This window comes from Pectobacterium sp. A5351 (genome assembly GCF_028335745.1).
Lineage (GTDB): Bacteria > Pseudomonadota > Gammaproteobacteria > Enterobacterales > Enterobacteriaceae > Pectobacterium.
The window spans coordinates 2,593,079-2,823,764 of sequence record NZ_CP116477.1 but is presented as its reverse complement, the minus strand read 5'-3'; the positions used below and the strand labels follow the sequence as shown (position 1 = coordinate 2,823,764).

At 51.3% G+C, this 230,686-nt stretch carries 184 protein-coding genes, 1 tRNA gene, 9 pseudogenes and 1 riboswitch (2 of these 195 cut by a window edge); of the genes and pseudogenes, 117 read left to right on the top strand and 77 right to left on the bottom strand.

What is annotated here, in order from left to right:
- The 4 genes in view from fliI to fliF are tightly spaced (each overlapping or abutting the next) and all read right to left on the bottom strand, a layout consistent with a single transcriptional unit that may run on beyond the window.
- Nucleotides 1–147, bottom strand: the 5' end (the start) of a protein-coding gene (fliI, locus tag O1Q74_RS13080; protein WP_271878919.1) for a flagellar protein export ATPase FliI. 1,224 nt of this gene lie to the left of the window's left edge; the window shows 147 of its 1,371 coding nt (coding positions 1–147); the start codon lies at nt 145–147; its stop codon lies off the left edge, out of view.
- The gene (fliH, locus tag O1Q74_RS13075; protein ID WP_271873684.1) at nt 147–872 is read right to left on the bottom strand and encodes a flagellar assembly protein FliH; all 726 of its coding nucleotides are present in this window, start codon (nt 870–872) and stop codon (nt 147–149) included. The genes fliI and fliH overlap by 1 nt, the downstream gene beginning before the upstream one ends.
- A complete protein-coding gene (fliG, locus tag O1Q74_RS13070) occupies nt 865–1,857 on the bottom strand; it encodes a flagellar motor switch protein FliG (protein ID WP_271873683.1) in 993 nt (330 codons plus the stop codon). Before fliG ends, fliH begins: the two co-directional genes overlap by 8 nt.
- The gene (fliF, locus tag O1Q74_RS13065; protein WP_271873681.1) at nt 1,854–3,569 is read right to left on the bottom strand and encodes a flagellar basal-body MS-ring/collar protein FliF; all 1,716 of its coding nucleotides are present in this window, start codon (nt 3,567–3,569) and stop codon (nt 1,854–1,856) included. The genes fliG and fliF overlap by 4 nt, the downstream gene beginning before the upstream one ends.
- 260 nt (nt 3,570–3,829) lie before the next feature.
- On the opposite strand from fliF, the gene fliE reads away from it, so the two are divergent.
- Nucleotides 3,830–4,144 carry a flagellar hook-basal body complex protein FliE gene (fliE, locus tag O1Q74_RS13060; protein WP_271873679.1) on the top strand — a complete coding sequence of 105 codons (315 nt, stop codon included), beginning with the start codon at nt 3,830–3,832 and terminating at the stop codon, nt 4,142–4,144.
- A 125-nt stretch (nt 4,145–4,269) separates the two neighbouring features.
- On the opposite strand, the gene fliT is transcribed toward fliE, so the two are convergent.
- Genes fliT through fliD form a run of 3 tightly spaced genes read right to left on the bottom strand, consistent with a single transcriptional unit; the run spans nt 4,270 to nt 6,486 of the window.
- A complete protein-coding gene (fliT, locus tag O1Q74_RS13055) occupies nt 4,270–4,644 on the bottom strand; it encodes a flagella biosynthesis regulatory protein FliT (RefSeq protein WP_271873677.1) in 375 nt (124 codons plus the stop codon).
- Nucleotides 4,641–5,054, bottom strand: coding sequence for a flagellar export chaperone FliS (fliS, locus tag O1Q74_RS13050; protein WP_271873675.1), 414 nt, complete (start codon nt 5,052–5,054; stop codon nt 4,641–4,643). Before fliS ends, fliT begins: the two co-directional genes overlap by 4 nt.
- Nucleotides 5,055–5,079: 25 nt before the next feature.
- Nucleotides 5,080–6,486, bottom strand: a complete 1,407-nt coding sequence (fliD, locus tag O1Q74_RS13045) for a flagellar filament capping protein FliD (protein WP_271873673.1) — start codon at nt 6,484–6,486, stop codon at nt 5,080–5,082.
- Nucleotides 6,487–7,426: 940 nt separating this feature from the next.
- On the opposite strand from fliD, the gene O1Q74_RS13040 reads away from it, so the two are divergent.
- From O1Q74_RS13040 to O1Q74_RS12970, 15 genes are all read left to right on the top strand, one after another.
- On the top strand, nt 7,427–8,302 hold the full coding sequence (locus O1Q74_RS13040; RefSeq protein WP_271873671.1) for a flagellin N-terminal helical domain-containing protein: 876 nt from the start codon (nt 7,427–7,429) through the stop codon (nt 8,300–8,302).
- Between the two features lie 217 nt (nt 8,303–8,519).
- Nucleotides 8,520–12,002 carry an O-linked N-acetylglucosamine transferase family protein gene (locus O1Q74_RS13035; RefSeq protein WP_271873670.1) on the top strand — a complete coding sequence of 1,161 codons (3,483 nt, stop codon included), beginning with the start codon at nt 8,520–8,522 and terminating at the stop codon, nt 12,000–12,002.
- Nucleotides 12,003–12,121: 119 nt separating this feature from the next.
- Nucleotides 12,122–13,276: a DegT/DnrJ/EryC1/StrS family aminotransferase gene (locus O1Q74_RS13030; protein ID WP_271873667.1), complete on the top strand. Its 1,155-nt coding sequence runs from the start codon at nt 12,122–12,124 to the stop codon at nt 13,274–13,276.
- Entirely contained in the window at nt 13,273–13,920 is a 648-nt protein-coding gene (locus O1Q74_RS13025) for an acetyltransferase (RefSeq protein ID WP_271873666.1), read from the top strand. The genes O1Q74_RS13030 and O1Q74_RS13025 overlap by 4 nt, the downstream gene beginning before the upstream one ends.
- 21 nt (nt 13,921–13,941) lie before the next feature.
- Nucleotides 13,942–14,178, top strand: coding sequence for an acyl carrier protein (locus O1Q74_RS13020; RefSeq protein WP_271873665.1), 237 nt, complete (start codon nt 13,942–13,944; stop codon nt 14,176–14,178).
- Nucleotides 14,179–14,342: 164 nt separating this feature from the next.
- Nucleotides 14,343–15,086: an SDR family NAD(P)-dependent oxidoreductase gene (locus tag O1Q74_RS13015; protein ID WP_271873663.1), complete on the top strand. Its 744-nt coding sequence runs from the start codon at nt 14,343–14,345 to the stop codon at nt 15,084–15,086.
- A 43-nt stretch (nt 15,087–15,129) separates the two neighbouring features.
- A complete protein-coding gene (locus O1Q74_RS13010) occupies nt 15,130–16,542 on the top strand; it encodes an AMP-binding protein (protein ID WP_271873661.1) in 1,413 nt (470 codons plus the stop codon).
- Nucleotides 16,529–17,611, top strand: a complete 1,083-nt coding sequence (locus O1Q74_RS13005; RefSeq protein WP_271873659.1) for a LuxE/PaaK family acyltransferase — start codon at nt 16,529–16,531, stop codon at nt 17,609–17,611. The genes O1Q74_RS13010 and O1Q74_RS13005 overlap by 14 nt, the downstream gene beginning before the upstream one ends.
- Nucleotides 17,595–18,800: an acyl-CoA reductase gene (locus O1Q74_RS13000; protein ID WP_271873656.1), complete on the top strand. Its 1,206-nt coding sequence runs from the start codon at nt 17,595–17,597 to the stop codon at nt 18,798–18,800. The genes O1Q74_RS13005 and O1Q74_RS13000 overlap by 17 nt, the downstream gene beginning before the upstream one ends.
- A 28-nt stretch (nt 18,801–18,828) precedes the next feature.
- Nucleotides 18,829–19,560 (top strand): hypothetical protein, encoded by a 732-nt coding sequence (locus tag O1Q74_RS12995; RefSeq protein ID WP_271873654.1) that lies wholly within the window; start codon nt 18,829–18,831, stop codon nt 19,558–19,560.
- Nucleotides 19,561–20,119: 559 nt separating this feature from the next.
- Complete coding sequence (locus O1Q74_RS12990; RefSeq protein ID WP_271873652.1) at nt 20,120–20,842, top strand: RNA polymerase sigma factor FliA; 723 nt, start codon at nt 20,120–20,122, stop codon at nt 20,840–20,842.
- Between the two features lie 201 nt (nt 20,843–21,043).
- Nucleotides 21,044–21,559 carry a flagella biosynthesis regulatory protein FliZ gene (gene fliZ, locus O1Q74_RS12985; RefSeq protein WP_263057629.1) on the top strand — a complete coding sequence of 172 codons (516 nt, stop codon included), beginning with the start codon at nt 21,044–21,046 and terminating at the stop codon, nt 21,557–21,559.
- A gap of 531 nt (nt 21,560–22,090) precedes the next feature.
- Nucleotides 22,091–22,879: a phosphate starvation-inducible protein PhoH gene (gene phoH / locus O1Q74_RS12980; protein ID WP_015840764.1), complete on the top strand. Its 789-nt coding sequence runs from the start codon at nt 22,091–22,093 to the stop codon at nt 22,877–22,879.
- Between the two features lie 912 nt (nt 22,880–23,791).
- Nucleotides 23,792–25,804 carry an excinuclease ABC subunit UvrB gene (uvrB, locus tag O1Q74_RS12975; RefSeq protein WP_271873645.1) on the top strand — a complete coding sequence of 671 codons (2,013 nt, stop codon included), beginning with the start codon at nt 23,792–23,794 and terminating at the stop codon, nt 25,802–25,804.
- Between the two features lie 28 nt (nt 25,805–25,832).
- Nucleotides 25,833–26,264 carry a glyoxalase gene (locus tag O1Q74_RS12970; protein WP_271878917.1) on the top strand — a complete coding sequence of 144 codons (432 nt, stop codon included), beginning with the start codon at nt 25,833–25,835 and terminating at the stop codon, nt 26,262–26,264.
- On the opposite strand, the gene yvcK is transcribed toward O1Q74_RS12970, so the two are convergent.
- The gene (yvcK, locus tag O1Q74_RS12965; protein ID WP_271873643.1) at nt 26,261–27,172 is read right to left on the bottom strand and encodes a uridine diphosphate-N-acetylglucosamine-binding protein YvcK; all 912 of its coding nucleotides are present in this window, start codon (nt 27,170–27,172) and stop codon (nt 26,261–26,263) included. The genes O1Q74_RS12970 and yvcK overlap by 4 nt on opposite strands.
- Nucleotides 27,173–27,458: 286 nt before the next feature.
- Nucleotides 27,459–27,607: riboswitch (molybdenum cofactor riboswitch) on the top strand.
- On the opposite strand from yvcK, the gene moaA reads away from it, so the two are divergent.
- From moaA to O1Q74_RS12935, 6 genes are all read left to right on the top strand, one after another.
- Nucleotides 27,595–28,584, top strand: a complete 990-nt coding sequence (gene moaA / locus O1Q74_RS12960; RefSeq protein ID WP_271873642.1) for a GTP 3',8-cyclase MoaA — start codon at nt 27,595–27,597, stop codon at nt 28,582–28,584. (Overlaps the previous riboswitch by 13 nt.)
- Before the next feature lie 34 nt (nt 28,585–28,618).
- On the top strand, nt 28,619–29,137 hold the full coding sequence (gene moaB / locus O1Q74_RS12955; RefSeq protein WP_271873641.1) for a molybdenum cofactor biosynthesis protein B: 519 nt from the start codon (nt 28,619–28,621) through the stop codon (nt 29,135–29,137).
- A gap of 18 nt (nt 29,138–29,155) precedes the next feature.
- Entirely contained in the window at nt 29,156–29,650 is a 495-nt protein-coding gene (moaC, locus tag O1Q74_RS12950; RefSeq protein WP_271873639.1) for a cyclic pyranopterin monophosphate synthase MoaC, read from the top strand.
- Complete coding sequence (gene moaD, locus O1Q74_RS12945; RefSeq protein ID WP_271873637.1) at nt 29,647–29,892, top strand: molybdopterin synthase sulfur carrier subunit; 246 nt, start codon at nt 29,647–29,649, stop codon at nt 29,890–29,892. Before moaC ends, moaD begins: the two co-directional genes overlap by 4 nt.
- A 2-nt stretch (nt 29,893–29,894) precedes the next feature.
- A complete protein-coding gene (gene moaE / locus O1Q74_RS12940; protein WP_271873635.1) occupies nt 29,895–30,347 on the top strand; it encodes a molybdopterin synthase catalytic subunit MoaE in 453 nt (150 codons plus the stop codon).
- A gap of 112 nt (nt 30,348–30,459) precedes the next feature.
- The gene (locus O1Q74_RS12935; protein ID WP_271873634.1) at nt 30,460–31,167 is read left to right on the top strand and encodes a Bax inhibitor-1/YccA family protein; all 708 of its coding nucleotides are present in this window, start codon (nt 30,460–30,462) and stop codon (nt 31,165–31,167) included.
- A gap of 270 nt (nt 31,168–31,437) precedes the next feature.
- On the opposite strand, the pseudogene O1Q74_RS12930 reads toward O1Q74_RS12935, so the two are convergent.
- Nucleotides 31,438–31,832 (bottom strand): annotated as a pseudogene (locus O1Q74_RS12930) (ABC transporter permease); the annotation flags it as partial.
- A gap of 6 nt (nt 31,833–31,838) precedes the next feature.
- On the opposite strand from O1Q74_RS12930, the gene O1Q74_RS12925 reads away from it, so the two are divergent.
- Both O1Q74_RS12925 and rhlE read left to right on the top strand, forming a co-directional pair.
- On the top strand, nt 31,839–32,321 hold the full coding sequence (locus O1Q74_RS12925; protein ID WP_271873632.1) for a hypothetical protein: 483 nt from the start codon (nt 31,839–31,841) through the stop codon (nt 32,319–32,321).
- 236 nt (nt 32,322–32,557) lie between these two features.
- Nucleotides 32,558–33,991: an ATP-dependent RNA helicase RhlE gene (gene rhlE / locus O1Q74_RS12920; RefSeq protein ID WP_271873631.1), complete on the top strand. Its 1,434-nt coding sequence runs from the start codon at nt 32,558–32,560 to the stop codon at nt 33,989–33,991.
- A gap of 31 nt (nt 33,992–34,022) precedes the next feature.
- On the opposite strand, the gene O1Q74_RS12915 is transcribed toward rhlE, so the two are convergent.
- The gene (locus tag O1Q74_RS12915) at nt 34,023–35,096 is read right to left on the bottom strand and encodes an IS4 family transposase (RefSeq protein WP_271873630.1); all 1,074 of its coding nucleotides are present in this window, start codon (nt 35,094–35,096) and stop codon (nt 34,023–34,025) included.
- A gap of 244 nt (nt 35,097–35,340) precedes the next feature.
- Between O1Q74_RS12915 and O1Q74_RS12910 the strand changes: the two genes are divergently transcribed.
- On the top strand, nt 35,341–35,676 hold the full coding sequence (locus O1Q74_RS12910) for a YegP family protein (RefSeq protein ID WP_271873629.1): 336 nt from the start codon (nt 35,341–35,343) through the stop codon (nt 35,674–35,676).
- Nucleotides 35,677–35,723: 47 nt separating this feature from the next.
- On the opposite strand, the gene pepT is transcribed toward O1Q74_RS12910, so the two are convergent.
- Nucleotides 35,724–36,953, bottom strand: a complete 1,230-nt coding sequence (gene pepT / locus O1Q74_RS12905) for a peptidase T (RefSeq protein WP_271873628.1) — start codon at nt 36,951–36,953, stop codon at nt 35,724–35,726.
- 206 nt (nt 36,954–37,159) lie between these two features.
- Between pepT and O1Q74_RS12900 the strand changes: the two genes are divergently transcribed.
- Entirely contained in the window at nt 37,160–38,755 is a 1,596-nt protein-coding gene (locus O1Q74_RS12900) for an ABC transporter substrate-binding protein (RefSeq protein WP_271873627.1), read from the top strand.
- 189 nt (nt 38,756–38,944) lie between these two features.
- On the opposite strand, the gene O1Q74_RS12895 is transcribed toward O1Q74_RS12900, so the two are convergent.
- The 3 genes from O1Q74_RS12895 to yfcG form a co-directional block, all read right to left on the bottom strand.
- Nucleotides 38,945–39,850, bottom strand: coding sequence for a TIGR01777 family oxidoreductase (locus O1Q74_RS12895; protein ID WP_271873626.1), 906 nt, complete (start codon nt 39,848–39,850; stop codon nt 38,945–38,947).
- Nucleotides 39,851–39,867: 17 nt separating this feature from the next.
- Nucleotides 39,868–40,239, bottom strand: a complete 372-nt coding sequence (folX, locus tag O1Q74_RS12890; protein WP_271873625.1) for a dihydroneopterin triphosphate 2'-epimerase — start codon at nt 40,237–40,239, stop codon at nt 39,868–39,870.
- A gap of 123 nt (nt 40,240–40,362) precedes the next feature.
- The gene (yfcG, locus tag O1Q74_RS12885; protein ID WP_271873624.1) at nt 40,363–40,989 is read right to left on the bottom strand and encodes a GSH-dependent disulfide bond oxidoreductase; all 627 of its coding nucleotides are present in this window, start codon (nt 40,987–40,989) and stop codon (nt 40,363–40,365) included.
- A 262-nt stretch (nt 40,990–41,251) separates the two neighbouring features.
- Between yfcG and yfcE the strand changes: the two genes are divergently transcribed.
- Complete coding sequence (yfcE, locus tag O1Q74_RS12880; RefSeq protein WP_271873623.1) at nt 41,252–41,803, top strand: phosphodiesterase; 552 nt, start codon at nt 41,252–41,254, stop codon at nt 41,801–41,803.
- A 321-nt stretch (nt 41,804–42,124) separates the two neighbouring features.
- Complete coding sequence (gene yfcD / locus O1Q74_RS12875) at nt 42,125–42,760, top strand: NUDIX hydrolase YfcD (protein ID WP_271873622.1); 636 nt, start codon at nt 42,125–42,127, stop codon at nt 42,758–42,760.
- 106 nt (nt 42,761–42,866) lie between these two features.
- Here yfcD and pta read toward each other — a convergent pair whose 3' ends face one another.
- Complete coding sequence (gene pta / locus O1Q74_RS12870) at nt 42,867–45,005, bottom strand: phosphate acetyltransferase (RefSeq protein ID WP_271873621.1); 2,139 nt, start codon at nt 45,003–45,005, stop codon at nt 42,867–42,869.
- A gap of 79 nt (nt 45,006–45,084) precedes the next feature.
- Nucleotides 45,085–46,287, bottom strand: a complete 1,203-nt coding sequence (gene ackA, locus O1Q74_RS12865) for an acetate kinase (protein WP_271873620.1) — start codon at nt 46,285–46,287, stop codon at nt 45,085–45,087.
- 486 nt (nt 46,288–46,773) lie between these two features.
- On the opposite strand from ackA, the gene yfbV reads away from it, so the two are divergent.
- The 4 genes from yfbV (at nt 46,774) to O1Q74_RS12845 (ending at nt 50,577) form a co-directional block, all read left to right on the top strand.
- Nucleotides 46,774–47,229 carry a terminus macrodomain insulation protein YfbV gene (gene yfbV, locus O1Q74_RS12860; protein WP_271873619.1) on the top strand — a complete coding sequence of 152 codons (456 nt, stop codon included), beginning with the start codon at nt 46,774–46,776 and terminating at the stop codon, nt 47,227–47,229.
- Nucleotides 47,230–47,394: 165 nt separating this feature from the next.
- On the top strand, nt 47,395–47,889 hold the full coding sequence (locus O1Q74_RS12855) for a YfbU family protein (RefSeq protein WP_271873618.1): 495 nt from the start codon (nt 47,395–47,397) through the stop codon (nt 47,887–47,889).
- 21 nt (nt 47,890–47,910) lie between these two features.
- Entirely contained in the window at nt 47,911–48,567 is a 657-nt protein-coding gene (locus O1Q74_RS12850; RefSeq protein ID WP_271873617.1) for a sugar phosphatase, read from the top strand.
- 177 nt (nt 48,568–48,744) lie between these two features.
- Nucleotides 48,745–50,577 (top strand): SLC13 family permease, encoded by a 1,833-nt coding sequence (locus O1Q74_RS12845; RefSeq protein ID WP_271873616.1) that lies wholly within the window; start codon nt 48,745–48,747, stop codon nt 50,575–50,577.
- A 21-nt stretch (nt 50,578–50,598) separates the two neighbouring features.
- Here the strand turns inward: O1Q74_RS12845 and yfbR are convergent, their stop codons facing one another.
- Both yfbR and O1Q74_RS12835 read right to left on the bottom strand, forming a co-directional pair.
- The gene (gene yfbR / locus O1Q74_RS12840; RefSeq protein WP_271873615.1) at nt 50,599–51,198 is read right to left on the bottom strand and encodes a 5'-deoxynucleotidase; all 600 of its coding nucleotides are present in this window, start codon (nt 51,196–51,198) and stop codon (nt 50,599–50,601) included.
- 132 nt (nt 51,199–51,330) lie between these two features.
- Nucleotides 51,331–52,545 (bottom strand): pyridoxal phosphate-dependent aminotransferase, encoded by a 1,215-nt coding sequence (locus O1Q74_RS12835; RefSeq protein WP_014916029.1) that lies wholly within the window; start codon nt 52,543–52,545, stop codon nt 51,331–51,333.
- Nucleotides 52,546–53,046: 501 nt separating this feature from the next.
- Here O1Q74_RS12835 and lrhA point away from each other — a divergent pair.
- The 15 genes from lrhA (at nt 53,047) to elaB (ending at nt 70,499) form a co-directional block, all read left to right on the top strand.
- Nucleotides 53,047–53,997 (top strand): transcriptional regulator LrhA, encoded by a 951-nt coding sequence (lrhA, locus tag O1Q74_RS12830; protein WP_271873614.1) that lies wholly within the window; start codon nt 53,047–53,049, stop codon nt 53,995–53,997.
- 677 nt (nt 53,998–54,674) lie between these two features.
- Nucleotides 54,675–55,115, top strand: coding sequence for an NADH-quinone oxidoreductase subunit A (locus O1Q74_RS12825; protein WP_271873613.1), 441 nt, complete (start codon nt 54,675–54,677; stop codon nt 55,113–55,115).
- Nucleotides 55,116–55,132: 17 nt separating this feature from the next.
- Nucleotides 55,133–55,807: a NuoB/complex I 20 kDa subunit family protein gene (locus O1Q74_RS12820; protein ID WP_005969846.1), complete on the top strand. Its 675-nt coding sequence runs from the start codon at nt 55,133–55,135 to the stop codon at nt 55,805–55,807.
- Nucleotides 55,808–55,905: 98 nt separating this feature from the next.
- Nucleotides 55,906–57,705, top strand: a complete 1,800-nt coding sequence (gene nuoC / locus O1Q74_RS12815; protein WP_271873612.1) for an NADH-quinone oxidoreductase subunit C/D — start codon at nt 55,906–55,908, stop codon at nt 57,703–57,705.
- A 2-nt stretch (nt 57,706–57,707) separates the two neighbouring features.
- A complete protein-coding gene (gene nuoE, locus O1Q74_RS12810) occupies nt 57,708–58,253 on the top strand; it encodes an NADH-quinone oxidoreductase subunit NuoE (RefSeq protein ID WP_271873611.1) in 546 nt (181 codons plus the stop codon).
- Entirely contained in the window at nt 58,250–59,599 is a 1,350-nt protein-coding gene (gene nuoF, locus O1Q74_RS12805; RefSeq protein ID WP_271873610.1) for an NADH-quinone oxidoreductase subunit NuoF, read from the top strand. Before nuoE ends, nuoF begins: the two co-directional genes overlap by 4 nt.
- 187 nt (nt 59,600–59,786) lie before the next feature.
- Nucleotides 59,787–62,513 carry an NADH-quinone oxidoreductase subunit NuoG gene (gene nuoG, locus O1Q74_RS12800; protein ID WP_271873609.1) on the top strand — a complete coding sequence of 909 codons (2,727 nt, stop codon included), beginning with the start codon at nt 59,787–59,789 and terminating at the stop codon, nt 62,511–62,513.
- Nucleotides 62,510–63,484 (top strand): NADH-quinone oxidoreductase subunit NuoH, encoded by a 975-nt coding sequence (gene nuoH, locus O1Q74_RS12795; RefSeq protein ID WP_015840962.1) that lies wholly within the window; start codon nt 62,510–62,512, stop codon nt 63,482–63,484. The genes nuoG and nuoH overlap by 4 nt, the downstream gene beginning before the upstream one ends.
- Nucleotides 63,485–63,501: 17 nt before the next feature.
- Nucleotides 63,502–64,044, top strand: a complete 543-nt coding sequence (gene nuoI / locus O1Q74_RS12790) for an NADH-quinone oxidoreductase subunit NuoI (protein WP_015840961.1) — start codon at nt 63,502–63,504, stop codon at nt 64,042–64,044.
- Nucleotides 64,045–64,053: 9 nt separating this feature from the next.
- Nucleotides 64,054–64,614, top strand: a complete 561-nt coding sequence (nuoJ, locus tag O1Q74_RS12785; RefSeq protein WP_225085245.1) for an NADH-quinone oxidoreductase subunit J — start codon at nt 64,054–64,056, stop codon at nt 64,612–64,614.
- The gene (gene nuoK / locus O1Q74_RS12780; protein WP_005969835.1) at nt 64,611–64,913 is read left to right on the top strand and encodes an NADH-quinone oxidoreductase subunit NuoK; all 303 of its coding nucleotides are present in this window, start codon (nt 64,611–64,613) and stop codon (nt 64,911–64,913) included. The genes nuoJ and nuoK overlap by 4 nt, the downstream gene beginning before the upstream one ends.
- Nucleotides 64,910–66,757, top strand: coding sequence for an NADH-quinone oxidoreductase subunit L (gene nuoL, locus O1Q74_RS12775; protein ID WP_271873608.1), 1,848 nt, complete (start codon nt 64,910–64,912; stop codon nt 66,755–66,757). Before nuoK ends, nuoL begins: the two co-directional genes overlap by 4 nt.
- Nucleotides 66,758–66,857: 100 nt before the next feature.
- Nucleotides 66,858–68,393 (top strand): NADH-quinone oxidoreductase subunit M, encoded by a 1,536-nt coding sequence (gene nuoM / locus O1Q74_RS12770; RefSeq protein WP_271873607.1) that lies wholly within the window; start codon nt 66,858–66,860, stop codon nt 68,391–68,393.
- Between the two features lie 6 nt (nt 68,394–68,399).
- Nucleotides 68,400–69,857, top strand: coding sequence for an NADH-quinone oxidoreductase subunit NuoN (nuoN, locus tag O1Q74_RS12765; RefSeq protein ID WP_225085242.1), 1,458 nt, complete (start codon nt 68,400–68,402; stop codon nt 69,855–69,857).
- A 330-nt stretch (nt 69,858–70,187) separates the two neighbouring features.
- Entirely contained in the window at nt 70,188–70,499 is a 312-nt protein-coding gene (elaB, locus tag O1Q74_RS12760) for a stress response protein ElaB (RefSeq protein WP_121295695.1), read from the top strand.
- Between the two features lie 49 nt (nt 70,500–70,548).
- On the opposite strand, the gene treC is transcribed toward elaB, so the two are convergent.
- From treC to O1Q74_RS12740, 4 genes are all read right to left on the bottom strand, one after another.
- A complete protein-coding gene (gene treC / locus O1Q74_RS12755; RefSeq protein ID WP_271873606.1) occupies nt 70,549–72,240 on the bottom strand; it encodes an alpha,alpha-phosphotrehalase in 1,692 nt (563 codons plus the stop codon).
- A 62-nt stretch (nt 72,241–72,302) separates the two neighbouring features.
- Entirely contained in the window at nt 72,303–73,721 is a 1,419-nt protein-coding gene (treB, locus tag O1Q74_RS12750) for a PTS trehalose transporter subunit IIBC (protein ID WP_271873605.1), read from the bottom strand.
- 574 nt (nt 73,722–74,295) lie between these two features.
- Complete coding sequence (locus tag O1Q74_RS12745) at nt 74,296–74,856, bottom strand: GNAT family N-acetyltransferase (protein WP_271873604.1); 561 nt, start codon at nt 74,854–74,856, stop codon at nt 74,296–74,298.
- Nucleotides 74,857–74,870: 14 nt separating this feature from the next.
- Nucleotides 74,871–75,767 (bottom strand): PhzF family phenazine biosynthesis protein, encoded by an 897-nt coding sequence (locus O1Q74_RS12740; protein ID WP_271873603.1) that lies wholly within the window; start codon nt 75,765–75,767, stop codon nt 74,871–74,873.
- 117 nt (nt 75,768–75,884) lie between these two features.
- Here O1Q74_RS12740 and O1Q74_RS12735 point away from each other — a divergent pair, with 117 nt between their 5' ends.
- From O1Q74_RS12735 to fdhE, 10 genes are all read left to right on the top strand, one after another.
- Nucleotides 75,885–77,477 (top strand): ABC-F family ATPase, encoded by a 1,593-nt coding sequence (locus O1Q74_RS12735; RefSeq protein ID WP_271873602.1) that lies wholly within the window; start codon nt 75,885–75,887, stop codon nt 77,475–77,477.
- Nucleotides 77,478–77,899: 422 nt separating this feature from the next.
- On the top strand, nt 77,900–79,213 hold the full coding sequence (gene hutW, locus O1Q74_RS12730) for a heme anaerobic degradation radical SAM methyltransferase ChuW/HutW (RefSeq protein ID WP_271873601.1): 1,314 nt from the start codon (nt 77,900–77,902) through the stop codon (nt 79,211–79,213).
- A 14-nt stretch (nt 79,214–79,227) separates the two neighbouring features.
- Nucleotides 79,228–79,722, top strand: a complete 495-nt coding sequence (gene hutX / locus O1Q74_RS12725; protein WP_271873600.1) for a heme utilization cystosolic carrier protein HutX — start codon at nt 79,228–79,230, stop codon at nt 79,720–79,722.
- On the top strand, nt 79,719–80,348 hold the full coding sequence (locus O1Q74_RS12720) for an NAD(P)H-binding protein (RefSeq protein ID WP_271873599.1): 630 nt from the start codon (nt 79,719–79,721) through the stop codon (nt 80,346–80,348). Before hutX ends, O1Q74_RS12720 begins: the two co-directional genes overlap by 4 nt.
- A 160-nt stretch (nt 80,349–80,508) precedes the next feature.
- A complete protein-coding gene (locus O1Q74_RS12715) occupies nt 80,509–80,985 on the top strand; it encodes a YlaC family protein (RefSeq protein WP_271873598.1) in 477 nt (158 codons plus the stop codon).
- 396 nt (nt 80,986–81,381) lie between these two features.
- Nucleotides 81,382–83,811 (top strand): membrane-bound PQQ-dependent dehydrogenase, glucose/quinate/shikimate family, encoded by a 2,430-nt coding sequence (locus O1Q74_RS12710; protein WP_271873597.1) that lies wholly within the window; start codon nt 81,382–81,384, stop codon nt 83,809–83,811.
- 316 nt (nt 83,812–84,127) lie between these two features.
- Complete coding sequence (locus O1Q74_RS12705) at nt 84,128–84,850, top strand: glutamine amidotransferase (protein WP_271873596.1); 723 nt, start codon at nt 84,128–84,130, stop codon at nt 84,848–84,850.
- Nucleotides 84,851–84,970: 120 nt separating this feature from the next.
- On the top strand, nt 84,971–86,410 hold the full coding sequence (locus tag O1Q74_RS12700; RefSeq protein WP_271873595.1) for an aminotransferase-like domain-containing protein: 1,440 nt from the start codon (nt 84,971–84,973) through the stop codon (nt 86,408–86,410).
- 21 nt (nt 86,411–86,431) lie between these two features.
- Nucleotides 86,432–86,557: a hypothetical protein gene (locus O1Q74_RS12695; RefSeq protein ID WP_271873594.1), complete on the top strand. Its 126-nt coding sequence runs from the start codon at nt 86,432–86,434 to the stop codon at nt 86,555–86,557.
- A 214-nt stretch (nt 86,558–86,771) separates the two neighbouring features.
- Nucleotides 86,772–87,701 (top strand): formate dehydrogenase accessory protein FdhE, encoded by a 930-nt coding sequence (gene fdhE / locus O1Q74_RS12690; protein ID WP_271873593.1) that lies wholly within the window; start codon nt 86,772–86,774, stop codon nt 87,699–87,701.
- A gap of 54 nt (nt 87,702–87,755) precedes the next feature.
- Here the strand turns inward: fdhE and O1Q74_RS12685 are convergent, their stop codons facing one another.
- The 8 genes and pseudogenes from O1Q74_RS12685 to O1Q74_RS12650 all read right to left on the bottom strand — a co-directional run bounded on the left by O1Q74_RS12685 (nt 87,756) and on the right by O1Q74_RS12650 (nt 94,396).
- The gene (locus O1Q74_RS12685; protein ID WP_271873592.1) at nt 87,756–88,082 is read right to left on the bottom strand and encodes a DUF202 domain-containing protein; all 327 of its coding nucleotides are present in this window, start codon (nt 88,080–88,082) and stop codon (nt 87,756–87,758) included.
- Nucleotides 88,083–88,085: 3 nt separating this feature from the next.
- Nucleotides 88,086–88,451: a YidH family protein gene (locus O1Q74_RS12680; protein WP_271873591.1), complete on the bottom strand. Its 366-nt coding sequence runs from the start codon at nt 88,449–88,451 to the stop codon at nt 88,086–88,088.
- 141 nt (nt 88,452–88,592) lie between these two features.
- Entirely contained in the window at nt 88,593–88,697 is a 105-nt protein-coding gene (gene cydX, locus O1Q74_RS12675) for a cytochrome bd-I oxidase subunit CydX (RefSeq protein WP_010295317.1), read from the bottom strand.
- Nucleotides 88,698–88,716: 19 nt separating this feature from the next.
- Entirely contained in the window at nt 88,717–89,436 is a 720-nt protein-coding gene (cydB, locus tag O1Q74_RS12670) for a cytochrome d ubiquinol oxidase subunit II (RefSeq protein ID WP_271873590.1), read from the bottom strand.
- Between the two features lie 33 nt (nt 89,437–89,469).
- Nucleotides 89,470–89,518: pseudogene (locus tag O1Q74_RS12665) on the bottom strand (hypothetical protein); the annotation flags it as partial.
- A gap of 14 nt (nt 89,519–89,532) precedes the next feature.
- Nucleotides 89,533–91,116, bottom strand: coding sequence for a cytochrome ubiquinol oxidase subunit I (gene cydA / locus O1Q74_RS12660; protein WP_271873589.1), 1,584 nt, complete (start codon nt 91,114–91,116; stop codon nt 89,533–89,535).
- Nucleotides 91,117–91,649: 533 nt separating this feature from the next.
- On the bottom strand, nt 91,650–92,267 hold the full coding sequence (locus tag O1Q74_RS12655) for a tail fiber assembly protein (RefSeq protein WP_271873588.1): 618 nt from the start codon (nt 92,265–92,267) through the stop codon (nt 91,650–91,652).
- The gene (locus O1Q74_RS12650) at nt 92,267–94,396 is read right to left on the bottom strand and encodes a tail fiber protein (RefSeq protein WP_271873587.1); all 2,130 of its coding nucleotides are present in this window, start codon (nt 94,394–94,396) and stop codon (nt 92,267–92,269) included. The genes O1Q74_RS12655 and O1Q74_RS12650 overlap by 1 nt, the downstream gene beginning before the upstream one ends.
- A gap of 300 nt (nt 94,397–94,696) precedes the next feature.
- On the opposite strand from O1Q74_RS12650, the gene O1Q74_RS12645 reads away from it, so the two are divergent.
- The 8 genes and pseudogenes from O1Q74_RS12645 to O1Q74_RS12610 form a co-directional block, all read left to right on the top strand.
- A complete protein-coding gene (locus tag O1Q74_RS12645; RefSeq protein ID WP_271873586.1) occupies nt 94,697–95,986 on the top strand; it encodes a nitrate regulatory protein in 1,290 nt (429 codons plus the stop codon).
- Nucleotides 95,987–96,990: 1,004 nt separating this feature from the next.
- Nucleotides 96,991–98,250, top strand: a complete 1,260-nt coding sequence (locus O1Q74_RS12640; protein WP_271873585.1) for a CmpA/NrtA family ABC transporter substrate-binding protein — start codon at nt 96,991–96,993, stop codon at nt 98,248–98,250.
- Nucleotides 98,251–98,262: 12 nt separating this feature from the next.
- On the top strand, nt 98,263–99,177 hold the full coding sequence (gene ntrB, locus O1Q74_RS12635) for a nitrate ABC transporter permease (RefSeq protein WP_271878915.1): 915 nt from the start codon (nt 98,263–98,265) through the stop codon (nt 99,175–99,177).
- A 10-nt stretch (nt 99,178–99,187) separates the two neighbouring features.
- Nucleotides 99,188–99,982, top strand: coding sequence for an ABC transporter ATP-binding protein (locus O1Q74_RS12630; protein WP_271873584.1), 795 nt, complete (start codon nt 99,188–99,190; stop codon nt 99,980–99,982).
- A 19-nt stretch (nt 99,983–100,001) separates the two neighbouring features.
- Nucleotides 100,002–104,201: a nitrite reductase large subunit NirB gene (gene nirB / locus O1Q74_RS12625; RefSeq protein ID WP_271878913.1), complete on the top strand. Its 4,200-nt coding sequence runs from the start codon at nt 100,002–100,004 to the stop codon at nt 104,199–104,201.
- The gene (locus O1Q74_RS12620; protein WP_271878911.1) at nt 104,198–106,906 is read left to right on the top strand and encodes a nitrate reductase; all 2,709 of its coding nucleotides are present in this window, start codon (nt 104,198–104,200) and stop codon (nt 106,904–106,906) included. Before nirB ends, O1Q74_RS12620 begins: the two co-directional genes overlap by 4 nt.
- 25 nt (nt 106,907–106,931) lie before the next feature.
- Entirely contained in the window at nt 106,932–107,765 is an 834-nt protein-coding gene (gene cobA / locus O1Q74_RS12615; protein ID WP_271873583.1) for a uroporphyrinogen-III C-methyltransferase, read from the top strand.
- A gap of 117 nt (nt 107,766–107,882) precedes the next feature.
- Nucleotides 107,883–108,305 (top strand): annotated as a pseudogene (locus O1Q74_RS12610) (Rpn family recombination-promoting nuclease/putative transposase); the annotation flags it as partial.
- A gap of 103 nt (nt 108,306–108,408) precedes the next feature.
- Here the strand turns inward: O1Q74_RS12610 and O1Q74_RS12605 are convergent.
- Both O1Q74_RS12605 and O1Q74_RS12600 read right to left on the bottom strand, forming a co-directional pair.
- Nucleotides 108,409–108,873 carry a DUF1456 family protein gene (locus O1Q74_RS12605; RefSeq protein ID WP_271873582.1) on the bottom strand — a complete coding sequence of 155 codons (465 nt, stop codon included), beginning with the start codon at nt 108,871–108,873 and terminating at the stop codon, nt 108,409–108,411.
- Nucleotides 108,874–108,957: 84 nt separating this feature from the next.
- Entirely contained in the window at nt 108,958–109,479 is a 522-nt protein-coding gene (locus tag O1Q74_RS12600) for a 1,2-dihydroxy-3-keto-5-methylthiopentene dioxygenase (protein WP_334311412.1), read from the bottom strand.
- 240 nt (nt 109,480–109,719) lie between these two features.
- Here O1Q74_RS12600 and O1Q74_RS12595 point away from each other — a divergent pair, with 240 nt between their 5' ends.
- From O1Q74_RS12595 to O1Q74_RS12575, 5 genes and pseudogenes are all read left to right on the top strand, one after another.
- Nucleotides 109,720–110,700 carry a sugar ABC transporter substrate-binding protein gene (locus tag O1Q74_RS12595; RefSeq protein WP_421667264.1) on the top strand — a complete coding sequence of 327 codons (981 nt, stop codon included), beginning with the start codon at nt 109,720–109,722 and terminating at the stop codon, nt 110,698–110,700.
- 4 nt (nt 110,701–110,704) lie between these two features.
- Nucleotides 110,705–112,252: a sugar ABC transporter ATP-binding protein gene (locus O1Q74_RS12590; protein ID WP_271873580.1), complete on the top strand. Its 1,548-nt coding sequence runs from the start codon at nt 110,705–110,707 to the stop codon at nt 112,250–112,252.
- On the top strand, nt 112,249–113,241 hold the full coding sequence (locus O1Q74_RS12585) for an ABC transporter permease (RefSeq protein WP_271873579.1): 993 nt from the start codon (nt 112,249–112,251) through the stop codon (nt 113,239–113,241). The genes O1Q74_RS12590 and O1Q74_RS12585 overlap by 4 nt, the downstream gene beginning before the upstream one ends.
- Nucleotides 113,238–114,236: an ABC transporter permease gene (locus O1Q74_RS12580; RefSeq protein ID WP_271873578.1), complete on the top strand. Its 999-nt coding sequence runs from the start codon at nt 113,238–113,240 to the stop codon at nt 114,234–114,236. Before O1Q74_RS12585 ends, O1Q74_RS12580 begins: the two co-directional genes overlap by 4 nt.
- A gap of 61 nt (nt 114,237–114,297) precedes the next feature.
- Nucleotides 114,298–115,230, top strand: a pseudogene (locus O1Q74_RS12575) (carbohydrate kinase family protein); the annotation flags it as partial.
- Nucleotides 115,231–115,446: 216 nt separating this feature from the next.
- Here the strand turns inward: O1Q74_RS12575 and O1Q74_RS12570 are convergent.
- The 3 genes from O1Q74_RS12570 to O1Q74_RS12560 all read right to left on the bottom strand — a co-directional run bounded on the left by O1Q74_RS12570 (nt 115,447) and on the right by O1Q74_RS12560 (nt 118,373).
- Nucleotides 115,447–116,475 (bottom strand): 2-hydroxyacid dehydrogenase, encoded by a 1,029-nt coding sequence (locus tag O1Q74_RS12570; RefSeq protein ID WP_271873576.1) that lies wholly within the window; start codon nt 116,473–116,475, stop codon nt 115,447–115,449.
- Complete coding sequence (locus O1Q74_RS12565) at nt 116,472–118,019, bottom strand: FGGY-family carbohydrate kinase (protein WP_271873575.1); 1,548 nt, start codon at nt 118,017–118,019, stop codon at nt 116,472–116,474. The genes O1Q74_RS12570 and O1Q74_RS12565 overlap by 4 nt, the downstream gene beginning before the upstream one ends.
- Nucleotides 118,020–118,163: 144 nt before the next feature.
- Entirely contained in the window at nt 118,164–118,373 is a 210-nt protein-coding gene (locus tag O1Q74_RS12560) for an ArsR/SmtB family transcription factor (RefSeq protein WP_271873574.1), read from the bottom strand.
- A gap of 183 nt (nt 118,374–118,556) precedes the next feature.
- Between O1Q74_RS12560 and O1Q74_RS12555 the strand changes: the two genes are divergently transcribed.
- Nucleotides 118,557–119,645 (top strand): NADH:flavin oxidoreductase/NADH oxidase, encoded by a 1,089-nt coding sequence (locus O1Q74_RS12555; RefSeq protein ID WP_271873573.1) that lies wholly within the window; start codon nt 118,557–118,559, stop codon nt 119,643–119,645.
- A 387-nt stretch (nt 119,646–120,032) separates the two neighbouring features.
- On the opposite strand, the gene O1Q74_RS12550 is transcribed toward O1Q74_RS12555, so the two are convergent.
- The 8 genes from O1Q74_RS12550 to O1Q74_RS12515 form a co-directional block, all read right to left on the bottom strand.
- On the bottom strand, nt 120,033–121,190 hold the full coding sequence (locus O1Q74_RS12550) for a trans-sulfuration enzyme family protein (RefSeq protein ID WP_271873572.1): 1,158 nt from the start codon (nt 121,188–121,190) through the stop codon (nt 120,033–120,035).
- 44 nt (nt 121,191–121,234) lie between these two features.
- On the bottom strand, nt 121,235–122,602 hold the full coding sequence (locus tag O1Q74_RS12545) for a cystathionine beta-synthase (RefSeq protein WP_271873571.1): 1,368 nt from the start codon (nt 122,600–122,602) through the stop codon (nt 121,235–121,237).
- Nucleotides 122,603–123,166: 564 nt separating this feature from the next.
- Nucleotides 123,167–123,295, bottom strand: a complete 129-nt coding sequence (locus O1Q74_RS12540) for a hypothetical protein (protein WP_271873570.1) — start codon at nt 123,293–123,295, stop codon at nt 123,167–123,169.
- Between the two features lie 14 nt (nt 123,296–123,309).
- Entirely contained in the window at nt 123,310–123,984 is a 675-nt protein-coding gene (locus O1Q74_RS12535; protein ID WP_271873569.1) for an isocitrate lyase/PEP mutase family protein, read from the bottom strand.
- A gap of 88 nt (nt 123,985–124,072) precedes the next feature.
- Nucleotides 124,073–124,990, bottom strand: a complete 918-nt coding sequence (locus tag O1Q74_RS12530; RefSeq protein ID WP_271873568.1) for an aminotransferase class IV — start codon at nt 124,988–124,990, stop codon at nt 124,073–124,075.
- 28 nt (nt 124,991–125,018) lie between these two features.
- Nucleotides 125,019–125,795, bottom strand: coding sequence for an amino acid ABC transporter ATP-binding protein (locus O1Q74_RS12525; protein ID WP_271873567.1), 777 nt, complete (start codon nt 125,793–125,795; stop codon nt 125,019–125,021).
- Nucleotides 125,796–125,891: 96 nt separating this feature from the next.
- The gene (locus tag O1Q74_RS12520) at nt 125,892–126,557 is read right to left on the bottom strand and encodes an amino acid ABC transporter permease (protein ID WP_271873566.1); all 666 of its coding nucleotides are present in this window, start codon (nt 126,555–126,557) and stop codon (nt 125,892–125,894) included.
- Nucleotides 126,558–126,565: 8 nt separating this feature from the next.
- Nucleotides 126,566–127,243, bottom strand: coding sequence for an amino acid ABC transporter permease (locus tag O1Q74_RS12515; RefSeq protein WP_271873565.1), 678 nt, complete (start codon nt 127,241–127,243; stop codon nt 126,566–126,568).
- 150 nt (nt 127,244–127,393) lie between these two features.
- Between O1Q74_RS12515 and O1Q74_RS12510 the strand changes: the two genes are divergently transcribed.
- Nucleotides 127,394–128,803 (top strand): MmgE/PrpD family protein, encoded by a 1,410-nt coding sequence (locus O1Q74_RS12510; RefSeq protein WP_271873564.1) that lies wholly within the window; start codon nt 127,394–127,396, stop codon nt 128,801–128,803.
- Nucleotides 128,804–128,836: 33 nt separating this feature from the next.
- Here O1Q74_RS12510 and O1Q74_RS12505 read toward each other — a convergent pair whose 3' ends face one another.
- The 3 genes from O1Q74_RS12505 to O1Q74_RS12495 all read right to left on the bottom strand — a co-directional run bounded on the left by O1Q74_RS12505 (nt 128,837) and on the right by O1Q74_RS12495 (nt 131,911).
- Nucleotides 128,837–129,670: a transporter substrate-binding domain-containing protein gene (locus O1Q74_RS12505; RefSeq protein WP_271873563.1), complete on the bottom strand. Its 834-nt coding sequence runs from the start codon at nt 129,668–129,670 to the stop codon at nt 128,837–128,839.
- A gap of 319 nt (nt 129,671–129,989) precedes the next feature.
- The gene (locus tag O1Q74_RS12500; RefSeq protein WP_271878907.1) at nt 129,990–131,213 is read right to left on the bottom strand and encodes a sensor histidine kinase; all 1,224 of its coding nucleotides are present in this window, start codon (nt 131,211–131,213) and stop codon (nt 129,990–129,992) included.
- Between the two features lie 8 nt (nt 131,214–131,221).
- Nucleotides 131,222–131,911, bottom strand: a complete 690-nt coding sequence (locus tag O1Q74_RS12495; protein WP_271873562.1) for a response regulator — start codon at nt 131,909–131,911, stop codon at nt 131,222–131,224.
- 169 nt (nt 131,912–132,080) lie between these two features.
- Between O1Q74_RS12495 and O1Q74_RS12490 the strand changes: the two genes are divergently transcribed.
- Genes O1Q74_RS12490 through O1Q74_RS12480 form a run of 3 tightly spaced genes read left to right on the top strand, consistent with a single transcriptional unit; the run spans nt 132,081 to nt 137,084 of the window.
- Nucleotides 132,081–132,896: a MipA/OmpV family protein gene (locus tag O1Q74_RS12490; RefSeq protein WP_271873561.1), complete on the top strand. Its 816-nt coding sequence runs from the start codon at nt 132,081–132,083 to the stop codon at nt 132,894–132,896.
- A 22-nt stretch (nt 132,897–132,918) separates the two neighbouring features.
- Nucleotides 132,919–134,001, top strand: a complete 1,083-nt coding sequence (locus O1Q74_RS12485) for an efflux RND transporter periplasmic adaptor subunit (protein ID WP_271873560.1) — start codon at nt 132,919–132,921, stop codon at nt 133,999–134,001.
- Nucleotides 134,001–137,084, top strand: coding sequence for an efflux RND transporter permease subunit (locus O1Q74_RS12480; protein WP_271873559.1), 3,084 nt, complete (start codon nt 134,001–134,003; stop codon nt 137,082–137,084). Before O1Q74_RS12485 ends, O1Q74_RS12480 begins: the two co-directional genes overlap by 1 nt.
- A 271-nt stretch (nt 137,085–137,355) precedes the next feature.
- Here the strand turns inward: O1Q74_RS12480 and O1Q74_RS12475 are convergent, their stop codons facing one another.
- The gene (locus tag O1Q74_RS12475) at nt 137,356–138,855 is read right to left on the bottom strand and encodes a SulP family inorganic anion transporter (RefSeq protein ID WP_271873558.1); all 1,500 of its coding nucleotides are present in this window, start codon (nt 138,853–138,855) and stop codon (nt 137,356–137,358) included.
- Nucleotides 138,856–139,068: 213 nt separating this feature from the next.
- On the opposite strand from O1Q74_RS12475, the pseudogene O1Q74_RS12470 reads away from it, so the two are divergent.
- Nucleotides 139,069–139,212, top strand: a pseudogene (locus tag O1Q74_RS12470) (IS3 family transposase); the annotation flags it as partial.
- Here O1Q74_RS12470 and O1Q74_RS12465 read toward each other — a convergent pair.
- Nucleotides 139,213–139,569: a hypothetical protein gene (locus tag O1Q74_RS12465; protein WP_271873557.1), complete on the bottom strand. Its 357-nt coding sequence runs from the start codon at nt 139,567–139,569 to the stop codon at nt 139,213–139,215.
- A 218-nt stretch (nt 139,570–139,787) separates the two neighbouring features.
- The gene (locus O1Q74_RS12460) at nt 139,788–140,006 is read right to left on the bottom strand and encodes a KTSC domain-containing protein (RefSeq protein ID WP_271873556.1); all 219 of its coding nucleotides are present in this window, start codon (nt 140,004–140,006) and stop codon (nt 139,788–139,790) included.
- Nucleotides 140,007–140,861: 855 nt separating this feature from the next.
- Between O1Q74_RS12460 and O1Q74_RS12455 the strand changes: the two genes are divergently transcribed.
- Nucleotides 140,862–141,551, top strand: a complete 690-nt coding sequence (locus tag O1Q74_RS12455) for an autoinducer binding domain-containing protein (RefSeq protein WP_271873555.1) — start codon at nt 140,862–140,864, stop codon at nt 141,549–141,551.
- Between the two features lie 448 nt (nt 141,552–141,999).
- On the opposite strand, the gene O1Q74_RS12450 is transcribed toward O1Q74_RS12455, so the two are convergent.
- Entirely contained in the window at nt 142,000–143,193 is a 1,194-nt protein-coding gene (locus O1Q74_RS12450) for an IS4 family transposase (RefSeq protein WP_271873554.1), read from the bottom strand.
- Between the two features lie 712 nt (nt 143,194–143,905).
- On the opposite strand from O1Q74_RS12450, the gene O1Q74_RS12445 reads away from it, so the two are divergent.
- From O1Q74_RS12445 to O1Q74_RS12375, 15 genes are all read left to right on the top strand, one after another.
- On the top strand, nt 143,906–144,748 hold the full coding sequence (locus O1Q74_RS12445; RefSeq protein ID WP_271873553.1) for a 3-hydroxyacyl-CoA dehydrogenase family protein: 843 nt from the start codon (nt 143,906–143,908) through the stop codon (nt 144,746–144,748).
- A 21-nt stretch (nt 144,749–144,769) separates the two neighbouring features.
- On the top strand, nt 144,770–145,828 hold the full coding sequence (locus O1Q74_RS12440) for an HAD-IIIC family phosphatase (RefSeq protein ID WP_271873552.1): 1,059 nt from the start codon (nt 144,770–144,772) through the stop codon (nt 145,826–145,828).
- 15 nt (nt 145,829–145,843) lie between these two features.
- Complete coding sequence (locus O1Q74_RS12435; RefSeq protein WP_271873551.1) at nt 145,844–146,116, top strand: acyl carrier protein; 273 nt, start codon at nt 145,844–145,846, stop codon at nt 146,114–146,116.
- 323 nt (nt 146,117–146,439) lie between these two features.
- Nucleotides 146,440–147,585, top strand: a complete 1,146-nt coding sequence (locus O1Q74_RS12430; RefSeq protein ID WP_271873550.1) for an acyl-CoA dehydrogenase family protein — start codon at nt 146,440–146,442, stop codon at nt 147,583–147,585.
- Between the two features lie 260 nt (nt 147,586–147,845).
- Entirely contained in the window at nt 147,846–157,988 is a 10,143-nt protein-coding gene (locus tag O1Q74_RS12425; protein WP_271873549.1) for a type I polyketide synthase, read from the top strand.
- Nucleotides 157,989–158,122: 134 nt separating this feature from the next.
- On the top strand, nt 158,123–159,511 hold the full coding sequence (locus O1Q74_RS12420; protein WP_271873548.1) for a serine hydrolase domain-containing protein: 1,389 nt from the start codon (nt 158,123–158,125) through the stop codon (nt 159,509–159,511).
- A 57-nt stretch (nt 159,512–159,568) separates the two neighbouring features.
- The gene (locus O1Q74_RS12415) at nt 159,569–164,035 is read left to right on the top strand and encodes an amino acid adenylation domain-containing protein (RefSeq protein ID WP_334311365.1); all 4,467 of its coding nucleotides are present in this window, start codon (nt 159,569–159,571) and stop codon (nt 164,033–164,035) included.
- A gap of 21 nt (nt 164,036–164,056) precedes the next feature.
- The gene (locus O1Q74_RS12410; RefSeq protein ID WP_271873546.1) at nt 164,057–169,837 is read left to right on the top strand and encodes a type I polyketide synthase; all 5,781 of its coding nucleotides are present in this window, start codon (nt 164,057–164,059) and stop codon (nt 169,835–169,837) included.
- A 43-nt stretch (nt 169,838–169,880) separates the two neighbouring features.
- Entirely contained in the window at nt 169,881–170,624 is a 744-nt protein-coding gene (locus tag O1Q74_RS12405; protein ID WP_271873545.1) for a thioesterase II family protein, read from the top strand.
- Nucleotides 170,625–170,629: 5 nt separating this feature from the next.
- Nucleotides 170,630–170,959: a darcynin family protein gene (locus O1Q74_RS12400; protein ID WP_271873544.1), complete on the top strand. Its 330-nt coding sequence runs from the start codon at nt 170,630–170,632 to the stop codon at nt 170,957–170,959.
- Nucleotides 170,960–170,978: 19 nt separating this feature from the next.
- On the top strand, nt 170,979–174,116 hold the full coding sequence (locus O1Q74_RS12395) for a non-ribosomal peptide synthetase (RefSeq protein WP_271873543.1): 3,138 nt from the start codon (nt 170,979–170,981) through the stop codon (nt 174,114–174,116).
- A gap of 15 nt (nt 174,117–174,131) precedes the next feature.
- Complete coding sequence (locus tag O1Q74_RS12390; protein ID WP_271873542.1) at nt 174,132–174,593, top strand: GNAT family N-acetyltransferase; 462 nt, start codon at nt 174,132–174,134, stop codon at nt 174,591–174,593.
- A 25-nt stretch (nt 174,594–174,618) separates the two neighbouring features.
- Nucleotides 174,619–177,180: a non-ribosomal peptide synthetase gene (locus tag O1Q74_RS12385; protein WP_271873541.1), complete on the top strand. Its 2,562-nt coding sequence runs from the start codon at nt 174,619–174,621 to the stop codon at nt 177,178–177,180.
- Between the two features lie 90 nt (nt 177,181–177,270).
- Nucleotides 177,271–181,674, top strand: coding sequence for a type I polyketide synthase (locus O1Q74_RS12380; protein ID WP_271873540.1), 4,404 nt, complete (start codon nt 177,271–177,273; stop codon nt 181,672–181,674).
- Between the two features lie 61 nt (nt 181,675–181,735).
- Nucleotides 181,736–182,968, top strand: coding sequence for an MFS transporter (locus tag O1Q74_RS12375; RefSeq protein ID WP_334311364.1), 1,233 nt, complete (start codon nt 181,736–181,738; stop codon nt 182,966–182,968).
- Between the two features lie 70 nt (nt 182,969–183,038).
- Here the strand turns inward: O1Q74_RS12375 and O1Q74_RS12370 are convergent, their stop codons facing one another.
- Entirely contained in the window at nt 183,039–183,755 is a 717-nt protein-coding gene (locus O1Q74_RS12370; RefSeq protein WP_271873539.1) for a 4'-phosphopantetheinyl transferase family protein, read from the bottom strand.
- 772 nt (nt 183,756–184,527) lie between these two features.
- Here O1Q74_RS12370 and O1Q74_RS12360 point away from each other — a divergent pair.
- A complete protein-coding gene (locus tag O1Q74_RS12360; protein ID WP_029729596.1) occupies nt 184,528–184,764 on the top strand; it encodes a type II toxin-antitoxin system CcdA family antitoxin in 237 nt (78 codons plus the stop codon).
- Nucleotides 184,765–184,766: 2 nt separating this feature from the next.
- Nucleotides 184,767–185,081, top strand: a complete 315-nt coding sequence (locus tag O1Q74_RS12355) for a CcdB family protein (RefSeq protein ID WP_271873538.1) — start codon at nt 184,767–184,769, stop codon at nt 185,079–185,081.
- Nucleotides 185,082–185,114: 33 nt separating this feature from the next.
- On the opposite strand, the pseudogene O1Q74_RS12350 reads toward O1Q74_RS12355, so the two are convergent.
- Nucleotides 185,115–185,510: pseudogene (locus O1Q74_RS12350) on the bottom strand (MobC family replication-relaxation protein); the annotation flags it as partial.
- A 58-nt stretch (nt 185,511–185,568) separates the two neighbouring features.
- Between O1Q74_RS12350 and O1Q74_RS12345 the strand changes: the two are divergent.
- Nucleotides 185,569–185,742 (top strand): annotated as a pseudogene (locus O1Q74_RS12345) (IS630 family transposase); the annotation flags it as partial.
- A gap of 186 nt (nt 185,743–185,928) precedes the next feature.
- Here the strand turns inward: O1Q74_RS12345 and O1Q74_RS12340 are convergent.
- Nucleotides 185,929–186,765 (bottom strand): MipA/OmpV family protein, encoded by an 837-nt coding sequence (locus O1Q74_RS12340; RefSeq protein WP_271873537.1) that lies wholly within the window; start codon nt 186,763–186,765, stop codon nt 185,929–185,931.
- Nucleotides 186,766–186,969: 204 nt separating this feature from the next.
- Between O1Q74_RS12340 and O1Q74_RS12335 the strand changes: the two genes are divergently transcribed.
- The 10 genes from O1Q74_RS12335 (at nt 186,970) to O1Q74_RS12295 (ending at nt 195,459) form a co-directional block, all read left to right on the top strand.
- On the top strand, nt 186,970–187,647 hold the full coding sequence (locus O1Q74_RS12335) for a response regulator (RefSeq protein ID WP_271873536.1): 678 nt from the start codon (nt 186,970–186,972) through the stop codon (nt 187,645–187,647).
- Nucleotides 187,647–189,035 carry a sensor histidine kinase gene (locus O1Q74_RS12330; RefSeq protein ID WP_271873535.1) on the top strand — a complete coding sequence of 463 codons (1,389 nt, stop codon included), beginning with the start codon at nt 187,647–187,649 and terminating at the stop codon, nt 189,033–189,035. Before O1Q74_RS12335 ends, O1Q74_RS12330 begins: the two co-directional genes overlap by 1 nt.
- A 50-nt stretch (nt 189,036–189,085) precedes the next feature.
- Nucleotides 189,086–189,523 (top strand): hypothetical protein, encoded by a 438-nt coding sequence (locus O1Q74_RS20290; RefSeq protein WP_442953142.1) that lies wholly within the window; start codon nt 189,086–189,088, stop codon nt 189,521–189,523.
- Nucleotides 189,524–190,292: 769 nt separating this feature from the next.
- Nucleotides 190,293–190,544 carry a hypothetical protein gene (locus tag O1Q74_RS12320; RefSeq protein WP_271873533.1) on the top strand — a complete coding sequence of 84 codons (252 nt, stop codon included), beginning with the start codon at nt 190,293–190,295 and terminating at the stop codon, nt 190,542–190,544.
- Entirely contained in the window at nt 190,537–191,127 is a 591-nt protein-coding gene (locus O1Q74_RS12315) for a hypothetical protein (protein ID WP_271873532.1), read from the top strand. Before O1Q74_RS12320 ends, O1Q74_RS12315 begins: the two co-directional genes overlap by 8 nt.
- Nucleotides 191,100–191,363 (top strand): ABC-three component system middle component 6, encoded by a 264-nt coding sequence (locus O1Q74_RS20375; protein WP_442953088.1) that lies wholly within the window; start codon nt 191,100–191,102, stop codon nt 191,361–191,363. Before O1Q74_RS12315 ends, O1Q74_RS20375 begins: the two co-directional genes overlap by 28 nt.
- Complete coding sequence (locus O1Q74_RS12310) at nt 191,354–193,057, top strand: DUF2326 domain-containing protein (RefSeq protein ID WP_271873531.1); 1,704 nt, start codon at nt 191,354–191,356, stop codon at nt 193,055–193,057. The genes O1Q74_RS20375 and O1Q74_RS12310 overlap by 10 nt, the downstream gene beginning before the upstream one ends.
- A 585-nt stretch (nt 193,058–193,642) precedes the next feature.
- A complete protein-coding gene (locus O1Q74_RS12305; protein ID WP_271873530.1) occupies nt 193,643–194,587 on the top strand; it encodes an ArdC family protein in 945 nt (314 codons plus the stop codon).
- 318 nt (nt 194,588–194,905) lie between these two features.
- Nucleotides 194,906–195,142: a type II toxin-antitoxin system CcdA family antitoxin gene (locus tag O1Q74_RS12300; RefSeq protein WP_029729596.1), complete on the top strand. Its 237-nt coding sequence runs from the start codon at nt 194,906–194,908 to the stop codon at nt 195,140–195,142.
- Between the two features lie 2 nt (nt 195,143–195,144).
- Nucleotides 195,145–195,459 carry a CcdB family protein gene (locus O1Q74_RS12295; protein WP_029729595.1) on the top strand — a complete coding sequence of 105 codons (315 nt, stop codon included), beginning with the start codon at nt 195,145–195,147 and terminating at the stop codon, nt 195,457–195,459.
- 33 nt (nt 195,460–195,492) lie between these two features.
- On the opposite strand, the pseudogene O1Q74_RS20285 reads toward O1Q74_RS12295, so the two are convergent.
- From O1Q74_RS20285 to O1Q74_RS12275, 5 genes and pseudogenes are all read right to left on the bottom strand, one after another.
- Nucleotides 195,493–195,627 (bottom strand): annotated as a pseudogene (locus O1Q74_RS20285) (mobilization protein mobC); the annotation flags it as partial.
- A gap of 277 nt (nt 195,628–195,904) precedes the next feature.
- Nucleotides 195,905–196,129: a DUF4326 domain-containing protein gene (locus tag O1Q74_RS12290; RefSeq protein ID WP_271873529.1), complete on the bottom strand. Its 225-nt coding sequence runs from the start codon at nt 196,127–196,129 to the stop codon at nt 195,905–195,907.
- A gap of 17 nt (nt 196,130–196,146) precedes the next feature.
- Nucleotides 196,147–197,297: pseudogene (locus O1Q74_RS12285) on the bottom strand (IS3 family transposase).
- Between the two features lie 44 nt (nt 197,298–197,341).
- A complete protein-coding gene (locus O1Q74_RS12280; RefSeq protein WP_271873528.1) occupies nt 197,342–197,635 on the bottom strand; it encodes a helix-turn-helix domain-containing protein in 294 nt (97 codons plus the stop codon).
- A gap of 35 nt (nt 197,636–197,670) precedes the next feature.
- Nucleotides 197,671–198,153: a transposase gene (locus tag O1Q74_RS12275; protein WP_271873526.1), complete on the bottom strand. Its 483-nt coding sequence runs from the start codon at nt 198,151–198,153 to the stop codon at nt 197,671–197,673.
- 64 nt (nt 198,154–198,217) lie between these two features.
- Between O1Q74_RS12275 and O1Q74_RS12270 the strand changes: the two genes are divergently transcribed.
- Complete coding sequence (locus tag O1Q74_RS12270; RefSeq protein ID WP_014915000.1) at nt 198,218–198,409, top strand: YlcI/YnfO family protein; 192 nt, start codon at nt 198,218–198,220, stop codon at nt 198,407–198,409.
- Nucleotides 198,410–198,548: 139 nt separating this feature from the next.
- On the opposite strand, the gene O1Q74_RS12265 is transcribed toward O1Q74_RS12270, so the two are convergent.
- From O1Q74_RS12265 to O1Q74_RS12245, 5 genes are all read right to left on the bottom strand, one after another.
- The gene (locus O1Q74_RS12265; protein WP_224717866.1) at nt 198,549–198,764 is read right to left on the bottom strand and encodes a helix-turn-helix transcriptional regulator; all 216 of its coding nucleotides are present in this window, start codon (nt 198,762–198,764) and stop codon (nt 198,549–198,551) included.
- Nucleotides 198,765–199,030: 266 nt separating this feature from the next.
- Nucleotides 199,031–200,281 (bottom strand): integrase domain-containing protein, encoded by a 1,251-nt coding sequence (locus O1Q74_RS12260; protein ID WP_271873521.1) that lies wholly within the window; start codon nt 200,279–200,281, stop codon nt 199,031–199,033.
- 161 nt (nt 200,282–200,442) lie between these two features.
- Nucleotides 200,443–200,519, bottom strand: a tRNA-Pro gene (locus O1Q74_RS12255).
- A gap of 78 nt (nt 200,520–200,597) precedes the next feature.
- Entirely contained in the window at nt 200,598–202,346 is a 1,749-nt protein-coding gene (yejM, locus tag O1Q74_RS12250) for an LPS biosynthesis-modulating metalloenzyme YejM (protein WP_271873519.1), read from the bottom strand.
- Between the two features lie 14 nt (nt 202,347–202,360).
- Nucleotides 202,361–202,591, bottom strand: coding sequence for a YejL family protein (locus tag O1Q74_RS12245; protein WP_005967239.1), 231 nt, complete (start codon nt 202,589–202,591; stop codon nt 202,361–202,363).
- 235 nt (nt 202,592–202,826) lie between these two features.
- Between O1Q74_RS12245 and yejK the strand changes: the two genes are divergently transcribed.
- The gene (gene yejK / locus O1Q74_RS12240; protein WP_271873513.1) at nt 202,827–203,837 is read left to right on the top strand and encodes a nucleoid-associated protein YejK; all 1,011 of its coding nucleotides are present in this window, start codon (nt 202,827–202,829) and stop codon (nt 203,835–203,837) included.
- 144 nt (nt 203,838–203,981) lie between these two features.
- On the opposite strand, the gene rplY is transcribed toward yejK, so the two are convergent.
- From rplY to O1Q74_RS12225, 3 genes are all read right to left on the bottom strand, one after another.
- Nucleotides 203,982–204,266: a 50S ribosomal protein L25 gene (gene rplY / locus O1Q74_RS12235; protein ID WP_180741325.1), complete on the bottom strand. Its 285-nt coding sequence runs from the start codon at nt 204,264–204,266 to the stop codon at nt 203,982–203,984.
- Between the two features lie 135 nt (nt 204,267–204,401).
- Nucleotides 204,402–206,198, bottom strand: a complete 1,797-nt coding sequence (locus O1Q74_RS12230) for a DEAD/DEAH box helicase (protein WP_271873510.1) — start codon at nt 206,196–206,198, stop codon at nt 204,402–204,404.
- 2 nt (nt 206,199–206,200) lie between these two features.
- Nucleotides 206,201–206,440 (bottom strand): YecH family metal-binding protein, encoded by a 240-nt coding sequence (locus O1Q74_RS12225; protein ID WP_271873509.1) that lies wholly within the window; start codon nt 206,438–206,440, stop codon nt 206,201–206,203.
- A 223-nt stretch (nt 206,441–206,663) separates the two neighbouring features.
- On the opposite strand from O1Q74_RS12225, the gene rsuA reads away from it, so the two are divergent.
- The 3 genes from rsuA to O1Q74_RS12210 all read left to right on the top strand — a co-directional run bounded on the left by rsuA (nt 206,664) and on the right by O1Q74_RS12210 (nt 209,317).
- On the top strand, nt 206,664–207,359 hold the full coding sequence (gene rsuA / locus O1Q74_RS12220; RefSeq protein WP_271873507.1) for a 16S rRNA pseudouridine(516) synthase RsuA: 696 nt from the start codon (nt 206,664–206,666) through the stop codon (nt 207,357–207,359).
- A 40-nt stretch (nt 207,360–207,399) separates the two neighbouring features.
- A complete protein-coding gene (locus tag O1Q74_RS12215; RefSeq protein WP_271873505.1) occupies nt 207,400–208,590 on the top strand; it encodes a Bcr/CflA family multidrug efflux MFS transporter in 1,191 nt (396 codons plus the stop codon).
- Nucleotides 208,591–208,972: 382 nt separating this feature from the next.
- A complete protein-coding gene (locus O1Q74_RS12210) occupies nt 208,973–209,317 on the top strand; it encodes a YejG family protein (RefSeq protein ID WP_015839902.1) in 345 nt (114 codons plus the stop codon).
- Nucleotides 209,318–209,357: 40 nt separating this feature from the next.
- Here O1Q74_RS12210 and yejF read toward each other — a convergent pair whose 3' ends face one another.
- The 8 genes from yejF to yeiP form a co-directional block, all read right to left on the bottom strand.
- Nucleotides 209,358–210,974, bottom strand: a complete 1,617-nt coding sequence (gene yejF, locus O1Q74_RS12205; protein WP_271873502.1) for a microcin C ABC transporter ATP-binding protein YejF — start codon at nt 210,972–210,974, stop codon at nt 209,358–209,360.
- 1 nt (nt 210,975) lies between these two features.
- A complete protein-coding gene (locus O1Q74_RS12200; RefSeq protein ID WP_271873500.1) occupies nt 210,976–212,001 on the bottom strand; it encodes an ABC transporter permease in 1,026 nt (341 codons plus the stop codon).
- Nucleotides 211,998–213,095: a microcin C ABC transporter permease YejB gene (locus tag O1Q74_RS12195; protein ID WP_225087776.1), complete on the bottom strand. Its 1,098-nt coding sequence runs from the start codon at nt 213,093–213,095 to the stop codon at nt 211,998–212,000. The genes O1Q74_RS12200 and O1Q74_RS12195 overlap by 4 nt, the downstream gene beginning before the upstream one ends.
- Before the next feature lie 9 nt (nt 213,096–213,104).
- Complete coding sequence (locus O1Q74_RS12190) at nt 213,105–214,913, bottom strand: extracellular solute-binding protein (protein WP_271873496.1); 1,809 nt, start codon at nt 214,911–214,913, stop codon at nt 213,105–213,107.
- A 783-nt stretch (nt 214,914–215,696) separates the two neighbouring features.
- Complete coding sequence (gene mepS, locus O1Q74_RS12185) at nt 215,697–216,281, bottom strand: bifunctional murein DD-endopeptidase/murein LD-carboxypeptidase (protein ID WP_271873494.1); 585 nt, start codon at nt 216,279–216,281, stop codon at nt 215,697–215,699.
- Between the two features lie 322 nt (nt 216,282–216,603).
- Nucleotides 216,604–217,305, bottom strand: a complete 702-nt coding sequence (locus tag O1Q74_RS12180) for a phosphatase PAP2 family protein (RefSeq protein ID WP_271873492.1) — start codon at nt 217,303–217,305, stop codon at nt 216,604–216,606.
- A gap of 38 nt (nt 217,306–217,343) precedes the next feature.
- Nucleotides 217,344–218,345, bottom strand: coding sequence for a CobW family GTP-binding protein (locus O1Q74_RS12175; RefSeq protein WP_271873490.1), 1,002 nt, complete (start codon nt 218,343–218,345; stop codon nt 217,344–217,346).
- Between the two features lie 87 nt (nt 218,346–218,432).
- On the bottom strand, nt 218,433–219,005 hold the full coding sequence (gene yeiP, locus O1Q74_RS12170) for an elongation factor P-like protein YeiP (protein WP_271873488.1): 573 nt from the start codon (nt 219,003–219,005) through the stop codon (nt 218,433–218,435).
- A 162-nt stretch (nt 219,006–219,167) separates the two neighbouring features.
- Between yeiP and O1Q74_RS12165 the strand changes: the two genes are divergently transcribed.
- Nucleotides 219,168–219,422: a hypothetical protein gene (locus tag O1Q74_RS12165; RefSeq protein ID WP_015839911.1), complete on the top strand. Its 255-nt coding sequence runs from the start codon at nt 219,168–219,170 to the stop codon at nt 219,420–219,422.
- Nucleotides 219,423–219,432: 10 nt separating this feature from the next.
- On the opposite strand, the gene setB is transcribed toward O1Q74_RS12165, so the two are convergent.
- On the bottom strand, nt 219,433–220,611 hold the full coding sequence (setB, locus tag O1Q74_RS12160; RefSeq protein ID WP_271873484.1) for a sugar efflux transporter SetB: 1,179 nt from the start codon (nt 220,609–220,611) through the stop codon (nt 219,433–219,435).
- A gap of 333 nt (nt 220,612–220,944) precedes the next feature.
- Between setB and fruB the strand changes: the two genes are divergently transcribed.
- The 3 genes from fruB to fruA are packed head-to-tail and all read left to right on the top strand — an operon-like array spanning nt 220,945 to nt 224,723.
- The gene (gene fruB, locus O1Q74_RS12155) at nt 220,945–222,078 is read left to right on the top strand and encodes a fused PTS fructose transporter subunit IIA/HPr protein (RefSeq protein ID WP_271873482.1); all 1,134 of its coding nucleotides are present in this window, start codon (nt 220,945–220,947) and stop codon (nt 222,076–222,078) included.
- Nucleotides 222,075–223,013 (top strand): 1-phosphofructokinase, encoded by a 939-nt coding sequence (gene fruK, locus O1Q74_RS12150; RefSeq protein WP_005967280.1) that lies wholly within the window; start codon nt 222,075–222,077, stop codon nt 223,011–223,013. The genes fruB and fruK overlap by 4 nt, the downstream gene beginning before the upstream one ends.
- An 18-nt stretch (nt 223,014–223,031) precedes the next feature.
- On the top strand, nt 223,032–224,723 hold the full coding sequence (gene fruA, locus O1Q74_RS12145; protein ID WP_271873474.1) for a PTS fructose transporter subunit IIBC: 1,692 nt from the start codon (nt 223,032–223,034) through the stop codon (nt 224,721–224,723).
- A 100-nt stretch (nt 224,724–224,823) separates the two neighbouring features.
- On the opposite strand, the gene nfo is transcribed toward fruA, so the two are convergent.
- Complete coding sequence (gene nfo / locus O1Q74_RS12140; RefSeq protein WP_271873472.1) at nt 224,824–225,672, bottom strand: deoxyribonuclease IV; 849 nt, start codon at nt 225,670–225,672, stop codon at nt 224,824–224,826.
- A gap of 68 nt (nt 225,673–225,740) precedes the next feature.
- Complete coding sequence (locus O1Q74_RS12135; protein WP_271873471.1) at nt 225,741–226,814, bottom strand: YeiH family protein; 1,074 nt, start codon at nt 226,812–226,814, stop codon at nt 225,741–225,743.
- Between the two features lie 118 nt (nt 226,815–226,932).
- On the opposite strand from O1Q74_RS12135, the gene yieE reads away from it, so the two are divergent.
- The 3 genes from yieE to O1Q74_RS12120 form a co-directional block, all read left to right on the top strand.
- A complete protein-coding gene (gene yieE, locus O1Q74_RS12130; protein WP_271873469.1) occupies nt 226,933–227,805 on the top strand; it encodes a DNA-binding transcriptional regulator YeiE in 873 nt (290 codons plus the stop codon).
- A gap of 135 nt (nt 227,806–227,940) precedes the next feature.
- Nucleotides 227,941–229,416 carry an amino acid permease gene (locus O1Q74_RS12125; protein ID WP_271873467.1) on the top strand — a complete coding sequence of 492 codons (1,476 nt, stop codon included), beginning with the start codon at nt 227,941–227,943 and terminating at the stop codon, nt 229,414–229,416.
- Between the two features lie 312 nt (nt 229,417–229,728).
- Nucleotides 229,729–230,686 carry the start of a TonB-dependent receptor gene (locus O1Q74_RS12120; RefSeq protein WP_271873465.1) on the top strand. It continues 1,175 nt past the right edge of the window, so only the first 958 of its 2,133 coding nucleotides appear in the window; the start codon lies at nt 229,729–229,731; its stop codon lies beyond the right edge, outside the window.

Here is a 230,686-nt window from a genome sequence, read left to right as displayed (position 1 = left end):
ACCCAGTGGCATATGCAACCCTGTCGCTTCCAATACTAAGCCAGTTGCCCGGGTTAAGCGGCCGTAACGACGCACCGACGGTGTGTCGTCAATACGCTTCTCAAATGAATCGAGAGAAGAAAGCCAGCGTCCGAGGCGTGAAGTCATCATAACTCTCCCGGTGCGGCTAAACGGCAAAGCTCGTGCCAGCGAGTTGCCAGGCTGGCATCCAGATCGCCTTCTTCCGCGCTGACTTTACAGCCGCCAGGGTGAAGTTGGCTATCAGCAAGCAATCTCCAGCCATGCAGGCTGAGTGTTGGGCCTAAATACTGTTCAACGCGTTCTAGATCAGAAGGGTGAACACGTAGTTGCGTTTTACCCGAGAACATTGGTTCTTGCTGAATCAATTGCTGTATCTGACCGAGCAGCGCGTTACCATCGCAGACCGGAGGTTGCCCCAAAATCTGCTTCGCTGCGGTCAGAGCCAACTGCATCAGACGTGCTGGAATCACGCTGTCGAGCGTATCCAGCGTCTGTTGAAATTCGGTGACCATATTCTGCATCTGTTCGATGAGCGGTTGCTGCTGCTGTAAGGTGTTCTGCAGGCCCTGCTGTTGCCCCTTGGCTAAACCTTCCTGATAACCTGCGTCATAGCCTTGTTGATGGCCTTGTGCGAAACCGGCTTCTCGCGCTTGCTGCATTGCATTGTCACGCAGAGATGCTAGCTCCTCCTCTGCGATTGAAAGGACGTTTTCTTCAGCGGAACGCTCCATTTCAGGCACATCTGGCTCGTCATTGACCTGATAGGTTGAACTGACAGGCTTTGAAACGGGTTCAGCCAGATCGTTGAGCTGCCAAGGCTGCCAGGCCAAGTTTTTGGGGGCGTTAGACATAGGCATCCTCGCCGCCACCGATAATCATCTCGCCGCTGTCTGCCAGGCGACGAACGATAAGCAGAATGGCCTTCTGTTCGTTTTCGACTTGAGACATACGTACCGGACCGCGAGTTGTGAGATCGTCGCGAAGGATTTCTGCAGCACGCTGAGACATGTTGCGCAGGAATTTCTCGCGCAAAGGCTCTTCCGCACCTTTCAATGCCAACAGCAGGGACTCGGACTCGACTTCTTGCAGAAGGCGCTGGATGCTGCGGTCGTCGACGTCCACCAGGTTTTCGAATAGGAACATTTCGTCGATGATTTTCTGTGCCAGTTCGCCATCGAACTCACGTACGGCATCAATAACCGCTTCTTCCTGTTGAGTTTTCATCAGGTTGATAATCTCAGCAGCAGTACGAACTCCACCCATCTTGCTGCGCTTGAGGTTTTGACCATCCAGCAAGCCATTCAGAACGTCTGTCAGTTCCGCCAGTGCGGAAGGTTGAACACCGCCGAAGGTCGCAATACGTAGCATGACGTCATGGCGAAGGCGTTCGTCAAACAGGGCTAAGATATCGGCAGCCTGAGCGCGTTTCAGATGCACCAAAATGGTTGCGATAATCTGTGGGTGTTCGTCGCGGATAAGGTCTGCGGCAATCTGTGGCTCCATGAAGTTGAGCGTTTCCATTCCACTTGTCGAGTCGCGGCTCTCCAGAATATCTTCCAACAGGCTAGATGCCCGCTCTTCACCAAGGGCTTTGACAAGTACTGAGCGAAGATAGTCGCTTGCATTCACGCTGAGAGCAGCATATTGCTCTGAGTCAGCCTCAAATTCTCTCAGGATTTCGAGCAGTTGCTGTTGTGATACCTGTCTCATGTTCGCCATTGCGGAACTGAGATGTTGTACTTCTTTCGTCGAAAGATGAGTAAAAACTTCTGCAGCGCGGTCTTCGCCAATGGTCATCAATAAGATGGCGCTTTTTTCTGTTCCTGTCAGGTTCATAGTTCAGTACTCATCCATTGGCGAATTACCAAGGCGACAACGCGTGGATCGTTCTCTGCCATTTCACGTATGCGGTTACTTTGCATTTCTGCATTAACGCGTTGCTGCGATTTCCGCTGCTGCTCAACCTCTGAGCTACTGAGGTTAACCATAACATCCTTGTCTGCATCTTGAGACCGTGCTGCTGCCAGAGCTGCTTCTTGCTGCTGCGCTTTTCTCTGCAATTGCGGGCGAACCAGTTTACGCCATAGAATCCAGGCAACGATCAGAACCAGCAGCCAACGACCAGCTTCCATCAGGAGGTCGAAGAATGCCTGTTTTTGCCAAAAGGGGAGTTCGCCAGAGCCGTCGGTGCTGTCCATAAATGGCGTATTCACGACATTCAATGTATCACCGCGTTCAGCAGAAAAGCCCATGGCTTCACGTGCTACCGTTTCAATCTGTTTAATCTGTTCTTCCGTCAGTGCAACTGGTTTGCCATCCTCACCAGGAGGTTGGTAGTTAACGATAACGGCTGCAGACAAACGCTTCACACCACCTGTGCTGTGTTTGGTATGTAAAATCGTCTTGTCGACTTCATAATTGGTAGTTGCATCATTGCGAACATTTGATGTCTGGATAACGGTGTTAGCATTTGCCGCATTAGCTTGTGCACCCGTTGCATTGTTTTGGTTTTGTTGGCCTGCCTGATTGTTCGCATTGGTATTATTTGGCTGAGTCGCGATAGGGGCTGTCGGAGCCGGTGCAGGCTGATTAGTTAATGCACCAGGGACACCACCTACATTTGGGCCGCCTCGTTGCTCACTTTGACTGGTTTGCTGAGAGCGAACGGCCGCTTTATCTGGCGGTTGATTCGGTTGATACTGCTCGTCAGTTTGTTCGCGGGCAGAGAAATCAATTTGTGCGGTGACTTGAGCATGCACGTTACCCATACCGACCATGGGCGCGATGATTGATTCTATGCGACGCTGGTACATTGCTTCGACTTCGTTGCTGTACTTAAGCTGTGCGGCATTCAGATCGCGGCCACTGCTGCCCGCCTGGGTTAACAGACGTCCGGTTTGATCGACGACCGTAACATTATCCGGCGGCAGGCCAGCAACACTACTGGAAACCATGTAAACGATAGAATTGATTTGTCCTTCATCTAGCGCACGACCAGGCTGTAACGTCAGGGTGACAGAAGAAGAGGGGGCTTTTTGCTCACGAACGAACAAAGAAGGTTTCGGTATAGCAAGATGTACTCGGGCATTCTGAACGGGGCCGAGTGTTTCTATCGTTCTGGACAACTCACCTTCCAGCGCACGCTGGTAATTAATCTGCTCGCTGAATTGACTGATACCAAATTTTTCCTGATCGAGCAATTCAAAGCCAACTGCGCCGCCTTTTGGCAGTCCCAGTTGAGCAAGCCTGAGCCGGGTTTCATAGACATTCTCGGCGGGAATCATGATCGCTCCGCCGTTCTCCGCAAAACGGTAAGGAATATTCAGCTTGGTTAATTCGCTGACAATAGCACCGCCGTCTCGGTCATTTATATTGCTATAAAGAACGCGATAATCTGGACCTTTGGCCCATAGCGTCAATGCAACGACAATGGCAATCGTCGCGGCTGCTGCGATCAATAGCGGGATCTTCGGATTGGCGCGTAACCGGTTGAGTATTTCGCCAAAGCTATTTTTACCGGTAGCGGAGCCGGTTAATGAGGCGTTCATACTCTATCTCTGCTTGGTTGTTGAACGATATACTTAACGTTGTGACGTGACAAAACAGAACTCCCTGATTGCGCAATCAATAAAACATTTCGCCTACATTTATCGGCATGTCATTATTTTCCGTAAAAGAAAAATCGATGGGTCGATAAGGTGGCATTTTCCACGCTAATTACTCCATTTAGCTTAAGAGTGGTGTGATAGGATATTGCTGTCATAAATGTGTATGAAATAACCTAATCAGCGTGGTTTAGTGAGGTATTATGTCGGTTCAAGGTATTGATAGCGTTTTACAGCAAATGCAGGTCAAAGCCCTGCAGGCTGCTGGCACGCCAATAGCCAGACCATCGGTAGAGCCTGGTTTTGCCAGTGAGTTGAAAGCCGCAATTGATAAAATCAGCGACACGCAACAGACGGCTCGTACGCAGGCTGAAAAATTTACTCTGGGTGTGCCAGGTGTCGCATTGAATGATGTAATGGTGGATTTGCAGAAGTCATCTATTTCAATGCAGATGGGTATTCAGGTACGTAATAAACTGGTATCTGCGTATCAGGAAGTGATGAATATGTCTGTCTAAATTAAGCGACCGTATGGATAGTTGCTTGTTTAGTCGCTATCAAAAGGCCATCCTGAAACAACGGACTGGCCCTTTTTCAGTGAGTAAAGAGAACCACATTCTGTAGTGTGTCTATGCCTGTTGAGCTATTCGTTTCCGTTGTTAATGTTTCCAGGGATAATCCCCTGTTTTGAAAAAGCGCCGTATACAGAATTTACATTATGCTGTTTGAGAGATGTTTGCATTAATAAACTCAACTCATCCATGCGTTTTTGTAATAACGTTTTTATTTGAGCTTCACTCTCAATAACTTCCCGTAGAATTTTGCGAAAATGCAACTGTATTACGCTGTCTAGATTTTCTGGAATTGGTGTTTTACTCAAGTTTTCTACGGTTTGTATGTAAATAATTTCTTGCTCTACCACCTCATCCCACGAACCATTAGTTGCTAACGCAAGAATATGTCTGCTCAATTGCTGAAGATGTTGATACTCAACAAGCAGTTGCTGAAGTGTCATCATGTGGCTCCGCTATGCGCAGTTTGTTGTTGATGGGGAATTTGGCGCCATGCATCCGCAATGTTGCTCAACAATATATCGACTTCATCAATCACGTCTATATCATTATGGAGATTCGCAATCGTCAGGCGTCTCGTCATGTACTCATAAAGCGCTGCAAGGTTCTCTGCTAGTTCGCCCCCTTTTTCCATGTCAAGGCCCACGTTAAGTCCATTATTGATAATATCAATGGCCTTGGATATTGCAGCGCCTTTACCTGCAATATCGCCTTGCTCAATAAGAATTTTTGCTCGTACTAACGCGCTGTGAGCACCATCGAAAAGTAGTGTAATCAGTTGGTGGGGGCTTGCGCTCATCACACTACTTTCGAGGCCCACATTAGCGTAGGCCTGACTACCTGTTCTGCTGTACATCAATAGGCCTCTTAGTCACGTCATCCTAGCTGCTCAGTTGAGCTAATTGGGTGGTTAAATAATCACTGGTACTGTTCATTTGAGAGACCAGTTTATCTAACTGAGTAAACTGTGCTTTGAGTCGAGTGATATTATCATCGATACTTTTCTGTGTGCGGTCATAGGTTTGTTTAAGTGTCTTGATCGTTGAAGCTATACCATCTTTAGCAATTTTGATCGTGCCATCCGTTGAATTCAGAACACCATCAAGATAACTGCCGATTTGTGTAGCAAAACCCGTGTTTTTTCCATCTCCAACAAAGAAGTTTTCCACTGCGGTTGCGTTATCTTTGAGCGCGGCTTGCAATTTAGTTGAATCTATTTCTAACATGCCTGTTGAAGAGTTTTGTTTCACACCCAGCTGAGCCATGTTGGTGATAGCACCCGTTTGAGCACTTGATATTTGCATTTTCAACTGAGTCTGAATTCCACGCACAGTGCTATTGCCGAGTAACACTCCGTTGCTGGTATTCTGTGCGGAGGCACCAACTTCGACAACTGTGTATTTTGTTAATGTACCAATGGTGGTTTGCAGTGAGTTGTAGGCATCAACCCAATTTTTCACTGCTTCTTCCATTGGTGCAGTATCTGTATTAATTGACAGTGTCTCTGATTTTCCAGCCGTATTTTCTGCTTTTAAAGTTAGGGTCACACCGTCAATTGCATCGGAAATAGTGTTGCTTTGGCGTGTAACTGTCACAGAGCCGTTCAGCTTTATCACCGCATTCTCTGCAGCGACTTGTTCATTCATGTTGCTAGTCGCGCCACTGGTGTAACCTATTTTTCCCTGAAGAGTATTGTCACCAGTAACAGCTATGGTCATTTTTCCATCGGTGCCTGTTGATTTTGATGTAAGAGCCAAATAATAGGAATTATCGTCCGCTTTGATTATGCTGGCACCGACGTTACCGTTGGCTTTGTTGATCGCATCACGGATACCTTCTAGCGTTGTTTGGCTGTCGGTAAGCGTAATTTCCAGTGGTTTTTCTTGACCCGGCTGGCTTATGGTCACAGTCCGCGTGCCATTCGTGGTTGCTCCCAACTGAGTTTTATTGCTATCAAACTCACCTGAAAGTAAAGAATGTGCTGTCGCCAGGTTTTGCACCTCTACCTGGTAAGAACCTGCTACTGCTCCATTTACAGTGGTAGCGGTAAAGGCTGTGTTGGTGCTTGATACTGTGGTTTGGTTTATGGTTTTTGCTTTAGCCAGAGCATCATTTGCCGTATCTAGCTTCGTTACTGCAGCCTTCAGTGTATCAAATGCTTTGCTGCGGTTATCATATAACGTTTGCTGAGTCTTGATCGGATTTATCCGGGTCTGTTCAAGTTCGGTTAATTGCGTGAGGACAGTACTGAGCCCACTTGTTGAACCCGTAAAACTAATGCTTGCCATGATCAATCCTTAATGTTTTGACTAGTGTTAACGGTTTATCGGCGGAGTATGAAAAAAGTTTAGCATTGATTGTTTATGCCAGTTATTACGGATTTTCTTGCTGCTAATTTAGTATGGACACGCTCTGGCCGATCTTTTTCTGACAAAAATAGTCACACACATATATCCGACTTCGTCAGCCCTAATGACCCCCCGTACTCTCTAGCCTTGGTAAGTACCAAGATAGTTGTCACCCTGATTGATTCAGACTGCCTGCCTTTTCCGTTCCAGATTCAATGCCACCGGATCTTTGGGTTGCCAGTTTCGCGTTTTTTCTGAGCATCGATTCAGATGGCGCTCCTTGGCCCTCTGGCACATCTCATCCCGCAGTATCAATATAATGTTGTCCTCTCCACGGTGTCGGATAGCGCATGTCGCTGTGACGGCGCACTTTCCGGTTCCTTCCAGGCTATATAATAGTCTCTTCTGACGGTAAAATTGTGTCTGCATCATTATTTCATGGACTGAATAATATTGGATTGTTCATATGAAGCGGTGTCCTATTTTTTTCTTTTATTCCACGGGGCTTCGGCCGACTAGTGGTCTGTAATTTTGTCTACTCTTGTTACAGATTTGCCCTCACATTTAGCCTGATTACGCCTGTACGCCAGTAATCTGTACGCCAGTAATAAGGTTAGCCTCCGACATCTCTTCACTGTATGCAATGGTGATGGCGGATGTGTGTATTTTATCGCCAGTAGTATCTTTTATGGGGGGTACCTATTGATTTTATTTTCTAATTTTATTTTTTGTATTATGAGGGACGATGTTTTCTATTTATCTGAAGAATTTTTTAAAAATCATTAAAGCTTTTTTTGAGTGGGCCGATACAAGGGTTACGGTGATAAAAGCCGTGGGCGATAGCCCTAACCCGACCTGAACTTGGAAAAGGAATACAATTATGGCAGTCATCAATACTAACAGCCTTTCGCTGTTGGCTCAAAACAATCTGAACAAATCTCAGGCAGCTCTGGGGACGGCTATCGAACGTCTGTCTTCTGGCTCTCGTATCAACAGCGCAAAAGATGACGCTGCTGGTCAGGCGATTGCTAACCGTTTCACCGCTAACATCCGCGGCATGACTCAGGCTGCACGTAACGCTAACGACGGTATCTCTCTGGCTCAAACTGCTGAAGGCTCTCTGAACGAAATCAACAACAACTTGCAGCGTGTTCGTGAACTGGCTAACCAGGCGAAAAACGGCACTTACTCTGCTTCTGATATCGACTCCATGCAGTCTGAAATCAATGAACGTGTTGCTGAAATCAACCGTGTTGCTGACCAGAGCCAATTCAACGGCATCAAAATCCTGGCTAACAGTACTGCGGATACTACCATCAGCATCCAGGTCGGTGCGAACGATGGCGAAACCATCGGTATCACTCTGACTTCTAACGCTGGTTGGAACAAACATACCACAACCTTGACTGCAGGCGCTACTGGTGGTCAGGTTACTGCTGCTACAGACCGTAAGGTTAGTGTTGATGGCTTCGACGTTCTGGCAACCAACGTATTGGCGAGCGTTGATGCTGCACTGAAAGCGGTTGATACTCAACGTAGCTCCCTGGGTGCGATCCAGAACCGTTTTGAATCTACCGTTGCTAACCTGAACAACACCATCACCAACCTGACGTCTGCACGTAGCCGTATTCAGGATGCTGACGTGGCAACTGAAGTGTCCAACATGAGCAAGAACCAAATCCTGCAACAGGCTGGTACTTCAGTATTGGCACAGGCAAACCAGGTTCCGCAGACCGTTCTGTCTCTGCTGCGTTAATCGCATACGTTACGCTAAAAAGCATAACGACAGACTATATAAAACCAACCTTCGGGTTGGTTTTTTGTTTTCGCTACGGAAAGTCTGGGAGTAGGTGCTTGTGTTCAGACGGAAACAGTAGGAAATAAGCCCGCTTCTGTACGGTGTTCTTTAGATTAAGCCCAACCGTAAAGATTATCCTAAAGCAAATAGGTTTATTTCAGTAAGGGACATCCTCTTGGCCACGCTTGATACACGAACCGCCCCGCAATCACCTAAAGTACCCTCTTCGGTTGCCACTGATTCATTGAGCTCTCGGGTTCCACTGGTTTCGCCCGATGCCGTTCGCGCCGCTGCACACCTTTATGGCGTCCGCACAGCCAAATCGGAAACTGCACGGGTCATCGAACTGGGGTGTGGTTCTGGTGTGAATTTACTGCCTTTTGCCTTGTCATATCCGCACAGCAGTATTATCGGTGTGGACCTTGATGATGAATCCATCGCTTCTGGTGTGGAAACGTTAAAGCAACTCGGGGTTGAGAACATTCAGTTAGCCACAGCCAGCCTCGATGAAGTGCTGAACACCGAGCTCGGATTATTTGACTATGTGATCATCCACGGACATTTTGGCGCAGTCAATGAGAGTATCCGCGGAGAATTGCTTGAGTGGGCGCATCGACATCTCAATAAACAAGGTATCATTTGCATGGCTTGGAATGCTTATCCAGGCTGGAAAGCAGCAGAAACGTTGCGCGATGCCTTTCAACTGCACGGTAGTCTTGCAGAAACGCAAGAACAGCGGTTAGCCAGCGCGCGTGCCATGCTGACCTATTTATCCTTAGGTAGTGCCGAGAACAATCCGCTTAATGCCGCCTTGAAGCCATTGATTCAGCACGCTGATTCGCAATCCGATCTTACCTTAGCCTTATCCTATCTGGAAGGTATTAACGAGCCTTGTTATCTGGTCGATTTCAATGCGGTGGCAAATCGCTCTGGCTTAGCCTATGTCGGCGATCTGTTTCCGCATACTGAATTACCGAAGCATTACGGTGAACAGGTTGCCAAGCTAACCGCTACCATCAGCCCGGATGCCAATAACATTGTGAGTCAGCAGTATCTCGATTTTTCAGTGGGACGTAGCCAGCGTTTCAGCCTGTTGGTACCAGAAAATCGCGCTGACAGTATCTTGTCAGCGCCAGACTTACAGCGAGCGAAAGATTTTCATTGGGCAGGTAGCTTTCAACGGGATGTTACTGATGACGCATTGGTCACCAATTCTTTTCGCTCGGGAAAAAATGCGGTGATCGGTGTTAACCACGATCTGGCATTGCATGTTATGGACGTAATCTGTGACGCCTGGCCGCAAAGTGTCAATTTTGATCAACTGGTGTTCAATACCTTAGCGCCTGAACGAGAAAATGAGATTAAACAGCATCGTAAAGACGTATTGGACGTGCTTGAAATGCTGTACACGCGCGGTATTGATGAACTCCATGTCAGTCTGCAAGAAAGTGGTTACAACCTTAGCACATGCTCTTCGCTCCAGTTGCTTCCGGCCCTGAAATCGCTATGGCACGATAAGCTGGTGGCGGATAGCACCTTGGTCGGTTTTAACTTATGGCATGAAAACATCGCGCTGAAAATTAATGCGCAGGAGATAGGCTACCTGGCATTGTTGATGCGCAACGACGCTGAGTTGCCTTTAAATGAAGACTGTTATGCTTTTATGGAGCGATTGCGTAGTGCTGGGGTTTTATGGGGTAATCCCTCAGCCTGGTTGCATTATTTTCAGCAATTGCTATTGGTATTTTCTGCCAAAAGTGAGCGCTATTTGGGCTCGCTGATTATGTATGCCAGTGAAACCAGTGTGGGGGGTTATAAAAAAACGGCTGCCACTATATCAAAAAAACGCAGTACCAAAGCATCAATTGAAAAACCGCTTGATAAGACGGTTTACCGGGACATTTTGGCGTTAATTGATGCACATGACTTTGCTGAAGCCCGTCATAAGGTGGAGGCTTTGGTAAAAACGCACCCCTCCAGCATCCATGGTTGGCATTTGTTAGCGCAGACCAATCTAAAAACAGGGGCTTATGACGAAGCCTTGAAGGCACTGATGAAAACACTGGCCCTTCATGCGGTCAGTTGGTCAGTATATCTTGATGCGGCGCATGTTTATTGGCACACCCATAAATACTACTATGCTGGCCGACTGACGCGTAAAATTTTACGTTGTGACCCGCAGAATGTCTCCTCATGGAATTTATTAAGCGCACTCTACAAAGAAACCGGTGATGTTACTCAGGCCGAAATATGTATGCGTAAGGCGGAGTCGTTCGCGCCGAAAAATGCCAATGTGTTGAGTAATTTGGCCAGTTTACTCAGTAATCAAGGACGAATGCCTGAAGCCGTTGAATGTTTTCGCCGTATGCGCGCATTAGCGCCTGACAACTATACGCTGCACAGCAACTACCTGTTTAGTCTTTCACACGATGCAACACAAACGCCCGAGGTGCTGTTTGAGGAGCATTGTGAGTTTGGTGATCTGGTTATGAAGGATGTTCAGCGTTATCAGCGCCGTTTTACGCACCTTGGCTTGCGCGACCCCAATCGCAAACTGCGCATTGGTTTCGTTTCCGGTGATCTGGGGCAGCACCCGGTCACGAATTTCTTAAAACCCTTTTGGGATAATATTAATCGAGAGCATTTTTCGCTTTATGCTTTCGCTACGTCGAACCTAAACGATGATGCGACCAAGCAGCTTCAGCAATCGGCCGAAGGGTGGCATTCCGTCTATGATATGAGTGATATTGAGCTGGCTGAACTCATCAACCGCGAGCAGATCGACATCTTGTTTGACCTGTCTGGCCATACGGGGCATAACCGATTACCCATGTTCGGGTTCAAACCGGCACCCGTACAAATAAGTTGGATTGGTTACCCGGGCACGACAGGTCTTCGGACCATGGACTACTTTCTGATCTTGAACCTGAAACCCTTACCGGAGCGTTTCGATCGGCAGTTTGTGGAAAAAATTATTTATGCGCGCAGCGAGCAGCAGTTTACGCCGCATGAATATAGCCCTGAAGTCAATCCATTGCCCGCTATCAGCAAAGGCTATTTAACCTTTGGCAGTTTGAACCGCATGCAAAAGCTCAACGATAAAATGCTCAAGCTGTGGGCTGAAATATTAACGGCGTTGCCTGACAGTAAATTCATCATCGGGGCACTACAAGGGCAAAAGAATATTGAGATTGTGCGTAACAAACTTGAGTCCTATGGTGTTTTACCTAATCAGATGATTTTCAAAGAAAAAATGCCAATACACGACTATCTGGCATTGCACCATGAAATTGATGTGTTGCTCGACACCTTCCCGTATACCGGAGGCACGACCACCAACCATGCGTTGTGGATGGGGGTTCCGACGCTGACGCTGTCGGGCCAGACGCTGCCAACCCAGCAAGGTGTTGCCGCATTGAGTTGGTTAGGGTTGGAGGCGTTCATCGCTTATTCCGATACAGATTATGTGAGTAAAGCGATCTCTTGGAAGGATCGCTTGGAGGAATTGAATCACTATCGGCAGACGATGCGTCAGAAATTCCAATGTAACAAACGTGAAGGGGTAACGCCTGCCACCCATTTTGAGATGCTATTAAGATCGGTGTGGCGTGATTATTGTGATGGCAAGCCTGCTAAAAATCACGCAATCGGTTTTTGATTCAACGTGGAATTTTGATAGCCCAGGTTGCCGAGGCACCCTCTTAGTCAGTTTGGCTTTCCCGCTGTTTTTCAGCTGAAGTTATAGGGAAAGGCGAGCGCTTAAACGAGATTTGCACTATGAAAAATATTTTCGTCACAAGCCCATTGCTCCCACCTCTTGAGGAGTTTGTCCCCTATCTTGAACAGATATGGGATAACAAATGGTTGACTAACAATGGGCCTTTCCATCAACAACTTGAAAAGAAACTTGCAGAGCACTTAGGTGTTGAGCATCTTTGCCTGTTTTCTAATGGGACATTGGCACTGCTGACTGCTTTGCAGGCATTGCGTATCACTGGCGAGGTGATCACAACACCTTATTCGTTTGTTGCTACTTCCCATTCACTGTTGTGGAACGGTTTGAAACCCGTATTTGTTGATATCGATCCTATCACCTGTAATCTCGATCCCGAAAGGATAGAACGTGCGATTACCCCAGCAACCTCTGCCATACTCCCAGTTCATTGTTACGGTATTCCTGCCAATGTTGACCGGATTCAAGAGATTGCCGATACGTATGGGTTAAAAGTTATTTACGATGCCGCCCATGCTTTTGACGTGAAGCAAAAGGGTACCAGTATCCTCAACCATGGCGATCTCTCTATCCTGAGTTTCCATGCAACCAAGGTTTTCAATACCATTGAAGGTGGTGCGATCATTTGTCCTGATGCAAAAACAAAAAAACGTATCGATTATCTAAAGAATTTTGGTTTTGCTGATGAAGTGACTGTCATGGCTCCGGGCATCAACGGCAAGATGAATGAGGTACAAGCGGCATTTGGCATGTTGCAGCTTCAACACATTGATCACGCGTTGGAGCAACGGCGGAGAATCTACCAACGTTATTCTGATGCTTTGCAAAACCTTCCTGGGATAGGGCTAATAAATGTGCCGCAGGGCATTGATTGGAACTACGCGTATTACCCCATCTTTATCGGTAAAGATTTTCCCTGTACACGCGATGAACTTTATTCATTATTGAAAGAAGTGAACATTTTTTCGCGGCGCTATTTTTATCCTTTAATCAGTTCTTTCCCAATGTATCGTGGTCTCGATAGTGCCAGTCAAGATAATTTGCCGGTTGCTCAGTCTGTTGCTGATGTTGTGCTATGTTTGCCTATTTACGCCGATCTGTTGCCCGAAGATCAAGAGCGCGTAATCATGGCGATTTTGGCGCAGAGCAATGCGTCTATGGTCAGCACGGCTGAACACCAGGAAGGAACGTCAATATGAAATTGGGGATTTATGGCGCTGGGGGGTTGGGGCGTGAAGTGTTGCGCCTGGCGCAGATCATTAATGCTACTCAGAACCGTTGGGATGAGTTCATTTTTATTGATGATTTTAATCCCGGAGGCGTGCTTAAAGGCATCCAAGTGACTGACTTTGCGTCTGTCAGCAATCTCACCGGTTTGGAAATAGTGATTGCGATTGGTGAGCCAGCTGCACGGCATACAATTGCAGAGAAAATAGAAGAAAATCAATTAACATTAGCCACGCTGGTTCACCCGTCTGTGGATATCCCTGCTTGCACCACACTGGGTAACGGTGTGGTGGTATGCCAGGGGGCATCGATTTCATGTGATATCACGGTTAAGGATAACGCCTACCTTCAACCTAATATATGTATAGGGCATGATTGCGTCATTGAGAATCACTCGGTGATCTCGCCGGGCGTTTCCTTAGCAGGTAATTGCCATATGGGTTCCCGGGTTTTTATTGGTATGAATGTCGCGGTTAAAGAGAAAACTACGATCGGTGACGATGTTATCGTCAGCATGGGCGCGGTTGTGTTTAATGATATTGAGCCTGGTGTCATTGTGTTGGGTAACCCTGCCAGAGTGATGAGAAAGAATGAATCCGGGCGTGTCTTTAAGTAAATTTTAAACAGGTAAACAAAAATGAGTTCTCTCGAAAAATATAACAAAATTTTCACTGACACTTTTGCCATCTCTCCGGATGTTTTGCCCGGATTCGCTTATCAGGACACGGCATCCTGGGATTCTGTTGGACATATGACAATGATCGTCGCGATGGAAGAAGCCTTCGATATCATGATTGATACTGATGACATCATTGATTTCTCTTCCTATGAGAAGGGGATAGAAATTCTGAAGAAATACGATATTGAATTTTAAGGCATGGCCATGCTTCCTGCTGAAGATTTTCTCGCTGTTACGGAATACGCTGTGATGCAGAAAATGATCAAACGCAGTATGACCTATAAATGCGCTATCGGTATGGCTGCAAATAATGCGGCTTTCACTTTCGATGACTTGTTTTAAAGGCCGGAGTGCAAACTATGGTATTGCAAGGGAAAAATGTATTAATCACCGGAACCCGTCGCGGCGTTGGGCGTGCAATGTTGGATGTTTTTGCTGCCAATGGCGCTAACATCTATGCCCATGCTCGCCAAGAGGATCCGGAATGGTTAGCTGAATTACAGCGCGTTGCGGACCAGTATCAGGTTGATGTTTGGCCAATCTGCTTTGACATGACTGATTCTTCAGCCATGAAACTCGCGGTTAAACGCGTGATGAGTGATAAGAGGCCGATTGATGCTGTGATTAACAATGCCGGCATTATTGTTAATGCCTTGTTTCAGATGACCAGTGAGGAAGTGCTGCGTAAGCAGTTCGAGGTGAATTTTTTCTCGGTTTATTTCTTCACTCAATATATTACCAAGTTGATGTCGCGACAGAAGAAGGGAAGTATCATTAATATAGCGTCGGTCGTCGCCTGTGATGGTAATCCTGGGAAATCGGCTTATGGCGCATCCAAAGCGGCTGTTATTGCGATGACAAAATCGATTGCGGCAGAATTGGGCGAAATAGGAATAAGGGCAAACTGTATTGCCCCTGGCATTATTGACACGGAAATGCTTGACACCTTGCCCCCACATATTCTGGAGTCTACCCGCAATGCGACACATCTGAGGCGCGCCGGTGAGCCCAATGAAGTGGCAGAACTTGCCGTTTTTCTTGCCTCTGACGCTGCGAGCTATATTACCGGGCAGGTTATTCGAATTGATGGCGGAGTAAGTTGAAACATGAATCGTCAGTTAATCGATTATTGTGGTGGCCATCTTCATGTTTCTTAATCTGTCACAGCATGACACGTTGGCGATAGCCGCCGTTAATGAAGACGGGCGCGAACTACGTTATGGTCAATTATTGGACCTTGCGCAGAAGCTGGCCAACTCTCTTCCCGCGAGGTCGCTGGTGTTTTCTTTTTGCGAAAATACCTTCGGGTCGCTGATTGGCTATGTGAGTTTTTTGACCCATGACATCGTCCCCTTGATGCTGGATAAAGATCTCGATCCTGCGCTGTGTGACCAACTTATCGCAACCTATCGTCCGGGTTATCTGTGGCGGCCATTCGGCGAGCATGGACCCTGTGATGATGCGCTTTTTACCGTTGAAAACTATGAACTTGTGTCCACGGGGCTCGATGGTTACCCAATGCATGAGAGCCTGGCACTGCTGATGTCTACGTCGGGCTCAACGGGCAGTCCGCGTCTGGTGCGGCAAAGCCGCCTCAATTTGCTGAGTAATGCGACCAGTATTGCTGACTATCTGGCGATCGACAGCGGTGAACGCCCGGTGTTGAATTTGCCCATGAATTACGTATACGGGCTGTCGATCATCAACAGCCATTTACTGCGCGGCGCAACGATATTGCTGACAACCCGTGGCATCATGCAAAGAGAGTTTTGGGCTTTCATCAAGGACTATGAAGCCAGTTCGATCGCCGGAGTGCCTTATACCTATGAAATGCTAAAAAAACTGCGCTTCATGACGATGAAACTTCCGTCACTTAAAACCCTGACTCAGGCGGGTGGTAAGCTTCACCCCGATTTACATCTCGAATTTGCCCGCTATGCGCAGGAGAGCGGCAGAGCGTTTATTGTGATGTACGGGGCGGCAGAGGCAACGTCACGCATGGGCTATTTACCCGCCGATAAGGCGCTGGAAAAGTGCGGCAGTATGGGCAAACCGATTCCGGGTGGGCGCTTTAATATCATTGATGAAGAAGGCAATACGATCGAGGGCAGCGATCGTGTGGGTGAATTGGTCTACTTTGGCGACAATGTAACGCTAGGCTATGCGCAATGCGGTGACGATTTGCAAAAAGGCGATGAAAGGAATGGCCGTCTGGTCACTGGTGATATGGTCCGCCGTGATGACGACGGTTATTACTATGTTGTTGGCCGTAAAAAACGCTTTTTGAAAATGTTTGGTAACCGTATTGGACTCGATGAAGTAGAAGGCATCGTCCGAGGGGCCTTCCCTGAACTTGAGTGTGCGTGCGGGGGGACGGATGATCGACTGTATCTGTTTATCACGGATGATAAATTGAGTGAGGCAGTTAAACAGTTGGTTGTGCAAAAGACGCAGTTAAATCATGTCGCGATACGCGTGAAAGTGCTGACTGTCTTGCCAAAAAATAATGCCGGAAAGATCCTCTATAGCCAATTGGATGCACATTATGACGCCATTTGATGAGATCCTAACGCATCTGCCATATTCATTGGTGCTCGATGAAAAGCGGGCGCTGATGATGGAGCGTTTACGCGGGCTGACGTTACACCATTATGAGCACTGTGCTGCCTACCGTCGCATCCTCGACGCGCAGGGAACCGATGTTGACTCCTTGAATGCGATTGAGGATATTCCGCTACTGCCCGTTTCATTGTTTAAAAATATCGATTTACTGAGCGTTGAATCGGAGCAAGTGGTGAAAACCATGACATCTTCTGGTACGACGGGTCAGCGTGTATCGAAGATCTTTTTGGACAGAAACACTGCCGCTAATCAGCAGAAAACATTAGTAAAAATAGTTTCTGATTATTTAGGCGCAACTCGTTTGCCGCTGCTGATCATTGATTCACCCTCCGTAATGAAGGATCGCCGATTATTTTCTGCTCGCGGTGCTGGCATTTTGGGCTTTTCGATCTTTGGGACGGATAGAACTTATGCTCTTGACGACACAATGGCTTTAGATCTGCCGACAATACGTGCCTTTATTGAAAAACATGGCGATAAACCCATATTGCTGTTCGGCTTCACTTTTATGGTCTGGCAGCATTTTTACAAACAACTTTTGGCATTGGGCGAAAAACTCGATCTTTCCAAAGGCATTTTGATTCATGGGGGGGGCTGGAAAAAGCTGCAATCTGAAGCCGCGTCGCCTGCCGATTTTTCTGCTGCGCTGCATGATGTATGTGGTATTCCACGCGTTCACGACTACTACGGTATGGTGGAACAAACGGGATGTATTTACATGCAGTGTGAAGCAGGGCATCTGCATGCCAGTATTTTCTCCGATATTATCATCCGCGATCATCATGATTTTTCTGTATGCCAGCACGGGCAACCCGGTATCATCCAGGTGCTGTCTCTCATTCCAGAATCTTATCCAGGACATTCACTCTTGACAGAAGATCAAGGGGTGATTTTAGGTGAGGATGACTGCACTTGTGGCAGGAAAGGTAAGTATTTCAAGATCCTTGGACGCGTAAAAAATGCCGAATTGCGAGGGTGCAGTGATACCTATGCCGCACAATTTTGACCACATATCCTTCCTGGTTGGTGACAGTGATGTGCTCGAACGGATGGCTGTGCAGCGCGCATTGCCTCCGTTTGATGCACAGATCATCAATTTTCTTGATGCACTGACCAAACGTTTGCTGCGCCATCCACTGGCGAAAACCTTCCCTGACGTTATAAGTTTGGCATTTTGGTGCCGAAAAAGTTCTGTATTGCAGATGCGCCAGACTTATCCGGACCTGTCATCACGTCGAGGACGCGGCATTGCATTTCACATTGCACCGTCTAACGTTGCCGTTAACTTTGCCTATTCACTGGCCGTGGGGCTTCTGAGCGGCAATGCCAATATCGTCAGGGTGCCTTCGCGCGATTTCATGCAGGTCGCCATAATATGCGAGGCGCTCAGCGATACATTGCGTGAATGGCCGGCTATCGCGCCATACCTGTGTCTGATTCGTTACGATCGCAACAAATCGATCAATGACACCCTGTCAGCCTACTGCCAGAGCCGACTCATTTGGGGGGGAGATGACACCATCGGCGCACTGCGTCAATCGCCCCTTGGCGCGCGGGGGATAGATATCACGTTTGCCAATCGATATTCGTTTGCCCTGATTGATGCGGCAAATTACCTGACAATGTCGGATAAACGTGCGATAGCCGAGCGTTTTTATAATGATACCTTCCTGACCGATCAGAACGCGTGTACCTCGCCTCGACTGGTGGTGTGGCTTGGTGAGGATTCAGCAACCACGCCCGCACGTGCTGCCTTCTGGCGCGAATTTGAGCAATTATCGCAGGAAAAGTATCAGTTGCAGGAAGCGGTTGCCATCAAAAAACTGGGGCAGTTCTGTGTACTAAGTGCCACCAAAGAGGGGGTAAAGAAGGCCTCTGACAGTAATAATCTGGTCTACCGGGTACAAATTGCTGCTCTTGATGACACCACCATGCGTTTTACCGAGGTCGGTGGATACTTCCTTGAGTATCTGGCACACGATATTGCTGAAATTCTCCCCGTATGTGATGAGCGTTGCCAAACACTCTCCGTACTTGGCGTAGAGAAAGAAAATATCGACGCGTTTTTACGCGGTTATCGTCCTGCTGGCATTGATAGAGTGGTCGCTGTGGGCAAAACCATGGATTTCGGTCTGCATTGGGACGGTTATGACCTGATCTACATCCTTTCGCGTACCGTGTCGGTATCACTTTGAATGACTGATTTTATATTTTGAGATTTCTATGCAAATTACAACAGATGACGATTGTACCGGGTTCGATGAAACCCACCCTTGGGCAAAACAGTTTAAGGTTGTCAGCTACGAGGATGGATTCTTTAGCTTGATACCTCATGATTTCTTTCAAAATTGGCTGGGAGAGGAATCAGAGTCAGGCATGTTTTACATTGGCAAAGCATCTGGGTTTGGTGTGGGCTCCATCGTGAAATATGATTCTGGCGTTCAAAATTTGCGCGTTGGCCGTTTTGTGTCTGGCGGATTGCGGGTAAAACTTCTCCTGAACGGCCAGCATGAAATGAGAACGATCTCCACAGCCATGTTTTCAATGTATGGTGGTGGTTTAGACAGTTTTATACCTCAATATGCTGATTCGATCATAAAGAATGACGTTTGGATCGGTGACGAAGTTATGATGCTGGGCGGCGGAATCATCGAAAATGGCTGTGTGATTGGAGCAAGATCGCTACTGCCCCCTAATTTCAGATCTGAGCCCTATGGCATTTATGCGGGTAGCCCGGCGAAACTGATTCGTTTTCGGTTTTCTGAAAAAATACGTGAAGCATTGCTCGATCTGGCCTGGTGGGATACTCCGGACCTGTTTGCCTGGTTACAGGAAACAAAAGATTGTTATCTTACCGACCTCACTATTGATGAAGGAAAAAGTTTGGCTATGCTCGCCAAGCTAAAAGAAAAGCGAAATAGATGGATTCGTGAGAGAGAGAAAAAACCAATATAATCTCAGTTTCTGCCGTAAGGGAGAGCTCCCACTATCTGGGTAACTAGTTACTCTCATTAAAAGTGCTCATGAGAATATGGGAGTAGCTAATTCCCCCTAGCCGTAAGCAGCCGTATTGGGAAAATTATTGCTGCCTTACAACATGACTGCTACCATCGTTGCTGTAATTATCTTAATCACTGAGCGAGATCTTTTTACCGCGTAATATCAAAAATATTCAATGGTCGCGGATATATAATGATTTTTCATCACTCATATTATATTTATCGGTACTAAATGGGACGAATTACCGTTAGTCTTCTAAGGAGAGGAAGAGCCGTTTATCTATTCGGGAAACATGCTGGAATTCCCCCGTGCCAGAAGTAGATATACATCACAAATCTGGTGTCTCATTACGTCACATGTGAGTGCCCTTGTGCTTCTTACCGTAGACTCTTTACTTAATCCTGTCATACATAGCAGGAATAACCCTTCTTTTTTGACGCTATTCAGACGATTGGCTACCCTACCTAAAAGCATAATAGTGTCGATAACATTATCATCGTAGGTATTTGTCACTGTGAGCGATTTGTATACCGCCGAAGGCACAATGGATAAAAATTCCCTTTGGAAGCGCTATGTTCCACTAGTGCGCCATGAAGCCTTGCGTTTACAGGTTCGTCTCCCCGCAAGTGTTGAGCTTGACGATCTGCTACAGGCTGGTGGTATCGGTTTGCTCAGCGCAGTCGAGCGCTATGATTCGTTGCAAGGTACGGCCTTTACGACCTATGCCGTTCAACGGATTCGCGGTTCGATGTTGGATGAATTACGCAGTCGTGATTGGGCTCCACGCAGTGTACGGCGTAATGCGCGGGAAGTGGCACAAGCAATGCAGCAGGCTGAACAACTGCTTGGTCGTACTCCAACGGAGCAAGAGGTTGCGCATGCCCTGAATATTACGCTTGAGGATTATCGTCAGATATTGCTGGATACGAACAACAGCCAGCTTTTTTCTTACGATGAATGGCGTGAAGAACATGGTGACAGCGCAGAGGCTCTACTGGAAGGCAATGAAGATGCGAACCCGTTACATCAACTGATGGAAGGCAATTTGCGCCATCGTGTAATGGATGCAATTGAAAGCCTGCCAGAGCGTGAGAAATTGGTATTGACGCTTTACTATCAGGAAGAGTTGAACCTGAAAGAGATCGGTGCCGTTCTCGAAGTCGGGGAGTCGAGAGTCAGTCAGTTGCATAGCCAGGCGATAAAGCGCCTGCGCGTGAAATTAATGAACGATGTTTAATTGCGCTGCGTAGGAATACTGTTATCAAATATATCTTCAGTCTCTGAAGCGCAGGATCATGGCAACATTTGAATATTGATGAGTGTTTTTCATCTGTATTTAAATGATTAATGCTACCTGTTTTTAGCACTCCGCCATTCCTGGTGTAATGAAGGTGCTATTGCTTTACCTTGAAGTTATATATCGTCATGGAATGGATTCATGCACCCATCAATTCGGAAGAAACAGCTGCTAAGCCGTTATCTGAAAGACTTCAAACACAGACAGACCAACTGTTCCCAGTGTGATAAAGAACTCGACCGCGTTTCACTGGTATTTCGCAATCAGCTTATCAATAAAAAATCGATTGGCAGCATCGACAGGCTTATCGACGACGAAATATGGTCCGGTCTGCAACAGGAATTAATCCCACTTTGCCGCTTTTGTAGCGAAATATTATGCAATACGACTGCTAGCTATTTCGATATTAAAGCTTTCACACAGTATCTGATCGAACAGACTGAAGTTCGCCATAGCACGATGCGCGAGTATGTCATTCGCCTACGGCGGTTGGACGAACTGCTGGCGGCCAATAACTATCCCACAGAAACCTTTTCCCGGCACCGCGATGGGGTACAGCAGCGCGTGTGTGATTACCTTCCCGATATTGAGCAAAATATTTACCGCAGTGCCTTACGAAAATACGATCAATATCTGGACTGGCAGCGGCATTTCTGACGTACATAATACGTCGTTCTCAGGCTGACATTGCCAAACCATGGGATACTGACTATACGTAAATGTTATGACAGTGTAAAAAGTGCTTGCATTGCAGGGGCAAATTATTGCACTGTCATACTACTGAAATCATTCGGCACTAATTTTTAGGTAATGGTTAGCAGTAGTTCTACGATGCGATCAATCATTATTCAGTGGAATAGTCGTTGTCACAGTGAGGAACGCGAATGGTAATGTCCTTTTCTGGACTTTGTAGTCGATGTCAAGATTCTACGCTGCTGACTCGCCGATGCGAGGGATGTTCCTCCCACTTATTTTCAACGCTGCCCCATTCTCTTGTTACCCAAACTCTCCGTGTATTTTCTCTTTCTATCCATGAACGCGTTGTCCGTTTTTCACTCGGTTCGTGGATGAATCATGTGTATTTTCTGTCCGCTATTGGCTTAATAAGGAAGCCTAACCTCGTTAGTGAGTTAAACGTCACGCGCTGTAGATCAGTGCGGTAAGTGAAACAAACTGTAAGGTGCCACTATGGGAAGACAAAAAGCAGTGATCAAAGCTCGTCGTGAAGCAAAACGCGTTATTCGTCGTGAGTCGCGTAGCCATCGTCAGCGTGAGGAAGAATCGGTCACTTCTCTGGTACAGATGGGCGGGATTGAAGCAATCGGAATGGCGCGTGAGAATCGCGATAATTCCGTTATTCAAGCCCGTACGGCTGCCCAGGAACATTACTTGTCTGCGATAGAAAACAAACAGTTGATTTTTGCCACAGGTGAAGCTGGCTGCGGTAAAACGTATCTGAGCGCTGCGAAAGCGGCGGAGGCACTAATCCATAAAGAGGTTGAGCGTATTATTGTTACGCGGCCGGTATTACAGGCCGACGAGGATCTTGGCTTTTTACCTGGAGATATTGCGGAGAAGTTTGCGCCTTATTTCCGCCCGGTTTACGACATACTTTTGCGTCGGCTGGGGGCCTCTTTCATGCAGTATTGTTTGCGGCCGGAAATCGCCAAAGTTGAAATTGCGCCTTTTGCGTATATGCGTGGGCGGACATTTGAAAATGCGGTTGTGATTCTGGATGAAGCGCAAAACGTGACGGTGAACCAAATGAAAATGTTCCTGACGCGTTTGGGCGAGAATGTCACGGTTATCGTCAATGGTGATGTGACGCAGTGCGACTTGCCTGCTGGGGTGAAATCCGGCCTGCGCGATGCACTGGAGCGCTTTGTTGAGGATGATATGATTGGCGTGGTCTCTTTCGGTAAAGAGGACTGCGTGCGATCGGCGCTGTGTCAGCGTACGCTCCATGCCTATGGCTGACGCCTGTATGGTTCGGGAATGAAGACGCCTGTGCTATCACGATAAAAAACGTCCTTGAGTTATATCAGGGGCGTTTTTTTATCAGGTGTGTACATATCGGTAATCCCATCGACTAATCTACTCAGGATAAAGCCCTTTTTTTACGGTAGTATTGCGCGAGTTCCTCTTCATTGAGTGTCTTATTGTGTTTAGCGGTATCTTTTTTATGAGTGTAAACCTACATTTTTATTCTTATTAATAGTTAAAATCTTCTTGAATTTTCCTCTGAATTCCCGGTATGCCTGAATTATTGTGATGTCGTCCTCTTCTTTTTTTAGTCTTTTTCCGTCTAATACTTATGCGATAAATCACAGAAAGAGTGTGAAGAAAATCCATATCAGAGGGAATCACGAATGAAGCGGGTATTTCTCTAACTCAGTACTGATGCGGGGTTGTGGGAGTTATCCACCATTTCTGTGGATAACTATGTGTATTATGGATAGACAACGCGCCCTAACCGAGAGCTGGCGCGGGTTTTCACTAGGTTGGCGCTATTCTCCACGGTTTTGCTAATTTATTTGTTATCATATGCTTAAGTAAAATCAAGCGTCTTAAACATCAACGATGCATAGTTGCATAAATTAACGTCACCGCGTATCCCTGCATGTTACATTTTTACCAAATCTGGGGATAAATCATGATGATTTTATCTGGTAGATTGAACATAGATGTGCTAGCAAATTCATTTGTCGATTAATCATCCAATCCAGCGATAATTTTCTTGATGCTGTTTTTATATCCAGTATCATTGCGGTGGCGAATTTCGCCATTGGCATTCAGAATAAAATTCCCAGCGTCCACCCGCGGCCATCGTCCTGATCGATGCGTAATAACGACTAATACGTAATTAACGAATAAGTAGCGTGCTTAACGATGAGTAAAGTATTTACACTGAATTCCGACTTTAAACCGGCAGGCGATCAGCCTGAGGCCATTCGTCGTTTAAAAGAGGGCCTGGAAGATGGGCTGGCGCACCAAACGCTGCTTGGGGTAACTGGCTCAGGTAAGACGTTCACGATTGCCAACGTGATTGCCGACCTCAATCGGCCGACGATGATGCTAGCGCCAAATAAAACGCTGGCGGCTCAGCTGTATGGCGAAATGAAAGAATTCTTCCCCGATAATGCCGTGGAGTATTTCGTCTCGTACTACGACTATTATCAGCCGGAAGCTTATGTCCCAAGTTCCGACACTTTCATCGAAAAGGATGCATCGGTTAACGAACATATCGAGCAGATGCGTCTTTCCGCGACAAAAGCGCTGCTGGAGCGGCGTGATGTGATCGTCGTGGCTTCCGTATCCGCTATCTATGGTCTGGGCGATCCCGATCTCTATCTGAAAATGATGCTGCACCTGACGCAGGGGATGCTGATTGACCAGCGTGCTATTTTGCGGCGTCTGGCTGAACTGCAATATTCCCGCAACGACCAAGCGTTCCAACGCGGTACGTTCCGCGTGCGCGGTGAGGTGATCGATATCTTCCCAGCGGAATCTGACGAAATCGCCCTGCGTGTTGAACTGTTCGATGAAGAAGTGGAACGGCTGTCGCTGTTTGATCCGCTGACGGGTCATGTGCTCCAGACGGTACCGCGCTATACCATCTACCCGAAAACGCACTATGTCACGCCGCGTGAGCGTATTTTACAGGCGATGGAAGAGATCAAGGTGGAACTGGCCGATCGCAGAAAGGTACTGCTGGCGAATGATAAGTTGGTGGAAGAGCAGCGGCTGAGTCAGCGCACGCAGTTTGACCTGGAGATGATGAACGAACTGGGCTATTGCTCCGGTATCGAAAACTACTCGCGATTCCTTTCTGGCCGTGGCCCCGGCGAACCGCCGCCGACGTTGTTTGATTATTTGCCGGCGGACGGGCTGCTGGTCATTGATGAATCCCACGTTACCGTGCCGCAGATCGGCGGTATGTATCGCGGCGACCGCGCGCGTAAAGAGACGCTGGTCGAATACGGTTTCCGGCTGCCTTCGGCGCTGGATAACCGTCCGATGAAATTTGAAGAGTTTGAGGCGCTGGCTCCGCAGACGATCTACGTGTCTGCGACGCCGGGTAACTATGAGCTGGAAAAATCGGGCGGCGACGTGATCGATCAGGTGGTGCGTCCCACTGGGTTGCTCGATCCGCTTATTGAAGTTCGGCCCGTTGCGACACAGGTGGACGATCTGCTTTCCGAGATTCGCCAACGTGTGGCGATTAACGAACGTGTGCTGGTCACGACGCTGACCAAGCGAATGGCGGAAGACCTGACGGAATATCTGGAAGAACACGGCGAGCGGGTGCGTTATCTGCACTCGGATATTGATACCGTCGAACGTGTGGAAATCATCCGTGATTTACGCCTTGGCGAGTTCGACGTGCTGGTGGGGATCAACCTGTTGCGTGAAGGGCTGGATATGCCTGAAGTGTCGCTGGTGGCGATTCTGGATGCCGATAAAGAGGGTTTCCTGCGTTCCGAACGTTCCCTGATCCAGACGATTGGTCGTGCGGCACGTAACCTGCGCGGGAAGGCGATTCTGTACGGCGACAAGATTACGCCATCCATGGCGAAGGCGATTGGCGAAACAGAGCGCCGTCGTGAGAAGCAGGAGGCGTACAACACCGAGCACGGGATTGTGCCGCAGGGGCTTAATAAGAAAATTTCCGATATTCTGCAACTGGGGCAGCCGACGAACAGAGGCAAAGGTCGAGGCAGCCGTAAAGCGGCAGAACCGGCCGCACGTTATGAGCTGATGACGCCGAAGGCGCTGGAGCTGAAAATCCGCGAGCTGGAAAGCAAGATGCTGACACATGCGCAGAATCTTGAATTTGAAGAGGCTGCGGCTTTGCGCGACGAGGTGCAGGCACTGCGCGCACAATTTATCGCTGCATCCTAACGATGCAAGCACTCACGGAGGATCAATGATGGACCCTATTATACCGGGTGTTGAAGTGCTGTTTGTGGCGGGTTTCGGGCCGATCGTGAAATCGCTGTCTGCCAGCCATGCGCTCTATGTCGATACGCTGAAATTACCGCTGAAGCCCGTTGCGGAAGGGAGCGACTATCTGGTGAGCGATGAAATGGGTGGTGTAAAACATTTCGCCCTGTGGCCACTGTCACAGGCCAGCGAATCCTGTTTCGGACACGAGAACTGGCCTGCGGATCTGCCTGAACCGCAAAGCTGGCTGGAATTTGAAGTGGCGGACATGACGGAAGCGACCGGTACGCTAAAAGCGCAAGGCTATGCGCTACTGGTCGAGAATCGCCTTGAACCCTGGGGACAGCAGGTCACGCGTTTCCTGAGTCCCGAAGGGATGTTGATTGGCGTGACTTATACGCCGTGGCTACGGGATTAAGAGCCCAGTAACTGTAGCGCACGGTCGATAGCCTGGCGCAGTCGCTCACGATCATGATGGTGAGGCACATCTGCTGCGGCCAGTTCTTGCTGCACGATCAGGCGGTCGCCGATCTGACTGACATCGACTTTCGGACCGACGATCGCCACGTCCACCACCGATTTACCCACTTTGCGTTCAATCCAGGACAGTTTCTCCGCCAATGTCAGACGGGCGGCGGGATTACTCTGCTCGCTGCCCAGATTGCCGATGTAGACCATGGGGGCGGGCGTGCGGCGGAGCGCCTGTGTCAGATCGTCCAGCAGCAGTAGCGGCATCAGGCTAGTCAGAAAACTGCCGGGGCCAATCAAAATCAGGTCGGCTTTGGCGATGGCATCAATCGCCTCGCGCGTGGCCTGTACCGTCGGGTACAGCATCAAATCTTGCGGTAAAGCCGCCAGTTGATCGATCTCGACTTCGCCATAAACAGGGTTGCCCTGTTCATCAATCGCCATTAAATCGACCGGATGCTCGGACATCGGAATTAAAAAGGCATCCACTTTGAGCAGGTTGCGAATCAGATTGATGGCTTCCAGCGGGCGCACGCTCAGGTGATCGAGCGCTTTTAGCATCAGATTACCCAGATTGTGTCCGGCAAGTTCACCGTTACCGTTAAACCGATACTCAAACATCGCAGATGCCACACTGGGCGTAGTAATCAGTTGATTCAGGCAGTTGCGGGTATCGCCCCAGGCAATGCCGCCTTCGGAACGCCGGATGCGGCCAGTAGAGCCACCGTTATCCGTCGTTGTGACAATGCCGGTTAGCCGTGAACCCAGGGAAGAGAGTGAAGACATCACACGACCTAAGCCGTGTCCGCCTCCTAGTGCGACAACCCTGTCGAGGTCGGCCAACGTGCGATTGCGCATAGAAAACCTTAAGAATGAGCCAGAGGGATATGAAGTGTGTGTGACAATTGTCGCTAAGGTAGCTGATTTCAGCTTAAAACGCGAAAAATCCTCACACGGGTATGACCTGAGACAATTTCTGTGGCGCATTTTCCCGTATGCTGTGCATCATAAGGTATTGAAAATTCGTTATATATTTATTTATATACCGGTTTTGAGAGTGGTTGACTGCGCTTTTTCGCAGTAAACTGTTCAATGAAATCACGATTCTTTATTGGTTGATTCATTGCTGTTTAACGGATAACCGATAGGAATCAAACTCCTAGCCTTGGTGCCTACGTGATGCGCGTCGTGCGCGTGATACGGTGCCCTGGCCGTGGCCTTCGCGGTCACCAGGGTGCGAGGTAGAAATGCCTGCATCTCCCGTATTTGGAAAGGTGTTTATGGTGAGTCAACTGACTGATGCGTTTGCGCGCAAGTTCTACTATTTGCGTCTGTCTATCACAGACGTCTGCAATTTTCGTTGTACCTACTGTCTGCCGGATGGCTATCAGGCCAATGGCACCAATCCGCATCGCTTTTTATCACTTGATGAAATCCGTCGCGTCAGCCGCGCTTTCGCCGAATTGGGGACGGAAAAAGTTCGCCTTACTGGCGGCGAACCGTCTCTGCGCCGTGACTTTGTCGATATTATCGCCGCAATCCGCGAAAACCCCGCGATTCGTACGCTGGCCGTTACCACCAACGGCTACCGTCTTGCGCGGGATGTTGCGCAGTGGCGTGATGCGGGACTCACCGCGCTGAACGTTAGCGTGGACAGCCTGGATGCACGCCAGTTTCATGCGATTACCGGGCAGGATAAATTCCGGCAGGTGATGGACGGCATTGATGCCGCATTTGACTGCGGCTTTGCCAAGGTTAAAGTCAACACGGTGCTGATGCGCGATGTCAACGCGGGCAGCCTGAAAACTTTTCTCGACTGGATTAAACACCGCCCGATTCAACTACGTTTTATTGAACTGATGGAAACGGGAGAAGGGGGGGAGCTGTTTCGCCGTCACCACGTTTCCGGCGAGGTGATTCGCCAGCAGCTATTGCAGCAAGGCTGGCAGCAACAACAACGAGCCCGCAGCGACGGTCCGGCACAGGTGTTCTGCCATCCAGACTATCAGGGGGAAATCGGGCTGATTATGCCGTATGAGAAAGATTTCTGCCTGAGTTGTAACCGTCTTCGTGTGTCTGCTATCGGTAATCTGCATCTGTGTCTCTTTGGCGAACAGGGTATTCCACTGCGTGATTTACTGGCCGACGATCGCCATCTCGATGATTTGAAAATGCGTATCTCGGGCGGGCTGTCGGCGAAGAAGCAGACCCACTTCCTGCATGAAGGGAATAGCGGTATCACGCAAAACCTGTCATTTATCGGCGGTTAATCCGCGACATCACTGATTCTTAAAGGAGCCTGGCATGAGCAAAGTCAGCAGCGAATTCGTTTCTCTCAACCTTGCGGTACTGACCGTTTCCGAGCGCCGTACGGCGGAAGATGACACCTCCGGCGACTATCTGCGCGAAGCGGCGCAGTCAGCAGGGCATCGTATTGTCGAGAGTGCCATTGTGAAAGAGAACCTGTATCAGATTCGGGCACAGATCTCGACGTGGATTGCCAGTGACACCGTGCAGGGCATTCTGATTAACGGTGGAACGGGCTTTACCGCAGGGGATGTGGTGCCGGAAGCCATTGGTGTTTTGTTCGATCGGGAAATCGAAGGCTTCGGCGAATTGTTTCGTATGGTGTCGTATGAAGATATCGGTACGGCGACGCTGCAATCCCGTGCGCTTGCCGGTCTGGCGAATCAGACGGTGATTTTCGCTATGCCAGGTTCGACTCGCGCCTGTCGCACAGCATGGGAACGCATCATTCAGGAACAGTTGGATGCGCGCCAGAAACCGTGCAATTTCACCCCACATTTGAAAAAAACCTCTTAACGGTAAGCCTTATTCACTATGTCATCACTTAAGCCACAATTGACCCACATTAACGCCGTTGGCGAAGCCTCGATGGTGGATGTTTCCGCCAAAGCGGAAACCGTGCGCGAAGCCCGCGCGGAAGCCTTTGTTGAAATGGCACCGCAGACGCTGGCGATGATTATTGCCGGTAGCCATCACAAGGGGGATGTGTTCGCCACCGCGCGCATTGCCGGCATTCAGGCGGCGAAACGTACCTGGGAACTGATCCCTCTTTGCCACCCGCTGCTGCTGAGCAAGGTTGCTGTCGAGCTGGAAGCACAGCCGGAACACAATCGGGTTCGCATTGAATCTGTGTGTCGCCTGACGGGGAAAACGGGCGTAGAGATGGAAGCGCTGACGGCCGCTTCTGTCGCTGCGCTGACCATCTATGACATGTGCAAGGCTGTGCAGAAAGATATGGTGATTGGTCCGGTGCGCCTGCTTGCGAAAAGCGGCGGAAAATCCGGCGATTTTACGGCGGAGGGAGCATGATTACGATTCTGTTTTTTGCACAAGTCCGTGAACTGATCGAGACAGACAGCCTGTCACTGCCTGCTGAGTACCTCACCGTCGAGGACGTGAGACAGGCGCTGTGCCAGCGTGGCGCGCGCTGGGCGCTGGCGCTGGAATCGGGCAAGCTGCTGGTCGCGGTGAACCAGTCACTGGTTGAGCTGACTCACCCGCTACAGGACGGCGATGAAGTGGCGTTTTTCCCACCGGTGACAGGGGGCTGATCGTGACAGAAACGCGTATTCGGGTCGGTGAAGAGAACTTCAGCGTAGGGGATGAATATCAGTGGCTGGCGCAGTGTGATGAAGACGGCGCGGTGGTGACGTTCACGGGTAAGGTGCGTAATCACAATCTGGCGAAAGACGTCAGCGCGTTGACGCTGGAACATTACCCCGGCATGACGGAAAAGGCGCTGGCGGAGATTGTCGAGCTGGCCCGCGAGCGCTGGGAACTGCCGCGTGTGAGCGTGATTCATCGGGTGGGCGCACTCTATCCGGGCGATGAAATTGTGTTCGTTGGCGTCAGTGCGGCCCACCGCAGCGCGGCGTTTGATGCCGCCCAATTTATTATGGATTATCTGAAAACCCGGGCACCGTTCTGGAAGCGTGAAGCGACGCCGGAAGGCGAACGCTGGGTGGAATCACGCGATAGCGATAAGCAGGCCGCGCAGCGCTGGTAGTCCATTTCTGTGTTAGGATAAAAGGATAGCGGGGAGAGAATATTCAGTCTCGAGTCCCCAAACGGGCGGTTTACGCCGCGTTAATTAGATAACTTTATGCAAAGGTAACATCATGGACAGATATCCACGCTCGGATTCAATCGTTGAGCGCTCGCAGTCGGGTCTCCAGGCCTATATGGCACAGGTTTACGGCTGGATGACCTGCGGCCTGCTGCTAACGGCGTTCGTCTCCTGGTACGCGGCGAATACGCCTGCCGTACTGAATTTTGTCTTCTCCAGCCAGATCACTTTCTTCGGATTGATCATCGCCCAACTGGGGCTGGTTTTTGTGATTTCTGGCATGGTACAGCGCCTGAGCGGTGCGGTCGCCACGTCGCTGTTTATGCTTTATTCCGCGCTGACGGGGCTAACGCTCTCCAGCATTTTCATTATGTACTCCGGTGAATCCATCGCCAGTACGTTTGTGATTACGGCCGGGATGTTTGGGGCGATGAGCCTGTACGGCTACACCACAAAGCGGGATTTGAGCGGTTTCGGTAGTATGCTGTTTATGGCGCTGATCGGGATTGTGCTGGCTTCTCTGGTGAATCTGTGGCTGAAGAGCGAAGCGCTCATGTGGGCGGTAACCTATATTGGCGTGGTGGTGTTTGTCGGGCTGACGGCGTATGACACCCAGAAGCTGAAAAATATCGGCGAGCAACTGTCCGTTGATGACAAAGACAGCTTCCGCAAATATTCCATCGTGGGTGCGTTGACCCTGTACCTAGACTTCATCAACCTGTTCCTGATGCTGCTGCGTATTTTCGGTAACCGTCGTTAAACTGTCGCTATTACATACCCGAAATAGACGATCGCTTTCTGCTTCGGGTATGTTGCTGGGTAAGTATTGTTTCTAGCTGCAACATTTGTATTGAACTATTTTATGCTTGCCCATTTTTTCTCCAGTGCATCTATTTCCATAACGCCTTGTTGGCTGCTTCCATCTAAAAAGAAGATAGTGGGGGTTCCGCTAATATTCATCTTCTTGCCTAAATAGCTATATGGATACCTACCCAGTGCAAGCGCGGGTAGGTGTCCATATAGCTATTTAGATCGGCATGTTCTCAACCGGTGAAACATAGCCGGAAAGCAGAACCGCGGGCATCAGGAAGACGAACATGCCGATAAACGCCTGCGGCTGCATTGAGCAGAGTGAGGAAATCAGTAGACCAAAGCGACCTGCGACAGGTCATAGATCAGCATCGTGGTGTAAAACCGCAGCAGCGTACTGACAAAATAACGTGCCCGGATAATGTACGACACGCCACGGACAAATTCCGGCATGCTGTCGATTTCAAAAACAAAGTCGGACAGCATAATCGTTGGCAGGAATGCCGCATTCAGCGCCACCATCGCGGCGTTGAACTGGTTGCGGGTGAGGAGGGAGATCAGCAACCCCATGCCCAACGTGTTGGCAAGAAACAGACTGCTTATCACAAACAGCAGTGGGCGATGCTCTCCGGCACGCTGCAATTAATGGATGCCTCACAGCGGGCAGGGCAGGATAGCTGCCTGAGCCGCGGAGTGTTAGTTCCCGACTATTGCCGCTGGTTATTGGAAACGCTGACGCAACTGTCGTCATCGATCAAGATTACTGCCTCGCTACTGGCAAAGCGAATCGGGTTCTTAACCACGGCCTCCAGTCTGTACGCCCTGTCGGTGTATAGCAACGGGCTGAATATGGCGCTGGATAACAGCGTGCTGGAATTCGGCCACGATCGCCTGTGGACGTCGACTATGCCGCTTTACGAGCTCACGATGTCCCAGCCGGCGTGGGGCAAGCGGGATACATGGTGTGATAGCCTATCCGACACGCGGTTTACTCAACACCTGTTGCCGATCCTGAATACGCTGTCGGCGCACCTACTGTTTTTATTACAAGGCGTCGCAGCCGCAGGAATACTGCCAAAACGGCCCCTTCCTGCGTCACGCTAAAAAAGTGGTCTGGCGTAGATAAAAATCCCTTAGTGCTCATAATCTCTGCTACAATCGTCGGCAGTCATGCACCGTAGTTGTGCCCTTTCATCGTGGTTGTTGCGTATGTCGTTGTTTTACGTAAATGGTTATATGAGTTGTTACGTTAATAGTGGCCCGTCAAACCCGCCTTATTGACCCTCTGAAAACTACACCGGCTGCTGTCCGGTCAGAGCGGGTCTGGAGTCGTTTTTTTTATGTCATTTGATTCTCTCGGCTTGAGTGCCGATATTCTGCGCGCGATTGAAGAGCAGGGTTATCGCGATCCTACCCCTGTACAGCGTCAGGCGATTCCTGTCGTGCTGGAAGGGCGCGATTTAATGGCCAGCGCCCAAACGGGTACGGGCAAAACGGCGGGCTTTACGTTGCCGTTATTGCAACTGTTGACCAGCCGTGAAGCGCAGAATAAAGGGAAAGGCCGCCGTCCGGTGCGGGCGCTGATTCTGACGCCAACCCGTGAGCTGGCCGCGCAGATTGATGAGAATGTGAAGGCGTACAGCAAATATCTGCGACTGCGTTCGCTGGTCGTATTCGGTGGGGTGAGCATTAACCCGCAGATGATGAAACTGCGTGGCGGTGTGGATATTCTGGTCGCGACACCGGGGCGTCTGCTCGATCTTGAACACCAGAACGCCGTTGACCTGTCACAGATTGAAATTCTGGTGCTGGATGAAGCGGACCGCATGCTGGATATGGGCTTCATCCACGATATTCGTCGTGTACTGGCGAAGCTGCCTGCGAAACGCCAAAACCTGTTGTTCTCCGCGACCTTCTCTGATGAGATCAAAGCGCTGGCGAACAAGTTACTGACCAACCCAGCCTCGGTTGAAGTAGTGCGTCGTAATACACCGTCTGAACTGGTTACGCAGCACGTACATTTTGTCGATAAGCGCCGTAAGCGTGAACTGCTGTCGCAACTGATTGGCGAAAATAACTGGCAGCAGGTGTTGGTCTTTACCCGCACCAAACACGGCGCTAACCATCTGGCTGAACTGCTGGAAAAAGACGGGATTACCGCTGCGGCTATCCACGGTAATAAAAGTCAGGGGGCGCGAACCCGTGCGTTGGCGAACTTCAAAGACGGCAGCATTCGCGTGCTGGTTGCAACGGATATCGCCGCGCGCGGCCTGGATATCGACCAACTGCCGCACGTGGTGAACTATGAGTTGCCAAACGTGCCGGAAGATTATGTTCACCGTATCGGTCGTACCGGTCGTGCCGAAGCGACGGGGGAAGCGTTGTCGCTGGTGTGTGTGGATGAGCACAAACTGCTACGTGATATCGAACGCTTGCTGAAGCGCGAAATTCCGCGTATCGCCATCGAAGGCTACGAGCCGGATCCGTCTATCAAGGCCGAGCCGATTGTGAATGGCCGTCAGGGCAACCGTGGTGGTGGCGGGGCGCGTAACGGGTCTCCTCGTGCGCCGTCTGGTGCGCCGCGCGTGCAGTCCGAGCGTAGTCAAGGTCAGGGCGAACGCCGCTCGGCCGATGGCAATCGCCAGCCGCGTAAAGCAGGCGGCAATAGCGATAGCCCCTGGGGGGGGAATAAAGGTCACAGCGGGAAGGGCAGTGGCGAAGGACAACGCCGCGCGCCACGTCCGCAAAACCGCAGTAAGCCAGCGGACAAGTAAAATCGATAGGGAGCCAGACGGCTAATGCTGGTCACTTAAGGTGATCAGCATTGTTTTTTAACGGATATTTCGCTCGTCTTCCCCTGATTTCTCGGGGGTAACTTCGCTCTCTTCGTAACGGCAATACCAGATAGATTGCCTGCTCATAAAAATGCTTCAGATGTCCCGGCATCGCACCCGGCGATGAACCCGGCAGACCGATAAGTAATCGCCAGATTTCCGTCAGGGTGCCGCTGAAGCTCAACTGATACGGCAGGTAATCTCCTTTCAGCATAAACGCCATTTTCACCATCTGATAACGCACCAGATTGTACGTCAACAGCACGCCCCACAACTCCTGCCTCACCATTTCCGGCAGTCTGCTCCGTAAATTCCACCTGTTACCCAGCAAGCCTTGTTTCGTCTCGCGATATCCCAACTCGATTTCCCATCGGTGAGCGTAAAGTGCGTTCACCTCCGCCGCCGGATAACGCATCGGATCCGTCAGTGACGTAAGCACCTCTCGCGTTTTTCCCTCTATCGTCTTCGTTAACAACCGGGCTGTGATGCTCTCCGGCAGCGTCGCCCATTGTTTACGCGCCTGTGGCGATGTCTTTATCCGTACCAGTCTGTCTTGCCTGCCCAGCTTGCTTATCACTTCGTATTGCGTATTTTTCTTCAACGGCAGCAGCCAGTGCCGATTTTCCCCTGCTGTTCGCCAGTGATGCAGTAAACCGACGGAGTAAAACCCTTTATCGAACAGGGTAATGCCGTTATCTGGTGTTTTTCCGGTCAGCTCTGCTGCCAGCCGCACCTCGTTGACATCCGCCTCACCGAGCGTCTGTCGCCGTTGTATGACTGAACTGGGGGCGATGAACGGGGTGCCGGAGCGCTCAGCGATATCCATGAGATTAACGATATGGGAAAGAGGGCGCTGATTGAATACGGCCATGCCAATCACCAGCCACACCATGGACTCAAGGGGGAGTTTTCGTTTGCGCAGCGTGACGGTATCAGTGAGCGTTAATGCCTGTTCAATCATGCTAACGGGTAGGAGATCAGCCAGAGTGTGGATCTGTTCCGGCGCAGTAAGACTGATAATGCCAAGAGCCTGAGAAAGTTGCATAAAAAAAGGTCAATGCATGTCATGAACCTTTTTACACCAACGGCTGGATCGTTCAACTGATCCTTAAACGATCGGTATTAACCAGACGGCTCCCTTTTTATCGCGTTATTTTGCCGTGGCCGACTGTGCGGTCAAATCCGTATCTCGAGATAATAACCCCCCCTGCAGCAAGTTGACGCTTTGTCATTCATCGCTACGCTTTACTCAGGCACTTTCGCCTGTAGATGATTCTTTGGGGGTTAAGATGAGTGCGAAATTCGAAATTTTTAGTGGCAAGAATAGCCAGTTTTATTTTCGCCTTAAGGCGGGAAATGGTGAGCCGATTTTGGCGAGCGAAGGTTATACGTCGAAAGCCAATGTGAAAAACGGCATTGAGTCGGTCAAAGATAATGCGCCACACGACGCGCGTTATGAGCGTTTGACGGCCAAAGACGGTTCCCCTTACTTCACCTTGAAAGCGGCGAACCATCAGGTCATTGGTCGTAGTGAAACTTACAGTTCTGTGCAGGCGCGTGAAAATGGCATTGAGTCGGTGAAAAAGAACGCACCAGGTGCCTCCACCATCGATCTAACGGAATAAAATAAAAACGGGGTATTCTTGCCCCGTTTCGTCAAGAGACTAGGCGATTATTTCGCTGCTAGCAGGCATAAATGCAATGCCACTTCATACGATTTCACAAATGACGGCACGGGTAAAAACTCAAACCGCGAGTGGAAATTGTGTGCGCCGGTAAAGAAGTTCGGCGTCAGCACCCCTTTGGCGGACAGCGCAGCGCCGTCCGTGCCGCCACGCATTGGCGTCACTTTGGGTTCAATACCCAGTGTGTCCAGTGCGGCAAACAGCAGGTCGATAGCCCGGCGATCGTCGGTGATGGCGTTGCTGATATTGCTGTAGATATCGGTGAGGGTATAGGTCACGCTGCCCGTCGGGTACTGGGCAGCAATCTTGTCGGCAATTGCGCCGATCTGCCGCTTACGTTGTTCAAACGTGGCTAAATCAAAATCGCGGATAGACGCTTTGAGCTTCGCTTCATTGGCATTTGCCGTCAGATCGTTAAACCAGACATAGCCTTCACGCCCCTCGGTGTGCTCCGGCGTCTGCTGGCGATCAAACTGGCTGATAAAATCGTGCGCCATGAGCAGCGGATTGACCAACACGCCTTTTGCCGACATCGGGTGCGCTGGCACGCCGGTAAAGCGAATTTCCGCCGAGGCCGCATTGAAGTTCTCATACACTACTTCACCCAGTTCGCAGCAGTCGATGGTGTAGGCAAAATCGACATCGAAGCGTTTGAGATCGAGCGCTTTCGCACCGCGCAGCCCAATTTCTTCGTCCGGCACAAAGGCCACCACGATATCGCCGTGCGGCGTGGCGTCGCTCAGATTCTCCATGAGTGTCATCACCACGGTAACGGCGGCCTTGTTGTCCGCGCCGAGTACGCTGGTGCCATCGCTGAATATAATGTCCTGCCCAACATACGGCAGAATTTCCGGGTGTTCCGCCGTGTGCAACCAGATGTCCTGTTTGGCATTCAGGCACAGGTCTTCACCGGTAAAGTGCAGCGTCTGCGGGTGAATATGCGGCGACAGGCCGACGTCCACCGTATCGATATGGGTAATAAAACCGATGCGCGGCGCGGACGGACAGTTGCCCGGTTTCACGGCTGTTACGGTGGCATGCTCATCAATCACGACATCTTGCAAACCCAGCGCACGCAGTTCGTCCGCCAGCACTCGCGCCATCTCATGCTGTTCCGGGGTACTGGGCAACGTTGTCGAGCTGGCATCGCTTTGGCTGGTAATGGCGAGGTAACGGTAAAAACGCGTGCTGAGCTGATGAGCCAGACTGTCTGTCATAACGAATCCTTTTTATTCAGTACGTTTATTCAGTGATAGCGTTAATTATTATCCTAACGTAGAAATTATTTCATTCGAGGGTTTTATTTGTCATTTTATTGCCATGCTTTTCTATTTCAGACAGCGGCAGTCAGAAAGCAAATGCAGTAAACGGGACACGAATAACACTAAATGGGACACGAATAACACTACAAGCGAGGACTGGAATGAAAAAAACAGGAATACGATTCACATTAGCCGCGTTGACGCTGGCGGTCGCTTCTGCGGCATCGGCTAACACACTGGTGTATTGCTCTGAAGGATCGCCGGAAAATTTTAATCCGCAGCTTTACACCTCTGGCACTAGCGTGGATGCTAGTGCGGTGCCGATTTATAACCGTCTGGTGGATTTCAAAGTGGGCACCACGGAGCTGGTGCCGAGTCTGGCAGAGCGTTGGGACATCAGTGCCGATGGACGCGTGTATACCTTTCATCTGCGTAAAGGCGTGAAGTTCCAGAGCAACAAATTTTTCAAACCCTCGCGTGATTTTACCGCCGACGATGTGGTTTTCTCCTTCATGCGGCAAAAAGACCCGCAGCACCCTTACCACAGCGTCTCAAAAGGCACTTATGCCAATTTTGAAAGTTTGTCCTTTGGTTCGCTGATTCAGAGCATCGAAAAAGTGGACGACCATACGGTGCGCTTTACGCTCTCCCATGCGGAAGCGCCGTTTCTGGCCGATTTAGCCTGGTACTTCGCGTCTATTCTCTCTGCGGAATATGCCGACGCGATGCTCAAAGCCGGGACGCCGGAACGCGTGGATATGGAGCCAATTGGCACCGGACCTTTTGAATTGGCTCAGTATCAAAAAGATTCCCGCATTCTGTTTAAGGCGTTTCCTGCTTATTGGGAAGGCAAAGCGAAACTGGATCGGCTGATTTTCACCATCACGCCGGACGCTTCTGTGCGTTATGCCAAGCTGGAAAAGAATGAATGTCAGGTGATGCCGTTCCCTAATCCTGCCGACTTGCCGCGCATGAAAGAGAACAAAGATATCGTGCTGATGCAAAAGGCCGGATTGAATACCGGTTTCCTGTCATTTAACACCCAAAAAGCGCCGACTGATAATGTGAAAGTGCGGCAGGCGTTAACGATGGCGATTAACAAACCGGCGATTATCGAAGCCGTTTTTCAGGGAACCGGCACGGCGGCGAAAAACCTGCTGCCGCCGGGTGTCTGGAGTGCCGACAGCGATCTGAAGGACTATGACTACGATCCTGAGAAGGCGAAGGCGTTACTGAAAGAAGCGGGCCTGGTGGAGGGCACTACGATCGAACTGTGGGCGATGCCGGTGCAGCGTCCGTATAACCCGAACGCCCGCCGTATGTCGGAGATGATTCAGGCCGATTGGGCGAAAGTCGGTGTGCAGGCCAAGATTGTCACCTTCGAGTGGGGGGAATACCTGAAAAGGGTGAAAAGCGGCGAGCATCAGGCGGCATTGATGGGCTGGACAACGGCGACGGGCGATCCTGATAACTTCTTCGGGCCGCTCTTTACCTGCACGGCGACCAACGGGGGTTCCAACTCGGCAAAATGGTGTTATGCACCGTTTGATAAAATCATTACCGAAGCGCGCGCTTCACAAGATCACGAGCAGCGTATTGCCCTGTACAAGCAGGCGCAGCAGATGATGCACGATCAGGCACCCGCCGTCATGATTGCGCATTCCACCATCTTTGAGCCAGTCCGCAAGGAAGTGACCGGCTATGAAGTCGATCCATTCGGGAAGCATATTTTCTATCAGGTCGATGTGAAGAAATAAGACGCTGAGAGTCCGGCACTGCGTGCCGGATCCAGAGCGTTGACAAACTTATTCGTCGAACGAAAACGGGAGTAACGGAATAGAAGAGTAAAGCGTTTTTGTCCTTGGCGCGGACGCTTTACTCTTCTATCCCATTATCATCGTTCCCGTTCTGCGAAAAGGCTACCAGCAACCTGAGATGGATAGTTATCAGCTCGGTTTTTTGATGACGTCCTGTAGGGCTTCTTCCAGCTCGAAGAAACGGAAACCAAAGCCTGCGGCTTCTAACCGCTGCGGGATGGCGCGTTGTCCGCCCAAGACCAGCGTCGAGGCTTCTCCCATCAGCAATTTGATCGCAAAAGCGGGTGCTCGTAGAAAACCGGGGCGATCCAGGACGTGTGCCAGCGTGGCGGAGAATTGCTCATTATGGACCGGATAGGGCGCAACCATGTTGAAGGGGCCGCTCAATATCGGCTGGTCCAGCAGGTAAATAATACCGTTAACCATGTCATCAATATGAATCCACGGCATATATTGCTTGCCAGAACCCATCGGCCCGCCAAGCCCGAGCCGGAAAAGCGGCAGCATTTTTGCCAGTGCACCGCCCTGTGCCGCAAGAACAATGCCAGTGCGCAGCAGGCAGACGCGGGTTTTATCGCTTTCGGCAGACTGCGCCAGCGCTTCCCAGCGGGCGCACAGGTGATGCGTGAATTCATCAACCGGAGATTCATCTTCCGTAACCAGCGCTTCTCCCTGATCGCCATAATACCCGACAGCAGAACCTGAGATAAAAACGGCAGGTGGTTCACTGCTGGCTTTTATCAGCGTGGCAAGCTGCTCGGTGATGTTCCAGCGGCTTTTTGCCAGACGCTGTTTTTGCTGTGGCGTCCACCGTTTATCGGCAATAGGTTCGCCTGCCAGATTGATAACGCCATCAAAGCCGTTCAGTGAGGTGATATTACTCAGCGTTGACCAATACTCTACCTGATTACCGAGAATGCCTCGGGCGCGCTCAGGATCGCGTGTCAGTACCGTAATGTGATGGGAAAGCAGCTGTAATCGTTGGATAAGATGGCGGCCAATAAGGCCGGTTCCGCCTGTTATGAGTAGTTGCATCGCGCGCTCCCATATCTTTATGCCTTGTGATAACGCAGGGTCATGGAAACCGAATCGGCGTATCGCAGAGCAAACGGTTTATCGACTTCTACTTCAGCATAGGTGATCCATTCATGATCGCTGGCGATGTTGAGCACATCCTGCGTTAATTTTTCCAGCAAAGCGAAGCGGTTATCTTCTACGTGGCGAATAATGCTTTTGGTGATGGTGCGGTAGTTCAGCGCATCGGCGATATTCTCGCTGTTGCGCGCCTGCTCTGCTGGGTAGTGAATCACAACGTTGATGATCACATCCTGCTTATTCGTAATTTCCTCTTCTTTGATACCGATGAAGGTACGCAAACGCAGATTTTTTATACGAATAACGGCGTCAGAATAGTGATGTGGCATTGTTCGGCCCTCGGTTGCTTCTGTGACTGCGATGACACCGCAGCGTCAGGGTATCGTTAACGACAATATGTTGATTACCATAGCAGAAGATACCTAAAGGCCGAACGAGATGATGCCAGAATTTTATTGCTCGGCGAGCTGATAGGCCCGTTGCGTTGCTGGGCGCTCGCTAATACGCGTATACCACGCTTTTACCGCCGGATAATCATTAAGGTCGACGCGCTGGCGGGCATAAGAAACCACCCACGGGTACGTCGCGATATCGGCGATGCTGTAATGCTCTCCCGCTAGCCACGGACTGTCTTGCAGGTGTTTATCCAGCACGCGGTACAGGCGTTGCGTCTCCTGCTGATAGCGTTCAATGGCGTAGGGCACCGGCTGAGGCGCATAGTGGTTAAAATGGTGATTCTGCCCCAGCATCGGCCCGAAACCAGCGACCTGCCAGAACAGCCACTGTAGTGTGGCTGTACGCTCACGTAATGACGTGTTCAATAGCACGCCGTGCTTTTCCGCCAGATACAGCAGAATCGCACCAGATTCAAACAGGCTAATTGGCATGTCACCTTCCGCGGGCTGTGTATCGACAATCGCGGGAATCTTGTTGTTAGGCGAGATAGCCAAAAACTCCGGTTTGAACTGTTCGCCTTTGCTGATATTTACGCGGTGGAGCTGGTAGGGGAGATTCGCTTCTTCCAGAAACAGGGTGATCTTATGCCCGTTAGGGGTTGGTGCGTAATACAGGTCAATCATGAATCACGTCTCCATTTTAATTCAGAAAAACATCATGGACTGTATGGCAGTTGATCGCTTCAGAGAGCGATGCGCTGTCAGAATAGCGTATTGGGGAACGGGCTCTTACCCTACCACTTCTACGGGTGGAAAATAAGTGATGACGCACGTCGTTGAGCGATCTTCACCGGAAGCGCCTTGCCAACTTTGGTAGACTACGTCTGATGAAGGATGCGGGTGTTGTGGGTATAGCATTGTGGATATAAACGCGGTGGAGATAACGATGAAATTGATGTTTGCGTCTGATATACACGGTTCTCTTAGCGCGACTGAGCGCGTGCTAGCGATCTTTGAGCAGAGTCATGCCGACTGGCTTATTTTATTGGGCGATTTTCTCAATCATGGTCCGCGCAACCCGCTGCCGGAGAACTATCAGCCCGCAGAGGTGGCTATCCGGCTGAATGCCTATGCGTCACGTATCATCGCCGTGCGGGGGAATTGCGACAGTGAGGTTGATCAGATGTTGTTGACCTTTCCGATCACGGCACCGTGGCAACACGTGCTACTGCCTCAAAACCGTCTTTTCCTGACGCACGGTCATCTTTATCATCCAGATAATCTGCCGCCGTTACGCGCGGGGGATGTGCTGGTGTATGGTCATACCCATATACCGGTTGCTGAGCGATGCGGAGAATATTATTTCTTCAACCCCGGCTCAGTAAGCTTGCCGAAAGGGGGATTCCCCGCGAGCTATGGCTTGCTTGAACAAGACGCGCTGCGGGTTCTGCCGTTACACGGCGGCGAGCCTATTGCACAGGTCGCGATTAGACACTAATTTAGCTATATCCTAAATAATTCGAGTTTCAGGAAGGCGGCAAGAGAAGGAATCCCGATGAGCTTACTCAGGTAAGTGATTCGGGTGACAAATCTGCCGGAAGCAGATTTGAACGCTGCTTGCAGCGGCCCTTCAGGGCGAGGCCCACGACGGGCCGAGTATTTGAACGTAGCCAACGTACATGTAACTTGAAGTATGACGGATATATACCCTGCTTTTGACCTTGAATAATGCCAAGGTAGCAGGGAAGATTCACAGCAAAGATCGATCATTTAAAACAGACGCGCGTAGCAACGTGCCAATACTAAAGGGTTTCAGAGGATGGCGGAACAAAGTCAGGCAGCAGGCACAGAGTGGGTTGATATCGTCAATGAAAACAACGAGGTAATTGCTCAGTCAAGTCGTCAGCAGATGCGTGCGCAGAGTCTTCGTCATCGTGCTACTTACATTGTTGTGCATGATGGAATGGGTAAAATTCTGGTGCAACGCCGGACCAAAATCAAAGACTTCTATCCAGGCTGGCTGGACGCGACCGCAGGTGGTGTGGTGCAAAGCGGTGAGCAAATGTTGGAATCCGCTCGTCGTGAAGCGGAAGAAGAACTTGGTATTGCTGGCGTGCCATTCGCAGAACACGGCTTGTTCTATTACGAAGGCGAAAATTGCCGGGTGTGGGGCGGGCTGTTCAGCTGCGTTACTCATGGACCGTTTGCGTTACAGGAAGAAGAAGTGGATGAAGTCAGCTGGCTGACGCCGCAAGAGATCACCGCGCGCTGCGATGAATTTACGCCAGACTCACTGAAAGCCCTGTCGCTGTGGCTGACGCGCTATAGCGATCGGGAATACGGCAAGCCGATTTCACGCAAGCTGAATGAGGTGGTAGAGGCTGCTGAGACATCTGTCGTTCATGATGAGAACGACAGCAGCGTTGCTCCATCGGAAACGGATTCGCAGAAATAATTTGTGCCCGCCTCGCCGCGGCTTTTTCTCCGCTGCGGCATCTTTCCTTGCTCTCCTTCCAAAAAAATGCCAGCCCGAAGGCTGGCATTAACGTCATCTGAATAGATTAGAGCTGTGTAGCCTGAATGGCGGTCAGGGCGACGGTGTAAACGATGTCGTCTACCAGTGCGCCACGAGACAGGTCGTTAACCGGTTTACGCATGCCTTGCAGCATTGGCCCGATGGAGATCAGGTCGGCTGAACGCTGTACCGCTTTGTACGTGGTGTTACCGGTGTTCAGGTCAGGGAAGATGAACACGGTCGCTTTACCCGCAACTGGCGAGTTCGGTGCTTTAGACTGTGCAACGTCTGCCATGATAGCGGCGTCGTACTGCAGAGGACCATCGATGACCAGGTCAGGACGTTTTTCCTGCGCCAGACGGGTTGCTTCACGCACTTTCTCTACATCACTACCCGCGCCGGAGTTACCGGTGGAGTAAGAGATCATCGCAACGCGTGGGTCGATGCCGAATGCAGTAGCGGAATCAGCAGACTGGATAGCGATTTCAGCCAACTGCTCTGCGGTTGGATCTGGGTTGATGGCGCAGTCGCCGTAAACCAGAACCTGCTCAGGCAGAAGCATGAAGAAGACAGAAGATACCAGAGAACTGCCCGGTGCCGTTTTGATCAGCTGCAACGGCGGACGGATGGTGTTAGCAGTGGTGTGAACGGCACCAGAAACCAGACCGTCAACTTCACCCTGTTCCAGCATCAGCGTACCCAGAACCACGTTGTCTTCGAGCTGTTCGCGCGCAACCACTTCGGTCATGCCCTTGCTCTTACGCAGTTCAACCAGACGTGCAACATAGCGCTCACGTACAACAATCGGATCGACGATTTCGATGCCTTTGCCCAGTTCTACGCCCTGAGCAGCCGCAACACGTTGAATCTCTTCCGGGTTGCCGATCAGCACACAGTGAGCAATACCGCGTTCAGCACAGATAGCAGCGGCTTTAACGGTACGCGGCTCATCACCTTCTGGTAGCACGATGCGTTTGCCTGCTTTACGCGCCAGCTCGGTAAGCTGGTAGCGGAACGCTGGTGGAGACAGACGGCGTGAACGCCCAGACTCGGCACTCAGAGAATCGATCCACTGGGTGTCGATGTGGCGTGCAACGTATTCCTGTACTTTCTCAACGCGTTGGCGGTCATCAGCCGGCACTTCAAGGTTGAAACTTTGCAGGCTGAGTGAGGTCTGCCAGGTGTTGGTGTTGACCATAAATACAGGCAGGCCAGTCTGGAAGGCGCGCTCGCACAGCTTGGCAATGCTCGGATCCATTTCGTAGCCGCCAGTCAGCAGCAGGGCACCGATTTCCACGCCGTTCATGGCAGCCAGACAAGCGGCAACCAGAACATCAGGACGATCGGCGGAGGTCACCAGCAGTGAACCCGGGCGGAAGTGCTCCAGCATATGAGGAATGCTGCGTGCGCAGAAGGTCACAGACTTAACGCGACGCGTTTGAATGTCACCTTCGTTGATGATACGCGCATTCAGGTGCTTCGCCATATCAATGGCGCGTGTTGCGATCAGGTCAAAGCTCCATGGAATGCAACCCAGCACCGGCAGTGGGCTGTTAGCGAACAGCTGCTTCGGATCGATGTTGGCAACGCTGGCTTTCGTGGAGTCATCAAAGATTTCAGACAGGTCAGGGCGAGTACGACCTTGCTCATCTACCGGCGCATTCAGTTTGTTGATGATCACGCCAGTGATGTTTTTGTTTTTGCTGCCGCCGAAGCTGGAACGCGCCAGTTCGATACGGTCTTTCAGCTGTGCCGGGGAGTCGTTACCCAGCGCCAGTACGAAGACGATTTCTGCGTTCAGCGTTTTGGCGATTTCATAGTTCAATGCGTTAGCAAACTGGTGCTTACGGGTAGGAACCAGACCTTCAACCAGAACGACTTCGGCGTCTTTGGTATTTTCGTGATAGCGCGCGATGATTTCTTCCATCAGCACGTCTTGCTGGTTGGAGCTCAGCAGGGCTTCAACACGGCTCATCGCCAGCGGCTCGGCTGCGTTGATGGCGGAATTCGCACGAATAATGGTGGTCGTTTGATCGGGCGTATTGTCGCCACTGCGCGGCTGGGCGATAGGTTTGAACACGCTCAGGCGAACGCCTTTCTGTTCCATGGAACGGATGACACCCAGGCTGACGCTTGTCAGACCGACGCTGGTGCCAGTTGGGATCAACATGATTATACGGGACACGGCCGAACCTCTTTACGGTTGCTCGTTAGTCAAAAACAACACCGTCAGCCTTGGCTGACGGTGTTGGGAGTTACGTGTTTTACGCAGTCAGACGGTAAGCGTCTTCAGCGATGACCAATTCTTCATTGGTCGGGATAACCAGTGCCGGACGGGTGCCATCTTTAGCGATGTTGCCACCTTTACCGAAGCGTGCTGCCAGGTTACGTTCGTGGTCGACGTCAAAGCCCAGCAGACCCAGTTTTTTCAGCGACAGTTCACGAACCATTGCTGCGTTTTCACCGATACCACCGGTGAAGATGACGGCATCCAGACGGCCTTCCATCAGGGCACTGTAAGAGCCGATGTACTTAGCCAGACGGTGGCAGTAAACGTCCATTGCACGTTTCGCGTCTGCTTTCGTCTCGTAGTTATCTTCAACGTAACGGCAGTCGCTGGTCACTTCGGTCAGACCTTGCAGACCGGATTCTTTAGTCAGCAATTTGTTGATGCTGTCTATGTCCATGCCCAGTGCGTCGTGCAGGTGGAAAATCACAGCTGGGTCGATATCGCCACAGCGCGTACCCATAACCAGACCTTCCAGCGGCGTCAGACCCATAGAGGTGTCAACGCATTCGCCGTTGCGGATTGCCGTAACGGAGCCACCGTTGCCCAGGTGGCAAGTGATGACGTTCAGCTCTTCTACCGGCTTGTTCAGCACTTTAGCGGCTTCGCGAGAAACAAAGTAGTGGCTGGTGCCGTGGAAGCCGTAGCGACGGATGTGGTTTTCTTTATACAGTTTGTACGGCAGTGCATAAAGGTAAGATTCTTCCGGCATGGTCTGGTGGAACGCGGTGTCGAAGACAGCGACGTTTTTATCAGCCAGGTGTGGGAAGGATTTCAGTGCTTCTTCGATACCGATCAAATGCGCTGGGTTGTGCAGAGGTGCAAAAGGTACGGAATCTTTGATACCCTGAAGAACGTCATCAGTGATGATCGCGGATTGGGTGAACTTTTCACCACCGTGAACGATACGGTGACCGATAGCAACCAGTTGAGCTGACAGCTCTGGTTTCTGAGACAGAATGGTGTTGACGATGAAGTTCAGCGCTTCGCTGTGAGCAGCACCGGCACCCAGTTCGGCGTCTTGTTTACCGCCGTCCATTTTCCATTTGATGCGGGCTTCAGGCAGGTTGAAACACTCGGCTAAACCAGACAGGTACTCTTCTCCGTTAATCGCATCAATGATGGCGAATTTCAGGGATGAACTACCGCAGTTAAGAACCAGTACTAACTTACTCGACATGGAAGTACCTACTTGTTATACATGGTTAAAAAAATGTCATACAGGGCATAGCGTATCGTATGCCGCCGCTGGCATTTATGATTAACATCATGCCTTGGTGCGATACACCAGACACGATGATGAAATAGGGTCGATACGATGACGTATGTTATATCGGGTAATCGTTACAACAGTTAACCGCTACAACGAATCTCTATAACTAATCTTTATAACTAGTCTCTATAACAACGTGACGTCGACCTGATGTAAACCGCAGTTTTAAAGCGATGGATAACCGCGTTATGGCCGTTGGCTGCGCTTATGTCGCGAAGGGAATTATACTCCTTGCGTGTAGTCATACTCTTTAGGTATGTATACAGCGGCCAAAAGGCCGGTCTAGGATACCGATAGCGTAAGGTAAACACAAAATATATTTTAACCTTATCAACTTGAGTTGTTGGTTTGTGCAAAAGTTTTATTTTTTATCTGTAAAGTTGAGGTGTGGCTATGGCGACGAAACCAGACAGTAGACTCAGTTGGCTACAGCTACTCCAACGTGGGCAGCATTACATGAAGACGTGGCCGGCAGAAAAGCAGTTGGCACCCGTCTTTCCTGAAAACCGCGTGGCGCGAGCGACGCGGTTCGGCATCTGGATTATGCCGCCGCTGGCGGTGTTTACCTTAACGTGGCAAATTGCGCTCGTCGGCCAGCTCGGCCCGGCCATTGCCACCGCACTCTTTGCCTGTAGTCTGCCATTGCAGGGCCTTTGGTGGCTTGGCCGCCGTTCCGTGACGCCTTTACCACCGACGCTGGCGCAGTGGTTTCACGAGATTCGTCATAAGTTGCTGGAGTCAGGTCAGGCGTTAGCCCCATTGGAAGAAGCGCCGACGTACCAAACGTTGGCGGATGTGCTGAAGCGGGCATTCAACCAGCTTGATAAAACCTTCCTTGATGATTTGTGATCGGCGTCAGGCTGTGTGAGGGTTGATGGCTATTTTGTTCTTTCCCCTGTTTCAAATCAAAGAAGCGGTGGCTACCGCTATCGTGACACGATTCAGTATGCGATTCTGCGGTTAATACCTATTTAGCGACATTGGCTTACACCAAAGAGGGTTCAGGAGAGCAACATGGAAATGACGAATGCCCAGAGATTGATCCTTTCAAACCAATACAAAATGATGACGATGCTCGATCCTGACAACGCCGAGCGCTATCGCCGGCTACAAACGATCATTGAGCGTGGTTACGGTTTGCAGATGCGCGAACTGGATCGTGAGTTTGGTGAACTAACCGAAGACGTCTGCCGCACCATTATTAACATCATGGAAATGCACCATGCGCTGCAGGTGTCGTGGACCAATCTGAAAGATAAGCAGGATGTGGATGAACGACGTCTGACCTTCCTTGGCTTTGATGCCGCAACGGAAGCGCGCTACCTCGGTTTTGTACGCTTTATGGTACATGTCGAGGGGCGCTATCCCCAGTTTGATGCGGGCACGCATGGGTTTAACGCGCAGACGAAGATGTGGGAAAAATACAACAGAATGCTAGCTGTCTGGCAATCCTGCCCGCGTCAGTATCACTTGAGTGCGGTTGAGATCGCACAGATCATCAACGCCTGATTAATGAAAAAGGGGCTTTCTGTGGAGTGTAAAGGTTTTCTGTTCGACCTCGATGGTACGCTGGTCGATTCACTGCCAGCAGTAGAACGTGCGTGGATTAACTGGGCAAAAGATCACGGTATTGAACCACAGAAAGTGCTGGATTTTATTCATGGCAAGCAGGCCATCACATCCCTGCGCCATTTTCTTCAGGGGCAGAGCGAAGAAACGATTCAACAGGAGTTCGATGCGCTGGAGAAAACCGAAGCGTCTGATACGCAAGGGATTGTCGCCATGCCAGGTGCGAAGGCGCTGTTGGATCGTTTGGATGCGCTGGATATTCCCTGGGCAATTGTGACGTCTGGCACGGTGCCGATAGCCAGCGCGCGTCATCACCGTGGAGCGTTGCCAGCGCCTCGTGCCTTTATTACGGCGGAGCAGGTTGCGAAAGGTAAGCCTCACCCCGATGCCTATTTACTTGGTGCGCAGCAGTTAGGGCTGAAGCCGGAAGAGTGTGTCGTCGTTGAGGATGCGCCAGCGGGCGTGCTATCGGGTCTGGCCGCGGGCTGCAAGGTCATCGCAGTGAAGGCACCAGCGGACACGCCAAAACTGGATCAGGTCGATCTGGTCCTGGATTCGCTGGAGCAGATAGAAATAGAGAAATTACCGAACGGCGCTAAGGTGCTTCTGCGCCAGTAAGTCGTCTGTAACCTAATGACAAAACTGTGACTAAATATGATCAAACCTCGCATCCGCGAGGTTTTTTTATGGCATGCTGTACCTGTCATACTTCAAGCTGCATGCGCGTTGGCTCCTTTTTTAGGGCATGCGGAACTCAGACCTCTCAATATGCACTTTTCCGTCAGGGGAACCGTTTTGAATAGCGAACTTCTCTGGGTTTTATCCCTGTTGCTGATCGCCATTGTGTTGTTTACCACCAATAAATTACGCATGGACGTCGTCGCGCTGTTGGTCATTATCGCGTTTGTACTGAGCGGCACGCTGACGCTATCTGAAGCGTTGGTCGGGTTCAGCGATCCGAATGTGATATTGATTGCGGCTCTGTTTGTGATTGGTGAGGGGTTGGTTCGTACCGGCGTCGCTTATCAGGTCGGTGATTGGCTGGTTCGCGTGGCGGGCAGCGGTGAGATGAAGATGCTGGTTTTACTGATGGTCACCGTTGCGCTGCTGGGGGCCTTTATGAGTTCCACTGGGGTTGTCGCGATTTTTATTCCTGTGGTGCTGAGTGTTTCCGCTCGGATGAAAATTTCCCCCGGAAGATTGATGATGCCATTGAGTTTCGCCGGGCTGATTAGCGGCATGATGACACTGGTAGCGACGCCGCCGAATATGGTGGTGAGCAGCGAGTTGATGCGCGAAGGGGTGGCAGGTTTTGGGTTCTTTAGCGTGACGCCGATAGGGGTAGTGGTATTGCTGCTGGGCGTGGCGTATATGATGGTGGCACGTTACTGGCTTGGCGGCGCGGAGACAGCAACGGCAAAAGAGATGTGGAAGAGAAGAACGTTCCGCGATCTGATTCGTGATTACCGTCTGACGGGCAGGGCACGCCGGCTGGCGATTCGTCCGGGTTCGCCTTTTATCGGCCACCGGCTGGATGATTTACGTCTGCGTCAGCGCTTTGGGGCGAACGTGGTGGGGATTGAGCGCTGGCGTAAGTTTCGTCGCGTGATGATCAGCGTAGCGGGCAATACCGAACTTCGCCTGAACGATGTTCTGCTGATCGATATGTCAGCATCGGAAGTGGATTTACGTGAATTTTGTACCGCGCAGCGGCTTGAACCGATGGTGCTGCGCGGCGAATATTTTTCTGAGCAGGCGCGTGATGTGGGGATGGCGGAAGTCTCGTTGATCCCTGATTCCGAGCTGCTGGGAAAAACGCTGTACGATGTCGGCTTCCGAAGCCGTTATGGTCTGAGTGTTGTGGGGATCCGCCGGGCAGGTGAGGCGATGGAGGGTATCCTCGCCGATGAACCACTCCAGCTCGGTGATATTCTGCTGGTGATGGGCGACTGGCGTATGATCCGGCAGTTGCACACGCAGAAAAACGACTTTCTGTTGCTTAATCTTCCTGCTGAAGTGGATGATGTCGCACCCGCGGTAAGTCAGGCTCCACATGCGCTGTTTTGTCTGGCGTTGATGGTGGCGATGATGCTGACGGATGAAATACCGAATGCGATCGCCGCGCTCATTGCCTGTTTACTAATGGGTAAATTCCGCTGCATTGACATGGAAAGCGCCTACCGAGCGATTCACTGGCCGAGCATTATTCTTATTGTCGGGATGATGCCGTTTGCGCTGGCATTGCAGCAAACCGGCGGTGTGGCGCTGATCGTTAAAGGGCTGATGGATGTTGCTGGGGACGCCGGACCACATGTGATGCTGGTGTGTTTGTTTGTGTTGTGTGCTGCGATTGGCCTGTTTATTTCCAACACGGCGACAGCGGTGTTGATGGTGCCCATTGCGATTGCTGCGGCGAAGCAGATGGGGGTGTCACCGTATCCGTTTGCGATGATCATTGCGATTGCGGCATCCGCCGCGTTTATGACGCCCGTCTCGTCGCCGGTGAATACGCTGGTATTGGGACCGGGTGGTTATAAATTCGGGGACTTTGTGCGCGTTGGCGTCCCCTTTACCGTTCTGGTGATGCTGGTCAGCGTAGTGATGGTACCGTGGCTGTATCCGTTCTGACCCTGTGCTAGCGGGTGTGCGCTATAACGGAGAATCCTGGCTGATTTCGTCAAGTGACAGGCTAAAACTGGGAACAAAGACCGTCATAAAATAGTCCATTTCCGGGCTGTGGCGCTGTTGCAAGGTTTTTTCCAGCCGCGCTTTGGCAAGCATGAATTCCGCGTTGCCCGCCGATAACTCTTCCAGACACTTCAGGTAGGCGCAGAGCGCGTCTGCCTGTTTAACGATGGCACGTTCCTCTTCGCTGGTGTAGTTGTCATCCAGCAGCATCCGATAATCCTGCTGTAGCTCCTCCGGTAACATCTCAACCAGTTTCAGCTGTGCAATCTTCTCTATTTTCTTGTACTCGTGCGCGATCTGCGCGTTGTAGTATTTGATGGGCGTCGGCATATCGCCGGTCAGTACCTCGCTGGCATCATGATACATTGCCAGAAGTGCGATGCGTTCTGCATTCAGATTACCGTCGAACTTGCGGTTTTTGATGACTGCCAGCGCATGTGCGACAAAGGCGACCTGAAGGCTGTGCTCGGAGACGTTTTCCGTGCGCACATTGCGCATGAGCGGCCAACGGCTGATGAGCTTTAGACGGGATAAGTGAGCGAAAAAATGGCTCTGATTCATGGTGTTCTCTCAGACAGCAGCACGGTGAACTAGCGATATCGTGGGCGTCTATTGTGGGCACTTGCTGGGGATTATGCAAACGAAGGTCGCGTTTTCGCCGGACGATGACTGCCCGGCGAAAAGGGAGCAGGGCTATTGGTGATAGTGTCCGAGGAAACGCCCTAATTTGTGGATCGCCATGTCCAGTTCATCGATGCGCGGCAGCGTGACGATGCGGACATGATCCGGATAAGGCCAGTTAAATGCGGTTCCCTGAACCAGTAACACTTTTTCCTGTAACAGGAGATCCAGCACCAGTTTTTGGTCATCGTGGATATTGAAGCGTTTGGCATCAATGCGGGGGAACATGTACAGCGCACCGCGTGGTTTTACGCACGATACGCCAGGGATCTGATTGATCAGTTCCCAGGAGCGGTTGCGTTGTTCGTACAGGCGTCCGCCGGGCTGAATAAATTCGCTGATGCTTTGATAGCCGCCCAGAGCGGTCTGAATCGCATGCTGCATCGGCACGTTAGCACACAAACGCATGGAAGCCAGCATTTCCAGCCCTTCAATATACCCTTTGGCGTGCTTTTTCGGGCCGTTCAGTACCATCCAGCCTTGACGGAAGCCCGCGACACGATACGTCTTGGAAAGGCCGTTGAACGTGACCGTCAGCAGATCCGGTGCGAGTGCGGCAATAGAGTGGTGCTGCGCATCGTCATACAGAATTTTGTCGTAAATTTCGTCGGCGAAAATGATCAGGTTATGTTCGCGCGCAATCGCGACGATATCTAACAGCAGTTCTTTGCTGTAGACGGCCCCTGTTGGGTTGTTCGGGTTAATGATCACGATACCGCGAGTATTGGATGTGATCTTTTTGCGGATATCATCCAGATCGGGGAACCAATCGGAGGACTCATCGCAGAGGTAGTGAACGGCATTGCCGTTAGACAGGGAGACGGCTGCGGTCCAGAGCGGGTAGTCCGGTGCAGGAACCAGCATTTCATCGCCTGGGTTAAGCAGCGCCTGCATGGACTGCACAATGAGTTCGGACACACCGTTGCCAATATAGACGTCTTCAACCGTGATATCGCGCATATCCCGCGCCTGATAGTGTTGAACGATGGCTTTACGGGCCGAATAGAGGCCTTTGGAATCACAGTAGCCCTGTGCCGTGGGCAGGTTACGGATGACATCGACCAGAATTTCGTCCGGTGCCTCGAAGCCGAAAGGGGCAGGGTTGCCAATATTCAGTTTAAGGACTTTATTACCTTCTTCTTCAAGCCGCTTGGCTTCCTTTAAGACTGGGCCACGGATGTCATAGCATACGTTCTCCAGTTTCTTAGATTTTTCAATCGGAGACATAAATAGTACGAACCTTTTGCAGAGAGCGCATATTCCCATATGGAATAGCATAACCTGCTTAATGTACTCCTCCTGTAGTACCTTTTGAAGAATGATTATCGCTTTTGCTGCAAATGATTGCGCATCTGCACTATATGGTTGTGTACTCGTTGGATGGTGCGATATGGTAAGGGGGCGGACGGCTATTCAGGCTGCATTTTTTATGCGCCAGAATAGGGTGACAGGGAAGGCTCATTTATTTAAATGTGAAATGTATTTATTTCGCAGGGTGAAATAAAGAGAAAGTGTCGTTGTTATTGAATGAAGGATTAAGACTGGTGAGCCATTTAATTAGCGATGTCTTACCAATGGAAAGGCGATAGGGGTAACGAAATATAAGTATTTTTTTGCCCTTATCGTGCGTCTGCGATAGTGTCTTTAAATGTATCGGTCATTACCTGTACATGTAATAAAACACCAGGAATATTTTGTTAAAATTAAAATAGATAAGTGAAAAATCGTATGACCAGTGCAAATCGACCAGTACTTAATCTCGATCTTGATTTACTGAGGACGTTTGTTGCCGTTGCAGATTTAAATACATTTGCAGCGGCGGCGACCGCAGTCAATCGGACTCAATCGGCTGTCAGCCAGCAGATGCAGCGGCTTGAGCAACTCATCGGAAAGGAACTTTTTGCCCGGCACGGGCGTAATAAATTGCTGACCGAACATGGTATCCAGTTTTTGGGGTATGCCAGAAAAATACTACAATTCAATGATGAAGCCTGTATTTCATTAATGTACAGCGATATTCAGGGGACGCTGACCATTGGAGCGTCTGATGATACTGCAGACACTATCCTTCCTTATATTTTACACCGGGTGACATCTGTATTTCCGAAACTCTCCGTCAATGTCAGCGTAAAACGTAGTGCTGAAATGATGGAAATGCTGAATCAGGGGAAAATAGATCTGGTTATTACCACAATGAATGGAGTGGTGTTTCCTCATGTATTATTGCGTAGTTCCCCTACGCTATGGTATTGCGCTGCGGATTATCAGTTCCGATCGCAGGAACCTGTACCCTTGGTTGTTTTGGATGAGCCGAGCCCTTTCCGTTCGCTGGCTACGCAGCAACTGACGGCCGCAGGGATCCCCTGGAGAATCGCCTATGTGGCTTCAACGCTCTCTGCTGTGCGAGCGGCGGTGAAGGCCGGCATGGGTATCACCGTGCGTTCGGTAGAAATGATGAGCCCAGAACTGCGGGTGTTGGGCGAAGAAGAAGGGTTACCGAGATTGCCTGAAACACGTTATTTCCTCTGCCAGAACCCTAACCAGGAGAATGAGCTGGCGACGGCAATTTTCAATGTGATTGAATCAGGGAAGCCCTCTCACATTACGCCTGTCAGCATGTTAGTAAATAGCACGGATGAAAAGTTCTCTTCCGATCCGTCGCTGAAGGACGCGATCTAATCGGAATGGGGAGTTAGCTATCATTCGGGGAGGGTAGGGATGCACCCCGAATGATGATGATTTATGACTAAGGTGTTAAACCCTCATTGGTAGTGTTTTATTACTCTGATCTCTTCACTCCTATGCCACTTTGCGTTTTCCATTTCACATCAATAGGCTAGGCGCAGCGAGATTAATCGTTACCCTTGTTTTATAAAACGCCGGTTCTATTTTTTTAAAATAATGTTATGGAAATTGGCGTCCAGTCTTGTCCAGCACCATCGTGGTTTTTTTACTAACTAAATTGGTAAAAATGTGTGCTGGATCAAAAAATATCCCTAATAACCCCATGGGGGAACAGGCATTTTCTGTGAAAATGGTATAGTGACGCAGTGAACTTGCTTCCTGTGTAGCTGCACGCAGGTTAACCGACAAAAGGACTGACTCGATTTAGCTACGGGTGAGAACACAAAATGTTAACAAAACAGCGTGCATGTAAAGTAATGTACTGTTATTTTTAGTAAGGTTGAAAAAAAGGTTACAAATTTAGGGGCTCAACCATACCAAGCAAGGCTTACCTGATACGTTTCCATGCTTTTTTGTGGTTATTAATCCTTCCTTTTAATCGATGTGGCGCATTAACTGCCGATAATAGAGCAGGGATGTTACCCGCCACTTTTGATGAGTAAGCAAAGAGAATGTCAACAACTACTGAAATCCTCGCCCATCATTGGGCATTTGGGCTATTCCTTATCATTGCCGTAGGCCTTTGCGTCTTCATGCTGACCGGTGGATTCTTGCTAGGGGGGAGAGCCAGAGCCAGAGCCAAAAACGTACCTTATGAATCCGGGATCGACTCAGTGGGTTCAGCGCGGTTACGTCTGTCTGCTAAATTTTATCTTGTCGCTATGTTCTTCGTTATCTTCGACGTTGAAGCCCTCTATCTCTATGCTTGGGCGGTGTCTATCAAAGAAAGCGGCTGGATTGGCTTCATTGAAGCAACCATTTTCATTTTGGTGCTGTTGGCTGGTTTGATTTATCTGGTACGCGTTGGGGCACTTGACTGGACCCCGGTACGTTCCAAGAGACAAGTCGTTAAATCAGACATCATCAACACTACCAACATTCATCCGCAGTAACAGCGAGGCATTTTAAGATGGACTATACGCTCACCCGCATAGAGCCGGACGGTGAGAATGACCGTTATCCCCTGCAACGTCAGGAGATCGTTTCCGACCCTCTGGAGCAACATGTTCACCGTAGTGTCTACATGGGCAAACTGGAACATGCATTACACGATACGGTGAACTGGGGGCGTCAGAACTCCCTGTGGCCGTACAACTTCGGCCTTTCCTGTTGCTACGTAGAAATGGTGACGTCATTTACTGCCGTTCATGACGTGGCGCGTTTTGGTGCTGAGGTTCTGCGTGCGTCGCCACGTCAGGCCGACTTCATGGTCGTTGCGGGAACCTGTTTTACCAAAATGGCCCCCGTTATTCAGCGTCTGTACGAGCAAATGCTTGAGCCTAAATGGGTTATCTCCATGGGGGCCTGTGCTAACTCCGGCGGTATGTACGATATCTATTCCGTCGTTCAGGGCGTAGATAAATTCCTGCCTGTTGATGTGTATATTCCAGGCTGCCCTCCGCGTCCTGAAGCCTACATGCAAGCGCTGTTGCTGCTGAAAGAATCCATCGGTAAAGAACGCCGCCCTCTGTCATGGGTGGTAGGTGAACAGGGCGTTTACCGTGCCAATATGCAATCTGAGCGTGAACGCAAACGCGGCGAGCGAATCGCGGTGACCAACCTGCGTTCGCCTGATGAGATTTGACCTGTAGATGATAAACCCGGTGACCGTGTAATACCCCGATAATAGTGTGCGGTCATTATCAGATACAGAAATAGCACATTTAATGTGGTGACATATTTATGACAGATTTAACGACACACGATCTCGCTCAGCCAGGCTGGCAAACCCGCGATCACCTTGACGATCCGGTCGTTGGCGAGCTGTGTAACCGTTTTGGACCAGATGCATTTACTGTACAAGCTACCCGCACAGGTATTCCCGTTGTGTGGGTCAAACGTGAGCAATTACTGGACGTTGTCGCATTCCTGAAAAAACAGCCGAAGCCTTATGTCATGCTGTTTGACCTGCACGGTATGGATGAGCGCTTGCGCACTCACCGTGAAGGCTTGCCTGCCGCCGACTACTCCGTCTTTTATCACATCATTTCTATCGAGCGTAACCGCGACATCATGCTGAAAGTCGCGTTGGCCGAGAGCGATCTGCACGTACCGACCGTGACCAAACTGTTCCCGAATGCCAACTGGTATGAGCGTGAAACGTGGGAAATGTTTGGTATTACGTTCAACGGCCACCCACACCTGACGCGCATCATGATGCCGCAGACGTGGGAAGGGCACCCGTTGCGTAAAGATTATCCGGCGCGTGCGACCGAATTCGATCCTTTCGTGCTGACCAAGCAGAAAGAAGATCTGGAAATGGAATCGCTGACGTTCAAACCGGAAGAGTGGGGAATGAAGCGCGGTACTGAAAATGAGGACTTCATGTTCCTCAACCTCGGTCCAAACCACCCGTCTTCACACGGTGCCTTCCGTATTATCCTGCAGTTGGATGGCGAAGAAATCGTCGACTGCGTGCCTGACGTGGGTTACCACCATCGCGGCGCGGAGAAAATGGGCGAACGCCAGTCCTGGCACAGCTACATCCCTTATACCGACCGTATTGAATACCTTGGCGGCTGCGTTAACGAAATGCCGTATGTGCTTGCCGTAGAAAAACTGGCGGGTATTGAGGTGCCGGATCGCGTTAAAACGATTCGCGTGATGCTGTCTGAGCTGTTCCGCATTAATAGCCACCTGCTGTATATCAGTACCTATATTCAGGACGTCGGTGCGATGACACCGGTGTTCTTTGCGTTTACTGACCGCCAGAAAATTTACGATTTGGTTGAAGCGATTACCGGCTTCCGTATGCACCCGGCGTGGTTCCGTATTGGCGGTGTGGCGCACGATCTGCCACGCGGCTGGGAACGTCTGCTGCGTGAATTCCTCGATTGGATGCCGAGCCGCCTGGATACCTATGTTAAGGCCGCGCTGCAGAACACCATCCTGAAAGGCCGTACTCAGGGCGTCGCTGCCTACAATGCGAAAGAAGCGTTGGATTGGGGCGTAACCGGTGCGGGTCTGCGTGCGACAGGTATCGGTTTTGACGTGCGCAAATGGCGTCCGTATTCCGGTTATGAAAACTTCGACTTTGAAGTGCCTGTTGGCGACGGCATCAGTGATTGCTATAGCCGCGTGATGCTGAAGGTTGAAGAGCTGCGTCAGAGCTTGCGTATTCTGGATCAGTGCCTCAAGAACATGCCGGAAGGGCCGTTTAAAGCGGATCACCCGCTGACGACGCCGCCGCCAAAAGAGCGCACATTGCAGCATATTGATACGCTGATTAACCACTTCCTTCAGGTTTCCTGGGGACCGGTTATGCCTGCCAATGAATCATTCCAGATGGTTGAGGCAACGAAGGGCATTAACAGCTATTACCTGACCAGTGACGGCGGCACGATGAGCTACCGTACCCGTATTCGCACGCCGAGCTATGCGCATCTGCAACAGATTCCGTCTGTCATTCGCGGATGTCTGGTATCCGATTTGATCGTTTACCTCGGCAGTATTGATTTCGTAATGTCAGATGTGGACCGCTAATTATGCATGATCATAACAATCACGATCATATTGATGCTCAGGGACAACCTGCTGCCGACTCGCTGACAAAAGACAATGCTTTTGTATTGAGCGACGCCGAACGTGACGCCATTGAGCACGAAAAACATCACTACGAAGATGCACGCGCCGCGTCGATCGAAGCACTGAAAATTGTGCAGAAAGAACGCGGCTGGGTACCGGATGGTGCGATCAACGCAATTGCCGATGTGCTGGGCATTCCTGCCAGTGACGTGGAAGGTGTAGCGACGTTCTATAGCCAGATTTACCGTCAGCCGGTTGGGCGCCACATTATTCGCTATTGCGACAGCGTCGTGTGCCATATCAATGGCTATCAGGGCGTTCAGGCTGCACTTGAGCGTAAGCTCAGCATCAAACCGGGACAGACGACGTTCGATGGACGTTTCACGCTGTTGCCGACCTGCTGCCTGGGGAACTGTGACAAGGGGCCGTCGATGATGATTGATGACGATACCCACAGCCATGTGACGCCGGAAGGAATTGAATCGTTATTGGAGCAGTATCAATGAGTAAAGACATTGTTCTGACTGCTGAGCAGCATCCTCTGACCTGGCGTTTACGTGCAGACAAACAGCCGGTATGGCTGGATGAGTATCGCAGCAAAAACGGCTATGTCGCCGCGCAAAAAGCGTTAACCGGCATGGCGCAGGATGAAGTGGTCTCACTGGTTAAAGACGCTGGCCTGAAAGGGCGTGGCGGCGCAGGCTTTTCGACGGGCTTGAAGTGGAGCCTGATGCCGAAAGACGAAAGCATGAACATCCGCTATCTGCTGTGTAACGCGGATGAGATGGAGCCAGGTACTTACAAAGACCGCCTGCTGATGGAGCAAGAGCCCCATCTGCTGGTTGAAGGTATGCTGATTAGCGCCTTTGCGCTGAAAGCCTACCGCGGCTACATCTTCCTGCGCGGCGAATACATCGAAGCGGCTGTCCATCTGCGTCGTGCCATCGAAGAAGCGAAAGCGGCGGGTCTGCTGGGTAAAAATATTCTGGGTAGCGGGTTCGATTTCGAGTTGTTCGTGCATACGGGCGCCGGGCGTTACATCTGCGGTGAAGAAACTGCACTGATTAACTCGCTGGAAGGCCGTCGTGCCAACCCACGTTCCAAGCCGCCGTTCCCGGCGTCTGCGGGCGTGTGGGGTAAACCGACCTGCGTCAACAACGTGGAAACGCTGTGTAACGTACCGGCGATTATCGAACACGGTGCGGCGTGGTATCAGGGGCTGTCTGCGGGTAAAAGTAAAGATGCAGGCACGAAACTGATGGGCTTCTCCGGTCGCGTAAACAATCCGGGCCTGTGGGAACTGCCATTCGGTACCACGGCGCGTGAGATTCTGGAAGACTACGCGGGCGGTATGCGTGATGGTCTGAAGCTGAAAGCCTGGCAGCCGGGCGGCGCAGGGACGGATTTCCTGACGGAAAGCCATCTCGATCTGCCAATGGATTTTGAGCACATTGCGAAAGCAGGTAGCCGTATGGGTACGGCGCTGGCGATGGCCGTCGATCACGAGATCAATATGGTCTCGCTGACGCGCAATCTGGAAGAGTTCTTCGCCCGTGAATCCTGCGGCTGGTGTACGCCGTGCCGTGATGGTCTGCCGTGGAGCGTGAAGATTCTGCGTGCGCTGGAGAAGGGGGAAGGCCAACCCGGCGATATCGAAACGCTGGAGCAGCTTTGCCGCTTCCTCGGACCGGGGAACACCTTTTGTGCGCATGCGCCGGGTGCGGTTGAGCCGCTGCAAAGTGCCATCAAATATTTCCGGGAAGAATTCGAAGCGGGTATCTCTAAACAGTATTTAGGCAACGTCAAAACGATTGGCGGTATTCAGCCTAACCTGTTGAAAGAGCGCTGGTAAGCTATCGCTCAACATGTGCGAGATGCAGTGAATGTATCCGCAGGGTGGCGCAAATAAGCCACCCTCTATAAACCCAATAGATTTCAGGCGCAGGTAGCCAACGCATTTGCGATTTGAAAGATGAGGGTATACAGAATTTTTGATTAGCGCTCGTGGCAACACGGGCCATTATGGAAGCATGCTGACTATGGCTACTATTCATGTAGACGGCAAAGAGTATGAAGTAAACGGAGCAGACAACCTTCTGGAAGCTTGCCTGACTCTGGGACTTGATATTCCTTACTTTTGCTGGCACCCCGCGCTCGGGAGCGTCGGATCCTGCCGCCTCTGTGCGGTAAAACAGTATCAAAACGCGGAAGACACCCGCGGTCGTCTGGTGATGTCTTGTATGACACCAGCAGCACCGGGTACGTTTATCGCCATTGAAGATGAAGAAGCGAAACTATTCCGTAAGACGATAGTTGAGTTTCTGATGACCAACCACCCGCACGATTGCCCGGTGTGTGAGGAAGGCGGTAACTGTCATTTGCAGGATATGACGGTCATGACGGGGCAGAACTTCCGTCGCTATCGCTTCACCAAGCGTACCCACCGTAATCAGGATCTTGGGCCGTTCATTTCTCATGAGATGAACCGCTGTATCGCGTGCTATCGCTGCGTGCGTTACTACAAAGATTACGCGGATGGCAAAGATCTCGGCGTTTACGGCGCACACGATAACGTCTACTTCGGTCGCCCGGAAGATGGCACGCTGGAAAGCGAGTTCTCCGGCAACCTGGTTGAAGTGTGTCCGACCGGTGTATTCACCGATAAAACGCACTCCGAGCGCTATAATCGTAAATGGGATATGCAGTTTGCACCGAGCGTTTGCCAGCAGTGCAGCATCGGCTGTAATACCAGCCCCGGTGAACGCTATGGCGAACTGCGCCGTATCGAAAACCGTTTCAACGGTAGCGTAAACCACTATTTCCTGTGTGACCGCGGTCGTTTTGGTTACGGCTATGTTAATCAGAAAGACCGTCCAAATCAGCCGCTGCAACGCCGTGGTAATGACTGGATCGCGCTGAATGCCGATCAGGCACTGCAAGGTGCGGCGGATGTGCTGCGTCAGGCGAAGAAAACGATCGGTATCGGTTCACCACGCGCTAGCATTGAAAGCAACTTCGCCTTGCGTGAGTTGGTGGGTGCCGAGAACTTCTACACGGGTATCGCGCAGGAAGAACAAAATCGTCTGCAACTGATCCTGAAAGTGCTGCGCGAAAGCGGTGTGAGAACACCGGCGCTGCGTGAAATCGAAGGCTACGACGCGGTTCTGATTCTGGGTGAAGACTTGACGCAGACAGGGGCGCGTATCGCACTGGCTGTTCGTCAGGCCGTTAAAGGCAAAGCTCGTGAAATGGCGGCAGCGCAGAAAGTGGCTGACTGGCAGATCGCGGCGATCATGAACATTGGTCAGCATGCCAAGCACCCGCTGTTTGTCACCAATGTCGACAACACCCGTCTGGACGACATCGCTGCATGGAACTACCGTGCGCCGGTTGCCGATCAGGCGCGCCTTGGTTTTGCCATTGCACACGGTCTGGATAGCAGCGCTCCGGCCGTTGCCGATCTGGCTGCGGGCCTCGACCAGAAAGTCGATATCATCGTACAGGCGCTGGCCGGTGCGAAAAAACCACTCATCATCTCCGGCACCAATGCTGGCAGCGAAGACGTGATCTCTGCGGCGGCAAACGTTGCCAAAGCGCTGAAAAATCGCGGTTCTGACGTCGGAATTACCTTTGTTGCTCCTGCTGCCAACAGCATCGGGTTGTCAATCATGGGCGGCGGTTCGCTGGATGACGCGCTGGCGCAGTTGGAAAACGGTGACGCCGACAGCGTGGTGGTGCTGGAGAACGATCTCTACCGGCATGCCCCAATCGCTCGCGTTGATGCCGCGCTGGAAAAAGCGGAAAACCTGATTGTGGTCGACCATCAGCGCACTCGCATCATGGACAAGGCCAGCATGATTCTGTCCGCTGCCAGCTTTGCTGAAAGCGACGGTACGCTGATTAACCAGGAAGGCCGCGCTCAGCGTTTCTTCCAGGTTTATGACCCAACGTACTACAACGACAAAGTCGTGATGCTGGAAAGCTGGCGCTGGTTGCACTCGCTGTACATCACTTACAACAGCCGTCAGGTTGACTGGACGCAGTTGGATAACGTGATTGACGCGTGTGCTGCCGCACTGCCGCAGCTTGCCGCGATCAAAGACGCCGCGCCGGACGCGTCGTTCCGTATTCGTGGCCAGAAACTGTCGCGTTCACCGATTCGCTCCAGTGGCCGTACCGCGATGCGTGCCAATATCAGCGTGCATGAACCGCGTCAGCCTGTCGATAAAGACACGATGTTTGCCTTCTCAATGGAAGGGAACAACAGTCCGACAGCCAACCGTCAGCAGATTCCGTTTGCCTGGGCACCAGGCTGGAACTCACCGCAAGCCTGGAACAAATTTCAGGATGAAGTGGGCGGACATTTGCGTCATGGCGATCCGGGTGTGCGTCTGATCGAAGCTGGCGAAGGTTCGCTGGCGTATTTCGACAACATTCCTGCGGCGTTCGTCCCACAAGCGGGTCAATGGCGTGTTGCGCCGTATTATCACCTGTTTGGTAGTGATGAAATGTCACAGCGTTCTGATGTGATTCAGCAGCGTATGCCAGAACCTTACGTGATGGTGAACCCGGCCGATGCGGCAACGTTAGGTGTGAATGCGGGTACGTTGCTGGAGCTGACCTGTGCAGGACAAACGCTACGTCTGCCACTGCGTTTAAGTGCGGAATTGAATCAGGGACAGGTTGGTTTACCGCTGGGCTTGCCGGGTATTGCGCCGGTGCTGGCGGGTGCAACCGTTGAAAATCTGCGGGAGGCCGCACAATGAGTTGGTTAACACCGGAATTAACCGAGATCCTGATTACCGTCGGAAAAGCGATCGTGATTCTGCTGGTTGTGGTGACGTGTGGCGCGTTCATGAGTATGGGTGAACGCCGACTGCTCGGCCTCTTCCAGGGACGTTATGGACCAAACCGGGTAGGTTGGGGCGGTTCATTACAGCTCGTCGCTGACATGATCAAAATGTTCTTCAAAGAAGACTGGGTGCCGAACTTTACCGATAAGGTGATCTTCACGCTGGCACCGATGATCGCGTTCACGTCAATGCTGATTGCCTTTGCGATTGTGCCGATCACGCCAACCTGGGGTGTCGCCGATCTGAACATCGGGATCCTGTTCTTCCTGATGATGGCGGGTTTAGCTGTTTACGCAGTGCTGTTTGCCGGTTGGGCGAGTAACAACAAATACTCACTGCTGGGGGCGGTACGTGCTTCTGCGCAGACCGTGAGTTATGAAGTGTTCATCGGCCTGTCGCTGATGGGTGTAGTCGCGCAGGCTGGCTCGTTCAACATGCGTGACATCGTCGATTCTCAGGAACACCTGTGGAACGTCATCCCGCAGTTCTTCGGCTTTATTACGTTTGCCATCGCAGGTGTGGCGGTGTGTCACCGTCACCCGTTTGACCAGCCTGAAGCTGAGCAGGAAATTGCCGATGGTTACCACATTGAATATTCCGGTATGAAATTCGGTCTGTTCTTTGTCGGGGAATATATCGGGATCGTTACGGTTTCTGCGCTGATGGTGACGCTGTTCTTCGGCGGCTGGCATGGTCCAATCCTGCCTCCATTTGTCTGGTTTGCGCTGAAAACGGGCTTTTTCATGATGATGTTCATCCTGATTCGTGCTTCGTTACCCCGTCCGCGTTATGACCAGGTGATGTCTTTCGGTTGGAAAGTCTGTCTGCCGATAACGCTTTTGAATCTGCTGGCGACAGCGGCCGTCATTTTGTACAACGCTTAAGAAGGGGTGAATAAACCATGACATTGAAAGACTTAGTGGTTGGTTTCGGCACCCAGATACGCAGTATCTGTATGGTGGGTTCGAATGCTTTCAAGAAGCGCGAAACCAGAATGTATCCCGAAGAGCCTGTGAATCCACCGCCGCGCTACCGTGGTCGTATCGTGCTGACGCGCGATCCTGATGGTGAAGAGCGTTGCGTTGCCTGCAACCTGTGTGCGGTGGCCTGTCCGGTCGGCTGTATCTCATTGCAGAAAGCGGAAACCAAAGATGGTCGCTGGTATCCCGAGTTCTTCCGCGTCAACTTCTCACGCTGCATTTTCTGTGGCTTCTGCGAAGAAGCGTGCCCGACAACCGCTATCCAGCTGACGCCGGATTTCGAGATGGGCGATTACAAACGTCAGGATCTGGTGTACGAGAAAGAAGATCTGCTGATATCGGGGCCGGGTAAATATCCGGAATACAATTTCTACCGGATGGCCGGTATGGCAATCGATGGGAAAGATAAGGGCGAAGCGGAAAACGAAGCCAAACCTATTGATGTCAAAGGCCTGTTGCCCTAAGGAGCTAGCATGGAATTCGCTTTTTATACCACAGGCTTGATTGCGATACTGGCGACATTGCGCGTCATTACGCATACCAATCCTGTGCATGCATTGTTGTACATGGTCACTTCGCTTATGGCGATTGCGGGCGTCTTTTTCTCGCTGGGGGCTAATTTTGCTGGCGCGCTGAGCATCATCGTTTATGCGGGTGCCATCATGGTGCTGTTCGTATTCGTCGTCATGATGCTCAACCTCGGCAACTCCGTGGAAGAACAAGAGCGGAATTGGCTGAAACCGAGCGCTTGGGTAGGGCCAGGTATTCTTTCTCTGGCGTTACTGGTGATTGTCGTCAATGCGATCCTCAGCCTGAAAGAGCAGGGAATCACGGGCACGCCTGTTGAGGCGAAAGCCGTAGGTATCAGCCTGTTTGGTCCTTATGTTCTGGCCGTTGAATTAGCGTCAATGCTGCTGCTGGCGGGATTGGTTGTCGCTTTCCACATTGGTCGTGAAGATAAACGCGGTGACGTTGTGAATAAAGAAAGCGCGAATCAGGACGCTGAGAAGAAAATAACGGGGGAACGCGCATGATTCCGTTACAACATGGATTGATTTTAGCCGCTATCCTGTTTGTTCTGGGGCTGACTGGTCTGTTAATTCGTCGTAACCTGCTGTTTATGTTGATCAGTCTCGAAATTATGATCAACGCTGCCGCGCTGGCATTTGTCGTCGCAGGCAGTTACTGGCAGCAGCCGGATGGTCAGGTGATGTACATTCTGGCGATTACGCTGGCAGCGGCTGAGGCCAGTATTGGTCTGGCGCTGTTGTTGCAGATGTATCGTCGTCGTCAGACCCTGAATATTGATACAGTCAGTGAGATGCGCGGATGAACTTACTCTATTTAACAATACTCTTCCCGCTGCTCGGCTTTCTGTTGCTGGCATTTTCCCGCGGTCGCTGGTCGGAAAATACGTCCGCGACCGTCGGTGTTGGCTCGATTGGTCTGGCAGCGTTGGTTACCGCTTGGGTTGTGGTCGATTTCATGGGCCAACAGCACGGTGGCGTCACCTTCTTTAATCAGCATTTGTGGACATGGATGGCCGTTGGCAACTTCGACATCAGCGTCACGCTGACGCTTGATGGCCTTTCGGTGACGATGCTGTCCGTTGTAACGGGTGTTGGTTTCTTTATTCACCTGTTTGCCTCCTGGTACATGCGTGGGGAAGAGGGATATTCCCGCTTCTTCGCCTACACCAACCTGTTTATCGCGAGTATGGTCGTTCTGGTACTGGCCGATAACCTGTTGCTGATGTATCTCGGTTGGGAAGGGGTAGGGCTGTGCAGTTACCTGCTGATCGGTTTCTACTATACCAATCCGAAGAACGGTGCGGCGGCAATGAAGGCCTTCATCGTTACCCGTGTGGGTGACGTCTTTCTGGCCTTTGCGCTGTTCATCCTTTACAAAGAGTTGGGTACGCTCAACTTCCGCGAGCTGATGGTATTAGCGCCGCAGAAACTGGCTGAAGGCTCACCGGAAATCACTTGGGCGACGCTGATGCTGCTGGGTGGTGCGGTCGGTAAATCTGCACAGTTGCCGCTGCAAACCTGGCTGGCGGATGCGATGGCGGGTCCAACGCCAGTCTCTGCATTGATCCACGCCGCGACGATGGTTACCGCAGGTGTCTACCTGATTGCACGTACCAATGGCCTGTTCCTGATGGCACCGGATGTCCTGCATCTGGTGGGTATTGTGGGTGCGGTAACGCTGGTGCTGGCAGGTTTTGCCGCGCTGGTACAAACCGACATCAAGCGCGTGCTGGCCTATTCCACCATGAGCCAGATTGGTTATATGTTCCTGGCGCTGGGCGTTCAGGCATGGGATGCCGCAATTTTCCACCTGATGACGCACGCGTTCTTTAAAGCGCTGCTGTTCCTCTCTTCTGGTTCGGTCATTCTGGCCTGCCACCATGAGCAGAACATCTTCAAGATGGGCGGCCTGCGTAAAACGATTCCGCTGGTTTATGTCTGCTTCCTGGTTGGGGGGGCGGCGCTGGCTGCACTGCCGCTGGTTACCGCTGGCTTCTTCAGTAAAGACGAGATTCTGGCTGGCGCATGGGCAAATGGTCACATCAATCTGATGGTGGCTGGATTAGCTGGTGCCTTCATGACCTCGCTGTATACGTTCCGTATGATTTTCATCGTGTTCCACGGTGAAGAGAAAACCAAAGCGCATGCAGGAAAAGGCATTTCTCACCACTTACCGCTGGTTGTGCTGATGGTTCTGTCCACCTTTATTGGTGCGATGATTGTTCCGCCGTTGCACGGTGTGTTGCCGGCGACGACTGAGCTTGAACACGGCCAGTTGATGACGCTGGAAATTACCTCTGGCGTGGTGGCGATTGCCGGTATTCTGCTTGCTGCTGTGCTGTGGCTGGGTAAACGTCAGGCGGTGAGCAGCATCGCGAAGAGTGCTCCGGGTCGTTTCTTCTCGACCTGGTGGTTCCACGCGTGGGGCTTCGACTGGTTGTACGACCATGTCTTTGTTAAACCGTATCTGGCTATCGCGAAGCTGTTGCAGCGTGATCCGTTAAATGCATTGATGACGCTTCCGGCTACGATTACCCGCTGGGGTAACCGTGGGCTGGCGCTAAGTGCGAATGGTCAATTGCGCTGGTACGTTGCTTCAATGGGCTTTGGTGCCGTGCTGGTGCTGGCCTTGTTACTGCTGGTCTAAGGCAGTATCCGGTAACGTATAAAAGGTAGGGCATTCCGCAGACAGGGATGCCCGCCACGGCAAGTTTTCAGATTTCTTTAATTTAGGGACACAAAACGCCATGCTACTACCTTGGCTAATTCTTCTCCCCTTTATCGGCGGTCTGCTGTGCTGGCAGTTAGAGCGTTTTGGTACGAAAGTACCGCGCTGGATAGCGTTGATTGCAATGGGGCTGACACTCGCACTGTCTCTGCAACTGTGGTTGCAAGGCGGTTATTCGCTGATCGCACCGACAGGCGTGCCACAATGGCAATCTGAGTTTTATGTGCCATGGATCCCGCGCTTCGGCATCGGTATTCATCTTGCGCTGGACGGCCTGTCACTGCTGATGGTGGTGCTGACGGGGTTGCTGGGTGTGTTGGCAATCCTCTGTTCCTGGAATGAAATTCAGCGCTATCAGGGCTTCTTCCACCTGAACCTGCTGTGGATTCTGGGCGGCGTTATCGGCGTGTTCCTTGCCATCGACATGTTCCTGTTCTTCTTCTTCTGGGAAATGATGCTGGTACCGATGTACTTCCTGATTGCGCTGTGGGGGCATAAAGGCTCCGACGGTAAAACCAGAATTACGGCGGCGACCAAGTTCTTCATCTATACCCAGTCAAGCGGCCTGATCATGTTGATCGCGATTCTGGCGCTGGTCTTTGTACATCACAATGCCACTGGCGTTTGGACGTTCAACTATGAAGACCTGCTGAAGACGCCGATGTCATACGGTGTTGAATATCTGTTGATGCTGGGCTTCTTCATCGCGTTTGCTGTAAAAATGCCTGTCGTGCCGTTGCACGGTTGGCTGCCAGATGCACACAGTCAGGCACCAACTGCGGGTTCTGTTGACCTGGCAGGGATCCTGTTGAAAACGGCGGCCTATGGCCTGCTGCGTTTCAGTCTGCCGCTGTTCCCGAACGCCTCCCATGCTTTTGCACCGATCGCTATGTGGCTGGGTGTGATTGGTATCTTCTACGGTGCCTGGTTGGCGTTCAAACAGACGGATATCAAACGTCTGATTGCTTACACCTCGGTGTCCCACATGGGCTTCGTGATGATTGCCATCTATTCCGGTAATCAACTGGCTTATCAGGGCGCGGTGATTCAGATGATTGCTCACGGTTTGTCCGCTGCCGGTCTGTTCATTCTGTGTGGTCAGCTGTACGAACGTCTGCATACCCGTGACATGCGTGAAATGGGTGGCCTGTGGGCGCGCTTGAAGTTCCTGCCTGCGCTGTCTCTGTTCTTTGCTGTGGCAACCTTGGGGATGCCGGGTACGGGTAACTTTGTCGGCGAATTCATGATTCTGTTCGGCAGCTATCAGGTTGTGCCGGTGATTACGGTGATCTCAACCTTCGGTCTGGTATTTGCGTCAGTCTACTCACTGATCATGATGCAGCGTGCTTACTACGGTGCGCCTAAATCTGATGAGCCATTGAAGAGTATGTCGATCCGCGAATTGTCTATCGTGATGCTGTTGGTGGTATTACTGGTGTTGTTAGGGGTGTACCCGCAACCGATTCTGGATACCTCCAGTGCCGCGATGTCAAATATCCAGCAGTGGTTTATGTCGTCTGCTCCAGATTCAATTATTTCAACAACAAGGCCGTAATTCGCCATGACAATAACTCTTCAACAACTAATTGCGCTATCGCCGCTGTTGATCGTCGGATTGACGGTAGTGGTTGTGATGCTGTGCATTGCGTGGCGACGCAACCATTTTGTCAACGCAACCATGACGGTTATCGGCCTGAATATTGCGTTGCTGTCACTGTACTTCGTCGGCCAGGTTGGTCCAACGGACGTGACGCCGCTGCTGCGTGTTGATGGCTTCTCGATGTTCTATACCGCGCTGGTTCTGCTTGCCAGCCTGGCTACCAGTACGTTTGCCTATCCGTGGCTGCAAGGTTACCCAGACAACCGTGATGAGTTCTACCTGCTGGTGCTGATTGCTGCGCTGGGTGGAATCCTGCTGTCGAGTGCCAACCATTTGGCATCGTTGTTCATCGGGATTGAACTGCTTTCCCTTCCGCTGTTTGGTCTGGTGGGGTATGCCTTCCGCCAGAAACGCTCGCTGGAAGCCAGTATTAAATACATGCTGCTGTCGGCGGCGGCGTCTTCCTTCCTGCTGTTTGGTATGGCGCTGATCTATGCTGAATCGGGCGATATGAGCTTTGCCAGCCTTGGTAAGAGCCTGAGCGATCACCAAATCCATGAACCGCTGCTGCTGGCTGGTCTGGGGATGATGATTGTCGGTCTGGGCTTCAAGCTGTCTCTGGTACCGTTCCAACTGTGGACACCTGATGTGTATCAGGGGGCGCCTGCGCCTGTGTCTACGTTTCTGGCCACGGCGGGTAAGATTGCGGTTTTCGGTGCGGTAATGCGTTTGTTCCTTTACGCGCCGATGGCTGACAGCGAGTCTGTCAGAATCGTGCTGGGCATCATCGCGTTCGCGTCGATTCTGTTCGGTAACGTGATGGCGGTATCGCAAACCAACATCAAACGCCTGCTCGGTTACTCCTCCATCGCGCATCTGGGTTATTTACTGGTTGCCCTGATTGCGGTGCAGAGCCATCAGTTGGCGCTGGAAACCGTCGGCGTTTATCTGGTGGGTTACCTGTTCAGCAGCCTGGGTGCGTTCGGCGTGGTTAGTCTGATGTCCAGCCCGTACCGTGGTCCGGATGCCGATTCACTGTTCTCTTATCGTGGCTTGTTCTGGCATAAACCGATCCTGTCTGCGGTGATGACGGTGATGATGCTGTCGCTGGCGGGTATCCCGATGACGCTGGGCTTCTTCGGTAAATTCTACGTGCTGGCTGTCGGTGTGAATGCGGAGTTGTGGTGGTTGACTGGTGCCGTTGTGCTGGGTAGCGCCATTGGTTTGTACTACTACCTGCGCGTGATGGTGAGCCTGTACCTGACGGCTCCTCAACAGCTACAGCGTGATACGCCAAATAACTGGGCCTTAACCGCAGGTGGTGTAGTCGTACTGATCTCCTCCATCGCAGTTCTATTCTTCGGTTTGTATCCACAGCCGCTTATCTCTCTGGTGCAATTGGCGCAGCCAATGCTGTAACCATCGCCGAGAGTCGGGTTGAGCCATGAAACGCCGTTGATGAGAATCAACGGCGTTTTTTTATGGCGAGCTTCCTGCTTGCCACCCTTCTGGCCGTCGCAAGCGACGTTGAAAAACGCTCCCTGCGTTTTTTTATCAGCAAAATCACCACGTTCTTGAACGGGAGTAAGAGCAAGCAAGGTACGTTTTAGGAATGATCTGGTCTGCTGAAACCATAGAAGTCAGGAAAAATTGTCTATAGTTAAGAAGGCAACGATTTATAACTCATGACTTTTCATAACCAATGGTTTTTCATAACCAATGACTTTTGATAACAGAAGGAAGCACTTTATGGCGACAACCAAAAAACAGCCTGAAGAAATTCGTGTCGATGATGATTTAAAACTTCTGTCTGAAACGCTGGATGAGGTACTGCGCTATACGGGCGATCAGGCCGATCAGGCCTACCTTGATTTGAAAAAAGGAGCAGAAAAAGCGCTGCTGGAAGTGAAAGCCCGCATTGGCGTAACAGACAGCTATTATGCGCGTGCAAAACAGGTGGCCGACAAAGCTGATGTGTATGTGCATGACAAACCCTGGCACGGTATCGGTATCGGCGCCACCGTCGGTCTGGTGTTGGGATTACTGCTGGCTAAGCGCTAATTTCTGCCAATCATGTAGCGGGATTCCCCGCTACATCCTCCAATATTCTCTATTCCTGAATCTTATCCTCTTTCTCAGACATGCCTTGTACCCAATATATGGCTTCAAACGGACGTAGTTCCAATATTGCGGGCTGAGGCTGTGCATCAGAGTAATTACTGAATAGCAGTCGCCAGCGACGATCGTGGAGGTCAGTAGGAGGTTGCCAGCGAAGGGAGTGCTTGCTGAGGTTTGCCAAAACCAAAAGCCGTTGGCCTTCCCAGGTACGCTGATAACACCAGATACTGGGATGATCTGGCAGCAAATCCTGATAGTCTCCGTGCGTCAGCAGCGGCAGCGCTTTACGCATAGCGATAAGCTGCTGGTAGGTGTAGAAAACGGACGCTTTATCCGCCAATGCCTGCCTCGCGTTGATGTGGGCAAAGTTTTGACATGGTGAGATCCACGGTGTGCCTGTCGTGAATCCGGCATGATTGCTATCATCCCACTGCATTGGCGTGCGGCTGTTATCGCGTGATTTGCTGGCGAGAATCGCTAAGATTTGTTCGGCGGGTTGGCCTTGTTCACGCTGTTCAGCAAACTGATTCAGGCTTTCAATATCCCGGTATTGTTCAATCTGCGTATAGCCAGAATTGGTCATGCCCAGTTCTTCGCCCTGATAGATATAAGGTGTGCCTTGCATGCCGTGCAGCACCATCGCCAGCATCTTGGCGGATTGCACCCGAAATTCGCCTTCATCTCCAAAACGCGACACGATGCGCGGCTGATCGTGATTACACCAAAACAGTGCATTCCAGGCATGGTTGTGCATACCCTGTTGCCAGTGAGTAAAAAGCTGCTTGAGTTGGATAAAGTCAGGTTCTGCCAGCGTCCATTTTTCCCCATTTGGATAATCGACTTTCAGATGGTGGAAATTGAACGTCATGGACAATTCGCTACCGTCCAGTGAGGCGTAGCGACGGCAGTGCTCCAATGAGGTCGAAGACATCTCGCCGACGGTCATTAAACCGCGGGGCTGAAAAACATCGCGGCTGAATTCCTGCAAGTAATCATGAATAAGGGGGCCATCAGTATAGAAGCGGCGTCCATCGCCCTGAACATCTGACGGGAAATCCTGCTGCTTGGAGACCAGATTGACCACATCCAGCCGCAGTCCGTCCACGCCTTTATCTGCCCAAAACTCACAGACCTGCTTTAATTCATCCCGCACGCGCGGGTGCTCCCAATTGAGGTCGGCCTGTTCCGTGGCGAAAAGGTGCAGATAATACTGTTTGCTTGCTTCGTGCCACTGCCAGGCGGGGCCGCCAAATTTTGAATGCCAATTATTGGGTAGTGCACCGTCATTGCCATCACGCCAGATATAAAAATGTCGATAGGGGCTACGGCGATCTTGTGCGTTCAGGAACCAGTGGTGCTGCGTAGACGTGTGGTTGAACACCATATCCATGACGATACGAATGCGGCGTCGATGCGCTTCTGCGATCAACGTTTCCATATCGGCCATTGTGCCGTAGGTTGGGTCGATGGCGCAGTAGTCGGCCACGTCATAACCGTTGTCTACCTGAGGGGAAAGATAAACCGGCGTCAGCCAGATCGCATCAACGCCCAACTGTTGCAGGTAATCGAGTCGGGCGGTGATGCCTGCGATGTCGCCAATGCCATTTCCGGTACTGTCCTGAAAGCTCTTCGTGTAGATTTGATAAATTACGCCGTTTTGCCACCAGGGGAGTGATGCATTCATAAAAATCCTCCTATAACGATAAGCCGTGCCTCAGCAGCACGACTGAATTGATGTCGGAACGGTTATGCTGGATTCAACGTGCCGTTGCGGAGCTTACGTTTATAGACTAGAGGTGTGAGTACCATCGGAATGACGGCGGCAACCAGCATGGCGATAGCGAAAATCCCCCAAAATTGTGGCTTGATGGAGAGAATGCCCGGCAATCCACCGACACCGATGCCATTTGCTGTCACACCGTACAGGCCGCAAATGAGCGCGGCGGCGGCGGAGCCGATCATGGCGCACAACATCGGAAAGCGGTATTTCAGGTTGATGCCGTACATGGCCGGCTCGGTCACGCCCAGAAAGGCGGAAATGGCAGCGGGAACAGAAATTTCACGCTCATTGGCTTTCCGGCTGACAAGAATCACCCCAACGACCGCGGCCGCCTGAGCAATATTGGATAGCGCGATGAGTGGCCAGACTGGCGTGCCGCCCATACTCTGAATCATCTGCATATCAATTGCTAACGTTGTTTGGTGCACGCCGGTGATGACCAGCGGCGCATACAGGAACCCAAACAGCGCGGCACCAATGGGGGCAAAACTTCCCGTCATTACGGCTTTAACGGCCCAGGCGACGCCATCACCAATCATACGACCAAATGGACCAATCAAGGTATGTGCCAGGAAAACAGCCAGAATGAGTGACGTTACAGGCACGACCACCAAATAGAGGTAATCCGGCACGATTTTTTTCAGCCGCGTTTCGATCAGTGCCAGCGCCATCCCCGCTAAGACGGAGGGGATAACCTGTGCCTGATAGCCTATCTTCTCAATCGTGAACCAGCCAAAATTCCAGACCTCAGGCGTTTGCTGTCCGATGAGGTAGGCGTTCATTAGCTGCGGCGATACCAGTGTGATACCGAGTACGATGCCGAGAATAGGCGTGCCGCCCATTTTGCGTACGGTTGACCAGCAGACTGCAACGGGGAGATAGAAGAAGATCGCTTCGCCCAACAGCCAGAGGAAATCGTAGACGGTTTGCCAGGTCGGGTAGATCTGTACCAGCGTTTGCCCGTCGCGCATCGGGATATCGCCGATAACGTTACGTGCGCCGAGGATCAGCCCCCCGCTGATGAGCGCGGGAAGCAGTGGAAAGAAGATTTCGGCAAAATGTGAAATGCTGCGCTCGAACCAGCTCATATTTTGACGAGCGGCGACTTTGGCCTCTTCTTTATTTATTTCACCTTTTCCCGTCGTGGCGAGCAGTGCTTTGTAATACTCATCCACATCGGTGCCGATCACGACCTGAAATTGCCCGGCATTCGTGAAGCACCCTTTGACAATTCGCAGCTCTTCAATGTTTTTGGGATGGGCTTTGGATGCATCGTGCAAGACGAAGCGGAGACGGGTGATGCAGTGCGTGACTGCCGCGATATTCTCACGTCCGCCAACCAGTTCGATCAGACGGTCAATATCCTGTTGTTTAACTTTACTCATAGTCATGTCCTTTTTATCTTTTAGCGCAGACGTCGGGGACGCGAAGCAAGTACAGCTACAGAAAAGCATAGTCTGTTAACGATGATTGTGCCGTGAAAGAAAAACGCATTGGGCTGTTTTTAAACGAGAATGCTCAGGCATGCGGTGTGCCGCACAAATCTGCAACAAGCAGGTAGACAAAAAAGGAAGAGGGATGAATGGGACGTGTCAGCGGGAGAAAAACTAAAGCCGCCTGTAAGGAGGCGGCTTTAGAGATTGTTTATATCACAATCAGAACGGGCTGATGATTGACCCAATACGTTCACAATAACTGACATAAACATCTCCCATTCTTTTAAAGAATTTGCTGATTTTACGAAACGTTTTCATTATCAGACTCCTCTAACGGGTTAGTTAAATGTGATGTTCATCACGTTTTTAATGGTAGCGAAGATGAAATCGGATTTCAACATTTTTGTGACTTTAATCACAAAAATATAACGACGTGGCAAAGGCAGTACGACGGGAGCGAAAGAGCCTGCTCCGCAACTGGCAAGCTAGCGGAGCAGGTGATGGCATGTCATGAGACGTGATATCAGACGGGATAGCGATAAATATTGTGATCGAACCACTGCTCGCCAACCCGTTCGGCGTCTTTCTCTATGTGATGAAAGTGGAAGCCGAGTCGTTGAGCAACAGCGTTGCTGCGCGTGTTGGCGGTTGAGGCTTTGATGATGCTACGCTCGACGAGGCCTGCATCGGTATAGGCGGCTATCAGTGTGCTGACGGCCTGAGAAACGATGCCTTTACCTTCGAATTCTTCTGCAATCCAGTAGCCGATGACGCCTTCTTTATTCTGAATCGTATTGAAGGAGACGATGCCAGCTAGCATGTTGTCCCAGCGGATAACATATACGGCGGCTGTTTTAGCAAAGAACGCTTTTCTATTGCCGCGAATGGTTTCACGCGTGTCATCAACGGTCTTGACGGAATCCGGCCATGGCAACGTTCGCCGCAGACGCGCTTTTTCCTGTTGGATCAGGGTAAAGATCGCATCGGCATCGCGCTCTTCCTGTATTGTTAGGTGTAGATGGGGGTGATGATGTAATTCATACAATTTATCTGTAAATAACGTATCTACCAATGATGCTTCCATAAAACTTCTCCCTTTTAACACTGCAACGTCCCGTCAACGATTGTGACGCTATGTCCGCCGATCCAGGGTTCATCGTTCAGGTACGTCACGGTAATGCGACCATCACAGTGCAGCATTGTGCCCTGTCGTGCAAGGTAGTTGAGTGGAGCGCTGATGTTATTAGTGGCGTGTTGCTGACGAAGCAGTGCGGCCAGACAGGCGTTGGCGCTGCCGGTAACCGGATCTTCTTTGAGATGACCCTGCTCAATATAGAATGTGCGAACTTCATAATCGGTTGGTATCGCGTTATCGTGCGGGCCATAGATGGCGATGCCGTTAGTCTGGCTGAGGTTTTGCACGGCGTAGAGCGCGTCTGCGTCAGGTACGATGCTCAGGCAGGTGTCGGCGCTATCGACACGAATCACAAGCCAGCGAATGCCCATGTGTACCGCGGTGGGCGGGTAGCGGTTATCGATAACGGCACGATCAGCGTCGCTAATGCCAAGCGTTTTTTCCAGCAATGGGATGTGCGCATTACCCAGCGGAACCATAGTGGCCTGCGGTGCGTGAAAAGTCAGACTGCCATCGTCATTAATATTGATCGGAACTAAGCCAACGTCGCACTGTTGCACTAACTGACCTGGAGATTTAGGGCGCAATCCTTCTTCCAGCAGGGCATGTGCTGTGCCTAGCGTAGGGTGTCCGGCAAAGGGCAGCTCCGATTCTGGCGTAAAAATGCGGACGTGATAATCCGCTAAAGGATCGGTGGCTGGCAGGACAAACGTGGTTTCTGACAGGTTTGTCCACCGCGCGATATCCTGCATTTGCGCATCGGTTAGCCCATTTGCTTCCAGAATGACGGCAAGCGGATTGCCCTTGAAAGGCTGTTGGGTGAAAACGTCGACCTGCTTGAAACGACGTAGTGTAGGCATCGCATTTCTCTCCTGTATGCGCTATCGCTTAAATATTACTCAAAACTAACCGCGATCCTATCGCGCGCTTGTGGCATAATGCGCGCCAAATCACATTCCGACTCGAGTATAAGTGCTGTGTTAAGTACCAACAATATCACCATGCAGTTCGGCAGCAAGCCGTTGTTTGAAAACATTTCCGTTAAATTTGGCGGCGGTAACCGTTACGGTTTGATTGGCGCGAATGGTTGCGGTAAATCCACATTCATGAAGATTCTCGGTGGCGACCTGGTGCCGAGCGCCGGTAACGTCTTCCTCGATCCTAATGAGCGTCTGGGTAAACTGCGTCAGGATCAGTTCGCTTTTGAAAAATACAGCGTGCTGGATACCGTCATCATGGGCCACGGTGAGCTGTGGGCGGTAAAAGAAGAGCGCGATCGTATCTACTCATTGGCTGAAATGAGCGAAGCCGACGGCTATAAAGTTGCCGATCTGGAAGTGCAATACGGTGAGATGGATGGCTACAGCGCAGAGTCACGCGCGGGCGAACTGTTGCTGGGCGTGGGGATTCCCGTTGAGCAGCACTATGGCTTGATGAGTGAGATTGCTCCCGGTTGGAAACTGCGTGTCCTGTTGGCGCAGGCGCTGTTTGCCGATCCTGATATCCTGCTGCTCGACGAACCGACCAACAACCTGGATATCGATACGATCCGTTGGCTGGAGCAGGTGCTGAATGAGCGTAACAGCACCATGATCATCATCTCGCATGACCGTCACTTCCTGAACATGGTCTGTACGCACATGGCGGATCTGGACTACGGCGAGCTGCGTATTTATCCTGGCAACTATGACGAATACATGACGGCCGCGACGCAGGCTCGTGAGCGCCTACTGGCCGATAACGCCAAGAAGAAAGCGCAAATTTCCGAACTGCAATCGTTCGTCAGCCGCTTTAGCGCCAACGCCTCTAAATCCAAGCAGGCGACATCGCGTGCGCGCCAGATCGATAAAATCCAACTGGATGAAGTGAAAGCATCCAGCCGTCAAAACCCGTTTATCCGTTTCGATCAGGATAAGAAACTGTTCCGTAATGCGCTGGAAGTGGAAGCGTTGAGCAAAGGTTTTGACAATGGTCCGCTCTTCAACAAGCTGAACCTGATGGTCGAAGTCGGTGAGAAAGTCGCTATTCTGGGTACCAACGGTATCGGTAAAACGACGCTGTTAAAAACGCTGGTCGGCGATCTTCAGCCAGACAGCGGTACGGTGAAGTGGTCTGAAAATGCAAAAATCGGCTACTACGCGCAGGATCATGAGTACGAATTCGACGAGACGCTGACCGTTTTTGACTGGATGAGCCAGTGGAAACAGGAAAAAGACGACGAACAAGCCGTACGCAGCATACTGGGTCGTTTGCTGTTCAGCCAGGATGACATTAAGAAGAAAGTGAAGGTGTTATCTGGTGGTGAAAAAGGCCGCATGCTGTTCGGCAAGCTGATGATGCAGCGTCCGAATATTCTGGTGATGGATGAACCGACCAACCACCTTGATATGGAATCCATTGAATCGCTGAATATGGCGCTGGAAATGTACGAAGGGACGCTGCTGTTCGTTTCTCATGACCGTGAGTTCGTTAGCTCACTGGCGACCCGTGTTCTGGAAATTACGCCGAATAAAGTGATTGATTTCACCGGTAACTATGAAGATTACCTGCGCAGCCAGGGTATTCAATAAGCGTGTATTAACGGCCTCGATCACGAGGCCGTTAATTTCCGTCCTACTGACCATTTTTTAGGGGGGGAGGACGGTTATTCTCGGTTTTTACCTCTTCCTTTATCTCTTCTCACCGATGCCATCGGACGAAAATACTCACTTATCCTGCCTGTTTATTATTCAAATTAACGAACTTTAATAAACGCTATGTTTTTTTCTTACTTGTTAAAAAAAGAAAGAAGGCTGCATCGTAACTGTCTGAAATAAAATAGTAGTGTGGTTTATTCGTACGGTTTTCAGTTTGCGTAAAAGAAAACAATTTGTTAATCCATCTCGTTATTTCGCTGCACTCAAATTCAGCACATTCATTTACGCTGTTACAACGTTGCCAAATAAAAATAATTATCATTTAATTTATTTTATTGATTATTTGGGGGCCGTTAATGAACATCGATTTGACGCCGTATTATGCCGAGCCCGGTGAGCAGCCTTTTAGCGCCCGACGTATGGCAATGCCTTGGCGCAACCCTGTGCCGCTTTCACCAGAACAGATTCCTGCCGGTTGGCAGGCGCTGAAACAGCAAATCGTGCCTGCGCGTAAGCGACTGCTCTATCTGCATATCCCTTTCTGCGCCACGCACTGCACGTTCTGCGGTTTTTACCAGAACAAACTGCGTGATGACAGTACGGCGACTTACACCCGTTATCTGTTGCAGGAATTGGCGATGGAGGCGGACAGCTCGCTGCATCAGTCTGCGCCCATTCATGCGGTGTATTTTGGTGGCGGCACGCCAACGGCGCTGGCAGCCGATGAGCTGTCGCAGATCATTCGTGCGATCCGTACCTCTCTGCCGCTGGCTCCTGACTGTGAGATCACGGTAGAAGGGCGGGCAATGGATTTTGACGATGAGCGGATCGATGCCTGTCTGGATGCGGGAGCGAACCGCTTCTCCATCGGGATTCAGACGTTTGATACCCGCATCCGTCAGCGTATGGCGCGTACGTCGGATAAACAGCAGTCAATCCGCTTCCTTGAACGCCTGTGCGAGCGCGACAGAGCCGCCGTAGTATGCGATCTGATGTTCGGCCTGCCGGAACAAACGCCGGAAATCTGGCGCGAAGATCTGGCTATCGTCAGTGATTTACCATTAGATGGCGTCGATCTGTATGCACTGAACCTGTTACCGACCACACCGCTGGCGAAAGCTGCCGAAAACCAGCGTGTTGCATTGCCCGATGTGGTTGCCCGCCGTGATTTTTATCGGACTGGCGCGGCATTTCTGGCTGACGCCGGCTGGCATCAGCTTAGCAACAGCCACTGGGCGCGCACCACGCGCGAACGCAATCTGTACAATCTGCTGATTAAACAAGGCGCGGACTGTCTGGCGATGGGGAGTGGCGCGGGCGGCAATATAAACGGGCAAGCTTATATGATGGAACGCAGCCTGGAACGCTATTACCAGCAGATCGACCAGGGGCAAAAACCGATCATGATGATGACGCCCGCCAGCCCGACCGGGCCGTGGCAGCATCAGCTTCAGGCGGGGATTGAAGTGGGTCGTATTACGTTGCCTCAACTGACTCGGCATGCCCGTGAACTTCAGCCGCTGCTTAGCCAGTGGCATCAGGCCGGATTGACCTGTGACGATTCCACCTGCCTGCGCCTGACCAACGATGGCCGCTTCTGGGCGAACAACCTGATGCAGGCATTACAACAAATTATCCCTCAGCTTGATGCCGAAGAGCATGCGCACTAACCGGAGACGCAACCATGACGTTGAATGAATTACTGGCAACCAACCCTGATGGCACACTGGAAGAGATCGCCGGAAAGTACAATACCTCGCTGTTTGCCGTGGTTGAGGCTTTGCCTGCGGCACAGCGTACCTTGGCGACGGGCGATCGCTTCGATCAGGTGTGGGATACGATTGCGACCTGGGGGGAAGTGACGCTCATCAGCCACACGGCGGACGCGATTCTGGAATTCAAGAGCGAGCTGCCAACCGGTACGCACCGCCACGGTTACTTTAACCTGCGCGGTAAAAATGGCCTGAGTGGGCATATCCGTGCAACGAGCTGTCAGCACATTGCGTTTATTGAGCGTAAGTTCATGGGGATGGACACGGCGTCCGTGGTGTTCTTTAATGCCAGCGGTGCGGCGATGTTTAAAATCTTCCTTGGACGAGACAGCCACCGCCAGCTGCTGAGCGCTCAGGTTGAGGCGTTCCGCGCGCTGGCGAGTGAATTACAACCGGAGCGGGTATGACGTGGTTACTTTTTGGCGCGGGCAATGGGGTCGGCGCCTGCTTATTACAGCGGGCTATTGAGTGCGAGCAGGCGGTCGTACTCGTCTTGCGTAATCCTGAACAGGCCAAACACTGGCGTGAGCAGGGAATAACTGTGGTGGAAGGCGATGCCTGCGATCCGGAAACGGTAGCGGAAGCCTGTCGTGTGGCGGGCCCCGCTGCTATTGTGGTATCGACGATGGGTGGAGGTACGGTAAATTATCAGGGTCACCGAACGGTGATCGATGGCGCAGAGCAGGCCGGCATCAAGCGTATGCTGCTGGTGACGTCACTGGGCTGCGGTGATAGCTGGCCGCTGTTGTCGCCCCGCGCCAGAGCCGCGTTTGGTTTTGCAGTACGTGAGAAGTCGCTGGCGGAAAGCTGGTTGCAGAGCAGCTCGTTGGATCACTGTATTGTGCGTCCCGGCGGCCTGCTGGACGTGGTCGCGACGCACAATGCGAAACTGACACAAGGCACTGCGACGCTGGGGCTGGTGTCACGCTGGGATGTGGCGCTGGCGGTTGATCAACTGCTGCAACAACCGGTGTTTGGCAATCAGATCTATAATCTGATCGATCCCGATCTCACCCTGCCTGCCATTCCGTAATCCCCGTTCTTATGTCATCGCTGTTGCCGGGATAATCTCTCCCGGTAACAGGCAAACTGTTATAGTCAATCTGTCGAAAACTGTATCTGTTATCTCTTATGTGGCTATGTTCTAATCGACGCCAGCAGTGTTGTATTCCTTAAGCATGATGGTGACGACGATGGACGAAGTAAAACGCCTTCTGACCGAAGAGATCGAACGGATTAATCGGGAAGAAAAACGCGACAATAAAATACGTTTTAGTCGCAAATTCATGCAGTCTCACCCCTATCTGTTTGCCGCGATGCTGGTGAGCTATGTGCCGGTCGCGATTATCCTCTTTTATGCCTCTTATTTTGGTTTGCCGTACCTGATCGGCTTTACCATATTCCTGCTGGTGATGACGCTGGCACTGTCGATGGACATTAACCCGACCTATCGTTTTGAAGACATCGATACGCTGGATTTACGCGTGTGCTATAACGGCGAGTGGTTTACGATCCGCCACGTATCGCAGGACACGCTGGATAAGCTGCTACGCAATGAGCAGGTACCGTCCACGGTGAAAGCAGGGATAGAAAAAATTCAGCGTACGAAAGGCGATGTAGATTTCTATGACGTTTTCTCATTGGCCTATCGCCAACAGCCTTCTGCCTGAATGTGATAAAACAGCCTGCTTTTTATATAAAAGAACGCTTATATAAAATAACGGCTATTTATATTCCCTCTATTTATCATCACTATAAGAAATTTTTATTATTCGATTTTTCTTGCGGATATCTCATCCGAACAAGGTTAAATCCTTATTAAATCAAATGTTATAGAAACTTTATTTTCTTATTAAGAAAATGCAATATGATTGTGACCCTTTAAAAAACATCTACGCTATGTAAGTGGGGGCGGAAACGATATATCCAGCATATTTATGCGGTTTCTCGATCCACGTTCTCGCTTCTCTAAAACACTAACGTAATGCATTCCTTTCTTCATCAGTGTGTTAGATGTGGGGCAAATGATGTGAAGATAGGGTTTGCTCATCTTGATGGAATTTTCTATGGCAAAACCACTTGTGTCCAGGTTGCAGGGTATCTGGCTGCTGATCTTGGGCTTAATCGTAACGGCAATAGGCGCTTTTTTTGCCTATTATGGCACCAAACTGATCGGTTTGGGGGGCAGCCCTTATTTTCTGGTATCCGGTTTGGCACTCCTGATTTCCGGGGTATTACTCTGGCGTAAAAACGTCTTCGGCGCTTATTTGTACGGTGCCGTTTTGTTGGGAACCGTTATTTGGGCACTGTGGGACGTGGGGCTGGATTTCTGGCCTCTGGTATCACGTTTGCTTACGCTGGCAGGGATTGCCATTCTGGTTGCATTGTCATTGCCTCTCTTGCGTAATTCAGCGGGCAAGCAGACGAGTTGGCGTGCCGCAGGGCTGTCTGCTGGTGTACTGGCGCTGGCTTTTGTTGCCACTGTCGCCGGGATGTTTGTTCCCCATGCACCGGTGCCTTCTTCCGGTGCTCAACTACCGTTAGTGCCTGTTAAACCCGGTGAAGAGCAGCAAAACTGGAGCAACTACGGTAACACTTCCGGTGCATCGCGTTTTGTCGCCTTGGATCAGGTCACGCGTGATAACGTGAAAGATCTCCAGGTTGCCTGGACATACCGCACGGGTGATGTGCCGCAAAGTCCGGGCGGCGGTGGCGCGGAAGATCAGCAGACACCGCTGCAAGTGGGTAACCGTTTATTCCTGTGTACGCCGCATAACAACATTATCGCGGTGGATGCCACAAGCGGTGAACAGCTATGGAAAACCGAAATTGGTGCTCATCAGAAAAAGTGGATGCGCTGTCGTGGTCTGGCTTATTTTGATGCCACACAACCGCTGGTGCAGCCCGATCTGCCGGGATCTACACCAGTAGCACAGGTTTCAGTACCGGCAGGTGCGGTTTGCCAGCGTCGCATCCTGATGAACAGCGTAACGCCGGAACTGATTGCCGTTGATGCGGATACCGGGGCATTTTGTCAGGATTTTGGCACCAATGGCCGGGTTGACCTCAGCGATCACATGGGTAAAGGCAGCGATAAGGGGCAATATTATCCGACATCAGCGCCCACATTGGCAGGGACGACCATCGTCATTGGTGGCAGGGTTGCGGATAACGTCAGTATTGATATGCCTGGCGGCGTTGTGCGTGGGTTTGACGTGATTACCGGTAAACTGCGTTGGGCATTTGACCCCGGCAATCCACAGAAGACGACCGAGCCGGCACAGGGTCAGGATTATACGCGCTCGACGCCCAACGTATGGGCACCGATGTCCTATGATCCGCAGTCAAATACCGTATTCATGCCGACGGGAAGTGCTGCGATCGACTTGTGGGGCGTTAAGCGTAGCGATCTGGATCGTAAATTCGGTGCCTCAATGGTGGCGGTTGATGCTTCCACCGGGCAGGTCAAATGGGTCTACCAGACGGTTCACGATGACCTGTGGGACTTTGATGTGCCGATGCAGCCTTCTTTCGTTAATTTCCCGGGCGAGAATGGCAAAAACGTACCCGCGTTAGTGTTCGGTACCAAAGCAGGTCAACTGTTTGTTCTCGATCGCGAGACGGGTAAACCGCTGACGAAAGTTGAAGACAGAAAGGTTGAACAGGGGGAGATCCCGAACGAGGTGTATTCACCGACTCAGCCTGTTTCTGTCGGTATGCCGCAGATTGGTGCGGATGTTCTTAAAGAGTCCGATATGTGGGGAGCCACGCCGTTTGATCAACTGCTCTGCCGCGTCCATTTCAAATCTAAACGTTACAATGGGCTGTTTACCCCGCCGGGACACGATCCGTCACTCAACCTGCCAGGCTCTTTAGGTGGCATGAACTGGGGCGGGCTTTCTACGGATCCGGTGAATAACTACCTGTTTGTCAATGATATGAGAGTGGGACTTGAAGTTCAGCTCGTACCGACGTCGGCGGAGGATAAAGGTAAGAAAAGTGATGGTAACGAAGCTGCCAGCATTGATCGTCCGGTACCGCTGGATGGCACGCCGTATTCGGTGAATGCGAAAGTGCGTTTCATGTCGCCTATTGAAATTCCTTGCCAGAAACCGCCATTTGGCACGCTGACGGCGGTGGATTTAAAAACGCAGAAAATCGCCTGGCAGGTTCCAGTGGGAACGGTCAAAGATACGGGGCCATTCGGCATTAAGATGGGGCTGCCAATTCCGATCGGTATGCCGACGATTGGCGGCACACTCGCTACTCAGGGCGGTCTGGTATTTATCGCCTCTACGCAGGATTACTATCTGCGCGCCTTTGATAGTTCAACGGGTAAAGAGGTATGGAAAGCTCGACTGCCAGTGGGAAGCCAGAGTACGCCAATCAGCTACAAGTCTCCGGTTGATGGTAAGCAGTATGTCGTTATCTCGGCAGGCGGCGCGCGTAACTCACCGGATCGCGGGGATTACGTTGTGGCCTACCGGCTGCCGTGATCGAAGCATGACGTGTTGCTTCTGAAGCGATAATCGTTGATGAAAGGCCGCCTGTTGTTAAGGTGGCCTTTTACTATCTAGCGTATGTACATATCCAGCATACGCACTATCCAGCACATGACATGGGTAGGAATCGTATGACGTTAGTGCTACGTTCATTGCAGGCACAGAGCGTTACAGGCTTGTGATTTTTCAACCGAATGGCTTTTCAAGATGAAGCGTTTTTCACGATGAATGGCTTTTCAAGATGAATAGTTTTTCAAGATGAATAGTTTTTCAAACGTGTGATTTTCAAATAGACGGGCAGAACAGGACGATGAGCGAAAAGGTATTGCTGGTGATTCAGTTGGGCCAACCGCCGGAAGGCATTGCGTCTCAGGTTGGGCAACAAGGGAAGTGGTTTTCCGATGCGGTACAGGGTAACACGCAGCCGATACAGGTAGTTCGTCCCGATCTCGGGGAACCGCTGCCGCCGTTTGATACGCTGGCGGCGGTGGTGATCTCCGGCTCGTGGTCAATGGTCACAGATCGACTGGACTGGAGCGAATATACCGCTGGCTGGTTGCGTGAAGCGTATTACGCCGATATCCCGCTGCTGGGCGTGTGCTATGGGCACCAACTGCTTGCCGATGCGCTGGGCGGCAAAGTGGGGGATAACCCCAACGGTAAGGAAGTTGGCGTCCAGATTGTGACAACGAATGAAGCCGCAGCACAAGACCCATTACTGCGTGATTATCCACCGCAGTTTGGCGCTTATCTGACTCACCAGCAGTCCGTGCTGGAACCGCCCGAAGGTGCACAGGTGCTGGCGCGCTCAGAGATGGATGGCTGCCAGATTATCCGCTATAGCGATAAAGTGTTGACCGTGCAATTCCACCCGGAATTCAGCGCGGACATCATGCTGACGTGCTTGCGGCATAATGAGGCGGCGCTGCGACAGGGCGGCTGGGATGTCGATCGGATGATGGACATCCCGCAGGAGCCTGTCTGGGCGCGCAAGATCCTGCTGGATTTTGTACAACGCTACGCGGCGAACTAGCCCTCGAACTAGCCCTCGAACAACGCGTTATACGCGAGAAAACGTCCTTCTCTATCGTTACTCATTGGTGACGATAGAGCCAAGAATCATGACCGCTTCACCCACCGAAATTGTAGCGCTATGGCAAAGTTTGAACAGCTCGCTCACCAGATCCGTGAGCAGCTTCAGGAAGGGATTTGGCAGCCGGGCGACAAATTGCCCTCGCTGCGGGAGAAATCACTGCATTCGGGTATGAGTCTGATGACCGTGTTGCACGCGTATCAGCTGCTGGAAAGTCAGGGATTGATTGTGTCGCGTCCACAGTCGGGGTATTACGCGGCACCACAGCTGTCCACACTCCCCGCAGACAGCCTGCATTCGCCCGTGGGGCAGGCGCGCGTTCAACTGACCGAAGACGTTGACGTTAACGCATTTATTTTTGACGTACTTCAGGCCAGCAAAGATCCGGCAGTAATGCCGTTTGGATCGGCATTTCCCGATCCACAGCTCTTTCCACAGCGCCAGTTAACGCGCTCGCTGGCCTCGGTAGCGCGTCATATGCAGCCACACAGCGCGCTGGATAATTTACCGCCGGGTAATGAGAGCTTAAGGAAGAATATCGCCCAGCGCTATGCGTTGCAGGGGATTGCTGTCTCGCCCGATGAGATTGTGATTACAGCGGGGGCGATGGAGTCCCTTAATCTCAGTCTTCAGGTGCTGACGGAGCCGGGCGATTATGTGGTGATCGAATCCCCGGCGTTTTACGGTGCGCTACAGGCGATTGAACGCCTGAAGCTCAAGGCGATTGCGATTGCAACCGATCCGCAGCAGGGCATCGATCTTGAGGCATTGCAGCAGGCGCTGAACGACTATCCGATCAAAGCCTGCTGGCTGATGACCAATTTCCATAATCCGCTCGGCTGCACATTGTCCTGGGAGAAAAAGCAGAGGCTGGTGGCGATGCTGGAAACACACGGTGTCGGGCTGGTAGAAGATGATGTCTACAGCGAGCTTTACACGGGTCTGCAACGTCCGCGGCCCGCGAAGGCGCTGGATAAAAAAGGCACGGTCTTACACTGTTCCTCGTTTTCTAAAAATCTGGTGGCAGGGTTCCGCATCGGCTGGGTGGCGGCAGGACGTTATGCGGGAAATATTCAGCGTTTACAGCTGATGAGCACATTATCAACCAGCGCCCCGATGCAACTGGCGATTGCGGACTATCTGGCAACCAGCAGCTATGACAGCCATCTGCGCCGCCTGCGGCGGGCGCTGGAGCAGCGTAAACATACCGCATTACAATCGCTACGCCGACACTTTCCGGGTGAAGTCCGCATTAATCATTCGCAAGGCGGCTATTTTCTCTGGCTGGAATTGCCAGAAGGCGTCAGCAGCACGGAACTCTATCGCCGTGCGCTGGAGCGGGGTATCAGTATTGCGCCGGGAAAGATGTTCACTACTGGTGATAAATACGATCGCTACTTTCGCTTCAACGCCTCCTATGAATGGGACGATCGCTGCGAAAAAAGTGTGATTGCATTAGCGGCGCTGATTCGGGCGCAGATCGTCGAGCGTTTGGCCTAATCACCCTTTTGGGGTGTGGAGATGTTTGCCGCTTTTCTGCTACTGTTGCCGTCATGGCGGAAGAGGGTCGCGCTGATGGTTAAAAACAGCGATAACCTTGCCGGAAATCAGGAAGTCGCCAGGCTGGATGCGTATAATCCCCGCTAAGGTGAGCGATACCCGAATGCTGATCATTTAAGCCCGTTTTTAGGGGAAACACAGGGGACGGTTCCCGCAGGGAGGCCTCACCCCTGTGGTCGCACCGTGCATCTCGATCTTTAAGCGATTGGCGTTAGCTATTATACCCGGACCGTGCTGGCGGCCTTCCTGCACCCCGAAATCTATCGGATAGATAACATCAATAACAGGAAAAACCACCCTGATGAGTATTCGCATTGTTCCTCAGGAACAGTTAGAAAAAAACGAGAAATCAATGCCGGAAGGGCATATCCCTCCGCTGCTTTTTGCCAACCTGAAAAGCCTGTACAGCAGCCGTGCAGAGCGTTTGCGTCAGTTGGCAGAAGATCACCCGCTGGGGGATTATCTCACCTTCGCCGCAGGCGTGGTGGAAGCTCAGCAGAAGGTATTGCACGATCATCCGTTGAAGCTTGACCTGAATGATGTGCTGCAACAGTCCGGAGAACGTCCGCCGCTCGATATCGCGGTGTTCCCGCGTGATGCACACTGGCATACGCTGCTGCGTGCACTGATTGAAGAATTGAAACCGGATGCCAGCGGACAGGTGTTATCCACGCTGGAGAATCTGGAAAAAGCCTCAGAGCAGGAGCTGGAAGAATACGCGACCGCGCTGCTGCAACATGAATTTCGTGCTGAAAATAATGATAAAGCCCCGTTCATCTGGGCGGCGCTGTCGCTGTTCTGGGCACAGATGGCAAGTTTGTTACCCGGTAAAGCGCGCGCCGTACCCGGCGAACATCGCCAATTTTGCCCCGTGTGCGGCAGTATTCCTGTCTCTGGCGTGGTGCAATTAGGCACCTCCAGCGGGCTGCGTTATCTGCACTGTAATCTGTGCGAGAGCGAATGGCACATGGTGCGGGTGAAATGCAGCAACTGTGAAGAGTCGAGCGAGCTGAATTATTGGTCGCTGGATAGCGAAAATTCCGCGATTAAAGCAGAAAGCTGCGGCCACTGCGGCACGTATCTGAAATTGCTCTATCAGGAAAAAGATCACCGAGTGGAAGCGGTCGCCGACGATTTGGCTTCGCTGGTGCTGGATGTGAAAATGGAGGAAGAAGGTTTTTCTCGCAGCAGCATCAATCCTTTCCTGTTCCCGGAAAGTTCGATCGAATAGCTAGTCTAATCGGTGAGGCGCGTTTGTGCTTCACCGCCTTTCCTTTCTGAAAACTTACCCCTGCCACACGCCGCTAAAATGCAGTAATAACACCAGTGCAGTAATCACTATTGATGCGGATGTGAGTGCGATCAGGCCGTGGCTGGCGCGTGATAGCCTGGGCTGACAGCAAGCGTTAAAGCGATAGCGCAGAATCGCCAGCACCGACATTAGGGCAGAAACGCACAGAAGCAGAATGGCGCAGGCAAAAATGGCACGACTGCCGTCTACCATACTCAGGCGAAAACACAGCAGGCTGTTGATTAACATCACAAACAGGGTACGTGTCCAGGCCATGCCGGTTCGCTGCGGCTGTAGCCCCGGATCGCGAGTGGTTTCCATGCGCTACCCGAACAGGATCATGGCGGCAAGCGCGAGGGCAATGAGGGTGATAAACAGCGTCACGATCAGCAGCATCGGCGTATACGGCATATCGCTTTCCTGCCGCATCGCTTTCTCATTGTTGACCCAGCGACGATAGGCCAGAGCGCCAAGCAGCGCGGCGCAGACGACCAGTAGCAGAGCCAGCCCCTGACGCACCAGCGGGTCGATATGGACGGTAAATTGATCGATACCCACGGCACCCGCAAGAAACGCTAGCGCGGTGCGAATCCACGCCAGAAAGGTGCGCTCATTCGCTAATGAAAAACGGTAGTCTGGGGTTTTCCCCTGACGCCACCACGGTGTTTTGTCCTGTCTGGGTGTTGTCATGTCGTCGTCTGATTTCAAGTTAAAAGAGGGCATCCGATTGGGCACAGCGTCTGCATTCTAGCGCCCTTGGCGGGTTTCGTCTGCCCTGATGACTGTCTCAGTACGAAATGATGAAGCGCCCGATGGTGGCGCTTCGTTCTCTCAAGGGGCATCTTTGCCCGCTTCATGGTTCTCTACCGCTAACGCAGTGACCAGTGCGAATGCGCAGGCCAGCAGCGTGCCGAGTATCCAGGCGAAATACCACATATTCTTTCTCCTCAAGTCGTCAGTAAACGGAATGCTTATTCGCTTCGATGTAGCGGGCATCGATCCGGCCAAACATTTTGTAATAACACCAACTGGTATAAAGCAGGATGGTGGGAACAAAAATGCAGGCCAGAATGGTCATCACCTGAAGCGTAAGCTGGCTGGACGTCGCATCCCAGAGGGTCAGGCTGACGTTGGGATCGACGCTGGAAGGCATCACGAACGGGAACAGCGTAATTCCTGCCGTCAGAATCACGCAGACAATCGTTAATGATGAGGTCAGAAAACCCCAGCCGCAGCGATTCACGCGCGAGAAGAGACAGGTGAACCACGGTAAAATCACGCCCAGTGCGGGGATCGCCCACAGCGACGGATGCGCATTAAAGTTGGTTAACCAGGCACCGGCCTGCTGGACCACGTTTTTATTCAGCGGATTAGACGGGGCGGCTTTATCCATGGTGGAGGTAATCATGTAGCCGTCGATGCCTGTCTGTACCCAGAAGCCTGCCAGTAAGAAGGTGAGGCTCATCAGCACGCTGGCGATCAGGACCGTTTTTTGCGCGCGGCGCTGAAGGACGTCTGTGGTGCGCATTTGCAGGTAAATGGCGCCGTGTGCGACGATCATCGCGACACTCACGACGCCTGCCAGCAGCCCGAACGGGTTCAACAGGCCAAAGAACCCGCCGCTCGGTATCGTTTTTGCCCAGCAGGCGCAGCAGAATGCCCACGCCCATGTCAAAGCCGTCAGTGATGGCGAAGCCGATGAATAACAGGCCAATCAATCCCCACCAAGTCAGACGTAATGTTTCATAATCCAGCATTATTATGGCTCCCGTTAAGGTTTTGCAGGTGTCGCGAGGGATTGTGTCGTCGGTTGCTCAAAGTGGTAACGGCCCGTTTTCAGGCTGCTTGGCCCCAGTCGGGCAAACTTGAACATCAGATACATTTCTGCGATCAGAAACAGCGTATACAGCCCGCAAATCAGCCCCATCGACAGCAGGATGTCATGCGCTTCCAGAGACGAATTGGCAATGGCGGTAGGCAGAACCTCGCCGACTGCCCACGGCTGACGGCCGTACTCGGCGACGAACCAGCCGGATTCAATCGCGATCCAGGGCAGGGGAATCCCGTACAGCGCGGCGCGGTGCAGCCATTTACGCTGTCCCATGCGGCCGCGTATGACGCTCCAGAACGACAGCGCAAAAATGCCGAGCATCAATACGCCGCAGCCCACCATCAGACGGAAAGCGACATACAGCGGTGCGACGCGCGGGATTGAGTCTTTGGTTGCCTGCTGAATCTGGTTTTCGCTGGCATTGGCGACATCATCGGTATAGCGCTTAAGCAGCAGACCGTAGCCAAGATCGTGTTTGGTGGCTTCAAAGCGTGTGCGAACGGCGGGATCGGTGTTACCCGAACGCAGTTCCTCCAGCAGACCATAGGCCGTCATGCCGTTACGAATGCGAATCTGATGTTGCGCCATCAGGTCTTTAATACCAACGACGGGTTTGTCGAGTGAACGTGTGGCGATAAGCCCCAGCAGATAGGGAACGTGGATGGCGTAGTCATTCTGCATCGTTTCCTGATTGGGGAGGGCGAACAGGGTGAAAGAAGCCGGAGCGGGCTGCGTTTCCCATTCGGCTTCAATCGCGGCCAGCTTGGTTTTCTGCACATCGCCCATCACCATCACATAGCCGGATTCATCACCCAGCACGATGACAGACAGCACCGAGGCCAGGCCGAAACTGGCGGCAATCGCGAACGAGCGTTTGGCAAAGGCGATATCGCGGCCTCTCAGCAGATAGTAAGAGCTGATCCCAAGTACAAACATCGCGCCGGCGGTGTAACCTGCGGCTACGGTGTGCACAAATTTCACCTGCGCGACTGGGTTAAGCACCAGCTCGGCGAAGCTCAGCATTTCCATGCGCATGGTTTCATAATTGAATTCGGCGGCAATCGGGTTTTGCATCCAGCCGTTGGCGACCAGAATCCACAGGGCGGAAAAGTTGGAGCCTAGCGCGACGAACCAGGTCACCAGCATATGTTGAACTTTGGTCAGACGATCCCAGCCGAAAAAGAACAGGCCGATCAGCGTGGATTCGAGGAAGAACGCCATGAGTCCTTCCATCGCCAGCGGCGCGCCAAAAATATCGCCCACGTAGTGAGAATAGTAAGACCAGTTGGTGCCGAACTGGAATTCCAGCGTCAGACCGGTTGCCACGCCCAACGCAAAGTTGATAGCGAACAGCTTGCCCCAGAATTTGGTCATATCCTTATAGATTTGCTTGCCGGTCAACACATAAGTCGTGTTCATAATGACGAGCAGGAAAGACAATCCCAGCGTCAGCGGGACGAAAAGAAAGTGATACATGGCAGTCAGGGCAAATTGTAGCCGCGACAGCTCAACGACATCAAACATGTTAGGCTCCTAGCGTCAGGCAGGAAAAGGCTGTTATTCCGATGCTTGCCGGAATAAATAGTGATGAATAAAATGCGAATAATTACCGTCGACGATATTTGCATCCGTCGGAAATTAACGTCACTGATTGACGTGAGATAAGAATGAATAGTGAATAAAACGTGCGGGGATTATAGCGTGCAAAAACTGAAGGATAAATAGTACAGTTTATTGATTCGTTTTTTTATCTTCAATGTCATTGTTTTGGTTTTATATTTTAATTTAATGTTTTATATTGGTTTTTTGTTTTGTTTATCTTCAATTTTTGGATTTTTACTCTTTATATTTATTGGTGTGGAAAATTTAATTTAATTAAAATAGTACAGATTTGAGATGTATAAATATAACAGTTTAATTTTTTATTTAATTTTACATTTGGCGATAAAAATAATGGGGAATTATCAAAATATCCTTACTAAAGAGGCGGGGATGATGTGCGTGTGCCGTACGCTAAATACGGCACACTTTATATAATGAAGTACTGGTACCGGTTATTACGCAGAAGGCGCGACTGGCCACACAACTGACGCAGCGGTGAGATCAATACGGTTCAACGCAACCAGATACATTTTCCATTGCGTTAGCCGTTCTTGTTCTTCATCCGTGGCAATAGTTAAGTCCACGGCGTAGCTCAGTTCGGTAATGTGGGTTGTTGCCGTTGCACGCCGTGCCGCCAGTTCTTGCTGTAGGTTTTGGGTTGCGGCAAGTTGCTGCGCCTCAAGGTTTGTCACCCAGGCTGTTCCATCCCACTGGTCGAACTCGGTGGTTGGAGCCAGAGAGGTCATATTTTCTGGCAATTCGCCCAATTGCATCACCGTCTGCGTCTGTCGTGTTTCCGTGCTGTAGACCGTCTGGCCGCGATAATCCGGCACCTGCTCCCACGCTTTACCGTCCGCACGGCGGCGCAGGGCTTGACCAACTGGCGGCAATTGCGGTTCGTCTGCGTAGCTGTCGGCAGGCAAGCCGACACCCTGCATCACATATTCATAGCTGGCGCTCTGGTATTCCCGCGTCGCCGGATTCACGTGATAAACGGTAATCCATCCGGTATTGATGGCTAATCCGTGCTCGTTCAGTTCTGCGTTTTTAATTTGTGTTGAATAGTGGCTCATTATGCTGCTCTCACGATGTAGTTAAAGGCGATATTGCGTGGACGGTTTTCGTTAGCTGTGGGTACGACTGTTGATGCGTCAAATGTGACGATTCGGCCTCCCCGCCCTCCAGTAAGGCCAGCTGATGAACCGGTATATCTATTAGCATCAAAAGCACCGGTAGTTTCTGTTGTATTGACGCGGTCATTTAATTGCCCAATTGTTCCGATTATGTTTCTGATCGCATCACCTTGCGCTGAAAGCAGTGCCCGACTTGCATCAACCCCGCGCCCGTCATCCCAACCGCGCACGAATTCTCCCCGTAAATCGGGCAGGAAACCGGACGGATAGCGATAGGTCAGAATAGGATATTGCGCTTTGTCGAACTGCTGACCATTGCATTTCAGCCACCCTGCTGGCGCTACAGCGCCGGGGAACAACTGCGGCATTCCAACCAACTCAGATGTGGGGAGTGCGCCGATGGTTGACGGGGTGAGATTTCCTGAATGAAACAGTGTTACTGGGTCTAACCATCCCGTTGAAACTTTTTTGCGCAGAACAAAGTTTTCGTACGAAAATCCTGTCATGTGCTCATCTGATAGCACCCATCCCCAATCTGCACCATCGTGTTGCCCAGCGCGATGACGTGCAGACAAAAAACACTTCCAGCGTTCATCCGCTACAACTTCAACTGAGCCGCACAAATTGTTATTTGAACGGTCGCAAACATAGAGCCAGTCAGCAATAGTTGCGAATTTGGAGGCTATTGCGTTTCCGACCGCCCCCGTTTCCATGCCGCTGCCGCCGTGCTCTTTGCTCAGCGGTAACGTAAAGTTATTCTCAGTCCACACTCGCGCATAATTAACCAATAATTGGCTCGCCAGAAAATTAACTGATGTTAATGTTTCTCCATCCTTCGGCGGTATCACAGCCATTCGTGCGTTGTAGTCAGTTGTCGGTTTTCCATCTGTGTGAAAATCAACATAGCAATAGGATGGACTACCGTTCGTCCCGCCGTACTCGATTACATAGTCCCCATTAACATTAGGTTCATTGATTTCAATGATTCGAGTCGGGATGCGAGTTGTGCTGGCATGAGACACGACAGGCGTTACCCAGCCTTGCCAATTACCATTACTCAATACAACACATGCAGTTCGGGACGGATTAGTCACATCGACAATGCTCAGTACGCCGAACCCGTCAGCCGATGATTTCCATTCAATAATGCTCGGGCCAAAACCAGCAGGTAACCCCGTCACGTTAGCGGAATCGCATTGATACAAGTCTGACGGGCGGTTCGCTTTAAAATAGTCCTGAATATTGACGCCGCTTAATTGCACGGCTTTTCCGCCCCATGCCGATTCAATTATCCCGATGTTTTTACGGAACAATGCAGGATTGGGGATATCCGCACCGTTCTGATCTTTTGCCAACTTACCCGCTAGTGCATTCAACACCGTGGTGCTGAAGTTCGGGTCATTACCCAACGCGGTAGCCAGTTCTTGCAGTGTATCGAGTGCCGCAGGAGAACCATTAACCAATGCGGCTACGGCAGCTTTCACAAAGGCCGTTGTCGCCAACTGTGTGTCATTAGAACCGGATGCTGCGGTCGGCGCTGTGGGGGTTCCCGTGAATGCAGGGTTGGCTTTTGGGGCATATTGCGGATGCGCATCAAGAACCGAAGCATGGGCATTCAGCTTATTGGCCGCATCAGTTTTTACATCAGCAATCGCATTCAATATGGTTGTGCTGAAGTGCGGATCGTTACCCAACGCGTTCGCCAGTTCTTGCAGCGTGTCCAGTGCTGCCGGAGAACCATTGACCAATGCGGCAAGGGCCGATTTCACAAAGGCCGTGGTGGCAATTTGCGTGTTGTTTGCCGTTTGCGCGGTTGTTGGCGCGGTGGGCGTTCCCGTCAGCGCCGGACTATTTTTAGGGGCATATTGTGAATGCGGATCGCTGGCGGCGAGATGTGCCTGCAAACTTTCACCCGTAGTTTCCTGCATTTTTTTCAGATAAGCCGTGCGGCTGGCTAATTGCTCAGCCTGACGGTTAGAGATACCCCCTGGGCCGGCTACAACCGGGTCCGATGTCTCAAGCTGATAAATTCCATCAATCCAGCTTTCTTGTTCAGATAAATTCGCCATTTTCATGCGTTCCTATGAGTGATGATAGCGCTACGATGCGACTTTGCGGTGTTTTTTTCTGTTTCTACGCCGATGTCAGCATCGTGCCGATGGCTATAAAACAGTTTTAGTAACGATGATGAGAGTACCTTTTGCGATGGCGAGGGTTTAGTAACGCAGTTTAAAAATTGAAGTTGAAAGTGCACACAAGCGGCAGTCATTGTGCGGACAACATGTCTTTGCTTGCTGATCACTGTGAGCTGATGCGAATGGCGCGTTAATTGCATATTCCTGAAAGTGGTTTTTTCAGGAGAGAGTAAGATGGTGGCGGAGCCTTCAACGACAATTCGATTTTTACTTGCCTCGCGCCAGTGTGAGCTGAACAGCCTGCGCTACCTGCTGCAAAGCGGTGAACTGGTGGGGAAAATCAGCCAGCTCGTGCATCTATTGCAGCGCGAACGAGGAACGGCCAACCTGTTTCTGTGCTCCGACGGCCGATTTTTTGCCGACGAACTGGTGCTACGTGAGAAAGACGTGCAGGCGGCGCAGGCGCACTTGATGACGCATCTGGCCGGATTGGAAAAAATGACGGCGGAATTGCCGCAGGCGAGCCGTCTATTCAGCCGTGTCGCCAGCGTGGTCTATGCGCTGAGCCTGCTGCCCGCGTTGCGCCAGCAGATTCGCCAGCGTTTGTTGCCTCAGCCGCAGGCGATGACGTTTTTCAACGATATTGTCCGCAACCTGCTGGCGCTGGTTTTTGAGGTGTCGGATACGGCGGCCGATCCGGGGATTTCCCGCGCGTTGATTGCCATGTTCAGCTTTATGCAGGGGAAAGAGTTGGCAGGGCAGGAGCGGGCTATTGGCGCGGCGGCCTATGCGGCGGGCTGCGTCGATGAGGAAACCCGGCAAAAGTTGCTGGATTTGATTGAGCGGCAGGAGCGCTGTTTCGATACCTTTCTGAGTTTTAGCGATGAAGAAAACCAGCAGCGCTGGCGTGCTATCGCGGTAGACAGCGAATTTGAGCGCCTGCGCCGCATTGTGTGCACCCGCAGCCCGATAGAAAAGCTGCCGGAAGCCGATAGCCTGCACTGGTTTTCGATTGCCACGCGGCGCATCGATGAAATGAAGCAGATGGAAGATGAGTTGGAACAGACGCTGATGCAGCGCTGCCGTACCCGTATTGCGGCTGCTGAGAAAGCATGCAGCGATCAGCGCGCGGATCTCGAAGCGCTGATGGCGCAGCAGGAGCATGACGATCCCGGTTATTCGATATTTATCGCTGGTCACGACGTGGAAGGGCAGAACGTCCCTCCCGGTTGGCTGAATAGCGATGGCGTCAGTCCACAGCTGGGGCGATCGCTGCTGTCGCTGGTGCAGCAACAGTCGCGGCGCTTACAGGCACAGGATCATGAATTAGCTGCGCTGCGAGCCACGTTGAATGAAAGAAAACAGATCGATCGCGCGAAGGGCTTGCTGATGCAGCACCGTGGATTAAGCGAAGAAGAGGCCTACAAAACCCTGCGCCGCATGGCGATGAGCCAGAATAAAAAGCTGATTGATATCGCGACGGCGATGCTCGCGGTGGCTGATGTATTTGGTGATACCCCGTAAGAGGTATATGCACATGAACTGTGCGTGTTCTGCCTGTTGGCGGTGCAAGACCTCGTTTTGTGGAAGGGGGAGTCAGGAGTAATTGACCGCGTGAAGTGGTTTCGTGCGTAAAAAGATCGTTATTTCTATGCTACGTCGTAGCACACGCACGACACGGGGCGCTCAGTCGCCGCCGCCCCGTGACCCGAGGCTTTTTCGCGGGAAATTACGCCACTGCGCGGTTCCTTCGGAAAATCAGTCACCTGACGGACCGTTGCTGACGCGAATACTCGTCCTATAAAGAGGACTCGCCCTACGGGCCAGCACTTGTGCTGTTCAAAAACGTCTTTGACGTTTTTGTCCGATGCGGCAGCCACTTTCGCAGCATCCATGCTGCTCATCCTGGAGACTGATTTGTCCTCAGCGTAATTTACGCGGAAGAAAAGACAAACCACGATTTTTTCCCTTTCTGTTATAGCCGTGAATCATAAAATTCACCATTTATTAATATCTTATTCTCTCGTGGCGTGAAAATTATGCATCGGTGGGGATGGCCGCCGAGTGAGCGGCATGGATGCCGCGAAAGTCAGTGCCGCGTCGGGAACGCGTCACTGGCGGCTCGACTAGCGGTCATGAACACCGATGGCACCGCGTAGCGGCATAATTTAGCCGGAAGCCAGGGTTCGCAGGGCTGCGGCGCTTGAGCGCCCTGCGTCGGGCGCATGTGCGGTATTGCAGATAAAGGGGGGCGGAATGGCGCACGAAACGGTCTCTGAACCTGTATAGACATGTGGTTAATAGACCTCCCCTGTGAAGTGAAACACTCAAAAGTGTGATAGCTGGCACAAACCTTGCTTTAACTCATTAGCAATAACCAAACATTCATAATGCGTTTCGGGCCAACGGCGGTGCGGAAGGTGTTAATCGGACAACGGCGTCCATAAGCGTGCAGATTCTGCATGGGCTTGTGGACGCCGTTTTTGTTTTTACCGCCTGAAAAGGTGTTTTGCGCAAGGGTGTCGTTGATGAGTGATTCCAAAACCAAAAGCATGACCGTCTCTCGCCGCCAGTTTCTGTTGGGGAGTGCTGCACTGGGAGGCAGCCTGATGCTGCCTGGATTGATGAATAGTGCCTGGGCCGCGGGTTCCGATGCACCGGAGAAAAAGGAAATTCGGGTCGGGTTTATTCCGTTGACGGACTGCGCCTCAGTTGTGATGGCCGCAGTGAAAGGCTTCGATAAGAAATACGGCATCACCATTGTTCCCAGCAAAGAAGCCAGTTGGGCCGCGGTACGCGACAAGCTGGTATCGGGTGAACTAGATGCCGCCCACATTCTGTACGGGCAGTTGTACGGTCTGCAAATGGGGCTGTCTGGGGCGCAGAGCAATATGGCGGCACTGATGACGCTCAACCAGAACGGACAAGGCATCACGCTGGCGAACCAGCTGCGTGCAGCCAACGTCACGGATCTCGCCGCGCTGCAAAAGTATATCGCAGCTAGCCCGGCGGGCACTTATACCTTCGCCCAAACCTTCCCTACTGGCACACACGCCATGTGGCTCTATTACTGGCTGGCTTCCGCCGGCATTCATCCTCTGAATGACGTGCGCACCGTGGTGGTGCCGCCACCGCAGATGGTGATGAACATGAAGATTGGCAACATGGTTGGCTATTGCGTCGGCGAGCCGTGGAACCAACGTGCCATCAGCGAAAACATCGGCTTTACCGCCGCCACCTCGCAAGATATTTGGCCGGATCATCCGGAAAAAGTGCTGGGCACCCGTGCTGACTGGGTGAACACCAACCCGAATAGCGCCCGTGCGCTGACCGCCGCGATTCTCGATGCCTCGCGCTGGATTGACGCCTCGGACGACAACCGTCGTGAAACGGCAGGCGTCGTTGCCGGACGCGCGTACATCAATGCCAAAGAAGAAACCATCGTCGGACGCATGCTGGGCCAGTACGAAAACGGGCTGGGGAAAAGCTGGAAAGACGAACACGCGATGCGTTTCTACCACGACGGTTCCGTGAACTACCCGTATCTGTCCGACGGCATGTGGTTCCTTACCCAGCACAAACGCTGGGGCTTGCTCACCGAAGAGCCGGATTATCTGGCTGTCGCGAAGCAGGTTAACCGTATTGATATCTATAAGCAGGCGGCCGAGGCCGTGGGGAATGTGCCGTTGCCCAGTAGCGACATGCGCAGCAGCGTGCTTATCGATGGCCGCCGCTGGGATGGTAGCGATCCGGCGGGCTATGCCAACAGTTTTAGCGTGAAGAAATAAGTGAGGTTGATGATGAAAAACCAGGCCCAGGTCATTCCCATTACCGCGGATAACGCCCCGGAAACTGTACGCAGCGCCGACATTACGCCGTTGCCAACTAAACCCGCAATGCCTGCAAAAGCACCGGTGGCACCAGCTTTCGCTTACCGCCCGCTGCTGCGCAAGCTGTTTCAACAACTTTTCCCTGCGGTACTGGGGCTGGGGCTGCTGGTTGCCGTCTGGCAGATTGCCGCGCTGAACAGCGAAAACTTCCCGACGCCGTGGGCAACCTGGCTTGCGGCGCTCAGCCTCTTTGCCGATCCGTTTTACATCGCGGGGCCGAACGATCAGGGCATCGGCTGGAACGTATTGGCCTCGTTGCAACGTGTTGGCATTGGTTTCGGACTGGCGGCACTGGTTGGCATTCCTGCGGGGTTCCTGATTGGTCGGTTTACGTTTCTGGCCAACATGCTCAACCCGATCATTTCGCTGCTGCGCCCGGTCAGTCCGCTGGCCTGGCTGCCTATCGGCCTGCTGCTGTTCCAGCGTGCTGAACCGGCATCCAGTTGGACCATTTTTATCTGCTCCATCTGGCCGATGATCCTCAACACCGCCGAGGGCGTGCGTCGCATCCCACAGGATTACCTGAATGTAGCGCGGGTGTTGAAGCTCTCCGAATTCACCATCATGCGCAAGATTCTACTGCCGGCGGTGCTGCCTAACGTATTGACTGGCGTGCGTTTGTCGATTGGCGTCGCCTGGCTGGTGATTGTCGCCGCAGAAATGCTGACTGGCGGCGTCGGTATCGGCTTCTGGATTTGGAATGAGTGGAACAATCTGAATGTGGAAAACATCATCATCGCCATCGTGGTGATTGGCGTTATCGGTCTGCTGCTTGAGCAGGGACTGGTGTGGATTGCTAACCGTTTCAGCTATGACAACCGCTAAGGAGCCGACCATGCGTACAACACCCATTATTCAAGTGCAGCAGGTGAGCCAGCGTTTCAATACCGCCAGCGGTGAGTTTCTGGCGCTGGATCAGGTGAGTTTTGATATTCACACCGGTGAAACGATCAGCCTGATCGGCCATTCCGGCTGCGGCAAATCTACGTTATTGAACCTGATTGCGGGTCTGACGCTGCCGAGCAGTGGTGGCCTGCTGTGTGACAACCGTGAAATCGACGGCCCAGGGCCGGATCGCGGCGTTGTCTTTCAGAACCACTCGCTGCTGCCGTGGCTGACCACCTACGAAAACGTCGCGCTGGCGGTACGCCAGGTATTTCGCGGGCAGATGAACAAGCACGAGATGCACGAATGGATTACCCACAATCTGGAACTGGTGCATATGGGGCATGCGCTGAACAAGCGGCCTAATGAGATCTCCGGCGGGATGAAGCAGCGTGTGGGGATTGCTCGCGCGCTGGCCATGAAGCCGAAAGTGTTGCTGATGGATGAACCGTTCGGCGCGTTGGATGCGCTGACGCGTGCGCACCTTCAGGATGCGGTGATGGAAATTCAGCAGCGGTTGCAAACCACGATTGTGCTGATTACTCACGATGTAGACGAGGCGGTACTGCTGTCGGATCGCGTGCTGATGATGACCAACGGTCCGGCGGCGACGGTTGGTGAAATCATGAAGGTCGAGCTGGAATGTCCACGTTCACGCGTCGTGCTGGCCGACGATCCACGCTATCACCACTATCGTCAGCAGGTGCTGCATTTCTTATATGAAAAACAGCCTAAAGCAGCCTGACAGCGAGGCCGGAACGATGATGAAACCACATCTGATTGTGATTGGTAACGGGATGGCGAGTGCGCGATTCGTCGATGTGCTGCGCCAACTGGCCGCCACGCGCTTCCGAATCACCGTAATTGGTGATGAACCGCGTGCCAGCTATAACCGTATCCTGCTGTCGCCGGTATTGAGCGGCGAAAAAGCGTTTACGGATACGCTGCTGACGCCTGCGGCTATCGACGACGATGTGGCGCTGCCAGTCAATTATCTGCTGGGTGAGCGGGTAACCCATATCGATCGCCAGCATCGTGAGGTGACAACGACGCAACGGCAACTGCATTACGATCATCTGGTGTTGGCGACCGGCTCCACGCCGTTTATGCCGCCGATGCCGGGTATCGATCTGGCGGGCGTGTGCGGCTTCCGCACGCTGGATGATGTCGAGCTGATGTTGGCGACGATTCGCCAGTCCGTCCCAGCGGTAGTCATTGGCGGTGGCCTGCTTGGGATTGAAGCGGCTGCGGCGCTGAAACTGCGCGGTGCCGACGTCACGCTGCTGCATCGCGTCCCGATTCTGATGGAGCGTCAACTGGACGCCACGGCGAGCGACCTGCTGTGCGACAGCCTGCGCGCACGCGGCATTGCCTGTGAGACGGATGTGCAGGTGGTGGCGCTGCACGGTGATGAACACGGCGTCACGGCCGTTGCACTGGCGGATGGCCGCACGATCCCCGCCGGTCTGGTGGTGGTGACGGCAGGCGTGATTCCCGCCAGCCAGCTGGCACGCGAGTGCGGCTTGCCCTGTAACCGCGGTGTGCTGGTGGACGGTCAACTGCAAACTGCCGACCCGTACATCAGCGCGATCGGCGAATGTTGTGAACTCAATGGCGAAACTTTCGGGCTGGTTGCCCCGTGTTTCGCCCATGCCACGTTGGTGGCACAGCGCCTGGCCGGACACACACCGAAAGATTATCAGCGTGAACAGGCGGCGACGCGGCTGAAAGTCACGGGCATTGGCGTGGTCAGCGGCGGCGATATTAACGTAGCACCGGATGATGAGGTGTACACCCTATTTGATCCGCAGACGCAGCACTACCGTCGTCTGCTACTGCGCGACGGGCGGCTGAGCGGTGTCCTGCTTTATGGCGACACCGACGACAGCCAGCGCCTGCTGGCCGCAATCGATAGCACCACAGAAGGCGAGACGATACCGCCTGCTTCGCTGCTTTTCGGTCTTTCTTCCCCTGATTCTGACCCTAATTTTGACCCACAGCCTGAAGCTGTAAGGATTCCTGTCATGAGCAAACCTATTTTGGTGGTCGTCGGCCACGGTATGGTCGGCCACTATTTTCTTGAACAACTGGTCGAGCGCGACCTGCATCAGCATTATCACATCGTCGTCTTTGGCGAAGAACGTCATGAAGCCTATGACCGTGTTCACCTCTCCGAGTATTTTTCCGGCCGCAGCGCCACCTCTTTGTCGCTGGTAAAAGACGGCTTTTTTGCTGAGAGTGGCATTGAGCTGCGCAGTGCCAGCGAGATCGTGGCTATCGATCGGGAACGTCAATGCGTGTGCGATGCGCAGGGCCGTGAAACCGCCTACGACAAACTGGTGCTGGCGACGGGCTCTTATGCGTTTGTTCCGCCGATTCCCGGTAATACGCGCCCCGGCTGTCTGGTGTATCGCACGCTGGACGATCTGGATGCGATTGCGGCACAGGCGAAAAAAGCGAAATCCGGTGTGGTGATCGGCGGTGGCTTGCTGGGGCTGGAAGCGGCAAATGCCCTGCGTCAATTGGGGCTGGACACCCATGTGGTGGAGTTTGCACCGCGTCTGATGGCGGTACAGTTGGATGACGGCGGTGCCACCATGCTGCGGCGCAAGATTGAAGCGCTGGGCGTACAGATTCATCTCAGTAAAGAAACGCGGGAAATTACCGACGGCGAGCAGGCGTTGCATCGCCTCTGCTTTGCTGACGGCAGCGTGTTGGAAACCGATTTGGTGCTGTTTTCCGCCGGGATTCGTCCGCGCGACAAGCTGGCAGATAGCGGTGATTTAGAGAAAGGACCGCGCGGTGGCATTGTGATTGATGACCATTGCCAGACGTCGGACGACGCGATTTTCGCCATTGGCGAGTGCGCGCTGTGGAAAGGCCAAATTTTCGGATTGGTGGCACCGGGCTACCAGATGGCTCGCAGCGTAGCCGATACGCTGGCACAGCGCGATACGCCATTTACCGGCGCGGACATGAGCACCAAGCTGAAACTGCTGGGCGTTGACGTGGCCTCGATTGGTGATGCGCACGGACGCACGGCGGGAAGCCAAAGTTATCAGTGGACGGACGGCCCGAACGAGATCTACAAGAAAATCGTCGTGTCTGCCGACGGTAAGCGTTTACTGGGCGCGGTACTGATTGGCGATAGCAGCGATTACAGCACGCTGCTGCAAATGATGCTCAACGATATGCCGCTGCCTGCACAGCCGGAAGGATTGATTTTGCCAGCACGTTCTGGCGATGCGCCGAAAGGGCTGGGCGTGGCGGCCTTACCCGCCAGTGCACAGATCTGTTCCTGCCATAACGTCAGCAAAAGTGATATCTCGGCGGCGGTGGCAGGCGGCTGCGGCGAGCTGGGTGCGCTGAAAACCTGTACTAAAGCGGGAACGGGCTGCGGCGGCTGTGTACCGCTGCTTAAGCAGGTGATGGAGTATGAACTGACGCAGTTGGGCGTCGAAGTGAAGAAGGACATTTGCGAGCACTTCGCCTATTCGCGTCAGGAGCTGTATCACCTGATTCGTGTGCATGAAATCCGCTCGTTCGACAGCCTCCTTGCGCGTTACGGCCACGGTTTGGGCTGCGAAGTGTGTAAGCCACTGGTGGGGTCGATGCTGGCCTCCTGCTGGAATGACTACCTGCTGCAACCGCAGCACCTGCCGTTGCAGGATACCAACGATCGTTTCTTTGCCAACATCCAAAAAGACGGCACCTATTCCGTCGTGCCGCGCGTTCCGGCAGGGGAAATCACGCCAGAAGGCCTGATCGCTATCGGTCAGGTCGCGCAGCGCTATAACCTGTACACCAAGATCACCGGCGGCCAGCGGGTGGATTTATTCGGTGCACGCTTGGAACAGCTTCCAGCGATCTGGCGTGAGCTGATCGATGCTGGATTTGAAACCGGCCATGCCTACGGTAAATCGCTGCGTACCGTGAAATCCTGCGTGGGTTCGACCTGGTGCCGCTACGGCGTACAGGATTCCACTGGGTTAGCGATCCAACTGGAGCATCGCTACAAGGGGCTGCGTTCGCCGCATAAAGTCAAAATGGCCGTTTCCGGCTGTACCCGTGAATGTGCAGAAGCGCAAAGCAAAGACATCGGCGTGATTGCCACGGACAAAGGTTGGAATCTGTACGTGTGCGGCAATGGCGGCATGAAACCGCGTCATGCGGATCTCTTCGCCAGCGATCTGGATACGGAAACCCTGCTGCGCACCATCGATCGGGTGCTGATGTTCTATATCCGCACCGGCGATCGCCTCCAGCGCACCAGCACCTGGATGGATAATCTGGAGGGCGGTATCGACTATCTGCGTCAGGTGATTCTGGAAGACAGCCTGAATATCGGTGAAGAGCTGGATAAAGAGATGCAGCGCGTGGTGGAGGCCTACCAGTGCGAATGGCAAACTACGCTGGAAAGCCCGGAACGTCTGGCGCTGTTCCGCGGCTTCCTGAATAGCGATAGCCCAGATGAAGCGGTGGTGATGGTGCCTGAGCGTGGGCAGATCCGTCCGGCACAGGATCATGAGAAAGCGGTATCGCCAGAACCAGCAGTGCTGAAACCCGCCGCGCATGAAGCGGAGTGGGTACAGGTGGCGACGCTGGGTGATATTCCGCGTCATGCTGGCATGGCGGCGCGCCTCGGACAGCAGCAAATTGCGCTGTTCCACCTGCCGGGCAGCGAGCAGCAGGTGTACGCGTTAGAAAACCATGAGCCGGGCAGCGGGGCGAATGTGCTGTCGCGTGGGCTGATCGGCGACGTGGCGGGTGAACCGGTGGTGATTTCTCCGCTGTACAAGAAACGCTTCAAGCTGCGTGATGGCGTGAGCCCGGATGACAGCGCGCTATACGTGCGCGCCTGGCCGGTGCGCGTGGAAGACGACGAGATTTGGGTATGCCGTCAGCCTCTGGCCGTACCGGAAAGCGTCGGTCTGGCAGACGCTGCTATGGCGAAAGCATCATGAACGCGCGCGTCTGTCGGACAACCTGCCCGTATTGTGGCGTCGGCTGTGGCGTGCTGGCAGAACGCGACGAGCAAGGCGCGGTAAAGATCAGCGGGGATCCCGCTCATCCGGCGAACTTGGGCCGACTGTGTGTTAAAGGCTCCGCGCTGGGGGAAACGCTAGATTTGAACGGCCGCCTGCTGTGGCCTCTGGTGGAAGGACGTCGTGTGAGCTGGGAGCAGGCGCTTGATACGGTGGCTGAACGGTTGCTGGCAACCATACAGCAACACGGCCCGCAGTCGGTGGCGTTTTATGGTTCAGGCCAGCTGTTGACGGAGGATTACTACGTTGCTAACAAGCTGATGAAGGGCTTCATTGGCGTCGCCAATATGGATACCAATTCGCGGTTGTGCATGGCGTCGGCGGTGATCGGCTACAAACGCGGACTGGGGGCGGATGCCGTTCCCTGTAGCTATGAAGACATCGAACAGGCGGATGTGGTGGTGCTTGTCGGTTCTAATACTGCCTGGGCGCATCCGGTAGTGTATCAGCGACTGGTGCAGGCGAAACAGCAGCGGCCGCAGATGCAGGTGGTGGTGATTGATCCTCGACGTACCGCCACCTGCGATATTGCCGATCTGCATTTACCGTTACAACCCGGCAGCGATGCGGGATTGTTTAGCGGCCTGCTGCAGTGGATTGCGCAGTATTCGCATGTTGATATTGCCGACGTGGCCGAGCGTTTTTCCGGCGTGGAAGCGGCGTTACAGTCAGCACAGGCATGGTCCGTGGCGCAGGTAGCCGATTTCTGCCAGTTGGATGTGGCTGATATCACACGTTTTTATCACCTGTTCAGCACCAACGATAAGGTGGTCACGCTCTATTCACAGGGGGTTAATCAGTCGTCATCGGGCAGCGATAAGTGCAATGCGATCGTTAATGCTCATCTGCTGAGTGGCAAAATCGGCGTGCCGGGTTCCGGTCCGTTTTCGATAACCGGACAGCCAAACGCGATGGGCGGGCGGGAAGTTGGCGGGTTGGCTAATCAGCTTGCCAGCCACATGGGCTTTACGCCGCAGGATATCGAGCGCGTGGGGCGCTTCTGGCAGAGCGATAACGTAGCGACGCAGCCCGGCCTGAATGCGGTGGACCTGTTTCGCGCCGTGGAACGTGGCGAGATTAAAGCCGTGTGGGTGATGGGCACCAATCCAGTGGTGTCGATGCCGGATGCGGATCGGGTAAAACAGGCGCTGGAGCGCTGCCCGTTGGTGATCGTCTCTGAGGTGATGCGTCATACCGATACCGCAGAAACCGCCGATATCTTACTCCCCGCGTTGGGTTGGGGGGAAAAAGACGGCACGGTGACCAATTCCGAACGCCGGTTATCTCGCCAGCGTGCCTTTCTACCTGCACCCGGAGAAGCCAAAGCTGACTGGTGGATTCTGAGCCAGGTGGCGCAGCGTATGGGATTTGCCGAGGCATTTACCTATCAGCATCCGGCGGACATCTTTCGTGAACATGCGGCGCTATCCGGGTTTGAGAATAACGGGAGTCGTGCGTTTGATATCAGCGGGCTGGCGGCGCTCAGCAATCAGCAGTGGCAGCAGTTGGAACCGATACAGTGGCCAGTGAACGCGGCATTCCCACGCGGACGTGCCCGACTGGGTGACGATGGTCGATTCTGGCATGCCGATGGCAAAGCACGTCTGGTGGCGATAACCCCATCGCTGCCGCAAAGTCCGTGGAGCGCGGCATATCCACTGGTGCTGAACACCGGGCGTATTCGCGATCAGTGGCACACCATGACGCGCACTGGTAAAGCGGCTCGCCTGATGCGTCATATCAGCGAACCTTACTGCGAGCTGCACCCGCAGGATGCGCAGACGCATGATATTCAGGCGGGCGATCTGGTGCGCTTATCGTCAGTGCACGGTTGGATGCTGGCGCGGGCGCGGATTGACGCAGGACAGGCGCGCGGCAGCGTGTTTGTGCCGATGCACTGGAATCAGCAATTCAGCGCACAGGCGCGGGCAGACAGCTTAGTCGCGCCGATTACCGATCCTCATTCCGGCCAGCCGGAAAGCAAACACAGCCGGGTACGTATCCAGCCTTGGCATACCGCCTGGCAGGCAACGCTATTTTTTGCTGATGAGTTGGCCGCAGCACCATTAACCTTACCCGCAGAGCATGACGTTCTGCCTCCGCCTGCAACGTATTGGAGCAAGATTCCGCATGCGGGTGTGACGCAGTACCTGTTTGCCGACCGCGTGCCGGTGGACGATTGGCAGGCGTGGTTGACGGAACATTATGGGTTAGAAAATATGCAGTGCCAGATTGCGCAGGGCAACGGCGTATTTCATCTGGTTGGCTGGCGCGAGGGCCGTGTCGTGCTTGCCTGCTATGTCAGCGCACAGACACACCGCATCGACAGCGATGCGGTGTGTCAGGCGTTTATCACGCCACCGCAGCGACCGCACGAGCGGCATGCGCTGTTGGCAGGTCAGGCTCCACAAGGACAGGTGCAGCAGGGAGCCACAATTTGCAGTTGCTATAGCGTCGGTGAAGCGATCATTGTCGGTGCGATTCGTCAAGGGTGCCACAGCGTCGCGGTATTAGGGGGAGCCCTGAAATGTGGCACTAACTGCGGTTCCTGTATCCCCGAACTGAAGGCGTTATTGAGCCAGCACGTGCCAATAACGGTCAATGAATTAAAGAAAGCAGGTTGAGCGCCACGGCGTAATGAGGTGTGACATGATGACAACACAATCAATATTGGCGCAGGGGCAGCGGCGTCAGCCCGTGCTCGGTGGTGAAATCTGGCTCGTGGGCGCAGGGCCGGGCGATGTGGAACTGCTGACGCTGAAGGCGCTGCGGGCAATCCAGCAGGCAGATGTGGTGGTCTACGATCGGCTGGTGTCGGCGGAGATTATGGATCTGGTGTCGGAGCAGGCACTGTGCATCGACGTCGGGAAAACACGCGGCTGCCACCGTCTGTCACAGGAAAAAATCAATCAGCTGTTGGTCGAGTTGGCGCAGGCTGGGCAACGGGTGATCCGTCTTAAAGGCGGCGATCCCTTTATTTTTGGTCGCGGCGGCGAAGAGATGGACTATGCCCAGCAGGCCGGAATTGTCTGTCATGTGGTGCCGGGTATTACTGCCGCGACAGGCTGTGCGGCGGCCGTGGGGTTACCGTTGACCCATCGCGCCTGTGCACAGTCGGTACGTTTCGTGACCGGTCATTCGCGCGATGGCGAACCGCAGCTAGACTGGCCGACGCTGGCGGACAGCCAGCAAACGTTGGTGTTCTATATGGGGCTGAGCCACAGCAGTCGACTGTGCCAGCGCCTGATCGAACACGGGCTGTCCGCGCAGACGCCCGTTGCGATTATCGAACGCGGTACGCAGCCGGATCAGCGGCTATTGACCGCGACGCTGGCGACCTTACCTGCATTGCTGGCTCGCTATCAGCCACAGTCGCCGAGCCTGCTGGTGGTCGGTGACGTCGTCCGCTTCTGCCGTCATCCGGCGTTGCAGGTCGACGCGACTCCTGCGCGGTTGACGATGGAAAAACATGAAGCCGCCTGACGGCAACGGCTCCCTGTCTACCGCTAGCGCCTCGAAATAAACCGATTTTTCTTCGAGGCGCTTTCCACTTTCTATGCGTTTTTCTGCTTTATTACCGCGTTCCCGTTACTCTCTTAGAAGCATATTCGTACCCGTGATATGCTGGAGCTGGCGCGTGAGATTGGGTTACTATTTGAACGCTGGTCGGTGCCGCTGACGCAGCGTCGGGCGCTGTTATTTTATATTGCACAAGCGGGAAACACATCCAAACCCGCAGATTTCATTGACGCACTGGCTGCACCGCTATCAACCGGTCAGGAGGACATTATGACGATTGCAGAACAACTGAAAAAAATGGGATTCGAAGAAGGGAGCCAACACGGTATTCAGCAAGGATTGGAGCAGGGTATTGAACAAGGGATGAAAAACAGTGCCAGACAAATCGCCCGAGAGTTGCTGTTAACGGGTATGGATAAAGAAAAAGTGCGGCAAATTACCCGGCTTGAAAACGAAGAGCTGGAGCTGCTGGTCACGGCTATCCTGCATGACACACAGCACTAATGGCGTATTAAACGATACCGTACTAAAAACTGAGCGTTGCTGATGCCTGTTACAGAAAAAGGCCAGTCAGGCAACGCTCACGTCCTTTCGCTAACGCTTGCTTTTAGCTTTTGCGTACTCGGGCCGTCAGCCCTTTTAGAAAGTAGCGGATGACCTGATCGCCGCAGGTGCGATAGTTTTTATGATCAGGCGCGCGCATCATCGCGGTGACTTCCGGCACTGAAATGCGGAAATTTTGTTCCAGCAGGATCGCCTGAATATCATCCGTTTTTAGCGAAAATGCGACACGCAGCTTTTTCAGAATAATATTGTTGGTCATCTTGCGCTCAAACTGAGGCGTAGGCTGGTTTTCATCTTTGCCGCGTTTTTGCAGAATCAGTCCATTCAGGAAATAACTCATCACGATGTCCGGGCAAGGTTGATAGCCTTCCTCCCCCTCTTTTTTAACGTAGCTCGCCAACTGCTGGGGAGGGACGGTCATCTCCACCAGCGCCAGAATCTTCAGCAGGTGGTCATTGTTCAAATTCAGCATATAGCGCACGCTGCGCAGGACATCGTTATTCATCATTACGGAAGGGGTCTCGCCGTTCGTCTTGGTACAAAACGCACAGTATAAAGGGAACGGCGGAGAAATGCAGAAACGATCGTGGAATTAGTGAAACGTCTCCCGCCCCGTAAAGTGCCCGACCCAGCCTTCTGGATTGGTAAAAATACGGATCGCGACAAAATCAGGAAATTCGCCGCAGTCAAACCAGTGTGGCGTGTTGGCGGGAACGCGTAAGAGGTCGCCAGCCTCGCAGGTAAGCTGGAAAACCTGTTCGCCCATCGGTACAAAGAAGGTGCCGCTGCCGCGCACGAAGAAACGCACTTCATCTTCACTATGGGTATGTTCCTGAAGAAATTTTTCCCGCAGCGCCAGTCTCTCGGCATGATCTGGTGTCAGGCTAATTACATCGGCAGAGGTGTAGCCTTCCTGCTGTTTGAGACGCTCAATATCGGCATGGTACTGTGTCAAAATGGTTTCGCTGCTGGCATCGGGCGGCGGCGCGTCGGTCTGCCAGTGTTCTAACTGGATTCCGGCGCTGGCGAGCAGGGCCGCGATGTCAGTAAACGCGGTGAGCTGCTGGACGGGCTGTGTGATCTGCGGGCGGTGATAAATCGAGAGCGTTGTCATGACCGTTTTTCTCATCAGGATAGAAGAACCCTAACCATTCCCTTTATAGGGACAAAAAACAAGATGCTTTTTTTTATAACTTATTCCTGCAAATTCAATAGGTAACAATCATCACATCCGTGTATCAATGCTATTTCTATTTAATCACTAGCCATTATCATTTTTGTTATTTCGATTTAACTTTTCCCGTTGCTAATCTCTTTCACTGCTAATAATTTTATAAAAATCGGGATAAAAATGATGAAGACTCGCTTTTCTCGCCTCGCGGCATGCGTGCTGGCTACAGGGGTAATGACCTCGGTTCAGGCGGCGGATGAGACACTGTCATTGAAGGGAAAAACCATTGGTGTCGCCGTCGTGGGGACGCAGCATTTTTGGGATCGTGAGGCTTACAAAGGGGCGACCGAGGAAATCGAGAAACTCGGTGGGCAGGTCGTGGGCGTGGATGGCGGACGTGATAATCAGGTTCATGCCAATAACCACGATATTCTGCTGGCGCGCAAGGTCGATGCCGTTATCAGTATTCTCGGCGATAGCGCGGTAGAGCCGAAGTTTAAAGCGCTGCGTGAGGCAAAGATTCCGGTTTTTACCGTCGATCATGTTTCGTCTTACTCCATCAATAACACGACGTCGGATAATTATGCGATCGGTTCGACGATTGGGCGCTATACGGCGGATGCGCTGGGTGGAAAAGGGAATATCGCCGTTTTCAACGCGTTCTCCAACGCGCTGCGCATCTGTGGTATTCGCTATGACTTGTGGAAATACGTTCTGCAAGATTATCCAGGGATCAAAATTATTCAGCCTGAACTGGCTGAACAATATTCCAACTCGCCGGAAGACGCGCGCAAGAAAACCCTTGAACTGCTGAGCCAGCATCCGAAAGGCACGCTGGATGCCATCCACGTTGCCTGCTGGGATCAGCCCGCCATCGGCGTGGTGCAGGCATTGGAAGAAACCGGACGTGACAAGGATGTGAAGGTCACAGCGATTGATGCCGGGCCTGAAACGCTGGAAATTATGGCGGAAAAAGGCAGTCCATTTGTCGCTAACGTTGCACAGCAGCCGCGTCTGATTGGCACTACATCGGCGAAAAACGTCGCCCGTTATTTCGCGGGTGCCACGCTGCTGCCGCAGACGTTTGTACCGGTCTTGCCGGTCAAAGGGGAGGCAGAAGCCAAAGCGGTCTATAAACAGCTTGGCTATGGCGAACTGAAGTAAGGCTATGGCGGGATATCACTCAGCCCCGTCGCCATCCGGCGGCGGTCTGGCAATGGCACACATCAGCAAGCAGTTTACGGGGATTTCCGCGCTGGACAATGTCTCGCTAACGGTTCGGCCGGGAGAAATTCTCGGTCTGATCGGGGAGAACGGTGCGGGGAAATCGACCTTAATCAAGGTACTGGCTGGCGTTTATGCTGCGGACGGTGGTGAGATCGCTATCGATGGGCAGCGGCTGAGCGCCGTGACGCCAGCGGTTATCCACGCGCACGGCGTGCGTTTTATCCATCAGGAACTGCATCTGATTCCCCACTTTACCGTGGCGGAATCGGTGTTTCTCGGACAGGAGCCTGTGAGCCGCTGGCGAGGTGTCGATCGTCGGGCGATGCGGCGTGAAACGGAGCAGTTTTTTCAGCACACCTTTAATTTATCGATAGACGCTAACCGGCTGATTCGCGAGTTAAGCCTGGCGGAACGCAAACTGGTACAGATTGCGCGGGCGCTGATTGACGGTAAGGCGCGACTGGTCGTGTTTGATGAACCGACCGCGCCACTCGAAGCACGCGAAGCCGCGCAGCTATTGGATACGCTCCAGACGCTGAAACAGCGTGGTATCGCCATTATCTATGTCTCTCACTATCTTAATGAAATTGCGGATATCTGCGATCGCGTCACTGTATTACGCAATGGTAAGGGCGTGACGACGCTGGACGATCCTGAAACGAAGGATATCGATGGAATGATTCGCCTGATGGTGGGACGAGAAATTACCAGCCTATTCCATGGCGAAAAAAAGAGAACGGTCACAGCAATGCCATTGCTACAGGTTGAACAGCTCACCGATCGACAGCATTTCCAACCGATCCGTTTTCAGGTCGCAGCGGGAGAAATTGTTGGTATCGCAGGCCTGTTAGGGTCGGGACGTGAGGCGCTGATTGATGCGCTCTATGGTATTACGCCCGCCCGTGAGGGACATATTACGATCGAGGGGCAGACGCTGCGCCCGCGTTCTCCGGTACAGGCGATCGCACGGCGTATGGCGCTGGTGCCGCGCGATCGTCGTCACGATGGGCTGATTTTACCGCTATCCGTGGCGGACAATATCAATCTGGCTTCCTTGCCTGCGGTTGCCTGGCGTGGCTGGTTACGGCGCAAGAAAGCCGCTGCGCAGGCGAATCATCTGGCGCAGACGCTGGATATCCGACCGCGTGACGTGAGCCTGCCAGTGCGTAATTTAAGCGGTGGCAACCAGCAGAAGGTGATACTGGCACGCTGGCTGAAGACGGATACCCGTTTGTTCATATTGGATGAGCCGACGCTGGGTGTCGATATTGGCGCGAAGGCGGAAATTTATCAGCTGACCCGACAGCTCGCCGCCGAGGGGCGTGCGGTTATTGTGTCTTCCAGCGACGATGGCGAACTGCTGGGGCTGTGCGATCGTATTCTGGTGATGTGGCGCGGCGAACTCATCGCTGATATTGCGACTGAATCGCTCTCTCTGGATAGCCTGCTGGCGTTGACCAGCAGCGGTCGAACACAGGAGGCGGTATGACTCACTCTCTACAGTCCACCCGTCCGACATCGTGTTTAGTCTGGCTTGTCAATCATATTCCCTTGCTGCTGTTTGCAGCGCTATTGCTGTTTCTCTGCCTGAGCGCACCTTACTTTCTCAGTTGGCAGAATATCAGCATTATTTTGCGCCAAAGCGCGCCGCTGGCGATCTTGTGCTTCGGGCTGGTCTGTGTGATTACCGGCGGCGGTGACGATGTGGTTTCCGGCGGCATCGATCTCTCGCTGCCCGCGATCGCGGTACTTGCCGTGGCGATCGTCAGCGACGGTTTGACCAACGCAGGTATCAACTACCCCTGGCTGGTGTTACTGATGACGGGGGCGGCGCTATTGGCGGGGGCGGTGAATGCGGCGCTGGTGGTGGCGATTCGGCTACCGCCGCTGTTGGCGACATTAGCCAGTTCCGTAGCCGTTATCGGGCTCACTAATTTGCTGACCCAGCAGCGACGCATCAGCGTGAGCGATCCGGTGATTGTGGCGTTTCGCGATAGCACTCTGCTGGGGCTGCCGCTGGCGGTCTGGTTTATGCTGCTGGTCTTCCTCCTGTTTCAGTTTATCGTTCACTATAGCCGCTGGGGTCAGCATTTGCAGGCCGCTGGTGGAAACCGCGAAGCGGCGCAGCTGTCGGGCATTTCCCACACGCCATTGATGATTGGTTCGTATCTGTTAGGTGCATTGGCGGCGGCACTGGCCTCGCTGACGCTGGTGGCGCAAGGATCCGGCAGCTCGCCCGGCACGGCAGAACCGCTGTTGCTGGAGATGGTACTGGCGACGTTTCTTGGCGCGGCGTTCTCTCGCCGTCGGGTGGTCACCATCTGGGGCGCATTGCTGGGCACGCTGCTGGTGAACGCCCTGTCGAACGGTCTGGCGCTGCTGCGAGTCGATATCTTCTGGGTCGGCGCGATTAAGGGCGTACTGATTCTGGTGGTGCTCGCCGCCGCCTCGCTACGCAGGCAAAGGAGTCACGCGTGAAACCTTCTTCTTTGGCGGCACAGCCTGCGTTGCCGGGCGGCAGACTGGGACTATCGTTCTTTATCCGCTATGGTTTTCTGGTCATTCTGCTGGCGTTTCTGGTGTTTTTCTCGTTGCAAAACCCAATATTTTTGACGTTAGGCAACTGGGGAAACCTGCTGCAAGGTAGCGCCGTGCTGTTGATTGTGGCGCTGGCCATGACGCTAGTGGTGACGGCCGGTGGGATCGATCTGTCGGTGGGCGTTGCGCTGGACTTTGGCGCCGCCTTCGCGCTGGTGGCACTCAAAGTCTATGGTCTGCCGTGGCAGGCTGCGGTATTGGCCGCGTTGGCGGGTGGTGCGCTGGTGGGGTTGGTTAACGCGGTGCTGATTATTCACTGTCGGATTAAGCCATTCCTGGCAACGCTGGGAACCTGGTTTATCGGCAGCAGTATTGAGCGCATTTACACCGAGGGCGGCGGGCCGATCGCTTACCGCCGGATGGCACCGCAGTACCACGAGCTGGCTGTGGGTGACCTGTGGGGCATTCCGGTGCCGATCGTGATTGTCGCGGTGCTGTGGTTTGCCTATTACCTGTTATTTGAACGGACGATTGCGGGTAAACGTATCCATGCGATGGGGTTGAATGCGCCAGCGGCGCTGATTGCCGGCGTTAACGTGCGGCGCACGATGTTCTGGTTGCTGATTATCACGTCGGTGACGTGCGCCATCGGCGGTGTCGTGTTATCCGCCAATCTGCGTCAGTTTACCCCGCTGGCCGGACAGGCTTACCTGATGGACGCGATTGCCGCCGTTTTCATCGGCACCGCGTTTCATGCGCAGGGGCGACCGAATGTGTCTGGGACGCTAATCGGCGTGCTGTTTCTCGGCATGATCGCCAACGGTTTGAACCTGATGGGGCTGAACTTCATCGTAAAAGATGCGCTGAGCGGCGTGATTTTGGTGCTGGCGCTTGCGCTCTCTTTCCTGCAAGGGCGGCTGCGCCAGCGGCAATAAATGTTCAAACATGAATAAAAAAACAGAATGTGAAGAAGCAGAATGTGAAGAAGGAGCGAGCGTGAGTCAGTTTGATGCGGTTTTTGTTGGATTAACCATTCTGGATGTCGCTGGTCGGCCGGTGACCGGTTTGCCTGAAGGCGGCGGCGTCCACTTTATTGACGAGATCCGCCTTAATCCTGCCGGGACGGCCAGCGGTGCAGCGATGAATGCCGCCAAACTAGGTATTCGCACGGCAACGGCGGCCTGCCTCGGTGAGGATGAAAAAGCCGATTTTATTTTGGCGACCTATCGCAAGCTGGGCATCGACTGTTCTCTGGTGCAGCAAACGGTGGCGGCATCGACTTCTGCGACGATACTGACCATTCGACCGGACGGCGAGCGCCCGGCGCTGCATTATCGCGGCGCGTCAGATCACCTGTTCATTGATGAGCAGGACTTTGATGCCGTGTGCAATGCGCGTTTCTTACACCACGGCGGCACGGGGCTGCTGGCGAAAATGGATCAGGGGCAGAGCGCGCGTCTGCTTCGCCACGCCAAAGCGAAGGGGCTAACGACCAGTTTCGACCTTATCGCGCCAAATACCGAGACGTTGGCACTGCTGACGCCGTTGCTGCCAGATGTCGACTACTTTATGCCATCGCTGGACGAGGCCGCGTTTATCTCCGGCCTGACTAAACCGGCAGAGATTGCGGCTTTCTTTCTCGATCGCGGTGTCGGCACCTGCATCTTCAAAGCGGGAGCGGATGGGTCTTACGTGTTCGGTCAGGGTGTCGCGCTGCGCATTCCCGCCTACCGTGTGGCAGTATCGGATACCACGGGCTGCGGCGACAGCTACTGCGGCGGCTTTATTGCCGGTCTGGCGAAAGGCTGGGAGCTGGAACAGGCCTGCCAGCTCGGCTCGGCCGTTTCAGGACTGGTCGCCACCGGTCTGGGGTCTGATGCGGGCGTAATTGACTGGGAACATACACTGAAGTTTATGGCAGAAACGCCTACCTATTATACTCGTCATACTTCAAGCTGCATGTGCGTTGGCTGCATTCAGTCACCCGAATCACTTACTTGAGTAAGCTCATCGGGACTCCTTCTCTTGCCGCGTTACGAGGCGCATAAATGAGCCTCGCCCTACGGGTCAACGCCTTGCGTTGTTCAAAACGCTAACGTTTTGTCCTGCAACTCGAATTATTTAGAGTAAAGATCAGTGCCGAGTCTATTTCCATTCGTAAAGCAGTGGTTCACCGCGAATGAAGCGCTGTAGGTCGGCAGCAATCATCGCGGTGTGTTTCACCAGCGTCTCCCGCGTCGCGCCAGCAATGTGCGGTGTGAGTACCACGTTATCAAATTCGGTAATGAACGGGTGATGACGCCAGAGCGGTTCGCTGTCGTAAACGTCAAGTGCGGCACCTGCCAGCCACTTTTTGCGTAGCGCTGCGATCAGGTCGGCTTCGACAATCACGGCCGCACGCGAGGTGTTGATCAGATAGGCGGTGGGACGCATGGTTCTGAGTCTGTCGAGGTTGACCAGCCCTTTGGTCTGCGGTGTGCTGTTCAGATGCAGGCTGACGAAATCGGATTGCGAAAACAGCTGATCCAGCGTGGCTTTTCGCATGCCCGGTTCATCAATCTCTTCGGCGGCGATATACGGATCGGCAATCAGTAGTTGCATACCGAAGGCGCGTGCCAGTTTCCCGACACGGCGACCGATACTGCCATAGCCGATGAGGCCGAGCGTCTTGTTTCGCAGTTCGCCGCCTTTGAAAACTTCATACGGGCTGTGTTTGTCTACGTCCCACACCACATCCTGCCGTAACCCGTTTTGCGTCTGTAAGGCGGTGTCGGTTTCGCGCGTGAACTCCCCACGTTTTAGTGCGCTATGGGCCTGAGGGATGTGGCGTGCGGCATTCAACATCAGCGCCAGCGTCAATTCTGCGGCAGCATCAGCATTGCGTCCGGGCGTGTAAAGCACCGGGATGCCTCGGCGGTGGGCGGCCTCGATATCAATATTTACCGGGTTGGCGCGAGTACAGGCAATGAGCCGCAGGTGAGGGCAAGCCTCAATGACGCGGGCGGTAATGTCGTCATAGCTGGTGACGATGACATCGGCGTTTTCCGCCAGTCGAATCAGCGCCGCTTCGCCCAGTTTGGGCTGACCGATGGCCCAGCCGTCCACAACCAGTTCCCCCAACGCCTGAAAGGCATCAAGGCTGCCGCCATATTCGGCGGTAAATACAATCTTCATGAGGCAAGACTTTCCTGTGAGGTAGGCGTTGTGTACGACTGCGTTGCGCTGTGGTTCTCTAGTGCATTAAGTGCCTGAGCCCGCGCCTGCCAGAGCGGCTGTAGCTGGTCGCGCAACTGGCGAAAAACCGGAAACAGTGTCTGATAGTGCTGATGGGCGTTAGCATCGGGGAGAAATGTTGACGCCTGCGCGTTGATGGCGGGAACGAGGTTGGCACTTTCTCCGATGGATAAGGCGGCAAGGCGCGCCGCGCCGCATGCGCTTAGCTCTTTGACCGAGCTGGCGATCACCCGCCGTCCGGTGCAGTCCGCGATAATTTGCAGCCAAATCTCTGAAGCGGCACCACCACCGGCGATGTAGAGATCGCCGTGGGCAGGGTAACCGCTGAGCGAATCGGTAATCGCATAGGCGAGTCCCTCAAAGACCGCGCGCAGTAAATGGGCGTTGGTCGTGGATTGCTCGATACCAAAAAATCCCGCTCGTGCTGAGGTACTGTAAAACGGCGCCCGCTCGCCATTAAGGTAAGGCTGATAGAACACGCCGCCGCTACCAGGAGGTACGCGGGTAATACGTGCGTTGATAGTCTGAAAGTCGGCATCGTCAGCCAGCGCGTTCAGCGCCCAGTCGATATTCGGCGTGCCGGACTGCATCGCGAACAGGTTGAGATAGTGGCCCGGCCAGGCGTGCGCGACAAAACGGGTTTGCAAACTCACCTGCGTTAAACCACGGCACACAATGCCGGTGCAGCAGGTGGTGCCAAGAATGGTAAAAATGTCGCCGTCATGAATGGCACCGATGCCCAGTGCGGCGGCAGACACATCCAGTGCGCCTGCGCAGACGGGGATTCCCGCAGGCAGACCCGTTTGTGCGGCGACGGCGTCGCTGAGCGTGCCGACGATATCATCAGAGTAGAGCAACGGTGGTAAAAGCGGTTTGATCGCATGTAAGTCGAGCTTATCCAGCACCGTTTTTGACAGCGTTTCGCTATGCAGATCCAGCAGCGACGTACCGGCGTCCGTCAACTCCAGATTCGCCTGTCCCGTTAGTCGAAAGCGTACCCAGTCTTTGGCAAAAAAGAAGTAATCGGCGTCGTCTAGCGAATCTGGCTGGTGCTGTACCAGCCAGCGTAATTGCTGCGCGCTGTTGCACGGGAGCAGGGGAGAACCGGTTTCGGGAAAGAGCGCCGCTTCCAGATTCGGGCGCTGTTTAAGCTGATGAACCTGTTCTGCCGTCCGGGTATCGCTCCAGAGGATGGCTTGCCGTACCGGTTGCCCGTGGCGATCGCTCAGCCAGACGCCCTCACCTTGACCGGCCAGCCCGATGGCCCGCACACGCCCGTGATGAAGCAGCGGCGAAGCGGCCAGCGTTTTTAGGGTGGAAAGTACACCGACCCAGACATGGTGCATATTTTGTTCAGCATAGCCAGGCTGTGGAGAATCGGTAACGGTGTTGGCCGACGCAATCTGAAGTTCGTTGAAATCGGCATCGAATAGCACCGATTTGACCTTTGAGGTCCCGATATCAATGCCAATGTAGTAATCCATCCACGCTGCCTCATAAAACCTGTATCAGCACCAGAATAATGGAAAAATGACGGCCGCTATATTCATAGAAATGCAAAGCAAAGCGTCAATATTGAAATAGCAAGAGAGTGGAATAGCGGATAAAAAGCAATGGCGGGAAAAAACTTACTCTGCGGGTTGAGACAGAATGGCGTCAAGCAGGCCGGGGAAGCGCTGTTGCATGTCGCTGCGGCGTAACCGGTTGATGTGCGTGGTGCCGCTGTTAGTGGTATGCAGCAAGCCGGAATCGCGCAACACGCGAAAATGGTGCGATACGCTGGATTTCGGGCGGCCGCCGTCAAGTTCGCTGCATGTGGCTTCTTCTTGTATGGACAAACAACGCACAATGGATAAGCGTAACGGATCGCTCAAGGCGTACAGGACGCGCTCAAGAGTAAATTCTTCAGGAGATGGGTGCTTAAAAGGTCTCATAGATGAATTATAGCGATAGGGTTGTCTAAAATCCATTGTTCGATTAATATCGAAATATCGAAGTAACTAGACAAGGTAGGAAATATTATGTCCGCACTGTTTCAACCCTTCAAACTGAAAGAGATTACGTTACGCAACCGCATTGCCGTTCCACCGATGTGTACCTATTCCGCGAATGATGGCCTGATTAATGAGTGGCATCAGGTGCATTATGCTTCGCTGGCGCGCGGCGGTGCCGGGTTGGTTATCGTGGAAGCGACGGCGGTCGCCCCCGAAGGTCGCATTTCTCCGCGCTGTACCGGAATTTGGAACGATGAGCAGGCGCAGGCGTTTGCCAGGGTCGCCACATCCATTAAGGAGGGAGGTGCCGTGCCGGGAATTCAGATCGCCCACGCTGGACGCAAAGCCAGCGCCAACATTCCCTGGGAAGGCGATGACCATATCCCTGCTGGCGATTCACGCGGCTGGCAGACCATTGCCCCAACCGCTGAAGCTTTCGGCGCGAACCTGTCCAAACCGCCGCAGGAAATGACGCTGGAAGATATCGCCCGTGTTCGTGATGATTTTGTCGCTGCGGCGCGCCGCGCGCTGGAAGCCGGGTTTGAATGGCTGGAGCTGCACTTCGCTCATGGCTATCTGGCACAGAGTTTCTTCTCCGTTCATTCCAACAAGCGTAACGATCAGTACGGCGGCAGTGTTGACAACCGTAGCCGTTTTCTGCTGGAAACGCTGGCTGCCGTTCGCGACGTGTGGCCGCAGCACCTGCCGCTGACCGCCCGTTTCGGCGTGATTGAATTTGACGGACGTGATGAAGAAACCTTGCAGGAATCCATTGAGCTGACGCGTCGCTTTAAAGCCGCAGGGCTGGATATGCTGAGCGTCAGCATCGGGTTCTCTACGCCGGAAGCGAGAATTCCGTGGGCACCGGCCTTTATGGGGCCGATAGCTAAACAGGTACGCGAGCAGGCCGATCTGCCTGTTTCTTCCGCCTGGGGCTTCGGCACGCCGGAACTGGCTGAGCAGGCTGTGGCATCAGGTCAGTTGGATCTGGTGATGGTGGGTAAAGCGCATTTGGCGAACCCGCACTGGAGCTATCAGGCCGCTCGCGAACTGGGCATCGAACGCGCTTCATGGACGCTGCCAACGCCTTACGCCCACTGGCTGGAGCGCTATTAATCCCTGTCATTGCGGATCAATCTCTCTGTGGCAGCTATATGCATGCCAATATAAGAAATAGTTGAGTTTCGTGGTGATAAACGGGGCTATTTTTCTGTAGCTCTGATATCACGCCCGACTGAGGGTGCCCAATCGCTGGGCGCTCTCAGAACCCTGACTTTTGGCGTGAATGATGCCGCTAACGCGTTCCCTTCGTTGCCCATATCTGCCTTTCAGGCCCTCAGTGACGCGTTCCCTACGCGGCACTGACTTTCGCGACGTCCTGCCGCTCACTCGGCGTTCATGTTCACCTCAGCATAATTTTTACGCCGTGAAGATCGGGACCATAAACGATACGTGTTGGTTGACGTTTCCTAATGTTATGAGTGGCAGATGCCGCCTGTTTCATTAACTTATATTGTTCGCATTCAGTGCCTGATACAGGTCATCAATCAAGTCCTGCACATTTTCAATCCCCACTGATAAACGCAATAGCTGTGGTGTGATCCCTTTTTGCAGTCTTTTTTCCAACGGTACGGAAGCGTGCGTCATGGAATAGGGCTGACTAATCAGGCTTTCTACGCCGCCCAGGCTTTCTGCCAGTGTGAATAACCGCGTGCGTTTAATGACCTCACGGGCATCGTTTTCGTTGCCTTTTAGCCGCACAGAGATCATGCCGCCAAAACCGCGCATCTGCTGCTGCGCCAGCGCGTACTGCGGGTGGCTTGGCAGCCCCGGATAGTAAACCTGCTCGACCTGTGGCTGGAGTTCCAGCCAGTGCGACAGTTGAAGCGCGCTCTGGCTATGGCGTTCAATACGCAGCGCCAGTGTGCGAATACCGCGCAGCGTCAGGAAACTGCTAAACGGATCGAGCACGCCGCCAATCGCGTTTTGTAGATAGGCCAACTGTGAGGCGAGTTCCCGGTTATCTCCGACCACCGCCAGCCCGGCAATCACGTCTGAATGGCCATTGAGGTACTTGGTCGCGGAGTGCACCACAATATCAAACCCGACATCCAGCGGACGTTGAATTGCCGGCGAAGCAAACGTGTTATCCGCGACGCTGATGACGTGGTGTTTTTTAGCTAACGCGGCGATGGCCGTCAGATCGGCCAGTTTCAGCAGCGGGTTGGTCGGTGTTTCCACCCAGATCATTTTTGTCTGCGGTGTAATGGCGTTCTCCAGTGCGGCGAGATCGGTGGGGTCAACGTAGGTCACCTGTAATCCGGCGGTGCGTTTGCGGACATTTTCTAACAGACGCCACGTGCCGCCGTAGAGATCGTCGACGGCCACGATATGGCTGCCGTGATCGAGTAGTTCTAGCAAAGTGGAACTGGCGGCCAGACCGGAAGCGAACGCGAATCCGCGTGTTCCGCCTTCCAGTTCGGCAATCGCTGCTTCCAATGCATCACGCGTTGGGTTGCCGCTACGCGAATATTCGTAACCGGTATGTTCACCGGGCGCGGGCTGGGCAAACGTGGAGGTCGCGTAAATCGCGGGCATGACCGCACCGGTGCTGTCTGGTGTATAGCCCGCGTGAACGGTTTGGGTATCGAATTGAGGCATGGTTTACTCCTGAGTGATAAGAAAAGAGCAGCGTGAGAAACGCATTAGCGGAGCATCTGCCGCCAGTGGTTCAGGACATCTGTGCGCGTAATCAAACCGAGAAAACGTTCGCCGTCGAGAATCACCGCGACGAATCCCCGATCAAAAATCGCCAACAGTTGGTCGGGTGACGCCTCTTTTGGCAGCGTCTCGACTTGATCGGACATCGCCTCACGTGCGGTCAGCGAAAAATGCTGGGTATCGTTTTTTAGACTGTTAAGCAGATCCCACTCATCGATCACGCCGACGACGCGATCGTTGTCCAGGACGGGTAATTGGGAGATGTCGTACAGCCGCATACGGGCATGCACGACGCTGAGCGTGTCGTCAGGTGACACTGAAACCGTGGCACCTTCATCGTGGCGATAGGTAATGAGGTCGCGCAGATCGCCGTGTGGTGGACGCGTGATAAGTCCTTTCTCAATCATCCAATAGTCGTTGAACATTTTGGACAGGTATTTATTGCCGCTGTCGCAAACGAAGGTAACGACCCGTTTGGGTTCGGTTTGTGCCCGACAGTAGCGCAGGGCGGCAGCCAGTAAGGTGCCGCTGGAGGAGCCTGCCAATACGCCTTCTTTGCGCAGCAGTTCCCGAGCAGTGTGGAAGGATTCGGCATCATCAATCGCGTAAGCGTGAGTGACCTGAGTGAAATCGGCCAGTGCAGGCACGAAATCCTCGCCAATGCCTTCCACCAGCCAGCTTCCGGCCTCACCATATTCGCCTCGCTGTAGGTAGTCAGCCAGAATCGATCCGCTGGGGTCGGCCAGGATAAAGGCGGTCTGCGGCGATAACTCTGCGAAGTAGCGGTTCAAGCCGCCTAGTGTGCCGCCGGAACCGACTCCGACGGCGATTGCGTCAACCTGTTCCTCCATTTGTTGCCACAGTTCAGGGCCGGTCGTGCGATAGTGCGCTTCCAGATTGGCCAGATTATTGAACTGATCGATGTAGTACGCATTGGGCGTTTCCTCTGCCAGTCGACGGGCAGAGTCCTGATAATAGTCAGGGTGACCTTTGGCGACGTCAGAGCGCGTGAGTCGCACTTCGGCACCGAGCGCCCGCAGGTGAAAGATTTTCTCGCGGCTCATCTTGTCCGGCACCACCAGAATCAGGCGATAGCCCTTCAGCGCGGCAACCAGCGCCAGACCAAGTCCGGTATTGCCTGCGGTGGCTTCAACGATGGTGCCGCCCGGTTTCAGCCAGCCCCGCTGCTCGGCATTTTCGATCATGGACAGCGCCACTCGGTCTTTAATTGAGCCGCCGGGGTTCTGATTCTCCAGTTTGACGAATAGTCGGCAGGGGCCGGTATCAAACTGGGTTAGCTCCAGTAGCGGCGTGTGGCCGATGAAGTCGAGAACGGATTCAGCACGTTTCATAGCATGTCACTCTGTCGGGAATAGCGGATGCGACATAGTAGATCTGCTACAAATCGGAAATGAACGAAGTAAATCACCAAAGAAAATGCATTTAAGTAATATAATACTCTGTTTGGCCGTAGGGATGTGCAGAGGCGTAGCGGTGCAGGTGTATAGACTGCCAGCGAAAAGGCTTAACAAATCGCTTTATTATATAAGTAAGGATTGCTCTTATAGCATTGATTCAATTAGTGAAGAGTAAATTACTGTTAATCTATGCCAAATAATATTTGGCCGATGATAGTGGCGTATTTTTTCAAAAAGAGGGTGAATGTTGAGACATGAACTATGGGTCGAGCCTGATGGATGCCAGACTTTCTGTCTTGCGTGTTCACGCGGAGAGGTAGCTAAAAAATTTTTACATCCAGATTCAAAACTTATATGGGAAGTAGAGGCCTCAAGCCGTTTTGAAGTAATGACACGCTATTACTCATTTATGAACTGGGGGGAATATAAAACACCTTTTGCTGAGCTAGAGCGTATGACGTACCGCGAAATGGGCTGGGAAAATTAATGGTACAATTATCACGTGGTTATTCGAAAAAAAGCCTCAAGTTCTGAAAAACCGATGGCATGTTTTGCATAAGAAAATGTGCCATCACTGCTGATTTCCTGTGCTGCCTGAATAAATGCGCCATAGGCGAATCGAGCCATTGATGCACCTACGCTTATGCGCCGAACGCCAGCCTGTGAAAGCGCTTCAACACTGTAAACATTTCCGGGCAAGCCATTACAACATTGACAGGTTTTTTAACCGACTGGCAGAGGGTGTGGATCATCGAGAGATCGTGAATGCCGGGGGCATAGAGAACATCTGCACCTGCTTTTTCGAAAGCCTGAAGTCTTAGGATCGTTTCATCAAGATCCTGATGACCCCACATGAAATTTTCAGCCCGCGCCGTAATAACGAAATGTGGATCACATGCATCACGCGATTCAACCGCTGCCGACATTCTTTCGACCGCGAGACTTAAATCGAAGATAGGTTCTTCTGGTCGGCCAGTATGATCCTCAAGAGAACAGCCTGCAAGCCCGGCGTCAACGGCAATCCTAATGGTTTCAGCGGCGCTATCTGGGCTGTCACCGATTCCTTTCTCAAGATCGGCTGACACGGGTAGTGTGGTCGCTGCCACGATGCTCCGGCAATGATGAATTGTCTGTTGCCAGGGGACCTGACCTTCAGTCATTCCGAGAGAAAAAGCGAGGCCGGCACTGGTTGTGGCGAGAGCCGTAAAACCCATTCTTTCAAGTATTCTGACCGTGCCAATGTCCCATGGATTAGGAATGACAAAGGTATTCCCGGATTCGTGAAGCAGGCGAAAGGCTCTACTTTTGTTGCTCATAACGCTCTCATGAAGGCTGATTTCATACTCTACTGTTATAAACTATCTGGTTGACGGTACGCCATAAATACGGCATTGAAATACTATTTTACTGCGCGTGTAAATACGCCTCATACCAGCGGCTGAGCTGTTCGGTAACGGGGCGGTGTTCGGGGTTAAATGGGCGACCGTCCAGTGCTTTTACCGGGGTGATGCCCGCCAGCGTGCCGGTGACAAAGGCTTCATCGGCGGTGAGCGCTTCTGCCAGCGTAAAATCCTGAGCCTTGACCTTCAGCCCGTTAGCCTGCGCGAGAGCGATAATGGTCTGGCGAGTCATGCCGTTGAAGCAGTAGCGTCCTGACGACGTCCACAGTTCACCGCGGCGGACGATAAAAAAATTGGTGGAGTTACAACTGGCGACAAAACCGTGCGGATCCAGCATCAGCGCTTCATCGGCACCGGCCTGCAAGGCCTGTAGCAGCGCCTGAATAAGATTGAGACGACTGTGTGAGTTCAGCCGCAGATCGAAGACGTCTGGTGTGCTGGTGCGATAGGTGGAGGTAAACAGCGTCAGCCCGCGCTTTTTCGCCGCCGTATCGACGACCTTATACTCTGCCACGCACACGATGGTTGCGCCGCCGATAATAAAGCGGGGATCCTGATTCGGCGTATGTTTTTTCCCTCGGGTAATCATCAGGCGAATATGCGCGCCATCGGTCATGCCGTTGACGGCGAGCGTTTTGTAGAGAATATCGATCAGCGCCTCCCGACTGTGGCCGATATCCAGTTGGATTGCGGCGGCACCGTCGAACAGGCGATCCAGATGGGCATCCAGCGCGATCAGGCGGCTGTTAACCAAACGTAATCCTTCCCATACGCCGTCACCGCACACGTACCCGGAATCAAAGATCGACACCACCGCGTTATCGCGATGAACAAATTCCCCATTCACATACACCTGTACGTCGTTATTACGCGGATCCTGCAAATAGGCCTGACTGCTTTGGCTGGATAACGTGGGTTGCATTTTGCTGTTCCTGAATGTGAATGATGAATTAAAAGGCCCGCTCGGCAAAGCGGGCAAGAAAGGCCTGTGTACGTGGTTGCTGTGGATTTTTCAGCACTTGTTCGGCGCTGCCCATTTCATGGATCACGCCATTCTCGATAAAGATGACGCGGTCGGCGAAGTGGTAGGCGAATCCCAGTTCATGGGTGACCAGCAGCAATGTGCGACCTTCGTCCGCTAATTCACGGATGGTGTGCAGCACTTCCCCCACTAGCTCTGGGTCCAGTGATGAGGTCGGTTCATCAAACAGCATGATCTCCGGCGACATGGCCAGCGCACGGGCAATTGCCACGCGCTGCTGCTGGCCGCCAGACAGGTTGGCGGGACGTGCGTCTTGCTTGTTGCTCAATCCAACCTTTTCCAACTGGGTTTTGGCGATGGCATCCGCATCATGGCGCGGCATTTTTTTCACCGACACCAGCGCTTCACGCACATTTTCCAACACGGTCATATGGGGGAACAGATTGAACTGCTGAAAGACCATGCCGACGCGTTCACGCACGGCGCATAGTTGCTTTTCCGGATAGTCGCGTTGGCCTTGTGCATTGGTTTTTCCCAACACGACGCCATCCAGTTCGATGGTACCCGCGCTGGGGATCTCCATGAAATTCAGGCAGCGCAGCAGGGTGCTTTTTCCCGACCCGCTGCCGCCGATGATGGCAATTTTTTCACCGCGTCGCACATCCAGATCGATCCCTTTCAATACCTCAACGGCCCCGAAGCGCTTATGGATTCCGCGAATGCGCAGAACGATATCTTCACTCAACGTACTAGTCTCATTCAAAGTACGATTTTCATTCAAAGCACGATTTTCATTCAAACTAATAGCTTCACTCATAGCAATCCTGTGGTGCTAGTCAGACTAGGGGGTGGAACGGAAACGACGCTCAAGCCGTGCGGCAAGGTAGCTCCCCGGCCAGATCAAAACGAAATAGAGCAGCGCCACCACCGTCAGAATTTCCAGCGGACGATAATAGGTGCTGCTCAGCAGCCGCCCTTGGTACATCAGTTCGTTGACGGCCAGTATCGAGGCCAGCGAGGTGACCTTAGCCAGCTCGATCATCCGGTTGGTGAGGGCGGGTAGCATGTTGCGTAACACCTGCGGCAGCACCACGCGCCGCAGGATCACCGCCTGCCGCATGCCCAGCGCTTTCGCCCCTTCCCACTGCCCGTGGTCGATGGATTGCAGCCCCGCGCGGAAAATCTCCGTACAGTAGGCGGCGCTATAGAGCGTCAGCGCCAGTGCGGCGGCGGCAAAGGTGCTGAACTGCACACCGACCAGAACCGGGAAGGCGTAATAAAACCAGATCAACTGAATTAGCACTGGCGTGTTGCGGAAGATTTCGACAAAGATCCTGGCAGGGAGCGACAGCCAGCGTTTGCCAAACACGCGAAACAGACCGAAAACCAGCCCCAGCGTCGTACCCAGTACCCCCGCCAGCAGCCAAAGTTCGAGCGTGACGCCAAGGCCTTTCAGCAATACGGGAAGATTTTGCCAGACCAGCGAGAAATCCCATTGATAGTGCATGATGTTCCTTACGCGAGCCGACGGTCTGCCAGCGACAGCCGTTTCTCAATATGTTGACTAAACAGGCTAATCAGCAGCAGCAGGGTGAAATACATCACCGCCACCAAACTGTAGACTTCCAGCGGTCGGTAGGTTTGGCTGTTGATCTGCATGGCCTGATAAAGCAGCTCGCTGTAGGCCAGAGATGACGCCAGCGACGTAGATTTGATGAGTTCAAACGAGCGCTCAATAAAGGGCGGGATCATTCGACGTAATGCTTGTGGGAGAATAACCCGACGTAGCGCCGTCGATTTCGGCATGCCCAGCGCTTTGGCACCTTCCCATTGCCCGGCGTGAATGGAGGAAATCGCACCACGGTAGACCTCGGCATAGAATGCGCCGGACTGTGCAGACAGCGCGATCACAGCGGCAGTAAAAGGCGAAAAGGTTAAGGGCGTAATGACGGGCAGGGCGTAGTAAATCCAGAAAAAATGCACCAGCGCGGGTGTATTACGATAAAAACCAATCAACATCGCGGCGGGCAAACGCAAGAGCCGCCGGGGCGACATTTTCATCGCGGCGAGCACCATGCCTGCTAGCATACCGATCAGGATGCTGGTAACACCGATCTTTATCGTTCCCCATAGCCCCTCCAGCAGCAGCTGGTGATAGGGCCAGATGGCGGAAAAATCCCACTGATACGACATAAGTAAACTGCCCCTGGAAAGTGCGTAATTAGGAAATACGTTTCTTATTTTGTTAGAACCTATGCATCTTAGCAGGTCGAAAAAATGATAAATAAATAATAAAACGTGGTGCTAATATTCCTTTTATGTATAAACAATGATGAATTTTCGATGACTCACTCTGCCGTATTACCGCTGACGCTGCGTCTGGCGACCTTTTCTCATCGGTTGACGATTCAGGACGTTCCCGCCGCGTTAAGACGAAAAATCGCGCTGCATTTTATCGACAGTCTGGGCTGTGGCATTGCAGGCGCAAACAGTCAGGTGGTGCGGGACTGCGCACGTGTCACCCGACTGCACTACGCCGCAGGTAACCGTCCAGTATTGGATGGCGGTGCGCCGCTGGCGGCCATCGGCGCGGCGTTTTTGAATGCGGCGGCGATCAATGCGCTGGATTACGATGATGGCTATGAGGTTGCCGGACGCGGTATGGGGCACCCCGGTGCCTCGTTGGTTGCCGCCGCGCTGGCAGCAGTTGGCTCGGAGCCGATCGACGGCGGTGCGCTGATTTGCGCGCTGGCGGCGGCGTATGAAATCAATGGCCGGATCATTCAGTCTCAACAGCCGAGTCCGGCGCGTTTCCAGCAGGTTTATGGCGTATGCCAGCATGAATCCATCGGCGCGGCGGTAGCCTACGGATTACTGACGGGGTGTGATGCGGCAGGATTAGAGAACGCCATCGGTCTGGCAGCGTCGCTGACGCCGTTGCCCAGCCTGCACAAATACAATTGGCAGCAGCGGCCGCTGGTGTCTTTCAAAGATTACAACGCCCCAGCGGCAGAATCCGGCGTCCGTGGGGTAGAGCTGCATCGCGGTGGGATTATCGGCCCAAGAGATGTGCTGTCCGGCGAGCAAGGGTTCTGGCGCATGATGGGATCTGACCGCTTTGATGAAGCGGCATTGCTGACTGGATTAGGAGAGGAGTGGGCCATCCAGCACGCCAGCTTCAAAGCGTATCCGGCTTGTCGCTGGATACATACCGCACTGGAATCCTTCGAGGGCGTACAGCATGAGCTGGCGCTGTCACCGCAGGATATTGACGTTGTTCGGGTAAAAGGAAGCCAGAGGCTGGCCGCTGACTTTATGGATACGCGACCGCAAAATGCAACGGACGCGCAGTTCAGCCTGCCGTTTGCGCTGGCGTGTCTGGCCTACCGGATTCCGCGCCATCGCTGGAGTGCGGATGACACCTTAACCAATCCAGAACTTCTGGCGCTGGCCGATAAGGTTCACGTTGAGGTTTCTCCTGAACTCGACCAACTTATGGCGCAGGCACGTCGGCCAGTGTTGCAGGTTGATGTTGTCACGCGGGGAAAGGTAGTGAGCGGTGAGCGCATTGCGTTTCCGCTGGGGTGCGCAGAACACCCGCTAGCGGAAAGCCGTATTATGGATAAATTTGCGGAGAATCTCTCGTCCCGATTTGTCCCAGCAACGGTTGCGGAGGCAACGGCGGCGTTATCCGACCTTGAGCAATGTCAGGATGTCGCCGCGCTGCTGACCCCGCTAATGCAGATGGCCTGAATCCGTCCAGGACTGTCGCTTTAGCCGCTTGGCTTATTTCCAGTCTTCTTTAATGACCGACGGCACTTTGCTGACGTCCACGCCGCGTAGCTTGAGAGCCTGTTCATAGTAGTGCTGCGTCTTGCCGGATTGATACAGTTTGGCAAACTCGTCATTCAGGAAGTTATGGAAAGTCTGATCGTCCTCTTTACGGATGGCTCCGCTGGTGCTGACTTCGATAATCGGTTTCGGCAGAATCAGATTGCCTTTGCCGACTTTAGCCTGTTGCAGCGCCAGCGCAGGATGGAAGTAAGACAGTGCATCGACGCGGCCTGCATAAAACGCGGCGACGCCTTCATCCATATTTGGGAAGCGTACCAGTTGGGCCTTTGGCAGACGTTTGGTCAGAATCAGGTCTGGGCTGGAACCCAGCGTGACGCCGATTTTAACATCTTCCCGATTGAGGTCGTCCCAGTTGGTCACCGTAATGCCATCGCGAATCAACACGCCTTGCGCATACCAAAAGAAAGGTTGCTCAGGAAAATCGACCGCTTTTTTCCGCTCTTCCGTTGGGTCGAGCACCAGCATGGTATCGATCTGGCCGGTTTGTAAGGCGGCAATGGCATTGCCCCATGTGGTTTCCACCGTCACCAGTTTTACCCCAAGGTCTTTTGCCAGTTCTTTGCCGATGTTATAGCCGATGCCATCCCATTCTCCGGTTGACGGGTTTTTAAAATACCACGGCTCACCCTGTGCCACGCCGATACGTAACTCACCGGTCTGTTTGATGTGTTGCCAGGTTGAGATTTGCGTTTCCGTAGCCTGACTAAAGAAGGCCGCGCTAATCAGCGTTATTGCCATGACTACCTGGTGAAGAGAACGTTTCATTATCATTACCCTGATGGTTGAATTTTAATCGAGGCGATATGTTTCGCTCATGCAGGGTAGCGAAATACTTATAGCGAAATTAGTTTTTTTCGTCTTATCTCATTCCAGATAAATATAATGATTGTCAGGCAAGGCGCGGTGTTATCGAACGGCCTGTTTTCTTGCCGGAGGGCGTCGTGACTGGGGTTGTGCCTGTTATTGTGTCCTCTGAACGGTTGGCCGTACCGCTATTCGGTGTATTTTTTGCACGGTGCAGTGCATAGCAATAATTTAGCTATGCTTTTTCGTTATTGGTCATTGCTGACGGTATATCGTTTTTTCATGCCGTACGTGGCAGGGTCATGATGATAATCAGTCCGCCATTCTCGCCGCGTTCCCCATGACTTTTCGGATGAGATTCAGCCTTAATGGTACCGCCATGCGCGGTGATAATGGCCGACGCGATGGAGAGCCCCAGCCCGCTGCCGCCAGAGTGTCTTCCGCGTGAATGCTCGGCACGCCAGAAGCGGTCGAAAAGCAGAGGTAGCGATTCGTGCTCAATCCCTGGACCGCGATCGGCAACGGTAATCTGCCAGCACGGGACGTTTTCTCGCAGGCTCGTTTCGTGTACATCAATCGCCAGATAGCGGCCGTCGCTGGCGTAGCTTAAGGTATTCTCGATCAAGATAGAGAATACCTGTCCTAACCGTTCGCGGTCGGCAAGGCAAAAGTCGCTCTGTTCGATATCAACCTGGGTCTGAAATCCGGCTTGCTCTAGCTGGGGTCGATACCACGTTAGCCGCTCTGTAATGAGTTCGTCGAAGTAAAAAGGGGTGTGAACCAGTTGCAACTGTCCGGCTCTGGCGAGTGATAGGAAGTGCAGATCCTGAATCACGTGATTGAGCTGTTCGAGCTGTTTAATGACCATCGTCAGTTGTGATTTATCCCGCGGGAAGACATCATCAATCATGCCTTGAACGCGGCCCATTGCCGCATTTAACGGTGTACGCAGTTCGTGAGCCAACGCCGCGCTGGATTCGCGCAGTTCCCGTTCATAGCGTTCGAGCTGTGCCGTCATGTTATTAAAATCGTCCGCCAGCGTGATAAGCTCCATCGGTGCCTGCTCGACGCGCTGGGTGCGGGTATCGAACTTTCCCTGTGCCACGTCGCGTGCTGCGCTGGCGATATTGGAAAATTGCTGCGACAGCGGACGCGCTCGCCACAACACTACTATCACCATTGTGGGCAAGGTGATGATCACCATGATGGCAAGTATCAACCAGTCTCTGCTGGCAATATTGGGCACGAAGAAATCCGGGCCGTAATACTGATTGATAATTTGCTGATAGCGTGGGTTCGCGTAGTCTTTCCGTTCGCTTAATTGCTGAAATTCGGTTTGCACTTCTACGGGCATTTGCTGTTTAACGTAGAGGTTGTTGACGGCGAAACGTAGCCACATCAGGCTTGATATGATAACGACGGCGGCAAGCAGCAGAGAAATGATGTGGAAACACAGCCAGCGCCACAGCGACATTTTTTCTGACAGAAAGATCGATTTTTTCATCATCATACTCACCGGAATCGATAGCCGACGGAACGCACGGTGACGAGCACATTGATGATGTTGTGCTGGTTGAGTTTTTTCCTGAGATTGTGGACATGGGTATCGACTACACGTTCCAGCGCCTCGCTTTCTGGTAGACAGGCTTCAAGCAATTCTCCACGGGTGAAGGCGCGGTTCGGCGCTTTGAGCAGCGTCACCAGAATATTGAATTCGGTTGGCGTCAGGTCGAGAACGACGGATTCTGAGGGCGAAACGGCAATGCTGGCCGTCACGGAGGTCGGGTCAACCGAGAGATTTTCGAATGTCAGGATGGCGTCTTCGCGGACCGTATAGCCCGTTCGTCGTAGCACGGCCTGTACCCGCGCCACCACCTCCTGCGGATTATAAGGCTTGACGACATAATCGTCCGCACCGTAACGCAGTGCGCCGATCCTTTCCGGTTCGTCACCGATAGCAGAAACCATAATCACTGGAATGTTACTGCGCTGCCGTAGGGCGGACAGCACCTCGGAACCGTTCATTTTCGGCAGCATTACATCCAGCAGAATCAAATCGGGTTTGCTGGTCAGTGCCATGTGCAGACCCCGCTGTCCGTCAGACGCGATAGAAACCTGATAGCTATCACGCCGCAGATAGGCTTCAAGCACGCTGGCAGCATCCAGATCGTCTTCAATAATCAATACCCGTTTTTCCGCCATCGCGAACCTCTTGATGAAATCTTAAAAAACCACAAAGCGTTTCTTGACTATGCATCAGCATAATCCGCCACGGTGATGAAAATCCAATAACTCTTGTACTGAAAAATGTGGATTGACCATTCGGGGAGATACTGCGGATGTACGATTACCGCGTAAAAAGAGGTGCTGTGTGAACATAACAAAAATGATTTTATCCACCTGCCTGTCTACCGCCGCGCTGTCCAGCATGGCATTTGGTGCAATGGCGGAAGATGCTCCCGCCTCATTTTGGGGCGATCATACTGAGGTTACCGTCGGTGTCGTTGCGCAGAACGCGCCGCGTTACATGGGGAGCAAATATCGTCAAACCACTGCGCTGCCCGTTCTGACCGTGCAGCGTGGTGCACTTTATGCGGATGTTTCGCGCGGTATCGGCTGGCAATACCAGTCTCCTTCGGGTTTTTATTTTGATAACGCGGTGGGGTACGATATGGGAAGAGATGACAAAAACAGCCAATGGCGTTCTGGGTCTAGCCGATTGAAAGGAATGGGAAAAATAAAGGGTTCGGTGATTACCACTGTCACGGCGGGGTATCAGTTTGCCCCGTGGCTGGCGCTGGAAGCGAGCGGCGAGTTGGCGCTGAGTGAGACAAAAAGGGGAAATCAATATCGCGTCGGGGCAAAGAGCACGGTGTGGCAATCGACGACAAAGGATGACGTGCTGGCGCTGTCGGCGGATATGCTGATAGGGGATGCCCGCTATAACCAAACCTATTACGGTGTGACGCAGCAGCAGAGTCGTCGTTCTGGCTTTGCCGCTTATCGTGCTGATAAAGGCATCTACGGCTATACGCTAGGGGCGAGCTGGACGCATCAATTTAGCCCCGCGTGGTCAACTAACGTGGCGGTGACCTCAACCTGGCTCACCGACAAGGTGGCGGATAGTCAGGTGGTGGAGCGGCGAAGCAATACCGGCGCAACCCTGGCCGTTCTGTATTCATTTTGATGCCATTTGATGAGAGGTTGTGATGATGGTTAGTCGTGTTGCCTTCTGCCTGCTGTCAGCCGTATTCCTGAGCGGGTGCGACAGCGCCGATGATGCGCCCGCGCCACCGCCGGCTAGGCCAGTGAAAACGCTGATGGTCATGCCTGCTATGAGCAGTGAGCCTGTTACGTTAACGGGAGAGATTCGCCCGCACGAAGAAACGGCACTGGGTTTCCGCCTGGATGGGCGCGTGCTTAATCGTCTGGTGGATGTCGGTGCATCCGTGAAGCGCGGCGATGTCATTGCGACGCTTGACGCACGTGACAGCGAAAATCAGTTACGTAGCGCAAAGGCAGATTTAGCCAGCGCAGTTTCGGCTGAGCGTCTGGCGAAAAGCAATTTCTCCCGTATGCAAGCCTTGGTACCGGGCGGGGCGATTGCGCGAGTACAACTTGATGAAGCGCAGGTAAACTGGGACGCGGCCGTTTCCCGCCGTGAAAGTGCGCAGACGACGGTGAAAGGGGCTCAGGAGCGCCTTAGCTATACACAGCTCACCGCGGCACAGGACGGTGTCATCACAACGGTCAGTGCGAACCCGGGTCAGGTGGTGAGCGCCGGGCAGGAGGTGGTCAGGTTGGCCTCCCTCGGCGGACGCGATGCGGTGTTTGATGTGCCGGAGCGTCTGGTTAATCTGTCGCTTCCCTCTCGCGTTATCCGCGTTTCACTACTGTCTGAACCGAGTGTTCAGGCTGAGGGACGCGTGCGTGATATCAGCCCGCAGGCCGATCCTGTCACGCGAACCTTCAGGGTGAGGATCACGTTAACCTCGCCTCCAGCCGCAATGGTATTGGGTGCCAGCGTGAATGGCGCGATACAACAGTCTGACGCCACGGTCATTGAACTCCCATCATCTGCGCTTACGCGCCAAGGGGACAAGCCTGCGGTGTACGTCGTGAATGCGGCAACCCAGACGGTACGTTTACAGCCGGTTAGCATTGCGCGCTATAGCGATACGACGATTTTCGTCTCTGAGGGGCTGAAACAAGGCGATCGTGTGGTCACTGCTGGCGTCAGTAAATTACGACCAGATGAGAAAATTCGGCTGGATGAGGAGGAGCGTCGCTGATGTCACAGGAACAACACCCCACTCGCGTACGCTTTAACCTGTCCGCTTGGGCGTTAGCGCATCAGCAGTTTGTCGCGTTTATGATGCTGGTGATTATGGCTGCAGGCGTGATGAGCTACCAGCGTTTGCCCCGCAATGAGGATCCGGCGTTTACCATCAAATCTGCCGTGGTGTCTGCGGCCTGGCCGGGTGCGACAGTGAGCGATACGGTCAATTTCGTTACCGATAAACTGGAGAAAAAACTACAGGAAACGCCATATCTCGATTATGTCGAGAGCTATACCCGCGCCGGGGAAGCGGTGGTTTTCGTTAACCTGCGTGACGATACGCCGCCATCTGCCGTGCCGAATATCTGGTATACGGTACGTAAGAAAATGACGGACATCACCAGTTCGCTCCCTGATGGCGTCAGCTCACCGGCCGTGAATGATGAGTTTGACGATACGTTTGGTACGATCTACGGTTTTACCGCCGAGGGTTTTTCATCACGGGAATTGCGTGATCGCGTCGAAGATATTCGCTCAGCCTTATTGAGTGTGCCCGATGTTGGTAAGGTTGACATGCTGGGCGTGGAAGAAGAGCAAATTGTGGTGATGTTTTCGCCCCGACGGCTGGCCGGATTGGGGTTAGATCCGCAACAGGTTATCGATTCACTTAAGGCGCAGAATGCGGTCACGCCTGCGGGCATTATTCGCACCGATGATGAGAAGGTCGCCGTACGCGTCAGCGGTGCATACACTTCCGAGCAAAGCCTACGCCAGATTACCTTACGCATTGGTGGGAAATTTGTTCCGCTGACCGATATTGCCACGATTAGTCGTGAAACGGCGGAACCGCCGTCGCCGACGTTTAGGGTGAATGGTGAGAAAGCCATTGGGCTGGCAATCTCTATGGCACCCACTGGCAACATGCTCAATTTCGGTCAGGCTATTCGCGATAAAATGAACATGATTGCGACGCAGCTTCCACATGGGATTGAAATGACGCGTGTGGCTAATCAATCGGAAGTGGTAAAAAGTGCGGTCGGCGGCTTTATCAAAGTGCTGCTGGAAGCCATTGCCATTGTGTTAGCGGTATCGTTCGTTTCTCTTGGTAGCCGCGCCGGATTGGTCGTTGCCGCATCCATCCCGATCGTACTGGCGATGACCTTTATTGGCATGGAGATAACCGGTATCGGCTTACAGCGTATTTCGCTCGGGGCTCTGATTATTTCGCTGGGGCTGTTGGTGGATGATGCCATGATTACAGTAGAGGCGATGGTGTCGCGGCTGGAAGAGGGCTGGGATCGCAAACGGGCGGCGGCTTGGGCTTATGAAAGCACTGCTTTCCCCATGCTGACGGGGACGCTGGTGATGATTGCCGGGTTTATTCCCGTCGGATTTGCCTCATCAAGTGCGGGCGAATACTGTTTTTCACTCTTTGTCGTGGTGTTGATTTCCTTACTGAGTTCCTGGATCGTGGCGATTCTCTTTTCCCCACTACTCGGTGTCTGGCTGTTGCCAAAAACGTTTCGTCACCAACATAACGAACCGGGACGGGTTGGCCGCATTTATCGCCAGTGGCTGCAACGGGCGTTGGAAAACCGGGGAATGACGTTACTCATCGCCGTGTTCCTGCTGGTTGTCGCCTTATTTGGTGCCACCCGACTGGAGGGCGAGTTTTTTCCTGCGTCGGACAGACCGGAACTGTTGGTCAGCCTGACATTGCCTGCGAACGCTTCACAGGCGGCGACGGAAGCGCAAGCAAAGCGGCTGGAAGCTGTTTTGAAAAACGACCCCGATGTTGACCATTTTTCCACGTATGTAGGATCGGGGGCCGTACGTTTTTATCTACCGATGGATGTGCTGCTGAGTCACGAAAATATCGCGCAGTTGGTGGTAGTGGCAAAAAATCTTGAGGCGAGGGACAGCCTGTCGGCACGATTGAATCAGGTGCTTGCGCGGGATTTCAGCCCCATTGTGGCGCGGGTATCCGCACTTGAACTGGGGCCGCCGGTGGGCTGGCCGCTTAAATATAGGGTGGCGGGGCCGGATATTCATCGCGTCCGTGATATTGCGCAGGGGCTTGCCAGTCTGGTGGGAAATCAGGCCGATGTGCGTGACGTTAATCTGACGGCGGGGGAGCCAGAACGCTCGGTGAACGTGGTGCTTAATCAGACGGAAGCCCGTGCGGTCGGCATCAGTTCACAGGATGTAGCCAGTATGCTGGCGGCGATATTTTCTGGTTCAACGCTAACGTCGGTACGTGATGGAAACCGGCTGGTGGATGTGGTTATTCGTGGCACGCCGCAGGAACGACGCGACGTTGCTACGATCGCCAATCTGCAAATCCCTATTTCGGATGGCCGCACAGTGCCGTTGGGCCAGATTGCTACGGTTTCTTACGGCATTGATGACCCTATTATCTGGCGGCGCCAGCGCGAACCGTTCATTACGGTGCAAATGGATGTTGTATCGGGTGTGCGGGTATCTGCACTGTCAAAAAAACTGGCACCTGAAATTGAACGCTATCGCGCCTCGTTACCGGAGGGATATCACATCACGGAAGGTGGCGTTGCGGTGGAGTCTGACAAGGGCAATAGTTCGGTGTATGCGGTACTGCCGGTGACGCTGTTAGTGATGCTGGTACTACTGATGATTCAGCTACAGCATATTTCTCGTATGGTATTGGCATTCCTGACTGCGCCGTTCGGCCTGATCGGTATTGTTGCCGCCATGTTGCCGACCGGAACGCCGATGGGGTTTGTGGCGCTGCTGGGGGCGATCGCACTGGCGGGAATGATTATTCGTAATGCCGTTATTCTGATTGGTGAGGTCGATCTGAATGTGAAAAATGGACAGCCCGCCAGGGAGGCGATTGTGAATGCCGCCCACCATCGTTCACGACCCATAGTATTGACCGCGCTGGCGGCGATCCTCGGTATGATTCCGATTGCGCATCAGGTGTTTTGGGGGCCGATGGCCTACGCTATTATCGGTGGGTTGATGGTGGCGACGTTGCTGACGTTGTTGGCACTGCCTGCTGCGCTGAGCCTATTGATGCAGTGGGAAGGGCGGAAAGCAGTCAATTCTACTTCGTCATAAATGCGTATTGGACAGGTCGTGACGCGAGTGGTGAGAGGTCACGGCCTGTTGAAGCGATGTTATTAATCGACAACTGAACGATCAACGTGCAGTCAGATCTTCAGGCCACGACGGCGTCGGTTGGCTATCCCCCCAGATACTCTAGCTGGGCAACATTCGGATGTTGACGGCGATTTGTAAACAGGCCGTGTCAGACACCAGACTAGTATTGACTCTACTCACTGCGACGTGTGGATTATTTACGTTGACGTCCGAGTCAACACCGAGTGACTTAGATGTGCCCAGATAGACGCTGGTGAATTTTAGCGCTATGGGTATCCAGCCCGACGATCGCGACCTTCGCATCGTAGCGATGATAGCGGGTTTCAATCGCGTCGAGTGCTGCCACGCTGGAGGCATCCCAGATTTGGGCGTGCGTCAGATCGATGGTGACGTTCTGTGGGTCCTGCGCATAGAGAAAGTGCTCGAAGAGGTCGTTGCTGCTACCGAAGAATAGTGGGCCGCGCACCGTGTAGTGTACCGACTGCCCGTCTTCACTCATCTGACGCTCCGCGTGAATGACGTGCGCCACGCGGCGCGCAAATAGCAGGATGGCGAAAATGACGCCGCTCGCCACGCCGATAGCGAGGTTACCTGTCGAGACGGTGGCGATAACTGTCACGATGGCCACCAGCGTTTCCGACAGCGGCATCCGCTTCAACGTGCTGGGATGCAGACTATGCCAGTTCATCGTCTTGACTGCGACGATCATCATAATACCGGCTAGCACCACCATTGGAATCTTTGCCATAATCTCGCTCAGCCCGGTCACCAGTAGCAACAGCACTAAGGCGGCGGCGAGAGTGGAAATGCGCGTGCGCGCTTTGCCTAACCCCACGTTGACCACGGTCTGGCCGATCATCGCGCACCCGGCAATGCCGCCGTAGAACCCAGCGAAAATATTGGAAATGCCGAGTCCCCAGCACTCGCGGCGCTTGCTGGACGGCGTATCTGTGATGTCGTCGACCAGTTTGGCGGTTAGCAGCGACTCCATCAGACCGACAAAGGCGACACTGAGCGCGGTTGGCCAGATGATATGCAGCGTTTCAAGATTAAACGGCACGAGCCAGTGGGTGGAACCCGGCAATCCAGGTTGCATGGGGCCAGCATCACCGACGTTAGGCACCGTGATGCCGGTAAAAATAGCGATTGCGGTTACCGTCACAATGGCGACCAGCGGCGCGGGAATGCTTTTCACCACATAAGGCAGCAGCAGAACAATCGTGAGCGTCAGCGCAAACAGCAGCCAGACAAGCGAGGATTGCCCGTAAATATGCGGCACCTGCGCGGCAAAAATCAGGATGCCTAACGCATTGACGAAACCGATCATCACCGAGCGCGGGATGTAACGCATCATCCTAGCCAATCCGGTCAGGCCAAACAGAATCTGGATGAGCCCTGCCATGATCACCGCTGGCAGAATATAGGCTACGCCGTGTCCGTGTACCATCGGGCCGATGACCAGCGCTACGGCTCCCGCCGCAGCGGTCACCATTGCTGGCCTACCGCCGAGGAAGGACATGGTGAAGCACAAGACGATGGAGGCTATCAGGCTGACCTTCGGATCTACGCCCGCGATGATAGAAAACGAAATCACTTCAGGGATAAGTGCCAGCGCGGTGATGGTGCCCGCCAAAATCTCGCGCATCAGCAGCGAAGGAGAGCGTAATGCAACAAGGGTTGACGGCGCAGAGATCGCTGGCGTCGGTGTCGCGTTGAGTGATGAGTTCATAATGTGCAGGCTCTTACTTTTTCTTAATTATTGGTCAATGACAAAAGGCGGGAGAGGATAGATTATCGGCAGTATAAAAGATACTGCCCTTTATTGATGGCGCCGCTGCCGCAATTTGTGAACTCAACCTGCGCGAGTCACCACGTTATTCTTGGTGTCTGTGTCGTCAGAGACCGCGGGCGAAGCAGTGCGGAAGCTCAGACCGACCAATTTGAATACGGGCTGCCAGTGTCAGAAAACCTGCTAAAGCAGGACTTTTACGCTATCTACCCGAATCAAAAATGGATCGACGACATCACTTCTCTGCGTACGGATAAAGGCGGGTTTTATCTCGCTATTGTTCTTGACTTGCTGTCATTACGTGATCTGTAGGCTTTGATCCGTCATTTCTTTTATACGCTCTTGTACTTTGAGATCTAACGCCATGCGTTCTTCTAATGGCATTGCTTCATATTGCTCCTTGGATATTCCCATGGACGCAAGTACGGAGAAAAATAATCTTTCTTCATGAGACATGGAGACCCAGTCCATAAACTCCTGTGCTGCTTTCGAGCGCTGAGGTTCAACTTTGGCGCTGGGTTCGTGCCTGGAGATCTGCCCGCTATCCTTTGCCTTCTCAAGTGCCATTGAGAAAGTATTTTCATCTGGCGCAGTAGCATACTGACTGGCTTGGGCAAATAAAATATTAGCCCCCTGAATATCTGACGTGACCATGTGAACTCCTATAGTTAAACGGGATTGATACTCTCACAATTTGAAGGGATGTTATGGAGAAGATACCACCTAGATATATGTTTAATTCATATGATTAGTTGTGATGCTGTAGGGCGGCTGGTTGATTAAATGACAAAGTGATGTGTCGCAAAGCTACGTTTTACATTGCCGCTAAGGAACGGCGACAATGACCGACGTTATGACCGATAAATTTTTATCTATCTGATTTTTAGGCATAAAAATTTATCTTTTATCACGCCATCAAAGAAACGACCTTTAGAGACTACAACGTCAGAAATAAATTTTTTATAGATAGATTCAGGGACGCCGACATATTGATAGAGATCTTTATTATGAAATTCTATCTCAAGGTTGTGCGTCTTTGGATCGTACCCAATGGAATAAATTCGTGACGATGAAACCTGCTGTCGCTGCAATGCTCATTCCTCCCCAGCGTAAAATAAGATTAAATTATCAAAGATTTACTACATGATGCATTGTCGATGATCATACTTATTTATTGAGTATGTATCAAATTTATGGCGGATCGGTTAGTAAAATCGGTGGTTTATCATTTTTATGCTGTGAATTTGTTCAATGGAGGGGATTCATCCACTTGCTTATTGCCCTTCATACTGAACGTAACCTGTGTATTAGACAACGCACTGCTACCAGTAACAGCTTACGGGCAATGTTATCCGAATTAGGATTTTGTATCCCTACAGGAATGAGCGCTTTGTATAAAAGCGTGCCAACAATACTTGAGGATGCTGAAAATGAACTTTCACCTTTTGTGCGCCGAAGTATCAGTCGTCGACTGGAAGAACGACAGGTATAAAGAAGAGCAGATTTTACAGGTTGAGCACGATCTTCAGTTATGCCTCCAGACTCAACCTGATTGACAGATAGTGTCCAAAGTGCCTGGGATTGGCTTGTTGACGGCAACCCTATTGAATCTGAATCACATAGGGATTCGAAAGGCAGCATGAAAATCCTCTGACTGGGATCGCCTTTGCCAGTAACGGGCTAATAAATAAGCTAAACCTGAGTTATCTTTCTGTCAAGACCACCAGAATGACCGCCACTAAATAGCTATTTAGTTAGAGGCATTAACAATTATCACATGCTATAAAACATGACTTAATTAATTCAAGAAAATAATTGTGTAAAATAATTACATTGTATTTATATGCATTGAAAATAAATACAAGGTAATGTTTTCAAGTTTTATTGACATTTTTATTGTCATGAGTTAATTTTGGATTAGGAAAATAATGCAAGGGATGTGTTATATGGATATTCAATGTTCTTATTTGAATGAGAAGTCAATAACTGCTCGGTCTGACTATAATATAGTTAAGTTAATAGAATGTGAAATGATACTTAATCACCTAGATTTCTATTCTTATATGCGATTAAATAAAAAAAATCAAAGTGTTAAATTGATTTCTACATTCCCTAAGCAATGGCAAGATATTTATTTAGAAAATAGATATTATAATTTTGATCCTGTGATTGAAAAGGCGAAATGTAAAATATCCCCATTTCTATGGGGTGGTGAATGTGGCAGGATATTTGAGGAGGCAAGGGAATTTGCTATTTTAAGTGGGGTGTGCTTTGTTGCTCATCGGAATGATGGTTTTTTTTCTGTCTTAAGTATATGTAATCGACGTGACGATAAGAATTTTATTAACCAGTTAAGAGAAAAAGAAGCTAAAATTCAAATGCTACTTTTAAAATGCTTTGAAGAAGATATTATATCAGAGGCAGAGGAGTGTTGTAACGTTAATCTTACTCCCCGGGAGTGCGAAGTGTTAAAATTATTGGGGTTAGGGAAAACCTATGGTGAGATATCAATAATATGTAGTATAAGCGAAAGAACGGTAAGGTTTCATGTCATGAGTATATTAAAAAAATTTCATGTGACGAATATAAAACAAGCCCTGACTCAGGCTGCGTGTCAAGGTTTTTTTGATGCGTAATTACACATTTTTTACTATGGTCCGGTAGGAGACGAATTAGCTGGCTTTGTGCTAGAAAACTGGGTGAAGCCTTATTTGGTTATAAGGTAAGTGTGTTATAGTGGTATCTCTCTGTGTCAGTGTTAATCATTTTTTTCGCATCAAAAGCAGACCAAGGCCAGTTTTGTTATTTTTTATTACCGACAATGGCAATTGATTAACCACCGCGCGACTAGCGTAAAACCATCATATACCCGTCATCCTTAAAAGTGCCTGTGCGTTGGCTGCGCTACTCGGCACACTGGCGTGTGCCTTACTCCTCTGGGGGCGCTGAAAGCCGCGTTCAAACCTGCCGCTGACAGATTTGTCACTCACCCGAATCACTTACCTGAGTAAGCTCATCGGTACTCCCTCTCTTGCCGCGTTATTCGTCACCCTTTAGAGCTGAGGGATCCCCACAAAATCATCGCTAATAAACCAGCACCATATTTCGGTAGGTGCTGGTGAGTTGGGCTAAAATACTCTCCAGCTTCACTCGCCTGATTATTCGCGGTGAATGCCGCAGTATATTTTCCGCCAGTGTCAAAAACGATATCACTCTTCGACTTTTAAGGCTGTTCGCCTGATAATGAAGATGAAGACCTTTATTTTCAAAATGATATCCTAATAACCAGAGAACAATTGATGCCAGTGTTGCCAGCAAACTCAGCACCCAAAGCCGCTCACCCGTTTTGCTTCCACAGGCGCGTAAGCCAAAGCCAAATCTCTCACTCTTTTCATCGCGAAAGTTTTGTTCAATCTGCATGCGTCTGCTGTAGAGTTTCATGATTTCATGGGGCTTGAATTCATCAGTACTGGTAAATAGCAGCCACGGCTCTTTAGCTGACGCACGCTGTTCTTTTTCTGTTGTGGGATGGCTCGGTTTCCCTTTGCGACGTTGGCTTTTTCGGCCTTTCGGCGCTTTTTTATAAAGATAAAAATGTCCGTTGCATTGCGCCTTTTTTGAACGCGCCAGCGTTCCGGCTCCCAGATATTCCGCGCGCGCCGTGCCAGTACAGTCTTTCACGTTCAGCCAGCGTTCCGGGCCATGATGAAGGCAAAATTTTACGTTTCCCCGGATGCGACCAATAAAGCCCCATCCCAGTGCTTTGATATGCCGAAACCATTCATTGTGGAAGCCCGCGTCGGTGATGAGGGTGACTTTCATTTGCGGGGCAATAGCACAGGCAAGCGCGTCAAGAAAGGCTTTCTGTATCAAAATATTGTTTTGCTTTTCTGACGGAACCAGCTGACTCATCAAGGGGATAGCGCGGCCATCACAGACAAGGCTGGCACGCAGGACATGAAAAGCCTGGGAGGGATAGCCACTCCAGTCGACGGCAATAACACACCACGGCATGTTTTTGGTCATCATGGACGTAATCTGATTAAATATTTTCGGGATATCGTGATGAAGCGCAGTGTTTCCCAAAAGGCGAGCAACCCGTTTTATTTTATCTTTCACGCGAGCAGGGCCGGGTAAATAACGCCCGATACGGGTGAGTGAAAGCGTCGCACCACTTATCAACGCAGCGGTGGAATCAATAAGCGCATGTTGTCGATATTGATGCGTTGAAGCTAAAGCGTGACGGAAAAAAATCTGGCATACTTTACGGACAGGCATAGGGCGACCTCATTGAATTTTTTGGCGAAAATCAGTAGATCATAAAACTCTATGCCTGTCTCCTTTTCTGGGGATTCCTCAGCCCTTCGGGTCAGCGCAAGCGCTGCTCAAAAACGCCTTGCCGTTTTTGTCCTGAAACTCGAATTATTTGGAGTATAGAGATCTTCGTATTTTCGGAGGCTTCGGGTAAATTTTTTTCAATCATTACTGTCATCAAATTTTTTTAAATTTTATCGATGTTACCAAGGTGATGTTTTTTTATTTTAGCTATTGGTGCTTTTTTTATTTTAAGAATAATGAGTCTATTGCGGGGTATTACCTGAATTGAAAGTTGTTGATTTATTACTCTCTAATTTTTAACTAGAGTGTGCCTGTCACAAGTGACAGGTTGAACAATGTCTAACAACATGATTGGATATGTCGTACTTAATCTGGTGATGACATGTTTTACTGTGTTTATCAATACTTATTATTAAGCGTGATAATGTTGAAAGTATAGGATAAAAAATTTTCTTTGTCTTTAGCTAGCACCAAAATTAGATTTGTAGCAATCTTTAAAATCTGTAGTTACTGAGGGTATTATCCATCAATGCGATGGTTTTTATCCTATTCTATTTCCTTAGTATGATTATTAAGGTAATTGGCGGTAGCGTGGCTAAATTTATTGGTGATAATAGGTTATTAACATTGTGGCGTATGAAGGAGCGGTGGGTTGAAAATATCAATTATAGGGGCAGGAGTCATGGGGCTAAACACGGCACTAGTATGTGCTGTATATGGCCATGAAGTCGTTATTCTTGATAAAGATAAAGATATTTCGGCGCAAATACCATCTCTATTAAAGAATGAGTTCAGATACTATCGGATGCTTGAATCTGCATTTAAAACAGTTAGTCAGGAGGCCGTGTCATCTAGCGTAATGGTGGCCAGTGCTTATAGTGCAATCGAAGGCAGCGATTGGGTTATTGAGAACGTTAAAGAGGATTTGGCTGCTAAACAGGATGTTTACCAACAGCTATCGATGGTGATTGATGAAAAAACCTTGGTGGCTGCTAATACCAGCTGTATTTCAATAACCAAAATAGGATCATGCTTACCTTATCCTGCGCAGGTTATTGGCATGCACTTTATGAATCCTGTTGCACTTAAAAAATGTGTTGAAGTCATTAAAGGATTTCACACCAGTGATGAAACGGTGGCCGCTGCGCAAGCCTTGTTGCGTAGCCTAAATAAAAATGCAGTTATTGTCGATGATTATCCGGGGTTTGTTTCTAACCGGTTGTCACACCTTTTCATGAATGAGGCGGCGTTTCTGGTGCAGGATAAGGTCGCTTCCCCCAAAGATATCGACAAAATTTTTAAGGAAGGCTACGGTCATGCAATGGGGCCATTGGAAACAGCCGATCTTATCGGTCTGGATACCGTAGTGAATTCCCTCAACGTATTATATGACAGTTACCAGGATCCCAAATATCGTTGTTGCCCACTGCTGAAAAAAATGGTCGATGCGGGATTGCTGGGTAAGAAGAGTGCTCAAGGCTTCTTTAAATATTAAGCTAACAGCGGGGAATATTAAATGGCATCTTTAAATATACAGTCGGCTGGAGACTATAAACCGATAAAATGTGTTATTTGGGATTTGGATAATACACTTTGGGATGGTGTACTATCAGAAGGGGATGATGTTAGACTAAAGGAGAATATTTCTGAGATTATAAAAAAACTGGATGCAATGGGAATATTGCAGTCTGTTGCTAGCCGTAACGATGCACAAGACGCTCTAAACAAATTGCATAAATTCAATCTGGATGAGTATTTCCTCTATCCTCAAATTCATTGGGGACCAAAATCATTATCTATCGAAAGAATACAGAAAAATCTTAATATTTCGACCGATACCTTTATTTTTGTTGACGATCAGGCGATGGAGCGCGATGAGGTTCAGGCTAAGTATCCAGATATCACATGTTTTGATGCCGCTGAATATGCTTCTCTTCTTGATCTTCCACAGTTGGCTAACATGGAAGTATCTGATGATGCGCCCATGAGACGGTCCCGATATCAGGATGATATTCTGCGTAAAAATGAAGAAGAAAACTTTGTTGGCACCTCTGAAGAGTTTCTTAGTCAACTGAATATGCGGTTTTCGATAGCGAAAGCAGAAGCTGAAGATTTACTGCGTGCTGAAGAATTAACGCTGCGCACTAATCAATTAAACTCAACGGGTATCACTTATAGTCGTGATGAGCTGGAAAAACTGATGAAGTCTGCCGATCACGATCTTTTCGTGTTTGAATTGAGTGATAAATATGGTTCGTACGGCAAAATTGGGCTAGCTTTGGTGTACTATCAGGATAATACGAATTACTTAAAACTGTTGCTCATGTCATGTCGAACTCTTTCTCGTGGTGTAGGAAGTGTTGCGCTGACTTACATTATGCAGCAGGCCAAAGCCATGTCACGCCAGTTGCACGCGGAGTTCAGACGTACGCAGCGTAACCGCCAAATGTATGTGACCTATCAGTTTTCTGGGTTTAAAAAATTTCAGGAGGGGCCGGATGGTACACTCACTTTTTCTCATGACCTGAATGATGTCCCAGACTTCCCTGATTATATCACTGTCGATATTAAATAAAGTAAGAGTGCAAAAATGAAAGAATCATTTTCTGTAGCCGAAAGTATACGCCATTTTATTGAAAACAATATCACAACCTTTGATGATGATATCGAGTTCAATGATGATACTGATATTTTTTTAAGTGGACTGGTGAACTCTCTTTTTTCAATGAGACTATTGTGTTTTATTGAAGGCGAATTTTCACTTTCAGTTCCTGATGAATATATTGAGCGAAAAAATTTCTCTTCTATTGAAAAAATGTGTCAGCTTGTACAGATTTTAAGGAAAGATCCCCCCGTTTCCTGAATGATAAGGCATTTTGTGTTATCTGCGAATCATCCTACCTTCATGTATTATGTTATATCCAGGTTCAATGTGGAGGTTTTCTCTTCAGACGTCATTCATTTTGGGAGGTGCTATAAACGTTATGCTTGTCTCGTTTGATAGTGTTTTAGTTAACTTTCCGGATGGTTAATATTGGCTGGGTTTTCTCAAGATGACCGGATATTTAGCGATTATACAGTGACTATATTGTCGGCCGAATACTGGATTGATTTGGTTGAAATATATCGAATATCTGTGAGAAACTAATTTTTACTGAATGAATTATAGAGAGGCTGACTAAATATATGAATACAACAATTCATCCGCTGGTTGAGCGGGCAAAAGAATTTTCTAACGATATTCTGCGTCCAGAAGCCGGCCAATATGACAGGCAAGGCGGTGTACCGCGAGATGTGATTGCACGGATGGCCGATCTGGGTTTTCTTGGTTCGATATTACCCCAGGAATATGGCGGCGGTGGTATTGATCCCCTATCGTATGGATATTTGACTGAAGAGATCGGTAAAGGGTGTAATTCGGCGCGAGCAGCGCTGACAGTTCATACCAGTCTGGTTGGCGAAACTATCGCGCGGTTGGGTACTGCCGAACAAAAAGAGCGGTTTCTTCCAGCAATGTGTCGGGGAGATAAAATTGCCTGCTTTGCGCTCTCTGAACCTGGTGCGGGAACGGATGCCGCTTCAATACAGACCCATTATCAGGTAACGGACTCTGGCTATGTCATTAACGGCGCCAAAAAGTGGATCACCTATTCTGGCATTGCCGATTTATTTTTGGTCTTTGCTAAAAATGCAGACCACGTCAGCGCATTTATCGTTGATAAAGCGTCGGTAGGGTTGGCGTGTACGCCGATGTCAGGATTATTGGCCAGTCGCGGAGCCTGGCTTTCTGAGCTGAGTTTTACTGATGTGCATGTGCCATCTGGTAACCTTCTTGGTAAAGAAGGTGCTGGATTAAGTTTTGTGGCCAATACGGCGTTATTCTATGGCCGTTACAGTATCGCCTGGGCTGGTGTGGCAATAGCTCATGCGGCATTGGAGGAGATGGTTACCTACGCACGTAAAAGGGAACAATTCGGTAAGAAAATCGCGCAACACCAGCTCATTCAAGCATTAATCACTGATTCAACCGCAGAGTTTTATGCCGCGAAAGCGCTGTGTGAGAAAATTGGTACATTACGATGTCAGAGTAACTATGACACGCTGATGGAAACGAATGTCGCTAAATATCAAAGTTCATTAGCTGCGGTGCGTGTTGCTAATAATGCGGTACAGATTTTAGGTGGCAATGGATTATCTGATAAATATCCTGTTGAACGCCTTTATCGTGAAGCAAGAGTATTAGAAATTATTGAAGGTACCAGTCAAATTCAGCAGGTTTTAATTGCGCAACAGGCTCTTAGACAATTTTTCCGCAAAGCCTCTATTGTTTGATTTTTAACACCATCGCTGAAATAGGCTGCGTATACCCGTCTTAATTAAAATGGCAGATTTGTATTTACTATAATAATGTTTCCTCCTCAGTTCGAATAAATCACGGAATCGATAAATAAAACTATATATTAATTATGTGCCGACCATTAATCATATGATGTTCTGCCATTTTTATTTCCTCCGGCCTCCGCTTGGGATGAGCGGTATTTAGCATAAACGCTGTTTAATCATCGGTATGAAAACGCTATTAAGGGTTAATTATGGAAAGTAGTTCTACTGGACTTGAAGTTGCCGTCGTGGGTATGGCTGGGCAGTTTCCCGGTGCTGATAATGTGAGTGAATTCTGGACGCTATTGCGTAATGGCACCGAAGGCGTCAGTTCATTTTCTGCCGATGAACTTAAAGCAAGCGGCGTGCCGGAGGATATCTTCACACGGGAAAATTATGTTCCTGTCAAAGGCGTAATTAATCAACCTTATCACTTTGCCGCTGATTATTTTGGTGTTCACCACGCTGATGCAACGCGAATGGATCCGCAAATCCGTCTGATGATTGAAAGTTGCTGGCAGGCCCTTAACCACGCCGGCATTGAACCGAAAAACTATGTGGGTAAAGTAGGCATTTTTGCTGGGGGAAGCAGTCAGTGGTCTTGGTTTCATGAGTTGAATACCCAGTTTAGTTCCACCGCAGAACAGTTTCATGTCGCAACTCTGAACGATCCTTCTTTTTGTACCCGCATATCCTGGTTGCTGAATTTACGTGGTCCCTCTGTGACGTTGCAGACCGCCTGTTCGACGTCCCTGGTGGCGATTCATATGGCGTGTCAGGCGTTACAGGCTGGCGAATGCGAGGTGGCGCTGGCAGGCGGCGTAAGTGTGACGCATCCTCACCGTAGCGGTTATCTTTGGCAGGAGGGCATGATTAACAGCCCCGATGGCAAAACACGTGTTTTTGATGAGCAGGCTTGCGGTACCGTGTTTAGCAACGGCGTCGGCGTAGTGGCGTTAAAGCGCCTTGATGATGCCATCAATAATGGCGACAGAATTTTCGCCATTATTAAGGGGAGCGCCGTTAATAATGACGGTGGCGATAAAATCAGCTTTACCGCTCCGAGTGAATTAGGTCAGCAGGGCGTCATCAGCGATGCGTTGGACTATGCTGAAGTTGATGCGGAGCAAATTAGCTATATTGAAGCGCATGGCACGGGCACGTTATTGGGCGATCCGATTGAGGTCGCGGCGTTGAAACGTATTTTTCACCGTAGCCGTGCATGTGCTTTAGGATCGGTTAAGTCGAATGTAGGTCACTGCGATGCGGCGGCTGGCGTGACGTCCTTTATCAAGGTGGTGCTGTGCGCTTATTTCAATACGCTGGTTCCTTCGCTGCACGTTAACCGGATTAACCCCAAGCTGGATCTGGAGAATTCCCCGTTCTATGTCAACACCGAAACCAAGCCTTGGCCGGCTAACGATCGCGGCGTGCGTATGGCGGGCGTCAGTGCATTTGGTGTAGGGGGGACCAATGCGCACATTATCGTACAGGACTATCCAGGTCATGAGGCACCATCAAATACGGCGCTGTTGTATCAAACGTTGCCGAACCGTCAGGCGTTTCGGGTGGCGAGTTTGACCACGTGTGAGCAACGGCGACCTGAACCCGTGACGACAGCGCGGCAAAATTCTGTGCCACCTGATTTACAGCAGGCCCTCCTGGATACTGTACAAGATCATTTCGCCAAAACATCGGTGTTGCCTGAGGATAACTTCTTCGATATTGGTGCCAGTTCGCTCGATATCACGCAATTGCACAGCAAAATTAATGCCGCCTACGGTCTGAACCTGAAACTCAGTGATTATTATCGTTACCCAAATTGCGGTAAATTAGCCCGATATATTGGCGACCAGCAGCAGGCCAGCGCAGCAGCGAGTAATACGCCTTATGTGAAGAAAACAACGCCTCATGCCGCTGTAAGTAACGCCTCTTATGATTACCCTCAACATGCGATTGCCGTTGTCGGCGTGAGTGGCCGCTTTCCAGGCAGTGAGAATATTGATACCTACTGGCGTAACCTGTTGGCTGGGCAGGAGGGGATCAGTTTCTTTTCTGATGAGGAACTACTGTCTGTTGGTGTGCCGCAAGCATCGTTAAAGATGAAAAATTATATCAAGGCGAAAGGCGTGCTTGCCGATTCGTTTGCCTTCGATGCTGACGCTTTCTCTTACAGCGTACGAGAATCTCAATACATGGATCCACAGCTTCGTCTGCTACATGAAGCGGTGTGGCAGGTACTGGACGATGCCGGATACGGTAATCAGAAATATCGACCAGTGACGGGACTTTTCGCCTCCTGTGGCTCTAACCATACATGGCTGGAGCAGCTTAAAAATGAAATATCCGATCCAACGGAACAGTTTGGCGTCGCATTGCTGAACGATCGTGAATTTTTAACCACGCGAATCGCTTATAAGCTCAACCTGACCGGTCCTGCGGTGACGGTACAAAGTGCGTGTTCCAGTTCGGCATTGGCTATTACTCTGGCCTGTCAGAGCCTGCGCTCTGCACAATGCGACCTTGCTCTGGCAGGCGGTGTGTCTGTCACCACGCCAGTGAAAAGCGGCTACCTGTACATGCCGGGGATGATCAACAGCGCCGATGGTCACTGCCGCCCCTTTAGCACCGAAGCCAGCGGCACGGTATTTAGCGATGGTGTTGGGATGGTGGCTTTAAAACGCCTGGAGGATGCGTTGCGGGACAATGACAACCTCTACGGTGTCATTTCCGGTTTTGGTGTGAATAACGATGGGCATGACAAAACTGGCTATACCGCCCCCAGTGCGAGTGGGCAGGCTAACTGTATTCGCCAATCTTTGCGTATGGCCGAGGTTGAAGCCAGCGATATTGAGTTTATCGAAGCGCATGGTACCGCGACCCTGATTGGCGATGAAATTGAAATCGAAGGGCTTAAGGAAGCCATTGGCGGTGTTGAGCACCCCTGCGTGTTAGGAAGTGTTAAATCTAACATCGGCCATACCAACACCGCTGCTGGGGTGGCCAGTTTTATCAAAGCGGTCCTCGCGCTCAAACACAATACCTTACCTATGTCATGCCACGTAACAGACACGAGCCCCGTATCACTGGCCGGTAGCCGCTTTAGTTTAATCAAGGCATCAAGGCCGTGGCGCAGCGATGATAAGGTGAAAAGTGCTGGGGTTAGCTCTTTTGGCATTGGTGGAACCAATGTGCATTTAACGGTGCAGTCTATCGTTTCCCAGAAAACATTAGGAAAAGACCGCTCAGAACTGATTGTTCTGTCGGGAAAAAGTCGCCAGAGGCTGGAGCAGACGGCGCACGCATTATGCGACGCTCTCAAGACGAAGTCTGATAACGTTAACCTGACAGATCTTGCTTACACATTACAACTGGGGCGTGGCGAGTTCACTGTGCGGGCGGCGATAGTGGCAGAGGATATCCCGTCGCTGATCGATGAATTGTCTCGTCTGGCCAAGGGTGAGATGCAGAGCCGCGAGGTTAATGCCTCTGCCCCCGGTGTCGTATTTATGTTCCCTGGGCAAGGTGCGCAGTATGTCGCGATGGCACAGGGCTGGTATCAGGAATTGCCGGAATTTAAACGTATCGTCGATGAGTGTCATGCCCATTTATTGCAGAATTTTGATATCGATCTGCTCGCACTTTTATATGGCGAAGGGGATGAGGATACACGGTCACGGGATCTGCAAAATACGTATATTACTCAACCCGTTATCTTTGTTGTTTCCTATGCGTTGGCGAAGTGTCTGGAGAATTTCGGTATCCGTGCCAGCGCGATGATTGGGCACAGCATTGGTGAATATGTCGCAGCTAGTCTGGCGGGCGTGATGACCCTGACTGAGGCGCTGACACTCGTTGCATCTCGTGGCCGCATTATGCAGGCGTGTCAGCCGGGAGCGATGCTTAGCGTGGTTGCCAGTCGGGACGAAATTATGCCATTTCTGACCGATGATGTGACGCTGGCGACAGTCAACTCGCCAGTTTCATGCGTTATCGCGGGGCCTATTGCGTCGCTTAATACTGTGCAAGCGTTGCTGGAGGCAAACCATTATCGCTGTCGCTTGCTAAAGACATCACATGCCTTCCACACGGCGATGATGCAGCCCGGTGTGGCGGCATTCCGTACTGAGTTGGAGAAAGTCGCGTTTAATGCGCCGCAGTCAGGATTCCTGTCTAACGTCAGCGGCAACTGGATTACGCCGGAAGAAGCCTGTTCCGTGGAGTATTGGATAAACCATTTGTGCCAACCTGTTGAATTTCAGCGCGGTATAGAAGCTTGTCTGCAACAGCCTAAATTAAACGTGTTTCTTGAAGTTGGACCTGGTCGCACGTTGTCTACGTTTGTCAGGCAAATTGCCGGAGCGGAGGCGAAAATATCTGTGCTGAATTTGTTACGCCACCCGCTTGAGGAGATTAGTGACCGGCACTGCTTGCTGAACGTGTTGGGCGAACTGTGGACTCGCGGAGAGACGCTGGTGTGGCCAGCATTCTACCAGTCGGTGTCCGCAGGGCGAATCAGCCTGCCTGGCTATCAGTTTGTTGACACAATGGCGGCGGTATCGCGTGATGATCAGATACGCGAAACGCGGTTATCAGAATGCGCGATCGTGAAAAAGCCAGTGACGGAATGGCTGTATAACGAGCAGTGGCAACCGATCTCATTACACACAACGTCTGTGCGGCAGGCGAACGTGGTGCTCTGTTTTGCGCCAGACCTCGACTGGTGTGATCGACTGCGTGAGCATTTTGCTGCTTCAGGACAGCAGGTTCGCTTTGTTGTCCCTGCTGCCGAGTATTACGTCGATGATAAATGTTTTGGCGCGGTTCCGGGGGAGCGAGAGAGTTTCAACCAGTTGCTGGCCGCACTTTCACAGTCTGATTTTGTTGCTGATACGGTGGTCTTTGCCTGGCCGCTGGGTGAAAACACAGCGATGAATACGTGCTGGTTTTCCGTCATCGCTTTGATACAGGCGTGGACGGCATCGGGGATTACCGCGCCGTACCGCTTGCTGATGGTGAAAGCCGCAGTAGCTGAACAGGCACTGTTCAACGGTTTGGTTAAGGTTATTGCGCAGGAAGTGCCGAAATGTTGTCCCCGCCTGCTTGAAGTGATGGCCGATGCGCCAGCCGAACAGGTGTGTGTGATGATTACTGAGGAACTTTGTACCGATGACGCGCGGCTGATGGTGAAAAGAACGCCGCAGGCTCGTTTTGAGAAGTGCTACCAGCCAGTGGCCAACGATGGCGCGGTGCCCACTACAAGATTCAGGCAGCGCGGCGTGTATCTGATCACCGGCGGGTTGGGGGATCTGGGGGAACTGTTTGCCCGGTATTTGATGACGCGCTATGACGCCAGAGTGATTCTCGTGGGACGCCGGGTTTTACCCCCCCAGGATACGTGGGCGCACGTTTCCAGCCATGGAGTTGACGCGGAGGGGGTTGCGAAGCTGTCTGCCCTCACGGCGTTAGGCGTAGGTGAAGTCGAGTATTACGCGGCGGACGTTGGTAATAAAAAAGCAATGGGCGAGCTTCTGGAGGCCATTAATACGCGCTATGGGGCGCTTAACGGCGTGATCTGTGCGGCGGGTGTGACGCGAGGAGATTCTTTCCAGGGTATTAATCATTTGACGCTTGGGCACAGCCAGCCCCAGTTTGATACTAAAGTGAGGGCTTTTCAGACTCTGTCGGAACTGCTTGCTGACCAACCTATTGATTTTTGTCTGCTATGTTCATCTATTGCCGCTATTCTTGGCGGGTTGAGCTTCTCTGCTTATAGTTCGGTGAGCGCTTTTGCGGATAGCTTCGCACAGGAGCAAAATCGGCAGGGTCGCCCTTGGGTCAGTGTCAATTGGGATGGGTGGATCTTTGAACGCCGTCAGGCTGGCGATGCGTTAGGCAGTTCGCTGGAGCAGCTGTTGATTGAGCCGGAAGAGGGATTGGCTATTCTGGAGCGTGTTCTGCAAGCGCCGTTAAACGGACAGGTGAGTGTTTCTACTGGCGATCTCAACCTACGTTTTAATCAGTGGGTCGGAAACCATGTTCGGCCTTTTGTATATGACTCACGTGTCGTACAGGCGAAACCCGGACTGACTCAGCAGCAGGTCTTCATCACCATCGTGGATATCTGTAAGGATTTTCTGAAAATCAGCGAGATAGAGGGTCAGGACAACTTCTTTAAGCTGGGTGCGAACTCGTTAGATTTAGTGCAGATTAATCAGCGAATTACCGACGCTTTGGCTATCGCTCTCTCTGTTGTGGATATGTTCAGCTACCCGACGCCAGAAGCGCTGGCGAACTTTATCATCAAGCAACACAGCGTGGCGGTTGACGCGGCATCTGTTGAGCCGGAAGTGGCAACGCCTCAGGTGGTGAATAGAGAGGGCACGCGTCCTCTGGGAAGCACTGAGATTAACGCTAATCATATAGCGATTATCGGCATGGCGGGGAGCTTCCCGGGTGCTGAGAATATCCATGACTTTTGGCAGAACCTTACGCAAGGGAAGGAATCACTTTCCACTTTCAGCAAAGAAGAGCTGTTGGAAGAGGGGATCGATGCCGAACTGTTGGCGCATCCCGGCTATGTCAAAATGAAAGGCGTCTTTCCTCATGTAGGCGAATTCGATGCTGAATTTTTCGGCTATACGCCATTTGAAGCAAGGCAGATGGATCCACAGGTACGCGCATTTCATACGGCCTGTTGGCAGGCATTGCAGGATGCTCGTATCAGCCCGGCAGCCAGAGCTAAAAAAATTGGCCTGTATGCCGCCGCTTCAGGCAATTTACAGTGGTTAGCGCAGGCGATGGCCACTGCGGAGGGAAGTGCGGGTCAGTATAGTACGATGACCGTTGCAGATAAGGATTATATGGCGACAAGTGTTGCCTATAAGCTAAATCTGACCGGCCCAGCCCTGGTGTTGTCAACGGCCTGTTCTTCCTCGTTAGTGGCAGTGAATGAGGCAATCCAGTCGTTAAAGACGGGCGCGTGTGATATTGCGCTGGCAGGCGGTGTTTCGATCACGCTGCCTGCCAAATCAGGCTATCTGGCAGAAGAGGGGATGATTCATTCTGCTGAAGGGCACTGTCGTCCGTTTGATATTCTGGCGGATGGTACGGTGTTCGGGGACGGCGTGGGAGTCGTGGTTTTAAAACCGCTACGGCAGGCATTGCAGGATAACGACGCCATTTATGCCACCATTATAGGCTCTGCGACTAATAATGACGGCGCCAACAAGGTTGGATTTACCGCTCCAGGTAGTCAGGGACAGACGGCGGTTATTCAGGAAGCGTTGCAAGATGCGCGGATTTCCGCGGAATCATTGAGTTTTGTTGAGGCTCATGGTACAGGAACGCACCTGGGGGATCCGATTGAATTTCGAGCACTCCGTCAGGCCTTCGCCACTGACAAGCGTAATTATTGCAAGCTGGGTAGCGTTAAATCCAATATCGGACATCTGAATGCCGCTGCCGGTATCGCTGGCCTGATTAAAGCGGCACTGGCGCTGAAATATAAGGAGCTTCCGGCGAGCATTAATTTCTCCCGAATCAATGCGGAAATCGATATTGCTAATAGCCCATTCGTCATTAATAACCAGTACAGCCAGCTTGATGATTCCGCTGGGCCACTGCGTGCGGGCGTCAGTTCATTTGGTATCGGCGGTACTAACGCGCACCTGATACTGGAGCAGGCGCCAGCGACGATGACTGACGTGCAACTTCGCGATGAGATACCGCTTTTACCGCTGATGTTTTCGGCGCAGGACGAGGTATCGCTGGATAGTTACAGACAGCAGATAAAGCGGGTGATTGAGTGTGGTACTGATACCGATCATATTAATGCCATCGCGTTAAGCCTGATGCAGCGCGAAGTCATGCCCTGCCTGTTTGTTGCCTGCGCATCCGATCGGAAAAGTCTGTTACAGCGCCTTGATATGCCGTCTTCTGACGTTGTCTTCAATCATGTGCCTGCTGCTGAGCGTAAGCTTGTCTTCCTCTTTCCTGGTCAGGGGATGCAGTATGCGGCGATGGGGCGCGATCTTTATCGTACTAATACATTATTCAAACACTGGTGCGAGCGCGGATTCGTGGCGGCAAAGGGATACTGTGCGATTGACTTGCAGCAACTTTTCCTTGCCGACGATGACGATACGAACTGGTTCAATACTGAATATGCTCAACCAATAATTTTCATCGTTGAGTACGCGTTGGTGCAACTATTAGCCGCCTGGGGAGTTAAGCCGTCGGCGATGATCGGCCATAGTCTGGGAGAATACGTGGCGGCAGCGGTGGCGGGGGTATTTTCCTTCGACGATGCGGTCCGCATGGTCTGCGCACGTGGGCGTCTGATGAATGCGACAGAACAGGCCGCTATGCTGTTGGTCATGTGTCCGGTGGATGTGGCAGAAAGTTTGCTCTGTGGCAGCCTGGATGTGGCGTTGGATAATAGCAGCGGGCTGTGTGTGATTGCGGGGTCTGAAGAGGAAATCAGCACGTTTGCGCAACGCTGCGCACAGAGAGATATCAAAACCCGGTACTTGAAGGTTAACCGTGCCTTCCACTCGCGGACTATGGATCCGATTCTGGCGGACTATGCGCAAGTGCTGGAGACGATAACTTTTGCTGAACCGAGCGTGCCGGTGGTCTCTAACGTTACCGGCCAGCTATGCGGTACTAAAACGCTCACCAATGCGGATTACTGGGTGCGCCAGATTCGTGAGCCGGTGCGGTTTACCGAAGGGCTTCGGCTGTTGCTGGCAGATAAGAACACGCTATTCCTTGAAGTGGGGCCGGGTAAGGGGCTGACATCGCTGGTGAAATCTCATGCGGACTGTCGGGAAAGCCATATTTGCCTCTCTCTAATCGGTGCGGGGCGGGATGAAACCAGCTCGCTAATGGAGACACTGGGGATGTTGTCGATGCTGCGAGTTAACGTTGATTGGCACAGTCACCTGCCGCTCTCTTCTACGCCTCCGATCAACATACCGCCGCAGCCGCTGCGAGGGAAAGTCTATCCGGCGGATGTGAAATTGCTACAGGCTATTTTTGCTGGCAACACCACCGCTTTTGTCGGACGCCCGAATGATGAACAGAGGGGCGCAGCGCCGACATTGAAAGCCATTTGGCAGAACGTACTTGGAATGAGTGATATCCGTGATGAGGATGACTTCCTTTCTCTCGGGGGAAATTCTCTGTCGGCAGTACAGGTTATTGCCAAAGCGAAATCGGCAGGCATGGCGTTGAATATCAATATGCTGCTTTCACAAACGAGCTTGCATCAGCTCCAACGGCAGGTCGGCGCTTCCGAGGCCTCATCCGAGGCAGCATGGCGATACAACACGGGTTTTAAACCGGAGTTTTACGACATCAGTGCGAGCTGTATTTATTCCGCCGCCAGAGAAGCGCTGAAGCATAATTATGGGCTGAGTTGCTCTGACTGTGTCATGCGTGCTGCGGATGGCAGTCTGTTGCTGGGGCTGACATTGACAGAAGAAAGCGGTGGGATGCAACTGAGCAATCAGCAGCATTATGGCGAATTGTTCGGCTGGCCCACACTCATGCAAACCTTCTCCTTCTCGTTTGAAAAACGTTTCCTTGCGGATCTGACCGACTATCGCGCTTACTGCCTCAGTGAATTGGATCAGGGCAGACTGGTCATTATCACGGGTTCCGATTATTACTTGCCGTTTTCTCCCTCCTATGGCCTGAGTAAGAGCGAGTATCTGCAACGACCGCTATTTGACGATATTACCGTTGATGAGGACGAACTGATCCCACATGCCTTCGTTTTGGTGGGGCTCACCGAGGGCGGCTATCAGGTTTACGATGGCAGCTTCGGCTATTTTGGCGAAATTAGCGAACAGGAATTTTCGCAGACGGCGATCGGCTTTCGGGGGCTCGATTTTATGCAGGCCAGCGAAGTCTATCAGAAATCCCGTCCCTGGCTGGTGATATCGTTGTCGCACAGCGGCACATTTCCTCCGCAGGAGGAATTGGTGACAGCGACGCTCACGCGCACGTTGTCTGATTTGCAGGCCAGTGCTGCTATTCTCGACCAGACGGGAAAACAGCATTATATCGGGATGAAAGCGATAGACCGTTTGCTGGAAGAACCTGAACGGTTAATGGCGATGCCGGTAGAAGCGCGCCAGCGGTTTATCCAGCGCTGGGTGTCTCAATTGGTATTGCTTGAGCGTTTAGTGAGGCAGTCCACGACCGCGAGTTCATCAACGCTGATTGAACCGTTATCTGAATTGCGCCAGGCGCGAGACATACTGAGTAATGTTGATGAGCAAGGCGTCAGCGCAGCGTTGACAGGGTTAAGACACTCCCTGAAGTGTCTCATTGATAGCCTGATGTAACGTTACAGGCAGAGTGCTGCATCTAGCACTCTGCCCACCTCAGGAACGATAACGACCGAATTGTTGTTTGCCGTATCGCAACACAGATGGAATCGATATTTAATGGAGAGAGTATGCGGTGCTTGATTGCAAGTATGCTGCTGCTATTTTGCTCGTTGGCCGCCGCCGATGAGATATCAAAAAATAGCATCATGCAGTACATGGACTACGGTCATATACCCGAACTGGTTTTGGTGACGATAGATAAAAATAAACAAAGCAACATTATGTTGCTATCCAATAAACCTCAGGGAGGGGGGGAGACGCTAGATGATAAAACATTATTTGAGCTGGCTTCAGTAAGTAAATCGTTTACCGGAATGTTGGCCGCTAAATTAATGGATGCGGGAGTTATCTCTGCGAATACTACGATAAATTCAGTATTGACTTCCATGAAAACGCGATATCAATCAAACCAAGAAGATATAACATTTTCACAATTACTGAACCATACCTCCGGTATTCCGTTCAACAGCATTAACCTGCTTTATACCCATCCTGAATATTCCCTTGAGCAGGTGGTTGATCATATCGATTTGATTAATCTTGATGCCAAACCGGGAGAAAAATTCGCTTACGCAACGGCTAATTATGCTATTGCCGCACGAATGATGGAGAAGGTATCAGGTCGCACTTATGCGCAATTATTACAAGAGGAGATATTAACGCCGCTGGCGATGGAGCAGGCAACCGTTGCCATTGCCGACCATAAAGCGCAGGGGAACCAGATCGCTTTCCTGCGAGCCAGACCGTACGATGCGCCGTTTGTTTTCTCTAATGTACCTGCCGGTTATATTCAAACCAGTGCGCGGGATATGCTGCATTGGTTACAGTTTTTAACCCGCGGCGGTGTCAGCCCGGCGCTGCAACAAGCCAGAGAAACCGCTTTTTCAACGCACTTTGACGTTGATACTGGTGAAGATGAAAAAACGCGCTATTCGTTCGGCTGGTTTAAACAAGGCAGCCTGTTTTTTCATACTGGCATGAATCCCTCGTTTTCAAGCTATGTCTCCGTGGACACCGCGACCGGCGTGGCAACGGCCGTGATGGCAAATGTTAACAGCAATATTACCTTTGAGATTGGTAAACAGGTGATGCGCCAATTGAATCAAGGCGAATCTGTTCAGCCGCCAGACGAGATTAAAGATTTAACCCTATTTGATACCTACGATCGGTTTTTTATCGTTGGTAGCGCCGCGCTATTACTCATTTTCGCCGCTGTATTCATTAGGCTGAAGCGGGGGAAAACGCGGCAATGGGGACGAATCGGTTATTTTGCTTCAGCTACGGTAACGTGTGTTTTCGCCGTGTTGATTTTTCTTTTACTGAGTTTCCCCTCTTTGGTGGCCGGTCTTTCGTGGCGAACGTTATCAATATGGTTGCCGACGAGCTTCTGGATGTTTTATTCGCTGCTGCTGGTTTTCTTTATTTTCTATTTTGTGCGTTTTGTGCAATCGCTTTATCGCCGCAGGTCCGGGAAGTAAGGCAAATAGTCATTCGTCGAACATGGTGCAGTCAGGTTATTTTCAAGGGATAAGAGTATGACTTCAAGTCAAAAGTCTTTTGCTATGACAAGGATACAAAAAGGTATCTGGATTACCGAACTTAAATATCCGGGTACGAATATGTTTAATATCGGCGGCAGTTGTAGCGTCGCGAAAGCGTTAACGGTTCCACGTTTAATATGCGCTATAGAGAAAACAATCCGAGAAATACAATGTTTGAATTTTACACTAAACAATGATACTCCTCCTTTGTTAATCCAGTCCGAGCAGAAAAATATTGATATTGCCTTTAATGATTTCAGTCAGTCGGCACAGCCGCAGTTGGCATTTCAGCAGTGGCGCCAGCGTTGTTTATCCGAGCGGATAAATCTGAGCGTTTGCAGCTATTTTTTTTCTGCCTACAAGGTCACAGATTCTTATTATGGATTCCTGATTAAAGTGCATCACTTGGTGTGTGATGGCGTATCGATGCAGAATATTATTCGCAGAGTATGCGAAAATTACGATGACATCGATTCTGTCTCCGGTGTTCATTTAACCGCGGACGATCAGAGTTATTTCTTGCAGCTAGAAGATGATTATTTATCTGGCGCTCAGTATCAGCGCGATAAATTATTCTGGCGACAGACGCTGGCTGGGCGGATTGAAAGTAGTAATTTTATTTTAGGAAATCGCAGCATTTCACCCCGCTCGATGCGAGCGATTTATGCTATTCCTGCCGAGGTGGACAGTCAGATCAAACAGGCTTGTAGCACGCTGGGATGCACGGAAAGCCTATTTTATTACGCAGCGGTCGCGCTGATGCTTTCCCGCTTTACTGACAGCGAATGTGTTTCATTTGGTTTCCCGCTGCATGGTAGAAAAAAGGCCGATCTGAAAAGAAATGCAATGACGGTTTCTACCGTACCCGTGCAGATTCGCGTGGATGAATCAGCCAGCTTTGCCGATTTAATCAAAGGTGCATCGGCACAGAATAATCGGTTATATCGGCATCAAAAATATGATTACACGGAGCTTGTGCAGGACAATCGGATGCTTTACTCCGCCAACGCCCTGTTTGATGTCAGCTTTAATTATGCCAACACGCACTATGATGTGCAGTTAGCGGGACAGCCTCTTATCGTTGAGGATATCGCGCCTGGCGAACAGCATTACTCGATTCAGTTTTTATTTAAAGCGTTGGTAAATGGCGAAAAGACGGAAATTTATTGCGATTACAAGACTGAAGAGTACGAGCGCCAGCAAATAGATTCCACCGTTCAGTCTCTGCTGGCACTTCTTGAGGCGGTTAGCGCTAACCCGCACCGTCAACTGCTGACCCTTGCACCCTTACCTCAGCAGGATCTTCATCGTATTACAACCGCACATCTGAATGCGCCGCCTGCTGAGAGCAGCGTTGTCTCGCTGTTTTTTGCCGCAGCGAAGGAGAATGATGCACGGATTGCCGTTATTGATAGTCAGCAAACTCTTACCTATCGAGCGCTGGCGCAGCAGGTCTGCGATATCAGCGCGCATCTCTCCTCCGCAGGTGTGGAAGCTGGATCGCGCGTGGCTATTTTGTTGCCTAAAAGCGCTGAGCTGGTTGCCACCTTATTGGCGGTGATGGCGCTTGGCGCGGCCTATATTCCGCTGGAAAAAGATATGCCGCAGGAGCGGATTAACTATATTGTGCATGATAGTGAATGTGCTCTCGTCATTAGCTGCCAACAGTGGGCGGAGTTGCTGCCGTCAGGTATCCGCTGGTGCGATAGTGCGATATTTACCTCTGTCGCCACGAAAGCCGCTCTGCCCGATTTGGCGCTAAGCTGTCGACCAACGACACTGGCCTACCTGATTTATACCTCCGGTTCCACCGGGCAGCCAAAAGGCACTCTCATTCGTCATGCCGAATTAGTCAATTACTGCCAGTGGGCGGCCCGGCAATATTATCCCCACAAGTCAGATGTCGCCGCCTTCTATACCCCCTTGACGTTTGATTTGACTGTTACGTCACTGTTTCCGGCCTTGCTCGCCGGCGCGGCGATAAAAGTCTATACCGAGAATGAGAGTTTTATTCTCAACGATATTATTCAGGATGGCGTGGCGACCGTGGTGAAGTGTACGCCTTCACATTTACGCGCGATTCAGAATGAAACGGTGGGCAGAGAATGCGCCGTTAAACGTTTTGTGGTGGGGGGAGAGAATTTAAAAACCAGCGTGGCTAAAAGCACCTGGCATCAATTTGGCGGCAGAGTGGATATTTTGAATGAATACGGCCCAACTGAAACCGTCGTCGGTTGTATGATTCACCGCTTCGATCCGCAAAAAGACGTGGGATCTTCCGTTCCTATCGGCGAGCCCATTGATAATACGCAGATTTATATTGTTGACCGCTTTGGGCGACATTGCGCGCCTTACATGAAAGGGGAGATGATTATCGCGGGAAACGGGGTATCTGCCGGGTACTGGAATCGGAAAGAAATGACGCGACAGAAGTTTATCCGCGATAAATATTACCCTCAACAGCGCGCTTATCACTCCGGCGATCTCGCCTGGCGTACCGCCAACAGCGGCATTATCTACTCAGGACGCATTGATAATCAGGTCAAAATTCGCGGACACCGGATTGAAATCGAAGAGATTGAGGTAAAACTACTGGCGCATGAGGCAGTTCAGGACGGGACCATTTTAGTTGACGGCGTCGGCAGCGATACGGCAACGATTAAAGCGTTCGTGGTGTTGCAATCTGATGCCTCTATCAGCGCTGAGGATCTGAAACACTATCTTGCCGATCATTTGCTTCCCTATATGGTGCCGCAGTCCATTCAGTGCGTTGATGAAATCCCCCTCACTTTTAATGGCAAAATCGATAGCGCGAGGCTTCTTGCGTTGCAGCCTGATGAGGTGGTGACTGCAAACGCACAGCCGATGAATACGCTTGAACGTACCGTGTTTGAAGCATTTAAACGCGTACTGGGTGGAAGCCAGTTCTCAATGTACAGCGATTTTTATCAGGCAGGGGGCGATTCGATCAAAGCGATTCAACTGGTTACCCTGCTGCAAAAACACGGGTTGGCTGTGACGGCGAAAGATGTGTTGCAACTGCCGGTGCCGAAGTCGCTGTGCCATCTTATTGCGAGTCGCGTTCATCAGGCCAAAGAGACGTCACCCGCTCCGACGTCTTTCGCACCTACGCCGATTATAAAATGGTTCGGCGATTTATCTCTGCCCCGGCCGGAAATCTATCACCAGATGCTATGTGTTTCGCTACCGCAGGCTTTGGGGCAAGAGGCGCTGGCGTCTATTTTTGATCTGCTGGTGCAGGCTCACCCTATTCTGAATTGTGCGGTGAAAGATAATGATCTGATGTTACAGGTGAGGCAGGAAAAATGGCCTGGTATTCAGCGTGTAGCTGTTGGCGCGCCGGGACAGGCCGTTGCGGTGGCTGAGGCACTATTATCTCAGGCTCGCTGGCCAGAGGACGCGCTGTTCCAGGCTGTGCTGCTGGATGGGGAAAATAGCGTGGAGCAAGAGCTAATGCTGCTGGCACATCATTTGGTTATTGATGGCGTCTCCTGGCACCTGTTGATCGCTGATTTGACTACTCTGGTTGAACAGCACTTACAGCGGCAGACACTGAATTTACCCGCGGCCAACAACCATTACGCACAGTGGGTTGCATTTATTGATGGCGATGCGCACAAGGTAAGTGATGTGGAACGGGCCTTCTGGCAGGAGCAAATTAGCGCCACACCCTTGTTTGACAACCAGACTCGCGTGTCGGAATCCGCTACGCTTGGCCTGTTCAGTGTGACCCTCGCCGACGTAACGTTCGCCAGATTCACTTTGCTTTGTACTCGTCTGAAAATCAGGCCCAACGAACTGTTATTCTCCTTATACACCTATGCGCTGTTTAGGGTTTTCCACCAAAGCGAGTTTACTGTTGAAATTGAGGGCATTGGCCGCACTTCTGCACGGTGCGATATTGATTTAAGCCGTAACATCGGCTGGTTTACGGCGGTTTATCCGCTGAAATCATCCTGTAAAGAAGATATTTTTCAGCATATCAGACAAACGAAACGACATATTCGTCAGGTCAGCGACAATGGTATCGCCTGGCAAGCGATGCGTTATTCCCAGGGGGGAGAAAGATGGCAACGTCCAGGGAATTTACCCCGCTTTAACTATCTGGGAGACTTTTCTGATACGCATCACCAGAGCTCAGTGAATATTCGCTACATTCATCCTTACGCTATTTCAGCAGTGGAGAATGTTTACAGCGATGTACTGGATTTTAATATTTACTGGGAGGGAGAATGCAAAGTTAGTGTGAGCTACGTTGAGCAGGTTATTACGCCGCAACAGTTGAACGCTATAGTCGATAATATGGCGAATCAAATAAATAGGCTGATGGAATTAACTCCTGCTGATGCTATTCAATTTTATCTAAGCAGTGATTTCCCGACGATTTCTCTCACAGATTCTGAATTGGAAAAACTCGTCTTCGCATTACCCTCTTCTTAATTTTTAACTGGACGTTAAATTATGAGCGATTCATTTGATATTGCCATCATTGGTATGGGCTGTCGGTTTCCTGAGGCAAATTCGCCAGAGGCATTTTGGCAGAATCTTATTACGGGAAAAGAGAGCATCCGACATTTTTCCCGCACTGAGTTATTGGCAAACGGGTATGTGGAAGATGACATTGATCATCCCGATTTTGTGGCGGCCAAAGCGATACTGGAAGACTATAAGCAGTTTGATAATCATCTGTTCGGTTATCTGAAAGACGAAGTGGATAAAATGGATCCTCAGTGTCGATTGCTGCATGAGTGCTGTTGGTTAGCGCTGGAGGATGCCGCTTATACCGGGCGAGACCATGGTGGGAGGATGGGGCTTTTCGCCGGGGCTGCCTCGAATATTCCCTGGATTTCGGCGTTGATGAAACGTCGCCTTTCACCTGCGGAAACGTTCGACATCGTAAACTGGAATTTGCCGGAATCACTGATTACGCGCACCGCTTATCGGTTGGGATTACGCGGGCCGGTGATGGCCATCCATACTGCGTGTTCGACCTCGCTGGTCGCTATCCATACCGCTTGCCAATCGATTCTGAGTGGCGACTGCGATATGGCGTTAGCGGGCGGTGTATCACTGACGCTCCCACAGGTGTCTGGCTACCGTTATCAACAGGGGATGGTACGATCGGCTGATGGGCATTGCCGTCCTTTTGATAAGGATTCCAACGGCACGGTAGGCGGGAGCGGCGCGGGGATCCTGTTGCTCAAGGCGTTGGATCAGGCGATTGAGGACAACGACCATGTTCATGCTGTTATTAAAGGTTCTGCGATAAATAACGATGGACAGCGTAAACCCGGGTTTACCGCGCCCAGCGTACAGGGGCAGTCGGAGGTCATCGCTAACGCGCAAATGTTAGCGGGCGTGGAACCGCGCGATATCACCTACATCGAGTGTCATGGCACCGCGACCGAGATAGGCGATCCGATAGAGGTTACCGCCCTGAACCGCGTGTTCGGCGGTAGTGAACACGTCTGCATGATTGGGTCGGTAAAAAGTAACATCGGCCATCTTGATGAAGCGGCGGGTGTGGCCAGCGTCATTAAGACAGTGATGTCATTGCAGCATAAACGGTTAGCCCCCTCGCTGCATTACACCCAACCCAATGACAAATTGCATCTGGAAGACACGCCGTTTCGCGTGGTTGAGCGGCCAATGGATTGGGTGGTGGCGGAGGATAAAAAACGTATCGCGGGGGTCAGTTCATTCGGTATTGGTGGAACCAATGCGCATGTTATTTTGGCAGAAGCGGATGAACCCATCGCCTTGCCGCCGGATGACGATTCCTTGCCTAAGGTGCTGCTGATTTCGGCAGAGACGCCGCGCGCATTGCAAGATAATCAGCAAAATCTGGCGGATAGTTTGCAGTCGCGGCCCGATATCCGGTTGTCTGATGTCGCGTTTGTATTGCAGGAAGGGCGTATTCATCATCGCTTCAGAAAAGCCATCGTTGCCGGGAGTCGTGAAGAAGCTATCAGATCGCTGCATCGGCCGCTGGGTACGGTGAAAAAAATGGCCAGCGGTGAGCAACACGTTGTTTTTTTGTTCCCTGGACAGGGGGCACAGTATCGCAATATGGCGCTGGAGTTGTATGAATCTCACGATGCATTTCGCGCTATTGTGGATGATTGTCTGGCGCTGGCCTCTGAGCGTTTAGGAGGCTCGCTGCGAGATAAATGGTTCGGTAGTTCGGAAGGCGACGCGCTGCAAAGTACTCGCTATGCACAGCCGGCGATCTTTATTGTGGAATATGCTCTGGCGCGTTGCCTGATTGATGTGGATGTCCAGCCTTCCCTCCTGCTTGGTTACAGCTTTGGCGAACTGGTCGCAGCAACGGTGGCGGGGGTATTTACCCTGCAAGATGCGATAGAGTTGGTGGTTACCCGTGGCGAGTTGATGCAGGCGCTGCCGCCGGGCGCGATGTTGAGTGTGCCGCTGCCGGTGGCGGATGTTGCAGAGCTGTGCTCTGACGGTATCTCGGTGGCGATCGACAACAAAGACTCCTGCGTTGTGTCAGGTGCAGAAGAAGATATCAACGCTTTCGCGGTACTGTTGAAAAATAAACGTATTATGACAGCGCCGATCAAATCCAGCCATGCAGCCCATTCACCTGCCATGAAGCAGATCAACGGCGCGCTTCAGGCGACGATCTCCCGCTTTACGCTCAACGCACCGTCGATTCCATTGATCTCGTCCGTGACTGGCGAACCGCTTACGGCGGAGCAGGCCGTGTCGGTGGAGTATTGGACTGCGCAGGCGGAAAGCCCCGTATGCTTTGTAAAAGGCATTGAGTATCTGGTGGAAAACTATCGCGGCTGCCTGTTTATTGAGGTCGGTGTGGGGCGCGATCTGCTCAATCTCACGAGACGCTACGTGGCTCAGGAGGATTCTGCACGGCTGATTACGCTGTTGCCTGAGGAGAGCAGGGTACAGGGTTCGCGTTACTCATTCTGGGTGGCGCTTGGGAAAATCTGGCAGCAAGGCGCTGGGGTTGCGTGGGATCGGGTGCGTTTCCATCAGGATTGTCGGCGTGTGGCAATACCGGGATATGCTTTTGACCGCAGCCTGTTCTGGCCGGAAAAAGCGGACTTCCTGAATATTTTCTCTGCAACGCCTGGAACCACTGCCAACTCACCCTCCGTTGTGCGCAAAGAAAACAGAGCGGAATGGTTATATCAGCATGCGTGGAAGCAGCAGCCCTTGAACATGGCGAGCATCCCTTCTGCTGCCGGAGCGGCATTACTGGTGCGTCTTTCTTCTGACGCTTCTCATACTGGGTGCCTGTATAATCGCCTACAGGCACATTACAGCACATCATTCCGCGTTCGGTTGGGTAAGGAAACACGGATTGATTTATCAGAAGAAAGTCAGCTTCGTGCGGGCCATCAGGATGATTTTATCCATTTTTTCGAGCAGTTGAAGGCACATAAAACGGTGCTTGATAACGTTATCATTGATGGCGTGGCGATGGACTGCGAAGGCGATGTGTCCCTCTGCGCGATCCTGCATCTGTTACAGGCATACCGTTTGCAGAAAGTGGATATCAAGAAAATCACCCTATTGATTAACCATGGCGTAACGGTTAGCCACGAACCGACGCTTTGCCCTACTGCCTCGGCGCTGATGGCGATTGCTACCGTCGTTCGTCAGGAATTCCCAGAGACAGGCTGTCAGGCCATTGATGTCGGAGACGTGGCCACCGACTGCCCACCGACGGCCCTGGTTGCTGACATCGTTAGTGTAACGAGTGAGCCGGTTGCCTGGCGTGCTCACAGACGATGGGTCAGAGATTTTGTTCCCTATCAGTCATTTGGTATACCTGACGGCGCAGTATTGAAACCGCAGGGCACCTATCTGCTGGTGGGCGGCGCTGGTTTTATTGGTAAAACATTCTGTACCCACCTCGCCAAAAACTATCAGGCTAACCTGATTGTGACATCCCGCTCAACGCCGCCACGAGATGAAATATGGGATGACATTGAGCTTAATGCCACGTCTCTCACCTTACTTCAGGCCGACGTCAGTGATGAGGAGGCCATTACGCGACTGGTAAGCCAAGCCGTGGGGCGTCACGGTAGGATAGATGGCATTTTTTATCTGGCGGGGATCACGGGTGAAGCCTCCCTTCGCTCTATCATCGAGACGGATGATAACTATATAAGTCAGCATCTCACTGCCAAAAAAGAGGGGATTGCGATATGTGATCGCGCTCTGGCAGAGCAGGATTATGACTTCTGCCTGGTTGTGTCATCGTTGGCTCCCATTCTCGGCGGGCTGGGATTCTATGCTTATGCGGCGGCGAGTGCCTGGTTGGATGCCTTTGTTACCCAGCGTAATCGCACCAGCAAACGGCGCTGGACGCTGGTGAACTGGGATGGCTGGGAAGTGGCTGCCAGAACCGAGGTTCACCATAAGGTGGGAAGCTCTCTGGCCCATTTGCTGATCAGCAGGGAAGAGGGGGTGGCGCTATTACCGGAGGTGATACGCTATGCTGAACGTGATGCGTTGATTATTTCCACCGCCGATATTAAGGCTCGTCTTGCCCAATGGACGCTGTCTCAGCAGGAAACGAGCGGTGAGGGCTCGACGTCTGAAGATGCCTGTTCGGAACGACCCGATTTGGATAATGTGCTTGTTGCGCCGCGTAACGCTATGGAAACGCAACTGGTTTCCATCTGGCAGGATTTTTTGCATATCAGCCCGCTGGGAATTGACGATGACTTTTTCGATCTGGGAGGAAATTCGCTAAAAGCCATTACGCTGTTGTCGCAGGTTCACAAGCATTGCCATATCGATGTGCCGCTGACCCGTTTCTTTAAACATCCGACAATACGTGAACTTGCTGAATATGCGAAAGATCACGCTACGGCGGCAAACTATCTGGAGATCAAACCTGCCGAACCACAGGATACCTGGCCGCTTTCACCTGGACAGCGCCGCCTCTATTTACAACAGATGTTTAATAAAAACTCTGTTGCCTATAATGAAACCGTGGCATTTCGCATTGTTGGAAATCTGGATGTTGATCGGTTTAACGAGACTCTGTATCAACTGATGCAGCGCCACGAGTCGCTCAGAACGACTATCGTTTTAGTGAACGGTGAGCCGCGACAGTATTGCCATCCGTCTCCCATTGCGGAACTTCATCAGTTGCAGATAGACAGAGAGGAGTGCAGTGAGTCTCATCTTCAAGCGGAAGTGAAAAAGCTCATTAAGCCGTTCAATTTACACCAGGATGTATTAATAAGGTTGTTATTGATTAAGCTAAAGGTAAATGACTATCTGTTCTTTCTCGATCTGCACCATATTATTTCTGACGGTTTGTCACAGGATATTTTTGTCAGAGATTTCCTGACTATTTATCAAGGTAATACGCTTCCACCATTGCATGTGCAGTATAAAGATTACACGATGTGGCAACGCCAGTTTGCGACAAGTAAAGAGGTTGAGGCACAGAAAACCTTCTGGATAGACAAGCTACAGCCACTGCCTGAATTGCCTTTGCCACTTGATGTCGCGCGGGGAAACGAGGGGGATGAACGGGGCGGCAGGCTTTATTTCCGTATTGACAGGCATACGACTGAGCGGCTAGAGCAGTTGTATTGTGGTGACGGCGTGACGCGCTTTATGGTCTTTCTGTCGACTTATTATTTGTTGTTAGCGGACGTGAGTCACCAGACCCGTTTTGCGATTGGCACACCGATGCTGGGTAGACCACAACGTGAATTGCAGGATGTGATCGGAATCTTTGTTAATCTGCTTCCTATTCCTTGTGATTTTCATGGTGAGATGTCGTTCCGCGAGATTGTGAATGCCATGAAGGAGGTAGCGATTACAGTATTTGATCATGCCGATATTCAATTTGAACAGATTGTCCAGGCACTTGGTTTACAGCCACGGCAAAACAGATTACCCATTTTCGATACGGTTTTTTCTTATATGAATATTGGTATGGCGGATTTTGAATTGCCCGGACTTAAATTAAGTCGCTTTGCACTGCAAGAAGATAACTCGCGTTTTGATTTAGCCATGCTGGTGAAAGAAATTGAAGGCGATTTTGAATTCAGCTTTGAATATAAACGTGCTTTGTTCCGAGATGAAACGATCGCAGGATTTATTACACGCTATATTAAACTGCTTGAGCAGGTAATTTCTTCCGCTGATGTCCCAATAAGTGAATATATCAGTAAAGCGACAGCGTCGAAAGTGGATCATAAAGGAATTGAACTTACTGATTTCAATTTTTGATGTTAATGACCCGTCCCGCTGCAATTTACTTTATGGGGTATAAATGATGCAGAACTCTATCGTTATTAGCGCTGGCAAACCTGTCTCTATGCGCCTCTATGCCATTCACCATGCTGGTGGTTCGCATATGCTTTACCGCCCTTGGGCATCGTTATTACCCGAGTGGATTGAGCTGACCGCGCTTGAAATTCCGGGACGCGGCCTGAGTTTCGGCGCCCCTTTTTGTCAGTCTATGGAAGATGCTATCGAGCTGTTGTTGAGTGAAATACAGACCGATACCCCTTTTGCTCTGTTTGGTCACAGCATGGGCGCGTTGATTGCCTATGAGCTGACGTTGAGGTTGCAGCGACAGCACACCCCTCCAGTCTGGTTGGGGCTTTCTGCTTTTCTGCCACCTCATGTAAAGAATCAGACGGCTTTATCCCGTTATTCGTGGGGGAATAATCAGTTAATGGATTATCTGTTTACGCTGGGGGGCATACCGAATCTCGATGAATTTACCGCTGAACCTGCGGTGATGAATATGCTGCTGGATATCTTAAGATGTGATTTCAGCTTAATTGATAACTGGAGGATGAGTGATGAGATTATTACTGAAAATATCCAGGCTCACTGTTTTTCTTCTCGTGAGGATCCGGTTGCGGGTCACCAGTTGATGTCCGATTGGCAGAAATATATTGCCTCTTCTTTTTCCCATACGGTATTCAGTGGCGGGCATTTTTATCTTGCTAAACATGTGGAAGCACTATTGGATATCATTGTAATGGAGCTACATTCATTAAGGTAAATATTATGGAATATATTATTGTCTGGACCCTGACGTTTAATGATAAATGGAATGCGTTAACGCGTGCACAAAGAATGGAATTACAAAATGAGTCTCTGCCAGAGGTGATTGAAAAATATCAGCATAGCATTCGCTTGAGAACCGCCGATGCTGAAGGTTTTTCTGCTGATTTTCAGGATATAATTATTATCGAGACCGCCAGTCTGAAGGATTACTACTGTATGTTGCAGGATATGCGCAATAGCAAAGTGCTGTCTGAAAGTTATCTAAAAATCACAAATATATTTATAGGTGTAGAGAATGCGCATGAGGTTTATCAGTCTAACACTATTTAATGGAATAAAGGGATAAACCATGTTTGAGAATTTTAATATTGTCTCATTAACGCCTGTGCAGGAAGGAATGCTGTTTCATTCCCTTGAAAAAGATAATGATGACGTCTATGTCACCAATTTTACCCTGAGCTTGCTGGGTACGGTGGATGAAGAACGGCTGAACGAGGCGTGGAATCGCGTGGTTACTGAGCATCAGGCGCTGCGTACCATTTATCGCTGGACCGGCTTAAGCCAGCCGGTCCAGATTATTTTTGCGCAACGAAAGAATAATATTGAATTCAGGCACGACCCGACCGACGTGATAAAGGCAGGGCAAACGCTTAATGTTAGCGCAAGGATTAAAAATACAGAAATTGATCTGGAAACCAACCCAATTAAAGTTTTTCTATATAGCCTGAGTGCTGAAAAATATCTTCTTCATATTCAGTATCATCATATTTGTATGGATGGCTGGAGTCTGGGACTCTTGCTTACCAAACTGTGGGATTACTACGATCGCCCCGGTACTGTTCGTGTTCAACCTGAACTGGATTATGAGCGCTATATTCAACACCTGAACACGGTGAAACAGAGTGAGGAGGCGAGGTCATACTGGCGTTCTGCGGTTTGTCTGGAGGCAGCAATTAGCCTGCCAACGCAAAAGAATGCAAGCCATCGAACACTGAATCGCATCGACCGTCAGCTAGACAGCGATGTGATGTGTAAACTAGAAGGGTACTGTAAAGCGAATGGTTTCACGATGGCGCACGCTATTTACGCCGCCTGGTCTATTTTACTGGCAAAATATAATGATGCTGGAGACATCTGCTTTGGTACAACGGTATCCGGCAGGGATGTCGGGTTTGCGGGGGAGATTGAGGATAGCATAGGCTTATATATTCAGACGCCGCCGCTTTGCGTGAATGGCCTATCTGGGGAAGATACCCTTGCTAGCGTGATGCAAAAGATTAAGGACATCACTCTGGCGCGGGAAAGCCATAAGGCCTATCCGTTGGCTGATATTCAGGCTATCCATAACATACGTCACCCGCTGTTTGATACCATCGTGGTTATTGAAAACTATCCTTTGGCCAAGCGGTTACGCCAACTTTCTACCCACGTTGATATTACCGACTATTCTATTGAGGAAAAGACCAATTTCGATCTCTGTCTGGAGGTGAACTTGCTGGAAACGGCGCTACTTCGACTGAGCTATAATACGGAAAAATATCCACACTATGTCATCGCCAATGGGTTGAAGCATCTCGAGCAGGTGTTGGATGCTATCGTCAATAACGATCAGCTCACCCTGGCCAGCTTGTGTTTACTGGATGAACAAGAATACCAGCGGCTGGTGGTCGATTTTAATCATCGTCCGCCAGTGTTTTCTCGCCATACGCATCTGATTGACGCATGGCAGGAAGTGGTCGTCCTGCATCATGATTCTATCGCCCTTTGCCAGCAGGATCGCCGGGTAACTTATGCGGAGCTTGATGCGCTTGCCAATAGTGTCGCTGCGCAACTTCAGGCTCGAGGTGTTCGGCATCAGGAGCTGGTCGCCATTCAGCGCCGATCGGGGGTGATGACTATCGCTATATTGATCGCCGTGGCTAAGCTGGGGGCGGTTTACGTTCCGTTGGATATCTCAACGCCTGAGGAACGTGTACGGAGTATAATGTCCAATGGCATCAGGCACCTTATCACGCAGGACGACCCCGATTTTCGCGATGAGCTTGTGCAGACGGTGGATGGGCGTCCCACAGTGGCATACTCTAGTGATGATTTGCTGTATACCATTTTTACCTCAGGTTCGACCGGCGAGCCTAAAGGTGTGATGCTGGAGCACCGTACGGTGATGAATTACATCCAGTGGGCGATCCAGCGCTATCATCCCGTTGGTCAGCGTGCGGTCTATCCGTTATTTACCAGTCTGGCTTTCGATCTGACCGTAACTTCCATCTGGTGTCCATTGATCGGGGGAGGGACGATTAACATTATCGATAAAGATGCGTTCAACGCGTTGCAGGATGTTGCCGCTTTGCCAGGTCTGACCAATATCAAGATTACTCCATCGCAGTTGAGCTTGCTGAATTCGCTGATGAATGACAAAACCCGATCGCTGAGTACGTTCGTGCTGGGAGGAGAGCAACTGGAGAGCAAACTGTGTCGTGAGGTAACGGACAAACTGCCTGTCGGTGCGCGAATATTCAATGAGTATGGTCCCACTGAAGCCACGGTTGGCTGTATGATTTGGCAGTATGCGCGCGGCAGTGATACTCCAGCCGTGGCGATCGGCGTGCCAATAGACAATGCGAAGATATATATCCTCGATCGTTTTATGCAGCCGCAACCGGCTGGGATTCCCGGAGAACTGTATATTGGCGGTGATGTGTTGGCACGTGGTTACCTGGGCAGGCCGGACTTAACCGCCGATAAATTTGTAACACATCCTGTTGATCATTCACGGATATATAAAACCGGCGATTTAGCCTTCTTTAATGAGCAAGGATACGTTGAATATATTGGTAGAAAAGATAATCAGGTAAAACTGCGAGGCTACAGAATTGAATTAGATGAAATAGCCGCCAGAATAAAATCCTACGAGGAGGGAAGCAACGCCGTTGTTGTTATTAGGACAATAAACGGTGAGGAGCAATTGGTGGCATATTATGTTTCCCCATCGGGTATGAAAGAGATGTTATTACGCCAGTTTTTATCCGCACATTTGCCCAGCTATATGATCCCTACAGTATTTCAGCCTGTTAGCGAGATTAAACTGACGATTAATGGTAAAGTGGATCTTTCCACTTTACCCGAAATTAACGTGGTTTCTGAACGAATTGACCTGACAACCTCAAGTTATAAAGAAAAAGTGGTTGAGATCTTCTCGTCAGTGCTGGAAATAAAAGAGATTGATCTGCACGCCAGCTTTTTTGATTTGGGTGCGAATTCCATTCGGCTTCTCAGAATTACCAGTTTGTTAAATGGGATTTTGCCGAGACAGATTAAAATTGTAGATTTCTTTACCTATCCTAATATCGCTAATCTGCTTTTTTATATTGAGTTTGGCGAAGAGCATGTACCTCAGCAGGTTAATCAATCAGAGACTTTATCGCGGCGTGATAGGATGGTTTCTCGGCGTAGTAAGATGAACAAATCGGTAAATCTTCCTAACTGAAATAATGGGGCTGCTATGAACAGAAAATTGTTGGATGAAATTTATTTTTCTGCATTTCACAATGATGAGAAAGAAATGCAGGAAATTATTGATGTCTGGTATACGACTTCACTGGCCTGCCATGATTTTGTTGATAGAAATTTCTGGCATGCCTGCAAAGACGATATGCGAAATGAATATATTCCCGCTGCTGAAACCATGGTTGCGAAATATAAAGGGAAGGTTATCGGGTTTATCAGTCTGGTAGATAACACGTTAGCCGCTATTTTTTTACTGCCTGACTATCATGGCAAAGGTGTCGGTCAGGCATTATTAGCGAATGCATTTGAGAAAAGAGACCGGTTATCACTTACGGTGTATGAGAAAAATATGGCGGCAAGAAATTTTTATCTTAAGCATGGTTTTACGGAATCGAATAAATCCGTAGATGAACATACTGGTGAGGTAGAAATAACCATGGAATGGAATGCGATATAATGAATCGTTAATAAGGATAAATAACATGTCTGACAATTATATAGCAGTAAATGAGGCCGTGGCGGCTAACTGGAACGAAATTATATCTACTTATTCTGGTTTAGTGCCGGATGTTTCCTATTATTCCGAGCGTTCGATTAGCACGCAGCGTTTCTCTTTACTTGATGAATCCTCGTCAGCGCTCATTTCTATCGCCAACGGCTCGGATAAACGCCTGAGCCTGCTTCTCGCTACGTTGGCCGCCTGCGCACAGGCGGCGATATCTTACAACCGTAGTGCCGCACTGCTGACTGGTAATTATATCGATGATGAGGACGTAGGAAAAACGGTTTGTCTGCCCGTTCAGTGTAGCCCGGAATGCACCTTCAAAGAGGTGATTGTCACAACCTCAAACAGTATGCAAAAGCAGCTTCCTTATGGTGTTACGGCGTTGCAGCCGCTATTTGAATGCCCGACAACTTTTGCTCTGGCGGTGGTGTTAAAAGGGTGTCAACACATACCGGACGATCTCTATAAGCATAGTTTGACGTACATGATATTCAACTGCGATGAAGGGCTTATTTCCTGCGAGCTCGGTTCGAGGCTGGGTGCGGATTATAGTAATGCGCTGATGCGTCTGGTGCAGGACTGGGCGAGTCAGATGCGTTCGCCCTTGCCTATTTCCCAACTTGAGATTTCCGAGCCTTTCCTGTTTAGCGCGGGAGAGGCGCCGACAAACACGGCGGAAGACGCATCAATTCTCGATCATTTTCGGCAGCAGGTTGAACGCTACCCGAATAAGACTGCGGTAAGTTGCGACGTTGCACAACTGAGCTACGCTGAACTGGATGCGCTGAGCACGAACGGTGCGGCGCAGCTTCATGCTGCGGGTATTAACAAAGGGGACAGTATCGGTATACATATGCCGCGCACCTGCGCAGCGATTGTTGCGATCTTCGCCGTGCTTAAGGCTGGGGGGCGCTATTGCCCATTTGATATCCACTGGCCCGATAGTCGAAAGCAGCATGTGCTGATTACCGCGGATATCCGCCTGACCGTGGTTGCCGCCGATACGCCGCTGGCGTTAGGCGATCGTCAACAGATAACCTACGACGAACTGCAATCTGTGTCTGAAGATCGGGATGCGTATACTTTGCCCGATCTCAATGGTCAGGATTCCGCTTACATCATTTTCACTTCTGGATCGACGGGCAATCCCAAAGGCGTGGAGGTGCCGCACGGTGCCGTGATAAATCTGGTTCAGGGATTGGAATACAAAGTCTATCGGCACTATCCGTGCGAGCTGAATGTGTCTGTGATATCCGCGTTGAGTTTTGATGCGTCGGTACAGCAGATGTATCCGGCGTTGCTGCTTGGCCACACGCTGCATATCGTTCCCGATAATATCAGGAAAGACGGTGCCGGAATCGTAAGGTTCTGGCAAGAAAGGGAGATTCATATTGCAGACTGTACGCCTACGCATTTGCGTATGATTCGTTTGCAGATGAAAGGGCTGCGTAAGCCCTGTCCGGTGATGCATTTGATGATCGGTGGTGAAAAACTGGAGCGTAAAAACTGGCAGGCTTTCGCTGAATGCTGGGATTCGGTGCCTAATGCCTCTAACGCTTACGGCCCGACAGAGTGCTGTGTGCAGTCGCTTTCATTTGAATTTAATGTAGACCACCCAATTACCACGCCAGCAGTGCCGATTGGTACGCCGATGTTGGGTGAAGAGATTGCGCTGATTGATGCATCCCTGCGTATTCTGCCGCGTGGGGCGGTGGGGGAAATTGCGATAGCTGGCAAAGGGGTGGCAAAAGGCTATATTAATGCTGTGGAATTGACGAAAAAGTCTTTTGTCCAGATCGGTGATAAACGTTATTACCGGACGGGCGATCTGGCGAAATATATTGACGACGACGGGCTATTATTTATCGGGAGAATTGACAGTCAGGTAAAAATCAGCGGTTACCGTATTGAGTTGGGAGAAATTGAAACTGCCATACAAGATATATTATTGGGATATCGCCAGCATGATAGCGCCAGTGAAGTGGTTGATGTTTATGTTATGATTAATACCCGTGATGCTGATAACCCTATCTTGATCGCTTATATCTGTTCCGATATCGCGTTTAATGCACACGAGCTACGTCAGGAGACGGCGGCACGCTTACCGGATTATATGGTGCCTGCTTATTTTATTGCCGTGTCGGAGTTTGCGCAAAACAGCAGTGGGAAAATTGACAACAGTCGATTACCGGACCCGTGTGATGTGATTGTACAGGATAGGGTGGTGGCATGTGGTAGTGATACGGAAAGGAAAATACGTGATTTGTGGTCTGAGCTATTGGCGACGCGAAAAGAAAATATTCACCCTAATGCTAGTTTCTTTGATTTAGGTGGAACGTCCTTTAAATTAGCCCAGCTCAGTATCCGTTTAAGCGATACGTTTAGTCGAGATGTTGAAGTCGTCGATTTGTTCAAATATACCACGGTTGCATTGCAGGCCGATTATATTGATAACGGTGCCGTAAAAAATGTTGGGTCACCGGATATTCACGATTCCGTTGAACAATTCGATAGTGTTCTGAAGATGTTCGGTCACTAAATAAGATGGTTTGTCGGTTATTATTATCTTCAGCGTGCTGAAGATCTGATTTATCCCTCCGTTTTTTCTTCACTGCTAAGATTAAATATTATGAATAAAGAGATGATTTCCGAGAATGCCTGTGTGCAACATTTAACGGGATTAGAGATTGCTATTGTCGGTGCTTCCTGCCGTTTCCCGCAAAGCGATAATTTGGATAGCTTTTGGGATAATTGTTTACAAGGACGGGATTGTATTTCACGTTTCTCTGATGAGGTTCTGGCAGCCAATGGGGTTTCCTACGAACATTATCATAGTGAATATTATGTGAATGCGAAAGGTGTAATAAAGAACCCTCTGACTTTCGATGCTGAATTTTTTAATTATAATCAACGAGAAGCGGAATATCTGGAACCGCAAATTCGTAAATTGCATGAATGCGGTTTTGAGGCGCTGGGGTCGGCGGGAATTGTACCTTCGGTTTATGAGGGCGCGATAGGGTGTTATTTAGCTGCCAGCGCTCAGCTAAACTGGCAAATGGCTGCATATGACGAGAGTGACCGTGATGGCGCCAGCCTTTTTTCTGCATTTAATCTGGTAGAAAAAGATTTTGCGGCGACACGTTTGGCGTACAAGCTAGGGTTAACTGGGCCGGCAATCTCCGTGCAGACCGCCTGTTCTTCCTCTCTCACTGCCATCCATTTAGCAGCAAGGGCACTGTTGTTAGGCGAATGTCAGACCGCGCTTGTCGCCGCCGCCGCCTTGGGCACGCCAAATCAGCAAGGTTATCTCTATCAGGAAGGAATGATCACTTCACCTGATGGGGTGTGCCGTCCGTTCGATGCGCTGGCAAACGGTACAGTTGGCGGCGAAGGCGTTGGCGCAGTGGTGCTGCAGCCGTTAAAAGTCGCTTTGGCGCAGGGACGTCCTATATTGGCGTTGATCAAAGGGTCAGCGCTGAATAACGACGGAGAGAGAAAAGTGGGTTATACCGCGCCGAGTATCGATGGGCAGGCGGATGTTGTTCGTCGCGCACTGAGTATGGCTAAGGTGGAGGCGAACACTATCGGTTACATCGAGACTCACGGTACAGCGACGGCTCTTGGCGATCCGGTTGAAATCGCCGCCCTGAGCCAGGTCTTTGACGATGTCAGGGCACAACGTGTCGCTATCGGCTCGGTAAAATCCATTATTGGTCATCTTGATAGTGCCGCTGGTATGGCGGGGCTAATTAAGGCAGCCCTGATGCTGAAACACAAAAAGTTGTGTGCCAACCATTACTTCCATACCCCAAATCCGAAACTGAAGCTTGCTTCTTCACCGTTCTATCTCAACACCCAGAGTCAGGATTGGCAGAGTGAGACGGTAAGGCGTGCTGGCGTTAGCGCGTTCGGTATCGGAGGAACCAATGCGCATGTGATTTTGGAAGAGTACGTTGCGCGCGAGCGTCATGAACCTGTCGATGCTGGGGTAACATTGCTACCTCTCTCCGCAAAATCGGCATGGAGTCTGGCTGAAATGGAAAAGCGTCTGGTTGCGTGGCTGGCGGATCATCCGAAACAGATAACGGATGTCTCCTGGACGCTACAGCATGGCCGCGAGCATTTTTCCCACCGCTCGGTGCTGGTGTGTAATAGCGATGAACCTGTCTCTGCAGCAGAATTTGTCCGGGGGGATAGCCAGACGGCGCGGCACGTCGTCTTTTTGTTTCCGGGGCAGGGAGCACAATATCAGACGATGGGACGTGATTTATATCTGCATGAGGCCGTGTTCCGTGAACAGGTTGACCGCTGTCTGGGGCTGATGAATGCCACCGAGGCAGAACGGGTCAAGTGCTATTTGAGTGCAACAGACGCCGCGCCGCTGTTTTCCCCTGTAACCATCCAGCTTGCCATTTTTACCGTGGAGTATGCCGTCACGGCATTACTTCAGGCCAAAGGCATAGAGCCTGATATGCTGTTGGGGCACAGTCTGGGAGAATATGTCGCGGCGACCATCGCTGGTGTTTTCTCGCTGCATGATGCGCTCTTTCTGGTGACGCAACGCGCGATATTGATGCAGACCATGTCGCCAGGCGCGATGCTCAGCGCATCACTGTCGGAGCAGCAGGCTGCCGCCTTTCTACAAGGCAGCCTTGAGATAGCGGTGGTCAATGGTGAAGAAGCCACGGTGTTTGCCGGTAGTGCTGAAGATATTTCGGCACTGGAAATTCGCCTGCAAGAGCAGCATATTCATGTTCGTCGACTCAAGACCACGCATAGTTTTCATTGTGCGGCGATTGATGAAATTCAAAGCGAGTACACTACCGCGCTTGATGCCGTGACGTTTAACGCTCCGCGAGTTCCCCTCTTGTCTAACCTGAGTGGTGGCTGGCATGACGGCTCCGAAATAATGCAGCCGGCCTATTGGCTTGCTCATCAGCGGCATAAAGTTGATTTTTTAGCCTGTATGCGAACGCTGGCACTACAGCAGGATCTGGTGTTTGTCGAAGTGGGGCCGAGCAATACGCTTACCAGCTGTGTGCAGAAGTTTTTCCATGCCTCGAAGGGGCAGCCGGTTACCGCCGTTAATATGCTTCGCCACCCAAATCAGACTGACGACGATGTGGGCTGTTTTTACCGACAGTTGGCTAAACTGTGGTGCAGTGCTGGTATCGGTAATTGGTCGCAGATAGGCACCGTGTCTGGTGCATTGATCCCACTGCCGGTATACGCATTCGCCGAACGTGCCTATACCCAACTCAGAGACAGCATGGTTAACGGCGGCCGAACCCGGCGTACCAGTCCTGCGCGGAAAGACGCCCTGCTGTATCGTCCTGTCTGGTATCGGGAGCCACTGCGGGCGACAGCCCCGGCAGCGCCGGAAAATGTCCTGGTACTTGTCAGTAAACGTGCAGCAGATGCTTATCAGCAGCACATCTCTCATCTGGCACCAACGGGAAAAATCATAGTAGTTGATGATCAAACCAGCCTGGCGCGGCAGCAACTGAACGGTTCGTATACTGTCCTGCTGTTACCTTATGCCGATGACTTTGTCGGCGATCCTCTGCCGCATTATCAGCAATGGCTGGTTTGCATCAGGCAATTAACCACCCAGGCAGCGCTTTCCGCCTCACGCTTTGTTTTACTGACGCCGGAAATAGAAAATGTTCTGGGTGATGAGATAACTCATGAAGGCATCTCCCTACTTAAAGGGTTGGTACAATCGCTTCAGTACGAACACGCAGAGCACGCTTGTCATACGGTAGATATCGCCTATGAGCCGCTGTTGCAACCGCAGGCCGCGAGGGCGCTGTGGCATCAGATTGTCGATAGTGGACTTGCGCCCCATCAAGCGTTCAGACATAACCAAATCTGGCTGCCGGGGTTCAGACCTATACATGAAGAACAGGCTGTGAGTCAAGATGTCGGGCTAATACAGGGCGGCCTGGTGGTTATCACCGGCGGAACGGGAGGTATCGGCATACAGCTTGCGCAGTGTTTGGCGCGACAGTATGCCGCACGGATTGTACTGCTGTCGCGTACTCCGTGGCCGGAGCGAGAGCTTTGGGGAACGATTAAGGCGAGCGGCGACAACGCGGCCACAACCAGATTTATTAACGATGTGGAAGCGATTGAAAAAAACGGCGGAAGTGTCATGGTCCATTGCTGTGATGTCACCCACCGAGAGACGCTCTTCCAAACGTTGACTGCTGTTGAAAATCAGAATGGCGCGATCGATATAGTGATCCACTGCGCTGGTTCTGATGAGGGGGCGCTGATCGCGCAACCCGATGAGATGGCACACCACAAGATCATGTCAGCGAAGGTGACGGGCGCGCGCAACCTGATCGACTACTTTGAAGGCAAGTCGCTCAGCCGCCTGCTGTTGTGCTCTTCTTTACTCTCATACTCTGGTGCGGCTGGGCAATCGGCCTACGTTGCTGCCAACGCCTTTCTTGATGCATTGGCCGATAGACGAGATCTGCCCTTTGCCGTCAGTTCACTTGCGTGGGAGCGTTGGCTGGAGACCGGCATGGCCATGCGTAGTATGAAGATGGATGCTTCGACTGTGGGGTTAACCAATCAGGAAGGGCAAGCCGTCTTTTTACACTCCTTGAACTTGCCCCCGCAGCGCCTGCTTATTTCCGCGATGGATATTGAACTGCGTCGTCAGTCTGAGGCGGGTCCGACGTCGCTGCAAGGCGGTGACGGACTGACTAAGGATATCACTTTGCGTGATGTGATTATCGAAACGTTGCAGCATCAACTGGGACTGGCTCAGCTTGATGAACACGCCAGTTTTTTCGCGCTCGGTGCCACCTCTCTGGATGTGGTTCAGATGAATGAAAAACTGAAACAGCGCCTGCACTGTGAATTTCCAATATCTATGATGTTCACGTATAGCAGCATAGCGAAATTGCATGACGCGCTACAGCGCACGTTGATGCCAGAGCCACCGTTAGAGGCTGACACGCCCCGTACATCGGTCAACCAACTGGCAAAACAGCGGATGAACCGCAGAATAAAAAAGTAACCTGAACCGATTCGAGCCTCTTATGTTTTGACGAGAGGCTTTCTCTATGGGAGATAAAATAATGCAACGGAATAGTCCTCTTTCAGGTAATCAGGCGCTTTTCTTTCCTGCTGCCCTGATCCTTTTCGATTTTGCCGCCTATCTAACCACTAATATGATACAGCCCGGAATTATTGATATTGTGACGTCTTTTCAGGCCGATGTGGGCATGGCATCGGCGTCGGTCAGCCTGTATATGGCTGGTGGTATGGCTTTACAGTGGCTACTTGGGCCATTATCTGATCGGGTAGGGCGCAGACCTGTTCTGCTTACCGGTTCGCTGATTTTCACTTTTTCCTGCGTCGTTATGCTGTTCACCAGTTCAATGGAACAGTATTTGGTGGCCCGTTTTGTTCAAGGAACCAGCATTGGTTTTATCTCCACCGTAGGCTATGTCACGGTGCAGGAAGTCTTCGGCCAAACCAGAGCCATAAAACTGATGGCAATCATCTCTTCTATTGTGCTGATCGCGCCGATTATCGGCCCTTTAGCGGGTGCATTTTTAATGCAGTGGCTCAGTTGGAAAATGCTCTTTGGTCTCTTTGCCATGATGGGACTGGCGACCTGGCTAGGATTATTGTTCTTTATGCCGGAAACGATTAGCAACCGGACAAGTTGGCGTCTACCGGTAAGAGAGGTGATGCGTGATTTTCGTGATGTGTTCTGTGAGCGTACATTCCTCTTTGGCTCGGCGACGATTTCCTGCTGTTATATTCCGGTGATGACCTGGGTGGCTATCTCTCCACTGATCTTAATCGATCGGGGAGGGTTTAATGCCTCACAATTTGCCTGGACGCAAGTTCCTGTCTTTGGTGCAGTCATTCTTGCCAGTATTGCTGTTGCGCGTTTTATCCGCGATCCCGCGTCGCCACGCTTTATCTGGCGTACCGTTCCGCTTCAACTGGCGGGACTGTTGCTTCTGATAGGGGGAGATATCGTAGCACCACATTTATGGCTGTGGTCGGTGGTCGGGCTTAGCCTGTATGCATTCGGCGCGGGGTTGATTTTTCCGACGCTTTATCGTTTTACTCTGTTCTCCAACTCGCTGTCTAAAGGAACGGTTTCTGCGTCACTCAATATGGTGGTACTTAGCTTAAGCGCTGCTGCCGTAGAGGCCGCGCGTTGGATGTATCTAAACGTTGGAAAAACGGCTTTTGATTCGTTGGCGCTGGTAGGGGGAGGGGCTGCGATATGCTTTTTGGTCGCGCTGCTCAGACAGCTAGCGAACAAGAATGTTGCCGACGCCGTTGCGTAATGTTGACATCCGGTACGTAGGTTGGTTTTTTGCTTACGTCCGGTTGCTCTACCAATAGGTAATTAAAATGTCAGGTAATCAGGGTGATGATGTCATCACCCTGAAATAGGTACTGCCCAGACAGTTCGAACCCCGCCGGGAGCGACGGGGAAAGCGTTTGTGTGAGCCGCAGGCAAAAGCGCTGTCGTTGGACGTCCAGTTCACAGATTGTGGCAGCATTGAAACTGAACATTTGCAATACCTGTGGGTAGAGCGCCTTATACAGGCTCTCTTTGGCTGAAAAAGTAATGAGCAATGCCGTCTCGTACTCTGTATTACAGTGATAAAGTAGCGAGCGTTCTTGAAGGTTGGTAAAGACGTGTGCGGTTTCATTCATGACTGTTGGGCATCGTCGCTCTATATCTACTCCAGGTGTCAGCTTTGCGGATTGCCGTGTAAGCACTGCAATTGCATGATTATCGGTATGTGAAATACTGCCACACCATCCTGCTGGCCACTTCGGGGCGCGACTTCGCTCCATAGTGACGGCATCATGGCAGCCTTGTTGTCTGAGTAGCGTCTGTGCGGCATAGCGCCCTGCCAGATATTCTGCCCGCCTTTTTATCATTGCTGACTGTAGCATTGGTGCGAAAGGGACTGACAATATTTCAAAGAGCGCATCCTGATAGTAATGGCTATCAAAATGTATCAGGCAGACGCGCATTGTGGGGGTATCTGTGACAAAACCACTTTCCTCGTGGAGGATAAAGGGAGTCTGTAACGAAGAGAGCGTTGTTATAGTAAACATATATTCTAACACTGTTGGATAATGGCTAGGGAAAGAGGAAAACTCATCGTATGGTCATCCCTCCTTTTGACGCATGCGTTTAGGTTATTTTATGACAAAATATAAGATTTATTTCAAAATTGAATTAATTCGGCTCTGGTGCTGAGACGTTACTTATAGCTGGGGTTGTAAGTCCCCCTCAGAACTGAACCATCCGCTTTTTTAGATTTACAGTTTGAGCCAACATCAGTAACGACACAACGTGACATTTTTCTCAGGGAGTTCTAGTTCAGAGTACCACCAGCTCAGATATGAGTTAATGAAACAAAATTCAACTTCTCAAACCCATTTCACCGCTGCGAACCAAGGAGCGCCAGGCCCGCCTATGCAGGGGCAGTTTTTTCTCCCGCGTGATTTCTCTTCCCGTATCAGCTTCCGGCTAATCGTTTCCCAACACAACCCGTCCCGCAAGCAACTGTCTTTAAGAAAGCGTTTTTAATTTACGTTATGAAGCGCAATGTCCCATTTCTGCTCATCCCTTACCATGGCATTCAAAATTGCGATCAGTTTGCGCATACAAGTAACCAGAGCCAGCTTTTTGGCCTTCCCGGCAAAGAGTCCGCGCATCCCGCAAACGGCGTTTGTACATCGGCGATTGCTGTAAACGACGGCTCAGGTATGGCGGCTGACTGTGAAGTTTGCAGGACTGCAATGGTAGCAGGGCCTGTTTTTGGTGTTATGATAAGTGTATTGTTCCGTGTGATACACACGTATTTCATGCAGGAGAGAAACCATGACCGCGAAACAACGCAACACGCAGAGCGTGACAATGACAGTAGAGCGTGCCTTACTGGTAAGAGCGCGTGAGGCGGGCATTAATCTGAGTGCTACCCTGACAACTGCCCTGGATGCAGAGCTTCGCTCTCATGAAGCGAAAAAATGGCAGGAAGAAAACAGGGAGGCTCTCGCAGCACTAAATCGTTTTCATGATGAGCAGGGGTGTTTCAGCGATGAATACAGGACGTTTTAACCATGCAATTCACCGTATACGGTAATACCGGGAAAAGCGTCGTTTACCCGCTGTTGCTCGATGTCACGAGCGATATTATTGGGCAATTGAATCGTCGGATAGTGATCCCATTGCTCCCGATTGAAAAGTATCCGGCAGGCCGCCGGCCGGAGCGCCTTGTCCCCGTCGTCAGGCTGACGGACGGCAAAGAATACGCCGTAATGACCCACGAGCTGGCAAGTATCCCTGTCCAGGCCCTAGGTGCGGTGTTTTGTGATGCGTCGCAGTACCGTACTCAGGTAAAGGCGGCACTAGACTTCCTCATCGACGGGTTCTGACGTTTCTTTCTGTGCGGTTAAACAGGCATGCCTTTAATCGTCGCTGACGGGAGCCTGTTCAAGTTCGTCTGTCGTGCGGAAGAGAAACATCTCCCGGTTTTTCGCATCAAACGGAACCGAAATTCCGTTCCTTACCACTGTCCTGATACTGTCAAACAGCCTGATGAGCGCGATTTTGGTTTTGTTGTTCTGCATAACATACATCGCATAGTGCCAGCGTCCGGCGTCGCTGGCGGCGAGATGACTGTTAATGATGCTGATGTAACGGGCGCGGGTTTTCATCAACCGCTCTGTTTCGACTGCAACGATGGCACCGCTGCTTAAGGTAATAATGCCGTCCGGTCTGTGCCGGATACCCGGGTATCGCGACATAAACTCTCCCCGGTCGCCGTTAAGCCAGCCTGTACCGCCTTTTTCCTCAAGGCTGAGGAGTCTGCGGTGTATCGCTATCATCTTTCGGTTCAAGGAGTACCAGCTTATTGTCTGACGCAAAGCCGCGCCAACACTGAAAATCAAAGACCCGCATTATGAGGAAAAGCGACTCGCCATCGAACAGACCGTCGCCCGGAAGCTGTCGCCCCATCCGGTATTTTATCAGGATGAAGTGGATATCGACCTGAACCCGAAAATCGGCGCGGACTGGATGCTCAAAGGGCGTCAGTTTTAAATTCATTTGTTGCTCCTCAAATTAAGTATAGTTATTAACATAGCGCTGAGTGACATGGCATAATCGAGGCGATATGGTAAGTTGAGTAGTGCCCCATTATCTGAACTGGGGCGGGGGCGAATTTGAATTTATTGACAGCGCCTAGCCACAAGCTACCGCGAAGTACACGTCGAACAACGATCAGAAGCTATATGTCACCTTCAGGCTGCCCGTGGGCGATGTTTTTCGTTGAACAATTGGACTATTTCGTGCGTCACCAGCCAACTGCGTAAAACCTGCTGCGGCAACTACGCTCCAGTCTTGATTAAGCTTGTGCGTCCAGTCCATATTCAGTGAGTAGGCATAAATTCCAGACTTGGCATCATATCGAGTAAACCCCGATGCGGCCGACTGTGAAGCACTTACTCCGTAGTAAGTCTGCATGTACTTACTGGTTCCCCAACTACTGGTCAGCGTCAGCGTCACAGAGTTTTTCGATGACGTATAAAGCGGGCTGACAATGCTGAAATGCAGGGCCTCACCATTGCTTCGCTGAGAAACCGGTACCTCAGCCTGCAATTGCAAATTAAGCCAGTCGGTGACCTCGTATCCTAGGCCAAGCACACTGATAGCCGAGCCTTTGACGTCACCCATACCGCGCAAGTCGTCGCTACCGTAGCTGAGCGAGTCGCTGTCCACGTCACGATCCTTTCGGCCTGCGCGATAACTCAGCGCAGCGCTGTAATCAAATTTGCCGATGCTGTTACCGTAACCGATACCACGCGTGGTACTGACGAAGAAACCATTTACCATAGCGTAATCAATTACCAGGGCCGTCGTGACGCGGTTTTCATCCGAACCAGAATAACGTTGTGCAACATCCGCGCCTCCCCCGAGGGTCAACTGGTTACCCTGTTGTTGTCCTGCTGCCAGTATTGGGGTGGCCAGTAACGCCAGGATAAATCCCGACAACGATTTTTTCAGGGTACGCCCCGAGAGTGAATGGAGGAACTTATGACTCAGTTCGATGTGTCTCATTAAGGAAGTCCTTGTGGGTTCAACTGACTACGATACAAGCGGTTCTAAACGTCAGAACGCTCAGTTTGAATGCTGACCCTGAAGTTCTCATGAGCTAAAAATGAAGAAATACTGAAGTAAGTACCCGTTCTGCAAACCTGATAGATTTCCTGATACCGTTTTTTCTTCAGACGTTCTTCATTCACTGCTGATAAAGTCACTATTGTGAAAATTCTCCTAATCGAAGACGACATCGATCTTGGCAATGGCGTACGTATTGCCCTGACAGACCAAGGATTAGATGTCATATGGGTTCGCCGTAAAGTGGATGCTCTGCATCAACTCGATGTATGCGTGCCAGAACTGGTCTTGCTCGACCTCGGCCTACCCGACGGTGATGGAATGAGCCTGCTGACGCGTCTGCGTCAGCAGTTCAAGGGGATCCCTGTCATCATCCTGACGGCTCGGGGCACTCTGCAAGATCGCTTAACTGGGCTGGATGCCGGTGCAGACGACTATCTTGTTAAACCTTTTGTTCTCGCTGAGTTGTTGGCCAGGGTGAGAGCACTTGTGCGGCGCAGTTACGGTTTTCAGAATGAGGTGATAGAGATTCGAGGGCTATCTCTCCATGTGCCGACGCGTCGCGTGACAGTGAGTGAGAGTCATGTTGATTTGACGGCAAGTGAATACGCGCTGCTTGAAACATTAATGTTGCGCGCTGACCGCGTTCTGACACGTCGTTTTCTGGAAGAAAGGATCTTCGGTACAAAAGAAAATATGAGCAATACGCTCGATGTACATATGGGAAATTTGCGTCGCAAAATCGGTGACGGCTATGTGCGAACGGTGAGAGGCGTGGGGTTTGTCATTGACACCGTACCCATTCAGAAGGGGGCAGGTTGATGCGTAACTTTTGGCGCAATCTGAGAATCCCAACGCTCGTACGGCGAATTATGATCGCCCAGATGCTATTACTCACGCTGCTCTGGTGTATTTTTCTGACCTACATTTTATGGGATAACTTACGTAGCCCTCCAATGCTATCAGGCAGCAAAACCTATGAAACCATTCTGACAGTGGTGGATCGTATGGGGGATCGCCCGCACGATCTAACCGATGTGCTGGAAACGTTCAGCAAGGCGCTGCGGGAAGGTTATGGCGGAGGTGAAGACCCAAAAATGTCAATCAGCCTAATCGTTCGGAAGAATAAAGAGATCATTTATTCATCTGATGGCGCTCCAGTAGGCGTGACAAACACCGATTATGGGATGATTCAGAATATGCAGAGTAACGGCCGAACCTGGACTAGCCGTACTCTGAAGTCTGGTCATTCCGACACAGAGGTGACTCTGGTCACGCCTGCCGGAGGTTGGAACTTCTTCATATACCTGAACTCGCGCGGATATTACATATTACCGCTGCTGGTATGCATTCCTTTTCTTTTGTTTCCTGCGTGGCTGTCAATCCGCATTGCAATGCGCCCCTGGAACAAAGTGGCAAATGAAGTTTCCTTGCGAACACCAGAAGATCTTTCTCCCTTAAAAGCAGTTCCAAAGCATAAGGAACTTCGCCAAATAGTGGACGCGATTAATATATTCCTTGCCAGGGTACGAGAAAGCACTGAAAGGGAGCGGACTTTCATTGCCGATGCCGCACACGAGTTGCGTACTCCGCTGGCTGCAATGCGAGTCAACGTTGAGGCTTTACAGTCCGATGCAAGCAACGTTAGTCAACAGGAATTACTTGCAGGGATTATTCGCAGCAATGGCCGTGCTGCTCGTCTCGTCAATCAGTTGCTGTTGCTGATGCACAGTGAAGCGCGCATTGACACGGCTATGGAGCCTGTGCCGCTGACCACGCTCATTCAAGAGCGAATGGCTGAGCTGGCACCGCTAGCTGCGGAGAGCAGAATTGAGCTGGAGTTCTATTCTCATGATGAAGTCTGGATTACGGGTGTCAGGGAACGCCTGATGTCACTGATCGACAACTTGATTGAAAATGCCGTGAAGTACAGTCCTGAGGGCGGGCGGGTTGAGGTAGAGGTACGATCGTTAGATACATCCACTCAACTGCGTATCTCAGACGCAGGGCCAGGCATCAAGGTTGAATTGAGGGAGCGGGTGTTCGACAGATTCTTTCGTGATCCCAATCAGATACAAAGTGGGAGCGGATTGGGGCTTGCAATAGTCAAAGCGGTTGCGCAGCAACACAACAGTCGTGTTTTCCTGAGCACGTCAGCAGAAGGTGGACTCATGGTTATTGTTGACTTCCCAAATCACCATTCCGCCTGAAAAAAATCACCATTTTAGTCACAACTCTGAGTAGGACATTTACCAGAATACTGGAGCATAAATTGAAATATTTTCCCCTGGTTACAATATTATTTTCTATATCACTCAGCGGATGCGCCATAACCGTAAGCGATTTAAAAAACAGCCAATCATCTTTAGACGGCAGTTTCATTAGCAAGACGGGGTCCTCCGATACTTATCGAACGCTAAGGTACATGGCAAGGCAATGTCTGGAGTATCAATCATATTCAGGAAATCCGGTCATCGTATTTAGCGAGTTTGACGGCGAGCGTCAAGAAGGCGAGATCAATCAAAAGTTTCTTTCAGAAGGGCTGCTGATTAACAACACGCTAATTGAGATAGCAAACCATGGTGGTGATAAAGCTAAGATCAATCTATACACCACTAAGAATATTTTGAGTACGGGCATCAGGTCGCCAAATATAAGTGATATCAAGCGATGGACTGACGGCGATAGAGCCTGCTAGCATGACACTCAGCTATACAGCGAAACATCCCGCCCCCAAATTAGCCATTCCCTGAAATTGAATATTTTCCACGCGTAACTTGCTTCTTTGTAAGTTTACAGCCGTGTTGAAAGGATTATTCCGTCGATAGCTTTACTTGCCGTGGCAGCGGTTCGTTGGCACGGCTAACCAGCCGCAGAGCATTTCCCGCGATGTAGTGATCCACTTTCTACGGATACCGTTACGTTGTGGATATTTGAGTCATTAAGCGCCATTTGGGGGGCACTCTGGGATCGAACCAACTTGACCACAAATCTGACCACCACATTCTCACGATGCAGAAGGAAAACGGGGGGCATCAGGAATGTTTTGCACGTGAATTTGTTGGATAAGATGTTGAAAAGCAAAAATCCCGCTTAAATTTCTTTAAGCGGGATTTTCTAAATTGGCTCCTCTGACTGGGATCGCCTTTGCCAGTAACTGGCTAATAAGTAAGCTAAACTCAATTTTTCTTTTTGTCAAGACCACCAGAGTGACCACCGCTTTATGTGAATGGTAGGAAGTATAAGTGAGGATATCCTCACTTATACTTTTGGGTGTTAAAACTATAATTGAACGGTCTTTCAGAACAAACATTATAATAATACTAGGATTGCATACGTATAGCGGGCATGATAGGCATGTATGTGTTGTAACCAACTAATGTGTATGAGATATTGAATTTACACATTTTTGAGTGAGGCTTTCACTCCGCTGCGTTGATACAGCGTATACACATAGCAGATACGAAATGGCTAAAAAAATCATTAGGATACTGAGTTTATTAGGGTGTATCACTGCTTTTGTCTCAGCTTGGTTTTCCAATAATACAACATGGTATTTTACGGCATTAGGTTTACTTTTGACTTTTATAGGTACTTTTGTCGTGGGTAAGACGCCTTCTGGACACGTTGTCAAACAGAAAGGTGGCGCTTTTTCAAAGAATAATCAAAATGTATACTTTGGAAACGTTAATACAGACAAGGATGAAAAAAATGAGTGAGATCTCTCAGAAAGGAGGTTTTGGTTCCCATAATACTCAGATTGTGATTCAAGATTCAATTGTAGATGTTGTACGTTCCCCTTCTATATTTATGCAATTAGTTTCAATATTATCCAGCACACCAAGAAAAGATGTACCATCTGATAATTACCAATCTTATGATATTGAAAGAAAAATAGAATTCAATGACATAATTAAACACAGAGAAAAAATAGAATATTATTACGCCTACGTATCCATGATAGAAACGGCATACACGACGCTAAATGAATCTAGAGCATCGGCTAGAGAAACATCACTTGAATATATAAATTCCAAATACAAAGATTGTGTTGGTGAAATTCTTCTTAAAAACAAAGAACTTGTAAAAGGGAAGAGAAGAGATGAAGTAGAGGGGATTAGAAGGGATATAATAAAGGAAAATTCTGATGAAATAATTGATTGTGTTATAGAGCACATAAATAACACATGTGCGAAGTCTATATCATCAATTAATTGTAGTATTGAAGAAATAGCAATACATTCTGAGTTGATTGTTTTCCATGCGTTTGTTGAATGCAAAGTGTTGGAAAAACCATTATGATACTATCTGACAGCCTAAAACCCGATCAGACTATCTATTATTTGGGTGCTAAATTATTGCATTGTATTAAAAATGAACCATCAATGGTAATTGATAGCATATATCTTTTTGACAAATTTAAAAAATCCGTGAACAAAAAAATCACATTTGCTCAGTATATGTACACATTAGATTGGCTTTATTTGTTGGATTTGGTTGATGTTAATAATCAAGGGGACATTATCATATGTTTTTAAAAAAACTGGAGGTTTACTCTCAATCTCTTGGTGTGATTAGAGATATTACTTTTCATAATGGTGTGAACTTAATTCTGGATAAAAGTACAGTAAAAAAATCAGAAACAGGGAATAGCGTAGGTAAGACAACAGCTTTGAGAGCAATTGATTTCTGCTTGGGAGCCAAACAAGAAAATTTTTATATAGATCCTGAATTTAAAACCGAAGATTCAGAGATAAAGAGTTTCTTGGTTGATAATGAAATTGTCTTCACGATTATATTAAATACAACTAGTAATCGTGAATTAACTATTAGTCGAATAATTAGTGCTAACTCAAAGATTCACGCCACTATAAATGGTACGGTTTTCACCAATCTGTCTTCATTCCATGATGCTTTAAAACTCAATCTATTTTTGAGTTCTTCGCTGAAACCGACATTCAGACAAATCATGTCCCGTTTTATTAGAAACTCAACTGAAAAGATGTCTAATGCATTAAAAACATTACAAATGGCGTCTTTGGCTGATTATGAAACACTTAACTTGTTCCTATTTGGTTTTGACAATGCTAATATTCTTAGTGAAAAACAAAAAATAGGGAAAGAACTAAAAAAAATTGAAAAAGAATTTGATGTCATTCTGAAAATAAGATCCAAAAATTCAATAGAACAATCATTATCTGTTATTGAAAGGGAAATTAAGGAGAAGGAAAAAGATATCACCAATTACAATTTAGGTGAATCTTATTCTACACAAATGAATGAAATTAACGCTATAAAATTAAAAGTATCTCAACTATCATTAGATCTGTCTGCTCTTGAAATGAAAAGAAGTTTAAATGATAAAGCGATAAAAGATCTTCTTGAACAGCAAGATAATACTGATCCTGACGAATTAAAAAAGCTTTACGAAGAAGTTACTATCAGAGTTGTTAATATAAGTAAAACCTTTGAAGAGGCACTTGGTTTTCACAATAAGATGATAGTGAAGAAAGTTGAATTTATTAATTCTCAAATGGAATCATTGGTTACAAATATTGATGAGGTAAAAAGAAATTTAAATATATGGCTCGAGAAAGAGTCTCGTATCTTGAGGGAATTATCTCAGTTAGGGTCATTAAGTGACCTTCAGATAATACAGAAGGATGTTAACAAACTTTATGAAAACAAGGGAAGCTTTGAAAGTTCATTAAACCAAATTTTGGATTATGAAGAAAGAATAGAAAAAGCTAGAGTAAAGCTAAATGAAGTTGCTTCTGAGATCGATTTGAATCTCGAAAGATTTAACGAAAAACTATCTGTTTTCAATAAATATTTTTCTGAATATACAAAGGAATTATATAATGAAGAATATATACTAAGTTATGATGAAAGCAAAGGGAACTATGTTTTTAAAGTTGAGCCATTAGGTGCAATTAAAAGTAAAGGCAATCAAGGTGAAGGTAAAAAGAAAGCTCAGGTTTCAGCACTTGACCTCGCTTATCTCTCAACACAAGAAGAAAATAACTCAAAAACATTAAGATTCATTGCGCATGATGGAATTGAAGCCATACATGCCAACCAAATAAAAACATTATTTGATATTGCATCATCTATAAATGGTCAATATATATTGTCTATATTGAAAGATAAACTGTCATCAGTAGACACTGATTTTATAGAGCAGTACACAGTTCTCGAATTAAGTGAAGATGATAAGTTTTTTAAAATATAAAATAATCGTAGACTCTGAAAATATGATCAGGGTCTATGTTATTAACCACACTTTATACCTTCAAGTTTTATCGAAAAAATAGTTTTTCGCTTTAATAAATATTGAGAACTATGTCAGGGCATATAACTCATTATACTGTGCGTAATTATTATGGATTATAAACCCAATAAACTCTTTTATAGTAAAAATAGCATTCGCGGAATGGCTTCGACACTACCTATCTGATAGCAAAGCTTTAGCGCTGTGACTGAGACGGAGCGCAGTAAGGTGATCACCGAACAATCACAGCGCTAAAGTGGAAACCGAGCCAAAGACAACCACACTCCCAAACCCCAAACCCCAAACCCCAAACCCATTTCACCGCTGCGGCCTAAGGGGCGCTACACCCGACTATGCAGGGTCATTTTTTTCTCCCGCGTGATTTCCATTCCCGTATCAGCTTCCGGCTAATCGTTTCCCAACACAACCCGTTCCGCAAGGGTAAATGGCACGCATTCTGCGCCCTTGCGTGCCGGAACGATGTCGGGAAAGCGAACCGTCAGGCGATACGAAGACGAAAATCACACCACTGACGGAGAAAAAACCATGACCATTTCCCTGTATACCCAGACTAGCGCCCCTAACGCCGCAGCGGCGACCAGCGTATCCCCGCTGGAGCAGTCAGGCTCCTCAAAAACGAAATTTTCTCAAACCAGAACAGATATTTATCAGACCGTCACCGACAACATCATTGCAGCGCTTGAAGCCGGTGTAAAACCGTGGTCTTGTCCGTGGCAACGAGTATCCGGTATGTCTGGCTTGCCTTCTAACTTCGCAACCGGTATCGCGTATAGTGGAATGAATATCATGCTGCTGTGGTGCAGTGCATCAGAACAGGGCTTCTGTGATTCACGCTGGATGACCTACAAACAAGCACAGGCAGTAGGTGGACAGGTTCGCAAAGGCGAGCACGGCACGACAGCCATTTTCTATACAACCTTAGAGAAGGAAAACGAAGACGGCGAAATCGACCAGATCCCGATGCTGAAAACCTTCAATGTGTTCAATGTTGAACAAATTGACGGCTTGCCTCTGACAACTGAAACAGTCAGCCCGGAAGCAACCTTTGACCCGTTGCCGGAGGCTGAAAATCTGTTCCAGAAGAGCGGCGCAAACATCATTGAGAAAGGACAAAACGCCTTTTTCCGACCCTCAACTGATGAAGTTTGGCTACCGGAGCGCCATCTGTTTTCAGATGCAGCTAATTTCTACGCTACTGGCCTGCATGAGCTGGTTCACTGGAGCGGTGGTAAAAAACGACTTAACCGTGAAATGAAAGGGAAATTTGGCAGTGCAGATTATGCGGAGGAGGAATTAGTGGCTGAGCTGGGAAGTGCTTTTCTGATGGCGGATTTGGGGATTGTTGGAGAGGTGCAGCATGAAAGCTATATTGCCTCATGGCTCCAGGCGCTGAAAAACGATAAGCGCTATGTTTTCAAAGCGGCCAGCGCCGCCTCAAAAGCGCATCGTTATCTGATGGATAAGATTTGAGTCGGAGATGATAAGCCGCAAAGGAGTGCGGCTTTAACCTTATTGTGGGGCAGGGAAGGTGACAGATGTTTAAATTTCCCTGCGAATTTTCTGGACATAATATGCCCGGAAAATTCGCAGGCTGCGGGTGCGGGCGGCAAAGAGCCCGCGCATCTCGCAAACGGAGTTTGTACATCGGTGATTACTGTAAACGACGGCTCAGGTATGACGACTGACTGTGAAGTTTGCAGGACTGTAACGGTAGCAGAGCCTATTTTTGGTGTTATGATAAGTGTATTACTCCGTGTAACACGCACGTATTCCTGCAGGAGAGAAACTATGACCGCGAAACAACGCAACACGCAGAGTGTGACCATGACAGTAGAGCGTGCCTTACTGGTAAGAGCGCGTGAGGCGGGTATTAATCTGAGTGCTACCCTGACAACCGCCCTGGATGCAGAGCTTCGCTCTCATGAAGCGAAAAAATGGCAGGAAGAGAACAGGGAGGCTCTCGCAGCACTCAATCGTTTTCATGATGAGCAGGGTTGTTTCAGCGATGAATACAGGACGTTTTAACCATGCAATTCACCGTATACGGGAATACCGGGAAAAGCGTCGTTTACCCGCTGTTGCTCGATGTCACGAGCGATATTATTGGGCAATTGAATCGTCGGATAGTGATCCCATTGCTCCCTATTGAAAGGTATCCGGCAGGCCGCCGACCGGAGCGCCTTGTCCCCGTCGTCAGGCTGACGGACGGCAAAGAATACGCCGTAATGACCCACGAGTTGGCAAGTATCCCTGTCCAGGCACTGGGTGCGGTGTTTTGTGATGCGTCGCAGTACCGTACTCAGATAAAGGCGGCAATAGACTTCCTCATCGACGGGTTCTGACGTTTCTTTCTATGCAGTTAAACAGGCATGCCTTTAATCGTGGCTGACGGGAGCCTGTTCAAGTTCATCTATCGTGCGGAAGAGAAATATCTCCCGGATCTTTGTATCAAACGGGACGGGAACGTTGTTCCTTACCACCGTCCTGATACTGTCAAACAGCCTAACCAGACCGTTGCTGTTAGCATCCAGAAAATTAGCCCATCATTGCAGCATCAGACGACGCTGTTCAAGATGCTTGGTGACTTTACTCTCTGTCCGCTCCGTGCCAGAAGCAGTCTCTCTAAAGCATCTACGGAAGAACACCGATTCATGGATCTATGTGGCTGTCGAACTCTGGTACCATCTCCAATCAGTGTATTGAGCTCCCCCTAAAAAAGTGCCTGGAACTAAAGCTGGGATAATTACAATCATATAACAGATGATTTCTGAAACTGATGATGGTGCATTACTCACCATCGTCCAATTCATTCAAATACTGTGCCAGCACATCCCCATGACAAGCATATGGCTTACAGTGGCATCCTAAAGTGTGTCCTCTCAGTGCTTTCAGCTTTTCTTTAAACTCTGAGCCACCTTTGAGATAGTCACGATCAAAATCGTATTTAAACTTTCTTATGACTTCATCACGATCACCATCTGCACCTATCGCGTAAGGATTGATCCTACCCACGTAATGTGGACACAGCCCTAAGCGAGGTTCTGGTTTTCAAACTGTTCCGGGCTGATACCGCCGCATGCACTGTGGCGACGCCACCGATTGTAATCACACTCGATATAATTAAACACCGCTGTTCGCATTATTTCCCGGCTGGCAAAGGACTCACCGTGGATGCATTCCACTTTCAGTGAGTGAAAGAAGCTTTCCGCGCAGGCATTATCGTAGCAGCAACCTTTTGCGCTCATGCTCCCTCGCAGATTATAGCTTTTCAGCATGGTCTGATAGTCTGCTGAACAGTACTGACCGCCGCGATCGGTGTGAATAATGATGTTTTGGGGCCGTTTTCGTCGCCACAGTGCCATGTGCAGGGCATTACAGGCCAGCTCAGCCGTCATTCTCGATGACATCGACCAGCCGACAACGGCACGCGACCACAGATCAATGACCACAGCCAGATACAGCCAGCCTTCATCCGTACGTAAGTCAGTGATATCTCCTGCCCATTTTTGATTCGGGCCGCTGGCGATAACGTCTCGCTTCAGCAGATTTTCAGACACTGGCAGGCCGTGCTCCCGGTAGCTGACCGGGCTGAACTTCCAGGCAGCTTTTGCCCGCAGCCCCTGACGGCGCAGACTGGCAGCAATGGTTTTCACGTTATAGTGTGGCAGTTCATCCGCCAGTCGTGGGGCGCCGTACCACTGTTTGGCGTGACTGAATGCCTTGCTGACGGCAGCATCGCAGACAATCCGGAATCGCTGACGCGAGTTGACCTGATGACGGCGACAACGCCAGACATACCAACCGCTGCGCGCGACTCTGAGCACCCGACACATGGCTTTGATACTGAACTCAGCCCGATGTTATTCGATAAAGACATACTTCATTTCAGGCGCTTTGCAAAGTATGTCGCGGCCTTTTGGAGAATGGCCAGCTCCTCATCCCTCTCCGCCAGTTGGCGCTTGAGGCGGGCAATTTCTGCTGCCTGCTCACTCTCTCGCTCAGAGGAAATTGTCTGGCTCTGCTGCTTGCTACGCCAGTTATAAAGCTGGGATTCGTACAGACTGAGTTCACGAGCAGCGGCAGCAACACCGATGCGTTCTGCAAGCTTCAGGGCTTCGTTGCGGAATTCAGGCGTATGTTGCTTACGTGGTTTTTTACTGGTTGATACGGGTTTCGTCATGAGTCACCTCTGGTAGAGAGTTTACTCACTTAGTCGCGTGTCCACTATTGGCGGGTAGGATCACGATAGAAGGTTGACTCACTCGCCAGATATATTCCTTTATCAGCCAGCTCTGGGACAATTTGTGACGGTGGCAGGCTGGCATACGCAGGTTGATGGCACACCGCCAGTATCTGTTGCTCTTCTTGCGCACTTAACCGGTTCGCCGGAGATGACCTGACTGCGCCTGCACGCTTGTCTTCTATCGAGGTTTGCCAGCGTCGCCACGTTCGCTCACTTAACCCGGCTTCAGTGAGCGACACCGACAACCGGGCACCTGACACCATCGCTTCGCGCACATAACCTATCAGGACCTGTCGCTCTGTACCGGATGTCAGTCGTCCTCGTCGGTTTCCCCGTAGTAGTCCCGAAACTGCTTTCGCAGCACCAGTATCGCTGCCGCCTCCGCCAGCGCTTTTTCCTTACGTATCAGTTCGCGTTTTAGTTGCTTGTTTTCTTTTTGTATCTGCTTAAGCGCTACTTTGTCATTGGGCGAAGATACCTGCAAAAACCCTTGTTTCCACTGACTAATCTGCTCAGGATAAAGCCCTTTCTTACGGCAGTATTGCGCGAGTTCTGCTTCACTGAGTGTGGCAGTTTCGATAATCACAGCCAGCCGGGCATCAGCTGACCATTGGTCTGTAGTTTTGTCTGCACCCGGCACCGGTATTCCCTCTGCTTTCACCTTATTACGCCAGTAATAGAGGGTAGCTTCCGATATCCCTTCCCTCTGTGCAACTGCGGTGACGGTCATATTGTAGGGCGGTAGTAATTTAGCCAGTTCGGCTGATTTACGTTCTGGTGAAATACGCTTCACTGTTTGTTCCCATCTTGTCATTCGTGTTTTCGATGGGGGTGACAACTATCCTGACAGAGAGGGCATGGCTACAGGCAATAACAATAGTAAATCCACTAAAAAGGGAATCCGTTTCCCACACGAACTGATTGATGAAATTGATGCCAGCGTAGCGCGTGAAAAAGTAGACAATCCCAACGCTAATTTTTCTGCGTGGGTATTGGATGCCTGCGGGCGTAAGTTAGAAGCGGAAAAAGACGATAAATCAAAACCGTGATTTGAGCGTTTTTCTAAATAGCTGATGTGCTGATTTTGGGCGTAGCAATGCCCGTTCCAGCCAACGCCAGATTTTTGGATCATCATATTTTTTGATTCCGATATGCCGCTAGAGCGGCAATAAAAATGGATGTGTCGGCTTATGCGGTTTCGGTTTGCTGGTCACGTTCGGCAATGCGTTGCCTTAACCACTCGCTAACTTCATCCTCGAACCAGCCTACGCGCCGTAATCCAACCCGAAACCCTTTGGGGAATTCTCCGGCATTGATCATTTCCTGAAAGCTGCTGTCCGAACTGACGCGCAGAATGGCTTTCACTTCTTTCTTTAACAGGATTTTTCTGTCTAACAGGTTCATACGTGTTTATCTCCAATGAAACCGGCGTTATCCGGTCAGTGCAGATAGTTAAACGGTTCTTGAGGGAGGAGTATGATAATTTAGGTTTAAATTTGGGAAAATTAAGTAAATTCTTGAAATAATGGTTCTGATAACTGCACGCTGCCTTACAGCCAGTTTATGAAAGAATTCATTCTTATTCGGCGTGTTCTCACTGAGAACATCACCGACTATATGCGCTACATATTCCACGCGTTTTTTCTGGTATCCCATATATAAACACAGTATCAGCCGTTGGCGACGCGTAAACCTCTGGCTCCTTCCGACGCCATCACTTTTCCCGTTGCGGCTGTTTCGACAAATTCACCCCACCAGCACATCAATATTTTGCGCTGTTCCAGATAAGTGGATCGGTTATAGGCGCGGCGCACTTCGTTGGTGTCTACATGGGCTAGGGCGGCTTCGATCACGTCTGGCGGGAACCCTTCTTCATTGGCCGCTGTACTGAATATGGCGCGCAGGCCATGAGACACCAGCACACCTTTGTAACCCATACGGCGCAATGCGGCGTTAGCGGTTTGGCTGTTCATGGGCTGCTTGGGATCTTTACTGGAAGGAAACAGGTATTCCCGGTGGCCGCTGATGGGCTTCATGGCGTCCAGAATGGCTAATGCCTGTAGGGGCAGGGGAATAACATGCTCACGACGCATCTTCATACGGCCAGCGGGGATCGTCCAGGTGTTATCTGTAAGGTTTATCTCGCTCCAGCGGGTTTCAGCGGCTTCGGCAGGGCGGGTAACGGTGAGTAGCTGCCATTCAATCAATAAGCGGGTCTGTAACTCAATGCTGGCGACCGATAGCGTTTTCATCAAGCCAGGTAATGCCTCTGGCCGAATGGTCGGCATATGGGTTTTCACCGGCGTCTGAAACGCTTTGCGGATCTTGGCGGCGGGATTTGCAGGAATCAGCCCGGAGTTAACCGCATAATCCATCACCTCGTTGATTCGCTGGCTTACCCGTTTGACGGTTTCCAGTTTGCCGCTGGCTTGTATCGGTTCTAATGCGGTGATGAAGTGACGAGCGGTAAGCAGGGTGATCGGTAAGGTTCCGATGAACGGGAACACGTATTTTTCCAGCGAACGCCAGATATCTTTAATGGTGTTCTCGGCTAACGGCTGAGACTTTTTTAATTCGTACCAATCAGCGGAAACTTTGGCGAACGTGTTTAGGTTGATGGCTTGCTCTTGTTCGCGCTGCTGTTGCTGGTGGAATTGTGGATCGATGCCTTTGCTTATCAGCGCCTTTGCCGCTTCACGCCGTTGTCGGGCTTCTGCCAAAGAAACCGCAGGGAATGAACCAAAGCTGATTAATGCACGTTTCTTTGTATCGGGACGGTAATAGTTAAAACGCCAGATTTTAGAACCGCTCGATTTCACCAGCAGATACAACCCATCCCCGTCCTGTAGCGTGTATTCCTTCTCGGCAGGTTTGGCGGCTTTGATCTCGGTATTGGTCAGTGGGGTAGTTATACGAGCCATCGTAGTTATATGGGACGGTATAACTAAGCGTATAACTAAACTTTCCGGCTGTAAACGGGTTATCCCGATAGATAACAGGCAACAAAAAACCCGCAAACTCAGTGAGAATGCGGGTTCTTGTGGGGTTTCCGGTAGTAAACGATACTAACCGAATATGTATTTGGTCGGCACGAGAGGATTTGAACCTCCGACCCCCGACACCCCATGACGGTGCGCTACCAGGCTGCGCTACGTGCCGATGCTATGGGCATTTATACTACCTTTTCCTGACCTTATTGCAATAGCCTGATGGAACGACTGCTTTAGATTTAGGCAGTTAGTTGGCAATAAAGCGTCTTTCGTTCGTTAGTACCTGCAAGAGCAGGGCAAGCTGTGGTTTTTCATCATTCAGCCGATTCCCCGCCATGTCGTAAGCCCGGTAGTTGCCGTTGCTTTCCAACACGATGAGCTGATCCTGCGTTGTGATGAGCAGCGTGCCGCCACTGCCGTTAATCAACCACGGGGAGCGTCGTTGGGCAGAGAACAGGTCTTCGCCCTGTGAATAATCATCCGTGCTGTTTTTAACATGAAGCAGGCGCTGCATCAGCGTGGTCATGACGTCCTTGTTGTCCGTCATTTTCGTAATAGTTTGTGCAGGGGTATTTGGCCAATGAACAATGAGCGGTGTTTGCCACTGAGTTCGGGCAAAACGTGCCGCGTTGCCGGTGTTAGCATTCTGGTTTTGTGCCGTTGTTATAACGACGACGGTGTTATCCAGAATGTTTTTTTCCTGCAGGGTGCGAATAATTTGGCCAATCTGGCGGTCAACATCCTGAATATTTACACGGACGTTGGCGTCTGTAATTCTGCCATCTGCGGTTTTCGGCGCACTGCTGAGTTCAATGTAAGAGAACCAAGGGGCCGCAGTATTATCACGGTTGAGCCACTCCTGCCATTGCGTGATGATGGCATCGCCGCTTTGCTGCTGTGGCGCAGATAAGGAGAAATCAGAAAGCAGCGCCTGACGGTAGAGCGGGCTGTTGAAGCCGTTCGCCGAAAAGAGCCCGAACTGATAGCCCTGCTGGCTTAATGCAGTGATTAATGCTGACGGTTTACGCGCGCTCAGGACGCCATCCATATAGGTCGTTGAGAGGCCGTAAAACAGGTTAAACAAGGCGGCGTCTGGCTGCGAACCCGAATCGTAATGATCGCTAAAGCGCACATTTTCTGCGGCGAAGCGCGACAGGTTCGGCATACGATTTTGTATGGCTTCAGGCTGCGTATCGTCGATCATCACCATCAGCAGATTGTAGCCGCTGCCGTTATCGCGGAAGGTGATGCTATTGAGCGGATACTCCACCGTTATGGCTTCAGGATTACCCTGCTGCGTCAGCCGACGCTGATATTCCTGTGCATCCAGCAGACCATGTTTTTCCAGAAACCGGCGAGCCGTCATCGGATAAGACAGCGGGAGGTTGGCGCGCTGCATCGTAATCGGCCGATAGAAATTGGCATCTGCCCAGATGTACATCAGGTGCGACGCAAAGAACGCCGAGATGAAAACACCTGCCAGCGGCTTGCCAAAGTGGCGGCGATTCAGGCTGCGTAATTTTTGCCAGCACCAGGTACCGAACAGCATTTCCACCATGAAAATCAATGGAATGCCGATAAACATCCACTGCCAGTCTCGAGCAATCTCACCTTGCCCAGGGTTGACGACAAGTTCCCAAACGGTGCTGTTGAGATGAAGGTGAAAGCGTGTAAAGACTTCAACATCCACTAACAGTATCGTCAGCCCAGCCGTTGCCAGCGCCGCAGACAGGAACCGTAGCAGGCGCTGCGACATCACAATAAACGTGAGCGGGAAGATGACCAGCAGATAGGCGGCAAAGACGATAAAGCTAAAATGACCAAGCCAGCTAACCAGCGCGTAAAGTCGACCGAACAGGGAGGTCGGCCAATCGGCAACAAACAGGTAGCGGCTACCCAGCCCCAAAGTGAGCAAAATGTTGAATAAGGCGAACCAGTGTCCCCAACTGATCATCTGGGAGACTTTTTCGCGGTAGCGCTGACGGTTGGTTACCATACGTTGGTCAAAACTTAGTGAGCTTTATCGGCTTTTTTAATCGAAGCCTGTAGGGCTTCAGCGAAAGAACGCGCCAGAACCTGACGTTGTGCAGGCGCGATGCTGGTGTTAATCAAGTTCGTCACCATGTTACCGAGCACCATCAAAGCAAGATCGGTTGGGGCGTGGTGCTTTTCCAGAACATTGACCATCTCAGAAAGCAGTTGTTCAACGTGTTCGTCACTATAACGGGATGATTGTGGCATAAAATGGCGTATCTCAAGCTGGTAAAGTCGCTTATCTTACCGTATAGGCTTATGCTTTTCCGCACTTTTATCATTAACGTACTTTTATCCCTGACGGACTGTTATCAATAAACGGAATTTTATCAATAAGTAGTGTAGACGCTTAGTGCGTGTAAGGTATGAAGGGCGGCTTTATGTGTTGCGGCCCGCCCGCATCAGTGTTTGAATACGCGCCTTGCCAAAAGGAGAGTTTATCATGAGTCTGGATATCGCCCAGATTGCCCTGCATCAGCTAATTAAACGTGACGAACAAACGCTGGAAATGGTGTTGCGTGATTCCCTGCTGTCGACCAATGCGGCAGTAGAAGAGATGATGGCTGAATTGCATCGCGTCTACAGCGCCAAAAGTAAGGCCTATGGGCTGTTTAATGAGCAAAGCGAGCTGGCGGATGCGCTGCGGGCTTGTCGCAAAGGGGATGAGGACTTTCTGAGTTTCTCACGCGCGGCCACCGGGCGTCTGCGTGACGAGCTGGCGAAGTACCCGTTTGCCGAAGGCGGTATTGTGTTGTTTTGCCAGTATCGTTATCTGGCGGTCGAGTATTTACTGATATCGGTGCTCAATAGCTGCAACAGCATGCGGGTTAATGAGCAGTTGGATATCAGCACCACGCACTATCTGGATATCAATCATGCCGATATCGTTGCGCGTATCGATTTGACCGAATGGGAAACCAATCCAGAATCGACGCGTTATCTGACGTTCCTTAAAGGCCGTGTTGGGCGCAAAGTGTCTGACTTCTTCATGGATTTTCTGGCCGCGTCAGAAGGGCTGGACACCAAAGCACAAAACCGTGGCTTGCTGAAAGCGGTCGATGAGTATTGTGAAGAGGCGCAGTTAGATAAAAACGAGCGCCAGAATTATCGTCAGCAGGTATATAGCTACTGCAATGAGCAATTGCAGTCCGGTGAGGAAATCGAGCTGGCATCGCTGTCGCAGGAACTGCCGCCGCTGGGCGAGAAAACTTTTCAGCAGTTTTCAGCCGAGCAGGGTTATGAGCTGGAAGAAAGCTTCCCTGCCGATCGGGGAACATTGCGCCAGTTGACCAAATTTGCCGGTAGCGGCGGTGGCATCAGCCTGAATTTTGATGCGCTATTGCTCGGTGAGCGGATTTTCTGGGATCCGGCAACGGATACGTTGACGATTAAAGGCACGCCGCCGAATCTGCGCGATCAGCTACAGCGTCGGATGAGCAGCGGCAAGCAGTAAACATTGTTCCAGAAAACGACGTTGCCCTTTTTCTTATCGTCAGGAAAAGGGCAGCGGCTGAACCCTGCTACGTCAGGGCACAAAAAACGCCGCATAAGCGGCGTTCTTCTTTTCCGGCGTCCCAGAAAACAACTTCAGCGCGAACTAAACGCGAACGAAGTCGATGTGAGTCAGTTTTGGCTTGTAAACGTGACGTTGTACAGCCTGAACTTTAACTTGTACTTCTTTGCCATCGATAGACAGAGTCAGTGCAGTACCGTAGAAGCCTTCTTTCGCTTCCTGGTTTTTCACTGAGTCGTGATCCAGTTCGATAGAAACTGGTGCTTCTGAACCACCGTAAACGATGGCTGGGAATTTACCAGCGGAACGCAGGCGGCGGCTCGCACCCTTACCCTGATCCTTACGTACTTCTGCTTTGATAGTAATCATTTTATTCTCTACTTATATAAAGTAACCCTGCTACAGGCGACCCAGCAGCAGGCGGGGTTATTCAGCTTTTGCGAACAAAAGCGGGCTGAATTCTAGCGGAATATGGCTCTGCGGGCAAATGAATCTCGGAATTACTTAGCCCCGTAGCTCATTGGCGCGGCGGAAGCGCCCCTGATAGTCAAAGAGCTTTTCACGGATTTGCCAGAATTTTCCGTGTTTGCGGGCGACGATAAAATCGGGGGGGCGCAATAACGCCTGTTGCGTGATAACGTCGTCGGCATGCTGCCAGTTAAACGGCGTTCCCGGTGCACGTTGATGAACGCGCAAAAACTGTTGCAGGAAAACGTGGCGCTGCGCGGTGGAGTGCAGGCGAAAACGTTCGCTCACTTCGGCACCATCCTCATCGTGGTAGATGATTTTCAGCCATTCTCCTTTTGCATCTTGCCCCGACTCGAAGCTCATGCCGCTACAGCGTAAAACCAACGCATCTTTCAGCTTCAGCGCCGCTTTCAGCATATCGTCGGGATCGACCAACACCTCGTTACACTGGTGGCAGCGCCGCGCCGCGATATCGTTTTCTGCGCCGCAGTGCGGGCAGACTTTAAACCGAAACCGAAAATCACACTGCTGGCGCTGGCCGTTTTCCGCCGTTTCCCAACCCTGACAGCGACGGCCATAGTGTTCGATGATATCGCCGTCTGGGGTGGTTTTGCCCCAGAACAGGTTAGCAAAGCCGCATTCAGGGCAGAAAACTTGCACTGGCTGGCTACCCGTATGCGGCTTGCTGTTGCCGACTTCCGGCGTATAGAGATCGTGCGGGTTGCCAGCGTAATCCAGTATCAGGCAGTCCGTTTTTCCTGGATAGAGGCGTAAACCGCGCCCGACGATTTGCTGATACAGGCTGACGGATTCTGTCGGGCGAAGGATGGCGATAAGGTCAACATGCGGGGCGTCAAAACCGGTTGTCAGCACCGCCACATTGACCAGATATTTCAGCGACTGCTGTTTAAAGGCGTCAATCAACGCATCGCGTTCGGCTGCTGGCGTATCGGCGCTGACCAATGCCGCCTGCCCAGCCGGCAACAAGGCCGTAATTTCTTTGGCATGTTCGACGGTGGAGGCGAAAATCATCGCACCGCGCCGTGTTTGCGCATAATCAATGACCTGGTTGATGATATGCGGCGTAATGCGTTGCTGACGTTTGAGTTCAAGATTCAGGTCAGCTTCGCTGAATAGCCCGTTGCTGCGGGCGACGAGCTTGCTGAAATCATATTGCACTACCGGCATATCCAGCCGGTCAGGCGGCACCAGAAAGCCATGTTTGATCATATAGCGCAGCGGTAGCTCATAGATGCAGTCGCGGAACAAACAGCGCTCGTCGCCACGTATCATGCCGTGATAGTGATATTGATATATCCAGCCTTTGCCAAGCCGATAAGGCGTGGCGGTTAAGCCGAGTAGCCGCAGCTGTGGATTGGTTTTTTGCAGATGCTGGATGATTTGTTGATATTGGCTGTTATCGTCGTCGCTAATGCGGTGGCATTCATCAATGATCAGCAGGGAGAAGGCATTATCGAACTGGTCGAGATTACGCGCAACGGACTGCACGCTGCCAAAAACCACCTTTCTCTGACTCTCGCGCTGCTGTAGCCCCGCCGCGAAGATATCTGCTTCCAAATCCAAGGCACGGTATTTGGCATGGTTTTGCGCGACCAGTTCTTTGACGTGTGCAAGCACCAGTACACGACCACGAGCAAGCCGCGCCAGTTCAGCAATCACCAGGCTTTTCCCCGCACCGGTAGGCAAAACGATAACGGCCGGTTGGGTATAGCGGCGAAAATAGTCGAGGGTGGCGGAAACTGCCTCACGCTGGTAAGGCCGTAGTGTGAACGAGGAAGACTGTGTGAACGAGGCAGACTGTGTGAACGACATAACTAGTGCTGACAGATTTTATTGGCGCTGGTGGTAAAGCCCGCATCCTGCGGGATAAATTTTCCGCGTTCAGACAAAAACTGTACCAGCATTGAGGCCGTCATATTTTCGGCGGAACAGGTATGAAAACGCGCCTCGTTGCCGAAGCGGGCTTCTATCGTGCTAATCAGCTGTTCGGTGGTAAATGACCCACCGGATGCGATCATCATTTGCAACACTTCATGACCGTGAATAGATGACATAGGGTTGTCCTTAAAATGTAAAAAATTGCCCTTATTATGCCTGTTGATAATACCCGGCGCGAGGGATAAGCAAAGGTCATGCAGCTTGAAGGCCGGCTAAAAAGAGCAACGTATGGACGGTGAATTGCAGGACGCGTGAACAAACCCCCGTTATACTACGATCTCATCATTTATGGTCTCACGATTTGAGACTGGCAGTATTTGAGACAGGTAGTGAGTTTTAATGCGATTGGACAAATTTTTATCCCAGCATCTGGGAATCAGCCGTTCGCTGGTGGCGCGTGAACTGCGCGCGCAGCGTGTCACCGTTGATGGCGACGTGGTGAAGAACGGCGCATTCAAGCTATCCCCCGAGCATAGCGTTGAGTTTGACGGTAATCCGCTGGAACAGCAGAGCGGTCCGCGCTACTTCATGCTGAATAAGCCTCAGGGTTATGTCTGTTCAACGGACGACCCCGATCATCCTACCATTCTATATTTTATGGATGTCCCGGTGGCGCACAAACTGCATGCGGCAGGGCGACTGGATATCGATACCACGGGGCTGGTGTTGTTAACGGACGATGGGCAATGGTCGCATCGTATTACCTCGCCTAAGCATCAGTGTGAAAAGACCTACCTGGTGACGCTGGAGCAGCCGCTGGCCGAAGATACTGCTGCGCAATTTACCGCTGGCGTACAGTTGCATAACGAGAAGAGCCTCACCAAACCCGCTACGCTTGAGAAAGTGACGGATTATGTCGTTCGACTGACGATTAGTGAAGGTCGCTATCATCAGGTGAAAAGGATGTTTGCTGCGGTGGGGAACCGGGTCGTGGAGCTACACCGCGAGCGTATTGGCGACATCTGGCTGGATAGCGAACTGGAACCGGGTGAATTCCGGGAGTTAAGCGATGAGGAGATCGCCAGCGTAAAATAATGCTGCATAGCATGATCTTCTTTCTACTCTGGAGTTATTAGTGCAATTACGCCGTTCTTCTCATCTCGGGCTGATCTTTATTCTTGGCCTGATTTCGATGCTAATGCCGTTAGCCATCGATATGTATTTACCTGCGTTACCGACTATTGCCAACGAGTTTGGCGTGGGGGATGGGCACGTCCAAATGACGCTCAGTACCTATGTACTGGGGTTTGCTATAGGCCAGATGTTCTACGGGCCGATGGCGGATAGTCTGGGGCGTAAACCTGTCATTCTTGGCGGTACGCTGGTTTTTGCGTTCGCAGGCGTGGCCTGTGCGCTGGCGCAAACGGTAGAGCAGCTTATCTACATGCGCTTCCTGCACGGAGTTTCTGCAGCAGCAGCGGCGGTGGTGATTAATGCACTGATGCGCGATATGTTCTCTCGGGATGATTTTTCTCGCATGATGTCGTTCGTCGTGCTGGTGATGACGGTCGCACCGCTCATTGCGCCGATTGCCGGTGGCTGGCTGCTGTTGTGGTTTAGCTGGCATTCCATTTTCTGGACGATCTCTGGCGCAGCGTTTCTGGCAGCTGCGCTAATTTTCTTTTTTATCAAAGAAACCTTACCGCCTGCGAAGCGGCAAAAATTTCATCTGCGCACCACTATCGGGAATTTTGCCATCCTGTTCCGCCACAAGCGGGTGTTCAGCTATATGGTGGCGAGCGGACTGTCGTTTTGCGGCATGTTTTCCTTCCTGAGCGCCGGGCCATTTGTGTATATCAACCTGTATGGCGTGTCACCTCAGAATTTTGGCTATTACTTTGCTCTGAACGTCGTCTTTCTGTTTGTGGTGACGTTGTTTAACAGCCGTAATGTGCGGCGCTTGGGGGCGCTGGCGATGTTCCGTGCGGGGCTGGTAATCCAGTTTGCGATGGGAATATGGCTGGTGATTGTCTGCCTGTTCGATCTCGGGTTCTTACCGCTGGTATTTGGCGTTGCGCTGTTTGTCGGCTGTATTGCAATGGTGGCGTCGAATGCGATGGCGGTCATCCTTGATGATTTCCCTCATATGGCAGGGACGGCGTCGTCGCTCGCGGGAACGCTGCGCTTTGGCCTTGGCGCGATGGTGGGTGTTATTCTATCGCTGGCCTCATTCAACAGCGCCTGGCCGATGGTGCTATCAATGGCACTCTGTTCGATTGGTGCCTTTCTGCTGTACATGTACGCGAACCGCTCGGTAGCGTCCTGATTTTCCCTTCTTCTCAGGTGCAGGAATACCCTTCTTGCACCTGAGTCTGTTTTCTTCTTTCTCCATATCCTTTCTGACAGCGATAGCCTGTCATGGCTTTTTGTTTTGCGAATGTAAAATATTTGACCCAAAAGTGAACGAATGGGTCGAAAAGGGTTGAGATATTAAATGGAAAAGGTTACATATAGCCGGAAAAGAAGAAAGATTCGTGATCGATTTGGCATTAATAGTGCTTGCAATCAGGCTTGTTAGCCACTATTACGATATGAAAAAAGTGTGTTTGTTGTTTTTTTGTTCACGAAAGGTGGCAAGAAATGGTGTGAACACGCTACTATGATAAATATGTTACTATTTTGTGAATTATTACCTGAGGAAAACAGTAGTGGACAGTTTCCAACTTTCGGTAGTTCATCGTTTGCCGCAAAGTTATCGCTGGTTATCGGGTTTTGCAGGTGTCAATGTTGAACCGATTCCGCTGAGCGGCAGAGAAGAAGAGAATAACCTGATTGGCCTCAAGCTGCTGAGCCATGACGGCGATATTGCATGGAAAATCATGCACCAGTTGCATCAGTCTCTGTCTGAAATTCAGGTTGAATGCGCCGTTCTGGAATGGGAAGGCGAACCGTGCCTGTTTTTACATCGCAATGATGAAAGTACGGCAATGTGCCGTCTGAAGAACGTCGGTGTCGCTATTGCTGAGTCGGTATCGGCACAATACCCCTTTTAAACCACAGCGTCAGCAGACTGGCGCTGCGGTTTTCTCTCATCTATGCCGACGGTGTTTCCGTTGTGTAGGATGAAAACTGTAGTAATTCCCGCGTGTAATGCTCGGCAGGGTGCGTGAATACCTGTTTACATTCGCCTTGCTCAACCACTTCGCCTTGTCGTAACACAATAACCTGATGACACAGTGAGCGGATAACCTGCAAGTCATGGCTGATAAACAGGTAGGCGATTTTGTGCTTTTTCTGTAATGACTTCAGCAGCGCCAGAATTTGCGCCTGAACCGTTCTGTCCAGTGATGATGTTGGTTCATCAAGGATCAGCAGCTCTGGTTGCAATATCAGGGCGCGAGCAATGGCGATACGCTGGCGTTGACCGCCGGAAAACTCGGAGGGATTGCGGTAGCGGGTCGCAGGATCCAGCCCAACTTCCTGCATCGCCTCAACCACGCGCTGGTCGAGCGCCTCTTTGCTTAACTTATGATGGACGGTCAAGCCTTCTGCGATAATTTGCTCCACATTCAGCCGCGGGTTCAGCGCGGAGTTCGGATCCTGAAAGACAACCTGAATCCGATGGCGGAAAGGCAGCATTTGCTTACGGGTTAGCCGCTGTAAGGGCTGGCCGTCAAACCAGATATCGCCACGTGATTGAATCAGGCGTAATAGCGCTAACCCGGTCGTGCTTTTGCCTGAGCCGGATTCCCCCACCAGACCGAGACTTTCGCCGCGCCGTAAGGTGAAGTTGATATTGTTCACTACCTGTTTTTCATCAACGGTACGGCGTAAAAGGCCGCGTTTGATGGGAAACGAAACCTGTAGTTTTTCCACTCGCAGGAGTGGCTCACCGTCATCCTCGACCGGAAGTGGCTCGCCTGATGGTTCTGCGTCCAGCAGTTGGCGCGTATAGGGGTGCTGCGGTGCGCTGAAAAGCTGCTGACAGCTATTGTGCTCCACGGCCTGACCGGCTTTCATGACCGATACGCTATCTGCTAACTGACGGACAATATTCAGGTTATGGGTGATGAACAGTAAACTCATTCCCAACTCCTGTTTCAGCTCATTCAGCAATTTCAATATTTGCGCCTGAACGGTCACGTCCAGTGCCGTTGTGGGCTCATCGGCAATCAGCAAATCCGGCTGTGTCAGCAGCGCCATCGCAATCATGACGCGCTGGCGTTCCCCGCCGGAAAGCTGGTGCGGAAAGTCATTCAACCGGCTTTTCGCCTGCCGAATCCCTACACGATCCAGACAGGTGATGACTTCGCTGCGGGCAGCCTCGGTGCGCATCCCGCGGTGGAGCGACAGCACTTCAATCAGCTGTTTCTCAATGCTTTGCAGAGGATTCAGCGACACCATCGGCTCCTGAAAGATCATTGCGATCCGGTTGCCGCGTATCTGACGCAGTGTTTTTTCATCAGCATGCAGCAGCGATTGCCCGGCGAAACGGATATCCCCTTGTGGATAAATGACGGGTGGGGAAGGGAGCAAACGCAAAACCGACAGCGCGGTGACGCTCTTACCCGAGCCTGATTCACCAACCAGTGCCAGCGTCTCACCCGCGTTCACCGTCAGTGACAGCTGATCGACAACGCGCTGCTCCTGATCGCCTTTGCGGAAGGCAATGCTGAGATTATCTATCTGCAATAAAGGTGAACTGGACATATTAATGCGCCTTGCTGGGGTCAAAGGCGTCGCGCACCGCTTCGCCAATAAAAATGAGTAAGGAAAGCACGATGGAAAGCACCATAAACACGGTAATGCCCAGCCACGGTGCCTGAAGATTATTTTTTCCTTCCAGCAATAAGGTGCCTAATGACGGCGAGCCCATCGGCAGACCAAAGCCGAGAAAGTCCAGCGATGTCAGCGTGGTAATTGAGCCGCAGAGAATGAAGGGCAGATAAGTCAGTGTAGCAACCATCGCGTTTGGCAGCATACAGCGGAACATAATCGCGCGATCGCTGACGCCCATCGCCTGCGCCGCGCGGATATAGTCAAAGTTTCGGGTACGCAAAAACTCTGCTCGCACGACGCCAACCAGACTCATCCAGCCGAAAAGGACGGTAATCGCTAAGAGCCACCAAAAATCCGGCTGAATCACGCTGGACAGCAGGATGATGAGAAACAATGTCGGCATACCTGACCAGACTTCGATAAAGCGTTGTCCCCATAGATCGAGGCGCCCGCCGTAATAGCCCTGTGTCGCACCGACGGCGATACCAATCACGCTGGACAGGATCGTAAGCGCCAGACCGAACAGCAGTGAGATACGGAAGCCATATAGCACCTGCGCAACCACATCTTTCCCCTGGCTGTCCGTGCCCAGCCAGTTCTGCCAGTCTGGCGCAGACGGAAAGGATGCCGTCGTGGCGTAGTTGATGGTGTCGTAGCTGTAGTGAATCAGCGGCCAGATAGCCCAGCCGTGGCTGCTGATACGCTCGGCGATATAAGGATCGCGGAAGTCAGCGGTGGTATCCAACTGTCCACCGAATGTTCTCTCGCTGTGATCAATAAGAACCGGCGTATAGAACTGGCCGTCATATTTCACCAGTAGCGGTTTATCATTGGCAATGAGCTCGGAAAACAGGCTGACGATAAACAGCACCATGAAAACCCACAGCGACCAGTAACCGCGACGATTACTTTTAAAACGCGCCCAGCGCGCCTGATTAATCGGGCTTAAGCGGCTCATTGGCGTCCCTCAAAATCGATACGCGGATCCACCAGCGTATAAGTCATGTCGCTGACGATGTTCAGCAGTAAACCGATAAGCGTAAAGATATACAGCGTACCGAACATAACGGGATAGTCACGTTGCAGCGTTGCGTCATAGCCCAACAGACCTAACCCGTTGAGAGAGAACATCACTTCAATCAGCAGCGAACCAGTAAAAAACATACTGATAAACGTGGCAGGGAAACCGGCGATCACCAGTAGCATCGCATTACGAAACACATGGCGGTAGAGAATGCTCTTTTCATCCAGCCCTTTAGCGCGTGCAGTAACCACGTACTGCTTGCGAATCTCATCCATAAACGAATTCTTGGTGAGCATCGTTAAGGTGGCAAAACCGCCAATCACGGAAGCCAGAACTGGTAACGTGATATGCCACAAATAGTCGGTAATCTTGCTGTACCACGGCAGGGTATCAAAATTGCTGGAAACCAGCCCGCGTAGTGGGAACCAGTCCAGGTAACTGCCCCCCGCGAACAGCACAATCAAAATGATCGCAAATAAAAACGCCGGAATGGCATAACCGATAATGATTAACGTACTGCTCCAGGTATCGAACGGTGTGCCGTTCTTTACGGCTTTCTTGATGCCCAGCGGAATGGAAATCAGGTAGACGATCAGTGTACTCCACAGCCCCAGCGTGATGGAAACCGGCATGCTTTCTTTAATTAATTGCATCACCGAAGAACCGCGAAACAGGCTGTCGCCGAAGTCAAAGCGGACATAATCCCACAGCAATTTAAAATAGCGCTCATGGATCGGTTTATCGAAGCCATAGCGTTTGGTGATTTCTTCGATCACTTCCGGGTCGAGCCCGCGAGCCCCCCGGTAGGCGTTCTCGATATTCGGTGCGCCGCCGGTGCCAGTACGTGCCATTCCGGCGTCCATTCCGCTATTGGCGGTAAAACCGCTGCCGTGCCCCATTTCAATGGCCGCGATGGCCTGATCGACTGGCCCACCGGGGGCAATTTGTACAATAAAGAAGTTAATCGTGATAATCGCCCACAGGGTTGGAATGACCAGCAGGAGGCGGCGTAATAGATACGTTCCCATTTTGATTCCTTAACGTCGCTCTGCGGGCAGCGTAGCTGCCTTTTGGGTATCGAACCACCAGCCGTCGAAGCCCAGCGAATAAGCCGGGCGCACAGCGGGCATAGCAAATTTGTTCCAATAGGCGAAGCGGTCATGATTGGAATACCACATCGGAATCATGAACTGGTTCCAGGTCAGTACTCTGTCCAGCGCGCGCCCCAGTGAGAGCAGCGGCACTTTCTGTCCCTGATGCTTAACGATTTTCTCAACGAGAGCATCAATCGCGGGATCGCTGACGCCAGGTCTGTTATAGGTCGAGTCGATATACTGTGAACTCCAGCGGATTTGCAGGTCGTCACTGGGGTAAAGGAACGCGCTGTAAACGGTTGCCGTCATATCGAAATCTCGCTTACGGATTCGGCTGTTGAACTGCGTGCTGTCGATGTTACGCACGTTCATGGTGATACCCAGTTTTTTCAGGCTCTGCTGAAACGGCAGGACGTACTGTGAGTTGCCAGCGCTTGGCAGCAGCAGTTCAAACGTAAAGGGTTGTCCGGTTTTGCTATTGACCAGCTTTTGATTTTTCAATTCCCAACCGGCTTCTTCCAGCAGCTTGAGTGCCTTAAGCCAGTTTTGGCGGTCATAGCCGCTGCCGTCGGAGGAGGGCGGTTGGTAGCTGGGACCAAAGACTTCGGCAGGCACCTTGTCCTTAAGCGGCGTTAGCCAGGCGAGTTCTTCTGCGCTGGGTTCGCCTTTGGCGGCATAGTCGGTGTTTTGGAAATAGCTGTCGGTACGTTGATAGGCGTTGTAATACAGCGCCTTGTTCATCCAATTGAAGTCAAAGGCCAGCGTTAGCGCCTGACGGACACGACGATCCTGAAACAGCGGTCGCTGGATATTGAATGCTAGCCAGCGTGTATCCTGTGCAGATTGATTAACCTGATCCTGTTTGATGATATAGCCGCGTGCAAAGTTGCCGCTCTGATATTGCGTTGCCCAATGTTTTGGCGACCCTTCCTCGCGCAGATCGAAGGCGCCGGCTTTAAAGGCCTCCAGCGCGACGCTGTCGTCCAGATAGTAGTCGTAGCGGATTTTGTTGAAATTGTACTGGCCTTTATTGACCGGCAGATCGGCACCCCAGTAGTCTTTCACGCGTGAGTAGGTGACATATTGCCCTGTACGATAGGACGTGATGCGGTAAGGGCCACTGGCTGGTGGCGGATACGATAGCGGCTCGCTGAGTTTATGATTCTTCCAGAATTTTTCCGGCATGATGGGCAATGTTATCAGACTAAACATGCGATTTTTGTCGGATACGGGAAAATCGAAGCGTACGGTTAGCGGTGCAACGGCCTTGGCGGTAACATCTTTAAAGTAGATGCGAAACTGCGGCACGCCCTGCGTCATAAACATATTGTAGGTGAACGCGACGTCAGCTGCGGTGATTGGTGAGCCATCGTGAAAGCGGGCTTTGGGATTCATGTCGATTTCAATCCAGCGGAAATCCGCTGAATGGCGTGTTGTCAGGGCAACCAGTGGGTAATAACTACCAGGCTCGTCATCGGAAGAAACAAAGAGAGAATCATAGAGCCGTTCAGTTCGTGCTGCCGCCACGCCACGTAGCGCGTAGCGATTGAAGTTGTCAAATGTCCCTAGTGCGCTGAGCGTGATGCTACCGCCTTTGGGCGCATTGGGATTCACGTAATCAAAATGGCGGAAGTTCTCGGCGTATTTGGGCTCACCCAAAAGTGCAAAACTGGTGCTGTTTTCAATCGTTTCGGCATGCAGCCCAAAGTGGGTCGTGCAAAGCAATACGGCAGCGATAACGCGTTTTAACATCTGACGGTAATCTCCTGCGAGCGGATGTTATCGGGTTGGGGATCGTCTGATGCAGACGTGCCATACCATAACGTCAACAACGCCGATTTTCTCGGCATAAAGTTCTTGAAATAATTAACATTCCCATCGGGAAGCGGTGTGTTTTCTTTTTATCATGAAATCAGGTGATAAACCTACTTTAATCACGGCTTGTTAATGTTTCAGGTTGTTGAGTGAGTCATATTTTGCGCAGTGCGCCGCAAAAGGGGGCAGATGTGAGCAGGATTCGGGCAAAGCAGGCATAAAAAATTTCTGGGAGAAATTTGTAACGTTGCGTCAGCAACGACCCGTAAGTTGATGGGCAAGGATGTTCGTCATAAAAAAACGTAGGGAACGTTTTTCAACGTTGCGTTAGCAACGGCCCGTAGGGTGATGGACAAGGATGTTCGTCATAAAAAAACGTAGGGAACGTTTTTCAACGTTGCGTTAGCAACGGCCCGTAGGGTGATGGGCGAGGATGTTCGTCATAAAAAAACGTAGGGAACGTTTTTCAACGTTGCGTTAGCAACGGCCCGTAGGGTGATGGACAAGGATGTTCGTCATAAAAAAACGTAGGGAACGTTTTTCAACGTTGCGTTAGCAACGGCCCGTAGGGTGATGGACAAGGATGTCCATCATAAAAAAACGCCGCTTGTTATAAGCGGCGTTCATGTCGTCTCGTTTCGTTGGCTACAGCAAGGTTCTTTTACTCGCAAAGCGATATTTGCTTGCAAAACAATATCACAGCAAGGGAGCAGATATTGATTAGCTGGTCGTCGTTCCTTTACTCAGAACACGGCGTCCTTCCTGATAACGCTTATTCCAGTAATCTTCCGTCATTTTAGAAATGATGACGCCACTGCTGGTTGAAGCGTGGACGAACTGATCGTTGCCGAGGTAGATACCAACATGGCGTCCGGTTGAACCTGCGCGGAACAGAACAAGATCGCCAACGCGCAGTTTATTACGCTGAATTTTCTGGCCCATCTCTTGCTGTTCATAGGTTGAACGCGGTAGATCCATACCAAACTGTTCGCGGAAGGTGCGCTGAACGAAAGCTGAGCAATCAATGCCACCGCGACTATCACCGCCTAAGCGATAACGAACGCCTTTCCAACTTGCATATTGGTTGAGTAATTTGGACTTGATGTCCACATTACGCACTAACGCTTCAAATTCATCCTGAGAGGCTTGCAGTAAAAGACTATCTTTGTCATTAACTGCACGCATATCAGTTTGAGCTTTATGGTTGTACGCACTGTTACTTCCACATGCGGAGAGCATCATCGCCACCGCGACGGCAGGCACTGCCCGCCAGATATATCTCAGAATCGGTTGAGACTTGACCATTATTGTTATGTTCCCTTGCTGTCCTTAACGATAAATATCGCTATGTAGTATCCCCATTTCACTGGGGTATAAATGCCAAACGAAAACGAGACTCAGACTAAAACAGAGTTTCTTCTTAGCCAAACACTCATCGGCGAAAATGTGTCGGAATGCACATTATTTCTCTTGCCGCTGCTAGTTCAGTATGCGCTAAAAAGCAAACCTGAACGAGACTACCGCAACAGCAGCAGGATTGCGAGAAGTTTTAACTATTTTATTTATAAGATTTAATGATGTGTTCAGCTAAAAAATGTCGATGTAAAAAATCTGAAATCATAGGAATTTATACTGTCGATTTTTTAGGAAATAGTCGGTTTAACAGGGCAATAGCGGCATCGCTTGCTGGCGTTAATAGCCACCAGCTCAGGCCGACCAGAACAACCGAGAGCGAACCGACAGCAATATCGGTAAACCAATGTGCGCCAATCATGATGCGAGGCAATGAGAAAATCACCATGATGGCCAGACCGATAACAAAAGCGGTGCGGGTGAAATAGCGCAGCATAAAAGTGGCAAAGATCATCAGCATCATGCCGTGGTCGCCAGGGAAACTGTCTGATGAAGCATCTTTGGTCGGAATACCGGTTAAATCTGAAACGCGGTTGACGTCGCTAAAATAGAGCGTCGGGCTGGCGTGTTGCACAGGTAATAAATGCCCCGCCTGATTTAGCACCACGGCGGTTAGCAGCATGATAAAGCCGATGATCAACAAACGGCGGCGTTCTGTAGGTGTGGCTTTCAGATAAAATGATAGATACAGCAAGCCCATCGCAATGAGCGCACAGCCGTCAAAGGCGCGGTTGTTGGTAATGGCAACCAGATGTAAAAACGCCGGACTATCGACTAAGAGACGATTGAAATAGAAAAAGATATGGCTGTCGAGCGTGAACCAAAAGCCATGATTTTCCAGAAGGTACCAGGATAAGAACAAACCGATGCCCAAGGCGTTGAGCACTAGAATAGAAGAAAGACGAGCAAAAGACATAAGGCAAAGCATCCAAGCAAAGACGAAAAAAATTTAGTTTAGTCCATGTTAACTAAACGAGCCTTTAACAACGAGGCTTGTAACGTATTCCATTCTGCCGGTGTTTCATTGATGACTTCGATACGGCTATCAATGGGGGCCGCCGATCGGGTTTCTATATGCAGGTCGTGTCCCTGACGGTTAACGACGAGTGTCCCTTCCTTTATACGCATCACCCCTTTAAGCCGGCTTACGGGAGAAAGACGAACCCAGTCCAGCAGGGCGGCGGTATCAAAAGTGGTTTCAGGTGCGAATATCCAGCCGCAGGCATGATAGCCTTGTCCCTGATTGAGTGAACGTCGCCAGGATTGTCCACCCGGTAATTGCAGCGCGGCCAAACCGTTCGTTGGCTTATGTGAATGGTGGTGGACGCCATCTGGAAGTTCGCGCACACGGTTTTGCGATGAATGGTGTTGCGGCTGATCGAGCAGTTGTCGGTCAATATTTCCCTGACTGGCTTCGATAAGTTGTCGACCCTCGCTGCTTGCCTGCTGCCATTGCTGTAATGCTGTGAGATCGTCGGGGGTATAGGTATCACGTTTGTTGGCGATAATGATATCCGCGGCGGCAAGCTGATCGCGGAAGTTCTCATTTTCCGTGTAACGAGTTTCACTTAACTGGCGTGCATCCAGCAGGCATAGCGTAGTCTGCAATGTTAGCCAGGGCTGATAGATGTCACTTGTCAGCAAGGAGAGAATTTGTTTCGGGTGACCGAGCCCTGTAGGTTCGATGAGTAGACGGTGAGGCTTTTTCTGTTGCAGCAGCATATTCAGGCCAACCTGCATAGGTAGACCGTTCACGCAGCACATGCAGCCACCGGGAATTTCTTTCAGGACGGCACCGCTGTCCGCCAGTAACGCACCGTCAATGCCCACTTCGCCGAATTCATTGACCAGTACCGCCCAGACTTCGTCTTCAGGCTTTTGCGATAGAAGATGACGAATCGTGGTGGTTTTTCCACTACCGAGAAATCCCGTAATCAAATTGACTTTCGTTAGCATGGCAGGCTCCTAATGCGGGGGAGGGGTGACGTGTGCCGGATTGGTCATCCGGCGACAAGTATTGTGCGGAAAGCACAATGTAGACTGTTAGTCTGCGCGACCCATGTAGCGGCGTTCTGGAATATGAATGCGGATCTTTTCACCTGCGCTCAGATATTCTGGAACAGGGATAACCAGACCGGTGCTCATGGTCGCAGGTTTGTTGCGTGCACTGGCGGAGGCGCCTTTAATGCCCGGTGCGGTATCAATGATTTCCAGATCCACCGTTTGTGGCAGTTCCAGCGCGATGATCTGGCCGTCCCAGCTCAATACCTGAATGCCCGGCATGCCGCCTTCAGGGATAAACAGCAGCTCTTCTTCTATTTGATCTTTTTTGAAGAGGTAAGGGGTGTAGTCCTCATCATCCATAAAGACGTATTCGTCGCCGTCAATATAAGAGAAGGTGACCGTGCGGCGCGTCAGCGTGATGGTGTCGAGAATATCATCGCCTTTAAAACGCTCTTCCACTTTCAACCCCGTGCGCACGTCAGAAAAGCGCATTTTGTACAGTGTGCTGGCACCGCGGGCGCTGGGGCTCTGGACGTCGATGTCCTTTACCAGCAATAACTTGTCGTTATAGTTAACGACCATACCGCGTTTAATCTCGTTCGCTCTTGCCATAAAAATTTCCTGCTATAGGGAGTGTGATTTTTGTGGCGACACGTTACTCGCGCCAGAGAGTTCAGGCAAGTGATAAGATAAAGATGCTGATATTGGTTTTTCGCTGCGGGACTGTTATCGTGGCGCTCTCTATCTTTTGTCAGCCCACCGGAGAGTTTGCTGATGGACTGTCGCTCCCATTGCGGTGCTTGTTGTACCGCGCCATCGATTTCGACCCCCATGCCGGGGCTGCCGCACGGCAAGCCCGCGAACACGCCCTGTATCCATCTCGATGACGCGATGCGCTGCGGATTATTTCATTCACCGCTGCGGCCCGCGGTTTGCGCAGGGCTACAGCCGCGCGCAGATATGTGCTTCAGCCATCGGGATGAGGCAATGGTTTACCTGCTCAAGCTGGAAGCCGATACGGCCCCTTAACGTGTGGCCATTAGGCTTCTTTGATACGCCACATACAATAGATGGAACCGACGATCATTAGCAGCGCGAAGAAGAAGACCGCGTGATAGTTCCAGATTTCCGCAACGATCCCAGCCAGTGAACCAGAGATGATCCAGCCAACGCGCGTGGTATTGGTAAACAGCGTGGTAGCCGCGCCGGCCTGTCCGGGCATCAAATCCTGAAAATAGAGCATGCCGATTCCGGCCAGAATGCCAATAAATATCGCGTTCAGCGCTTGTAACCCCAGCAGCGCAATTTCCCCATCGAGAACCAGCAAGCCGCCGAAGAACAGCAATCCTGAGGCAACGGCAAGCCGCATCAGGAAACGTTTCCCGAAGCGTTTGGCAACGTAGCCCGCAATCAACATGACCGGAATTTCCAGCCCGGCGGCCACACCCATCATGATCCCCGCCAGCTTCTCCGGCAGATGCAGTTCATGCACCAGATAAAGCGGCATATTAATGAGGTAAATCCCGTTGCAGGTCCACATCAAGGTACAGGCAACGAACAACAAGAGCGTATCCCGGCGATTACGACGCGGCGATTCCAACGTTGAGGTGGTCTTTTCCACCGCTTTGGGCATGGAAGGTAAGAAGAGCTTGACCAGAATACCGCACAGGATAAAGACGGCCGCCGCAGTCAGATACATCGTCGTGAAGCCGAATCCCAGCGCCAGTGCAAAAGCGATAGGCGGGCCAACAACCCAGGCGAGAGAAATCTGGGCGCGGAGGATGGAGCTGAACATTGCCGCTTCTCGGCCGGTTTTATCCGCGTGCTCCCGCGCCAGCGCAAAGAGCTGCGGGTTGGCGGTGGAGCCAAAGCTGCTCAGCAGCACGCCGATAAAAAGCAGAATAAAGTAGTTACGGTTCCATGCAAACAGCATGCAGGCCAGTGCGCCCAGCAGGCAGCAGACGAAGATCAGCGATTTGCGATCGCCCTGACGGTCCGAACGCGTGGCCAGCATCTGGCTGACAACAATGCCGATAACCGCACTGCCGGTATAAAACATTCCCACCAGAAAAGGACGAGCCTGTACTTCACTGGAAAGAAAGAGGCTGAGCGTAGGAAGTTGCAGGGCGCCGGCTGTTCCGGTCAGAAAGGCAATAACCAGGAATGCTGACGATGTCAGGTCAAGCGGGCGTCGTGTTGTGTTTGCAGGAGTGAACATAAATTGATAGCGCTTGGAAAATAGGCAGAGGCTGTCGAGCGCGACAGTCTACTCGGGTTTATAATGAAACAGAAATCTTGTTTCATTATTTTTCGTCAGCACGGCTTCAGCCATTTGCGGATTTTTGTTGGCGGGCAGCGCATCATCCACGTTAAAATGTGCGTGATGTCAAAATTCTGTTACGTCAGCAGCGTAGAAAGCTTGCATAAATGACGTAATAGAATGAGACTTTTGAAACGTTTCAGCGGAATTTTTTTGAAACGCCCTAACAATCGACACATTTTTTTCTCATAAAAGCTGAAACGATTCAACTTTCAGCAAGAGAGGAGAGCCATGTTCCAGTTGTCACAGCAAGATATTCATTTGGGCGCAGCGGCCAGTACTAAGCAGGAAGCTATCCAGCTTGTTGCTTCAGCACTGACCGAGGCCGGGTGCGTTAACGCAGGGTATGTCGACGGCATGCTCCAGCGCGAACAGCAAACATCCACCTATTTGGGAAGCGGCATTGCTATCCCTCACGGCACCACCGATACCCGCGATCTGGTATTGAAGACCGGGGTTCAAGTATTTCAGTTTCCTCAGGGTATTGCCTGGGGTGAAGATCAAACCGCCTACGTGGTGTTGGGTATTGCAGCCCGTTCTGATGAACATCTGGCGTTGCTGCGCCAATTGACTCACGTCCTGAGCGACGATCGCGTAGCGGCTCGCTTGGCAAGCACCACGTCAGCAGAAGAACTGCGTAGCCTGCTGATGGGCGAGCAACAACTGGCGGAGTTCCGCTTTGATACCTCGCTGATTGCGCTGGATGTGGCGACCGATAATCTGCTGACGCTTCAGGCGCTGAATGCGGGTCGTCTTCAGCAGGTCGGCGCAGCCGATGCCAGCTTCGTCAGCACCGCAGTCAGCAGTAAGCCGCTGAATCTGGGACAAGGCGTGTGGTTCAGCGATAGTGCTGTCGGTAACCTCAGCAGCGCAGCCGCAGTGGCGCGCCCGGCTACGCCTTTCAGCGTTGATGGTGAAAACGTGGCGTTATTGGTCACGGTAGCTGCGGCTGACGATCAGGCTTTTGCGCCGATCGATTATCTGAGTAACCTGCTGATTGCACAAAAAGCGGATCGTCTGCTGACAGCTGATGCACCGACGCTGCTGGCACTTTTGACCAGCGATGTACCGGAAGAGAGCGAAGTGCTGACAGCCGAATTTACCATTCGCAACGAGCACGGTCTGCACGCACGTCCGGGAACCATGCTGGTGAACGTGATCAAACAGTTCAGCAGTGAGATTACCGTCACCAACCTGGATGGAACAGGCAAACCGGCAAATGGCCGCAGCCTGATGAAAGTCGTCGCACTGGGCGTGAAGAAAGGTCACAAACTGCGTTTCACCGCCAGCGGTAGCGATGCGGAACAAGCACTGGCCGCGATTGGCGACGCGATTACGTCCGGTTTGGGCGAGGGGGCAGCATGAGCAGGAGAGTAGCCACAATCACCCTGAATCCAGCTTATGACCTGGTTGGCTATTGCCCGGAAGTTGAGAAAGGCGAAGTCAATCTGGTTCAGACAGCGGGTCTGCACGCCGCAGGCAAAGGCATTAACGTTGCCAAGGTGCTGAAAGATCTCGGGATTGATGTCACGGTAGGTGGCTTTCTGGGCAAAGACAATCAGGATGGTTTTCAGCAACTGTTCAGCGAACTGGGCATTGCTAACCGCTTCCAGGTTGTGCCAGGACGTACGCGCATTAACGTCAAATTAACCGAAAAAGATGGTGACGTTACCGACTTCAACTTTTCCGGTTTTGAAGTGACACAGCAGGACTGGCAGCGTTTCGTCAATGATTCGCTGAGCTGGCTGGGGCAGTTCGACATGGTTGCGGTAAGCGGCAGTCTGCCGGCTGGCGTCGATCCTGATGCGTTTACCGACTGGATGTCGCGTCTGCGTACGCAGTGTCCTTGCATTATTTTCGACAGCAGCCGTGAAGCGCTGGTGGCGGGACTGAAAGCCTCTCCCTGGTTGGTGAAACCAAACCGCCGGGAGCTGGAAATATGGGCTGGGCGTAAATTACCTACGCTGGCTGATGTGGTGGATGCCGCCCACGCGCTGCGTGAACAGGGTATCGCACATGTTGTGATCTCACTGGGTGCGGAAGGCGCGCTGTGGGTGAATGCATCGGGTGCCTGGCTGGCAAAACCACCGGCTTGTGATGTGGTAAGTACGGTAGGTGCGGGCGACTCCATGGTTGGGGGGTTGATTTATGGCTTATTAATGCGTGAGTCCAGTGAGCACACTTTGCGTTTGGCGACGGCAGTTTCGGCTCTGGCCGTGAGCCAAAGTAATGTTGGTATTACCGATCGTCCTCAGTTGGCCGCGATGATGGCGCGTGTCGACCTGAAACCCTTTAACTGATACAGCAGGAGATAAACAATGAAAACGCTGCTGATTTTGGATAAATCACTGGGCCTGGCGAGAAGCCAACTGGTGAAGAACCTACTCGGCGCTGCCGCTGCGAAAGCAGGGGTGACGTTTACAGAACAGGCTAACGATGCAGAACTGGCGATCGTTCTGGGTGCATCCGCTGCGGCGGACAGTGCACTGAATGGCAAGCAGGTTTATGTCGGTGACATTGAGCTGGCTGTTTCGCAGCCGGAAGCCTTTTTGGCAAAGGCGCAGGCTGAAGCAACGACGTATCAGGCTGTCGCGTCAGCTTCCGTTCAGCAACACGCTGCTGCTAAGCGCATTGTTGCCGTAACGGCGTGTCCGACTGGCGTCGCGCACACGTTTATGGCAGCAGAAGCGATTGAAAGTGAAGCTAAAAAACGCGGCTGGTGGGTTAAAGTGGAAACGCGCGGCTCCGTTGGTGCGGGCAACGCGATTACCCCAGAAGAAGTGGAGCAGGCCGATCTGGTGATCGTTGCTGCGGATATTGAAGTCGATCTGGCGAAGTTTGCTGGCAAGAAGATGTATCGCACTTCCACAGGGTTGGCACTGAAGAAGACGGCGCAGGAGTTAGATAAAGCGCAGACTGAAGCGAAAGTGTATCAGCCGTCTGGGCAAACCAGTGCGTCAAGTGCGAACGAGTCTGCTCAGAAAGGCGGAACGGGTCCCTATCGTCACCTGCTGACTGGCGTATCCTATATGTTGCCGATGGTGGTGGCGGGTGGTCTGTGTATCGCCCTGTCGTTTGTCTTTGGTATTGAAGCCTTTAAACAGGAAGGTACGCTGGCCGCGGCGCTGATGAAGATCGGTGGCGGTTCTGCCTTCGCACTGATGGTGCCGGTGTTGGCGGGCTATATCGCTTTCTCCATTGCGGATCGTCCGGGCTTAACGCCGGGTCTGGTTGGCGGGATGTTAGCGGTGAGTACGGGGGCAGGCTTCCTCGGTGGGATCATCGCAGGTTTCCTGGCCGGTTATGTGGCCAAAGCGATCAACAATAAGCTGATTCTGCCGCAAAGTCTGACGGCGCTAAAACCGATTCTGATCATTCCGCTGTTTGCTACGCTGATCACCGGTCTTATCATGATTTATGTCGTCGGTACGCCGGTGGCGAAAATCCTGACTGGCCTGACTAGCTGGCTGCAATCCATGGGTACGGCGAATGCGGTGATCCTGGGTGCGATTCTGGGTGCGATGATGTGTACGGATATGGGCGGCCCGGTTAACAAGGTGGCTTACGTCTTCGGTACGACCTTGCTCAGTAGCCAGATTTACGCGCCGATGGCTGCCGTCATGGCTGCAGGTATGGTGCCACCGCTGGCGATGGGGCTGGCAACCGTGCTGGCAAGTAAGAAATTCAACCCGACCGAGCGTGAAGGAGGCAAAGCGGCGTTTGTACTGGGCCTGTGCTTTATCTCTGAAGGGGCGATTCCTTACGCGGCGCGTGACCCAATGCGCGTTCTGCCTTGCTGTATCCTCGGTGGTGCACTGACTGGTGCGTTGTCGATGGCGGTGGGCGCTAAACTGATGGCACCACACGGCGGTCTGTTCGTGCTGCTGATTCCTGGCGCGATTACTCCCGTTATCGGCTATCTGTTGGCGATCATTGCGGGAACCATCGTGGCTGGTGTGCTGTACGCGCTGCTGAAACGCTCTGATGAACAACTGGCGAAAGTCGCGTAAGTCTGATTATCGTCGTTAAAAAATCATGCCATAACACAAGGATGTGAATGAGATAGCGCCAGTTGGGTAACCTTCTGGCGCTTTTTTATGGGATAAAAAACTAACTACGCTGGGCTTCGGATTTGAGCCAGGCGATTTCGTCGGCCCAGATGTCAGGGTTGATTGTCTCCAGAATCATTGGGATACCATCAAAGCGGGCATCTTTCATGATATAGCTGAAGGCCGTTTTGCCGATATTGCCTTCCCCCAGACTATGGTGTCGGTCAACGCGGCTGGCGAACGCGCTCTTTGCATCGTTCAAGTGCATTCCGCGCAGATAGCGGAACCCAACAATGCGCTCGAATTCAGCGAAGGTGGCTGCGCAATCGGCTTCTGTCCGCAGATCGTAGCCGCCAGCGAAGGCGTGACAGGTATCGATACAGACGCCAACGCGGCTTTTATCTTCTACGCCGTCGATGATGGCCGCCAGATGCTCAAAGCGGAAACCGAGATTGCTACCTTGTCCGGCGGTGTTTTCAATCACGGCGGTAACACCGTCCGTTTCCGCCAGCGCGATATTGATGGACTCGGCGATACGGGCCAGACAGTCTGCTTCTTCAATCTGTTTCAGATGGCTACCGGGGTGAAAATTCAGCAGACTCAGCCCAAGCTGCTGGCAGCGGGACATTTCATCGATAAACGCGATGCGTGATTTTTCCAGCGCCTCGTCGTCTGGGTGGCCCAGATTAATCAGATAGCTGTCGTGGGGCAGAATCTGTGCTGGCGTATAGGCGTACTGTTCACAGGCAGCTTTAAAACGGTCGATAAGCTCCGCGCTGAGCGGCGCAGCCTGCCATTGGCGCTGATTCTTGGTAAATAACGCAAAAGCCGTTGCCTTTATCTCGTGTGCGCGAATCACGGCCTGATCGACCCCGCCTGCCGCGCTAACGTGCGCGCCGATGTATTTCATGTTGGTCTCCTCTGGTAACGGAGACATTATGCAGGTTAATGAGACGTTAACAGCCAAATAATTTATCGTTAGCCGAATAAATGTTCGAAGAACAGATTGATGCCTGCGCCGCCAACCACCAGCCAGATAAATAGAATAAGTGCCAGCAGCAGTGGTTTGGTGCCAGCCTGACGAATAGCACTGAATCGGGTAGTCAGCCCCAGCGCAACCATCGCCATGGTCAGCAGAATATTATCAAGTTGAACTAACTGCGTGACGAGTGTCGGAGACAGGAGTGAGAAAGAGTTGAAGGCGGCAACGGCGATAAACCCCAGTGCAAACCACGGGAATACCAGCGGAACCGCGTCTTGTGCATCACTTTTTTGTGTCGCTTTTTTCAGGTAAAACCCGAGAACGACAAGGAAAGGCGCCAGCATCATCACGCGCAGCATTTTGCTGATGACGGCGATGTTTTCTGTCGCGCTATCGACGGCATGTGCGGCGGCAACGACCTGAGCGACTTCATGTATCGTCGAGCCAAAGTACAGACCGACGATCTGCGGTGTAACGTCAATCCAGTGATGATCGAGATTGAGCTGATAGAGCCACGGGTACAAAAACATGGCTGTCGTACCGAAAATCACCACGGTGGAAACGGCGACAGCAATGGCATTGCTGGACGCTTTGACAACGGGTGCGGTTGCCATGATTGCGGCTGCGCCGCAGATGCTGCTGCCAGCACCGATGAGCATCACGATTTCATTGTCGAGCTTCAGCCAGCGCTTGCCCATCCAGCAGGCAAGTAAAAACGTCAGCGTGACCACGGTAAGGTCGACGGCAATCCCGGTAACGCCAACGGTTGTCACCTGCTGAAAGCTGAGGCGAACACCATAAAGTATGATGCCCCAGCGCAGTAAATGCTGCTTGGCCCACTGCACGCCAGGATCGCACAGAGGATGAAGGCGTGGATAAACGCTGTTTCCCAGTATGATCCCCATGAGAATCGCTAATGTCAGTGAACCCGGCCCCCAGTGAGCGATTTTCGGAATATTTGCCAGCCAGAGGAGTGAAAAAGTTATTAAACTGACTAACAGCAGACCGGGTAATCGTGCTTTTGCTCCATCGGATGGAACCATTCCTTGTAACGTTGTAGGAAGAGCCATGGGTTTGGTGCCTATTCTGACCGTACCGAATTGAGAAGCCAGCTTATAATCCACGAGATTAAAAGAGAAATTGATTATATATTTATAACTTATAGGTATTTCAGATAAAGAGCGCACTATGCATATCACGTTACGTCAACTGGAAGTCTTTGCCGAAGTCCTGAAAAGTGGTTCAACGACACAGGCCTCCGTTGTACTTGCCCTGTCTCAATCGGCTGTCAGCGCCGCGTTGGCGGATTTAGAAGGGCAGTTGGGTGTTCAACTTTTCGATCGCGTTGGCAAACGTTTGGTGGTTAATGAACATGGCCGTCTGCTGTACCCCAAAGCGCTGGCATTACTTGAGCAGTCGATGGAAATTGAACAGCTTTTCCGCCGTGATAATGGGGCGCTGCGCATTTATGCCAGCAGTACCATCGGCAACTACCTGTTGCCCGCAATGATTGCCCGCTATCGCCATGACTACCCTGACATTCCGCTAGAGCTGCATGTTGGCAATACGAAAGATGTGATCACTCGCGTGTCTGAATTCAGTGTCGATTTAGGTTTGATCGAAGGGCCTTGCCACCATCCTGATTTGATTACGCAACCCTGGCTGGAAGATGAACTGGTGGTGTTTTGTTCTCCCGACCATCCGCTCAGTCGGGGTTCTGTATCATTAGCCGCGCTGGCGGATGCGCATTGGATCCTTCGTGAACGTGGTTCAGGCACGCGTGAAGTGCTGGATCATCTGCTGCTGACGCACCTGTCGCATTTCCATCTGGTGATGGAGTTAGGGAACTCGGAGGCGATTAAACATGCGGTTCGCCACGGGATCGGAATCAGTTGCCTGTCGCGACATGTTATTGCCGAACAGTTGGCGTCAGGTTCGTTGGTGGAACTGAAGGTGCCGCTGCTTAAACTCACACGGACGCTGTATCTGGTACACCACCGGCAGAAACATCTGTCAAATGTGCTGCAACGTTTCCTGAGTTATTGCTGTGAAAAGCCATAGCGAAAATATTTTCTGCTGCTAATAATCGGACGTGAGTTATTAAGCTCTCTTATAACTCGACGATCTTAACTATTCAGCACAACGCGATTTGCTACAATCCCGCCTCGATTTTTAGCACGAGCACGTGGGATAACAATGGCTCAGCACGATATTCAACAAACTACACAGGGTGCACCGACCCTGCGCCGTGAACTGAAAGCACGGCATTTAACGATGATCGCCATTGGCGGATCGATTGGCACTGGGTTATTTGTCGCGTCTGGCGCGACGGTTTCACAGGCAGGCCCAGGTGGTGCACTGCTGTCTTATGCCCTGATTGGGCTGATGGTTTACTTCCTGATGACCAGCCTGGGTGAACTGGCGGCGTTCATGCCAGTTTCCGGTTCGTTCTCTAGCTATGGTTCCCGCTATGTAGAAGAAGGATTCGGCTTCGCGCTGGGCTGGAACTACTGGTACAACTGGGCAGTGACCATCGCGGTCGATCTGGTGGCGGCGCAACTGGTGATGGGATATTGGTTCCCCGACGTGTCCGGCTGGATTTGGAGCGCGTTGTTCCTGGCGCTAATGTTCCTACTTAACTACATTTCTGTGAAAGGGTTTGGCGAGGCGGAATACTGGTTCTCACTGATTAAAGTCGCGACGGTCATCATTTTCATCGCCGTTGGTGTGATGATGATTACGGGCATTATGAGCGGTGCGGAAAATGCCGGATTCCACAACTGGGAAATTGGTGATGCGCCGTTTGCCGGCGGCTTCTCTGCCATGATTGGCGTGGCGATGATCGTGGGCTTCTCTTTTCAGGGAACGGAACTGATCGGCGTGGCGGCTGGGGAATCTCAGGAGCCAAGCAAAAACATTCCGCGTGCCATCCGTCAGGTTTTCTGGCGCATCCTGCTGTTCTACATCTTCGCGATCCTGATTATTAGCTTAATCATTCCGTATACCGATCCAAACCTACTTCGTAATGACGTCAAAGATATCACGGTGAGTCCGTTCACGCTGGTGTTTGAGAACGCGGGGCTGCTATCTGCCGCTGCGGTGATGAATGCGGTCATCCTGACTGCGGTGCTGTCGGCGGGTAACTCCGGGATGTACGCCTCGACGCGTATGCTGTTTACGCTGGCATCGGAAGGTAAGGCGCCGCGCATGTTCGCTAAGCTGTCAAAAGGTGGCGTGCCGCGTAATGCGCTGTACGCCACCACTGTGGTGGCTGCGCTGTGTTTCCTGTCTTCTTTGTATGGCAACCAAACGGTTTATCTGTGGCTGCTGAATACGTCCGGTATGACCGGCTTTATTGCCTGGCTGGGGATCGCCATCAGCCATTACCGTTTCCGTCGCGGATACGTTATGCAGGGCTACGATCTTAACCGTCTGCCTTATCAATCGAGTTTCTTCCCGCTAGGGCCGATCTTTGCGTTTGTGCTCTGCCTGATCATCACGTTGGGACAGAATTACCAGGCATTTCTGGAAGATAAAATCGACTGGTATGGTGTGACGGCGACGTACATCGGTATCCCGCTGTTCCTGTTGATTTGGTTCGGCTACAAGCTGTGCCGTGGAACGCGTTTTATCAAATATCAGGATATGACGTACCCCGATCATAAAGACTAAATCGTAAGCGCGTGGTAACCACGCTGTTTTTTTACCTCGAAATATTGTCTTTTACGCCACTGATACGTGTTATCAGCGGCGTTTTTACTTGGTAAAGCCTAATTCTATATCAAATATTTTGAATTTTATTATTGCCGCAGAAACCTTCCTAGCCATTTTTATTCTTCCTGAGTAACGTTTTCGTACTACGAAAATCGGCATTCCTAAACCGTAGTTAAACGAAAGTCATAATGATAATACTTATCATTTACGTTTTTTCGCATTCATTTACACTATTTTTTGCAAAAAAACTCAATAAAATAACGAGGAATCATGAAAGGAAATTCTCTGGTTAATCTCAAGAATGCCGTCGCACTGGCTCTGGCGGCAATAGCAACAAATGTTGCGATAGCGGCAGGTAATGATGATGTTTTGGTTGTGACTGCGAGTGGTTATGAGAAAAAGTTGACGAACGCGCCTGCATCCATTTCTGTCGTCAGTGGGGAAGAACTCTCTCAAAAAAGCTATCACGATCTTGGAGAGGCGTTAAGCGGTGTAGAAGGGGTTGATGTGCGCAGTGGCACGGGTAAAACGGGGGGGCTGGATATCAGCATTCGTGGTATGCCGAGCAGTTATACCCTGATTCTAATCGATGGCGTACGTCAGAACGCCAGTGGAGATACAACGCCGAATGGTTTTTACACCATGAATACGGCAGTGATGCCGCCATTGTCAGCCATTGAGCGTATTGAAGTGATCCGTGGACCAATGTCAACGCTATATGGTTCCGATGCGATGGGCGGTGTGGTCAATATCATTACCAAGAAAGACAGCAAAGAATGGCGCGGCAACGTTAACCTGTCGCACTCGGTACAAGAGCACAGTAAATGGGGTGATAGCTCCAAACTGGGGATTTATGCTTCCGGGCCATTGGCGAATGATAAATTGAGTTTGGCGGTACGTGGTAATCTGGAGCATCGTCAGGCTTCTAGCGTCACCTCATTAAACAGCAACGGTGGCGATACTCGTATCCCTTTTCCGACCAAGACGGATAACTACAATGTTGGTGGGAAGTTGAGTGTTAAAACCAGTGATGCTAATACTCTGTGGATTGATGGCGATGTGTCACGCCAGACTTACGATAACCGCAGTAGCCAACTGGGCCCGATTGGTGTTGGTGGCGGTGGATATCGCGATGAATTGCGCTTTGAGCGTAATAAACTGGCGATTGGGCATGATACCGACCTGCCGTTTGGGCGTTGGAGCTCAAATCTCTCCTATGCCGTGACTG

Bases quoted from the DNA above. Each gene is read 5' to 3' on its own strand.
- fliH (WP_271873684.1), bottom strand. From the start codon at position 872: ATGTCTAACGCCCCCAAAAACTTGGCCTGGCAGCCTTGGCAGCTCAAC.
- fliG (WP_271873683.1), bottom strand. From the start codon at position 1,857: ATGAACCTGACAGGAACAGAAAAAAGCGCCATCTTATTGATGACCATT.
- fliF (WP_271873681.1), bottom strand. From the start codon at position 3,569: ATGAACGCCTCATTAACCGGCTCCGCTACCGGTAAAAATAGCTTTGGC.
- fliE (WP_271873679.1), top strand. From the start codon at position 3,830: ATGTCGGTTCAAGGTATTGATAGCGTTTTACAGCAAATGCAGGTCAAA.
- fliT (WP_271873677.1), bottom strand. From the start codon at position 4,644: ATGATGACACTTCAGCAACTGCTTGTTGAGTATCAACATCTTCAGCAA.
- fliS (WP_271873675.1), bottom strand. From the start codon at position 5,054: ATGTACAGCAGAACAGGTAGTCAGGCCTACGCTAATGTGGGCCTCGAA.
- fliD (WP_271873673.1), bottom strand. From the start codon at position 6,486: ATGGCAAGCATTAGTTTTACGGGTTCAACAAGTGGGCTCAGTACTGTC.
- O1Q74_RS13040 (WP_271873671.1), top strand. From the start codon at position 7,427: ATGGCAGTCATCAATACTAACAGCCTTTCGCTGTTGGCTCAAAACAAT.
- O1Q74_RS13030 (WP_271873667.1), top strand. From the start codon at position 12,122: ATGAAAAATATTTTCGTCACAAGCCCATTGCTCCCACCTCTTGAGGAG.
- O1Q74_RS13025 (WP_271873666.1), top strand. From the start codon at position 13,273: ATGAAATTGGGGATTTATGGCGCTGGGGGGTTGGGGCGTGAAGTGTTG.
- O1Q74_RS13020 (WP_271873665.1), top strand. From the start codon at position 13,942: ATGAGTTCTCTCGAAAAATATAACAAAATTTTCACTGACACTTTTGCC.
- O1Q74_RS13015 (WP_271873663.1), top strand. From the start codon at position 14,343: ATGGTATTGCAAGGGAAAAATGTATTAATCACCGGAACCCGTCGCGGC.
- O1Q74_RS13010 (WP_271873661.1), top strand. From the start codon at position 15,130: ATGTTTCTTAATCTGTCACAGCATGACACGTTGGCGATAGCCGCCGTT.
- O1Q74_RS13005 (WP_271873659.1), top strand. From the start codon at position 16,529: ATGACGCCATTTGATGAGATCCTAACGCATCTGCCATATTCATTGGTG.
- O1Q74_RS13000 (WP_271873656.1), top strand. From the start codon at position 17,595: ATGCCGCACAATTTTGACCACATATCCTTCCTGGTTGGTGACAGTGAT.
- O1Q74_RS12995 (WP_271873654.1), top strand. From the start codon at position 18,829: ATGCAAATTACAACAGATGACGATTGTACCGGGTTCGATGAAACCCAC.
- fliZ (WP_263057629.1), top strand. From the start codon at position 21,044: ATGCACCCATCAATTCGGAAGAAACAGCTGCTAAGCCGTTATCTGAAA.
- phoH (WP_015840764.1), top strand. From the start codon at position 22,091: ATGGGAAGACAAAAAGCAGTGATCAAAGCTCGTCGTGAAGCAAAACGC.
- uvrB (WP_271873645.1), top strand. From the start codon at position 23,792: ATGAGTAAAGTATTTACACTGAATTCCGACTTTAAACCGGCAGGCGAT.
- O1Q74_RS12970 (WP_271878917.1), top strand. From the start codon at position 25,833: ATGGACCCTATTATACCGGGTGTTGAAGTGCTGTTTGTGGCGGGTTTC.
- yvcK (WP_271873643.1), bottom strand. From the start codon at position 27,172: ATGCGCAATCGCACGTTGGCCGACCTCGACAGGGTTGTCGCACTAGGA.
- moaA (WP_271873642.1), top strand. From the start codon at position 27,595: ATGGTGAGTCAACTGACTGATGCGTTTGCGCGCAAGTTCTACTATTTG.
- moaB (WP_271873641.1), top strand. From the start codon at position 28,619: ATGAGCAAAGTCAGCAGCGAATTCGTTTCTCTCAACCTTGCGGTACTG.
- moaC (WP_271873639.1), top strand. From the start codon at position 29,156: ATGTCATCACTTAAGCCACAATTGACCCACATTAACGCCGTTGGCGAA.
- moaD (WP_271873637.1), top strand. From the start codon at position 29,647: ATGATTACGATTCTGTTTTTTGCACAAGTCCGTGAACTGATCGAGACA.
- O1Q74_RS12935 (WP_271873634.1), top strand. From the start codon at position 30,460: ATGGACAGATATCCACGCTCGGATTCAATCGTTGAGCGCTCGCAGTCG.
- O1Q74_RS12925 (WP_271873632.1), top strand. From the start codon at position 31,839: ATGCTCTCCGGCACGCTGCAATTAATGGATGCCTCACAGCGGGCAGGG.
- rhlE (WP_271873631.1), top strand. From the start codon at position 32,558: ATGTCATTTGATTCTCTCGGCTTGAGTGCCGATATTCTGCGCGCGATT.
- O1Q74_RS12915 (WP_271873630.1), bottom strand. From the start codon at position 35,096: ATGCAACTTTCTCAGGCTCTTGGCATTATCAGTCTTACTGCGCCGGAA.
- O1Q74_RS12910 (WP_271873629.1), top strand. From the start codon at position 35,341: ATGAGTGCGAAATTCGAAATTTTTAGTGGCAAGAATAGCCAGTTTTAT.
- pepT (WP_271873628.1), bottom strand. From the start codon at position 36,953: ATGACAGACAGTCTGGCTCATCAGCTCAGCACGCGTTTTTACCGTTAC.
- O1Q74_RS12900 (WP_271873627.1), top strand. From the start codon at position 37,160: ATGAAAAAAACAGGAATACGATTCACATTAGCCGCGTTGACGCTGGCG.
- O1Q74_RS12895 (WP_271873626.1), bottom strand. From the start codon at position 39,850: ATGCAACTACTCATAACAGGCGGAACCGGCCTTATTGGCCGCCATCTT.
- folX (WP_271873625.1), bottom strand. From the start codon at position 40,239: ATGCCACATCACTATTCTGACGCCGTTATTCGTATAAAAAATCTGCGT.
- yfcG (WP_271873624.1), bottom strand. From the start codon at position 40,989: ATGATTGACCTGTATTACGCACCAACCCCTAACGGGCATAAGATCACC.
- yfcE (WP_271873623.1), top strand. From the start codon at position 41,252: ATGAAATTGATGTTTGCGTCTGATATACACGGTTCTCTTAGCGCGACT.
- yfcD (WP_271873622.1), top strand. From the start codon at position 42,125: ATGGCGGAACAAAGTCAGGCAGCAGGCACAGAGTGGGTTGATATCGTC.
- ackA (WP_271873620.1), bottom strand. From the start codon at position 46,287: ATGTCGAGTAAGTTAGTACTGGTTCTTAACTGCGGTAGTTCATCCCTG.
- yfbV (WP_271873619.1), top strand. From the start codon at position 46,774: ATGGCGACGAAACCAGACAGTAGACTCAGTTGGCTACAGCTACTCCAA.
- O1Q74_RS12855 (WP_271873618.1), top strand. From the start codon at position 47,395: ATGGAAATGACGAATGCCCAGAGATTGATCCTTTCAAACCAATACAAA.
- yfbR (WP_271873615.1), bottom strand. From the start codon at position 51,198: ATGAATCAGAGCCATTTTTTCGCTCACTTATCCCGTCTAAAGCTCATC.
- O1Q74_RS12835 (WP_014916029.1), bottom strand. From the start codon at position 52,545: ATGTCTCCGATTGAAAAATCTAAGAAACTGGAGAACGTATGCTATGAC.
- lrhA (WP_271873614.1), top strand. From the start codon at position 53,047: ATGACCAGTGCAAATCGACCAGTACTTAATCTCGATCTTGATTTACTG.
- O1Q74_RS12825 (WP_271873613.1), top strand. From the start codon at position 54,675: ATGTCAACAACTACTGAAATCCTCGCCCATCATTGGGCATTTGGGCTA.
- O1Q74_RS12820 (WP_005969846.1), top strand. From the start codon at position 55,133: ATGGACTATACGCTCACCCGCATAGAGCCGGACGGTGAGAATGACCGT.
- nuoC (WP_271873612.1), top strand. From the start codon at position 55,906: ATGACAGATTTAACGACACACGATCTCGCTCAGCCAGGCTGGCAAACC.
- nuoE (WP_271873611.1), top strand. From the start codon at position 57,708: ATGCATGATCATAACAATCACGATCATATTGATGCTCAGGGACAACCT.
- nuoF (WP_271873610.1), top strand. From the start codon at position 58,250: ATGAGTAAAGACATTGTTCTGACTGCTGAGCAGCATCCTCTGACCTGG.
- nuoG (WP_271873609.1), top strand. From the start codon at position 59,787: ATGGCTACTATTCATGTAGACGGCAAAGAGTATGAAGTAAACGGAGCA.
- nuoH (WP_015840962.1), top strand. From the start codon at position 62,510: ATGAGTTGGTTAACACCGGAATTAACCGAGATCCTGATTACCGTCGGA.
- nuoI (WP_015840961.1), top strand. From the start codon at position 63,502: ATGACATTGAAAGACTTAGTGGTTGGTTTCGGCACCCAGATACGCAGT.
- nuoJ (WP_225085245.1), top strand. From the start codon at position 64,054: ATGGAATTCGCTTTTTATACCACAGGCTTGATTGCGATACTGGCGACA.
- nuoK (WP_005969835.1), top strand. From the start codon at position 64,611: ATGATTCCGTTACAACATGGATTGATTTTAGCCGCTATCCTGTTTGTT.
- nuoL (WP_271873608.1), top strand. From the start codon at position 64,910: ATGAACTTACTCTATTTAACAATACTCTTCCCGCTGCTCGGCTTTCTG.
- nuoM (WP_271873607.1), top strand. From the start codon at position 66,858: ATGCTACTACCTTGGCTAATTCTTCTCCCCTTTATCGGCGGTCTGCTG.
- nuoN (WP_225085242.1), top strand. From the start codon at position 68,400: ATGACAATAACTCTTCAACAACTAATTGCGCTATCGCCGCTGTTGATC.
- elaB (WP_121295695.1), top strand. From the start codon at position 70,188: ATGGCGACAACCAAAAAACAGCCTGAAGAAATTCGTGTCGATGATGAT.
- treC (WP_271873606.1), bottom strand. From the start codon at position 72,240: ATGAATGCATCACTCCCCTGGTGGCAAAACGGCGTAATTTATCAAATC.
- treB (WP_271873605.1), bottom strand. From the start codon at position 73,721: ATGAGTAAAGTTAAACAACAGGATATTGACCGTCTGATCGAACTGGTT.
- O1Q74_RS12745 (WP_271873604.1), bottom strand. From the start codon at position 74,856: ATGGAAGCATCATTGGTAGATACGTTATTTACAGATAAATTGTATGAA.
- O1Q74_RS12740 (WP_271873603.1), bottom strand. From the start codon at position 75,767: ATGCCTACACTACGTCGTTTCAAGCAGGTCGACGTTTTCACCCAACAG.
- hutW (WP_271873601.1), top strand. From the start codon at position 77,900: ATGAACATCGATTTGACGCCGTATTATGCCGAGCCCGGTGAGCAGCCT.
- hutX (WP_271873600.1), top strand. From the start codon at position 79,228: ATGACGTTGAATGAATTACTGGCAACCAACCCTGATGGCACACTGGAA.
- O1Q74_RS12720 (WP_271873599.1), top strand. From the start codon at position 79,719: ATGACGTGGTTACTTTTTGGCGCGGGCAATGGGGTCGGCGCCTGCTTA.
- O1Q74_RS12715 (WP_271873598.1), top strand. From the start codon at position 80,509: ATGGACGAAGTAAAACGCCTTCTGACCGAAGAGATCGAACGGATTAAT.
- O1Q74_RS12710 (WP_271873597.1), top strand. From the start codon at position 81,382: ATGGCAAAACCACTTGTGTCCAGGTTGCAGGGTATCTGGCTGCTGATC.
- O1Q74_RS12705 (WP_271873596.1), top strand. From the start codon at position 84,128: ATGAGCGAAAAGGTATTGCTGGTGATTCAGTTGGGCCAACCGCCGGAA.
- O1Q74_RS12700 (WP_271873595.1), top strand. From the start codon at position 84,971: ATGGCAAAGTTTGAACAGCTCGCTCACCAGATCCGTGAGCAGCTTCAG.
- O1Q74_RS12695 (WP_271873594.1), top strand. From the start codon at position 86,432: ATGTTTGCCGCTTTTCTGCTACTGTTGCCGTCATGGCGGAAGAGGGTC.
- fdhE (WP_271873593.1), top strand. From the start codon at position 86,772: ATGAGTATTCGCATTGTTCCTCAGGAACAGTTAGAAAAAAACGAGAAA.
- O1Q74_RS12685 (WP_271873592.1), bottom strand. From the start codon at position 88,082: ATGGAAACCACTCGCGATCCGGGGCTACAGCCGCAGCGAACCGGCATG.
- O1Q74_RS12680 (WP_271873591.1), bottom strand. From the start codon at position 88,451: ATGACAACACCCAGACAGGACAAAACACCGTGGTGGCGTCAGGGGAAA.
- cydX (WP_010295317.1), bottom strand. From the start codon at position 88,697: ATGTGGTATTTCGCCTGGATACTCGGCACGCTGCTGGCCTGCGCATTC.
- cydA (WP_271873589.1), bottom strand. From the start codon at position 91,116: ATGTTTGATGTCGTTGAGCTGTCGCGGCTACAATTTGCCCTGACTGCC.
- O1Q74_RS12655 (WP_271873588.1), bottom strand. From the start codon at position 92,267: ATGAGCCACTATTCAACACAAATTAAAAACGCAGAACTGAACGAGCAC.
- O1Q74_RS12650 (WP_271873587.1), bottom strand. From the start codon at position 94,396: ATGGCGAATTTATCTGAACAAGAAAGCTGGATTGATGGAATTTATCAG.
- O1Q74_RS12645 (WP_271873586.1), top strand. From the start codon at position 94,697: ATGGTGGCGGAGCCTTCAACGACAATTCGATTTTTACTTGCCTCGCGC.
- O1Q74_RS12640 (WP_271873585.1), top strand. From the start codon at position 96,991: ATGAGTGATTCCAAAACCAAAAGCATGACCGTCTCTCGCCGCCAGTTT.
- ntrB (WP_271878915.1), top strand. From the start codon at position 98,263: ATGAAAAACCAGGCCCAGGTCATTCCCATTACCGCGGATAACGCCCCG.
- O1Q74_RS12630 (WP_271873584.1), top strand. From the start codon at position 99,188: ATGCGTACAACACCCATTATTCAAGTGCAGCAGGTGAGCCAGCGTTTC.
- nirB (WP_271878913.1), top strand. From the start codon at position 100,002: ATGAAACCACATCTGATTGTGATTGGTAACGGGATGGCGAGTGCGCGA.
- O1Q74_RS12620 (WP_271878911.1), top strand. From the start codon at position 104,198: ATGAACGCGCGCGTCTGTCGGACAACCTGCCCGTATTGTGGCGTCGGC.
- cobA (WP_271873583.1), top strand. From the start codon at position 106,932: ATGATGACAACACAATCAATATTGGCGCAGGGGCAGCGGCGTCAGCCC.
- O1Q74_RS12605 (WP_271873582.1), bottom strand. From the start codon at position 108,873: ATGATGAATAACGATGTCCTGCGCAGCGTGCGCTATATGCTGAATTTG.
- O1Q74_RS12600 (WP_334311412.1), bottom strand. From the start codon at position 109,479: ATGACAACGCTCTCGATTTATCACCGCCCGCAGATCACACAGCCCGTC.
- O1Q74_RS12595 (WP_421667264.1), top strand. From the start codon at position 109,720: ATGAAGACTCGCTTTTCTCGCCTCGCGGCATGCGTGCTGGCTACAGGG.
- O1Q74_RS12590 (WP_271873580.1), top strand. From the start codon at position 110,705: ATGGCGGGATATCACTCAGCCCCGTCGCCATCCGGCGGCGGTCTGGCA.
- O1Q74_RS12585 (WP_271873579.1), top strand. From the start codon at position 112,249: ATGACTCACTCTCTACAGTCCACCCGTCCGACATCGTGTTTAGTCTGG.
- O1Q74_RS12570 (WP_271873576.1), bottom strand. From the start codon at position 116,475: ATGAAGATTGTATTTACCGCCGAATATGGCGGCAGCCTTGATGCCTTT.
- O1Q74_RS12565 (WP_271873575.1), bottom strand. From the start codon at position 118,019: ATGGATTACTACATTGGCATTGATATCGGGACCTCAAAGGTCAAATCG.
- O1Q74_RS12555 (WP_271873573.1), top strand. From the start codon at position 118,557: ATGTCCGCACTGTTTCAACCCTTCAAACTGAAAGAGATTACGTTACGC.
- O1Q74_RS12550 (WP_271873572.1), bottom strand. From the start codon at position 121,190: ATGCCTCAATTCGATACCCAAACCGTTCACGCGGGCTATACACCAGAC.
- O1Q74_RS12545 (WP_271873571.1), bottom strand. From the start codon at position 122,602: ATGAAACGTGCTGAATCCGTTCTCGACTTCATCGGCCACACGCCGCTA.
- O1Q74_RS12540 (WP_271873570.1), bottom strand. From the start codon at position 123,295: ATGGCTCGATTCGCCTATGGCGCATTTATTCAGGCAGCACAGGAAATC.
- O1Q74_RS12535 (WP_271873569.1), bottom strand. From the start codon at position 123,984: ATGAGCAACAAAAGTAGAGCCTTTCGCCTGCTTCACGAATCCGGGAAT.
- O1Q74_RS12530 (WP_271873568.1), bottom strand. From the start codon at position 124,990: ATGCAACCCACGTTATCCAGCCAAAGCAGTCAGGCCTATTTGCAGGAT.
- O1Q74_RS12520 (WP_271873566.1), bottom strand. From the start codon at position 126,557: ATGCACTATCAATGGGATTTCTCGCTGGTCTGGCAAAATCTTCCCGTA.
- O1Q74_RS12515 (WP_271873565.1), bottom strand. From the start codon at position 127,243: ATGTCGTATCAGTGGGATTTTTCCGCCATCTGGCCCTATCACCAGCTG.
- O1Q74_RS12510 (WP_271873564.1), top strand. From the start codon at position 127,394: ATGACTCACTCTGCCGTATTACCGCTGACGCTGCGTCTGGCGACCTTT.
- O1Q74_RS12505 (WP_271873563.1), bottom strand. From the start codon at position 129,670: ATGAAACGTTCTCTTCACCAGGTAGTCATGGCAATAACGCTGATTAGC.
- O1Q74_RS12500 (WP_271878907.1), bottom strand. From the start codon at position 131,213: ATGAAAAAATCGATCTTTCTGTCAGAAAAAATGTCGCTGTGGCGCTGG.
- O1Q74_RS12495 (WP_271873562.1), bottom strand. From the start codon at position 131,911: ATGGCGGAAAAACGGGTATTGATTATTGAAGACGATCTGGATGCTGCC.
- O1Q74_RS12485 (WP_271873560.1), top strand. From the start codon at position 132,919: ATGATGGTTAGTCGTGTTGCCTTCTGCCTGCTGTCAGCCGTATTCCTG.
- O1Q74_RS12480 (WP_271873559.1), top strand. From the start codon at position 134,001: ATGTCACAGGAACAACACCCCACTCGCGTACGCTTTAACCTGTCCGCT.
- O1Q74_RS12475 (WP_271873558.1), bottom strand. From the start codon at position 138,855: ATGAACTCATCACTCAACGCGACACCGACGCCAGCGATCTCTGCGCCG.
- O1Q74_RS12465 (WP_271873557.1), bottom strand. From the start codon at position 139,569: ATGGTCACGTCAGATATTCAGGGGGCTAATATTTTATTTGCCCAAGCC.
- O1Q74_RS12455 (WP_271873555.1), top strand. From the start codon at position 140,862: ATGGATATTCAATGTTCTTATTTGAATGAGAAGTCAATAACTGCTCGG.
- O1Q74_RS12450 (WP_271873554.1), bottom strand. From the start codon at position 143,193: ATGCCTGTCCGTAAAGTATGCCAGATTTTTTTCCGTCACGCTTTAGCT.
- O1Q74_RS12440 (WP_271873552.1), top strand. From the start codon at position 144,770: ATGGCATCTTTAAATATACAGTCGGCTGGAGACTATAAACCGATAAAA.
- O1Q74_RS12435 (WP_271873551.1), top strand. From the start codon at position 145,844: ATGAAAGAATCATTTTCTGTAGCCGAAAGTATACGCCATTTTATTGAA.
- O1Q74_RS12430 (WP_271873550.1), top strand. From the start codon at position 146,440: ATGAATACAACAATTCATCCGCTGGTTGAGCGGGCAAAAGAATTTTCT.
- O1Q74_RS12425 (WP_271873549.1), top strand. From the start codon at position 147,846: ATGGAAAGTAGTTCTACTGGACTTGAAGTTGCCGTCGTGGGTATGGCT.
- O1Q74_RS12420 (WP_271873548.1), top strand. From the start codon at position 158,123: ATGCTGCTGCTATTTTGCTCGTTGGCCGCCGCCGATGAGATATCAAAA.
- O1Q74_RS12415 (WP_334311365.1), top strand. From the start codon at position 159,569: ATGACTTCAAGTCAAAAGTCTTTTGCTATGACAAGGATACAAAAAGGT.
- O1Q74_RS12410 (WP_271873546.1), top strand. From the start codon at position 164,057: ATGAGCGATTCATTTGATATTGCCATCATTGGTATGGGCTGTCGGTTT.
- O1Q74_RS12405 (WP_271873545.1), top strand. From the start codon at position 169,881: ATGATGCAGAACTCTATCGTTATTAGCGCTGGCAAACCTGTCTCTATG.
- O1Q74_RS12400 (WP_271873544.1), top strand. From the start codon at position 170,630: ATGGAATATATTATTGTCTGGACCCTGACGTTTAATGATAAATGGAAT.
- O1Q74_RS12395 (WP_271873543.1), top strand. From the start codon at position 170,979: ATGTTTGAGAATTTTAATATTGTCTCATTAACGCCTGTGCAGGAAGGA.
- O1Q74_RS12390 (WP_271873542.1), top strand. From the start codon at position 174,132: ATGAACAGAAAATTGTTGGATGAAATTTATTTTTCTGCATTTCACAAT.
- O1Q74_RS12385 (WP_271873541.1), top strand. From the start codon at position 174,619: ATGTCTGACAATTATATAGCAGTAAATGAGGCCGTGGCGGCTAACTGG.
- O1Q74_RS12380 (WP_271873540.1), top strand. From the start codon at position 177,271: ATGAATAAAGAGATGATTTCCGAGAATGCCTGTGTGCAACATTTAACG.
- O1Q74_RS12375 (WP_334311364.1), top strand. From the start codon at position 181,736: ATGCAACGGAATAGTCCTCTTTCAGGTAATCAGGCGCTTTTCTTTCCT.
- O1Q74_RS12370 (WP_271873539.1), bottom strand. From the start codon at position 183,755: ATGTTTACTATAACAACGCTCTCTTCGTTACAGACTCCCTTTATCCTC.
- O1Q74_RS12360 (WP_029729596.1), top strand. From the start codon at position 184,528: ATGACCGCGAAACAACGCAACACGCAGAGCGTGACAATGACAGTAGAG.
- O1Q74_RS12355 (WP_271873538.1), top strand. From the start codon at position 184,767: ATGCAATTCACCGTATACGGTAATACCGGGAAAAGCGTCGTTTACCCG.
- O1Q74_RS12340 (WP_271873537.1), bottom strand. From the start codon at position 186,765: ATGAGACACATCGAACTGAGTCATAAGTTCCTCCATTCACTCTCGGGG.
- O1Q74_RS12330 (WP_271873535.1), top strand. From the start codon at position 187,647: ATGCGTAACTTTTGGCGCAATCTGAGAATCCCAACGCTCGTACGGCGA.
- O1Q74_RS12320 (WP_271873533.1), top strand. From the start codon at position 190,293: ATGGCTAAAAAAATCATTAGGATACTGAGTTTATTAGGGTGTATCACT.
- O1Q74_RS12315 (WP_271873532.1), top strand. From the start codon at position 190,537: ATGAGTGAGATCTCTCAGAAAGGAGGTTTTGGTTCCCATAATACTCAG.
- O1Q74_RS20375 (WP_442953088.1), top strand. From the start codon at position 191,100: ATGCAAAGTGTTGGAAAAACCATTATGATACTATCTGACAGCCTAAAA.
- O1Q74_RS12310 (WP_271873531.1), top strand. From the start codon at position 191,354: ATGTTTTTAAAAAAACTGGAGGTTTACTCTCAATCTCTTGGTGTGATT.
- O1Q74_RS12305 (WP_271873530.1), top strand. From the start codon at position 193,643: ATGACCATTTCCCTGTATACCCAGACTAGCGCCCCTAACGCCGCAGCG.
- O1Q74_RS12300 (WP_029729596.1), top strand. From the start codon at position 194,906: ATGACCGCGAAACAACGCAACACGCAGAGTGTGACCATGACAGTAGAG.
- O1Q74_RS12295 (WP_029729595.1), top strand. From the start codon at position 195,145: ATGCAATTCACCGTATACGGGAATACCGGGAAAAGCGTCGTTTACCCG.
- O1Q74_RS12270 (WP_014915000.1), top strand. From the start codon at position 198,218: ATGGCTACAGGCAATAACAATAGTAAATCCACTAAAAAGGGAATCCGT.
- O1Q74_RS12265 (WP_224717866.1), bottom strand. From the start codon at position 198,764: ATGAACCTGTTAGACAGAAAAATCCTGTTAAAGAAAGAAGTGAAAGCC.
- O1Q74_RS12260 (WP_271873521.1), bottom strand. From the start codon at position 200,281: ATGGCTCGTATAACTACCCCACTGACCAATACCGAGATCAAAGCCGCC.
- yejM (WP_271873519.1), bottom strand. From the start codon at position 202,346: ATGGTAACCAACCGTCAGCGCTACCGCGAAAAAGTCTCCCAGATGATC.
- O1Q74_RS12245 (WP_005967239.1), bottom strand. From the start codon at position 202,591: ATGCCACAATCATCCCGTTATAGTGACGAACACGTTGAACAACTGCTT.
- yejK (WP_271873513.1), top strand. From the start codon at position 202,827: ATGAGTCTGGATATCGCCCAGATTGCCCTGCATCAGCTAATTAAACGT.
- rplY (WP_180741325.1), bottom strand. From the start codon at position 204,266: ATGATTACTATCAAAGCAGAAGTACGTAAGGATCAGGGTAAGGGTGCG.
- O1Q74_RS12230 (WP_271873510.1), bottom strand. From the start codon at position 206,198: ATGTCGTTCACACAGTCTGCCTCGTTCACACAGTCTTCCTCGTTCACA.
- O1Q74_RS12225 (WP_271873509.1), bottom strand. From the start codon at position 206,440: ATGTCATCTATTCACGGTCATGAAGTGTTGCAAATGATGATCGCATCC.
- rsuA (WP_271873507.1), top strand. From the start codon at position 206,664: ATGCGATTGGACAAATTTTTATCCCAGCATCTGGGAATCAGCCGTTCG.
- yejF (WP_271873502.1), bottom strand. From the start codon at position 210,974: ATGTCCAGTTCACCTTTATTGCAGATAGATAATCTCAGCATTGCCTTC.
- O1Q74_RS12200 (WP_271873500.1), bottom strand. From the start codon at position 212,001: ATGAGCCGCTTAAGCCCGATTAATCAGGCGCGCTGGGCGCGTTTTAAA.
- O1Q74_RS12195 (WP_225087776.1), bottom strand. From the start codon at position 213,095: ATGGGAACGTATCTATTACGCCGCCTCCTGCTGGTCATTCCAACCCTG.
- O1Q74_RS12190 (WP_271873496.1), bottom strand. From the start codon at position 214,913: ATGTTAAAACGCGTTATCGCTGCCGTATTGCTTTGCACGACCCACTTT.
- mepS (WP_271873494.1), bottom strand. From the start codon at position 216,281: ATGGTCAAGTCTCAACCGATTCTGAGATATATCTGGCGGGCAGTGCCT.
- O1Q74_RS12180 (WP_271873492.1), bottom strand. From the start codon at position 217,305: ATGTCTTTTGCTCGTCTTTCTTCTATTCTAGTGCTCAACGCCTTGGGC.
- O1Q74_RS12175 (WP_271873490.1), bottom strand. From the start codon at position 218,345: ATGCTAACGAAAGTCAATTTGATTACGGGATTTCTCGGTAGTGGAAAA.
- yeiP (WP_271873488.1), bottom strand. From the start codon at position 219,005: ATGGCAAGAGCGAACGAGATTAAACGCGGTATGGTCGTTAACTATAAC.
- O1Q74_RS12165 (WP_015839911.1), top strand. From the start codon at position 219,168: ATGGACTGTCGCTCCCATTGCGGTGCTTGTTGTACCGCGCCATCGATT.
- setB (WP_271873484.1), bottom strand. From the start codon at position 220,611: ATGTTCACTCCTGCAAACACAACACGACGCCCGCTTGACCTGACATCG.
- fruB (WP_271873482.1), top strand. From the start codon at position 220,945: ATGTTCCAGTTGTCACAGCAAGATATTCATTTGGGCGCAGCGGCCAGT.
- fruK (WP_005967280.1), top strand. From the start codon at position 222,075: ATGAGCAGGAGAGTAGCCACAATCACCCTGAATCCAGCTTATGACCTG.
- fruA (WP_271873474.1), top strand. From the start codon at position 223,032: ATGAAAACGCTGCTGATTTTGGATAAATCACTGGGCCTGGCGAGAAGC.
- nfo (WP_271873472.1), bottom strand. From the start codon at position 225,672: ATGAAATACATCGGCGCGCACGTTAGCGCGGCAGGCGGGGTCGATCAG.
- O1Q74_RS12135 (WP_271873471.1), bottom strand. From the start codon at position 226,814: ATGGCTCTTCCTACAACGTTACAAGGAATGGTTCCATCCGATGGAGCA.
- yieE (WP_271873469.1), top strand. From the start codon at position 226,933: ATGCATATCACGTTACGTCAACTGGAAGTCTTTGCCGAAGTCCTGAAA.
- O1Q74_RS12125 (WP_271873467.1), top strand. From the start codon at position 227,941: ATGGCTCAGCACGATATTCAACAAACTACACAGGGTGCACCGACCCTG.